At 64.1% G+C, this 228,708-nt stretch carries 212 protein-coding genes, 2 tRNA genes, 1 other RNA gene and 4 riboswitches (1 of these 219 cut by a window edge); of the genes, 100 read left to right on the top strand and 115 right to left on the bottom strand.

The genetic code is table 11. From position 1 onward, the window contains the following. Positions 1–149: 149 nt before the first annotated feature. The 7 genes from F3W81_RS11515 to F3W81_RS11545 all read right to left on the bottom strand — a co-directional run bounded on the left by F3W81_RS11515 (position 150) and on the right by F3W81_RS11545 (position 7,729). Complete coding sequence (locus tag F3W81_RS11515) at positions 150–2,054, bottom strand: TRAP transporter permease (protein WP_193079304.1); 1,905 nt, start codon at positions 2,052–2,054, stop codon at positions 150–152. 72 nt (positions 2,055–2,126) lie between these two features. Further along, on the bottom strand, positions 2,127–3,086 hold the full coding sequence (locus F3W81_RS11520) for a TAXI family TRAP transporter solute-binding subunit (protein ID WP_193079305.1): 960 nt from the start codon (positions 3,084–3,086) through the stop codon (positions 2,127–2,129). An 84-nt stretch (positions 3,087–3,170) separates the two neighbouring features. Then, positions 3,171–4,346, bottom strand: coding sequence for an ABC transporter substrate-binding protein (locus F3W81_RS11525; RefSeq protein WP_193079306.1), 1,176 nt, complete (start codon positions 4,344–4,346; stop codon positions 3,171–3,173). A 54-nt stretch (positions 4,347–4,400) separates the two neighbouring features. Then, positions 4,401–5,108, bottom strand: a complete 708-nt coding sequence (locus F3W81_RS11530) for an ABC transporter ATP-binding protein (protein ID WP_193079307.1) — start codon at positions 5,106–5,108, stop codon at positions 4,401–4,403. Beyond that, a complete protein-coding gene (locus F3W81_RS11535; protein ID WP_193079308.1) occupies positions 5,098–5,889 on the bottom strand; it encodes an ABC transporter ATP-binding protein in 792 nt (263 codons plus the stop codon). The genes F3W81_RS11530 and F3W81_RS11535 overlap by 11 nt, the downstream gene beginning before the upstream one ends. Further along, positions 5,886–6,812: a branched-chain amino acid ABC transporter permease gene (locus tag F3W81_RS11540; protein ID WP_193079309.1), complete on the bottom strand. Its 927-nt coding sequence runs from the start codon at positions 6,810–6,812 to the stop codon at positions 5,886–5,888. Before F3W81_RS11540 ends, F3W81_RS11535 begins: the two co-directional genes overlap by 4 nt. Then, positions 6,812–7,729 (bottom strand): branched-chain amino acid ABC transporter permease, encoded by a 918-nt coding sequence (locus F3W81_RS11545; protein WP_193079310.1) that lies wholly within the window; start codon positions 7,727–7,729, stop codon positions 6,812–6,814. Before F3W81_RS11545 ends, F3W81_RS11540 begins: the two co-directional genes overlap by 1 nt. Positions 7,730–8,099: 370 nt before the next feature. Here F3W81_RS11545 and F3W81_RS11550 point away from each other — a divergent pair, with 370 nt between their 5' ends. The 6 genes from F3W81_RS11550 (at position 8,100) to F3W81_RS11575 (ending at position 13,555) form a co-directional block, all read left to right on the top strand. Next, positions 8,100–9,317, top strand: a complete 1,218-nt coding sequence (locus F3W81_RS11550; RefSeq protein ID WP_193079311.1) for an FAD-dependent oxidoreductase — start codon at positions 8,100–8,102, stop codon at positions 9,315–9,317. A gap of 25 nt (positions 9,318–9,342) precedes the next feature. After that, positions 9,343–10,089: a maleate cis-trans isomerase family protein gene (locus F3W81_RS11555; RefSeq protein WP_193079312.1), complete on the top strand. Its 747-nt coding sequence runs from the start codon at positions 9,343–9,345 to the stop codon at positions 10,087–10,089. Positions 10,090–10,150: 61 nt separating this feature from the next. Continuing rightward, on the top strand, positions 10,151–11,062 hold the full coding sequence (locus tag F3W81_RS11560; RefSeq protein ID WP_193079313.1) for a polysaccharide deacetylase family protein: 912 nt from the start codon (positions 10,151–10,153) through the stop codon (positions 11,060–11,062). Positions 11,063–11,103: 41 nt separating this feature from the next. Continuing rightward, complete coding sequence (locus F3W81_RS11565) at positions 11,104–11,838, top strand: GntR family transcriptional regulator (protein WP_226941658.1); 735 nt, start codon at positions 11,104–11,106, stop codon at positions 11,836–11,838. After that, positions 11,835–12,659, top strand: a complete 825-nt coding sequence (locus F3W81_RS11570; protein ID WP_193079315.1) for an SDR family NAD(P)-dependent oxidoreductase — start codon at positions 11,835–11,837, stop codon at positions 12,657–12,659. The genes F3W81_RS11565 and F3W81_RS11570 overlap by 4 nt, the downstream gene beginning before the upstream one ends. Beyond that, positions 12,659–13,555, top strand: a complete 897-nt coding sequence (locus F3W81_RS11575) for an MBL fold metallo-hydrolase (RefSeq protein ID WP_193079316.1) — start codon at positions 12,659–12,661, stop codon at positions 13,553–13,555. The genes F3W81_RS11570 and F3W81_RS11575 overlap by 1 nt, the downstream gene beginning before the upstream one ends. Here F3W81_RS11575 and F3W81_RS11580 read toward each other — a convergent pair. Next, complete coding sequence (locus tag F3W81_RS11580; RefSeq protein ID WP_193079317.1) at positions 13,546–14,316, bottom strand: GntR family transcriptional regulator; 771 nt, start codon at positions 14,314–14,316, stop codon at positions 13,546–13,548. The genes F3W81_RS11575 and F3W81_RS11580 overlap by 10 nt on opposite strands. Positions 14,317–14,521: 205 nt before the next feature. On the opposite strand from F3W81_RS11580, the gene F3W81_RS11585 reads away from it, so the two are divergent. From F3W81_RS11585 to rsgA, 10 genes are all read left to right on the top strand, one after another. Next, positions 14,522–15,301 carry a maleate cis-trans isomerase family protein gene (locus tag F3W81_RS11585; protein WP_193079318.1) on the top strand — a complete coding sequence of 260 codons (780 nt, stop codon included), beginning with the start codon at positions 14,522–14,524 and terminating at the stop codon, positions 15,299–15,301. A 15-nt stretch (positions 15,302–15,316) separates the two neighbouring features. Continuing rightward, positions 15,317–16,180, top strand: coding sequence for an isocitrate lyase/PEP mutase family protein (locus F3W81_RS11590; protein ID WP_193079319.1), 864 nt, complete (start codon positions 15,317–15,319; stop codon positions 16,178–16,180). A 37-nt stretch (positions 16,181–16,217) separates the two neighbouring features. Further along, entirely contained in the window at positions 16,218–16,865 is a 648-nt protein-coding gene (locus tag F3W81_RS11595) for an isochorismatase family protein (protein ID WP_193079320.1), read from the top strand. Positions 16,866–16,883: 18 nt separating this feature from the next. Then, on the top strand, positions 16,884–17,627 hold the full coding sequence (locus F3W81_RS11600) for an SDR family NAD(P)-dependent oxidoreductase (RefSeq protein WP_193079321.1): 744 nt from the start codon (positions 16,884–16,886) through the stop codon (positions 17,625–17,627). A gap of 111 nt (positions 17,628–17,738) precedes the next feature. Further along, entirely contained in the window at positions 17,739–18,818 is a 1,080-nt protein-coding gene (locus F3W81_RS11605) for an AbrB family transcriptional regulator (RefSeq protein WP_193079322.1), read from the top strand. A 68-nt stretch (positions 18,819–18,886) separates the two neighbouring features. Beyond that, positions 18,887–19,091, top strand: a riboswitch (cobalamin riboswitch). Positions 19,092–19,221: 130 nt separating this feature from the next. Continuing rightward, the gene (locus tag F3W81_RS11610) at positions 19,222–21,078 is read left to right on the top strand and encodes a TonB-dependent receptor plug domain-containing protein (protein WP_193079323.1); all 1,857 of its coding nucleotides are present in this window, start codon (positions 19,222–19,224) and stop codon (positions 21,076–21,078) included. Then, the gene (locus F3W81_RS11615; RefSeq protein ID WP_193079324.1) at positions 21,078–21,887 is read left to right on the top strand and encodes an ABC transporter substrate-binding protein; all 810 of its coding nucleotides are present in this window, start codon (positions 21,078–21,080) and stop codon (positions 21,885–21,887) included. The genes F3W81_RS11610 and F3W81_RS11615 overlap by 1 nt, the downstream gene beginning before the upstream one ends. Further along, positions 21,884–22,867 carry a FecCD family ABC transporter permease gene (locus F3W81_RS11620; RefSeq protein ID WP_193079325.1) on the top strand — a complete coding sequence of 328 codons (984 nt, stop codon included), beginning with the start codon at positions 21,884–21,886 and terminating at the stop codon, positions 22,865–22,867. Before F3W81_RS11615 ends, F3W81_RS11620 begins: the two co-directional genes overlap by 4 nt. Then, complete coding sequence (locus F3W81_RS11625) at positions 22,864–23,601, top strand: ABC transporter ATP-binding protein (RefSeq protein ID WP_193079326.1); 738 nt, start codon at positions 22,864–22,866, stop codon at positions 23,599–23,601. Before F3W81_RS11620 ends, F3W81_RS11625 begins: the two co-directional genes overlap by 4 nt. Positions 23,602–23,751: 150 nt before the next feature. Then, the gene (gene rsgA / locus F3W81_RS11630) at positions 23,752–24,759 is read left to right on the top strand and encodes a ribosome small subunit-dependent GTPase A (protein WP_193079327.1); all 1,008 of its coding nucleotides are present in this window, start codon (positions 23,752–23,754) and stop codon (positions 24,757–24,759) included. A 7-nt stretch (positions 24,760–24,766) separates the two neighbouring features. Here rsgA and F3W81_RS11635 read toward each other — a convergent pair whose 3' ends face one another. From F3W81_RS11635 to F3W81_RS11690, 12 genes are all read right to left on the bottom strand, one after another. Then, a complete protein-coding gene (locus tag F3W81_RS11635; RefSeq protein ID WP_193079328.1) occupies positions 24,767–25,477 on the bottom strand; it encodes an FkbM family methyltransferase in 711 nt (236 codons plus the stop codon). 187 nt (positions 25,478–25,664) lie between these two features. Continuing rightward, entirely contained in the window at positions 25,665–27,605 is a 1,941-nt protein-coding gene (locus F3W81_RS11640; RefSeq protein WP_193079329.1) for a putative bifunctional diguanylate cyclase/phosphodiesterase, read from the bottom strand. A gap of 8 nt (positions 27,606–27,613) precedes the next feature. After that, the gene (locus tag F3W81_RS11645; RefSeq protein WP_193079330.1) at positions 27,614–28,120 is read right to left on the bottom strand and encodes a molybdopterin-dependent oxidoreductase; all 507 of its coding nucleotides are present in this window, start codon (positions 28,118–28,120) and stop codon (positions 27,614–27,616) included. 365 nt (positions 28,121–28,485) lie between these two features. Continuing rightward, positions 28,486–28,926 (bottom strand): cyclic nucleotide-binding domain-containing protein, encoded by a 441-nt coding sequence (locus F3W81_RS11650; protein ID WP_193079331.1) that lies wholly within the window; start codon positions 28,924–28,926, stop codon positions 28,486–28,488. An 86-nt stretch (positions 28,927–29,012) separates the two neighbouring features. Then, positions 29,013–31,694 carry an ABC transporter transmembrane domain-containing protein gene (locus F3W81_RS11655; protein WP_193079332.1) on the bottom strand — a complete coding sequence of 894 codons (2,682 nt, stop codon included), beginning with the start codon at positions 31,692–31,694 and terminating at the stop codon, positions 29,013–29,015. A 54-nt stretch (positions 31,695–31,748) separates the two neighbouring features. After that, positions 31,749–32,918: a glycosyltransferase family protein gene (locus F3W81_RS11660; protein ID WP_193079333.1), complete on the bottom strand. Its 1,170-nt coding sequence runs from the start codon at positions 32,916–32,918 to the stop codon at positions 31,749–31,751. Continuing rightward, a complete protein-coding gene (locus F3W81_RS11665) occupies positions 32,915–34,171 on the bottom strand; it encodes a glycosyltransferase family 4 protein (protein ID WP_193079334.1) in 1,257 nt (418 codons plus the stop codon). Before F3W81_RS11665 ends, F3W81_RS11660 begins: the two co-directional genes overlap by 4 nt. Further along, positions 34,168–35,379 carry a glycosyltransferase family protein gene (locus F3W81_RS11670; RefSeq protein WP_193079335.1) on the bottom strand — a complete coding sequence of 404 codons (1,212 nt, stop codon included), beginning with the start codon at positions 35,377–35,379 and terminating at the stop codon, positions 34,168–34,170. Before F3W81_RS11670 ends, F3W81_RS11665 begins: the two co-directional genes overlap by 4 nt. 72 nt (positions 35,380–35,451) lie before the next feature. Beyond that, positions 35,452–36,633, bottom strand: a complete 1,182-nt coding sequence (locus F3W81_RS11675) for an ABC transporter permease (RefSeq protein ID WP_193079336.1) — start codon at positions 36,631–36,633, stop codon at positions 35,452–35,454. Beyond that, complete coding sequence (locus F3W81_RS11680; protein WP_193079337.1) at positions 36,630–37,628, bottom strand: ABC transporter permease; 999 nt, start codon at positions 37,626–37,628, stop codon at positions 36,630–36,632. The genes F3W81_RS11675 and F3W81_RS11680 overlap by 4 nt, the downstream gene beginning before the upstream one ends. 2 nt (positions 37,629–37,630) lie before the next feature. Next, on the bottom strand, positions 37,631–39,544 hold the full coding sequence (locus F3W81_RS11685; protein ID WP_193079338.1) for an ABC transporter substrate-binding protein: 1,914 nt from the start codon (positions 39,542–39,544) through the stop codon (positions 37,631–37,633). After that, a complete protein-coding gene (locus F3W81_RS11690) occupies positions 39,541–41,439 on the bottom strand; it encodes an ABC transporter ATP-binding protein (RefSeq protein ID WP_193079339.1) in 1,899 nt (632 codons plus the stop codon). Before F3W81_RS11690 ends, F3W81_RS11685 begins: the two co-directional genes overlap by 4 nt. A 209-nt stretch (positions 41,440–41,648) precedes the next feature. On the opposite strand from F3W81_RS11690, the gene F3W81_RS11695 reads away from it, so the two are divergent. Next, the gene (locus F3W81_RS11695; RefSeq protein ID WP_193079340.1) at positions 41,649–42,599 is read left to right on the top strand and encodes a glycosyltransferase family 32 protein; all 951 of its coding nucleotides are present in this window, start codon (positions 41,649–41,651) and stop codon (positions 42,597–42,599) included. A 1-nt stretch (position 42,600) separates the two neighbouring features. Here the strand turns inward: F3W81_RS11695 and F3W81_RS11700 are convergent, their stop codons facing one another. Next, positions 42,601–43,329: a polysaccharide deacetylase family protein gene (locus F3W81_RS11700; protein WP_193079341.1), complete on the bottom strand. Its 729-nt coding sequence runs from the start codon at positions 43,327–43,329 to the stop codon at positions 42,601–42,603. Beyond that, entirely contained in the window at positions 43,326–44,417 is a 1,092-nt protein-coding gene (locus F3W81_RS11705; RefSeq protein WP_193079342.1) for a glycosyltransferase family 4 protein, read from the bottom strand. Before F3W81_RS11705 ends, F3W81_RS11700 begins: the two co-directional genes overlap by 4 nt. 254 nt (positions 44,418–44,671) lie before the next feature. On the opposite strand from F3W81_RS11705, the gene F3W81_RS11710 reads away from it, so the two are divergent. Next, complete coding sequence (locus tag F3W81_RS11710) at positions 44,672–46,015, top strand: nucleotide sugar dehydrogenase (RefSeq protein WP_193079343.1); 1,344 nt, start codon at positions 44,672–44,674, stop codon at positions 46,013–46,015. A gap of 10 nt (positions 46,016–46,025) precedes the next feature. Next, entirely contained in the window at positions 46,026–47,720 is a 1,695-nt protein-coding gene (locus tag F3W81_RS11715; protein ID WP_193079344.1) for a metallophosphoesterase, read from the top strand. 197 nt (positions 47,721–47,917) lie between these two features. Here F3W81_RS11715 and F3W81_RS11720 read toward each other — a convergent pair. Further along, positions 47,918–48,007, bottom strand: a tRNA-Ser gene (locus tag F3W81_RS11720). A 473-nt stretch (positions 48,008–48,480) separates the two neighbouring features. Here F3W81_RS11720 and F3W81_RS11725 point away from each other — a divergent pair. Further along, positions 48,481–49,131: a DUF1236 domain-containing protein gene (locus F3W81_RS11725; protein ID WP_193079345.1), complete on the top strand. Its 651-nt coding sequence runs from the start codon at positions 48,481–48,483 to the stop codon at positions 49,129–49,131. An 84-nt stretch (positions 49,132–49,215) separates the two neighbouring features. Here the strand turns inward: F3W81_RS11725 and ychF are convergent, their stop codons facing one another. Then, on the bottom strand, positions 49,216–50,313 hold the full coding sequence (gene ychF, locus F3W81_RS11730) for a redox-regulated ATPase YchF (protein ID WP_193079346.1): 1,098 nt from the start codon (positions 50,311–50,313) through the stop codon (positions 49,216–49,218). A gap of 361 nt (positions 50,314–50,674) precedes the next feature. On the opposite strand from ychF, the gene trpA reads away from it, so the two are divergent. The 8 genes from trpA (at position 50,675) to F3W81_RS11770 (ending at position 59,598) form a co-directional block, all read left to right on the top strand. Beyond that, positions 50,675–51,466 (top strand): tryptophan synthase subunit alpha, encoded by a 792-nt coding sequence (gene trpA, locus F3W81_RS11735; RefSeq protein ID WP_193079347.1) that lies wholly within the window; start codon positions 50,675–50,677, stop codon positions 51,464–51,466. Between the two features lie 146 nt (positions 51,467–51,612). After that, the gene (locus F3W81_RS11740) at positions 51,613–52,758 is read left to right on the top strand and encodes a lytic murein transglycosylase (RefSeq protein ID WP_193079348.1); all 1,146 of its coding nucleotides are present in this window, start codon (positions 51,613–51,615) and stop codon (positions 52,756–52,758) included. Positions 52,759–52,832: 74 nt separating this feature from the next. Then, positions 52,833–53,999 carry an alpha-hydroxy acid oxidase gene (locus F3W81_RS11745; RefSeq protein ID WP_193079349.1) on the top strand — a complete coding sequence of 389 codons (1,167 nt, stop codon included), beginning with the start codon at positions 52,833–52,835 and terminating at the stop codon, positions 53,997–53,999. 144 nt (positions 54,000–54,143) lie between these two features. Then, positions 54,144–56,225, top strand: a complete 2,082-nt coding sequence (locus F3W81_RS11750; RefSeq protein WP_193079350.1) for a methyl-accepting chemotaxis protein — start codon at positions 54,144–54,146, stop codon at positions 56,223–56,225. Between the two features lie 365 nt (positions 56,226–56,590). Beyond that, positions 56,591–57,214: a 50S ribosomal protein L25/general stress protein Ctc gene (locus F3W81_RS11755; RefSeq protein WP_193079351.1), complete on the top strand. Its 624-nt coding sequence runs from the start codon at positions 56,591–56,593 to the stop codon at positions 57,212–57,214. A gap of 144 nt (positions 57,215–57,358) precedes the next feature. Then, entirely contained in the window at positions 57,359–58,066 is a 708-nt protein-coding gene (pth, locus tag F3W81_RS11760; protein WP_193079352.1) for an aminoacyl-tRNA hydrolase, read from the top strand. Beyond that, positions 58,063–59,085 (top strand): DUF2332 domain-containing protein, encoded by a 1,023-nt coding sequence (locus F3W81_RS11765; RefSeq protein ID WP_193079353.1) that lies wholly within the window; start codon positions 58,063–58,065, stop codon positions 59,083–59,085. The genes pth and F3W81_RS11765 overlap by 4 nt, the downstream gene beginning before the upstream one ends. Positions 59,086–59,211: 126 nt before the next feature. After that, a complete protein-coding gene (locus tag F3W81_RS11770; protein WP_193079354.1) occupies positions 59,212–59,598 on the top strand; it encodes a DUF2237 family protein in 387 nt (128 codons plus the stop codon). Between the two features lie 59 nt (positions 59,599–59,657). Here F3W81_RS11770 and trpB read toward each other — a convergent pair whose 3' ends face one another. The 10 genes from trpB to F3W81_RS11820 form a co-directional block, all read right to left on the bottom strand. Continuing rightward, on the bottom strand, positions 59,658–60,896 hold the full coding sequence (gene trpB / locus F3W81_RS11775; RefSeq protein ID WP_193079355.1) for a tryptophan synthase subunit beta: 1,239 nt from the start codon (positions 60,894–60,896) through the stop codon (positions 59,658–59,660). A gap of 97 nt (positions 60,897–60,993) precedes the next feature. Continuing rightward, positions 60,994–61,335: a hypothetical protein gene (locus tag F3W81_RS11780; protein ID WP_193079356.1), complete on the bottom strand. Its 342-nt coding sequence runs from the start codon at positions 61,333–61,335 to the stop codon at positions 60,994–60,996. A gap of 73 nt (positions 61,336–61,408) precedes the next feature. Then, entirely contained in the window at positions 61,409–62,083 is a 675-nt protein-coding gene (locus tag F3W81_RS11785; RefSeq protein WP_193079357.1) for a phosphoribosylanthranilate isomerase, read from the bottom strand. 21 nt (positions 62,084–62,104) lie between these two features. Further along, positions 62,105–62,446: a lipopolysaccharide assembly protein LapA domain-containing protein gene (locus tag F3W81_RS11790; RefSeq protein ID WP_193079358.1), complete on the bottom strand. Its 342-nt coding sequence runs from the start codon at positions 62,444–62,446 to the stop codon at positions 62,105–62,107. 1 nt (position 62,447) lies between these two features. Further along, positions 62,448–62,729: an integration host factor subunit beta gene (gene ihfB / locus F3W81_RS11795; RefSeq protein ID WP_193079359.1), complete on the bottom strand. Its 282-nt coding sequence runs from the start codon at positions 62,727–62,729 to the stop codon at positions 62,448–62,450. Between the two features lie 337 nt (positions 62,730–63,066). After that, positions 63,067–64,749 (bottom strand): 30S ribosomal protein S1, encoded by a 1,683-nt coding sequence (rpsA, locus tag F3W81_RS11800; RefSeq protein WP_193079360.1) that lies wholly within the window; start codon positions 64,747–64,749, stop codon positions 63,067–63,069. Between the two features lie 350 nt (positions 64,750–65,099). Continuing rightward, entirely contained in the window at positions 65,100–65,729 is a 630-nt protein-coding gene (locus F3W81_RS11805; RefSeq protein ID WP_193079361.1) for an NAD(P)H-dependent oxidoreductase, read from the bottom strand. 191 nt (positions 65,730–65,920) lie between these two features. Then, on the bottom strand, positions 65,921–66,529 hold the full coding sequence (locus tag F3W81_RS11810; protein ID WP_193079362.1) for a (d)CMP kinase: 609 nt from the start codon (positions 66,527–66,529) through the stop codon (positions 65,921–65,923). A 79-nt stretch (positions 66,530–66,608) separates the two neighbouring features. After that, positions 66,609–67,952: a 3-phosphoshikimate 1-carboxyvinyltransferase gene (aroA, locus tag F3W81_RS11815; protein ID WP_193079363.1), complete on the bottom strand. Its 1,344-nt coding sequence runs from the start codon at positions 67,950–67,952 to the stop codon at positions 66,609–66,611. 85 nt (positions 67,953–68,037) lie between these two features. Continuing rightward, on the bottom strand, positions 68,038–68,703 hold the full coding sequence (locus tag F3W81_RS11820; protein WP_193079364.1) for an SDR family NAD(P)-dependent oxidoreductase: 666 nt from the start codon (positions 68,701–68,703) through the stop codon (positions 68,038–68,040). Between the two features lie 339 nt (positions 68,704–69,042). Here F3W81_RS11820 and F3W81_RS11825 point away from each other — a divergent pair, with 339 nt between their 5' ends. Continuing rightward, complete coding sequence (locus tag F3W81_RS11825) at positions 69,043–70,629, top strand: 2-isopropylmalate synthase (protein ID WP_193079365.1); 1,587 nt, start codon at positions 69,043–69,045, stop codon at positions 70,627–70,629. Positions 70,630–70,714: 85 nt separating this feature from the next. On the opposite strand, the gene F3W81_RS11830 is transcribed toward F3W81_RS11825, so the two are convergent. Beyond that, on the bottom strand, positions 70,715–71,683 hold the full coding sequence (locus F3W81_RS11830) for a DUF808 domain-containing protein (RefSeq protein ID WP_193079366.1): 969 nt from the start codon (positions 71,681–71,683) through the stop codon (positions 70,715–70,717). 136 nt (positions 71,684–71,819) lie between these two features. Then, positions 71,820–72,599, bottom strand: coding sequence for a 23S rRNA (adenine(2030)-N(6))-methyltransferase RlmJ (gene rlmJ / locus F3W81_RS11835; protein WP_193079367.1), 780 nt, complete (start codon positions 72,597–72,599; stop codon positions 71,820–71,822). 174 nt (positions 72,600–72,773) lie between these two features. Here rlmJ and F3W81_RS11840 point away from each other — a divergent pair, with 174 nt between their 5' ends. The 6 genes from F3W81_RS11840 to F3W81_RS11865 all read left to right on the top strand — a co-directional run bounded on the left by F3W81_RS11840 (position 72,774) and on the right by F3W81_RS11865 (position 79,526). Next, positions 72,774–73,820 (top strand): rod shape-determining protein, encoded by a 1,047-nt coding sequence (locus F3W81_RS11840; protein ID WP_193079368.1) that lies wholly within the window; start codon positions 72,774–72,776, stop codon positions 73,818–73,820. A gap of 100 nt (positions 73,821–73,920) precedes the next feature. Then, entirely contained in the window at positions 73,921–74,889 is a 969-nt protein-coding gene (mreC, locus tag F3W81_RS11845; protein WP_193079369.1) for a rod shape-determining protein MreC, read from the top strand. Continuing rightward, entirely contained in the window at positions 74,882–75,430 is a 549-nt protein-coding gene (locus F3W81_RS11850; RefSeq protein WP_193079370.1) for a rod shape-determining protein MreD, read from the top strand. The genes mreC and F3W81_RS11850 overlap by 8 nt, the downstream gene beginning before the upstream one ends. Beyond that, on the top strand, positions 75,427–77,370 hold the full coding sequence (mrdA, locus tag F3W81_RS11855) for a penicillin-binding protein 2 (RefSeq protein WP_193079371.1): 1,944 nt from the start codon (positions 75,427–75,429) through the stop codon (positions 77,368–77,370). The genes F3W81_RS11850 and mrdA overlap by 4 nt, the downstream gene beginning before the upstream one ends. Then, positions 77,367–78,506, top strand: coding sequence for a rod shape-determining protein RodA (rodA, locus tag F3W81_RS11860; RefSeq protein WP_193079372.1), 1,140 nt, complete (start codon positions 77,367–77,369; stop codon positions 78,504–78,506). Before mrdA ends, rodA begins: the two co-directional genes overlap by 4 nt. Positions 78,507–78,596: 90 nt before the next feature. After that, positions 78,597–79,526, top strand: a complete 930-nt coding sequence (locus F3W81_RS11865) for a 2-hydroxyacid dehydrogenase (RefSeq protein ID WP_193079373.1) — start codon at positions 78,597–78,599, stop codon at positions 79,524–79,526. 16 nt (positions 79,527–79,542) lie between these two features. Here F3W81_RS11865 and F3W81_RS11870 read toward each other — a convergent pair whose 3' ends face one another. Both F3W81_RS11870 and proS read right to left on the bottom strand, forming a co-directional pair. Then, complete coding sequence (locus F3W81_RS11870) at positions 79,543–80,232, bottom strand: DUF2937 family protein (RefSeq protein ID WP_193079374.1); 690 nt, start codon at positions 80,230–80,232, stop codon at positions 79,543–79,545. A gap of 231 nt (positions 80,233–80,463) precedes the next feature. Then, the gene (gene proS / locus F3W81_RS11875) at positions 80,464–81,801 is read right to left on the bottom strand and encodes a proline--tRNA ligase (protein WP_193079375.1); all 1,338 of its coding nucleotides are present in this window, start codon (positions 81,799–81,801) and stop codon (positions 80,464–80,466) included. A 173-nt stretch (positions 81,802–81,974) separates the two neighbouring features. On the opposite strand from proS, the gene F3W81_RS11880 reads away from it, so the two are divergent. From F3W81_RS11880 to F3W81_RS11895, 4 genes are all read left to right on the top strand, one after another. Next, the gene (locus F3W81_RS11880; protein ID WP_193079376.1) at positions 81,975–83,060 is read left to right on the top strand and encodes an AI-2E family transporter; all 1,086 of its coding nucleotides are present in this window, start codon (positions 81,975–81,977) and stop codon (positions 83,058–83,060) included. 4 nt (positions 83,061–83,064) lie between these two features. Continuing rightward, positions 83,065–83,763, top strand: coding sequence for a P-loop NTPase family protein (locus F3W81_RS11885; protein ID WP_193079377.1), 699 nt, complete (start codon positions 83,065–83,067; stop codon positions 83,761–83,763). Between the two features lie 81 nt (positions 83,764–83,844). Next, on the top strand, positions 83,845–86,025 hold the full coding sequence (locus tag F3W81_RS11890; protein ID WP_193079378.1) for an RNA degradosome polyphosphate kinase: 2,181 nt from the start codon (positions 83,845–83,847) through the stop codon (positions 86,023–86,025). Positions 86,026–86,079: 54 nt separating this feature from the next. Further along, positions 86,080–87,633, top strand: coding sequence for a Ppx/GppA family phosphatase (locus F3W81_RS11895; protein ID WP_193079379.1), 1,554 nt, complete (start codon positions 86,080–86,082; stop codon positions 87,631–87,633). A 3-nt stretch (positions 87,634–87,636) separates the two neighbouring features. Here F3W81_RS11895 and F3W81_RS11900 read toward each other — a convergent pair whose 3' ends face one another. The 12 genes from F3W81_RS11900 to F3W81_RS11955 all read right to left on the bottom strand — a co-directional run bounded on the left by F3W81_RS11900 (position 87,637) and on the right by F3W81_RS11955 (position 99,107). Then, complete coding sequence (locus F3W81_RS11900; protein WP_193079380.1) at positions 87,637–87,996, bottom strand: DUF2059 domain-containing protein; 360 nt, start codon at positions 87,994–87,996, stop codon at positions 87,637–87,639. 41 nt (positions 87,997–88,037) lie between these two features. Further along, positions 88,038–89,045 carry an endonuclease/exonuclease/phosphatase family protein gene (locus tag F3W81_RS11905; protein WP_193079381.1) on the bottom strand — a complete coding sequence of 336 codons (1,008 nt, stop codon included), beginning with the start codon at positions 89,043–89,045 and terminating at the stop codon, positions 88,038–88,040. A gap of 14 nt (positions 89,046–89,059) precedes the next feature. Further along, entirely contained in the window at positions 89,060–89,740 is a 681-nt protein-coding gene (locus F3W81_RS11910) for a molecular chaperone DjiA (protein ID WP_193079382.1), read from the bottom strand. 47 nt (positions 89,741–89,787) lie between these two features. Beyond that, positions 89,788–90,582 (bottom strand): glycosyltransferase family 25 protein, encoded by a 795-nt coding sequence (locus F3W81_RS11915; RefSeq protein ID WP_193079383.1) that lies wholly within the window; start codon positions 90,580–90,582, stop codon positions 89,788–89,790. 14 nt (positions 90,583–90,596) lie between these two features. Next, positions 90,597–91,091 (bottom strand): GNAT family N-acetyltransferase, encoded by a 495-nt coding sequence (locus F3W81_RS11920; RefSeq protein WP_407692480.1) that lies wholly within the window; start codon positions 91,089–91,091, stop codon positions 90,597–90,599. Between the two features lie 103 nt (positions 91,092–91,194). Further along, positions 91,195–93,324: a methylmalonyl-CoA mutase gene (gene scpA / locus F3W81_RS11925; RefSeq protein ID WP_193079385.1), complete on the bottom strand. Its 2,130-nt coding sequence runs from the start codon at positions 93,322–93,324 to the stop codon at positions 91,195–91,197. Positions 93,325–93,406: 82 nt separating this feature from the next. Further along, complete coding sequence (locus F3W81_RS11930; RefSeq protein ID WP_193079386.1) at positions 93,407–95,407, bottom strand: acetyl-CoA carboxylase biotin carboxylase subunit; 2,001 nt, start codon at positions 95,405–95,407, stop codon at positions 93,407–93,409. Between the two features lie 155 nt (positions 95,408–95,562). Then, positions 95,563–95,769 carry a hypothetical protein gene (locus F3W81_RS11935; RefSeq protein WP_193079387.1) on the bottom strand — a complete coding sequence of 69 codons (207 nt, stop codon included), beginning with the start codon at positions 95,767–95,769 and terminating at the stop codon, positions 95,563–95,565. 436 nt (positions 95,770–96,205) lie between these two features. Continuing rightward, entirely contained in the window at positions 96,206–96,565 is a 360-nt protein-coding gene (locus tag F3W81_RS11940; protein ID WP_193079388.1) for a hypothetical protein, read from the bottom strand. Between the two features lie 108 nt (positions 96,566–96,673). Beyond that, positions 96,674–96,814, bottom strand: coding sequence for a hypothetical protein (locus tag F3W81_RS11945; RefSeq protein WP_193079389.1), 141 nt, complete (start codon positions 96,812–96,814; stop codon positions 96,674–96,676). Positions 96,815–97,157: 343 nt separating this feature from the next. Then, positions 97,158–97,532, bottom strand: a complete 375-nt coding sequence (locus tag F3W81_RS11950) for a hypothetical protein (protein WP_193079390.1) — start codon at positions 97,530–97,532, stop codon at positions 97,158–97,160. 42 nt (positions 97,533–97,574) lie between these two features. Beyond that, positions 97,575–99,107 carry an acyl-CoA carboxylase subunit beta gene (locus F3W81_RS11955; RefSeq protein ID WP_193079391.1) on the bottom strand — a complete coding sequence of 511 codons (1,533 nt, stop codon included), beginning with the start codon at positions 99,105–99,107 and terminating at the stop codon, positions 97,575–97,577. 287 nt (positions 99,108–99,394) lie between these two features. Between F3W81_RS11955 and F3W81_RS11960 the strand changes: the two genes are divergently transcribed. Further along, a complete protein-coding gene (locus tag F3W81_RS11960; protein ID WP_264298870.1) occupies positions 99,395–100,522 on the top strand; it encodes a multidrug effflux MFS transporter in 1,128 nt (375 codons plus the stop codon). 91 nt (positions 100,523–100,613) lie between these two features. Further along, positions 100,614–102,014, top strand: a complete 1,401-nt coding sequence (locus tag F3W81_RS11965) for a helix-turn-helix domain-containing protein (protein ID WP_193079393.1) — start codon at positions 100,614–100,616, stop codon at positions 102,012–102,014. A 3-nt stretch (positions 102,015–102,017) separates the two neighbouring features. On the opposite strand, the gene F3W81_RS11970 is transcribed toward F3W81_RS11965, so the two are convergent. The 6 genes from F3W81_RS11970 to F3W81_RS11995 form a co-directional block, all read right to left on the bottom strand. Further along, complete coding sequence (locus tag F3W81_RS11970; protein WP_193079394.1) at positions 102,018–103,136, bottom strand: HlyD family secretion protein; 1,119 nt, start codon at positions 103,134–103,136, stop codon at positions 102,018–102,020. A 13-nt stretch (positions 103,137–103,149) separates the two neighbouring features. Then, positions 103,150–104,838, bottom strand: a complete 1,689-nt coding sequence (locus tag F3W81_RS11975; protein ID WP_193079395.1) for an MFS transporter — start codon at positions 104,836–104,838, stop codon at positions 103,150–103,152. Next, on the bottom strand, positions 104,835–105,278 hold the full coding sequence (locus tag F3W81_RS11980) for a MarR family winged helix-turn-helix transcriptional regulator (RefSeq protein ID WP_193079396.1): 444 nt from the start codon (positions 105,276–105,278) through the stop codon (positions 104,835–104,837). The genes F3W81_RS11975 and F3W81_RS11980 overlap by 4 nt, the downstream gene beginning before the upstream one ends. A 154-nt stretch (positions 105,279–105,432) precedes the next feature. Then, positions 105,433–106,338, bottom strand: a complete 906-nt coding sequence (locus F3W81_RS11985) for a DMT family transporter (RefSeq protein WP_193079397.1) — start codon at positions 106,336–106,338, stop codon at positions 105,433–105,435. Between the two features lie 46 nt (positions 106,339–106,384). Further along, complete coding sequence (locus F3W81_RS11990; protein ID WP_193079398.1) at positions 106,385–106,987, bottom strand: LysE/ArgO family amino acid transporter; 603 nt, start codon at positions 106,985–106,987, stop codon at positions 106,385–106,387. A gap of 31 nt (positions 106,988–107,018) precedes the next feature. Then, entirely contained in the window at positions 107,019–107,885 is an 867-nt protein-coding gene (locus tag F3W81_RS11995) for a glycosyltransferase family 2 protein (protein WP_193079399.1), read from the bottom strand. 132 nt (positions 107,886–108,017) lie between these two features. Between F3W81_RS11995 and miaB the strand changes: the two genes are divergently transcribed. The 7 genes from miaB (at position 108,018) to metK (ending at position 115,750) form a co-directional block, all read left to right on the top strand. Then, the gene (gene miaB / locus F3W81_RS12000; protein WP_193079400.1) at positions 108,018–109,340 is read left to right on the top strand and encodes a tRNA (N6-isopentenyl adenosine(37)-C2)-methylthiotransferase MiaB; all 1,323 of its coding nucleotides are present in this window, start codon (positions 108,018–108,020) and stop codon (positions 109,338–109,340) included. Between the two features lie 214 nt (positions 109,341–109,554). After that, the gene (locus F3W81_RS12005) at positions 109,555–109,887 is read left to right on the top strand and encodes a hypothetical protein (RefSeq protein ID WP_193079401.1); all 333 of its coding nucleotides are present in this window, start codon (positions 109,555–109,557) and stop codon (positions 109,885–109,887) included. Positions 109,888–110,174: 287 nt separating this feature from the next. Then, complete coding sequence (locus F3W81_RS12010; protein WP_193079402.1) at positions 110,175–111,200, top strand: PhoH family protein; 1,026 nt, start codon at positions 110,175–110,177, stop codon at positions 111,198–111,200. 110 nt (positions 111,201–111,310) lie between these two features. Next, entirely contained in the window at positions 111,311–111,829 is a 519-nt protein-coding gene (ybeY, locus tag F3W81_RS12015; RefSeq protein ID WP_193079403.1) for an rRNA maturation RNase YbeY, read from the top strand. A gap of 225 nt (positions 111,830–112,054) precedes the next feature. Next, complete coding sequence (locus tag F3W81_RS12020) at positions 112,055–112,942, top strand: transporter associated domain-containing protein (protein WP_193083832.1); 888 nt, start codon at positions 112,055–112,057, stop codon at positions 112,940–112,942. Positions 112,943–112,965: 23 nt separating this feature from the next. Beyond that, positions 112,966–114,501, top strand: a complete 1,536-nt coding sequence (lnt, locus tag F3W81_RS12025) for an apolipoprotein N-acyltransferase (RefSeq protein WP_193079404.1) — start codon at positions 112,966–112,968, stop codon at positions 114,499–114,501. 11 nt (positions 114,502–114,512) lie between these two features. Then, a riboswitch (SAM-SAH riboswitch) is annotated at positions 114,513–114,561 on the top strand. A 7-nt stretch (positions 114,562–114,568) separates the two neighbouring features. Beyond that, positions 114,569–115,750 (top strand): methionine adenosyltransferase, encoded by a 1,182-nt coding sequence (gene metK, locus F3W81_RS12030; RefSeq protein ID WP_193079405.1) that lies wholly within the window; start codon positions 114,569–114,571, stop codon positions 115,748–115,750. A gap of 65 nt (positions 115,751–115,815) precedes the next feature. Here metK and F3W81_RS12035 read toward each other — a convergent pair whose 3' ends face one another. Then, positions 115,816–116,241, bottom strand: coding sequence for a DoxX family protein (locus tag F3W81_RS12035; protein WP_193079406.1), 426 nt, complete (start codon positions 116,239–116,241; stop codon positions 115,816–115,818). 189 nt (positions 116,242–116,430) lie between these two features. On the opposite strand from F3W81_RS12035, the gene trmB reads away from it, so the two are divergent. Continuing rightward, positions 116,431–117,144, top strand: coding sequence for a tRNA (guanine(46)-N(7))-methyltransferase TrmB (gene trmB / locus F3W81_RS12040; RefSeq protein WP_193079407.1), 714 nt, complete (start codon positions 116,431–116,433; stop codon positions 117,142–117,144). Between the two features lie 262 nt (positions 117,145–117,406). Here trmB and F3W81_RS12045 read toward each other — a convergent pair whose 3' ends face one another. Genes F3W81_RS12045 through fabA form a run of 3 tightly spaced genes read right to left on the bottom strand, consistent with a single transcriptional unit; the run spans position 117,407 to position 119,964 of the window. Beyond that, positions 117,407–118,195, bottom strand: coding sequence for an enoyl-ACP reductase FabI (locus tag F3W81_RS12045; protein ID WP_193079408.1), 789 nt, complete (start codon positions 118,193–118,195; stop codon positions 117,407–117,409). A 6-nt stretch (positions 118,196–118,201) separates the two neighbouring features. Further along, positions 118,202–119,431, bottom strand: coding sequence for a beta-ketoacyl-ACP synthase I (gene fabB / locus F3W81_RS12050; protein WP_193079409.1), 1,230 nt, complete (start codon positions 119,429–119,431; stop codon positions 118,202–118,204). A 23-nt stretch (positions 119,432–119,454) separates the two neighbouring features. Further along, the gene (gene fabA, locus F3W81_RS12055; protein WP_119399894.1) at positions 119,455–119,964 is read right to left on the bottom strand and encodes a bifunctional 3-hydroxydecanoyl-ACP dehydratase/trans-2-decenoyl-ACP isomerase; all 510 of its coding nucleotides are present in this window, start codon (positions 119,962–119,964) and stop codon (positions 119,455–119,457) included. Positions 119,965–120,139: 175 nt separating this feature from the next. Between fabA and irr the strand changes: the two genes are divergently transcribed. Further along, a complete protein-coding gene (irr, locus tag F3W81_RS12060) occupies positions 120,140–120,559 on the top strand; it encodes a Fur family transcriptional regulator Irr (protein WP_193079410.1) in 420 nt (139 codons plus the stop codon). An 87-nt stretch (positions 120,560–120,646) separates the two neighbouring features. On the opposite strand, the gene F3W81_RS12065 is transcribed toward irr, so the two are convergent. Next, positions 120,647–121,081: an FKBP-type peptidyl-prolyl cis-trans isomerase gene (locus tag F3W81_RS12065; RefSeq protein WP_193079411.1), complete on the bottom strand. Its 435-nt coding sequence runs from the start codon at positions 121,079–121,081 to the stop codon at positions 120,647–120,649. Between the two features lie 164 nt (positions 121,082–121,245). On the opposite strand from F3W81_RS12065, the gene F3W81_RS12070 reads away from it, so the two are divergent. From F3W81_RS12070 to F3W81_RS12135, 14 genes are all read left to right on the top strand, one after another. Next, on the top strand, positions 121,246–121,929 hold the full coding sequence (locus F3W81_RS12070) for a haloacid dehalogenase type II (protein ID WP_193079412.1): 684 nt from the start codon (positions 121,246–121,248) through the stop codon (positions 121,927–121,929). Next, positions 121,929–122,747 (top strand): alpha/beta fold hydrolase, encoded by an 819-nt coding sequence (locus tag F3W81_RS12075; RefSeq protein WP_193079413.1) that lies wholly within the window; start codon positions 121,929–121,931, stop codon positions 122,745–122,747. The genes F3W81_RS12070 and F3W81_RS12075 overlap by 1 nt, the downstream gene beginning before the upstream one ends. Next, the gene (locus F3W81_RS12080) at positions 122,744–123,712 is read left to right on the top strand and encodes a threonine ammonia-lyase (protein ID WP_193079414.1); all 969 of its coding nucleotides are present in this window, start codon (positions 122,744–122,746) and stop codon (positions 123,710–123,712) included. Before F3W81_RS12075 ends, F3W81_RS12080 begins: the two co-directional genes overlap by 4 nt. A 214-nt stretch (positions 123,713–123,926) precedes the next feature. Further along, positions 123,927–125,093, top strand: coding sequence for a 4-hydroxybenzoate 3-monooxygenase (gene pobA / locus F3W81_RS12085; RefSeq protein WP_193079415.1), 1,167 nt, complete (start codon positions 123,927–123,929; stop codon positions 125,091–125,093). Further along, positions 125,093–125,881: a 3-oxoadipate enol-lactonase gene (gene pcaD / locus F3W81_RS12090; RefSeq protein WP_193079416.1), complete on the top strand. Its 789-nt coding sequence runs from the start codon at positions 125,093–125,095 to the stop codon at positions 125,879–125,881. Before pobA ends, pcaD begins: the two co-directional genes overlap by 1 nt. Beyond that, positions 125,874–126,269 carry a 4-carboxymuconolactone decarboxylase gene (gene pcaC, locus F3W81_RS12095; protein WP_193079417.1) on the top strand — a complete coding sequence of 132 codons (396 nt, stop codon included), beginning with the start codon at positions 125,874–125,876 and terminating at the stop codon, positions 126,267–126,269. The genes pcaD and pcaC overlap by 8 nt, the downstream gene beginning before the upstream one ends. After that, entirely contained in the window at positions 126,266–126,994 is a 729-nt protein-coding gene (pcaH, locus tag F3W81_RS12100; RefSeq protein WP_193079418.1) for a protocatechuate 3,4-dioxygenase subunit beta, read from the top strand. Before pcaC ends, pcaH begins: the two co-directional genes overlap by 4 nt. Before the next feature lie 3 nt (positions 126,995–126,997). Next, entirely contained in the window at positions 126,998–127,597 is a 600-nt protein-coding gene (gene pcaG / locus F3W81_RS12105) for a protocatechuate 3,4-dioxygenase subunit alpha (RefSeq protein WP_193079419.1), read from the top strand. After that, complete coding sequence (locus F3W81_RS12110; RefSeq protein WP_193079420.1) at positions 127,597–128,313, top strand: alpha/beta fold hydrolase; 717 nt, start codon at positions 127,597–127,599, stop codon at positions 128,311–128,313. The genes pcaG and F3W81_RS12110 overlap by 1 nt, the downstream gene beginning before the upstream one ends. Then, positions 128,313–129,641, top strand: coding sequence for a class-II fumarase/aspartase family protein (locus tag F3W81_RS12115; RefSeq protein WP_193079421.1), 1,329 nt, complete (start codon positions 128,313–128,315; stop codon positions 129,639–129,641). Before F3W81_RS12110 ends, F3W81_RS12115 begins: the two co-directional genes overlap by 1 nt. Before the next feature lie 77 nt (positions 129,642–129,718). After that, a complete protein-coding gene (locus F3W81_RS12120) occupies positions 129,719–130,930 on the top strand; it encodes an MFS transporter (protein ID WP_193079422.1) in 1,212 nt (403 codons plus the stop codon). Between the two features lie 90 nt (positions 130,931–131,020). Then, a complete protein-coding gene (locus tag F3W81_RS12125; protein ID WP_193079423.1) occupies positions 131,021–132,106 on the top strand; it encodes a zinc-binding dehydrogenase in 1,086 nt (361 codons plus the stop codon). Further along, positions 132,103–133,326 (top strand): mandelate racemase/muconate lactonizing enzyme family protein, encoded by a 1,224-nt coding sequence (locus tag F3W81_RS12130; RefSeq protein WP_193079424.1) that lies wholly within the window; start codon positions 132,103–132,105, stop codon positions 133,324–133,326. The genes F3W81_RS12125 and F3W81_RS12130 overlap by 4 nt, the downstream gene beginning before the upstream one ends. Before the next feature lie 87 nt (positions 133,327–133,413). Then, positions 133,414–133,743 carry an ArsR/SmtB family transcription factor gene (locus F3W81_RS12135; protein ID WP_226941661.1) on the top strand — a complete coding sequence of 110 codons (330 nt, stop codon included), beginning with the start codon at positions 133,414–133,416 and terminating at the stop codon, positions 133,741–133,743. On the opposite strand, the gene F3W81_RS12140 is transcribed toward F3W81_RS12135, so the two are convergent. Next, on the bottom strand, positions 133,740–134,744 hold the full coding sequence (locus F3W81_RS12140) for an FUSC family protein (RefSeq protein WP_193079425.1): 1,005 nt from the start codon (positions 134,742–134,744) through the stop codon (positions 133,740–133,742). The two genes, F3W81_RS12135 and F3W81_RS12140, sit on opposite strands and share 4 nt — an antisense overlap. Before the next feature lie 304 nt (positions 134,745–135,048). On the opposite strand from F3W81_RS12140, the gene F3W81_RS12145 reads away from it, so the two are divergent. Then, complete coding sequence (locus tag F3W81_RS12145; protein WP_193079426.1) at positions 135,049–135,408, top strand: BrnA antitoxin family protein; 360 nt, start codon at positions 135,049–135,051, stop codon at positions 135,406–135,408. Positions 135,409–135,485: 77 nt separating this feature from the next. Here the strand turns inward: F3W81_RS12145 and F3W81_RS12150 are convergent, their stop codons facing one another. Then, positions 135,486–135,692, bottom strand: coding sequence for a cold-shock protein (locus tag F3W81_RS12150; RefSeq protein ID WP_119399911.1), 207 nt, complete (start codon positions 135,690–135,692; stop codon positions 135,486–135,488). 471 nt (positions 135,693–136,163) lie between these two features. Between F3W81_RS12150 and F3W81_RS12155 the strand changes: the two genes are divergently transcribed. Further along, on the top strand, positions 136,164–136,586 hold the full coding sequence (locus tag F3W81_RS12155; protein WP_193079427.1) for a DUF4168 domain-containing protein: 423 nt from the start codon (positions 136,164–136,166) through the stop codon (positions 136,584–136,586). 142 nt (positions 136,587–136,728) lie between these two features. Here the strand turns inward: F3W81_RS12155 and ettA are convergent, their stop codons facing one another. Further along, the gene (gene ettA, locus F3W81_RS12160) at positions 136,729–138,384 is read right to left on the bottom strand and encodes an energy-dependent translational throttle protein EttA (protein WP_193079428.1); all 1,656 of its coding nucleotides are present in this window, start codon (positions 138,382–138,384) and stop codon (positions 136,729–136,731) included. A 269-nt stretch (positions 138,385–138,653) separates the two neighbouring features. Here ettA and F3W81_RS12165 point away from each other — a divergent pair, with 269 nt between their 5' ends. The 3 genes from F3W81_RS12165 to dacB all read left to right on the top strand — a co-directional run bounded on the left by F3W81_RS12165 (position 138,654) and on the right by dacB (position 142,494). After that, the gene (locus F3W81_RS12165) at positions 138,654–140,132 is read left to right on the top strand and encodes an AI-2E family transporter (RefSeq protein WP_226941662.1); all 1,479 of its coding nucleotides are present in this window, start codon (positions 138,654–138,656) and stop codon (positions 140,130–140,132) included. A 155-nt stretch (positions 140,133–140,287) separates the two neighbouring features. After that, positions 140,288–140,896 carry a nicotinate-nucleotide adenylyltransferase gene (locus F3W81_RS12170; protein WP_226941663.1) on the top strand — a complete coding sequence of 203 codons (609 nt, stop codon included), beginning with the start codon at positions 140,288–140,290 and terminating at the stop codon, positions 140,894–140,896. A 74-nt stretch (positions 140,897–140,970) separates the two neighbouring features. Beyond that, complete coding sequence (gene dacB / locus F3W81_RS12175; protein ID WP_193079430.1) at positions 140,971–142,494, top strand: D-alanyl-D-alanine carboxypeptidase/D-alanyl-D-alanine endopeptidase; 1,524 nt, start codon at positions 140,971–140,973, stop codon at positions 142,492–142,494. Positions 142,495–142,517: 23 nt separating this feature from the next. On the opposite strand, the gene F3W81_RS12180 is transcribed toward dacB, so the two are convergent. Further along, complete coding sequence (locus F3W81_RS12180) at positions 142,518–142,943, bottom strand: tellurite resistance TerB family protein (RefSeq protein WP_193079431.1); 426 nt, start codon at positions 142,941–142,943, stop codon at positions 142,518–142,520. Between the two features lie 158 nt (positions 142,944–143,101). Between F3W81_RS12180 and F3W81_RS12185 the strand changes: the two genes are divergently transcribed. Both F3W81_RS12185 and F3W81_RS12190 read left to right on the top strand, forming a co-directional pair. Beyond that, positions 143,102–144,697, top strand: coding sequence for a lysine--tRNA ligase (locus tag F3W81_RS12185; protein WP_193079432.1), 1,596 nt, complete (start codon positions 143,102–143,104; stop codon positions 144,695–144,697). A gap of 119 nt (positions 144,698–144,816) precedes the next feature. Next, positions 144,817–145,245: a DUF4864 domain-containing protein gene (locus tag F3W81_RS12190; protein WP_193079433.1), complete on the top strand. Its 429-nt coding sequence runs from the start codon at positions 144,817–144,819 to the stop codon at positions 145,243–145,245. A gap of 9 nt (positions 145,246–145,254) precedes the next feature. On the opposite strand, the gene F3W81_RS12195 is transcribed toward F3W81_RS12190, so the two are convergent. Then, positions 145,255–145,959: a hypothetical protein gene (locus F3W81_RS12195; RefSeq protein WP_193079434.1), complete on the bottom strand. Its 705-nt coding sequence runs from the start codon at positions 145,957–145,959 to the stop codon at positions 145,255–145,257. 157 nt (positions 145,960–146,116) lie between these two features. Beyond that, entirely contained in the window at positions 146,117–146,818 is a 702-nt protein-coding gene (locus F3W81_RS12200; RefSeq protein ID WP_193079435.1) for a response regulator transcription factor, read from the bottom strand. A 319-nt stretch (positions 146,819–147,137) separates the two neighbouring features. Here F3W81_RS12200 and F3W81_RS12205 point away from each other — a divergent pair, with 319 nt between their 5' ends. After that, positions 147,138–147,431, top strand: coding sequence for a TFIIB-type zinc ribbon-containing protein (locus F3W81_RS12205; protein ID WP_193079436.1), 294 nt, complete (start codon positions 147,138–147,140; stop codon positions 147,429–147,431). A 48-nt stretch (positions 147,432–147,479) separates the two neighbouring features. Here F3W81_RS12205 and F3W81_RS12210 read toward each other — a convergent pair whose 3' ends face one another. The 7 genes from F3W81_RS12210 to F3W81_RS12240 all read right to left on the bottom strand — a co-directional run bounded on the left by F3W81_RS12210 (position 147,480) and on the right by F3W81_RS12240 (position 160,322). Beyond that, positions 147,480–150,587 carry an efflux RND transporter permease subunit gene (locus F3W81_RS12210; RefSeq protein ID WP_193079437.1) on the bottom strand — a complete coding sequence of 1,036 codons (3,108 nt, stop codon included), beginning with the start codon at positions 150,585–150,587 and terminating at the stop codon, positions 147,480–147,482. Positions 150,588–150,593: 6 nt separating this feature from the next. Further along, entirely contained in the window at positions 150,594–151,823 is a 1,230-nt protein-coding gene (locus F3W81_RS12215; protein WP_226941664.1) for an efflux RND transporter periplasmic adaptor subunit, read from the bottom strand. 186 nt (positions 151,824–152,009) lie between these two features. After that, positions 152,010–155,927, bottom strand: a complete 3,918-nt coding sequence (locus tag F3W81_RS12220; RefSeq protein WP_226941665.1) for a non-ribosomal peptide synthetase — start codon at positions 155,925–155,927, stop codon at positions 152,010–152,012. After that, entirely contained in the window at positions 155,924–156,172 is a 249-nt protein-coding gene (locus F3W81_RS12225; RefSeq protein WP_193079439.1) for a phosphopantetheine-binding protein, read from the bottom strand. The genes F3W81_RS12220 and F3W81_RS12225 overlap by 4 nt, the downstream gene beginning before the upstream one ends. Continuing rightward, positions 156,169–157,818, bottom strand: a complete 1,650-nt coding sequence (locus tag F3W81_RS12230) for a (2,3-dihydroxybenzoyl)adenylate synthase (protein ID WP_193079440.1) — start codon at positions 157,816–157,818, stop codon at positions 156,169–156,171. The genes F3W81_RS12225 and F3W81_RS12230 overlap by 4 nt, the downstream gene beginning before the upstream one ends. A 58-nt stretch (positions 157,819–157,876) precedes the next feature. Further along, on the bottom strand, positions 157,877–159,277 hold the full coding sequence (locus F3W81_RS12235) for a YncE family protein (RefSeq protein ID WP_193079441.1): 1,401 nt from the start codon (positions 159,275–159,277) through the stop codon (positions 157,877–157,879). 244 nt (positions 159,278–159,521) lie between these two features. Further along, positions 159,522–160,322 carry an alpha/beta hydrolase gene (locus tag F3W81_RS12240; RefSeq protein ID WP_193079442.1) on the bottom strand — a complete coding sequence of 267 codons (801 nt, stop codon included), beginning with the start codon at positions 160,320–160,322 and terminating at the stop codon, positions 159,522–159,524. Positions 160,323–160,503: 181 nt separating this feature from the next. Between F3W81_RS12240 and htpX the strand changes: the two genes are divergently transcribed. Then, complete coding sequence (gene htpX / locus F3W81_RS12245; protein WP_193079443.1) at positions 160,504–161,451, top strand: zinc metalloprotease HtpX; 948 nt, start codon at positions 160,504–160,506, stop codon at positions 161,449–161,451. A gap of 66 nt (positions 161,452–161,517) precedes the next feature. On the opposite strand, the gene F3W81_RS12250 is transcribed toward htpX, so the two are convergent. The 8 genes from F3W81_RS12250 to F3W81_RS12285 all read right to left on the bottom strand — a co-directional run bounded on the left by F3W81_RS12250 (position 161,518) and on the right by F3W81_RS12285 (position 169,918). After that, positions 161,518–163,140: a dihydroxyacetone kinase subunit DhaK gene (locus tag F3W81_RS12250; protein WP_193079444.1), complete on the bottom strand. Its 1,623-nt coding sequence runs from the start codon at positions 163,138–163,140 to the stop codon at positions 161,518–161,520. 13 nt (positions 163,141–163,153) lie between these two features. Continuing rightward, positions 163,154–164,146, bottom strand: a complete 993-nt coding sequence (locus F3W81_RS12255) for an ABC transporter ATP-binding protein (RefSeq protein WP_193079445.1) — start codon at positions 164,144–164,146, stop codon at positions 163,154–163,156. After that, the gene (locus F3W81_RS12260; protein WP_193079446.1) at positions 164,139–165,236 is read right to left on the bottom strand and encodes an ABC transporter ATP-binding protein; all 1,098 of its coding nucleotides are present in this window, start codon (positions 165,234–165,236) and stop codon (positions 164,139–164,141) included. Before F3W81_RS12260 ends, F3W81_RS12255 begins: the two co-directional genes overlap by 8 nt. 3 nt (positions 165,237–165,239) lie before the next feature. Further along, complete coding sequence (locus F3W81_RS12265) at positions 165,240–165,416, bottom strand: hypothetical protein (protein WP_193079447.1); 177 nt, start codon at positions 165,414–165,416, stop codon at positions 165,240–165,242. Continuing rightward, on the bottom strand, positions 165,413–166,348 hold the full coding sequence (locus tag F3W81_RS12270; RefSeq protein WP_193079448.1) for a carbohydrate ABC transporter permease: 936 nt from the start codon (positions 166,346–166,348) through the stop codon (positions 165,413–165,415). Before F3W81_RS12270 ends, F3W81_RS12265 begins: the two co-directional genes overlap by 4 nt. Further along, positions 166,345–167,292: a carbohydrate ABC transporter permease gene (locus F3W81_RS12275; protein ID WP_193079449.1), complete on the bottom strand. Its 948-nt coding sequence runs from the start codon at positions 167,290–167,292 to the stop codon at positions 166,345–166,347. Before F3W81_RS12275 ends, F3W81_RS12270 begins: the two co-directional genes overlap by 4 nt. Positions 167,293–167,365: 73 nt before the next feature. After that, positions 167,366–168,691, bottom strand: a complete 1,326-nt coding sequence (locus F3W81_RS12280; protein ID WP_193079450.1) for an ABC transporter substrate-binding protein — start codon at positions 168,689–168,691, stop codon at positions 167,366–167,368. A 168-nt stretch (positions 168,692–168,859) separates the two neighbouring features. Continuing rightward, positions 168,860–169,918, bottom strand: a complete 1,059-nt coding sequence (locus tag F3W81_RS12285; protein ID WP_193079451.1) for a LacI family DNA-binding transcriptional regulator — start codon at positions 169,916–169,918, stop codon at positions 168,860–168,862. A 185-nt stretch (positions 169,919–170,103) separates the two neighbouring features. On the opposite strand from F3W81_RS12285, the gene F3W81_RS12290 reads away from it, so the two are divergent. The 3 genes from F3W81_RS12290 (at position 170,104) to F3W81_RS12300 (ending at position 173,300) form a co-directional block, all read left to right on the top strand. Further along, complete coding sequence (locus F3W81_RS12290; protein ID WP_226941666.1) at positions 170,104–171,180, top strand: alpha-hydroxy acid oxidase; 1,077 nt, start codon at positions 170,104–170,106, stop codon at positions 171,178–171,180. Between the two features lie 144 nt (positions 171,181–171,324). Beyond that, positions 171,325–171,909, top strand: coding sequence for a TRAP transporter small permease subunit (locus F3W81_RS12295; RefSeq protein WP_193083838.1), 585 nt, complete (start codon positions 171,325–171,327; stop codon positions 171,907–171,909). After that, a complete protein-coding gene (locus F3W81_RS12300; protein WP_193079452.1) occupies positions 171,909–173,300 on the top strand; it encodes a TRAP transporter large permease in 1,392 nt (463 codons plus the stop codon). The genes F3W81_RS12295 and F3W81_RS12300 overlap by 1 nt, the downstream gene beginning before the upstream one ends. 76 nt (positions 173,301–173,376) lie before the next feature. On the opposite strand, the gene F3W81_RS12305 is transcribed toward F3W81_RS12300, so the two are convergent. Next, entirely contained in the window at positions 173,377–174,462 is a 1,086-nt protein-coding gene (locus F3W81_RS12305) for a TRAP transporter substrate-binding protein (protein WP_193079453.1), read from the bottom strand. Between the two features lie 518 nt (positions 174,463–174,980). Between F3W81_RS12305 and F3W81_RS12310 the strand changes: the two genes are divergently transcribed. Continuing rightward, complete coding sequence (locus tag F3W81_RS12310; RefSeq protein WP_119399191.1) at positions 174,981–175,187, top strand: cold-shock protein; 207 nt, start codon at positions 174,981–174,983, stop codon at positions 175,185–175,187. Between the two features lie 154 nt (positions 175,188–175,341). Here F3W81_RS12310 and F3W81_RS12315 read toward each other — a convergent pair whose 3' ends face one another. Next, positions 175,342–176,799, bottom strand: a complete 1,458-nt coding sequence (locus F3W81_RS12315) for an NAD-dependent succinate-semialdehyde dehydrogenase (protein WP_193079454.1) — start codon at positions 176,797–176,799, stop codon at positions 175,342–175,344. A 205-nt stretch (positions 176,800–177,004) separates the two neighbouring features. Between F3W81_RS12315 and F3W81_RS12320 the strand changes: the two genes are divergently transcribed. Further along, on the top strand, positions 177,005–177,943 hold the full coding sequence (locus F3W81_RS12320) for an MYG1 family protein (protein ID WP_193079455.1): 939 nt from the start codon (positions 177,005–177,007) through the stop codon (positions 177,941–177,943). Between the two features lie 50 nt (positions 177,944–177,993). On the opposite strand, the gene F3W81_RS12325 is transcribed toward F3W81_RS12320, so the two are convergent. From F3W81_RS12325 to F3W81_RS12345, 5 genes are read right to left on the bottom strand one after another with little or no spacing between them, the layout of a single operon-like run. Next, positions 177,994–179,454: an aldo/keto reductase gene (locus tag F3W81_RS12325; protein ID WP_193079456.1), complete on the bottom strand. Its 1,461-nt coding sequence runs from the start codon at positions 179,452–179,454 to the stop codon at positions 177,994–177,996. After that, positions 179,447–180,439 carry a branched-chain amino acid ABC transporter permease gene (locus F3W81_RS12330; RefSeq protein ID WP_226941667.1) on the bottom strand — a complete coding sequence of 331 codons (993 nt, stop codon included), beginning with the start codon at positions 180,437–180,439 and terminating at the stop codon, positions 179,447–179,449. The genes F3W81_RS12325 and F3W81_RS12330 overlap by 8 nt, the downstream gene beginning before the upstream one ends. After that, positions 180,439–181,350: a branched-chain amino acid ABC transporter permease gene (locus tag F3W81_RS12335; RefSeq protein ID WP_193079457.1), complete on the bottom strand. Its 912-nt coding sequence runs from the start codon at positions 181,348–181,350 to the stop codon at positions 180,439–180,441. The genes F3W81_RS12330 and F3W81_RS12335 overlap by 1 nt, the downstream gene beginning before the upstream one ends. Then, the gene (locus F3W81_RS12340) at positions 181,347–182,081 is read right to left on the bottom strand and encodes an ABC transporter ATP-binding protein (protein ID WP_193079458.1); all 735 of its coding nucleotides are present in this window, start codon (positions 182,079–182,081) and stop codon (positions 181,347–181,349) included. The genes F3W81_RS12335 and F3W81_RS12340 overlap by 4 nt, the downstream gene beginning before the upstream one ends. Then, the gene (locus F3W81_RS12345; RefSeq protein ID WP_226941668.1) at positions 182,078–182,869 is read right to left on the bottom strand and encodes an ABC transporter ATP-binding protein; all 792 of its coding nucleotides are present in this window, start codon (positions 182,867–182,869) and stop codon (positions 182,078–182,080) included. Before F3W81_RS12345 ends, F3W81_RS12340 begins: the two co-directional genes overlap by 4 nt. Positions 182,870–183,029: 160 nt before the next feature. On the opposite strand from F3W81_RS12345, the gene F3W81_RS12350 reads away from it, so the two are divergent. From F3W81_RS12350 to F3W81_RS12370, 5 genes are all read left to right on the top strand, one after another. After that, positions 183,030–183,791, top strand: a complete 762-nt coding sequence (locus tag F3W81_RS12350) for a GntR family transcriptional regulator (RefSeq protein WP_193079459.1) — start codon at positions 183,030–183,032, stop codon at positions 183,789–183,791. Beyond that, positions 183,784–184,125 (top strand): TIGR04076 family protein, encoded by a 342-nt coding sequence (locus F3W81_RS12355; RefSeq protein ID WP_193079460.1) that lies wholly within the window; start codon positions 183,784–183,786, stop codon positions 184,123–184,125. Before F3W81_RS12350 ends, F3W81_RS12355 begins: the two co-directional genes overlap by 8 nt. Continuing rightward, positions 184,122–185,189: an aldo/keto reductase gene (locus tag F3W81_RS12360; protein ID WP_193079461.1), complete on the top strand. Its 1,068-nt coding sequence runs from the start codon at positions 184,122–184,124 to the stop codon at positions 185,187–185,189. The genes F3W81_RS12355 and F3W81_RS12360 overlap by 4 nt, the downstream gene beginning before the upstream one ends. A gap of 87 nt (positions 185,190–185,276) precedes the next feature. Further along, positions 185,277–186,530, top strand: a complete 1,254-nt coding sequence (locus F3W81_RS12365; RefSeq protein ID WP_193079462.1) for an ABC transporter substrate-binding protein — start codon at positions 185,277–185,279, stop codon at positions 186,528–186,530. A 769-nt stretch (positions 186,531–187,299) separates the two neighbouring features. Next, positions 187,300–187,376 (top strand) — tRNA-Arg (locus tag F3W81_RS12370). Positions 187,377–188,505: 1,129 nt separating this feature from the next. Here the strand turns inward: F3W81_RS12370 and F3W81_RS12375 are convergent. Beyond that, positions 188,506–189,168 carry an ABC transporter ATP-binding protein gene (locus tag F3W81_RS12375; RefSeq protein WP_193079463.1) on the bottom strand — a complete coding sequence of 221 codons (663 nt, stop codon included), beginning with the start codon at positions 189,166–189,168 and terminating at the stop codon, positions 188,506–188,508. A 9-nt stretch (positions 189,169–189,177) separates the two neighbouring features. After that, positions 189,178–190,452 (bottom strand): capsule biosynthesis protein, encoded by a 1,275-nt coding sequence (locus F3W81_RS12380; protein ID WP_226941669.1) that lies wholly within the window; start codon positions 190,450–190,452, stop codon positions 189,178–189,180. A gap of 109 nt (positions 190,453–190,561) precedes the next feature. Between F3W81_RS12380 and F3W81_RS12385 the strand changes: the two genes are divergently transcribed. Then, entirely contained in the window at positions 190,562–191,368 is an 807-nt protein-coding gene (locus F3W81_RS12385; RefSeq protein WP_193079464.1) for an ABC transporter permease, read from the top strand. 23 nt (positions 191,369–191,391) lie between these two features. On the opposite strand, the gene F3W81_RS20870 is transcribed toward F3W81_RS12385, so the two are convergent. The 5 genes from F3W81_RS20870 to rfbC form a co-directional block, all read right to left on the bottom strand. Continuing rightward, positions 191,392–192,555, bottom strand: a complete 1,164-nt coding sequence (locus F3W81_RS20870; RefSeq protein ID WP_226941670.1) for a DUF2793 domain-containing protein — start codon at positions 192,553–192,555, stop codon at positions 191,392–191,394. A gap of 94 nt (positions 192,556–192,649) precedes the next feature. Next, a complete protein-coding gene (gene rfbA / locus F3W81_RS12395; RefSeq protein WP_193079465.1) occupies positions 192,650–193,525 on the bottom strand; it encodes a glucose-1-phosphate thymidylyltransferase RfbA in 876 nt (291 codons plus the stop codon). Next, positions 193,522–194,370: a dTDP-4-dehydrorhamnose reductase gene (rfbD, locus tag F3W81_RS12400; protein WP_193079466.1), complete on the bottom strand. Its 849-nt coding sequence runs from the start codon at positions 194,368–194,370 to the stop codon at positions 193,522–193,524. Before rfbD ends, rfbA begins: the two co-directional genes overlap by 4 nt. Continuing rightward, complete coding sequence (rfbB, locus tag F3W81_RS12405) at positions 194,367–195,404, bottom strand: dTDP-glucose 4,6-dehydratase (RefSeq protein WP_193079467.1); 1,038 nt, start codon at positions 195,402–195,404, stop codon at positions 194,367–194,369. Before rfbB ends, rfbD begins: the two co-directional genes overlap by 4 nt. Beyond that, positions 195,401–195,964, bottom strand: coding sequence for a dTDP-4-dehydrorhamnose 3,5-epimerase (gene rfbC, locus F3W81_RS12410; RefSeq protein WP_193079468.1), 564 nt, complete (start codon positions 195,962–195,964; stop codon positions 195,401–195,403). Before rfbC ends, rfbB begins: the two co-directional genes overlap by 4 nt. A gap of 415 nt (positions 195,965–196,379) precedes the next feature. Between rfbC and F3W81_RS12415 the strand changes: the two genes are divergently transcribed. Beyond that, a complete protein-coding gene (locus tag F3W81_RS12415; protein ID WP_193079469.1) occupies positions 196,380–196,952 on the top strand; it encodes a L,D-transpeptidase in 573 nt (190 codons plus the stop codon). A 32-nt stretch (positions 196,953–196,984) separates the two neighbouring features. On the opposite strand, the gene trxC is transcribed toward F3W81_RS12415, so the two are convergent. Beyond that, on the bottom strand, positions 196,985–197,416 hold the full coding sequence (trxC, locus tag F3W81_RS12420; RefSeq protein ID WP_193079470.1) for a thioredoxin TrxC: 432 nt from the start codon (positions 197,414–197,416) through the stop codon (positions 196,985–196,987). 132 nt (positions 197,417–197,548) lie between these two features. Between trxC and F3W81_RS12425 the strand changes: the two genes are divergently transcribed. The 3 genes from F3W81_RS12425 (at position 197,549) to F3W81_RS12435 (ending at position 200,081) form a co-directional block, all read left to right on the top strand. Continuing rightward, positions 197,549–198,454 (top strand): alpha/beta fold hydrolase, encoded by a 906-nt coding sequence (locus F3W81_RS12425; protein ID WP_193079471.1) that lies wholly within the window; start codon positions 197,549–197,551, stop codon positions 198,452–198,454. Between the two features lie 29 nt (positions 198,455–198,483). Continuing rightward, positions 198,484–199,662 (top strand): geranylgeranyl reductase family protein, encoded by a 1,179-nt coding sequence (locus F3W81_RS12430; protein WP_193079472.1) that lies wholly within the window; start codon positions 198,484–198,486, stop codon positions 199,660–199,662. 212 nt (positions 199,663–199,874) lie between these two features. Next, positions 199,875–200,081, top strand: a complete 207-nt coding sequence (locus F3W81_RS12435; RefSeq protein WP_193079473.1) for a cold-shock protein — start codon at positions 199,875–199,877, stop codon at positions 200,079–200,081. Positions 200,082–200,130: 49 nt separating this feature from the next. Here the strand turns inward: F3W81_RS12435 and F3W81_RS12440 are convergent, their stop codons facing one another. Beyond that, entirely contained in the window at positions 200,131–200,763 is a 633-nt protein-coding gene (locus F3W81_RS12440; RefSeq protein ID WP_193079474.1) for an arylesterase, read from the bottom strand. Between the two features lie 73 nt (positions 200,764–200,836). Between F3W81_RS12440 and F3W81_RS12445 the strand changes: the two genes are divergently transcribed. Beyond that, positions 200,837–201,523, top strand: a complete 687-nt coding sequence (locus F3W81_RS12445; protein WP_193079475.1) for an ABC transporter ATP-binding protein — start codon at positions 200,837–200,839, stop codon at positions 201,521–201,523. After that, positions 201,520–204,054, top strand: coding sequence for an ABC transporter permease (locus F3W81_RS12450; protein ID WP_226941671.1), 2,535 nt, complete (start codon positions 201,520–201,522; stop codon positions 204,052–204,054). Before F3W81_RS12445 ends, F3W81_RS12450 begins: the two co-directional genes overlap by 4 nt. A 237-nt stretch (positions 204,055–204,291) precedes the next feature. Here the strand turns inward: F3W81_RS12450 and gcvP are convergent, their stop codons facing one another. The 4 genes from gcvP to F3W81_RS12470 all read right to left on the bottom strand — a co-directional run bounded on the left by gcvP (position 204,292) and on the right by F3W81_RS12470 (position 209,507). Further along, positions 204,292–207,144, bottom strand: a complete 2,853-nt coding sequence (gene gcvP, locus F3W81_RS12455; RefSeq protein ID WP_193079477.1) for an aminomethyl-transferring glycine dehydrogenase — start codon at positions 207,142–207,144, stop codon at positions 204,292–204,294. Positions 207,145–207,267: 123 nt separating this feature from the next. After that, positions 207,268–207,627, bottom strand: a complete 360-nt coding sequence (gcvH, locus tag F3W81_RS12460; RefSeq protein ID WP_193079478.1) for a glycine cleavage system protein GcvH — start codon at positions 207,625–207,627, stop codon at positions 207,268–207,270. 19 nt (positions 207,628–207,646) lie between these two features. Continuing rightward, positions 207,647–208,771, bottom strand: coding sequence for a glycine cleavage system aminomethyltransferase GcvT (gcvT, locus tag F3W81_RS12465; protein ID WP_193079479.1), 1,125 nt, complete (start codon positions 208,769–208,771; stop codon positions 207,647–207,649). Between the two features lie 76 nt (positions 208,772–208,847). Next, a riboswitch (glycine riboswitch) is annotated at positions 208,848–208,911 on the bottom strand. Between the two features lie 3 nt (positions 208,912–208,914). Further along, a riboswitch (glycine riboswitch) is annotated at positions 208,915–209,002 on the bottom strand. A gap of 37 nt (positions 209,003–209,039) precedes the next feature. Then, the gene (locus F3W81_RS12470) at positions 209,040–209,507 is read right to left on the bottom strand and encodes an RrF2 family transcriptional regulator (protein WP_193079480.1); all 468 of its coding nucleotides are present in this window, start codon (positions 209,505–209,507) and stop codon (positions 209,040–209,042) included. 213 nt (positions 209,508–209,720) lie between these two features. On the opposite strand from F3W81_RS12470, the gene F3W81_RS12475 reads away from it, so the two are divergent. Further along, the gene (locus F3W81_RS12475; protein ID WP_193079481.1) at positions 209,721–210,302 is read left to right on the top strand and encodes a gamma-glutamylcyclotransferase family protein; all 582 of its coding nucleotides are present in this window, start codon (positions 209,721–209,723) and stop codon (positions 210,300–210,302) included. 90 nt (positions 210,303–210,392) lie between these two features. On the opposite strand, the gene gltX is transcribed toward F3W81_RS12475, so the two are convergent. The 4 genes from gltX to mgtE form a co-directional block, all read right to left on the bottom strand. Then, positions 210,393–211,715, bottom strand: coding sequence for a glutamate--tRNA ligase (gltX, locus tag F3W81_RS12480; RefSeq protein WP_193079482.1), 1,323 nt, complete (start codon positions 211,713–211,715; stop codon positions 210,393–210,395). A gap of 27 nt (positions 211,716–211,742) precedes the next feature. Next, the gene (locus F3W81_RS12485) at positions 211,743–212,822 is read right to left on the bottom strand and encodes a zinc-binding metallopeptidase family protein (protein WP_193079483.1); all 1,080 of its coding nucleotides are present in this window, start codon (positions 212,820–212,822) and stop codon (positions 211,743–211,745) included. 100 nt (positions 212,823–212,922) lie between these two features. After that, positions 212,923–213,486, bottom strand: a complete 564-nt coding sequence (locus tag F3W81_RS12490) for a 5-formyltetrahydrofolate cyclo-ligase (RefSeq protein ID WP_193079484.1) — start codon at positions 213,484–213,486, stop codon at positions 212,923–212,925. Beyond that, positions 213,483–214,955 (bottom strand): magnesium transporter, encoded by a 1,473-nt coding sequence (gene mgtE, locus F3W81_RS12495; RefSeq protein WP_193079485.1) that lies wholly within the window; start codon positions 214,953–214,955, stop codon positions 213,483–213,485. The genes F3W81_RS12490 and mgtE overlap by 4 nt, the downstream gene beginning before the upstream one ends. Before the next feature lie 142 nt (positions 214,956–215,097). On the opposite strand from mgtE, the gene guaD reads away from it, so the two are divergent. Continuing rightward, positions 215,098–216,393, top strand: coding sequence for a guanine deaminase (guaD, locus tag F3W81_RS12500; RefSeq protein WP_193079486.1), 1,296 nt, complete (start codon positions 215,098–215,100; stop codon positions 216,391–216,393). A gap of 3 nt (positions 216,394–216,396) precedes the next feature. On the opposite strand, the gene F3W81_RS12505 is transcribed toward guaD, so the two are convergent. The 4 genes from F3W81_RS12505 to F3W81_RS12520 are packed head-to-tail and all read right to left on the bottom strand — an operon-like array spanning position 216,397 to position 219,472. Then, entirely contained in the window at positions 216,397–216,903 is a 507-nt protein-coding gene (locus tag F3W81_RS12505; protein ID WP_193079487.1) for a CAP domain-containing protein, read from the bottom strand. Then, positions 216,900–218,240, bottom strand: coding sequence for an 8-oxoguanine deaminase (locus F3W81_RS12510; protein WP_193079488.1), 1,341 nt, complete (start codon positions 218,238–218,240; stop codon positions 216,900–216,902). The genes F3W81_RS12505 and F3W81_RS12510 overlap by 4 nt, the downstream gene beginning before the upstream one ends. Before the next feature lie 3 nt (positions 218,241–218,243). Beyond that, positions 218,244–219,047, bottom strand: a complete 804-nt coding sequence (hisN, locus tag F3W81_RS12515; protein ID WP_193079489.1) for a histidinol-phosphatase — start codon at positions 219,045–219,047, stop codon at positions 218,244–218,246. Between the two features lie 56 nt (positions 219,048–219,103). Beyond that, complete coding sequence (locus F3W81_RS12520) at positions 219,104–219,472, bottom strand: helix-turn-helix domain-containing protein (RefSeq protein WP_193079490.1); 369 nt, start codon at positions 219,470–219,472, stop codon at positions 219,104–219,106. Between the two features lie 332 nt (positions 219,473–219,804). Between F3W81_RS12520 and F3W81_RS12525 the strand changes: the two genes are divergently transcribed. Further along, complete coding sequence (locus tag F3W81_RS12525; RefSeq protein WP_193079491.1) at positions 219,805–220,776, top strand: NADPH:quinone oxidoreductase family protein; 972 nt, start codon at positions 219,805–219,807, stop codon at positions 220,774–220,776. Between the two features lie 15 nt (positions 220,777–220,791). Here the strand turns inward: F3W81_RS12525 and F3W81_RS12530 are convergent, their stop codons facing one another. Then, complete coding sequence (locus F3W81_RS12530; protein ID WP_193079492.1) at positions 220,792–221,688, bottom strand: LysR family transcriptional regulator; 897 nt, start codon at positions 221,686–221,688, stop codon at positions 220,792–220,794. Positions 221,689–221,814: 126 nt separating this feature from the next. On the opposite strand from F3W81_RS12530, the gene F3W81_RS12535 reads away from it, so the two are divergent. Together F3W81_RS12535 and F3W81_RS12540 are read left to right on the top strand one after the other, a co-directional pair. Next, positions 221,815–222,033: a DUF1127 domain-containing protein gene (locus tag F3W81_RS12535; RefSeq protein ID WP_193079493.1), complete on the top strand. Its 219-nt coding sequence runs from the start codon at positions 221,815–221,817 to the stop codon at positions 222,031–222,033. Between the two features lie 313 nt (positions 222,034–222,346). After that, positions 222,347–223,084, top strand: a complete 738-nt coding sequence (locus F3W81_RS12540) for a Bax inhibitor-1/YccA family protein (RefSeq protein WP_193079494.1) — start codon at positions 222,347–222,349, stop codon at positions 223,082–223,084. Positions 223,085–223,165: 81 nt separating this feature from the next. Here F3W81_RS12540 and F3W81_RS12545 read toward each other — a convergent pair whose 3' ends face one another. The 4 genes from F3W81_RS12545 to rnpB all read right to left on the bottom strand — a co-directional run bounded on the left by F3W81_RS12545 (position 223,166) and on the right by rnpB (position 225,599). After that, positions 223,166–223,792, bottom strand: coding sequence for a GNAT family N-acetyltransferase (locus F3W81_RS12545; protein WP_193079495.1), 627 nt, complete (start codon positions 223,790–223,792; stop codon positions 223,166–223,168). A 136-nt stretch (positions 223,793–223,928) separates the two neighbouring features. Next, complete coding sequence (rpmG, locus tag F3W81_RS12550) at positions 223,929–224,096, bottom strand: 50S ribosomal protein L33 (RefSeq protein ID WP_076648137.1); 168 nt, start codon at positions 224,094–224,096, stop codon at positions 223,929–223,931. Between the two features lie 185 nt (positions 224,097–224,281). Beyond that, a complete protein-coding gene (locus F3W81_RS12555) occupies positions 224,282–224,899 on the bottom strand; it encodes a PRC-barrel domain-containing protein (RefSeq protein WP_193079496.1) in 618 nt (205 codons plus the stop codon). Between the two features lie 273 nt (positions 224,900–225,172). Beyond that, an RNA gene (rnpB, locus tag F3W81_RS12560) (RNase P RNA component class A) lies at positions 225,173–225,599 on the bottom strand. Positions 225,600–225,743: 144 nt separating this feature from the next. Here rnpB and F3W81_RS12565 point away from each other — a divergent pair. From F3W81_RS12565 to rimI, 5 genes are all read left to right on the top strand, one after another. Beyond that, a complete protein-coding gene (locus F3W81_RS12565; protein WP_193079497.1) occupies positions 225,744–226,199 on the top strand; it encodes a universal stress protein in 456 nt (151 codons plus the stop codon). 296 nt (positions 226,200–226,495) lie between these two features. Then, complete coding sequence (locus F3W81_RS12570) at positions 226,496–227,062, top strand: hypothetical protein (RefSeq protein WP_193079498.1); 567 nt, start codon at positions 226,496–226,498, stop codon at positions 227,060–227,062. Positions 227,063–227,247: 185 nt separating this feature from the next. Continuing rightward, entirely contained in the window at positions 227,248–227,814 is a 567-nt protein-coding gene (locus F3W81_RS12575; protein WP_193079499.1) for a NifU family protein, read from the top strand. Next, entirely contained in the window at positions 227,804–228,439 is a 636-nt protein-coding gene (gene tsaB, locus F3W81_RS12580; RefSeq protein ID WP_193079500.1) for a tRNA (adenosine(37)-N6)-threonylcarbamoyltransferase complex dimerization subunit type 1 TsaB, read from the top strand. Before F3W81_RS12575 ends, tsaB begins: the two co-directional genes overlap by 11 nt. Beyond that, positions 228,436–228,708 carry the 5' portion of a ribosomal protein S18-alanine N-acetyltransferase gene (gene rimI / locus F3W81_RS12585; protein WP_193079501.1) on the top strand. The gene runs 156 nt beyond the window's last position, so 273 of the gene's 429 nt are visible here — the first part of the coding sequence; it begins with the start codon at positions 228,436–228,438; its stop codon lies off the right edge, out of view. The genes tsaB and rimI overlap by 4 nt, the downstream gene beginning before the upstream one ends.

The raw sequence follows: 228,708 nt of genomic DNA on the forward strand, positions 1-228,708 counted from the left end.
TGCCCTGTCCCGCCCGTGAGAGGCGCGGCAGGATGGGTTAGGACGTTATGCAGAGTTTAGCGATATATTGTCCGTACCAGTCAAATCAAAACGAGATATTTTGTCCGGATATATTGGGGACCCATGCTTTCGCACAAATCCTCGGCAGACTAGGCAGACGCCTTCGCCGCACCAGTGCGCAGCATCGGTGCCGCCAGAACCAGCAGACCGAGCGCCGAGACGACATACTCGCCAGACCAGCCCGCGAACTCATGCAAGGGCGCCATCATTGCCAGCCCGAGGCAGCCCCAGAGGACGCGCATGGCCCAGCTCAGCGGCACCCGCGCGTGGCCGACAATCGACCCGGTGATCAGCACCAGCGCGGCGACCGCGCTGACAAAGACATAGGACACGTCCCAGATCGAGCCCTGCATCAGGATCGCCGGTTTGTAGATGAACAGGAACGGCAGCAGATAGGCGATCCAGCCAAAGCGGAACGACTGCAGCCCGGTCTGGATCTGCGACGCGCCCGAAATCGACGCCGCCGCGAAAGCCGCCATCGCAATCGGTGGCGTGATCATCGACAGCATCCCGTAGTAGAACACGAACATATGCGCCGGCAGATCCGGCACACCCAGCTGCACCAGAGCAGGCGCGGCGAGTGAAGCCAGCAACAGATAGACCCCCGACGTCGGGAGACCGAGGCCAAGGATGATCGCCACCAGTCCCGTCAGCACCAGCAGCCCGAACAGGTTGCCCTGACCGAAATCCATCAGGAAATAACTCAGCGCGAATCCGAGGCCCGTGACGCTCAGCAAGCCGATGATCATGCCTGCCGCAGCCGTGATCAGCAGCACATCGCAGGTCGTGCGCCCGGTGCTGATCACCGAGGTCAGCAGACCTCGCGCCGACAGGCCGCCAAGCCCCGCAGCATTTGCCCCAATACCAAGTGCCGAGATCGCGAAAACGGTCCAGACTGCCGCCGCCTCGGCCCGCATGCGGAACTGAAAGATCAGCACCAGCAGCACCGCAAAGGCAATCACCGCGATCCAGCCGCGCCGCAGGATGGTGGCGACAGGCGCGCGCTCCTCGTCCTCGATCGAGGCGATGTTGTCGCGCCGCGCAATGAAATCGATCTGCGTGAAAATCGAGATGTAGTAGAGCGCCGCAGGCAGCAGCGCCGCAATCAGGATCTCTCGGTAGGGCACCTGCAGGATCTCGGCCATCAGGAAGGCCGCGGCCCCCATGATCGGCGGCATCAGCTGCCCCCCGGTCGAGGCGACGGCCTCGATCGCGCCGGCCTGCTCGGGGCGAAAGCCCGCGCGTTTCATCAGCGGGATGGTCATGACACCCGTCGACATGACGTTCGACACCGCCGAGCCCGACACCGATCCCATCAGCGCCGAGGCCCCGACGGCCACTTTCGCCGCATTGCCGGGGCCATTGCCCGCTGCCTTCAGCGCCAGTTGGGTGAAGAAATCTCCGCCACCCACGGCGATCAGCACACCGCCGAACAGCACGAAGACCACGACGATGAAGGCCGCGATCTGCAGCGCCTGCCCCCAGGTTGCGGTACTGTCAGCGCCCAGAAACTGCATCACCTCCAGAAACGGTATCGGCCGCCCGACGATGGCCTGCGGCGCGTGATCGGCGAACAGCGCGTATGCCAGAACGGCGGCAAAGATCACCACCAGCGTCCAGCCAACAGCGCGGCGCAGCCCCTCCAGCACCAGCGCCGTGACCAGCAGGCCCAGCAGGGCCGTCTCGACGGGGTGCGTATACTGCCCCTCGGCCAGAACCGGGAACCGCAGGAAGACCCAGAGCGCAAGGCCGCTTCCCAATACCGCAAGTGCAGCATCCAAACCTGCCGCCAGCCGCGATTTCTCCTCGATGCCTTTCAGGAAAATGACCGACATCGCCGCCCCCAGCATCACCCCCGCGATCTGTTCGGGATAGACCAGCAGGCCGACGCGCTGCGGCAGTGACAGCACCCAAACGATCGCCAGCCCCGGTGTCACAAGACACAAGAGGCTGGCATAAAGCGCGGCACTACGGCGGAGGGGAGAGACAGTCATGGCAAATTTCGCACTTCAATTCAGTCAGTTATCACGGCTGCCGGGCCCAGACCTCTGGACCCGGCATCGCGGTTACTCAGCCGGCCAGATGCCGACGCTCTTGTAATAGGCGGCGGCGGCTGGGTGGTAGTCCAGCTTCTGCGCGCTGGCCAAACCGGCCGGATCGAAGGGCGCCCAGAGCGGGCCATTCGCCTTCAGCGCCTCTTCACCCTCATAGAGCGATTTGGCGACCTGAGTGATGATCTCGTCCGGGACATCGGCATTGGCGAACAGCATGTAGGGGTAGCTGTAGGTGATGGTGCCCGCCGCAATGCCGGGCATCTCTTTGCTGCCGTCCCAGGTCTTCAGCTCAGTGCCGGGCAGAACCTTGTCCAGCGCTTCGCCATCGCCCTCTTTCATCGTCAGGAAGGTGACGCCGCCAACCGCAGCCTCGATATCATAGGTGGATTCCGAACCGACCGTGGCGATGGTCACATCCGTGATGCCATCCTTGATCGCCTGGAACATGGCGGGAAAGTTCGCCGTCGGCACCGGTGTCACGTCATCATAGCTCAGATCCGCCGTGCTCAGCGCCGCCTTGATGATGTAATCGCCCAGCGATCCGTCCGCGAACTTCGGCACCTTCTTGCCCGCAAGCCCCTTGATGTCCGAAATCCCGAGCTTGCTTGCCACCATCAGCCCGACATCGAAGGGCACCAGCGTCGCCACCATCCGAAGGTTCGGCATCGGCTGACCCTCGGACATCCCCTCGCCCAGAACGGCAAAGGTCGCCTGCGGCAAGTTGCCGATGCCCAGCTCCATCCGGCCACCATCGACCAGCGGCAGGTATTGCGAGGTATTGCCCATGGCCTGCGGGCGCACCAGCAGATCAGAGCTGTCGGAAATGACCGCCGCCAGCGCGTTCGACAGCTGCGCCGTCGCGCCGCCCTTGGTCGTGCCGATGGCGACGGTCTGCGCCATGGCAGCGCCGGTGGTGAAAATCGCCAGAGCCGTGGCCAGAGCGAACTTGCGAAGAATGGGGGTGTGGAACATCAGAGTTCTCCCGTTATGGGGTGGCCGCGAAAGCCGGAAATTCGTGGCAAAAGGCCCGCCGCGATCTTGGCGGCGGGCGATGCTTCATTCACATTTGTCGGCGGGGGCTTCGGCGAACTTGGTCCATTTGCCGCCCGTGACCTCGATCACATAGCCGGGCAGTTCGGCGTCATGACCGACGAAACAGATGTCGTCGCCCACGATGCCGTTGAAGGAAATCCCCTCCATCGCGGCGGCCATTTCCGCGCGCTCTTCGTCAACCTTGTCCTCGTCACCGGTGACTCCGGTCTTCTCCATCAGCTGCTTCAGCAGGTAGACGCCGTCATAGGCCTGTGCGTCGGTGTGGTGCGCGCCCAGCTTGTGAATACCCTTGGCCTCAAGTTCGCTCAGGAATTCGGTGTTGAAGGTCGTGGCAGCCTCGGTGCGACCCGGCCAGAAGCCCGCCACCACCAGCGTGCCATCGCCCTCGGGGCCGAACAGCTCGACGATATTGGGGTCGGCGAAGATCTGACTGCCGATGACGCGGCCCTCATAGCCCTGACGGCGCAACTCCTTGATGACCTTGGACGCACTCTGCGGCAGGCCAGCCACGGCCACGATATCAGGGTTGGTCTTCATGATCGTCGCCACCTGCGCGGACATGTCAAAGCTCTTGAACTGCACCGGGATCGGCTCGCCCACTTCAATCCCCGCCGCTTTCATCAGCGTCGGATAGAGCTCGGTACCCGCCGCATTGGCGACAACCTCGTCCGAGACATAGACGATCTCGGCCGTCTTGTGCGGGATGTCCGAGGCGGTCAGCGCCGCCAGCAAACGCCCGAACTGCTTGCTCTCGTCCTCGGTCAGACGCCAGCCATATTTGCTCTCATCCGTCAGACCGGGGGCCGAGGCAGCGGTCGGGATCATCAGCACCTTGAAGCGGTCGGCATCATTCAGCGCCACGCGCGCCTCACCGGATGAGAACGGCCCCAGGATCGCCAGCACGTCATCATCCTGGATCAGCTTACGCGCACCGACCGACGCCTGACGCGGATCGGACCCGGAGTCATAGCGGATCAGCTCGATCGGCTTGCCGTTGACGCCACCGGCGTCGTTGATTTCCCTCACCGCGATGTCAAAGGCGGTCTCGGCGCTTTCCCCGACGCTTTTCAGAAAGCCCGAGCTGGCGACGATATTGCCGATCTTGATCGTGTCACCGGCAAAGGCCGGCAGTGCCGCCAGGATGGCCACCGCAGAAAGCAGAGTGGTACGCAGTTTCATGTGTCGTCTCCGTGTTGGATCGTTTTGTTTTTGATTGATTGAGCCGGGGGCGGATCAGGCCGCCCCCAGATAGGCTTCGGCAAGGCTGGGGTTTGCCGCCAGTTCTGCAGCAGGCCCCGACAACATCTCGCGCCCCAGTTCCAGCACGATCCCGCGTGCCGCAACTTCCAGCGCCATATGAGTATTCTGCTCGACCAGCAGGATCGAAATGCCGTCGCTGTTCAGCTCCCGGATCAGATCGAACAGCTTTTCCACGAACAGCGGCGACAGGCCCAGCGAGGGTTCGTCCAGCATGATCAGCCGGGGTTTAGAGATCAGCGCGCGGCCCAAAGCCAGCATCTGCTGCTCGCCCCCCGACAGCACAGTCGCCTTCATGTGGCGACGCTCGCCCAGGTTCGGGAACCGCTCGTAAATCGCGGCAAGGTCGCCATGCACGCCGTCGTCGCGCCGCATGTACCCGCCCATCAGCAGGTTTTCCTCAACCGTCATCGACACGAAGATCTGACGGCCTTCGGGCACCAGCGCCATGCCCTTGGCGACCCGCGCGGCGGGCGACAGCGCCGTCATGTCTTCGCCGTCGAAAATGATCTGCCCGCCCTGCGGCTTTCGTGCGCCCTGAAGCGCGCGCAAAAGCGATGTCTTGCCCGCCCCGTTGGCGCCCAGAACGGTGACGACCTCGCCCCGCTCAACCCCGAAGGACACCCCCTGAACCGCCTTGGTGCGCCCGTAGGTGACCTCAAGATCCTTGACTTCAAGCAACATCGCTCGCCTCCGATTTGTCTGAATGGCGCGGGCCAAGGTAGGCCTCCAGCACCAGCGGATCGCGCTGCACGTCCGCCGTCGGCCCGTCATAGATCTTGCGGCCAAAGTTCAGCACAACGGCCCGCGTGCAGAGCGAGCGGACCAGCCCCATGTCATGCTCCACCACCAGCAGCGTCACGCCACTGGCCGAAATCCGGTCGAGGAAGGCCATCAGCTCCTCTGTCTCGGCGCCGTTCAGCCCGGCTGCAGGTTCATCCAGCAGCAGCAAGTTGGGCCGGGCGGCCAGCGCACGCACCAGCTCGATCTTCTTGCGGATCCCGTAGGGAAGGGTCGAGACGTCCTGCCCCGGCACCACCTCGATCCCCATGTCTTCCAGCAGCGCCTCGGCCTCGGCCCGCGCTTGCGAGCGGCCAAAGAACGACAGCGGCGTCAGCAGACCGCCGGGGCGATCGGCGCGCGAATGCTGCCCCAGCATGACGTTCTCCACCACGCCGAGGTGCGGCATCAGGCGGATGTTCTGGAAACTGCGCGCCATGCCAAAGCCGATGCGCTTGCGGCTGGGCGCTGTATCAATCAGCTGCCCACCAAGGCGCACATGCCCCGTATCCTGCCGGTACACGCCCGACAGCAGGTTGAAGATGGTCGTCTTGCCCGCGCCGTTGGGTCCGATCAGCGCCAGCCGTCCGCCCTCTTCAAGCGAGAAGCTGACATCGTCGATCACCTTCAGACCCCCAAAGGAAATCGACAGATTTTCGACGGAAAGAAGAGGTGCGCCACTCATGCCTCGGCCTCCTTCACGGCTGCACTGCGCCGGAACGGATGGCTCAGCCGCTCAACCAGTCGCCGCGTCACCAGCCCTTCGGAGCGGAAGACCATCATCAGCACCGTCACCACGCCCAGCAGCACAAACCGCCAGCTTTCATCGGGGGGATTGACCGTGCCCTCGACCCCAAGCGCCGACATCACGGCCATCTTCAGCTCTGGCAGCAGGCTGCGCAACGCCTCGGGCACCAGCGTGAAGAACGCCGCGCCGACCATCGGCCCCCAGGGCGTCTGCGCCCCGCCCAGCAGGACATACAGCAGCACGTAGATCGAGAGAGAGGCGTTGAAGGTCTGCACCTCGACATAGGTATAGGCGTGGGCATAAAGCCCACCCGACAACCCCGCCAATCCAGCGCCAAGCGCGAACATCGCCACCCGCACCAAGCGGACATCGACGCCCATCAGGTCCGACACGACATCGTCGTCATGCACCGCACGGACGACAAGCCCCAGACGGGTCGACATGATGTAAAAGCAGATCAGCGCCGCAATCACCGCGCCCGCCACCGGCACCGGCCAGTCGATATAATCGGGCACCGGCAGCCCCATCGCACCGCCAAGCGCATCCGAGTTGATGATGATCCCCACCACCACCTCGGCAAAGGCAAAGGTGCCGAGCACCAGATACACCCCCTTCAGCCGCAAAATGGGAAAGGCAAAGGCGAACCCGATCAGCGCCGTCACAAGGATCGACGCCGGGATCGTCACATACAGCGGCATCCCCATCTCGGCCGACAGCCAGGCCGCCGCATAGGCGCCAATCGCCTGAAACCCTGCCCCGCCGAGGTTCAGCTGCCCCGTCGCGACCGCCAGATAGATGCCATAGGCAAAGACCATGTTGATCGACAGGATCGTGATGATCCCAATCCAATAACCGCTCATCACAGCTTCCCCTTGCCAATGGCGTTATGGCCGAACAGCCCCTGCGGCCGCATCAGCAGTGTCACCAGCAGCGCACCCCAGACCGCGACCTGCACCGCATCGGCGCCAAAAAAGTGGATCGTCAGCATCTCGACCAGCCCGACGATGATGCCGCCCGCAACCGCCCCCCAGAGAGAGCCGAGGCCGCCGACAACCATCCCGGCAATCGCCTTGGAGCCGATATCCTCGCCCATCATCGGGCTGACCTCGCCGTAGTTGACCGCGAACAGCGCCCCCGCCAGACCACAGAGCAGCCCCGTCAGCATGAAGACGACCGGCACGATCTTGTTCGGTTCGACCCCGAGGATCGTCGCCGCATCGGGATTTTCCGCAATCGCGCGCAAGCCCCGCCCGATGCGGGTGTGCTTCATCATCCAGACCAGCCCGAGGATCAGCACCATCACGATGACAAAGCTGACCAGCTGCGGAATGCGCACGAAAATGCCGCCGATCTGCGTCGTCAGATCCGACGACGGCCCCGGAAAGCGCTGTGAATCCGACCCGTAGAAGATCCGGATCAGGTTTTCGAGGATCAGCAGAAAGCCCAGCGACGACACCAGCGGAATGGCGTGTTCCGTCGAATCACCGTGGCGGGTGCGCATGTAGCGAAAGGTGAACCGCTCTACCAACAGCGAACACAGGATCGACGCGACCGCTCCGCAGGCCAGCGCAGCCGGCCAGGCGAGCGGACCGCTCAGCCCGAACGGCAGGCCGAAGTAAGCCAGACCCCAGCTCACCATGCCCGCGACCATGAACAGGGTCGGGATCGTGAAGTTCAGGAAATTCAGGATGCTGATCGTCAGCGTGAAGGCCACCGCAACTGTCACATAGACGGACCCCAGCATCAGGCCATTCACGATCTGCTGGACTAGCAACATGGGATGTCCTCCACGTTACTGAAAGTTTCGGTATACATATCACGCTCTCGTTTTCATTTGGACTGGACAAATGTGAACAACAAAAAGGCAGATCGGTCCAGACATTCTGTCACATCTGCCCGTAAGATTTCGGACTCAGCGCGGTATGTTTGCCGTAAAAACAGGCAAAACGCGCCAAAATCAGCAATTTGCGCAGATTTTCCGTCGATTTACACCACAACCGACACGGTCGCGCCCTGTGCATTTCGCAGCACTCCGCCCGCAGCGGCCGCCATTCGTGCATTTTCAGAATTGATTTGTACTGACAATATGTGCACATTTGCTCGCAGAACGACGGCAAGAACATCATCTCGGAAGGAAGCGAATCGCGATGACACACAGCAAAGACGCAAGGTCGCGACGGGTAATCGTTGTCGGTGCAGGCCCGGTCGGCCTCGTTGCCGCCTGTTCCCTGATCGAAGAGGGCATTCCCGTCACGATCATCGAAAAGACCCCGGACCTGCCGGAGGACCTGCGCGCCTCCACCTTCCACCCGCCGACCCTCGACATGCTCGACCGTTTCGGCGTCACCGAAGGGCTGATCGCGCGTGGACTCGTCTGCCCGCACTGGCAGTTCCGCGACCGCGAGGAAGGCGTCGTTGCCACCTATGACCTCGGGATGCTGAAGGACGACACCAACCACCCCTACCGGCTGCAATGCGAACAGTGGAAACTGACCGAGGCCCTGCGCGACCTGCTGGAAGCCAGCGACCTGGCCGAGCTGCTCTACAACCGCCGCGCCACCGCGATCACCCAGGACGACACCAGCGTCACCCTGACGGTCGAACATGACAACGGCAGCATCGAGATGATGACCGCCGATTATGTCATCGCCGCCGATGGCGCCCATTCGGCGCTGCGCAAGGCGCTGGAGATCCCCTTCGAGGGCATGACCATCCCCGAGATCTTCCTGTCGATGTCGACCACTTTCGACTTTGTCGAAGCCATGCCAGACCTCGCCCCCATCGCCTATCTGACCGACCCCAAGGAATGGGCCGTGATGCTGCGCACCCCCAGCCTCTGGCGCGTGCTGCTGCCCACCGACCCCGAGATGACCGAGGCCCAGATCAAGGACCCCGCCCTGATGGAGGCCCGCCTGCAGGCCCTCTGCCCCAAGGACACCCCCTACGAGGTGGTCCACGCGACCGCCTACCGCGTGCACCAGCGCGTCGCGCAAACCTATGTAAAGGGGCGCGCTTTCCTGGCCGGGGACTCGGCGCACCTGAACAACCCGCTGGGTGGGATGGGCATGAACGGCGGCGTGCATGATGCGGTCAACCTGGTCGACAAGCTGGCGCGCGTCTGGCGCGGCGAGGCTTCGCTCGACCTGCTCGACCTCTATGACCAGCAGCGTCGCAAGGCCTGCATCGACACCGTGCAATCGCAGTCGATCCGCAACCGTCGCATGATGGCCGAAACCGACCCCGAGGCCCGCGCCGCCTATCACGACGACATGCGCGCCGTGGTCGCCGACCCCGTGCGGCACCGTCAGTTCATGCTGCAATCGTCGATGATCCAGTCCCTGCGCGACTCCGAAGCGCTCGTCTAATCCACCCGCCTTGAGGACCCACACAATGACCGACAGTCTTGGCTACCGAATGAAGTTTGGCGTGATCGCGCCCTCCACCAACACCTCTGTCCAGCCCGAGTTCGACGACATGCGCCCGGTTGGCGTTACCAACCACTTCTCGCGCATCATCATCCCCGACGATCCGGTCCACTCGGACGAGGATTTCAACGAACTGGTCATGCGGATCCGGGGCGAGACGATGAACGCCATCGACGCCGTCAAGACCTGCTCGCCCGACGCCATGATCATGGGGATGTCGGCCGAAACCTTCTGGGATGGCAAGGACCGCGCCGACAGCCTCAAGGCCGAGGTCGAGGCCCGCGCCGGCATGAACGTCGCCATGGGCTCGGACGCCTGCCAGAACGCGCTGCAGTGCTTCGGTGATATCAAGCGGATCGCCGTCGTCACCCCCTACATGCCGATCGGCGATGAACAGGTGCGCAAGTTCTTTGAGGACTGCGGCTATGAGGTGGTTCAGGTGCTGGGGCTGAAATCCAAAAGCCCGATGCTGATCGCCCATGAGACGGAACAAACCCTGCGCGACGCCATCATCGAGGTGAACGATCCTTCGGTCGAGGCCATCGTGCAGGCGGGCACCAACCTCGCCATGGCCCGCGTCGGCGGCATCGCGGAGTTCTGGCTCGACAAGCCGGTGATCGCGATCAACACCGCGACCTACTGGCACGCGCTGCGCATGAACGGCATTCAGGACAAGGTGCAGGGCTTCGGCTCGCTGCTCAGCCACTACTGACGCCTTCGGTCGGGCGGCCCGCTGCCCGACCCCCTTCCCCTTTTCAGCTAAAGAGACCGCCATGCATTACGACTTCGTGCCCCTCCCCGACCGCAAGCCCCTGATCTGGCCGAATGGCAAGAAGCTGGCGGTGATCCTGACCACCAACCTCGAATACTGGGACCAGGAACGCGACGACCCCGCGCCCTATTACCCCGGCGGCCCCGGCATCGTCGGCGGCACACTGGGCGGCGATGTCTATGACAACCCGAACTGGACATGGCGCGAATACGGCCAGCGCGTCGGCGTCTGGCGCATGTTCGATGTCTTCGCAGCTGAGGGCGTGCCGACCTCCTGCACCATGAACGCCAAGATGGGGTTGGAGCGCCGCGCCGTCGTCGATGCCGCCGTCGCCCGCGGGTACGAGGTGATCCCCCACAACTACGTCCAGTCCGACCTGCTGACCGACTTCGCCAAGGACAAGGAAAAGGAACGCGCCGTCATCCGCGAGACGCTGAAGGTCTACCGCGATGTCGTCGGCAAACCCGCCAAAGGCTGGCTGTCGTCCTCGCTGCGCTCTACCCTCAACACCGCCGATATCCTCGCGGAAGAGGGGCTGACCTTCTTCACCGACCTGCTGAACGACGACCAGCCCTACATGATCCAGACCGAAAGCGGCCGCCCGCTGGTCTCGATTTCCTATACCTCCGAGGTCAACGACTTCACCGTCTTCATGCGTCAGGGCATGGATGTCGACGGCGCCGCGCGGGTGTTTCAGGAACAGTTCGACTGGCTGCGGCAAGAGGCGACAGAGACCGGCTCGGGTCGCTTCATGAACATCGGCCTGCACCCCCATGTGATCGGCCAGCCGTTCCGTATCCGTGCGATCCGTGATTTCATCCGCTATGCCAAGCAATTCGACGACATCTGGTTCGCCACCCGCGAGGAACTGGCCGACTGGTACGCCGAGAACCACGCCTCGCACATCGGATAAGACCGCGCGAAAGGGATCGCATGACGGACAGAGACGCAGATATGGACCACGATGCAGACGCATTGGCCCGGATGAAACCGGCCGATCGTGCCTATCACGTCATCCGCGCCGCGATCCTGACGGGCGAGCTGCGCCCCGGGGCCCACCTCGCCGAAAACCAGCTCGCCGAGATGTGCAACTCCTCGCGCACCCCCGTGCGCGAGGCCCTGCAGCGCCTGACCGCCGAAGGTCTGGCGCTGTCGGAACGGCGCAGCCGCTTCGTTGCAAACTTCTCGTATGAGGAAGTCTCGGTCGTGTTCGAACTGCGCGCCCGGATCGAGGCCTATCTCGCCCGCCTCGCCGCGCTGCACGTCACGCCCGACGAAATCCGCCAGATGGAGGCGCTGATCCTGCGCATGGATGACGTCGCCAATCAGGACCCCGCCGCCTTTCACGACCTCAACACCCAGTTTCACGATGCGATCCTGCGGGCCACCCGCTCGGCGCAGCTGCGCTCGGTCACGCGGCAGGTCTTTGCCCTGCCCCTCGTCACGATCAAGCGCGCCTACTGCGATCAACCCATTGATCCCGCACGCTCAAACGCCCAGCACCGCGATATCCTCGCCGCCTTCCGCAACCGCGACGAAGCCTGGGCCGAATCCGCGATGATGAGCCATATCCTGTCCGCCAAGCCGACCCGCCCGGCAGGCACCTCCCCCGAAGAGGCGCGCGTGCGCGCCCTCGCCAATGGCCTCGCACCCAATCCGCACGGCGGATTTTTCGGAGACCCGTCATGACCAGAGCCCTCACCGGCAAGACCATCCTCATCACCGGCGCCTCGCGCGGGTTGGGCCGCGAAATGGCGCTGGAACTGGCGCAGGCCGGGGCGCAGCTGGTCCTGATCGGGCGCAGCGACAGCCCCGCCCTGCGCGCGGTTCAGGCCGAGGCGCAGGCCCTCGGCGCCGAGGCCATCGCGCTGGCCTGCGACGTCGCCGACAAAGACCAGTGCCAGGCCACGATCAAAGCCGCGCTGGACCGTTTTGGCCGCCTCGATGCCCTGATCAACAATGCCGGGATCGGGATGCGCGCCATTTCCGAGACGTTCAACACCACCCCCACCAAATTCTGGGAGGCCGACCCCGCCGCATGGGCCGCGATCGTCAGTGCCAACGTCAACGGCCCGTTCTACATGGCCCGCTTTGCCGCCCCGCACATGGTCGCGCAGGGCGCGGGCAAGATCATCAACATCTCGACCTCGGATCAGACCATGGTGCGGCGCGGCTACGCGCCCTACGGCCCCTCGAAAGCCGCGCTTGAGGCCGCCTCCCGCGTCTGGGCGCAGGATCTCGACGGCACCGGCGTCACCGTCAACGTCTACCTGCCCGGCGGCGCCGCCGACACCGATCTGCTGCCGCCCTCGCCCGACAAGAAGGGGGCCGACGGCAACCTGCTGGAGGCCGCGATCATGCGCCGCGCCATCGTCTGGCTCTGCTCTGATGCCTCCGACGGTGTCACCGGCGCCCGCTTCATCGCCCGCCTCTGGAACCCCGACCTGCCGGACGCCGAGGCCGCCGCCGCCGCCCGCAGCCCCTCCGTCGACAAACCGGGCATCATGTGATGGTCGCCCTCGGCCCCCATGCCACGCTGGAGCGCGTGATTGACCTCGACCCCTTCCGCCTGCCGCTGGACTTCCTCTTTCCCGACGCCCGCCTCGACGCGCTGGAGGGCGCGCGCGACTGGCTCGCCCCGCATCACATCGACTTTGACCGGGCCGAGGTGCTGCTCGGCGTGCAAAGCCACCTGCTGCGGATCAATGGCCGCATTATCCTGATCGACAGCTGCGTCGGCGAACACAAATCCCGCCCCAGCCGGGCCGACTGGCACATGCGCGCAGGCACAGGCTATCTTGCCCGCCTCGCCGCGCATGGCGTGACGCCCGCCGATGTCGATGTCGTCTTCTGCACCCACCTGCACGCCGATCACATCGGCTGGAACACCCGGCTGGAGGATGGCCGCTGGGTGCCGACCTTCCCCAACGCCCGCTACCTGATCGGCAAGGCCGAGCTGGCGCACTGGCTGACACACGCCGCCGCCAATCACGGCGCCTTCAACGACAGCGTCGCGCCCCTGCTGGACGCCGGTTGCGTCGATACAGTCGAGGATGGCGCGGATCTCGGCGGGCACATGCACCTTGAGGCCCGCCTCAGCGTCACCGACCTGCCCGGCCACTCGCCCGGCCAGACCGGCCTGATCCTGCAGAGCCCCGGCACCCGCGCGATCTTCTGCGGCGATGCAATCCACAGCCCGGCGCAGCTGGTGCGCCCCGACTGGTCGTCGCAGTTCTGCCACGATCCCCTGCAGGCCGCCCGCACCCGCCAGCACCTGCTGGCCGAGGCGCATGACACCGACAGCCTCCTGATCCCCGCGCATCTGCGCGACGCCATCGCCTTTCGCGCCCGCCCGAAACAGTCAGGCGGCAGGGAGATCTGGGAGCCGCAATGGCTTCAGGACTGACCTCGGTTGCGCTTGATCCGCATCTTGTAGCTCAGCTGCTCTGCCGGGTGCCAGTTGCACGAGGTGATCAGAACGCCCTCGGACGTGCGATACCTGCGCAACAATTGCAGCGCGATCGCCCCCGGTGTCAGCCCAAGCTGACGCTGCGCGGCCTCCGGCATCGGCGCGGCGCTGATCTCCTGCTCGCACTCATCGATCGGCACGACCGAGTTGCTCTCCAACAGGTTGAAAAACGGCCCCTTATAGTCCTGAAACTGCGGCACCAGATGGGCAAAGGCCTGCGGAACATAGCTTTGGATATAGGCCATCGGGCGGCCCCCCGGCCGGGTCCAGCGCACACCGTCCACCCGGGTCCAGACCTCACCGACCTTGCCGCCAACGACCCCGGCCAGCTCCTTGTCCAGAGCAATCACCTCACTGCCCAGCACGACATAATAGGTCTCCACCGCGACCTGAAACAGCTCCTGCAGGCTATCGAACGTCTGGCTGTAATGCACCTGCGGCTGAGTCGAGATGACACGCGTGCCAAGCCCCTGACGACGCTCGACAAATCCACTGTCCGTCAGGTTGCGCAAGGCCTCGCGGACGGTGAATCGGGAGGTGTCGAATTCCGCCGAAAGCTCCACCTCGGTCGGCATCAGCGACCCGATCGGATAGGTCCCGTCCCGCAAGCGCGCCTCCAGAATCCGCTGGATTCGCGCATAGCGCGGCCCCACGCCGTCATCCTTCTGTGTTGGCTTATCGGACAAATCTTCGGACATCAGCGCCTCGTCAATGCAAAGTGTTACACGACCCGTACAACCTACAGGCGTCTTGTTCAAATGGGATCATATAGGGCAGACTGCAAACATTTCCCGGCCTATCCCGCAACAGGCAGCTTAAAAGATATGGACATTTAAGTCATCGCATGAAATCTTTGATCGTACAAAGGGTGTTCTGCATCCCAATTTCACCGGAAATAACATCATGTCTGCGCCTCTGGCCACGTCCCCTCGCCCCACACGCCGCGCCTCTTCCTATAGCACCCGTGCCCGCCTTGGCCTGATCACGCCGCCCACCAATACGGTGAACGAAGCGGAATGGGCGCGCATGATGCCCGCGGGTGTCACCTATCACAGTCACAGGATGCGCCTGCACGCCGATACCACGAGCGAGGCCGGGCTGAAAACACTCCACGACGATCTCGACGCCGCCATCGCCATGCTGAGCGCCGCCGATGTCGATGTCGTCGCCTATGCCTGCACCGCAGGCTCCATGGTGACGCCCGCCGCTTCGATCCCCGAGGCCCTCACTGCGCGCAACCACCTGCCCGTCGTCACCACCGCCGCCGCCATCATCGACGCGCTCACGGCCCTCGGCGTGACCCGGATCAGCGTCGCGACGCCCTACCACGACGCCCTGAATGATCACGAGGTCCACTTCCTCGCCGATCACGGGGTTGAGGCGCTGTCGATCTCCGGCCTCGGCCTTGGTGCCAACGGCCCCTCCGAATACCCCCTGATCGCGCAGACCTCCTTGGCCGATGTCGCCGCCCATGCCCGCGCCAGTGTGGTGCCCGGCGCGCAGGCGCTGCTGATCTCCTGCACCGATTTCCCCACCCTGCCGATCATCCCGGCGCTGGAGGCGGAGCTGGGCATCCCCGTCCTCTCCTCCAACACCGCGACGCTGTTTGCCGCCCTCCGCGCGGCGGGCCTCGCCCACGAACCCATTCCCGGCGCCGGCCGCCTGCTGTCCGGCACGCTGTAATCAGGAGAGTACCCCATGGCCAATCCCATCCTCCGTCAGAAACTGACTGCGGGCGACTTCATCCTCGCCCCCGGTGTCTTTGACCTGATCTCGACCCTGATCGCGGACCGCGCCGGGTTTCCCGCGCTTTATGTCACCGGCTACGGCACCGTCGCCTCGCACCTCGGGCTGCCGGACGCGGGCCTTGCCACCTATACCGAGATGCTGGGCCGCATTGCCCAGATGGTGAAGCGCGCCGACACCCCGATCATTGCCGATGCCGACACCGGCTATGGCGGCTTGCTGAACGTGCGCCACACCGTGCAGGGGTATGAAGACGCCGGCGTCACCGCCATCCAGATCGAGGATCAGGAGTTCCCCAAGAAATGCGGCCACACCCCCGGCCGCCGCGTCATCGCGATGCAGGACATGGTCCGCAAGGTCGAGGTTGCCGTCGACAGCCGCCGGTCCGATGATTTTCTCATCATCGCCCGCACCGACGCCCGCACCACGCTTGGGCTGGACGAGGCGATCCGTCGTGGCAAGGCCTATGCCGCCGCCGGGGCCGACATCGTCTTCATCGAAAGCCCCGAGAGCCCCGACGAGATGCGCCGCATCGCCGAGGAGATCGACCGCCCCCTCATGGCCAACATGGTCGAAGGGGGCCGCACCCCGATCCTGACCGCCGACGCGCTGAAGGATCTCGGCTATGCCATCGCGATCCACCCCGCCACCGGCTTCCTCGCCATGGGCGCCGCGCTGACCGCCGCCTATGCCGACCTGCGCGACAATGGCGAGACGACCGAGGCGATCCCGATGCATTCCTTCGCCGATTTCAACAGCCTTGTCGGCTTCGAGGATGTCTGGGCGTTCGAGCGCCGTTTCCCCGAAACAGACTGACCGGATACCGCCCCGATACCGACTGGATACCGACGTGATGAATGACGACCTCAGTGACAACTACGCCCGTGCCTATGGTGGCACCGCAGGCTTCGGCGCGCGACCCGCTCTGGTGCTGGTGGACTTCGCCGAAGGCTATTTCGACCCCGATTGCCCGCTCTATGGCGACGAGGGGTGCCGCACCGCCCTTGCCTCGGCCCTGCGCATCCGCGAGGCGGCCCATGCCGCAGGCCTCCCAGTGATCCTAACCGAGGTCAGCTACCCTGACGACAGCGGTGTCACGGGGGGGCGCTTCTGGCAAAAAGCCAAGCCTTTGCAAGCCTTTGTGAAGGGCCGCAGCACCGCAGCCTTTGCCGCCGGACTGGTGCCGCGCGACGATGAAGTCATCGTCACCAAGCACTACCCTTCGGCATTTTTCGGCACATCCCTCGCGCCGATGCTGACCGCCATGGGCGTCGACAACGTCATCCTGACGGGCCTGACGACCTCCGGCTGCATCCGCGCCAGCTGCGTCGACGCGATGAGCCATGGCTTCATCACCACCGTCGTCTCGGACGCCTGCGGCGATCGCCACCCCGGCCCTCACGAGGCTAACCTGTTCGATATGAACGCAAAATACGCCGACGTGGTGTCCGAGGAAACCATCCTCGCGCATATCTCGACGCTTCCGAAACGCGGTAACTGAGCCCGGAAAGGCCAAGACATGGCAACTGAAGACACCCCCAAGACCATCGCGGTCCTCGGCGGCGCCGGTGGCATCGGCCGCACTCTGGTCGCCAGCTTGCAGGACCGGGGCCATACGGTGACCGTCCTCGACCTACCCGTGTCGCTAAAGACCCATGACATCAACGGCATAGCCATCGATGCCGCTGACGAAGCCGCCGTCACCCGCGCCATGGCCGAGCTGTCCGAGCGGCACCCGGATGGCATCGACGGCTTCGTCAACCTCGCCGGCTGGAACTCCGACATCCAGCCGCTGAGCGAAACGCCCGCCTCCTATTTCGATGATGTCATCCAGGGCAACCTGCGCTCCACCTTCCTCGCCACCAAGGCCGTGGCGCCGCTGATCACTGACGGAGGCGCAATTGTTCTGTGTTCCTCGGGGCTTGGCCAGTTCATCCGCCCCGGCTTCGGCCCCTATGCGGCCTCAAAGGCCGGTGTCATTGCCCTGACCAAGACCTTCGCGCTGGAGCTTGCGCCGCGTCTGCGCGTCAACGCCGTCGGTCCCGCCGTGGTCGATACCGCCTTCCTGCGCGGCGGCACCGGGCGCTCGGATGAAAGTGCCGACAACGTGCTGGATATCGAACGTCACAAGGCGATGACGCCCCTTGGCCGCGTCGCCCAACCCGAAGATGTCGCTGGCCCGATCCGCTTTCTGCTTGGCCCCGACGCCAGTTTCATGACAGGTCAGGTGCTCTGGATCAACGGCGGCGCCTACATGCCCTGAGGGCGCATAGCCGCTTGCCCTGCCCCTTGACCCGTTCCGCCGCGAGATCCTGTGACCCTACAAATTGATATGACGCCCGCGACATCGCGGCACAGCCCCTCACGCCGGGCCATGGCAAAGCGCCTGTCGATCTGGCTGGCGCTTGTGCTGATGTCGGCGCTGCTGGCCATCGCGCTTGAGCTGGTGCATCTGCCCGCCGCCCTGCTGCTGGGGCCGATGATCGCCGCGATCATCCTCGCCTCGTCCGGGCTGACGTCGCCCGTGCCGCCCATGCCCGCCATGGTCATCCCGCGCCCGGTGTTCGGGGTTGCGCAGGCGGCCATCGGCGCGATGATCGCCACGACGATCCCCCCCGAAACCCTGCGCGATATAGGGGAGAACTGGCCGGTTTTTCTGTTCGGCGTTATCTCGGTGATCGTGGTGTCCACCACACTTGGCTACCTGCTGGCGATCCGACAGGTGCTGCCCGGGGCCACTGCCATCTGGGGGTCCACGCCCGGCGCGGCACAAGCCATGGTGTTCATGGCCGAGGCGCACGGCTCTGACATGCGCCTTGTCGCCGTCATGCAGTACCTTCGGGTCGGTCTTGTCGCGGCAGGTGCCTCGCTTGTTGCGCGCTTCTGGGTCGGCGTGCCCGACGTCGCACCAGAGCCGATCCTGTGGTTTCCTCCGCTGGAGATCGGCTTTCTGCACACCCTCGGCCTGATGGCCCTCGGCGTCGCCGTCAGCCGCATCATCCGCATACCGGCCGGCGAGTTTCTGGTGCCCCTTCTGGTTGGCGCCGTCGCTCAGGGCATGGGGCTGATCCACCCCATGGTGCCGCCGTGGTTTCTGGTCATCGCCTTTGCGCTCTGCGGCTGGATGATCGGCCTGCGTTTCACCCGTGAAATCCTTGTCCACGCCTGGAAGGCGCTGCCGCGTCTGGTCATGTCGATCCTGCTGCTGATGGCCCTCTGTGGCGCGCTGGCAGCGCTGATCTCATGGACCCTCGGGGTCGATCCGCTGACCGCCTACCTCGCCACCAGTCCGGGGGGCGCGGATTCCGTAGCGGTGATCGCGGCCTCCAGCGACGTCGACATGGCATTCGTGATGTCGATGCAGACGCTGCGCTTTGTCCTCGTCCTCATCTCGGGGCCCATCGTGTCACGCTGGTTCGCGCGGCGTCTGGCCGCCCGGACCGCCGCCGCCTAGAAGCTGGCGGGCCGGCACCACAGGCCGGCTCATCCGATTTTCCCCCTTGCCCGGCAACGGTCGCCACCATAAGACGGGCACGCTTCGGTCCGACCAGCCTGCTGTTCGGATAATAGGGAATGTGGTGCGGGTTTGCCCCCAAGGCCACGACTGCCCCCGCAACTGTAAGTGGTGAGCGAAGCCGGAACATGTCACTGTCGCCCTGCGCGATGGGAAGACCCGGCCCAGCATTGACCCGCAAGTCAGGAGACCTGCCGAAGCCGATCACCCAGTTGCCGTGCGGGGCGCGCGTGTGACGGCGGACTGTCCGCAGAGGTGGCACTTGCACCGTCTGCGGCAGGGCTTCCCCCTCCAACGACATGATCGGACGTGCCGGACCCCCGGCAATTTTAGGAGACGGGACATGAACACCCCCCGCCTTGCGGTACTTCGTGCCGCGACAGCCATGACCACCCTTGCCCTCTGCGGCATCGCCCAGGTCGCCAGCGCACAGGACGCCCTCGACCTCGATGCGATCACCGTCACCGCCAACCGGGGCGAGGCGACGGACCTCACGCGCACAGGCTCCTCGGTCGCGGTGATCACGCAGGAGGATCTGAAAAACAGCGGCACCACGCGGCTGGCGGATTACCTGACCACCCTTCCCGGCCTCAGCCTCAGCGGCAATGGCGGCCTCGGCACCTCGACCAACCTGCGCATTCGTGGCGCAGATGGGCGCTATATCGGCGTCTATATCGATGGTATCGACGTCAATGACCCGGCCTCGACGCAGGTCAGCTTCGACTTCGGCTCGCTGACCACCCAAGGCATCAGCCGCATCGAGATCCTGAAGGGCGCGCAATCCGCGCTCTATGGCGCCGATGCGATTGCCGGTGTCGTCAACATCACCACCAATCAGGCCACCAAGCCCGGCCTGAGCCAAGGCTATGCCGCCGAATACGGCAGCTACAACACCGCGAAACTGGCCTATAACCTCAGCTATCTCGGCGCCCGCGGCAGCTTTGCGGCTACCCTGTCGCATGTCCGCACCGACGGGTTTTCCGTCGCCGATGAGAACGACGGCAACACCGAAGCCGACGGGCACGAGGCCACCCGCCTCAGCTTTTCCGGCGATTATGAGCTGACAGAGACAGTGACCATCGGTGGTGCGGCCTTCTGGGCGACGGCGGAAACCGAGGTCGACGAATACTCCGGCGGGCCGACCGATGGGCTGATCCCCGATGACATGTCCGACCGGGATCAGGTGGGCCTGCGTGCCTTTGCCCGGATCGATGCCGGTGCCATCCGCCATGAATTTTCGGCGCAATACTACCAGATCGACCGGCGCTTCTCGGGCACCAAGAAAGGCGTCCCCTATTCAGATCCGTCCAAAGGCCAGCGCTGGAGCCTTGCCTATCAGGGCCAGACGGAGCTTTCGGTGGCGACGCTGACCTTTGGTGCAGATGCCACCCGCGAAGCCTTCAGGAACACCGGAGACGACGGCCGCAACGACATCTTCGGTCTCTGGGCACAATCCGACTGGCACCTTGGCGACCAGCTTGAGATGGTCACGGTCCTGCGCCACGACGACCATTCGACCTTCGGCGGCAAGACCACGGGCCGCGTCTCGCTCGGCTGGCTGCCACAGCCCGATCTGACCCTGCGCGCTGCCATCGGCACCGGCTTTCGCGCCCCCTCGCCCTATGAGCTCTATTCCAGCACCTACGGCAACCCGGACCTGAGCCCCGAGACCTCGACCAGTTACGAACTGGGCGTCGAGAAACGCTTGGGCGAAAGCCGGCTCAATGCCACCCTGTTCCGGACCGAGATCACCGACCTGATCGCCTATGACAGGACCACCTCGGCCTATGACCAGACCACCGGGACCAGCTGGATGCAAGGCGTCGAACTCTCTGCCGAGACGCCCCTGACCGAGCGTATCGGCCTGACCGCTGCCTACACCTGGACCGACAGTCAGGAGGCCGGGACCGGCAAACGTCTGGCGCGCGTGCCCCTGCATGACATCGCCCTTGGCCTGACCGCCGAAGTGACCCCCGATCTGACCAGCGCGCTGACCCTGCGCCATGTCGCGGGCGTCACCGAAAAGACCGGCGATATGCCAGACTACACGACCGTCGACCTCAGCCTGCGCTACGCCCTGTCCACCCAAACCGAGGTCTACCTGCGCGTCGAGAACCTGTTCGACGAAGAGTACCAGACCTCGCTCGGCTACGGCACCTCGGACCGCGCGGCCTACTTCGGCGTGCGGAGCAACTTCTGATGTGGCGGCGCGCGCTTGGCCTCTTCCTGATGATCGCGGCCCCAGCTGCGGCGCAGGAGTCGCCGGCGCGCGTCGTCTCGATGAACTTGTGTACCGACCAGATGGCGATGCTGCTGGCCGCCCCCGGTCAGTTGCTCTCGGTGTCGTCTCTGGCGCGGGATGCCCAAAGCTCGGCCATGGCGGAGCAGGCCAAAGCCTATCCGATCAACCATGGTCTGGCCGAGGAAATCTGGCTGCTGAAGCCCGATCTGGTGATCGCAGGCACCTTCACCTCGCGCGCCTCGGTCGACATGCTAAAGCGGCTCGGGGTGCAGGTGCTGACGGTGCCCCCGGCCTATTCCCTCGCCGATGTCACAGACCGCCTGCGTCTGATCGGGGAGGCCTTGGGGCGCAGCGCGACCGCCAATGCGGTGATTGCCGATTTCGAGGCCCGGCTGAGCACCTTGCGCGCCCGCACCGGCCGCCGCCCCTCTGCCGCGCTCTACTATGCCAACGGCTATACCACCGGCAATCAGACGCTGGCGGGCGAGATCCTGTTGACTGCGGGCTTTTCCAACATTGCGGGCGACGGCGGCGGCGGGCGCATGTCGCTTGAGGAACTGGCCATGGCCCAGCCCGAGGCGCTGATCACTGGCCAGCCCTATCCCGGGGCCTCGCGCTCCGAGGAGATCCTCGATCATCCGGTCGTGCGCCAGATCCGTGCCGCGCAGGCCTCGCGCTCGGTCACCGACAGTGACTGGCTCTGCGGCACACCTTTCGTGCTACAGGCCATCGAACAGCTCTCACGTCTGCGACAGGATATCGAATGACCAAGGCCCTCGCCCTTCTGTTTGCACTGGTCCTCGTTCTGGCCATCGGCTCGCTTTCCATCGGCCCCGCGAACCTGCCCTTTGCCGACAGCATTCGGGCGTTGCTGGCGGGCGGCGACGGCCCCCTGACGCTGGTGATGCGAGAGATCCGCCTGCCCCGGATGCTGCTGGCCGTGATGATCGGCGGCACGCTGGGGCTGGCCGGGGCGGCGATGCAGGGATACCTGCGCAACCCGCTGGCCGAGCCGGGCCTGCTGGGCGTCTCGGGCTGTGCGGCCCTCGGCGCGGTGCTCGCGATCCAGACCGGCCTCTCGGCGGCTTTCTCACTGGCGTTGCCGTTGTCGGCGCTCGCAGGCGCGGTGATCGCCGTGCTGATCCTGCTGGTGCTGACAGGCCCGAGGGGCGAGACGCTGACCCTGATCCTCGGTGGGATTGCCATCTCGGCCATTGCCGGGGCGCTGACCTCTCTCGTGCTGAACCTGTCGCCGAACCCCTTCGCGGCGAACGAGATCATCTTCTGGATGATGGGCTCCCTCGCGGATCGTTCGATGCTGCACGTCTGGCTGGCGATGCCCTTCATGATTGTCGGACTGGCGCTGCTGGCAGGTGTCGGACGCGGGCTGGACGCGCTGACCTTGGGCGAGGATGCCGCCGCCGCCATGGGCTTTGATCTGCGGATGCTGCGCCTGCGCATCGTGCTGGGCACTGCCTGCGTCGTTGGCGCTGGCACCGCCGTGGCAGGCTCCATCGGGTTCATCGGGCTGGTGGTGCCGCATCTGCTGCGCGGCACGGTCGGTGGCCGCCCCGGCCCCTTGCTCTGGGTATCGGCTTTGGGCGGCGCGGCGATGCTGCTGAGCGCCGATATCGCTGTGCGCCTGATCGCGCCGGGGCGGGATCTTAAGCTCGGCGTCCTGACGGCCCTTGTTGGCGCGCCCTTCTTTCTGCACCTCGTCTGGCGCAGCCGGAGGCAACGCGCATGACTTTGCTGCAGCTTGAAAACCTGTCTGTCACCCTGCGTAATCGCAGGGTGCTCTCCGATGTCAGCGTCAGCGTTGCGGCGGGCGAGGTCGTCGGCCTGATCGGGCGCAACGGTGTCGGCAAGACCACCCTGATGCGCGCCGCCCTCGGGCTGATCCCGGCGTCCGGGCACAGCTCCCTCGCCGCGATGACACCTAACGCCCGCGCCAAGGCCGTCGCCTGGATGCCGCAAACGCGCGAGATCGCCTGGCCCGTCTCAGTCGAAGACCTCGTGGCGCTTGGCCGCCTGCCCCATGACGACCGCGCCCGAGGCCCGGTTGAGGCCGCGCTGCGCCATATGGCCCTGGAACCCCTGCGCAACCGCCGCGCCACCAACCTGTCGGGCGGCGAACAGGCCCGCGCCCTGATCGCCCGCGCTCTGGCACAGGAAACCCCGCTGCTGATGGCGGATGAGCCGATAGCGGGTCTGGATCCAGAACATCAGATCGCGACGATGGAGGTCTTTGCCGATATCGCCGCCGCAGGCCGCGGTGTGATGCTGACCCTGCACGACATCGCTCTGGCGGCACGTCACTGCACGCGCCTGATCGTCCTGTCGGAAAATAGCGTGCTGGCAGACGGAGCGCCCTCCGACGTTCTGACCGAAGGCACCCTCGCCCGCGCCTTCAGCATCACCGCCTATCACGCCCAGAGCGACGACGGCCCGGTTTTCCAGCCACTGCGCCGCGTCACATGAGCCTCGCCAGTTGCTGCAAGCGACGGCATCCGTCTTGGTGCTGAGCGCAGCCCTGCCCATCACCTCCGCACGACAGCAAGGAAACGCTTGCAAGCGGCGCGTCTCAGCGCCATTCAGGGCGTCGTGAAGCATTCATCAGATCAGGCCACCATGTCATTGACCACCCTCGGCTGGTCGGCGTTTTTCGACACCCAGCTCGCCCCGGAAGAGGCTGCTCTGGTGCCCATGCGCATCGCAACCGTTCATCGCAGCAGGCTGACGGCGGAATCCGTCGACGGCCCGTCGCGGCTGACCCTGGCCCCCAACGTCAACACCACGGATTTCGCCGTCGGTGACTGGGTGCTGGTCGAGGCCGAGACCCAGCTGCTGGTGCGCCGCCTCGACAGGCAGGCCCTGCTGCAACGTCATACCGAGGGCGGCCGGTCTCCCCAGTTGATCGCCGCCAATATCGACACGCTGTTCATCGTCACCTCCTGCAATGACGACTTCAATCCGGCCCGGCTGGAACGCTATCTGGCACTGGCGAACGAGGCTGGGACCAACCCCGTGATCGTTCTGACCAAGATCGACAAGATCGACGATGTCACGCCCTTCGTCGAACAGGCCGCTGCGCTGCAGGCCGGTCTGGTCGTCGTCACACTGAACGCAAAAGCCCCCGAAGCGACGCTGACGCTGAAGCCCTGGTGCGGGCCGGGTCAGACGGTTGCGCTTGTCGGCTCCTCCGGCGTGGGCAAATCGACGCTTCTGAACACGCTGAGCGGCAAGACGGACGAGGACGCTCAGGCGACCGGCAGCATTCGCGCGACCGACGACAAGGGGCGCCACACCACGACCTCACGCTCGCTGCATGCGATCGAGGGCGGCGGCTGGGTGATCGACACACCGGGGATGCGCACGCTGCACGTCAGTGACCTGTCGACCGGTCTGGATGTGCTGTTTGCCGAGATTGTCGCGCTGGCCCCCGACTGCCGCTTCCGCGACTGCACCCATGCACATGAGCCGGGATGCGCGGTTCAGGCCGCAATTGCCGCTGGTACGCTGGACGCTGCCCGCCTCGATCGCTGGCGCAAACTGCACGAGGAAAACACCGCCAATACAGTGGTGCAGACCGGGCCGCGCGGCAACAAGATCCAGAAGCCACGCGGCAAACGACGCTGAGTTCAGGTTACTCTTCCTCGCAGTAGCTGCGCGGCGTTCCGTCGTCGCGCATGAACATCACGCAAGGCCCGGACGAGTTGCGCGGATCGTAGGAAAAGCCACGCTCGTTCATCGCAGCAAAGATGTCGCGCACCCCCGCCAGCCCGTAGAGGTGGTCGTGCAGCTCAAGAAAAACCCGCTCGATCCCGTCGAGCGAGGCGGCGCCCAGCAGCTCACGCTCAGCGCCTTCGATATCCATCACCAGCACGTTGATGCCCTGCGCGCCGATAAAGCTGTCGACGTTTTGAGAGCCGATCTCGATCACATCCTCAAACGGCCCCTGACTTTCGATCATCGAGGACATCCAGAAATCGCGCCGAACGTAGAAGGAATACTGCTCCGGCGCGCCCGCCGTCAGAAGCCCCTGACGAAAGGTGACATTCTCAATTCCGTTCGCCGCCGCGACCCGCTCGGCCAAAGCCACGGTGTGCGGATTGGCATCAAAGGACCAGATCGTGACCTGAGGAGTCTGCGCCATCACCGCCGTGATCACACCAATGCCCGAGCCAAGCTCCAGCACCCGGTCGCCGGACCGCAGCAGCCGCTGGACCTGACGGGCCTCCTTGGCTTCGTACTTGCCGCTCTCAAGCGCGTGCCAGATGATCGGCGATACGTCCTGAGCGGTGATCGGCAGGCGAATACCGTGAATAATCATGCCAATGTCTGCTGCAGTGTCCATTAAACCCTCAAAATTGGTCAGTTCTTTTGCCGTCTTTAAATTGGAAACCCCCGGACAACATTCCAATTCGGGGACCTGCGGCGCTGCCTGCCCCATGGATATTGAGCCGCTGCAAATGGGTCAACCCCGCCCCTGCGAATGACCCGCAATCCTGTGGAACTGAGGTTTCATGGGCGCAGGCAAGCCCCTAGGAGGCACGCAGGAAACCAAGTTGCGACGCCGCGACGGGCCGCGCAAAAAGAAACCCTTGGGTGACAATACCACCCATGCGGCGGATGCTCTGATGCTGCGCCTCGGTTTCGATACCTTCAACAATCACCGTCTTGCCCAGATGCATGCCGACATCGATGACAAGCTTGACCAGCGCTTCGGCCTCAGGGCTGACGGCGATGTCACGCACGAAGGCCTTGTCGAGCTTGATCGTGTCAAAGGGGATGTCGCGCAGCACCGCCAGTGACGAATAGCCGGTGCCGAAGTCATCAATCGCGATCGTCACACCAAGCGCACGCAGGTCGTCGAGGATATGCACCACCCCGTTGCGATCGTTCAGAACCACGGTCTCGGTGATCTCAAGCTCAAGCCGCGCCGGGTCCAGGCCCGTCTCTTTCAGCACGTCCATGACTGTTTCCACGATCCGCGGCGCCTGCAGCTGGATCGGCGACAGATTGACGGCGATCTTGACAGGCTTGACCCATGTCGTCGCCTCGCGACAGGCGCGCCTCAGGATCAGCTCCCCCAGCTCGACAATCACGCCAAGCTCTTCGGCAATCGGAATAAACGCAGCCGGTGAAATCTGTCCACGGGTGGGATGGTTCCAGCGCACCAGCGCTTCGACGCCGTGCACGGCAAGCGTCGTCACCTCTATCTGTGTCTGATAGACCAGCTCGAACTGATCGCGCTCTACGGCCAGCCGCAGGTCGTGTTCCAGCTCCTGGCGGTCATCAAACTCGGCCTGCATATAGTCTTCAAACAGGCAGATCCGCTCCTGCGCGGACGCCTTGGCACGGTAGAGGCCGATGTCCGCCCGCTTGAACAGCATCTGCGCGTCGTCACATTTGGGCTGATCCGCATTGGCCAGACCGACCGAGCAGCCGATAGTCACTTCACGGTTGAAAATCTTGTAAGGCAGCGCAATCCAGGATGCGAGGCCCCGGGCGAATGTCAGTGTCTCGTCAATCGTCTTGCCGATCAGCAGACAGGCAAATTCATCTCCGCCCAGACGGCAGAACATATGTGCCTCGGTTCCAAACTTCAGCATCCGCGCACTGACCTGATCCAGCAGCATGTCGCCCAGATCATGCCCCATCGTATCATTGACGCTTTTGAAATCGTCGAGGTCGAGAAGCAGCAAGGTCACGCTGGAGCCGACGGGCTGCGAGGTTTTCAGGGCAGTTTCCAGCTCCTCCCAGAACAGCACCCGGTTCGGCAGCTTGGTCAGCGAGTCGTAATGTGCCAGATATTCAAGCCGCCGGTTCTTATCGCGCAACTCCTGCCCTGCCGCGCTCAGACTGTTGTTGAGCGTTTCGGTCTTTTTCTGCGCCTGCTTGAGCAGCCGGTTATGGCGGAACACCAGAATGACCAGCAGCACAAAACAGAGGATCAGAAAGGCCACGACCAGACTGTAGACCAGATGCAGATTTTCCAGCGCCTCGAGGTTATCCTCGATCTCTTCCCAGCTCTTTTGTACGCTTTGAGCCGACAGATGAGTCAGCGGACCATTGAGTTCGCTCATCCGCTTCACGATGTCGATGACCTGATCGCGGTCCATCGTTTCGAGGTTCTGGTCGAGTTCATTTACCAGACTGACAAGCTCTGAGATGGTCTGCTGGCGAAACGCGATCGCCTCAAGGAAGACCTTCAGCGTCCCTTCCCTGAACGAAACCAGGCGGCTGATGAAGATATCAAGGCGCAGTCGCACATCCTCGACCGGCGTGTCGTCCGACTCGATGGCATAGATCGCAAGCTTCGCTTCAAGGCGCATGAATTCGGAAACGGTCTGGCTGATCGCCCAGGTGTCGTTGTGATGGGTCACATCACGCAGTACAGATTGTCTCTGCGACACAGTGCTCGACATATAGACCGTCGCGCCGATGAACATGCAGATCAGAACACCCAGAAGACGGGTCACTTGGACACCTATCTGACGATCAGTCGCGTCACTTGCCAAGCCGAACGGGCATAGTAGGCCTGGTTCTGAAAGGTCGGACTGCTGTCGAAGGGGTAAATCAGGAAGATCGGGCCTTTGTCACGAACTTCCAGGTCCTGACCATCAATTTTCGTAGCAAGAATCATGCCCGTTTCCTGGGCATCAGACATTGGAACCTCAGTTTCATAGTCGTTGAGAGCGACAGCATCTATGGTGGTGCCCTCTGCACCGACCAGGTCCATGATCACCTTCATCGGCACGCCTTCAAAGGTCTTAAGCTCATCGTACCAGGGTGTGTTGGTCGCGATTTTGACCATACCAATATCTTCGAGCATCTTCCGGTCGAACTTGGCGGTATCACCATCATTTGTATTGGAAATATTGCCAGAAACCGTAAGAATCACGTCTCCTGTCGGCGTTGCAAGAGGCTCAGCAACACTGGCGTTTGCGATGAAAACGCCTGCAAGCAAGACAGCGAGTGAGGGCAGTATTTTCATGGCAGCCTTCTGTATTCTGAGTTTTCGCCGACGGTCAATATGCATGTAACCCTATATATACGGCGCTCATTCGCATTAAGTCCATTAACAAATAAGCTGGACAAAAATACGCAGCTTGTCCAGACCACGTCGTTCGCACCATATTAATCGCTAAAGAGTCCGGTAAAATCGCACATGGTGTCTGACGTTGACACCCCTGCCTGCACACATCGCAGGCCTCACCACAAGGCAACAGAACACTGCGCCAGACTTTGACCAGCCAGGGTACACAACCAGGGCACAGTCATATCGGGACAGGGAAAGCTACCGCCACAGGCAACGATTTACAAATTACAACTGCGACGCCGTAGCGTCAGGTGTTGGCGTCAGTGCGTGGCAGACGCCATATCAGCGATCTTCGCATCCCGATCGCTCAGCACGCGCATGATCTGCGCCATGGTATGGGGGCAGCACGAAAGAAGCTGCTGAAAGAAGGAGCGCTTGATCCGCAGGGTCTCGATCGGAGTCTTGGCCCGCACGGAATACTGGCGTGGACGCTCCGACAGGATTGCGCCCTCACCCACAACGTCCTGCGTGCTCTTTTCCTCAAAGGTCACCAGGCCGTCATCCGTCTCCGTCATCATCTCGACGACGCCGGACAAGATAACGTAAGCGTAATCGGAATTGTCGCCCTGACGGTACATGAACTGGCCCGGCCCAAAGCTCACCCGATCCGACGCGAAAGCAAGAAGCTTCAGTTTCGAGCCTTTCACGCCAGAGAATAGTTGCACCCGGCTCAGCAGATTCACTTCGTCAGTCAAGAGCATTGCAGCCTATCGCCCCCACGAAACTTCATCTTCAACAGACACGTCTTACGCGTCAATTGTAAACAGAAGCTAACAATTACCCCTAATCAAGTCACGTTCTTTTCATCCGAGACGATCATACGCTCGTCAAATACGATAGTGCGCTGGAAATACTTGGCAAATGCCTGCGAGATAAGCACCCAGACAACGGCCGGTTCGTCGCCCTGTTCATGCAAAAACGCCAATGAGTCGCGCACGACCTCGTGCTGCTGCTGGGAATCGAGGGCCGACAAAGCCCTGTTGAAGACGTAGAAGTCGGATTTTCGGATCAGCGCGCGGGCGAAGTTCAGCTTTTGCCGCTGCACCACGGACAGCCGCCGCCCTGCAGCACCGAGGTTATAGTCCAGCCCGACTTTGAACACCCGTTTGAAGAGGTCAGGCTGCTGCTGCATCATCTCGTTGATGACCTCGCGCACCTGACGTTCGGCGTCGTTCACGCGGCTGTTGATCTTGCCCAAGACGATATTGTCGATCATCGAGCCCGACGCGAGATAGCTTTCAGGATCGTAGCGTTCAAAATAGGCGCGAAGATGGGGCGGAATCCCCTTATGGAAAAGCTCGCGCACTTCAATAATCCGGCGCATCAGCGGCTCTTGCAGAATACCGAAACGGTGATGCGGCTCGACGTACTGAAAGCTCAGGCGAATGAAGGCAATGCGATCAGGAAGCGCAATTTTATCATAGGCCTGCCCCCTGAGGCGCGACAGCAGCGTCTTGAATTTCGGGATCTCGTCGGCCTCCATGAAGCTGAGGCGTTCAAAGAACGGATGATCCGGCGGCAGATCCTCAAACAGATCCAGCGTGGTTTCCGCGATCGAGAACCCCATCTCGAACAGCAGCTTCCCGATGCCGGTGTCGCGGATCGTATTGTAGAGATAGGCCCGCCCCTCGTCCGCTTTCGCCTGATCCTTGACGTCGAGCAACACGCCGAACAGCAGGTTGTCGACGACGCTGGCTTCCATGTTGTAGCTGCCCGCCTCGAACGGCAGGATCAGATGGCTCAGGCCGCGTTGTTCCAGCTCGGCCCGCAGCGCCATGCGCATCGCCATAAGCCGATCCGCCAGACCAGGTTGCTGCGTGACGTCAAAGCTCGAATTCAAAGCAAATTCAAAGACCTGTTCGGACAGACGCACAACGTCAAGGACCTTCATCATGGCCCCGTCAAGACCATCGGGGCCCGTCGCCGCATTGGTCAGAGTCAGATCGATCCAGTCACTGTTGACGTTCAGCGCGCTGTTGCCCGACTTTTCCGCCTCGATCAGCCAGCGGCTCTTGCTGCCGGACATCTCCAGAGGTTTGGCAGCGGTTTCCATCGGATGATGCTTGAGACCGTAGAGCAGGTTTTCCCGCAGGCTGCCAAAGAAGAAGAAGGCATCCGACGCCGCATAGGAGATGCGCCGCCCGGTCACCGACTCCGGCAGGCTCTGCAGATCGTGATCGCCCACGGTGACCTTGCCGCTGGCCGGGCGCACGATCCCGCCCAGCACTTCGGCCACGCTTTCGGCGCCACTGTTGGCATTGCCGATGATCGCCACGGTTTCCCCCGGCACCAGACGGAACGAGACATGGTCCAATGCCTTTCCGCCCGCGTCATCTTCGACCACGAGGTTCTGGATGGTCATGGGCAGGTTGAGGCGCTCGATCGTAGGTGCTTCGTCGCCCTGCTGTTCGGGGCTCATCAGGTCGCCCTTGTCGAATTGATCGACGACCTGCTCGTACTTCACCTGCACGTCCTGACGGCTCAGATCCCAGTCGATCAGCTCTTTCAGCGGGCCCGGCAGCTCCTTGTAGGCATTGATCACCGCGATCAGCTGGCCAACATCGAGCCGGCCCTCGATCGTCAGATAGCCACCGATCATGTAGAACAGGAAGGGCGTCAGCTGCGCCAGAAAGTTGTTGAGAAACTTGACGATGAACTTGCGCTGATAAATCTCGTAGCGGATTCCGAAGATCGCCCCCAGCCGGTTGGAGATATCCGCCCGCTCAAAGTTCGAGGTATCATTGGTGTGGATGGTGCTGATGCCGTCCGCGATTTCCGCAACCCGCCCGGACAGCTGGCGCGCCGTCAGCTGACGCTCGCGCCCCAGAACGATAAGACGCCGCCGCAGCTTTGGGATGATCGCCAGCTGGATGGCGGCCATGAACAGCGCGATCACCCCAAGCCAGAAATGCTGCACGAAGATGAAGATCATCGCGGTCAGCGCCTGCCCGCCCAGCATGGCCGGCTGAACAAAGGCATCGCCTGTGAACCCGCCAAGCGGCTCCACCTCGTCCTTGACCATGCTGGAGATTTCGCCAGCCTTGATGTGCTTGAAATGCTGCGGCTGAAACCGCAGGATCCTGTCCACCAGCTCGAAGCGGATGCGCCGCAACAGACGCTCGCCCAGTAAGCCCTTGAACGTGTTGATATAATACTTGAACAGCCCGTTGATGACGACCAGACAGAGAAATGTCAGGCTCAGCCCGATCAGCATCGAAATCCGGTCCAGCTCCATGCCGCCCACAAGATCGATCCGCCCGAAGAACGGCAGGCTGAAACTGGCAGGCATAAACGGCTGTGTCGCGCCCGGCGTCTCGAAGCCGACGCCCTGGATCGGGCCGTTGACGATGTTCTTCGGCAGATCCAGCGCCAGATAATAGGGCAGCATCGACAGGATGACGACGCAGACGATCCAGATCTGCTGACGCTTGGTATGCAACCAGATGTAGCGGGAGAAATTCGGTTCCATGGCGCTCTGCTTTCCCTACCGGGCAATTCTGACGTTTGGCTGCGGCGAGCAGCCTCAGGTGGCCGCGGAGGTTGCTCTGCTCTCTGCCAGCAGAGCGCGCAGAATTTCGGCCGTTCGCGCGGCACCCCCTGTGGAAAGCTGCGGCGCCTCTGTGACAGGGGGCAACGCCAGACTTTGGCGGATCGCCTGCGCCATCCCGGGGCCAGTCAGATCGGCATCCGACAGCACATTCGCACGCCCGAGTTTCTGCAAGCGTTCCGCGCGGTCCGACTGCTCGGTCTCGCCGCCGATGGAAAACGGGATCAGCAGCGCACGGCACCCGGCCTGCAAAATGTCACCCACGGTATTATAGCCCGCCTGCGACACCGAAAGCGTCGCATTGACCAGCAGGTTGGGAAAGTCGGTGCGGAACCGCACAAGACTGACATGCGCCGGAGCCTGCGCTGAAAAGCGGTCAAAATCGGCTTGTGGCAGGTTCGGCCCTGTGATCACACACCAGCTGGCAACGTCAGGCAACAGAAGCGCGGCCTCCAGCGCGGCCCCCACAAGTTCAGCGCCCACGGCACCGCCCCCCGCCGAGACGACCACCTCGAACCGATCACTGGCCGGTTCCGGTGGCGTGCCACAAACCAGACCGGTGTAGTGGATGCGGTCCTCGATTTCGGAGGCGAGAGGGAATGTCTCCTCCAGCGCGGCAAAATCCCGATCGCCATGCACCAGAACACCATCGAAATGCTGCCGGATCAGCGCCACGGTTTCCTCGTCCCGCTTGGGTTTGCTGCGCCGCTGCAGGATATCGCGCAGCGAGGTCAGCAGCAGCGGGCGCGGTGTCGTCGTCCCGATCGCGTCGATCAGAGCCAGAAGCTCGACCCGGACCTGACGGCGACCGAAGGGAAAGGCCTCGATCAGCACGACATCAGGGCGCGCGACCTGATAGGCGGCCAGCAGTTGCGCCTGACGGCCTGCGCGAAAGGCGTCGTCCACCGGCTGCCCCTCCGCATCGACCAGACCCGAGAAATCGCCATCCGCGACCGCAACGGCGGGCAGCGCAACGTGCTCAATCCCCGGCCCCGGAAACCCCGCCACCGGCAGCCCGCCGGTGACAAGCGTCACGACAAAACCATCCGCCACCAGCGCATTGGCGATCCGGCTGGCACGGGCCAGATGACCGATGCCCAGCAAATGCTGGACATAAAAAAACACGCGGGGCTTGGGCGCAGTCATGCAATCACGGTCCACTCTTGCTCGAACAGATCGACGAGTTGCGCTACGCTAGCATGATAATCAAGCGTTTTACGCACCTTTTGCTGTGCGACTTTGCCGAGCTCGTTGCGCATTGCAGGATCGCAAATTGCATGAGCAAGCGCCTGCGACAGCGCGACAGAATCTTCAGGCGGCACCAGCAGGCCATTTTCGCCATCCCGGAACAGCTCCGGAATGCCGGAAATCGCGGTGGAGACGCAGGTCAGACCCTGGCTCGCGGCCTCGACCAGCACGTTGGGCAGCCCGTCGCGATCCCCGTCCGCCGTGATGCGGCAGGCCAGCGCGAACAGATCCGACTGATCATAGAGCGCCAGAACCTCGCTCTGATCCAGCGCGCCGCGCCACTCGATCCGCTCGCTCAGCCCAAGCCGGTCCGCCTGCGCGCGCAGCTCGGTCGTGTCGCCGCCGCCGACATGGACAAACCGCCAGTGCAGGTCTTTTGGCAGCTGCGCCAGTGCGTCGAGCAGGACGTCATAGCCCTTTTTCGGCACCACACGCCCGACGCTCAGCAGCTGCACGGGGTCCTCCGGCTGGCTGCCATCGCGCAGCGGGCGGGCCCGCTCATGCGGCGGAAAGCGTTCAAGGTTCAGGCCGTGATAGCTGAGGTGGACCCGCGACGCCGCCGCCGAGCCGGCCAGCTGCTGCAGGTGCGTGTGGCCGCTCTCCGTACAGGTCACCGTCCAGCGTGCCGAGCGCAGCTTTTGCGCAAGCTCCCAGTCCGGCGAGGTCCAGATATCCTTGGCATGGGCCGAAACCGTCCAGGGCAGCCCGACGATCCGCGCGGCATATTCCGCAACGGATGCAGGCGTATGGATGAAATGGGCATGCAGCCAGCCCGCGCCCTCAGGCCACTCATGCGCCAGCACCAGCGCCTGCCCCAGACGCCGCACCCGGTTGCGGGTCCGATCGCGGCGCAGGTCGGCCAGAAAATCACGCCACAGCCCGCGCAGCCCAGGACGCCGCAGCCCGGACCAGAGCGCGCGCAGAACGCGGCCCGGCTCCTGATGCAGGTATTCGGGCAGATAGTGGACGGGAGCGGTGATCTCGGCATGCACCGCGTGCCGCTTGCGATCTGTCGGATGACGCAGGGCGACGATCTCAAGATCGAGGCCCGCCAACTCCAGCCCGCGGATCTCCTGCGCGATGAAGGTCTCGGACAGCCGAGGGTAGCCTTTGACGACGATCACCACCTTGCGCCGGGCGGCAAGGGTCATGGAAGAACCTTGCGCAGATCGGCACCGGGGCTTTTCACGCTCAGGCAATCGCCCACCACTTCGGCGATATTGGTCAGCCCGTCCAGCATCAGCCCCGATCCCGCCTGCGAGGGCAGGCTCCGATGTGGCAGTGCTTTCAGCGCCGCAGCCATCTGCACGGGGTCGCGCGATTGCTCGGGCATCAGCATGTCGATCATGCCAAGCTCGGCGGCGCGGCGGGCGCGCAGCAACTGCTCCTCACGCGGGGTGGTGCGCGGGATGATCAGCGCCGGTTTATCGAACGACAGGATCTCGCAATAGGTGTTGTAGCCCCCCATCGCCACCACGGCCCGGGAGCTGGCGATCAGCTCCTCCATCCGGGTGTCGAACTCGATCACCTCCATCGACGGAATGCTCTGGCCCTTGCGCAGGAATTCGGCCCGCTGGTCGCCCGGCATATAGGGCCCCAGAACCACCAGCGCCTTATGGGTCAGCTCCGGGTCGGCGAGGTAGGCGTTCATCACGTCATTGACCAGATCCGCGCCATCGCCGCCGCCACCCGTGGTGACGAGGATGTAGTCGCCCTTGGGCCGGTGGGTCGACAGCGCCTCATGCAGGGCGCGCCGTTTCAGGAACCCCATGAAATGCATCCGCACCCGCACACTGTCGGGCACCTCCATGCCGGTCAGCGGATCATAGAAGTCCGGCGGGCCATAAACCCAGATGTCGTCATAGATCCGGTCGATCTTGGCCATGACATCGTTGCGCTTCCATTCGGCCTCCAGCAGATGCGGCGCATCCATGACCTCGCGCAGGCCCAGCACCAGACGGGTGCCGCGCCCCTTGAGGTAGGCCAGCGTCTCCTCGATCTCGCCGCGCAGGCCCATCGGCTCCTTGTCGACGATGAAGATGTCGGGCTGAAACGTCTCGGCCGTGTGGCGGATGATGGATTTGCGCATCTCGATGGTGTCGCGCAGATCGATGTGCTGTTCGAGCGAGCTGTATTCGCCATTGCGCAGCTTGATCACGCTGGGGATTTTCACGAAATCCACCCGTGAGCGATAATCGAAGGCCCCGGCGATCTGGGCGCCTGAAATGATCAGAACGCTCAGCCCGCGATAGGTTTCGACCAGCGCGTGGGCAATGGTACGGCAGCGGCGCAGATGCCCCAGGCCGAAGGTGTCATGGCTATACATCAGAATGCGTTTGCCGTCGAAGCGTGTCGTCATTCGATGTCTTTCACTCTGCGGCACAGGCCGCAGGCCTCGCGGAAGGTCGGGATCACAGGTGTCCCCTCCGGTTTATTTATAAGGATCGGCGGCATCGCGTAGACCGTCGCCAAGGAAATTAAAAGCTAAAATGACCATAATCACTGGTACGACCGGCACCATCAGCCATGGGTATAGTGCGATAATGTTGACGCTGCGCGCCTCGGTCAGCAAAATTCCCCAACTTGTGATCGGCGGTCGCAACCCGATGCCCAGAAAGCTGAGCGCGGTTTCGCCAAGGATCATGCCGGGGATGGTCAGGGTCGCGCTGGCAATCAGATGCGACATGAAGCCCGGGATCAGGTGCCGCCGGATGATCCGACCACTGCCCGCCCCCATCAGCTGCGCCGCCAGCACGTAATCCTCCTCGCGCAGCCCCAGGAGTTTTGAGCGCACCGCCCGCGCCAGCCCGGTCCAGTCCAGCATGCCGAGGATCACGGTGATGCCGATGAACACCAGGATCGGGCTCCACGTCACCGGAATGATCGCCGCCAGCGCCATCCACAGCGGGATGCTCGGGATCGATTGCAGCACTTCGATCACCCGCTGCACCAGCAGGTCGAAGACGCCGCCGTGATAGCCCGCCAACCCACCGATGATGATGCCGAGCGCAAAGCTCATCGTGACGCCAAGGATCCCGATGGTCAGGGAAATCCGCGCACCGTAGATCATCCGCGACAACACATCGCGGCCCAGCCTGTCGGTGCCCAGCAGGAACAGCTCTCCGCCCTCGGCAGGGCATACGAGGTGCAGATCAGCGGGGACGAGGTTCCAGAACTCATAGGGATCGCCGCGGCAGAAGAACCGCAACGTCTGCACATCGCTGGTGTCGTCGCTGTAGATGCGCCGCAGGTTGTCCATGTCGAGCGTCATTTCACGCCCATAGGTATAGGGCCAGACCAGCTTGCCGTCGTGGATCACATGCACCGCTTGCGGCGGCGCATAGATAAAGTCCGTGTTGCGCCGGCTCAGGCTGTAGGGCGCCAGAAACTCGCAGATCAGGATTGAGGTATAGATCAGGCACAGGAAGACCCCGGACCAGAGCGCCAGACGATGCCGCTTGAACCGCCACCACATGATCTGGCCCGGCGTCGCCTGCGCGGCAGTGTCGGTCGCAGCCACCTGATCGGCCGCATAGGGGTCGAAGGGCGCGGTCGAGACGTAGTGCTCAAGCTCCGGGCCGTCGCTGTCGCGGGGATCATTCGGAGAGGTCATTTGCTGCTCCCTGCGCCCAGTCGGATCCTTGGATCCAGCAATGCCAGCGCGATATCCGACACCAGAACCCCGATCACCGTCAGAACCGCGAGGAACATCAGGAACGACCCGGCCAGATACATATCCTGACTTTGCAACGCCTTGATCAGCATCGGCCCGGTGGTTTCAAGGGACAGCACGATCGCCGTCACCTCCGCCCCCGAAATGATCGCCGGCAGGATAGAGCCAATGTCGGAGATGAAAAAGTTCAGTGCCATGCGCAGCGGATATTTCAGCAGGATGCGCAGCGGATGCAGCCCCTTGGCACGGGCGGTGACGACATATTGCTTTTGCAGCTCGTCCAGCAGGTTGGCACGCAGACGCCGCACCATGCCAGCCGTGCCCGCCGTGCCGATGATCAGCACCGGAATCCACATGTGCTCCGCGATGGAGGCCGCCTTGGCCCAGCTCATCGGCTGGTCCAGAAACTCGCGCGCCATCATGCCGCCGATCGAGGTGCCGAACCAGATGTTGGCAAAGTACATCATGATCAGCGCCAGCATGAAGTTCGGAATCGCGATGCCGATCAGCCCCAGAAACGTCAGCCCGTAGTCGCCCCAGCTGTATTGATGCGTGGCGGAATAGATGCCGATGGGAAAGGCCAGCAGCCAGGTGAAGATGATCGTCACCGTCGACAGCAGGATCGTCAGCCACAGCCTGTCCCCCACCACTTCGCTCACCGGCAGGCGATACTCGAAGGAATAACCGAAATCCCCGACGAAGAAGCCCCCGACCCAATGCACATAGCGAATGATCATCGGCTGATCGAAGCCATAGCGGGCCTTGAGGATCTCGATCTCGGCCAGATCCGCCTGTTCGCCCATGGCGCGCAACTCCGAGACATAGCTCTCGAAGTAATCCCCCGGCGGCAGTTCGATGATGGTGAACACCAGCGCCGAGATCAGGAACAGCGTCGGGATCATCGCGAGGATTCGCCACAGGATATAGCGCAGCATGCTCAGCCCTCCCCCTCGTACCAGAATGTGTCGGGCATATAGGCCCCGAGGTAGCTGGTCGGCTCAAACCCGAACAGGGCGTCTTCGGGGATATTGCGCAGCCGGCTGGCCTTCACCAAAGGCTGCTTCGTGCCATTGATCGTGCCGATGCTAAACACCTGATCGGCATGGATTTCCAGCATCTTGGTCCAGATCGCAAGCCGCTGGTCACTATGGGTGGTCTGGCGCCACTTTTTCAGCAGCCCCAGCAGCTCCTGTGCCGCTGGCAGATCCGGTGCGGTGCCGCCGTTTTCGGCGGACATGTGGTGCAGACCCCAAAGCGGCCATTGCAACTGCGCGTCCGAGGTCGGGGCCAGCTCGTTCGGCGACATCTCGGATGTGGCGACACCATTGTCGAGGCCTTGGGCCACCGACATCATGATCTCGCCGCCGAGGGCACGGCTGCGGAAGATGTCGCGCTGCGAGGTCCGGATATAGAGCGGCAGACCCACCTCACGGAAGTGGTCGGTGATCAGCTCCAGCACATCCGTCTCCAGCGTGCTTTCCCCGGCGGTTTCCACCATGATGCCCGCCGTGCGCCCATCCGGCAGCAGCCGCGTGCCGTAGCGGTCGCGCTTGGCCAGCCCGACCTCGTCCAGCAGGGCATTGGCCTGATCGGGGTCGTGATAGGACCAGGCCGTCGCATATTCCGGTTTGAACAGCGGGCTTTCCGGCAGGATCGTATTGGCACTTTCACGCGCCAGACCGTAAAAGATCACCTTGTTGATCTCGGCCCGGTCGATCGCCAGTGACAGCGCCCGGCGCATCCGCACATCCTGAAACAGCCCCCGCCAGACCGGATCCGAGCAGTTCAGGTTCGGCATCAGAGCGACGCTGGACCCCTGCGTCCGGGTCCAGAGCGACACCTTCTGCGGATAGATCTTCTGGGCATGCCGCAGCAGCGTGTAGTCGGGAAAGCTGATCCCGAGGCTTTGAAGATCGCTCTCGCCCGTGGCGGTTTTCGCCGTGATGATCTCGGTCGAGGCGACGTTCAGCACCCAGTGGTTGATATAGGGCAGCTGCACCCCCGCCGTATCGACCCGGTGGAAATAGGCATTGCGTTCAAAGACGAATTGCTCGGCAGGCGGAGCGGTGCGCGGACGCCAGGCCTCAAGCGTTGGCAGATCGGGGTTTTCCGGTCGGTTCTGCCGCGACACCTTGGTGTGCAGCGATTGCCAGTCATCGACGCGGTATTTGACGATCAGATCGCCGAGCTTTTCCGGCGTCTGATAGCGCGCATGGAAACGGCGCAGATAGGCCCCGGGCAGCGCCAGAACCAGCGGCACCGGCGACGCCAGTTGCGGCAGGAAGGCGGGCGCCGGGCTCGACCACGAATAGCGCACCGTCAGCGCGTCCAGCACCTCAAACTTCGCCACCTCGCCATCCACCTTCAGATCGGCGGGCGGGCCACCGCGCAGCAGATCGCGGTTCTGGATCACGTCCTCCCAGCAATAGCGGAAATCCTCGGACGTGAACGGGCTGCCATCAGACCAGCGATGCCCCTCGCGCAGATGGAAGGTAAAGATCCGGTCATCCTCGACATCATAGCTTGCCAGAATATCGGGTTGCAGCTGTAACTTGGTGTCATAGCCGACCAGCCGGGAATAGCTGTTGATCGGCATCATGCGCACATCGCGCTGTCCCCCGATCAGCGTGCGCAGCCTGCCGCCCTTCTTGCCCAGCTGCCGCCCCATCGCCTCCAGATCAACGACGCGCGGGTTCTTGGGCAGCCGCCGCTCGGCAGACCAGCGTTCATACTCCAGCTCGGCCGGGTCGGTGATCCGCGTCTCGTATTCAAAGGCCCCGGAGGCGCGCGGCACCGCAGTCAGCGTCGCCGCCCCGCCCAGAAGCGACAGCATATGGCGGCGGTTGATCATGGCCGTACCTCGCTGAGGGTCGCAGATGTCCGGGCCAGCACGAAATGCCCGCCGCCCAGATCGAAAGGCGCCATCCCCGGCCCCCCCGCCTCTTCGCGGAACGCCGGTGCCCAGCCCGCGCTGGAGGCCACGCTGCTCTCGCCCGCACTCTCAAAGTTCAGCGGCCGGTCGAGGTCGGGATAGGGCACCGCCTCAAGCAGCGACCGGGTATAGGGATGCGCGGGGGCGCGCATGATCACTTCGCGCGGGGCAAGCTCGACAATCCGGCCCGCCCACATCACCGCAACACGGTCCGCCATATAATCCACCACCGCGAGGTTGTGCGAAATGAACAGGTAGGTCAGACCGAGGTCCTTCTGCAAATCCTTGAGAAGGTTAAGGATTTGCGCCTGCACTGAAACATCCAGCGCCGAGACAGGCTCATCACAGACGATCAGGCTGGGGGCCAGCGCCAGCGCCCGCGCAATGCCGATCCGCTGGCGTTGCCCACCGGAAAAGCTGTGCGGATAGCGCCGCGCGGCGGATGGATCGAGGCCGATGACCTTGAGCAGCGCCGCCACCGCCTCCTTGCGGGCCGCGCGGTTGCCGCGTTTGTGGATATCGAAAGGCTCGCTGAGGATGCTGCCGACGGACATGCGCGGCGACAGCGACGACACCGGGTCCTGAAACACCATCTGGATGCGGGTGCGCAGGGCCTGCAGATCGTCTCCGCTGGCCTCAAGCACGTCGATCGGGCCATGCCCGTCGTTGAAGGTGATCGAGCCGGTGTCGGGCGTGACCGCGCGCATCAGGATCTTGCTGACCGTGGTCTTGCCGCAGCCGCTTTCCCCCACCAGCCCGAGGCATTCACCGCGCCGGATGTCAAAACTGACGCCATCGACAGCGGGGGCCTGCGGCGCGGCGCGGCCCACCTTCCAGTCCTGATTGCGTGTCTTGAAGGTCTTGCTGAGGTTGCGCACCGACAGCAGCACCTCCGGTTGATCGGCGGCGGGGGCCACCGGCGCCGCCATGTTACCCAGCAGCGTCTGGTGATCGACGACGATCTCGCGCAGCGGCTTCAGACGCTCGCCCGGAGGCATGTCGAAATGTGGCACAGCGGCCATCAGGCCCTTGAGGTAGGGATGCTGCGGGTCGCGGAAAATCGGGCCAACCGGGCCCGCCTCCATGATCTCACCCTGATAGATCACCACCACCTCATCCGCGATATTGGCCACGACCCCCAGATCATGGGTGATCAGCAGAATGGCCATATCCATCTTTTCCTGCAGATCGCGCAGCAGCTTCAGGATCTGCGCCTGAATGGTCACATCCAGTGCCGTCGTCGGCTCATCCGCGATCAGCAGCGCCGGGCGGCAGATCAGCGCCATCGCGATCATCGCCCGTTGACGCATGCCACCAGACAGCTCGAACGGATACATGTCAAAGACGCGGGCCGGGTTGTTGAACCCGACAAGGCTCAGCATATCCTCGCATTGCTCGCGCCGCTCGGCCTTGCTGAGGGTCGTATGCACCCGCAAAGCCTCGCTGATCTGGTTGCCCACCGTATGCAGCAGCGAGAAAGACGTCATCGGCTCCTGAAAGATCATCCCGATACGGCTGCCACGGATCGCGCGCAACCGTCGCCCGTCGCGGGGCAGTTTCAGCAGATCTACCGGAGCGGCGGCCGTGGGATCGTTGAACAGCACCTGCCCCGAGACTTCAGTGATCGCCGGTTGCAGCCCCATGATCGTCTGACTGATCACCGACTTGCCTGACCCGGACTCGCCCACAAGGGCCGTCACCTTGCCCGGCAACACCCGGAGGCTGGCGTTTTTGACGGCATGCAGCTTTCCCTGCATCAGCGGAAAAGCGATGCTCAGGTCATTGATACGCAGCAGATCTGCCCCGTTGGTCATGTGCCTCAGGCCCCTTTCATCAGATGCGGACCCTACGTCAGTCATTCGGGCTCATGTCAACCTATCGCGCGACGCTAAAGCAGGGGTAAAATGCTGTCCATATTGAACGGCCTAATTCCAGTGACCGCCATACCAACTAAGGTTGACTTGCGCTTTCTGAGCCATTGCCTCAGGTTGGCGCCAGAAAAAAGTGACCTCCGTGGAAAATGATGTCTGACAAACAGCGGCTGAACCAGATCCTGGAAACAGCGGCCGCGCGGCGCATCGCGGGGGACCATGCCGGGGCGGCGCAGATTCTGGCGGGCGTGGCAGATGACCCCGGCGTCAGCGCCCTTGGGCCGCTGACCTCGCTGGGACTGCCCCGGCGTCTGCAGGCGGCCCTGCTCAAGCTCGCCAAGGCTGAGGGCGACGCGCTGCGGCGCAGTGGCTACCAGTTCCACCTCGTGCCGCCGCCCGACCAGCTGGCGCACTTTGCGCAGGTCACGCTGGAGGAGCGCCGCGCCCTCAACGCCGCCAACCGCCAGCCGGTGCCACATCTGCTGCACCAGATCTGGATCGGCGACCTGCCCCTGCCCCCCTCCTGCGCCGCTTGGGCCGATCACGCCCGCGCGCAGGGCTACGAATACAGACTGTGGCGCGAGGCGGATCTGGCGCAACTCGACCTGCCCGACAGCTTTGCCCGGATGCTGGAGCGCGGCGACTATCCCGGCGCGGTGGATGTCGCCCGCTATGCGATCCTGGCGCGACAGGGCGGGCTCTACCTTGATTGCGACTGGTATCCGGCGCGCGATGACATCGGCTTTCACGACCTGCTGCCCATGATGGGCCTGACGGCATTGGGCGAGGATATCCCCCGTAACACCGGCATCGGCGGCCTGCTGCTGGCCAATTCGCTGATCGCGGTGCCCGCCGCACATCCCGCCCTGCTCCGCCTGAACAGCGTGCTGGGCGAGGTGATGTCCGCCATCCCCGGCGCCCCTGCGTGGTGGTCGACAGGCCCGCTGATCTTCACGCTGATCGCGCGCGCCGGTGCCGTGTCTCTGGCCGGGTCCGGCATGGTGGTCGGCAGCCTGCCGCAGGGCGCGCCTTTCTCGGACGTGCAGGCGCTGCGCGATGCGCCCGGCGGCACCGGCCTGCTGATCGCCTGGAAATCGTGGTAGGCTAAAGCAGCACCGGCAGGCCCACCCAGGTCGCCCCAGGATGCGGCGCTGTCGCCGTGAACAACCGCTCCAGAAACCGCCAGACCGCCGCGTCATGCACCAGATGATGCGTCAGCACCCCGATATCGAGACCCTGTTCCACCCGCGCAATGATCTCGGCCAGCAGCGCGGCTTCGGGCCGCCCGCCGCGTGTGCCGCGCCAGTCGATCACATCGACATGAGTGTTGATCTGGGGCAGAGCCGAGTCCGGCTGTTCGGCGCCAAAGACCGACAGCCCGCGAAATCCAAGCGCCCCCAGCCCCGCCACCACGCCCGGCGCAATCCGGTTCCAGGGCGGCACCAGCACATCGACCAGCTGATCGCCATGGCGCGCCCGCAGATCCGCGCGCCCCTGCGCCAGCTGGTCCAAGACCACCTCGGCAGGGCGGTGCGCGCCCAGCTCCTGCTTCTTTTCCGTCGCGGGGGCGTGGTTGTGGTGCGACCAGCCATGCACCGCGATGCTCACCCCGGTCACGCCACGCACCCGCGCCGCCAGCAGCGTATCACTGAAGGCCGGGATCACGGCCAACGTCAGGGCAACGCCATGCGCGCCGCTCAGCTGCAACAGATGCTCCAGCGCCGGGGTCGTCGTCACGGCATCATCATCGCGCAGCCAGAACCGGATCGGCTGGCCCGCATGCGCCCGCCTGTCCAGCGCGCGCTGCAGGTCCGGCAGGGTGGCGTCACTCATGTCATCTCCTCAAGATGGCGGGACAGGATGGCATCCAAAGCCGCCGCCGCCGCGCTCAGCGTGTGGTGGTGTTCGACCTGCCCGCGCGCGCCCCGCGCCAGAGCCGCGCGCCGGGGCGCATCCTGCAACAACGCGGACAACGCGCGGGCATAGGCCGCGTCGTCGCCCTCGGGGGTCAGCACGCCGCTTGCGCCATCGACGACCACCTCTGGCACCCCGGCCGTGCGCCAGGCCAGCACCGGCAGCCCAGCGGCCTGCGCCTCAAGATAAGCCAGCCCGAACGCCTCGCCACAGCCGGGCCAGACGTAGACCGCCGCCCGCGACATCAGCGCCGCGATCCCCTCGCGGTCCTGCTGACCTGCCCAAAAGATGCGCTCTGGCGCGAAGCCGGCGAAAAGCGCCTCGACCTGTGGCCGCGCCGGACCATCCCCGACGAGGGTCAGCCGCCAGGGCTCGGGCACCTGCGCCAGCGCGGCGGCAAGATGGGCATAGCTGTCCAGTTTGTCGCCCGCGCGCATCATCGCCACGCAGATCAGATGCATCGGCTCGGACCGGGGCGTCTGCTGCAGAAAGGCCCCCGCATCCAGAAACGGCGCCAGCCGCGCCAGCCGCGCTTCAGGCTCGACCTCGCAGAGCCCGTGATGATCGCGCGCGGTCAGGCAGATGTTGACCAGCGCGGCCCGCACCCCGGCGCGCACATGCCCCTGCATCCCGGCCCAGATCCCCAGATTGCGGCGCTCGGAGTAGGACGATTCCACCGTCACATAGGGCCGCGCGAATTCCGCGCAGAGCGCGGGCCCGATCAAATCCGGCGCTTTATAATAGGGATGATAGCACAGCCACAGGTCCGCCGCGCCCTGCTGCCACTCATCCCGCAGGCGCGCATGCTCAGCCGCCGCGTCCTTTTGCAACGACGACAGCCCCGCCCAGTCCTGCGCATCACCGCGAAAGCTGCGCAGCTCGGAGGCAAGGTTGACCTCATGCCCGGCAAGGCGCAGCGCCGCCATCAGCAGCTGCGCCATCAGCCGATCGCCCGACGGCACCGGATGGCTCGGCGATTTCAGCGGCGCATAAAACGCAATCTTCATTGCGACGCTCTGCCCCCTGCGCCTTGCCCTGAGCCCTGCACGGCCAGCCGTTCTAGCCTGCTCTGCATCCCGTCCTGCCCCAGTTTTCCAAAGCCGTCGGCGGGACGGCGGGTTGCGGTTTTGCGCACACTAGCATCGCCGACCGTCTGGCAAAAGCGGGACTGTCCCGATCCCAGCCCCCCGGGGCGGACTTGACACACCCGGCAAATCCACCCATCTGGACCAAGCTACCAGCCCAGTATGCGGAGCAAAGAATGCAGCCCATCACCACCTCCTCCGACACCCTTCTGGACCTGATCCGCACGCGAAAAGCGCGCGTCGGCGTGATCGGTCTGGGATATGTCGGCCTGCCGCTGGCCATCACCGTGGCCCGCGCCGGCTTCACCGTGCAGGGCTTTGACACCGACCCCGCCAAGATCGTCGCCATCAACGCCCACCAGAGCTATATTGAGGCGGTGCAGGATGCCGACCTTGCCAGCGAAGTCGACGCCGGGCGCTTTGGTGCCAGCTGCGACGTCTCGGGCCTCGGGCAGTGCGATGTCATCGTGATCTGTGTGCCGACGCCGCTGACCAAACACCGCGAGCCCGACCTCTCCTTCGTGTCGCGCACCTGCGCCGATATTGCCGCGACGCTGCGCCCCGGCCAGCTGATCGTGCTGGAATCCACCACCTATCCCGGCACCACCGATGGCATCGTGAAAACCATCCTGCAGGAAACCGGGCTGATCTCGGGGCAGGACTTCTTCCTCGGCTTCTCGCCGGAACGCGAAGACCCCGGCAACCGCGATTTTTCCACCTCCAGCATCCCCAAGGTCATCGCCGGAGACGGCGCCCCCGCCGGTGCCCTGATGGAGGCGTTCTACGGGGCCGTCGTCAAGACCGTGGTGCCCGTCTCCTCGACCGCCACGGCCGAGGCCGTGAAGCTGACCGAGAACGTCTTTCGCGCCGTCAACATCGCCTTGGTGAACGAACTGAAGGTGATCTACGAGGCAATGGGCGTCGACGTCTGGGAGGTCATCAAGGCTGCCAGCACCAAGCCCTTCGGCTATATGCCCTTCTACCCCGGCCCCGGCCTTGGCGGGCACTGCATCCCGATCGACCCCTTCTATCTGACGTGGAAATCGCGCGAATACGACATGACCACGCGCTTCATCGAACTGGCAGGCGAGATCAACTCCGCCATGCCGGGCCATGTGGTGCAGCGTCTGGCGCTGGCGCTGGATCAGAAACGCGGCCTCGCCCTCAGCCGGTCAAAGGTGCTGCTGATCGGCCTCGCCTACAAGAAGAACGTCCCCGATATCCGCGAAAGCCCGTCGCTGAAACTGATCGAGCTGATTGAGGAACGCGGCGGCTCGGCCAGCTATCACGACCCCTTCGTCGCCGAGATCCCCCAGACCCGAGCCTATGGCGCGCTCAAGGGCCGGGCCTCGCAACCCTTTGATGAGGCAACGATCCGCGGCTATGACGCCGTGCTGATTGCCACCGATCACGATGGTCTGGACTATGCCGCCCTGCGCGACTGGGCACCGCTGATCATCGACACCCGCAATGTCTTCGCGCGCCTCGGGCTCAGCGGCGATCACATCGTCAAAGCCTGAGGCGGCTTCGGTGCGGCAGGCCACCAGCCCCCCCGCGGTGGCCGTGATCGCGGATGCCCATGTCCATGACATCCACGCCAGCTATGGCGGCACCCCCTTTGCGCTGAACGGCGTGCCGCTGACGCTGCGCAGCTGGGCAGACACCCGTGCCAGCGCCCGGGCCTTCAACGAAAGTGCCGCCGCCCTGACCGCCGCCCTGACCGAGGTCTGCGCGCGCGGCATCCGCCATGTGGTGCTGCTGGGGGATTACAGCGACGACGGGCAGATCCTGTCGACGCAAAGCCTCGCCGCCCGCCTGCACCACTGGCGCCAGCGCGAAGGGCTCAGCTTTTACGCCCTGCCCGGCAACCACGATGTCTTCGGCCCCCTTGGCAGGCACAACACCAACCGCTTTGTCACCGCACCGGGCCAGTCGCAGCTGGTCACCAGCGACCCCAATGTCGCCGCGACCGAGCCGGGCTCGCGCCTCAGCCCGCAGATGTATCGCAAGGGCCAGCCGGCCGGTCTGAGGCCCATGGCCGCCTTCGGGCTGTTCCGCCAGCCCCAGTATCTGCATTGGGAAAGCCCCTTCGGCCTCGACGACCGCGCAGAGGCCCGCCTGTTCACCGCATCCTCCCCCGATGGCCTGATCCGCCACCAGCTGATGGAGGCCTCCTACCTTGTTGAGCCGGTGCCCGGCCTGTGGCTGCTGATGATCGACGCCAATGTGTTCGAGCCCCGCGATGGCCGCCACGACCCCTCCCGCAAGAAAGCCTTTCTCGACCCCTCCGTCGCGGGCTGGAGCGCGCTTCTGCGGGTCAAACCCTTCCTGATCGACTGGATCGCGGATGTCTGTGCGCGTGCTGAACGTCTGGGCAAGCACCTGATGGCCTTTTCCCACTATCCCGCCGTCGATCCCTTCGACGACCATATCGGGGCAGAGGCCGCGCTGTTCGGCCAGACCGCCGTGGCGCGCCGCACCCCAACGCCCGCCGTCGCGCAGGCGCTGATCCGCGCCGGGCTGCAGCAGCATTTCAGCGGCCATATGCATGTGCATTCCGTGACGCGCCGTCAGGACGCAGGCCGGCAGTTGACCAATATCTCGGTGCCCTCGCTGGTCTCCTTCCCGCCCGCTTTCGTCATCGCCACCCCGCAGGGGGCCAATGCAGCGGTCGAAACCGTCAGCCTCGCGCATCTGCCGCTCGATCCGCAGCTGATGGGGTTCTACCGCTCCGAAGTGCCGCCAGAGGCACCCGAGGCCGGTCTGCACTCGGATCGCTACGGGGACTTCCTGCACGCGCAGCTCACCGCCCGCAGCTATCAGCGTATCTCGCGCCACTGGCCTGCCGAGCTTGCCCGCGCCGTCTTCACCGCCAGCGCCGCAGATCTCGCCTGCCTGTTGCTGTCGCCCGAGGGAGGCACCGCCGGTCTAGGCGATCCCCCGCCCGAAACCCGCGCGCTCTGCGACAGTCAGGCCGCCCTGCACGGGCTGACCGCGACCGACCTCACCGCAACGCCTCTCTCCCTCGTCGTGGCCGACTGGTACGCCCTGCGCCAGGCCGGAGCCCTGCTGACGCCGCATATCCCCCAGCTCAGGCTACAGATCCTGCGATTTCTGGCCACGCTCGCGCCCGCACCGCACCCCACGCAAACCGACACGCAGCGCGGCTTTTTCAGCCTGTTCCTGCAGATTCTCGCCACATCCCTGTCCCGGCTCGCGCCCTAGCGCACCCGCCCCTTCGGAACGGTCCTGCCGAAACGCCAGCGCCATCTTCCAGCCCAGAGATTCGGTCATCCCAGAAGCTGCGCGACAGGTCTGTTGCAGAAACAGCCCCACAATCCGCCGTCGCGTGGTCCAACATGGACAACAACGTCTCGCAGATCAGGCGCATGGCCCTGTCGTATCAAAATATAAAGGTAAGGTGGCGGAGACGAAGGGATTCGAACCCTCGAGACCCTTCCGGGCCTGCACCCTTAGCAGGGGTGTGCCTTCGACCACTCGGCCACATCTCCGCTGGCGTGTCTATGCGGCAGCCGGACGAGAAACAAGTGAAAAAATGCCCCGGCCGCCGCTAAAAGAAATTTCCTGCCGCCGCGCCCTGCCGCACTCACGCCGCCACAGCAAACAGCCGCCCCGTTCCATCGGATCCAGCCCTCTGCGCACCCAAAACGCCCCCCTGCCGCCGTCAATACCCGCGCAACACAGCCCGCCCCTCCCGTTTTCACGCACAATCGTAACACTTCGACACACCGCGTGATCGCCAAAAGCGCCCTTGTTTTTCAGACATCCCATGGCCCGCGCCACCTGCATACAGGCGATGCGCCGCTGATCCGGCGTCAGCCTCAGGAACGATTCACAGCGGCGCCCCGTTATCTCACCACAGCGAGGACAGGTCATACCGGCCGCCCCTCGAACACTCCGGCCCGCAACAGGGAAAGAAACGTTTCCCTCCGTGGTCTCCCGGAATTGATTAGGAGTTACAACGATGTACGCCAAGATTTTTAGCCTCAGCACCGCCGCCCTCCTGACCGCAACCAGCGCCATGGCCGCCACAGACGCCACGGCCACCACGGACCTCAACCTTCGCGCCGGCCCCGGCCCGATGGCCGAGATCCTGACAGTCATTCCGGGCGACGAAATGGTATCGGTCGAAGAATGCGCCACCGGTCTGGAATGGTGCAAAGTCACCTATGACGGGACCGAGGGCTGGGCCTACAGCCCCTACCTGACCGCCTCGATCGACAGCCAGCCCGTCGTTGTCTACGACAACGTCCAGCGGCTTGAGATCCAGTCCGTCGACGTCAACGAGGATGAGCGCGCGGCCTCCGCGACTGTTGGGGGCCTGTCGGCTGGTGCCCTCGCCATGTCGCTGATCGGTGGACCCGCCGCCGTGGCCGCAGGCGTGCTGGCCGGGACCGCGCTCGGCGCCGCAGCTGTACCTGAGAAAACCGTGACCTATGTCACCGAGCACCCGGTTGAGCCCGTCTATCTGAACGGTGAAGTCGCGGTCGGCGCCGGCATCCCGCAAGAGGTCACCCTCGCCGCGATCCCCGACACCACCGAAAGCTATGCCTATATCAACGGCCAGCCGGTGATCGTCGACCAGGACCGTACCATCGTCCACGTCGTGCGCTAAGCTAAGCTGAGAGCCAAAAAAACTGGCCCGCCCCTGTTCCCGGGGGCGGGCCTTTTGCCTGTCACGAAGATCGCGCGCAAGCGATCAGGTGTTGAAGAGGAAGTGCAGAACATCCCCGTCCTTGACGGTATAGGCCTTGCCTTCCGAGCGCATCTTGCCCGCTTCCTTTGCCCCGCTCTCGCCCTTGCAGGTGACGAAGTCGTCATAGGCAATGGTCTCGGCGCGGATGAAGCCCTTCTCGAAATCGCCGTGAATGACCCCGGCGGCCTGCGGTGCACTGGTGCCCTGACGGATTGTCCAGGCGCGGGCTTCCTTGGGGCCGACGGTGAAATAGGTCTCAAGGTGCAGCAGTTCATAGCCGGCGCGGATCAGACGATCCAAGCCCGGCTCCTCCAGCCCCATCTCGCCGAGGAACATCTCGGCCTCGTCGTCTTCCAGCTGGCTGATCTCTTCCTCGATCTGGGCCGAGATGATGACATGCGAATTGCCCTGCGCCGCCGCCATCTCGGCCACAGCTGCGGAATGGGCATTGCCACTGGCCGCATCGGCCTCGGAGACGTTGCAGACATACAGAACTGGCTTGCCGGTCAGCAGCTGCAAAAGCTTCCAGGCGCGAATATCCTCGGGATCGACCTTGACGGTGCGCGCGGGCTGCCCCTCTTCCAGAGCGGCCTGCGCTGCGGCCAGCAAACGGTCCTGCTGAGCGGCGTCCTTGTCATTGCCCTTGAGCTTGCGCACCAATCCGGCGCGCCGCTTCTCGACGCTCTCCAGATCCGCCAGCATCAGCTCGGTCTCGATGGTCTCGGCATCGGCGACGGGCGAGACGCGGCCCTCGACGTGAGTGACATCATCATCCTCGAAACAGCGCAGCACATGGGCGATGGCATCCGTCTCACGGATGTTGGCCAGAAACTGATTGCCCAGCCCCTCGCCCTTGCTGGCGCCCTTCACCAGACCGGCGATATCGACGAAAGTCATCCGCGTCGGAATGATCGACTTGGACCCGGCGATCTTGGCCAGCATATCCAGCCGCGCATCCGGCACGTTCACTTCACCGACATTCGGCTCGATGGTGCAGAAGGGAAAGTTCGCCGCCTGCGCCGCCGCGGTTCTGGTCAGCGCATTGAACAGGGTCGACTTGCCGACATTCGGCAGCCCCACGATGCCCATCTTGAATCCCATAACGACGCTCCTTTGAATGATCCCGCGCGTCATAGTTTGCCAAAGGCCACACCGCAAGCCGAACCATGCCCGGATGCCCCATATCTGCAAGGCATTTTCACGGTGCAGGCCTCAGCAGACGACCAGATCGGTTCGCCAAAATCCAGACCGCAGCGTTCCCCGAACCATCAGGAGCCTCCGGCGGAAGTATTTAAGGCAAGATGACAGGGGTGCGACAGCTCCCTCATCTTGCCGGAAATACTTTGGGGGAGCGCCGCAAGGCGCGGGGGCAAAGCCCCCTCTGCTTCCGCCTGTCCACTCCACCATTGCCTTCGCGACCCATTTCAGCCAAACCCTAGGGAAAATCGCACAGGGACAGGACATGAGCCGTATCGACGCTACTTTCGCCGCGCTGAAGGATCAGAACCGCAAGGGCTTTGTGGCCTATATCATGGCGGGCGACCCGGACGAGGCACGCTCGCTTGCCGTGATGAAGGGCCTGCCCGCCGCGGGCGTCGATGTGATCGAACTGGGCGTGCCCTTTACCGATCCGATGGCTGACGGGCCGACCATCCAGCTGGCGGGTCAGCGCGCGCTTGAGGCGGGCATGACGCTCGAGAAGACCCTCGCCATGGCCCGGGCCTTTCGCGCCGAGGACACCACCACCCCGATCGTGCTGATGGGCTATTACAATCCTATCTATTCGCGCGGCGTCGATAAATTCCTCGTCGACGCGCAGGAGGCTGGGATCGACGGGCTGATCGTTGTCGACCTGCCTCCCGAAGAGGATGACGAGCTCTGTCTGCCCGCGCAGGCGGCCGGTCTCAACTTCATCCGCCTTGCCACACCGACCACCGATGCCAAGCGCCTGCCCAAGGTGCTGACCAATACCTCGGGCTTTGTCTATTACGTCTCGATCACCGGCATCACCGGCGCAGCCGAAGCCAATGCCGCCGCTGTCGCCCCTGAGGTGGCCCGCATCAAGGCCTCGACCGATCTGCCGATCATCGTCGGCTTCGGCGTCCGCACCCCCGAGACCGCGAAGGCCATTGCCGGGATTGCCGATGGCTGCGTTGTCGGGTCGGCCATTGTCGAGCAGATTGCCTCTGGCAAGCCCGTCGACGAGATCCTGAGTTTTGTCAAAAGCCTCTCGGATGGCGCCCATTCCGCCTGACGGCGGAGCCACGCCGAGGCCACTGCCCTGCCCGACCGCGCGCCAACATCTCCTTGGCGCGCGGTGCTTTTTCTGGCACCCTTGATCCAAATGCGCCGTGGCACAAGCTGCGTGCGGGGTCGAAAAGAACCATGAGGCAGGCACATATGATCATCACCAGACGCACTTTCGGGGCGGGGCTGACCGCCCTTGGCCTCTCCGCCTGTGGCGGCGTCAGCACGAGCGCCATGCGCGGCTCCAACGCCACGACAGAGCTGGCGGAGGATCTGCGCCCGGTGCCGAACTCCGGCTACACTACCTGGGTCGCCGCCTTTCGCGACCGCGCCGGGGGTCAGGGGATCTCCGACGCCACGCTGTCGCGCGCGTTCCGGCACGCGGGCTATCTGCCCGGCGTCGTCAAGCGCGACCGCAACCAGACCGAATTCACCCGCACGCTGGAGGATTACCTCTCCATCGCCGCCTCGGACGAGCGTGTCTCCAAGGGCCGCGCCGCCTTTGCCCGCCATCGCAGCACGCTGAGCACGCTGCAGGCCAAATACGGTGTCGACGCCGAGGTGATCACCGCGATCTGGGGGCTGGAGAGCTTTTATGGCGAGCGGCGCGGCAATGTGCCGGTGATCTCCTCGACCTCGACGCTGGCCTATGACGGGCGGCGCGGCGCCTTCTTCGAGAAGCAGCTCGTCGCCGCTCTGCGCATCGTTCAGAACGGTGATGTCGATGCTGATCGCATGACGGGCAGCTGGGCCGGGGCGATGGGGCATACCCAGTTCATCCCGACCTCCTATCAGGCCTTCGCGGTGGATTTCACCGGCGACGGGCGGCGCGATATCTGGTCGGACGATCCGACCGATGCGCTAGCCTCGACCGCCGCCTACCTCGCCCGCAACGGCTGGAGCCGGGGCACCCGCTGGGGTGGCGAGGTCGGCAACGGAGCGCCTGCGGGCGACATCATCCAGCCGCAGGCCGGTGGTCCGCGCTTTGCCGTCACCGGCAATTTCCGGGCGATCAAGCGCTATAACAACTCCGATTCCTATGCCATCGGCGTCGGTCATCTGGCCGACCGTATCGGCGGCGCCGGCCCACTGCGCGCCAGTTTCCCGCCCGATGCCAATGGGTTGACCAAGGACGACCGCATTGCCCTGCAGAAAGGCCTGACAGCGCGCGGTTTCGACACCGGCGGCACCGACGGCGTCATCGGTCCGAAAAGCCGCGAGGCGATCAGCGCGTATCAGGCCCGGCAGGGCTTGCCCGCCACCGGTGATCCCTCCCGCGCTATTCTGACCAGCCTCTAGCCCTCGCGAAGCGTCTTGCCCCTCGCCCCCCGGATTGGTAAAAAATCCTAACCACAGTCCGGGGGACACCTGCGATGCCTGTCATCACCGATATCAACGACCTCAAGCGCCTGCACAAGCGCCGCACGCCGAAGATGTTCTACGATTACTGCGAGAGCGGATCGTGGAGCGAACAGACCTTCCGCGAGAACACCTCGGATTTCGACAAGATCCGTCTGCGTCAGCGGGTGGCCGTCGACATGGCTGACCGGACGCTGGCGACCGAGATGATCGGCCAGAAGGTGAAGATGCCCGTCGCCCTCGCCCCCGTCGGGCTGACCGGCATGCAGCGCGCCGATGGCGAGATCAAGGCCGCCCGCGCTGCGGAGCAGTTTGGCGTGCCCTTCACCCTCTCGACCATGTCGATCTGTTCGATCGAGGATGTGGCCGAGAATTCCTCTGCCCCCTTCTGGTTCCAGCTCTATACGATGAAGGATCAGGACTATCTGCGCCGACTGATCCAGCGCGCCAAGGATGCGAAATGCTCCGCCCTTGTGATCACGTTGGATCTGCAGGTGCTCGGGCAGCGGCACAAGGATCTGAAGAACGGCCTCTCTGCCCCGCCCAAGTTCACCCCCGCCGTGCTGGCCGACCTTGCGACCAAGTGGTCCTGGGGGCTTGAGATGCTGCAGACCAAACGGCGCGGCTTCGGCAATATCGTCGGCCATGTGAAGGATATCTCCGACCCCTCCTCGCTGATGTCCTGGACGGCCGAGCAGTTCGACACCCAGCTCGACTGGAAAAAGATCGAGCAGATCAAGGACATGTGGGGCGGCAAGGTGATCCTCAAGGGGATCAACGACCCCGAGGATGCGGTGATGGCGGCCAAGGTCGGCTGCGACGCGATCCTTGTGTCGAACCATGGCGGGCGGCAGCTCGATGGGGCGCTGTCCACCATCCGGATGCTCGATCCGATCCTGCAGGCGGTCGGCGATGACGTTGAGGTGCATCTCGACAGTGGCATCCGCTCGGGTCAGGACATCCTCAAGGCCGTCGCCATGGGCGCCAAGGGCACCTTCATCGGGCGCGCCTTCATCCATGGCCTCGGCGCCATGGGGCAGGACGGCGTCACCAAGGCGCTTGAGGTGCTCTATAAGGAAATGGACACCTCGATGGCGCTCTGTGGCAAGCGTGACATCACGGAGGTCGGCCGCGATATCCTGCTGATCCCCAAGGATTTTTCCGGCGACTGGCAGGACTGACAGCCCCCCTTGCGGGCCCCGCGACAGGGGCCCGTCCATTTAAGGCGAGCGAAAACGCTGGGAATATAGGGCAAATTTTATCGCTTAACCGACCGTAAAGTGACCGGCCGTAGTGTCACCTCATCGCGGATCGGAGGCGACCATATGCTCAAACTATTTTCCCGGCGACCGGCTGCGGCCACCATCGACAGCGCGGCTGAGGTGCAGGCCATTTCGCGCTCGCATATCATCGTGCGCTACGAGATGGACGGCACCATCCGGGAGGTGAACGATCAGTTCACCCGCGTCACCGGATATGCCGCCGAAGAGGTGGTCGGCAAACCCTACCTGATGATGGTGCGCGAAAAGGATCATGACCTCACCGAGGTGCGCACCCTCTGGCGCGACATGGCCGCCGGCAAGATGATCAACCGTATCGTCCCCCGCCTCGACAGCGACGGCGAAGAAATATGGTTCGACGTCACCTATGCCCCTGTGACCAACGACGCGGGCGTCCCCGATCACGTCCTCTCCATCGCGCGCGAAATCTCCAGTACCCATTTCCGCCGCCGCGACAACCGCAGCCAGGTCGATGCCATCCGCCGCACCCTGGCCGTTGTCGAATTCGACCTTGAGGGCAATATTCTGGACGCGAATGAGCTTTTCCTCACCTCGATGGGCTATCGTCTGGACGATCTGACGGGCAAGCATCACCGCATGCTGCTCTCCCCTGAGGATGCTGCCAAGCCCGAATACAGGACCTTCTGGGAACGCCTCGCCAAGGGCTCTTCGGAGAAGGGCGAGGTCCGCCGCCTCGACAAACGGGGCAAATTCCGCTGGCTCGACGCCACCTATGAAACCCTTCTCGACCCCGAGGGGCGGCCCTTCAAGGTCGTCAAATACGCCTTCGACATCACCGACTCCAAGAACCTTGCCGCCGATGCCGCCAGTCAGATCGAGGCGATCAACCGGGTTCAGGCGGTGATCGAATTTGACACGCAGGGCAATGTGCTCAGCGTCAATAAAACCTTCTGCGAGGCCTTGGGCTACAGCGCCGACGAAATTCGCGGCAAGCATCATCGCATGTTTGTCACCAGCGATTTTGCCAATTCCCCCGCCTATGAGGAATTCTGGAAAACCCTGCGCAGCGGCAAGGAGCATGCGGGCAATTTCACCCGCGTCGGCAAGGGCGGCAAAACGGTCTATATCCGCGCCAGCTACAACCCGATCCGCAATGCCGCGGGCGAAGTCGTCAAGGTCGTCAAATACGCCATCGACACCACCGAACTGCAACTGACCGTCGACACCATGCAGACCGGGCTTGATCGCATGGCCGATGGCGATCTGTCGGTGCGTCTGGATCAGAACCTGGGCGAAATGGATGCCATCCGGCAGAAATTCAACATCGCCGTCACCAAGGTAGACGAGGCGATGCAGGCCGTTCTGGAACGCGCCACGCAGGTGCACACCGAAACCGGCGCCATCATCAGCGCTTCGAACGAACTCTCCAAGCGCACCGAAACCCAGGCCGCCACGCTGGAGGAAACCGCCGTGGCGCTGAACGAACTTGCCGGATCGGTCAAACAGGCCGCCGAAACCGCCACCGTGGCACAGAAGAAAGCCGATCAGGCAAAGTCTCAGACCGAGGATTCGGGCCGCATCGTGCGCAATGCCGTCAGCGCCATGGAAGAAATCGAGGAATCCTCCAGCAAGATTTCCTCTATCACCAAGGTGATCGACGACATCGCCTTCCAGACCAACCTGCTGGCCCTCAACGCCGGGGTCGAGGCCGCTCGCGCGGGCGAGGCAGGCCGTGGCTTTGCGGTTGTCGCGCAGGAGGTCCGCGCGCTGGCGCAACGCTCCTCCGAGGCCGCCAAGGAGATCGCCTCGCTGATCTCTGAATCCACGACACAAGTGGGCAAGGGTGTCACCCTCGTCGGGCAGGCCGGCCAGTCGATCACGACAATCGACGGCATGGTGCGCGACATCCACGACAGCGTCTCGCAGATCGCGATCTCCGCCCATGAACAGGCCAATGGCATCACCGAGATGAACATGGCGATGAACCAGCTTGATCAGGTGACGCAGGAAAACGCGGCCATGGCAGAAGAGACCAACGCCGCGACGCACAACCTCGCCACCGGCATCGCCGAGGTCCAGGAAGCCGTCTCCTTCTTCAACGCCAGCGGTCCGCATCCGCGCAGCCGCTCCCGCCGGGCCGCAGGTCGCATCCGCGCCACCGGATGATCCACCGCAGCAAGTCGCATCGACCGCCCGGTTAACCCGCGCCACGGCCCGAATTGGGCACCGTTCAGATACCGTTCAGATACCGACGCAATACCGACATCCCGTTTCGGTCCCTTTTGCCTTATTAACCTGAGGCAGGGGGCCGATTCGTCTCTGCGCGGCACCGGGGCATCTCCCTCTTTGCACAGAGGACCCTAACCCCAGCCGAGCACGGCAAAAAGGGCTCTGGCGCTGGGGTTGACCCCTGCAAAATAACCGGTTTTCACGGTTTTTCCTTTCCAACCCACCAGAATCCCTCTAAACGCGCGAGACTTAATGCGGGCATACAGCCTTGGAGGATGCCCGCCCCATTTAGGAGAGATCAAATGGCTGGAGAAATTCCAGACTTCGTAGCCCAGGAACGTGCGGGGACAGGCAAGGGCGCCGCTCGCGCAGCACGTCGTGCTGGCATGGTTCCGGGTGTTGTTTACGGTGGTGACGTCGCCCCCCTGGCGATTCAAGTTCCCTTCAACGCGCTTCTCAAGCAGTTGAAACAAGGGCGTTTTCTTGCGACCCTCTTCAACCTCAAGGTTGAAGGTCACGACGATGTGCGCGTCATCTGCCGCAGCGTTCAGCGTGATGTCGTGAAAGACCTTCCGACCCACCTCGACCTGATGCGCCTCAAGCGGACCACCCGCGTCAACCTGCACATCCCCGTTGAGTTCATCAACCACGCCGAGGCCCCTGGCCTGAAGCGTGGCGGTGTTCTGACCGTTGTGCGCGCAGACGTTGAACTGTCTGTTATTGCTGGCGATATTCCGGATCACATCACTGTCGATCTGGCTGGCAAAGTGATCGGCGACACGCTGACCATCAGCCAGGTTGACCTGCCGAAAGATGCCGTGCCGACCATCGACCGTGACTTCGTGATTGCAAACATCACTGCACCGTCCGGCCTGCGCTCGTCCGACGATGCAGAAGCAGCAGAAGAAGACGCAAGCGAAGAATAATTCGCTCCGTTTTCAGTATGTTACGAAACGGCCTCCGCCTCGCGGGGGCCGTTTTGCTTTGCGCCCGCAGCTTCAAGACGCGGCACTGGCTGGACCCGCGCCGGTCCCTCGGTTAAGTCCTGAGAGACCAAGCAGGAGGGTCTCATGCAGCTTTTCGTCGGCCTCGGGAATCCCGGCGCGAAATACGCCGCCAACCGTCACAACATCGGCTTTATGGCTCTGGACCGGATCGCGTCCGATCACGGCTTTGCCCCGTGGAAATCCAAGTTCCAGGCAGAGCTGTCTGAGGGGACATTGGGCCGTGAAAAAGTGTTGCTCCTCAAGCCGATGACCTTCATGAACCTGTCTGGCCAGTCAGTGGGCGAGGCCATGCGGTTCTATAAATTGACCCCCGCCAACATCACCGTCTTTCATGACGAGCTGGACCTCGCCCCCGCCAAATGCCGCCTCAAACAGGGCGGCGGACATGCTGGGCACAATGGCTTACGCTCGATTCACCAGCATATCGGCGAGCGCTACGACCGCGTCCGTCTCGGCATCGGCCACCCCGGTCACAAGGATCGCGTCGCGGATTACGTCCTGTCGGATTTCGCCAAGGCCGAGCAGGACTGGCTCGACGACATGATGCGCGGTATTTCCGATGGGGCGGCGTCGCTTGCCGCAGGCGACGGGCCAAAGTTCCTCAACGCCGTGGCGCTGCGCGTGAACCCGCCCCGTAGCTCTGGTGGCACAAAGGGGCCCAGCCCGAAACCGGACGAGCCTGCGCAAGTCGTTGTCAAGAAAGACAAACCCGCCCCAGAACCTGATGACACCCGCAGCCCGCTGGAGCGCCTGAAGGACAAATTCAAATGACATTGCGCGATCATTTCCGCGCTCAGGCCAACAGCTGCCGTGAGCTTGGCAGCCCGTTCACCGCGCAGTTGCTGACGCTTCTGGCCGACCGACTGCAGCCCGGACTGCCGGTCGCTGATCACCTCTTCGCCTGGTCCGCGGATCTGCTCGGCCCCGATGCCGTCGCCCTGCGCCTTGCCGGGGCATTGCATGCGCTGGTCCTGCAGCGGCGTGACGCAGCCTTGGTGGCCGTCTATCCGCCGCAGGCTTCCAGCGACGAAGCGCTCTGGCAGGCCGTTGAACCCGCGCTCCGTCAACACGCGACGCATATCCTGCACTGGCTGGAAAATGCGCCTCAAACCAACGAGGTACGCCGCGCGACCGCTCTGATCCTCGGGGCCTCGCGCGCCGCGCAGAGCTTTCCCGGTCTGCCCCTCAGGGTCAGCGAACTTGGCGCCTCTGCCGGTCTCAACCTGCATTTCGACCGCTTCGCGCTGGACGCCCCCAACGCCGCCTATACCCCCGAGACCGCCATCATCACCCTCGCGCCAGAGGTGACCGGCGCGCTTTCCGCCCCCGCCCCCTTCACTGTGGCAGACCGGCGCGGCATCGACCTGAACCCGCTCGATCCGCGCGCGCCCGAGGATGTCTTGCGGCTGCGCAGCTATATCTGGGCGGATCAGTCGGACCGGATGGCACGTACCGATGCCGTGCTCGCCGTCGCCGAGGCGCTGGTGGATCGCGGCGATGCCGCCGACTGGCTGACCGAGCGCCTGTCCGCCCCCGTCCCGGGTCAGATTGATTTCCTCTACCACACAATTGCCTGGCAATATTTCCCGCCCGCCACCAATGCCATCTGTCTGACCGCGATCGAAACCGCCGCCCTCCGCGCCACGCCCGAGGCCCCCTTTGCCTGGCTGTCGTTCGAGGCGGATGGCGAAAGTCCGGGGGCTCCGGTGGTGCTGCGTCTCTGGCCGGGCGATCTGACCCTGCCTCTGGGGCGGATGGACTTCCACGGGCGCTGGTTTCACGCGCAGTAACCGCGTTCTTTGCGCCGCGATCCCGGCCCGATGCACCAGAGCACCTCGCGCCGCGTGGCAAAGTTTGCTAACCTGTTCGCAGCACTCGCCCTTTTTCGCCCCGCGACCAGCCAGAGGAGCTTTGCCATGGTCCAGAAAGATCCGTCCACCAACGTCCTAGGCACACCGCTGGAGCTCGCCTCGCTCGACCCGCTGACCGGGTTTTTCCGCGACGGCCACTGCAACACCTGTGTCGAGGACAGCGGCAGCCACACGGTCTGTGCCGTGATGACCGACGAATTCCTCGCCTTCTCGAAATACGTCGGCAATGACCTGTCGACACCGCACCCCGAGTTCCGCTTTCCCGGCCTCAAGGCTGGCGACCGCTGGTGCCTCTGCGCCGCGCGGTTCCTGCAGGCTCATGACGAGGGCTGCGCGCCGCTGGTCAGCCTGCAGGCGACGCATCTCCGCGCCCTTGAAATCGTGCCGCTCGAGGTGCTGGAACTCTACGCCCAGGATCCGGCTGAGGGCTGAAGCCCAACAAAAAAGGCAGGGCGTGGCGGCCCTGCCTTTTTCAATCTGCAAACAGCGTCTTAGCCGCCGGTGTTGATTTCCACGCCGAGGTGCTTGGCGACGGTAAAGATATCCTTGTCGCCGCGCCCACACATGTTCATCACGATGATATGGTCCTTCGGCAGATCGGGCGCGATCTTCATGACATGGGCCAGCGCGTGGCAGGGTTCCAGCGCGGGGATGATGCCTTCGGTCGCGCAGGAGAACTTGAACGCCTCCAGCGCCTCGCGGTCGGTGATAGAGACATATTCGGCGCGGCCGATGTCGTGCAGCCAGGAATGCTCCGGCCCGATGCCGGGATAGTCGAGACCCGCCGAGATCGAGTGCCCTTCCAGGATCTGCCCGTCGTCGTCCTGCAGCAGATAGGTGCGGTTGCCGTGCAGCACGCCGGGGCGGCCACCGGTCAGACTGGCGCAATGCTCCATCTTTTCGTCGACACCGTGGCCCCCGGCCTCAACCCCGATGACACGCACGCTGGGGTCATTGAGGAACGGATAGAACAGACCCATGGCATTGGAGCCGCCGCCGATCGCCGCGATCACGGTGTCGGGCAGACGGCCTTCGCCTTCCTGCTCGGGCAGCTGCCAACGGACTTCCTTGCCGATGATCGACTGGAAATCGCGCACCATCGCCGGATAGGGATGCGGGCCCGCCACGGTGCCGATGCAGTAGAAGGTATCCTGCACGTTGGTCACCCAGTCGCGCAGCGCGTCGTTCATCGCGTCCTTCAGGGTGCCGCGGCCACTGGTGACCGGCACGACCTCAGCGCCCAGCAGGCGCATCCGGAACACGTTCGGTGCCTGACGCTCGACATCCGTCGCGCCCATGTAGACGACGCATTTCAGCCCGAACTTGGCACAGACCGTGGCCGTCGCGACGCCGTGCTGGCCCGCGCCGGTTTCGGCGATGATGCGTTCCTTGCCCATGCGGCGCGCCAGAATGATCTGCCCCAGCACGTTGTTGATCTTGTGGGCGCCGGTGTGGTTCAGCTCGTCCCGCTTGAGGTAGATCTTGGCGCCACCCAACTGTTCGGTCATGCGGGGCGCGAAATACAACGGGCTGGGACGGCCGACATAGTGTTTCCACAGGTCTTCCATCTCGGCCCAGAAGGTATCGTCGGTCTTGGCCTTCTCATACTCGGCCTCAAGGTCGAGGATCAGCGGCATCAGGGTCTCACTGACGAACCGCCCGCCGAACTGGCCAAAGCGGCCTTTCTCGTCGGGGCCGCTCATGAAGCTGTTCAAAAGGTCTTCAGGCATGGCGTCGCTCCCTCTCTGGTCAGCCCGGGTTTACGGGGTTTGCGGGGGCCGGACAAGCCACCGCGTGCCGCCCGGACGTGCACTCCGGCCCATTTGATCAGCTTTCACGCTCTCGCTGGCGCGCCTGCCACAGCTGCAAGGCCTCCTGCGGGGTGGGAACTGTCGCGCAGTCAAAGATGTGGAAGGGAAAGACCACCGCCACCCGCGCCGATGCGGCCATCGCCCGCCGGTGCGCCCCCGACATTGCAAAGCGCTTCATCGACGCCGCGCTGTCCCAGACCGAGAGCGAGAAGAACATGTTCTCAGCCGGGAACACCTTGGCCGCGATCACACCTTCGGCCCGGCGGGCCTGCAACAGCGATCTCAGGCTGTGAAAGAAGAACTCAGGTCGACGGAGGCCGGCTTTCACACGCAAGCCGCCGATCGCTGCTATAGGCATCGCCATTCTTCCTTTTGGAGGTATCAAAAGAAGTTACGGGCAGAGCGCCGCCTTGGATCACACGAACAGACTGCTAGCGACGCGCGAGGGCAGCGCGCACGAACGCCGCGATCAACTCTGCATCCTTGACGCCCGGCGCGGCTTCCACGCCGGAGGACACATCGACCTGCTGCGCCCCTGTCAGGCGGATCGCCTCGGCGACATTGTCGGGGGTCAGGCCACCCGCAAGCATCCAGGGCGCTTTCCACTGACGCCCGGCAATCAGCCGCCAGTCAAACGACAGCCCATTGCCGCCGGGCAGATCAGCGTCTTTCGGCGGCTTGGCATCGACCAGGATCTGATCGGCCACCTCGGAGTAGGTGTCGAGCGCCGCGAGATCGTCGGCGCTGGCAACCCCGACCGCCTTCATCACCGGCAGGCCGGTCAGCGCCTTGACCTCGGCCACACGCTCAGGGCTTTCAGAACCGTGCAACTGGATCATGTCGAGCGGCACAGCGCTGTTCACCGCCATCAGCAACGCATCATCCGGGTTGACCAGCAACGCCACCTTGGCCAGCCCGAGAGGGGCCTCAACTGCCAAAGCACGCGCCTGCTCGATCGAGATATTGCGCGGCGATTTCGCGAAAAACACGAATCCTGCGTAAACCGCACCGGCGCTGGCCGTGGCAAAGACGTCCTCAGGACGGCTCAGACCGCAGATCTTGACGCGCACAGAGGGCGCGCGGTTGGGCTGTATCAGAACAGGCATGGGTCAGGGCGGGTCCGGCGCTCAGTCGAGCAGCGCCAGAACCTCGTCCTTGCCCTTGTGCTTCTCGCCCTTGAGCCGCTTCACTTCACGTTCCAGCTGATGCGCCTCGCGGGTTTTGCGCCGCGCATCGGCCCGGTGTTTGTGTTCGCGCATCCATTCCCAGAAGAAACCGATCAGCAGGCCAACGACGATGCCGGCAAAAATCACCACGAACAGTGGCAGGCTGATCGCCTGGTTCACGCCGGCGATTTCCGCCAGCCCTTCGGGCAGCAGGTTCAGCGTGACAAGGTCCCTGTTGGCCAGCGCGACCGAAACGAGCGCGACGGCGATCAGACCCATGAAGGCGTAGCGGATGTATTTCATGTTACTTCCCGTTCAGGCGGTCACGCAGCAGCTTGCCGGTCTTGAAGAACGGCACGTGCTTCTCATCAACGTCAACGGCCTCCCCCGTCCGAGGGTTCCGGCCCGTGCGCGACTCGCGCTGTTTCACCGAGAATGCGCCAAAGCCGCGCAGTTCGACCCGATGACCACGGGCCATGGCTTCCGTGATTTCTTCGAAAATCGTGTTCACGATACGCTCTACATCACGCTGATATAGGTGCGGGTTTTCGTCCGCGATTTTCTGGATCAATTCCGAGCGGATCATTGTTTTCTGTCTCCCCAGGCACTGGTCTTCTAAGGTCACCAATTCACAGGACTATATGGGCTTTGAGTGCTTTCGGGAACAACCTCTCTGTTGCGTGAACGGCGGAATATTCATGATTTTGTCCTTCTGACACATTTCCGCCGACCCGAAGAGCGCCTTTTCACCGCGTGAGACGCCGGAAGTCGGTCCAGTGAGCCATCCGCCAAGGAATTGATTCGCAACGCTTTCGCAGGCGCGGCATTCCAGAGCGCCGCCAGATGGCCCCCTCCAGCATGCAAAACGGCCCCGGATTGCTCCGGGGCCGTCTGCAAGGTCTCAGCCGTTTGAGGGGCTGTTCTTACTCGTCGTCGCCTTTCAGCGCCGCACCAAGGATATCGCCAAGCGATGCGCCCGAGGCAGAGGAGCCATACTGTTCGACGGCCTCTTTCTCTTCTGCAATCTCACGTGCCTTGATCGACAGACCCAGACGACGCGACTTGCTGTCAACGTTGGTCACGCGGACGTCGATCTTGTCACCGACCGAGAAACGCTCAGGGCGCTGCTCTGCACGGTCACGCGACAGGTCGGAGCGACGGATGAAGGACTTCATGCCTTCAAACTCGACTTCGACGCCGCCATCTTCGATGGCCGTCACGGCCACGGTGATGATGGCACCACGTTTCACGCCGCCAACGGCCTCAGCGAACTTGTCGCCGCCGACGTTCTTGATGGAGAGCGAGATACGCTCTTTCTCGATGTCGACTTCCGAAACCATCGCCTGGACCATGTCGCCCTTGCGGTAGTTCTGGATGGCATCTTCGCCGCGCTCGTCCCAGGACAGGTCGGAGAGGTGAACCATGCCGTCGATGTCGCCGGGCAGACCCACGAACAGACCGAATTCGGTGATGTTCTTGACTTCGCCTTCGACAACAGCGCCCTCGGGGTGGGTCTCGGAGAAGACTTCCCACGGGTTGCGCATGGTCTGCTTGAGACCGAGCGAAACGCGGCGTTTCGCGCTGTCGATTTCCAGAACCATGACTTCGACTTCTTGCGAGGTCGACACGATTTTGCCGGGGTGCACGTTCTTCTTGGTCCAGGACATCTCGGAGACGTGGACCAGACCTTCAACACCGGGCTCAAGCTCAACAAATGCGCCGTAGTCGGTGATGTTGGTGACACGACCGGTATGTGTCGATTCCATCGGGTACTTGGCGGCAACCAGATCCCACGGATCTTCCTGCAGCTGTTTCATGCCGAGAGAGATACGGTGGGTTTCTTTGTTGATCTTGATGACCTGAACCTTGACCGTCTCGCCGATCGCAAGGATCTCGGAGGGGTGGTTCACACGACGCCAAGCCATGTCGGTGACGTGCAGCAGGCCGTCCACACCGCCCAGGTCGACGAATGCGCCGTACTCGGTGATGTTTTTGACGACGCCGTCAACAGCCTGACCTTCGGTCAGGTTGGCGATGACTTCAGCACGCTGTTCGGCACGCGATTCTTCCAGAATGGCACGACGGGACACAACGATGTTGCCACGACGACGATCCATTTTCAGGATCTGGAAGGGCTGCTTCAGACCCATCAGCGGGCCAGCGTCGCGCACGGGGCGGACGTCGACCTGGCTGCCGGGCAGGAACGCAACGGCACCGCCGAGGTCGACAGTGAAGCCACCCTTGACGCGGCCGAAGATAGCGCCGTCGACACGTGCGTCGTCGGCATAGGCTTTTTCCAGGCGATCCCAGGCTTCTTCGCGGCGGGCCATCTCACGCGAGATGACAGCTTCGCCACGGGCGTTTTCAGCCGAGCGCAGGAAGACTTCGACTTCGTCGCCGACAGCGATTTCAGCCGTTTCACCAGGATTTGCGAATTCTTTAAGGTCGACGCGGCCTTCCATCTTGTAGCCGACGTCGATAATGGCCTGGCCCGCTTCGATCGCGATAACCTTGCCTTTGACAACCGAACCCTCGTCCGGTGTGTCCATTTCGAAGCTTTCGTTCAGAAGGGCTTCGAACTCCTCCATCGATGTGTTTTGAGCCATGTGGTCTCTGATTTCCTAACGTTTGGTTTTGCTGGCCGAGCGGTTGTCTCCGCCGGTCTTGAAATTTGGTCTCTCGAGCCGCCGCGCGTTAAAGAGCACACAAACAAACGGGTGGAATAGAAACAGGGCCGGTAGAATCCCCGACCCGTGCCCGTCTCTTTCATGCGTGGCGTTTGTGCCTTGTCGACGCGGGCGTGATTAGACCTCATACGCCCACAAATCAAGGCCTAAAGGCATCCGGCACGTTGCATCGCCGCTTTAGGTCCTGACGCGGGGCCGCAAAATCGGCCCCCAAAAGCAGCGGGGCGGGCAGGCATGACACCCACCCGCCCCGAAAGTCTTTGGCCAGATCAGTTGATCTCGGTCAGGAAGTCTTCGTCCGACTTGCGGACTTTCTTCATGTTGACCAGCCAGTCATTGTCGGCGTCGCGATGGCCCAGAGCCAGCATCACGACCGATTTCAGGCCGTGCCCTTCGAGGCCCAGAATTTCGTCGAACTTGGCAGGCTCGAAGCCCTCCATCGGGGTGCTGTCGACACCCAGTTCGGCAGCGGCGGCCAGCGCGAAACCAAGCGCGATATAGGCCTGACGCGAGGCGTGCTCGAAGTTCACTTCCTGCGTGCGCGGCAGGTACATGTTCTTCAGGTTCTGGTAATAAGCGACCATGCCTTCGTTCGCGCCGCGCTCTTCCTGGACCTGATCCAGCACTGCATCGATGCGCGCGTCGGAGTAGTTGTCCCACGCTGCGAACACCAGAACATGCGAGCCGTCGGTCAGCTGGCTCTGGCCATAGGAGGCCGCCTTGAGCTGCTCACGCACTTCGGGGTTTCTCACCACGATCAGTTTGAACGGTTGCACACCGCTGGAGGTCGGCGCCATGCGCACGGCATGAATGATCTTTGCGACGTCCTCTTCCGAAACCGGCTTGGAGGGGTCCATTTTTTTGGTGGCATAACGCCAGTCGAGCTTTTCGAGGAACATGAGTGTGGTCCTTGGCTGAGGAATTCTATGCCCCCGCATATGGCCATGCGCCCCCGGCTTACAACTGACACCCGCAAACCGGCTCCTCTGGGCCGCTTTTCGCAAGCCCTTGAAATCAATTACATCTTATGGGCAAGGACATTCGGTTGCGCATAGATGCGCAGCCCCTGCGCGCCAGTACACGTAGGATTTCAGCGCCGTGCCGCAGAAATGATCTCGATCGCCTTCGCAACCGCGTCCTCGATGCTCATCTGCGAGGTGTCCAGCATCACCGCATCCTCTGCCGGCTTCAGCGGCGCCGCCAGCCGTCCCGAATCGCGCACGTCGCGTTCGCGCAGATCGGCCAGCACGCCCTCGGGGGTCACATCCATGCCGCTGCCCTTCATCTCGCGATAGCGCCGGTCAGCGCGCACATTGTCCGAAGCGGTGACGAACAGCTTCACCTGCGCCTCCGGGCAGATCACCGTGCCGATGTCGCGCCCGTCCAGCACCGCGCCGCCCTGACGCTGTGCAAAGGCGCGCTGAAAGGTGACCAGTGCCGCACGCACCTCGGGGATCGCCGCCACCTGGCTGGCAGCCCGCGCCACGTCACCGGTGCGCAGATCGTCGCGCTTGAGATCCTCGGCGCGCAGGGCCTCGGCGGCGGCCAGCGGTTTCATCCCGTCCAGCACCTTGGCCCCGGTCGCACGATAGAGCAGCCCGGTGTCCAGATGCGCCAGCCCGAAACGCTCCGCCACCGCGCGGCTGATCGTGCCCTTGCCAGCGGCTGCCGGCCCATCAATGGCGACTGTAAAGCTCATGTTCTGCCCTTCCCTGCGCCCCGCCCCAACAGCGGAGGCATTCAGCCTGTCACTAAACAAAGCCGACTTCCAGTCGAGACTAGCGCTCCAGCACCGCCCCGAGTTCCGTCATGAGGCTCTCAAAAATCGGGAAGGAGGTCAGGATCGGGCCACTGTCATCCACCTGCACGGCATCCTTCGACGCCATCCCGAGGCACAGGAACGACATGGCGATTCGGTGATCCAGATGAGTCTCGACCGTCGCGCCGCCCTCGACGCCACCTGCGCCACAGCCCTCGACGCTCCACCAGTCCTCGCCGGTCACGACGTTGACACCATTGGCCAGAAGGCCGGTCGCCATCGCCTCGATCCGGTCGCTTTCCTTGACGCGCAGCTCGCGCACGCCGCGCATCTCAGTAACGCCCGTGGCATTGGCCGCGACAACCGACAGGATCGGGTATTCGTCGATCATGCTCGCCGCGCGATCCGGCGGCACGACGACGCCCTTCATGTTCGGCGAATACCGCGCCCGCAGATCCGCGACAGGCTCGCCGCCCTCTTCGCGCGGGTTCTCATAGGTCAGATCCGCCCCCATTTCGCGCAGCGTGGTGAACAGCCCGGCCCGCGTCGGGTTCAGCCCGATATTGGGCACCAGCACATCCGATCCGGGCACGATCAGCGCCGCACAGACCGGAAAGGCCGCACTCGAGGGATCGCGCGGCACCGCAATCACCTGCGGCTTCAGCTCCGGCTGGCCCGTCAGCGTGATCACCCGACCTTCGTTGGTCTGCTCCACCGTGATCTCGGCGCCAAAGCCCGCCAGCATCCGCTCGGTATGATCGCGGGTCGCTTCCTTCTCGATCACCACGGTCTTGCCCGGTGCATTCAGCCCCGCCAGCAACACCGCCGATTTCACCTGCGCCGAGGGCACCGGCACCACGTAATGCACCGGCACAGGCTCACGCGCGCCGACGATCGTCATCGGCAGCCGCCCGCCCGAGCGTCCCACCGTCTGCGCGCCAAACAGCGCCAGCGGGTCGGTCACCCGCGCCATGGGCCGCGCATTCAGGCTGGCATCGCCGGTGAAGGTGACCGTGATCGGACAGGTCGCCATCGCGCCCATGATCAGCCGCACCCCGGTGCCGGAGTTGCCACAGTCGATCACACCATCGGGCTCGGCAAAACCACCGGTGCCAACGCCCTGCACGCGCCACTCGCCGCCGCCCAGATCCTCGACGACAGCGCCAAACGCGCGCATCGCGCGGGCGGTATCCAACACGTCCTGCCCCTCCAGCAACCCCGAGATGCGGGTCTCGCCAATCGCCAGAGCGCCAAGGATCAGCGACCTGTGGCTGATCGACTTGTCGCCGGGCACATGCGCCTCGCCCGTCAGAGGGCCTGAGGCACGGGCGGTCAGGGGAACGGGGTCTCCATGGGTCGACATCGGGCAGGGCTCCTCGGGACTGGTCAAAGTTCAGCGCCCGCGTGATAGCGCAGCCCCGCCCCTGCGTCACGCCCAAATCCGCCGCTCACCAGGGCACCACATCGCCGCGCCAGTCAAAGAAACCGCCCGTATCCTCGCCACGCAGGCCCTCGATCACCCCCAGCAAATGCCCCGCCGCGTCCTCCGGGCTGACCCGCGGATGCCGCCCCGCATATTTCGCGGTAAACTCCGTCGCCACAGTCCCGGGATGCAGCGCCACGCAGATCGCACCCGCATGGCTGCGCCCCAGCTCGATCGCCGCGCCATGCACGATCTGGTTCACCGCCGCCTTCGCCGCGCGATACGAATACCACCCGCCAAGCCGGTTGTCCCCGATGGATCCGACCCGCGCCGACAGCACCGCCATCACCGACCGCCCGTCCCGCGGCAGCAACCGCACCCCATGCTTGATCACCAGCGCCGGCCCGATGCAGTTCAGCGCAAACTGATCCGCCATCGCCCTCGCACTCAGCGCATTCAGGCTCTTTTCCGGCACGGCCCCGTCAATCTCCAACGCCCCCGTCGCGCAAAGGATCAGATCGAACCCCGGCTCCAACGCGCCAAGATGGGCGGCCACGCTCGCCTCATCCGTCACATCCAGGCCATTGTCCGACCGCGACACCCCGACAACACCGACTCCCCGCGCTTCAAGCGCACGCACGACAGCGGCGCCGATCCCGCCACTCGCTCCAATGATCAATGCTTTTTTCATAAATCCACTACGCCCCCGCAGCGCACCCGGATCAAAATCCGCGCGCGCCCACCCCGTTTCCCTGTTATAAATATCCAATTCCGCCCCCTCCACATCCCCCGACGCCCGCCCTCTTCGCACCTGCAGCGTGTTTTCCGGGTTCCCATCCCGCACCGCTTTGGGTAAAGACTGCTCCCATGATGACCCAGGCCCATATCCTCACTGCACAGCGCCCCACCGGGGTTCTTCGTGCTGGCCTGCTGCTCCTAATCCGCCTCTGAGCGGTGCCGCATCGGCGCGACTCGCTCAGGGGGACAGCCTTTCGCGCCACGGCTTCAGGAGATTAGAAAGAGACATCCAATGACCAAGACACATCCCATCCCCCCCGCAAAACAAGACCGCGTCGTCATCTTCGACACCACGCTGCGCGACGGCGAGCAGAGCCCCGGCGCGACCATGTCGCACGAGGAAAAGCTCGAAATCGCCGCCATGCTCGATGAGATGGGCGTCGACATCATCGAAGCGGGCTTCCCGATCGCGTCCGAAGGCGACTTCAACGCCGTCGCCGAAATCTCGAAACGCTCGAAGAACTCGGTGATCTGCGGCCTCAGCCGCGCCAACTTCAAAGACATTGATCGTTGCTGGGAGGCCGTGAAACACGCCGCCAAACCCCGCATCCACACCTTCATCGGCACCTCGCCGCTGCACCGCGCGATTCCCAACCTCGACATGGACCAGATGGCCGAGCGGATCCACGACACCGTGACCCACGCCCGCAACCTCTGCGCCGATGTGCAATGGTCGCCGATGGACGCCACCCGGACCGAACATGACTACCTCTGCCGCACGGTCGAGATCGCCATCAAGGCCGGGGCCACCACGATCAACATCCCCGATACCGTCGGCTACACCGCGCCCCGCGAATCCGCAGCGCTGATCCGCATGCTGCTCGAACGCGTCCCCGGCGCGGACGAGATCATCTTCGCCACCCACTGCCACAACGACCTCGGCATGGCGACGGCGAACTCCCTCGCCGCGGTCGAAGCCGGTGCGCGTCAGATCGAATGCACCATCAACGGCCTCGGCGAACGTGCCGGCAACACCGCGCTGGAAGAGGTCGTCATGGCCCTCAAGGTGCGCAACGACATCATGCCCTACACCACCGGCGTCGACACCACCAAGATCATGAACATCTCGCGCCGCGTTGCCGCCGTCTCGGGCTTCCCGGTGCAGTTCAACAAGGCCATCGTCGGCAAGAACGCCTTCGCGCATGAAAGCGGCATCCACCAGGACGGCATGCTCAAGAACGCCGAAACGTTCGAGATCATGCGCCCCGAGGATGTCGGCCTCGCCGCCACCTCTCTCGTCATGGGCAAGCACTCGGGCCGCGCCGCGCTGCGTTCCAAGCTGCGTGACCTCGGGGTCGAGATGGCCGACAACCAGCTGGCCGACGTCTTCGTGCGCTTCAAGGAACTCGCCGATCGCAAGAAAGAGGTCTATGACGACGACCTCCTCGCGCTTGTGCGCGTCACCGAAGATGCCACCCCGGACTTCCTGATCCTCAAGGATCTGCGCGTCGTCTGCGGCACCGGTGGTCAGTCCGCCGATATGGTGATGACCGTGGAGGGCGTCGAGAAGACCGCCTCCACCACCGGCGACGGCCCCGTCGATGCGGCCTTCAACGCCGTAAAGCAGATCTTCCCGCACGAGGCCCGGCTTGAGCTGTATCAGGTCTCTGCCGTGACCGAGGGCACCGATGCACAGGCCACCGTTTCGGTGCGCCTGAACGAGGCGGGGCGTATCGTCACCGGCTCCAACGCCGACACCGATACGGTCGTCGCCAGCGTGAAGGCCTATATCCACGCCCTCAACCGCCTGCTCGTGCGGCGCGGCAAGGTCGGCGCCGGTGCCGACGCGCGTGAGATCAACTACAAAGACGCCGGCTGATCCCAGGCCCGTCCCGCTGAAATGACGAAAGGCCCGGAACATTTTCCGGGCCTTTTTCATGTCTCCAGACGATCAGGGTCTCCGGTCAGTGCTCGGCCTCTTCCTTGCCGCCACCGAACAGCCCCATCACCGGCGTCACCACCATCAGCAGCACCGCACCCAAGGCCAGACCGACAACACCGTCCAGCGCCGCCGTCACGATCCATTCGACCGCAGCGACCAGCGCCTCAGGCACCATCGCCCCCGCCGAAACGGCGGCATGATGAATGACCTCCTGCGGCAGGTGCCAGCCCAGCTCATGCAGCCCGTGCACGATGATATTGCCGCCAACCCAGATCATCGCCGCCGTCCCGACCACGACCAAAATCTCCAGAAACACCGGCATGGCCCGCACGATGAAGTGCCCCAGCCAGCGTGTCAGGCCAAGCCGGCCTTTCTGCGCCATCGCCAGCCCGACGTCATCGGCCTTCACGATCACGCCGACCGCGCCGTAAACCACGAAGGTGATCAGCACACCGGCCACCGCCATGGCGGCGGCCTCCATCCAGATGTTCATGTCCTGCGGCATGGCCGACAGGGTGATGGTCATGATCTCGGCGGACAGGATGAAGTCGGTCTTGATCGCGCCCTTCACCTTCTTTTGCTCAAGGTGCGGGTCGGCCTTCTTCTTCTCGACCAGCTCGGCGCCCTCGTGATGGGCGGGCGACACCGCGTGCCAGACCTTCTCGGCCCCCTCGTAGGTCAGATAGGCGCCCCCGACCATCAGCAGCGGCGACACCGCCCAAGGCGCAAAGTTCGCCAGCAACAGCGCGATCGGCAGCAACAGCACCAGCTTGTTGAACAGCGACCCCCGCGCGATTTTCCAGACGATGGGCAGCTCACGCTCGGCCGAAAAGCCCTGCACGTATTTCGGCGACACGGCGGCGTCATCAATCAGCGCCCCCGCAGCCTTGGAGGAGGCCTTGACCGCCTGCCCGATCACATCATCGACCGAGGCCGCCGCCACCTTGGCAATCGCCGCCACGTCATCGAGAAGTGCGAGTAATCCGCTCATAACCGTCCTCTGTCCATCTTTTCAGGTCCCGATATTTTCAGGGTCCCATATTTTCAGGGCCAGAGCATCGCTCCGGCCCAGTCCTGATCAAGGATAGCGCGCGCCGCCCCGGTTGCCAGTTCGCCGCGCCGCTTGTTCAGCTACGGGCGAAAAGCGCGCGCAGCCGTTCAGCCTCGATATCCGTCCCATAGGGCGCATTGACGATGAACATACCGCTACCGACCATGCCATGACCCCGGCGCACCGGATCAAAGCGGACCTCGCTTTTCAGCACCTTCGGCAGCTCGGCCTCTTCCAGCTCAGCCAGCATGTCGTAGTGGCGGGCATCGCGCAGGATCGGATACCACAGCGCAATCACACCGACATTCCACTTGCGGTGCAGCTTGCGGATGAAGGTCGGGATGGTGTCGTAATCCTCCTTCATCTCATAGCTCGGGTCGATCACGATCATGCCCCGGCGCGGCTCGGGCGGGCTGAGCGACATCGCCATCTCGAAACCGTCCTGCTTGTAGATGCGCGCGGCGTGGCGGATCATCGCATCCTCCAGCGCGTCATGCTCCTGCGGATGCAGCTCGGCCAGGTGCATCAGATCGTCTTGCCGCATCATCTCGGCGGCGACGCGGGGTGATCCGGGGTAGGCCTGCGGCCCCTCGGCGGCGCGCACGGCGGCCAGGGCGCGGGCATAGGGATGCTCGGGCGGGAACCAGTCCTCATGTGCACCGATCCCGGCAGCGGCTTCGCCGGTCTTCAGCGCCTCCGCACTGCCAAGATCATACAGCCCCCGCCCCGCATGGGTTTCGAGGTAACTGATGGGTTTCGCCTTTTCGGCCATCCGCGCCAGCATCACCGCCAGAAGGGCGTGCTTGTGAAGGTCTGCGGGATTTCCGGCGTGATAGATGTGTTGATATGACAGCATCCCCCCCGATACGCGCTGCCTGCATCCCGCGCAATCTCCTCCTTCAAGGCGGAATGGTGCTCAATTCCTCAGGGCTTGCCCTTTCCACAAGGAAACGCCTTGCCTATAAGGACGAACGATTTAGGCCCGCCAGAGTCGCGGGCCGTTGGGGTATGGATTCGGGACGCACACCACATGGCATTATTCGACAGATTTCCGGGGCTCTTCTCCTCGGACATGGCGATTGACCTCGGCACAGCGAATACGCTGGTTTACGTGAAAGGCCGGGGCATTGTCCTGTCAGAACCTTCAGTGGTTGCCTATCACGTGAAAGACGGTGTGAAGAAAGTGCTCGCGGTCGGCGAAGACGCAAAGCTTATGCTGGGCCGCACGCCCGGCAGCATCGAGGCGATCCGCCCGATGCGCGAAGGCGTCATCGCGGATTTCGACGTGGCTGAAGAGATGATCAAGTATTTCATCCGCAAGGTGCATCGCCGCTCCACCTTCTCGAAGCCGAAGATCATCGTCTGCGTGCCCCACGGCGCGACGCCGGTTGAAAAACGCGCGATTCGCCAGTCGGTCCTGTCTGCAGGCGCACGCCGCGCCGGCCTGATCGCCGAACCCATCGCGGCCGCCATCGGCGCTGGCATGCCGATCACCGATCCGACCGGCAACATGGTCGTCGACATCGGCGGCGGCACCACCGAAGTCGCCGTGCTGTCGCTCGGTGATATCGTCTACGCCCGCTCCGTGCGCGTCGGCGGCGACCGCATGGACGAGGCGATCATCTCCTACCTGCGGCGCCAGCAGAACCTGCTGGTCGGTGAAGCCACCGCTGAACGCATCAAGACCTCCATCGGCACGGCGCGTATGCCCGACGATGGCCGGGGCACTTCGATGCACATCCGTGGCCGCGACCTGCTGAACGGCATCCCCAAGGAGATCGAGATCACGCAGGCCCAGATCGCCGAAGCACTGGCCGAGCCCGTGCAACAGATCTGCGAAGCCGTGATGACCGCGCTTGAGGCGACACCGCCGGATCTGGCCGCCGATATCGTCGACCGTGGCGTCATGCTGACGGGCGGCGGTGCTCTGCTGGGTGATCTGGACCTCGCCCTGCGCGAACAGACCGGCCTCGGCGTTTCCATCGCTAACGAAAGCTTGAATTGCGTGGCCCTTGGCACCGGCAAGGCGCTGGAATACGAAAAGCAACTCCGTCACGCGATTGACTACGACAGCTAAGACTCACAGGCTGGCGTCATACCGCACTGCGGGGTCCCGACGCGGGGCCTCGCGGGAAGTTTTCTGACCGTTTGACTGACGGAGTCACCGACGGGGACGCATGGCCAAAGACCGGACACAGGACGACGATTATGTCACCCCGCTGCGGCGTATGCTGGTCAGCGTGCTGGTGCTGGTGCTGATTGCCATCTTCCTCGTCTGGCGCATCGATTCGCCACGCGTCGAACGCTTTCGCGCTCAGGTGATCGACCGGGTGATCCCGCAGATGGACTGGGCCATGGCCCCCGTCACCGGCACCATCAACCTGCTGCGCGATTTCCAGAGCTACAACCGCATCTACGACCAAAACCAGGAGCTGCGCCGCGAGCTGCAGCAGATGAAAGCCTGGCGCGAGGCTGCTCTGCAGCTGGAACAGGAAAACGCCCGCCTGCTCGACCTCAACAACGTCCGCCTCGATCCGCGCCTGACCTATATCACAGGCGTGGTGATGGCCGATTCCGGCTCTCCCTACCGCCAGTCCGTGCTGCTCAACATCGGGTCGCGTGACGGTATCGTCGATGGCTGGGCGGCGATGGACGGCATCGGGCTGGTGGGGCGTATTTCGGGCGTCGGGCACCAGATTTCCCGCGTCATCCTGCTGACCGACACGTCCTCGCGGCTGCCCGTGACGATCCAGCCCTCGGGGCAGACGGCGATGATCATGGGCAACAACACCTCAGCACCGCCCATTGACTTCCTTGAGAACCCCGACCTCGTGCGCCCCGGCGACCGGGTTATCAGCTCGGGCGACGGCGATGTCTTTCCCGCCGGTCTGCTGGTGGGACAGGTGGCGCAGGATGCCAATGGCCGCCTGCGCGTCCGCCTCGCCGCCGATTACGAACGCCTCGAATATCTGCGCGTGCTGCGCCATCTCGGCACCGAAGACCTCACCGACCCCGGCTCTCTGATCGCCCCGCCCGCCGGCACGCTGGCCCCCCTGCCCGCAGAGCCCGCGTCCGAGGGCCAGTCCGAAGGCCGCCCCGCACAACCCGCCGCCGGAGCACAGGCGACCGGGGGCACCGATGGCTGAGGCCATCCGCGCCTCCCTGCCGCGCATCTGGGGCCTGCGCGCCGCCTACGCCGCCCTGTTCATCGTGCTGATGATGTTCAGCCTGCTGCCGCTGGAAACCATGCCGCGCCTCTGGGCAGGGCCCGACCTGATGCTGTCGCTGACCGTGGTCTGGGCGATCCGACGCCCCGAGCTGGTGCCGACGCTGCTGATCGCGGCGCTGTTTCTGCTGTCGGACCTGCTGCAGATGCGGCCACCGGGGCTGATGGCCGCCATCGCCGTCTTCGCGCTGCACCGCCTCAAACGCCGCGCCCGCGCCATGCGGGATCGCAACTTTCTGGCCGAATGGATGGCCGCCGCCTTCACCACGGCCATCGTCCTGCTCGGCTACCGGCTGGCGCTCGGGATGTTCCTGCTGGACCGCCCTCAGCTCTCCGTCACGCTCAGCCAGCTGGTGATGACCGTGGCCTTCTATCCAATCACCGCCGCCTTCTCGATCCTGTTCTTCGGCCTGCGCCGCGCCGCCGTGGGCGAGGTTGACTCGCTGGGACACCGCCTATGAAACGCACCCCCAAAGACGCCGCCACCGGCTCCCGTCGTCTGACCCGCCGCACGCTGTTCATCGGCGGGCTGCAGGCCAGCTTCATCGGCGTCCTCGCCTGGCGGATGCGGTTTCTGCAGGTCGATCAGGCCGATGAATTCCGCATGCTGGCGGAAGAGAACCGCATCAACATCCGCCTGATTCCCCCCGCGCGCGGCGAGATCTTCGACCGCAACGGCGTCGCCATCGCGCGCAACGAACCCGCCTATCGCATCACCATCGTGCGCGAGGATGCCGGGGACGTCGAAACCGTGCTGGGCCGCCTGTCGCAACTGATGAAGCTCGACCCAGAAGAGATCGAGCGCGCGATGACCGAGATGAAGCGCTCCGCCCCCTTCCTGCCGATCACCCTCGCGGACCGGGTCAGCTGGGAGGACGTCTCGCGCATTGCCGTCAACACCCCTGCCCTGCCCGGCATCACCCCTGAGGTCGGCCTGTCGCGCGGCTATCCACTGGCGCAGGATTTCGCCCATGTCGTCGGCTATGTCGGGCCGGTCTCCGATTATGACCTCGCCAAGCTGGAAGACCCCGATCAGCTGCTGCGCATCCCGCGCTTTCAGATCGGCAAGGTCGGGCTTGAGGCCAAGATGGAGGAAAAGCTGCGCGGCTCCGCCGGGGCCCGCCGGGTCGAGGTCAACGCCGTGGGCCGCGTCATGCGCGAACTCGACCGCCGCGAAGGCGTGCCGGGTGCCAATTTGCAACTGACCACCGACTACCGCCTGCAGAACTACGTGCAGGCGCGGCTCGCCGGTGAAAGCGCCGCCGCCGTGGTGATCGACTGCGAGCACGGCGATCTGCTGGCCGTCGGCTCGGCCCCCACCTTTGACCCCAACCTGTTTGTCGAGGGCATCTCGGGCACCGACTACCGCGCCCTGACCGAGAACAAGTACCGCCCCCTCGCCGCCAAGGCAGTGCAGGGGATCTACCCCCCCGGCTCGACCTTCAAGATGGTCGTCGCGCTCGCCGGGCTGGAGGCGGGCGTGATCGGCCCCGAGGATACCTTCTACTGCCCCGGCTATCTTGAGGTCTCCAACCGCCGCTTTCACTGCTGGAAGCGCGGCGGCCACGGCAGCGTCAACCTTGAAGGCTCGCTGCAACACTCCTGCGACGTCTATTATTACGAATTGGCCATGCAGGTCGGGATCGAGAAGATCTCCGAGATGGCGATGAAGCTTGGCATCGGCGTGCATCACGATCTGCCGATGTCGGCCGTCGCCACCGGCCTTGCCCCCACCAAGGAATGGAAGCGCACCGTGCGCGGACAGGACTGGGTGATCGGCGATACCGTCAACTCGGCCATCGGTCAGGGCTTCGTGCTGGCCTCGCCTCTGCAACTGGCGATCATGGCGGCGCGCGTGGCCACCGGGCGCAACGTGACGCCCCGCATCATCAAGAGCATCGACGGTGTCGAACAGCCCTCCGGTTCGGGCGAAAGCCTCGGGCTGAATCCCAACAACCTGCGCCACGTCCAGCAGGGCATGTTCGAGGTCTCCAACAACCGTCGCGGCACCGGCTACGGCGCCCGCATCATCGCCGAGGGCTTCCGCATGGCGGGCAAGTCCGGCACCTCTCAGGTCCGCAACATCTCGGCGGCCGAGCGCGCGGCGGGCGTGACCAGCAACGCCGATCTGCCGTGGGAGCGCCGGGACCATGCCCTCTGGGTCGACTTCGCGCCCTTCGACAACCCCAAGGTCGCGGTCTGCGTCGTCGTCGAACACGGCAGCGGCGGCTCCTCCACCGCCGCCCCGATCGCCCGCGACATCACCCTTCAGGCCCTGTTTGAGGGCGACCCGCCCCTGGATGCCTACCCCGCGAAAGACCGCGAGGCCGTGCGCGAACGTCAGGAACGCCTGCGCGCCCTGCGCCCCGATGTCGAACGTGAAAAGAAGAGCCGCGCATGAGCTATCTTGAGTACGCCGTCAAAACCACGCCCTCGGGCTTTCGCAAGGTGCTCTATCTGAACTGGCCACTGGCCCTGCTGCTGTCGGCTGTCGCCTGCGTCGGCTTCCTGATGCTCTACTCGGTCGCGGGCGGCAGCTTCACGCCTTGGGCGGAGCCGCAGATGAAGCGGTTCGCGCTCGGCCTTGCCGTCATGTTCACCGTCGGCATGGTGCCGATCTGGTTCTGGCGCAATATCTCGGGGCTGGCCTATTTCATCTCGCTGGTGCTGCTGGTCGCGGTCGAACTGTTCGGCACCATCGGCATGGGCGCACAGCGCTGGATCGACATCGGCCCGCTGCGCCTGCAACCCTCCGAGCTGATGAAGATCGCCCTCGTGATGTTCCTCGCCGCCTATTACGACTGGCTGCCTGCGCGCAAGGTTTCCAACCCGATCTGGGTGACCATCCCTGTGCTGATCATCCTCGTGCCGACGTTTCTGGTGCTGAAACAGCCCGACCTCGGCACTGCCATCCTGCTGCTGACGGGGGGCGGCGCGGTGATGTTCATCGCCGGGGTCCACTGGGCCTATTTCGTTGCGGTGATCGCGGGGGCCGTCGGCCTCGTCTCGGCGGTGTTTGAAAGCCGGGGCACCGACTGGCAGCTGATCAAGGACTACCAGTTCCGCCGCATCGACACCTTCCTCGATCCCTCCTCCGACCCGCTCGGCGCGGGCTACCACATCACCCAGTCCAAGATCGCCCTCGGCTCGGGCGGCTGGGCGGGGCGCGGCTACATGCAGGGCACGCAATCGCGCCTGAACTTCCTGCCCGAAAAGCACACCGACTTCATCTTCACCACCTTGGCAGAGGAGTTCGGCTTTCTCGGCGGCATCTCCCTGCTGGTGCTCTATGCGCTGATCATCATGTTCTGCGTCTCCTCCGCGATGACCAACCAGAACCGCTATGCCGCCCTGCTGACCCTTGGCATCACGACGACATTCTTCCTGTTCTTCGCGGTGAACATGTCGATGGTGATGGGCCTCGCCCCCGTGGTCGGCGTGCCGCTGCCGCTGGTCAGCTACGGCGGCTCGGCCATGGTCGTGCTGATGCTGGCCTTCGGACTGGTGCAAAGCGCGCATATCCACAAACCACGCTGAACGGACAAGCGGCGGGGTGAACCCCGCCCTACACCTCCGGCCAGCAGCCTGTTACGCTGCCCGAAACTCACGCAGATTTTCGGGGATATCATGATCAACGTGCTCTACGCCACGACCGCACCCGCCTGGGCAGACTACGAAACACCGCTGCGCCGCGCCTTTGACGCCGCCGGTCTGCAGGTCCACCTCAGTCAGGACATCGCGCCCGAAAAGGTCGACTACATCGTCTATTCCCCGAAATCCGCGTTGACCGATTTCACCCCCTATACCAACACCAAAGCCGTGCTGAACCTCTGGGCCGGGGTCGAGGCGATCGTTGGCAACACCACCCTGACCCAGCCGCTCTGCCGCATGGTCGATCACGGGTTGGAGCGGGGCATGGTCGAATGGGTCGCCGGCCACACCCTGCGTCACCACCTCGACATCGACTACTTCCTCGCCCGCCAGTCGGGCTCGTGGGAGCCGATGGTCCCCCCCCTCGCCCAGGACCGCCCCATCACCATCCTCGGCCTCGGCGAACTGGGGCGCGCCTGCGCCAAAGCCCTGCATCAGCTCGGCTTTCCCGTCACCGGCTGGAGCAGGACCGAGAAACAGATCGACGGCATCACCTGTCTGCACGGCACCGAGGGTCTGGAACAGGCGCTCTCCAGCGCGCAGATCCTCGTCCTGCTGCTGCCCCTGACAGAGGAAACGACAGACCTGCTCGACGCCTCCCGCCTCGCGCAGCTGCCAAAGGGTGCCACGATCCTCAATCCCGGTCGCGGTCCGCTGATCGTTGACGAGGCTCTGATTGCAGCGCTCGACAGCGGCCAGATCTCGCGTGCCACGCTGGATGTCTTCCGCGCGGAACCGCTGCCGGCCGCGCATCCCTTCTGGGCACACCCCCGCGTCACCGTCTGCCCGCATATCGCCTCCGAGACGCGCGCCAGCACCGCCTCCGAGGTCATTGCCGAAAACATCCGTCGCGGCGAAGCAGGCGAGGATTTCCTGTTCCGCGTCGATCGCGCGCGCGGTTACTGAGCGGTTACTGCGAAATTCACTGGGGCCGCCGCAACGGCGGCTCCACACCGCCCCGGCGCACCTTCGGGGCCGAGCGGCGCAGCGGCGGCTCGGCCCGCCCCGCCACTTTAGGAAAGGTCTCAACCGGGGCTGCACTGCGCGTCAGGCTCGGCCCCGCGGCTTTGGCCCCCGACCGCCCGCCAGCTTTGCGCCGTTTTCTGGTCTTTGCGCGCGCCTTGCCGCGAAACGGCCAGACCACAGCCCGCAGCAGCCCCGCCACCAGCGCCAGCAACAGCCCACCCAGAACAAACCCGGCCCCGGCAAACGTCACACCCTCGAAGGTCACGGGCATCGCCGGCTCGAAGTCCTCAAACGCCCGCCGCGCGATCTCCCGGTCGGTCATGTGGCTGGCGTAATAGACCCGCTCGAACGCCCCGGCAGTGCTCAGCAACGCCAGATCCGCCCGCAGATCTTCGAGCCGGGTAAAGGCCCGCGCCATGTCCTGATGCCGACGGCCGATAAAGCCCTCCGCCCCCATGCTCGCCAGCGCCGCCTCACGGCTCAGACCTTCTGCCGCCGCCGAAGCGTCGAAATCCGCCGTCACGACGCTCAGCTCATCCACAGCCCCGGCAAGGCGCTGCCGGTACTGCTGGGTGAATTCTGGAAATTGCGACAAGCCCGCCGCGCCAAGGACACCGCCCGCCAGCACAATCATGCGCAAAAACATGCCCTGCCTCCTGTTTCTTCCCAGCCTAGCGCGCGGCGCGGCCAGCCGCAAATGCCGCGCCCAAACCGCGAAAATCGCACCGTTCAGTTACCGACGGAATACCGACCGGATACCGACATCCCAAATCCCGGTTTTCAGCCGACATAAAAAGGGGCCCCGATGACCGACGCCCCTCTTCTTCTTGCTTCATATTCCCGCCGGAGGCATCCTCAGATGCCACCAAGCGCAGTCTCAAAGGTTGGCGTAGATCGCCGCAACCTTTGCCACAGCCTCTTCGGGGGGCAGCTCTTCGCTCTCGCCCGTGCGCCGGCTGGTCAGCTCGACAATCCCGTTTTTCAATCCGCGCGGCCCGACAGTGATCCGCCAGGGCAGACCGATCAGATCCATCGTGGCAAATTTGCCGCCCGCCCGCTCATTGCGGTCATCATAAAGCGGCTCCAGACCCAGCTTGGTAAAGCTGTCGTAAAGCGCCTCGCAGGCCGCATCCGCCTCGGCGTCGCCGCTCTTGAGGTTGACGATCCCGACGTGGAACGGCGTGACACCCTCCGGCCAGATGATGCCCTTGTCGTCGTGGCTGGCCTCGATGATCGCGCCCAGCAGACGGCTGACACCGATGCCGTGGCTGCCCATATGCACCGCAACAGGCTTGCCATCTGGCCCCTGCACAGTGGCGTTCATCGCATCGGAATACTTTGTTCCGAAATAGAAAATCTGGCCAACCTCGATCCCGCGCGCCACCCGGCGACGCTCTTCCGGCACCTCGTTGAAGAGCGCTTCGTCGTGGGTCTCGTCGGTGCGGGCATAGCGGCTGGTGAACTCTTCCAGCACGGCCTGGCAGGCCTCGACCGAATCATAATCGATCTCGCGCTTGCCGAATTTCAGATCGGTGATCTCGGCGTCATAGAACACCTCAGACTCGCCCGTGTCCGCCAGAACCAGGAATTCATGCGTGTCGTCGCCCCCGATCGGGCCGGAATCCGCGCGCATCGGGATCGCCTGCAGACCCATCCGCTCATAGGTGCGCAGATAGCTCACCAGGTGGCGGTTGTAGGCGTGCAGCGCATCTTCTTTCGTCAGATCAAAGTTATAGCCGTCCTTCATCAGGAACTCACGCCCCCGCATCACGCCAAAGCGCGGCCGGATCTCGTCACGGAATTTCCACTGGATGTGGTACAGCGTCAGCGGCAGATCCTTGTAGGAACTGACGCGCGAGCGGAAGATGTCGGTGATCATTTCCTCGTTCGTCGGACCATAGAGCATGTCCCGGTCCTGACGGTCGCGAATGCGCAGCATCTCGGGACCGTAAGCATCGTAACGTCCTGATTCCTTCCACAAATCTGCCGATTGCAGAGTCGGCATCAGCATCGGGATATGGCCCGCGCGCACCTGCTCCTCGTGCACGATCTTCTCAATGTTCTTGAGAACCTTGAAGCCCAGTGGCAGCCAGGAATAAATCCCGGCGCTGGATTGCTTGATCATACCGGCACGCAGCATCAGCCGGTGGCTGACAATCTGCGCCTCGGAGGGGGTTTCCTTCAGAACGGGCAGGAAATAGCGGGACAGACGCATGTAAACGGGCCTTTCAGGGTCTCATCAGGCTTTGGTCTATTAAATGGCGGGCGCACCGGCAATGGCAATTCCACGCGCACCCCCTGCCAATACGATACAAAGCTCCCCCTCTTGGCGCTTGAATTCCCAACGCCACAAGGTGAGATAGGGTGACAGACGAAGGAGACAGACCCGTGGCCCTGCCAGTTCGCCAGCAGCTGAAATACTGGATCATCGCAGCCGTGGTGTTCTTCGTGGCCCTTTGGTGGTTGGGCGGCGTGATCATGCCCTTCCTTCTGGGCGGTGCCGTGGCCTATTTCCTCGACCCTGTCGCGGACCGGATTGAGCGGCTCGGCGCCTCGCGAGGGTTGGCCACTGCGATCATAACCCTTTGCGCGGTATGCATTTTTGCACTTCTCGCACTGCTGGTCCTTCCGACGCTGATCAACCAGGCCATTCAGCTTTTCGACACAGCGCCGAAACTGTTCCAGGACCTGCAGTCCTTCCTGACCCAGCATTTCCCGCAGATGCAGGATCAGGATTCGACCATGCGCAAATCCCTGATCGCCGTCGGCGAAACCATCCAGTCCAAGGGCGGAGAGTTCCTCAATACCGCGCTTGCCTCGGTCGGGACGCTGCTGAACATGGTCGTTCTGTTCGTCATCGTGCCCGTCGTTGCCTTTTATCTGCTCTATGACTGGGACAATATGGTGGCTGAGATCGACAGCCTGCTGCCGCGCGATCACGCCCCCACCATCCGTCACCTTGCCCGCGACATCGACAAGACGCTCGCCGGGTTCATCCGAGGCATGGGCTCGGTCTGTCTGATCCTCGGCACCTACTATGCCCTTGCGCTGATGCTGGTCGGGTTGCAGTTCGGTCTGGTGGTCGGCGCGGTCGCCGGGCTGATAACCTTCATTCCCTACGTCGGGGCCGTGGTGGGCGGATCGCTGGCCATCGGGCTGGCACTGTTCCAGTTCTGGGGTGACTGGCTGTCCATCGGCCTCGTCGCCGGGATTTTCGTGATCGGTCAGATGGTTGAGGGCAACTTCCTCACGCCCAAGCTGGTCGGCAGCTCTGTCGGTCTGCACCCCGTCTGGCTGATTTTCGCGCTCTCCGCCTTCGGCTCGCTCTTTGGGTTCGTGGGCATGCTGGCCGCCGTGCCGCTCGCGGCCGCCATTGGCGTCGTCGCCCGCTTCATGGTCGCGCGCTACCGACAAAGCAGCCTCTACAAGGGCACCAGCCTGACGCCGCCGACCTCGGTCAGCGATCCGGAATAACGGGATGAAGGATCGCCAGAGAAGCCTGCCCTTGCAGCCAGCGGAGGCCGCCATGGGCCGCGACGATTTCATCGTCGGCCCGGGCAATGAGGTCGCCTTCGCCATGTTGGAGAGTTGGCCTCAGGGGTGGAATGCGCGCAAACTGGCGCTGGTCGGCCCCGGTGGTGCCGGCAAGACACATCTGACCCGCATCTGGGCTGCCGCGAGTGGGGCCAGCATCCTCGCCTCGGTCGATCTGGCTTCGGCGGATATCCCGGCACTGTCGCATGGCCCCGTCGCGGTTGAGGACATTGCCCTGATCGCCGGGGATCGCGAAGCGGAAGAGGCTCTGTTTCACCTGCACAACCTCACACTGGCCGAGGGCAACACCCTGCTGGTCACCTCGCGCACCGCGCCGTCGCGCTGGCCGCTGGTGATTGCCGATCTGGCCAGCCGGATGCAGGCCTGCCCCACCGTGATGATCGACGCGCCGGATGATGCGCTGCTCGGCGGGCTTCTGATCAAGTTCTTCACCGACCACCAGATCATGCCGAACCCCGACGTCATCCCCTTCCTGCTGCCCCGGATTGAGCGTTCCTTCAGTGCCGCCCGACGCATCGCTGCGGCACTCGATGCGCAATCGCTTGCGGAAAAGCGCCCCGTCACACGGTCCATGGCGGCCCGCGTCCTTGAATGGCTGGAACAAGAAAGCTCCCGGCGGTAAGGTGGTGTCGTAGAACAACTTACCGCGCCGATTTCGGCATAACTCCGTAAAACTGTTACGAACTTCCGGCAAGCAGGCGACATGATTGACGCAGATTTCCTGAACTCCCCCGTCCCGTCGCCCGTCGACCTGCCGGATATCGATCCCGCCGGTCCGTCGCGTTTCTACAACCGAGAGCTTAGCTGGCTCGGCTTCAACTGGCGCGTGCTGGAAGAGGCTGAAAACACCGCTGTTCCCTTGCTGGAGCGGCTGCGCTTTCTCTCCATCAGCGCCACAAACCTGGATGAGTTTTACACCGTCCGCGTTGCCGGCCTGCGCGAGCTGGCGAAGGCGGGCAAGACCAAGCCCGCCGCCGATGGCCTCAGCCCCGCCGAGCAGTTGGTCCGCATCAACGAAGACGCCCGCCAGCTGATGGCCCACCAGCAGACCGTGCTGGGGGATCTGCGCCGCCTGATGCAGGACGCCGGGATCGCCATCCTGTCGCGGGACGATCTGACCGATGACGACCGCGACTATCTGGGCGACGTCTTCCTGCACAAGGTCTTTCCGGTGCTTTCGCCGCTGGCCATTGACCCGGCGCACCCTTTTCCCTTCATCCCCAACCTTGGCTTTTCGCTGGCTCTGCAGCTGGAGCGTCGCCGCGACCGCCGCCCTCTGCAGGCGCTGCTTCCCATCCCGCATCAGATCGATCGCTTCGTGCCGCTGCCCTCAGCCGATGGCCAGAGCCGTTTTCTGCCGCTGGAAGAGCTGGTGATGGTGCACTTGGAGCGCCTGTTCCCCGGTTATCGCGACACCGGCTCCTGTACCTTCCGGGTTTTGCGCGACAGCGATCTGGAGGTCGAGGAAGAGGCCGAAGATCTGGTCCGCGAATTCGAGACTGCCCTGAAACGCCGCCGCCGTGGAGAGGTCGTGCGCCTCAAGATCTCTTCCGGCGCTCCGGCGCACCTGAAATCGGTGATCATGCGCGAGTTGCGCGTCGAGGGCGACGAGGTGATCGAGGTCGACGGGCTGATCGGCATCTCGGCTCTGTCGGAACTGGTGCTCGACAACCGCCCGGATCTGCTCTGGCCGCGCTTCGTGCCGCGCATCCCCGAACGGGTGCAGGACCATGAGGGTGATTTGTTCGCCGCGATCCGCCAGAAGGACATGCTGCTGCATCACCCCTACGAGACCTTCGATATGGTCGTGCGGTTCCTGCAACAGGCCGCGCGCGATCCCGATGTGGTGGCGATCAAGCAGACGCTCTACCGGACCTCCAAGAACTCCCCCATCGTCGAGGCGCTGTGTGAAGCGGCGGAAGAGGGCAAGTCCGTCACCGCTCTGGTCGAGCTCAAGGCGCGTTTCGACGAGGCCGCGAATATCCAGCAATCCCGGCGGCTTGAACGGGCTGGCGCGCATGTCGTCTATGGCTTTGTCGACTGGAAGACCCACGCCAAGATCAGTTCGGTCGTGCGGCGCGAGGGCGATAACCTCGTCACTTACAGCCACTTCGGCACCGGCAACTATCACCCGATCACCGCGCGCATCTATACCGACCTCAGCTTTTTCACCTGCGATGCCGAGCTGGGGCGCGATGCCACGCGGGTCTTCAACTATCTCTCCGGCTACGCCCAGCCCGAGCGGCTTGAGAACCTGTCGATCTCACCTCTGTCGATGAAAAAGGACCTGATCCGCATGATCGGCGCCGAGGCGGATTTCGCCCGTGCCGGTCGCCCCGCCCAGATCTGGGCCAAGATGAATTCGATCATCGAGCCGGATATCATCGACGCGCTCTACGCAGCAGGTCAGGCCGGGGTGAAGATCGATCTGGTCGTGCGCGGCATCTGCGGCCTGCGCCCCGGCATCAAAGGATTGTCGCCCAACATCCGCATCAAAAGCATCGTCGGGCGGTTCCTGGAGCATTCGCGCATCGTCTGTTTCGGCAATGGTTACGGGTTGCCCTCAAACGGCGCGCGGGTGTTCTTTTCCTCGGCGGACTGGATGGGGCGCAACCTCAGCCGCCGGGTTGAAACCCTGGTGGAGTGCAAGACCCAGACCGTCAAAGATCAGATCGTGCGCCAGATCATGGCCGCCAATCTGCACGATCAGGCGCAAAGCTGGGTCATGCAGCCGGATGGTCATTTCCTGCGCGCCGAGGTGCCCGAGGGCACCGTTGCGTTCAACTGCCACAGGTTCTTCATGGAAAATCCGTCACTTTCGGGGCGTGGCAGTGCGGGCGCATCAGACGTGCCGAGATTGACCCATGATCCGCAAGCCGGTTGACCCGAGGCCTTCGGGATGCACATAAACCGAATACTTAGCCAAGGGTCGCCGATCATGGATGGAGATACCCCGCAGAATTCCGCGGATTGGGGGCCTTTTGGCCGCCCTCTCTTCGATGATCCACAGGCACGGGCGCTGTCGCGCGTCGGTGTCGTGGATGTCGGGTCGAACTCCGTGCGGATGGTGGTGTTCGACGGCGCGGCGCGTAGCCCTGCCTATTTCTACAACGAAAAGATCATGTGTGGTCTTGGCGCGGGTCTGTCCGAAACCGGCCGCCTGAACCCTGAGGGGCGCAAGCGCGCTCTCGCCGCGATCCACCGTTTTCAGCTGTTGGCGCATGGCATGGGGGCAACGCCTCTGTCTGCCGTTGCCACCGCCGCCGTGCGTGAGGCCGAGGATGGCCGCGATTTTGCAGAACAGGTGCAGCGCCAGACTGGCCTGAAGCTCTTCGTCATCGACGGCAAGGAAGAGGCCCGCCTGTCTGCGCAGGGCGTCTTGCTGGGTTGGCCCGGCTCCTACGGTCTGATCTGCGATATCGGTGGCTCCTCCATGGAGCTGGCGCGGATCGCAGACGGCAAGGTGGGCGAGCGTGAGACATCGCCGCTGGGTCCGCTGAAGCTGGCGGACCTGCAGGGCGGTAAGAAGGGCCGCAAGGCCTACATCCGCGCCGAGGTCGAGAAACTGCACGCTCAGATCGGCATGGACCGAAACCGTCTGTTCCTGGTCGGCGGGTCCTGGCGGGCCATAGCGCGGATCGACATGGAACGGCGCGGATATCCCCTGCATGTGCTGCACGAATACCGCATGAGCGCTAAGGCCGTCCGCGCCACGGTCGAGTTCATCGCCAAGGAAGACAACGACGCCCTGCGCAGCCGCTGCAATCTGTCGTCGTCGCGGATGTCACTCGTGCCGCTCGCCTCGGAAGTGCTGCTGGAGGTGGTGCGTCAGTTCAAACCGCATGACATCGCCATTTCCTCCTATGGCATCCGCGAAGGCCTGCTCTACGAGCAAATGCCACAGACCCTGCGCGACCGCGATCCGCTGATCGAATCCTGCCGCTTTGCAGAACAGAAGGATGCGCGCCTGCCCGGGTTTGGCCGCACGCTGTACGATTTCATCCTGCCCCTGTTCCGCTCCGCCCGGCCTGAGCGCAAACGTCTGGTCAAGGCGGCCTGCCTGTTGCACGACGTCACCTGGCGGGCGCACCCCGACTACCGGGCGGAGGTCTGTTTCGACAATTCCACCCGCGCCAACCTCGGCGGGCTGAACCATTCTGAACGGGTGTTTCTGGGCCTTGCCCTGCTGCACCGCTATCGCAACAAACGCGAAGGCACGCCGTTCGAAAACCTCTACAGCCTGCTGCCCCCCGAAGACCTGCTGCAAGCCGAAATCCTCGGCAAGGCAATGCGTTTTGGGGCCATGCTCTGGCCGGAACGCGACGCCGAGATTGGCAAGCTGAACTGGTATCCCAAGAAAAAGGTGCTGGAGCTGCAACTGGCCGAGCAAGCCTGGCCACTGTTTGGCGAAGTGGCGGAGGCGCGGTTCAAATCGCTCGCCAATTCCCTGAATGCAGAAACCGCGCTCAAGATCGGCACGACGCGGATCTGAGGCTTAGAGATCGACGGAGCCGTCGGGGTTTTCACCGGGCACGGGCGGCATATACTCAGGCGCTTCGTCCTTGCGGCGGATCAGTATATCGCCGTTCGGCAACACCTGAGGCGCTTCGTACTTCGAGAAGTCCTTGATCTCGCCCAGGATATCCTCAAACGCTGGGCCCATCTGCTGCAGGAAGTTCTGCAGGGCGGGGCCGGTCTTGTCGGTCAGATCGCCCACGCCATCCGACAGCCCTTCAAAGAACTGCCGCAGGCCGTCCTGCATCTTTGAGGTCGGCGGCGTCGTCTCCTCGGCCATGGCGCTCAGCGGCAGGGCAAGGGGGACGGACAGGGCGAGGGCAATCAGGATGCGTTTCATCCCCTTGATATAGGCCTGCGCTGTCCGATCTCAAACCCCGCTCACAGCACGATGTCCATCGTCACCGGGAAGTGATCCGACGCCTCTAGCAGGGCGGCCTGCAAAGCCGGGGTGCGCCAGCATTCAGGATCATCAAACGGGTGCCAGATTCGCCAGCTGGGCGAAAGCGCCGCAAGATCGGGTGACACCATGACGTAGTCGAGCAGCGCCTGCAGATACCTCTGCTCATGCGCGATATGGAACCTTGCCGAGGTGGGCGGGGCACTGAAGCGGCGGCTCAGAGCCTGTTCGACATGGGGATCAAACAGGCACGGCCCGGAGGTTTCGCCCAACAGGATCTCAACCGAAGACCGGCCGAACAGGTTCTCGTATTCGTCCAGCCCCGGTCCGTCGTTCAGATCGCCCAGCAGGATCAGACTGTCACCTGCCGCCAGATGGCCCTCGATCCGTTGGCGCAGCCAGATCGCCTGCGCCAATTGCTTGCGACGGTTCGCGATCGACAGGCGCATCACCTCATCCGGGGTTGTCGCGCCATAGGGGGCCTTGGATTTGAGATGCGCGCCGATCAGACGCAGGGCGCGGCCATTGGCGAGGCGCACGGCCAGCTCAAGCGGCGGCTTGGAAAAGGTGATGTGATCCTGACGCGCATCGACATCCAGATCGATGTGAAAGATGCCGTCAAAGCGCGGCACGCCTTCGATAGCCCCCATCGGATCGTGCTGCGCTTCCAGCACATCCGGATCGTACATCAGAGCGATTTCCTGCTGGGTGTCGTTGGCAAACCCGATCACCGCCCGACGCGCGCGCAAACCAAAGGTCTGCGCAAACCCCTCCAACGCCCGCACGGTGCTGCGCCGCGTGCCGGTGTCCGGCGCCTCGATCACCATCACCGCATCCGCATCGAGAGTCTGAAAAACGCGCCCAAGCGCCGCGATCTGCGCTGCCCGCGTCACATCGCGCCGGCGCGACCAGGTGTCGTCGCGCAACAGCTGCCCCTCATCATCGAACAGGGCATCGAACCACTCGACGTTATAGCTGGCGAAACGCATGATGCAGAGGCCTCTCAGGCGTGAATGCGGCGGATCTCTTCCCAGGCGCGGTTGATGTCGACCATGCGCTTTTCAGCCATCAGAACAGCTTCTTGCGGCAAGCCGCGGGCCATCATGTGGTCGGGGTGACTGTCCCGCACGGCCTGCCGCCAAGCCACGCGCGCATCCTCATAGCTCGTCCCCGGCTCAAGACCCAGCACCGCGAAGGGGTCCCGATCGGCCTCAGGGACAAAGCGCGCGCGCAGGCGCAGGAACTGAGACGTGCTGAGCCCGAAAATCTCGCCCACCCGCAACAGGAAGGCATCCTCGGCGTCGTGATAGGTCCCGTCCGCCACCGCGATGTGGAACAACCCCTCCATCAGATCGCAGAAGACATTGCTGTCGGGACCGAACATATGCACGATCCGAGAGGCATATTCCTCGTAGCCAGCCACGTCCTGCCGGGCGAGGTTGAAGACGCGCGCGGCACCGGCCTCCTCACTCGGCGGGATATGGAACACCTCGCGAAAAGCCGTCACCTCGTTTCGGGTCACCTCGCCATCCGCCTTGGCCATCTTGGCACCAAGCGCGATGACGGCAATCGTGAAGGCAACGCTGCGCTCCGGGGGCGTGCGCAGACGGTCGAAGACGGCGGACAGCGCCTCTCCCTTGGCCAGCGCCTGAAGCGCTTCTGATATGCGGGACCAGATCGACATGCTGTGACCTTAGCGCGACCGCACGCGACTGTCGTGACGCGGTTCTGTCATTCGGCAAATTCCGGATCGATCAGCTTTGCCCGCCCTGTGGCAAGCAGCGCAAGCTGACGCGGCAGGCAGTTCACCTCGGTCACCGCGCGGCGCAGCTCGGCCTTGAGGGTGCGATGCTTGCCACGATCCCGGCTCATGTCCGAATCGAGCGCGAGGTTCTGCACGGCCAGCCCCGGTGTCATCATGCCCACGCCAATCTTGGCGAACACGGGCGAGACATTGGGCGAAAACAGCAGGTGATCGGTGGGAAAGCGGATCTCGAACCCGCCCTCGACGATTTTCTGCATCGCCGAGCGGCGGATGTAGAACGCAGCCGAGCCGCCGGTGCGCAGGTACAGGCGGCGCAACTGACGCGGTGTCGCCGCCCCGGGCAGGGTCGCAACTGGCGCGCCGAGCAGTTTCTTCGGCTTGCCCTCGACCCGCTTTTCCAGCTGCACGAGGCCGAAATCATCGGGAATCCAGCTGTCATCGCGGCAAAATGCGGCAAAATCCTGCGCGAGGTAGGCGTCATCTTCCAGCATGACAACACCATCGGTTGGTTTGCCGGGTTGCGACAGGATCGTCTCGCAGAGGTTCAGCAGCGTTGTCGCACGCGCCTGACTGCCGCGCCCCATCGGGATGATATGATTGCTGTCGGCGATGCGCGGATGCACACGACCCGCAGGCGCGGCATGGCCATCGACAGCGGAGACGCGGTTCCAGGTCAGACCCATTTGATCGAGCTGCCCGCCAAGCGCCTCAAGCCGGTCCTGCCGGCGATCCAGATTGACAATATAGATGGGTATTTGCATTTTTCGGTCCCGGGTCAGGGTGTGAGAATACGCTGCATCAGCACCAGATCCAGCCAGCGGCCGAACTTGCGCCCGACCTGCGGCATACGACCGACCTCGACATAGCCGACTGCCGCGTGAAAGGCGACACCAACCGTGTTCTCGGCGGAAACCCCCGCGACCATGACATGCGCCCCGGCGGCGCGGGCGTGATCCTCGACAGCGTTCATCAGCGCGCGTCCGGCGCCACGCCCCCGCCCCTCGGGCGCCAGGATGATCGTGTGCTCCATCGCGTGAACATAGCCGTCGCCGCCGCGGAACTGATCGTAGGAGGCAAAGCCGAGCAGTTCGCCGTCCAGTTCTGCGACGAAGGTCTCGCGCCCTGCCGCGCGACGGCTCTCGATATAAATCGGCAGGGTGGTTTCGGTCTTTTCTTCCGAGGCGAAAGTGGCCGTCGTTTCACGGTAGATCGGGCGCCAGATTTCCAGCACACGGGGATAGTCGCGCGGGGTGATGGCGCGGATGGTCAGGCTCATGTCAGGCTCCGCCGGGGTGTTTCGCGCAATCTTCCCCGAGCGGGCGGAAATGGCAAGACCGGCCCGCTGCATGCTGGCCATGCAGCGGGCTGGATGCTCAGCTACGGGTCGCGCGGATCAGTTTCAGGATGTCCTGCGCCGCGGAGGGGATATTGGTGCCCGGCCCGAAGATCGCCTTCACGCCCGCTTTGCGCAGAAACTCGTAATCCTGCTGCGGGATCACGCCGCCGCAGATCACGATGATATCGCCGGCATCGCGCGCCTTCAGCGCCTCGATCAGCAGCGGCGCCAGCGTCTTGTGGCCAGCCGCCTGTGACGAGATGCCGACGACATGCACATCGTTGTCGATGGCATCCTGCGCGGCCTCGTCCGGGGTCTGGAACAGCGGCCCGACATCGACGTCAAAGCCGATATCAGCAAAGGCCGTCGCAATGACCTTGGCGCCACGATCATGGCCGTCCTGCCCCATCTTGACCACCAGCATACGTGGACGTCGGCCTTCCTCCTCGGCGAAATCCTCAACCGATTTCTGAATGGCAGCAAAGCCTTCGTCACCCGCATAGGCCGCGCCGTAAACCCCGGCGAGCGTCTTGACCTCAGCGCGGTGGCGGCCGAATTCCTTTTCCATCGCCATGCTGATCTCTCCGACCGTGGCACGCGCCCGCGCAGCCTCAACCGCCGCTTCCAGCAGGTTGCCGCCTTCGGTGGTGCGCCGGGTCACCTCGTCCAGCGCGGCCTGACAGGCAGCCTCGTCCCGTGTCTCGCGGATCGTCTTCAGCCGCGCGATCTGGCTGAGACGGACCGCCACGTTATCGACGTCGAGGATGTCGATCGGGTCTTCCTTGTCCTTGCGGTACTTGTTGACGCCGACGATCACGTCCTGCCCGCGGTCGATCAGCGCCTGCCGTTTGGCAGCGCTCTCCTCGATCCTGAGTTTCGGCATGCCGGAGGCGACGGCTTTGGTCATGCCCCCCATCTCCTCAACCTCGGTCATCAAAGCCCAAGCCTTTTCGATCAGCTCGTTGGTCAGGCTCTCGACGTAGTAAGACCCCGCCAGCGGGTCGACGACATTGGTGACGCCGGTTTCCTCCTGCAGCACCAGTTGGGTGTTGCGGGCGATGCGGGCGCTGAAATCGGTGGGCAGGGCAATCGCCTCGTCCAGCGCATTGGTGTGCAGGGACTGCGTGCCGCCCAGAACTGCGCTCATCGCCTCATAGGCGGTGCGGATGACATTGTTATAGGGGTCCTGTTCCTGCAAGCTGACGCCCGAGGTTTGGCAATGCGTGCGCAGCATCTTGGAGCGTTCATTCTGCGCCCCAAACTCGGTCATCACGCGGTGCCAGAGGGTGCGCGCGGCACGCAACTTGGCGATTTCCATGAAGAAGTTCATGCCGATGGCGAAGAAAAACGACAGCCGCCCGGCGAACTTGTCGACATCCATCCCAGCCTCGATAGCGGCCTTCACGTACTCCCGACCATCCGCCAGCGTATAGGCCAGCTCCTGCACCAGGTTCGCGCCGGCCTCCTGCATGTGGTAGCCAGAGATCGAGATCGAGTTGAACTTCGGCATCTCGTTCGAGGTGTATTCAATGATGTCCGAGATGATGCGCATGCTGGGTTCGGGCGGATAGATATAGGTGTTACGCACCATGAACTCTTTCAGAATGTCGTTCTGAATGGTGCCCGAGAGCAGGGATTTGTCGTGCCCCTGTTCCTCTCCCGTGACGATGAAGCTGGCCAGCACGGGGATCACCGCGCCGTTCATCGTCATCGAGACAGAGACCTGATCCAGCGGGATGCCGTCGAACAGGATCTTCATATCCTCAACGGAATCAATCGCCACACCGGCCTTGCCGACATCGCCTTCAACGCGCGGATGGTCACTGTCATAACCCCGATGCGTCGCCAGATCGAAGGCGACCGACACGCCCTGCTGACCGGCGGCGAGGTTGCGGCGATAGAAGGCGTTGCTGTCCTCGGCAGTGGAAAACCCGGCGTACTGGCGGATCGTCCAGGGGCGTCCTGCGTACATCGTCGCCTTTACCCCGCGCGTGAACGGCGCGAAGCCAGGCATCGAGCCCATGTGCGGCAGATTAGCGGTGTCCTCGGCACTGTAGACCGGCTTGACCGGGATCTCCTCCAGCGTCTGCCAGGTCAGATCTTCCAACGGGCGCCCGCGAAGTTCCTTTTCGGCGAGTTTTGCCCAAGCGTCCGTCTTCGAAGTCATGGCTGTCTCCTCCTGTCCCGGAGCTGTCCGGGCGATCTTTCCCTGTCGATTGACGCCCCATCGCAGGGGCGGCAGATCGGCTCTATTCGAATTCCATGATCACTTCGTCCACCGCCAGGCTGTCGCCCGCGGCGGCGTTGATCTTGCTGACGACACCCTTCTTCTCGGCGCGCAGGATGTTTTCCATCTTCATCGCCTCGATGGTGCAGAGCGCCTGCCCCTCATGAACCTCCTGCCCCTCTTCGACATTCAGTTTCACGACCAGACCCGGCATCGGGCAGAGCAGCAGCTTCGAGGTATCCGGCGCGACCTTCTCGGGCATCAGCTCGGCCAGTTCCGCCTGACGCGGGTTGCGGACGTGCACCTTCAGGTCGGCCCCGCGACTGCGAATGCGGAACCCGCCCGAGATCTTGCCGACCTTCAGCACCAGCAGGTCGCCATCGACGGTCATCTTGGCCAGCGTCTGCCCTGGGGTCCAGTCCCCCTCAACCCGGTGAGACGAGCCATCGGCGAACAGGATCGTCGCGCCGCCCGTATCGGCCTGCACCGTCACCTCAAAGTGTTCGCCCTGCAGGTTCACGACCCAGGCGTCACCCACCTTGCGTTCATGGTTGTCCATGCGGCCCGAAATCCGCGCCCGCCGGATTTCGGCCACTCGGTGCATCGCCGCGCAACTGGCCGCGATGCGCCGCAGAGTGGCACCGGGCAGCGTCACACCCTCGAACCCCTCCGGCCATTCTTCGGCGATGAAGGCGGTCGTCATGGTGCCGCTCGTGAACTTCGGGTGGTCCATCACAGCGGAGAGGAACGGCAGGTTGTGCCCGATCCCCTCGACCTCGAAACTGTCGAGCGCGATCCGCATCGCCTCAATCGCGGCGTCCCGCGTCGGCGCCCAGGTGCAGAGCTTGGCGATCATCGGGTCATAGTACATGCTGATCTCGCCGCCCTCAAAGACGCCGGTATCGTTGCGCACGACATGCTCGGCATCCGCGACCTCGGCAGGCGGGCGATAGCGGGTCAGACGACCGATCGAGGGCAGGAACCCGCGATAGGGATCTTCGGCGTAGAGACGGTTCTCAATAGCCCAGCCGGTCAGCTTCACATCGTCTTGGGTGATGGTCAGCGGTTCGCCATTGGCGACGCGGATCATCTGCTCGACAAGGTCGATGCCGGTAATCAGCTCGGTCACAGGGTGTTCGACCTGCAGACGGGTGTTCATCTCAAGAAAGAAGAAATTCTTCTCGCCGTCGACGATGAATTCCACCGTCCCCGCACTGGCATAGCCGACGGCCTTGGCCAGCGCGACCGCCTGTTCGCCCATGGCGCGACGGGTCGCCTCGTCCAGAAACGGGCTCGGAGCCTCTTCGACGACCTTCTGGTTGCGACGCTGGATCGAGCATTCCCGCTCGCCCAGATACACCCCGTTACCATGGGCATCGCAGAGCACCTGGATCTCGATATGACGCGGCTGCGTCACGAATTTCTCGATGAAGATGCGGTCATCGCCGAAGGAGTTCGCGGCTTCGTTCTTGGAGGACTGAAAGCCCTCGCGCGCCTCGTCGTCATTCCAGGCGATCCGCATGCCCTTGCCACCACCGCCTGCACTGGCCTTGATCATCACCGGATAGCCGACCTCACCGGAGATCTTCACGGCTTCCTCGGCATCCTCGATCAGGCCCATGTAGCCGGGTACTGTGCTGACCCCAGCCTCCTGCGCGATCTTCTTCGAGGTGATCTTGTCGCCCATCTTTTCGATCGCGCCAACGGGCGGGCCGACAAAGGCGACGCCCTCGGCCTCCAGAGCCTCGGCGAATCTGGGGTTCTCGGACAGGAAGCCATAGCCCGGATGCACGGCCTGCGCCCCCGAGGACCGGATTGCCGCCATCACCTTGTCTATCACGATGTAGGACTGGTTGGCGGGGGCCGGGCCGATATGCACCGCCTCATCCGCCATTTTCACATGCAGCGCATTGCGGTCCGCATCGGAATAGATGGCGACGGTCGCAATTCCCATCTTGCGGGCCGTCTTGATGACCCGGCAGGCGATCTCTCCCCGGTTCGCGATCAGGATCTTATTGAACATTCGTGCCCCTCTTCCCGGATGTCACAGGCGCCCTTGGCCTGCGCAATGCAGGTGTCAGGCACAAAAAAACCCCCGCTGCGGGTGAACCGCTGCGAGGGGTGGTATCATCAATGGCGCGTCCGAAAAGACCGGTCGCGCAAAAACGCGTCAGACGATTATTTGCAAGCGCGCTTGTTGGTCTGGCAGTATGCCACGTTCGCTGCCGCGCCGACCAGAGCGCCGGTACCAACGCTGCCGCCAGTGACCGCTGCGCCGCCGACGCCAACCGCGCCGCCAACCAGGGCTTGCTCACCCAACGACTGACCGCAGCCTGCGAGTGCTGCACAGACGAGGCCGACAGAGATCCATTTCTTGCTGAACATGACATACTTCCTTTTTGTTGATCGCTACTGACCAAGCTAACGCATGCCGCGTGCGACAGTTCCATCCGCTTGACGCAAAGAGATTGCGCGACCGGCAGGAAGTCGCCCAAAGGTGACTGTGCCGCAAGCCGGACCTCGCGGGGGTGCGCGGGTTCAGACAGTCGCGGAAAGGGTGATGCACTAACGGGTCTACGCGACACGCCCCGGATCCGACGACACGACAGAAACTGGGAAAAAGCGGGCGGCCTTGGAATGGGGATGCCGGGCCGCCCGATAGGGGAAGGGTAGGTGTGGTAACACACACCGCGCCTAGCAGAACTAAGGCCAAGCGCAGCAGGGTTTATGCTGCGCCTATCAGACAGCAAGGCAAAGCATTTCGCCGCACCAACGCCTGTCTGGGCCGAGTTTTGCGCAAGAACGGAGGGTGTCGGCAGGATCACGCCCAGTCTTCCTCCTGAAATGCCCCAGGAAAGGCCAAACGCGCGGCGGCTTCGTCGATCACCAGCAGCGCTTCATAGCTCTCGGGGTCGAAAGGCTCATCAGCGGGCAGAACTTCGCGCCCGAGCAGCCATGACAGCCGCCCTGCATCCAGATTGCCACGCTCGAAGGGCTGATCGCCGAAGTGGTTCCAGAGCGCCTCCATGAAACCCTCGTCCGCACGCTTGTCTGGCGCACGGCGGTCACGGTAGCGTTCGCGCTTGATCAGAGGGGTTGCCCCCTTGGGATTGGCGCGACGCACGACGAACTGGAAATCCGTCCCCGGCAGACGGCCGGGAAACCCGCGATGTTTCAGCATGTCTGCACTCCCATATGGCTGGTGACGGCCGGGAGGGAGCGGACCGGGCCCATCCCGAAGGTCAGGCCCGGCATTGCGACTGCGCGTCGCAGATCGAAAAGGGCCGTATTACTTGTATTTGCCGGTGAAGACGGGCTCGGACGAAATGGGTTCGGGAGCGACGACAACGTATTCCGGTTCAGGTTTCGCGCAGGCCGACATGGTCGTGACAAAGCCGATTGCGAGGAAGAAGGGGATACTCTTGGACATTGTGGTCTCCTGTTATGCCTGTGGTCCCGGCCAGGCTTCTGAAATCCCTTGGCACCGGTGTCACTTGGAAGGGCCGCGATTGCGGACCCAGAGGAGATGATAGCGCAGAGGCGCGACATTTTGTACTTACTCCGTGCTGAGCAGTGCGAAAGTGATGGAAAAACCTCTGGTTTTTCTGACACCGCATCACGCCGCGCAACATATTGTGGTTCCGAAAGAAACGCCTCCAGATGCGGACCGAAGTCCGACCCTCTGTCAGGCGTGCGAAAAAAATTCTGTAACATCCTCTTCGCGGGCACGGAAACGGGGATTTGCAGGCAGGCCCCGGAAAATGACGCAGAGCTCACGACGCCCGCTCCTCAGCCGAAGGCGTCAGCGCCGCATGGCGCAACCAGCGGGCATGATGTGCGGGGCTGTCCAGCAGCACGCCAAGTTGATGCGCCGCGGCCGCGCTGGCCTGCGCGCCCTCCATCCGGCCCCCGGCTGTGATGCGCAACGCCCCCTCGCCTGCCTCGACCCGCACCGCCGGAGAGAACCCGCGCAGACCTTGCAAGGCACGCCACATGTCCTGCCGCACCTGATGCGCTACACGGGTCAGCGACACCGGGCCCTGCACAGCAAGCTCGGCACTGACCGACAGATCAAATCGCACAGGCAGACGCCGGGTCACCGTGACCGCGTGTTCTTCTCTCAACCGATGCCAGACGTTGCGCGCCATAAGTCTCTCTTTCACACACCCCGCCACCGGCGGGCCCCACTATCAAAGCGGGATATTGTCGTGTTTCTTCCAAGGGTTCGTCAGCTTCTTGTTGCGTAGGCTGGCAAAAGCGCGGCTGACCCTGCGCCGGGTCGACCTCGGCAGGATCACCTCGTCGATGAAGCCCCGCTCAGCGGCGACGAAGGGGTTGGCAAAGCGCGCTTCGTATTCCGCCGCATGGGCCGCGATCTTAGCCGGATCGCCCAGATCGGCGCGGTGGATGATCTCGGTCGCGCCCTTGGCCCCCATCACGGCGATCTCGGCCGTCGGCCAGGCGTAGTTGAAATCGCCACGCAGATGCTTCGAGGACATCACGTCATAGGCGCCACCATAGGCCTTGCGGGTGATCACCGTCACCTTGGGCACTGTCGCCTCGCCATAGGCGAACAGCAGTTTCGCGCCGTGCTTGATGACGCCGCCGTATTCCTGGCTGGTGCCGGGCAGAAAGCCGGGCACATCGACCAGCGTCAGGATCGGGATCTCGAAGGCATCACAGAACCGCACGAACCGCGCCGCCTTGCGAGAGCTGTCGATATCCAGACACCCCGCGAGCACCATCGGCTGGTTTGCCACCACGCCAACGCTCTGCCCCTCAAGCCGGATGAAACCGGTGATGATGTTCTTGGCGAAGTCTTCCTGAATCTCGTAGAAATCCGCCTCATCCGCGATCTTCAGGATCAATTCCTTCATATCGTAGGGGGTATTGGCGTTTTCCGGGATCAGGGTGTCGAGGCTGTTCTCGATCCGGTTCACATCATCGAAGAACGGCCGCACGGGCGGCTTTTCGCGGTTGTTCAGCGGCAGGAAGTCGACCAACCGCCGCACCTCGGCCAATGCCTCCACGTCATTCTCGAAGGCACCATCGGCAACCGAACTTTTCTTCGTATGGGTCGAAGCGCCGCCCAACTCCTCAGCCGTCACTACTTCGTTCGTGACGGTCTTCACCACGTCGGGGCCGGTCACGAACATGTAAGAGCTGTCCTTCACCATGAAGATGAAGTCGGTCATCGCCGGGCTGTAGACCGCGCCGCCAGCACAGGGGCCCATGATCACGCTGATCTGCGGCACCACACCACTGGCCAAGACGTTGCGCTGAAACACATCGGCATAACCGGCAAGCGAAGCGACCCCTTCCTGAATACGCGCGCCACCGGAGTCGTTCAGCCCGATCACAGGCGCGCCATTCTGCACCGCCATATCCATGATCTTGCAGATCTTCTGCGCATGGGTTTCCGACAGAGAGCCGCCGAAAACCGTGAAATCCTGGCTGAACACGTAGACCATACGGCCGTTGATCGTGCCCCAGCCCGTCACCACGCCATCGCCGTAGGGACGCTGCTTCTCCATGCCGAAATCGGTGCAGCGGTGCGCGACGAACATATCGAACTCCTCGAAGCTGCCCTCGTCCAGCAGCAGATCAATGCGTTCGCGCGCCGTCAGCTTGCCTTTGGCGTGCTGCGCGGCGATGCGCGCCTCACCCCCGCCGAGCCGCGCCGTCTCGCGCCGCGCCGTCAGCTCCTGGAGAATATCCTTCATGTCCGTCTCCCGATCTTGGCCATCACCGTGGTCGCGGCGCATGCCCCGGACCTAGTTAGCGGACCATAGGCGCAGAAGCCGCCTCGAACAAAGGGAAATCGGGCAAATTTGCAAAGTTGAGACAGGGGGCGTTCTGCAAATTGCAAATCTGCAAACTACATGCGCTCCACATGGACATGAACGTATCATGCGCTTAGCAAACGTCTATGACACAACCTATTGGCAAGCGGTCCGGTCGGACACCCCCACACCTCATGACGCTTATCATGCTCGCGGGAGTGTCCGCGATGACGATGAACGTATTCTTACCGTCGCTGCCCCATATCGCGGAATATTTCGACACCGACTACAAGTTGGTGCAGCTGTCCGTTGCGGGCTATCTGGCGGCCAGCGGGTTCTTGCAGCTGTTCGTCGGACCCCTGGCCGATAAATTCGGGCGCCGTCCGATCCTTCTGGTCGGCCTCGCCATTTTCCTCGTCGCGACAATCGGCTGTCTGATGGCAGAGAGCTTTGCCACCTTCATCGCCTTCCGCATCCTGCAATCCTCCATCGCCTGCGGCATGGCGCTGTCTCGCGCGATTGTGCGCGACATGTACAAGGGCGACCGTTCAGCAGCCGTCATGGGGTACGTAACCATGGGCATGTCGATGGTGCCGATGTTCGCGCCCGTCGTCGGTGGCATCCTGGATCAGTATTTCGGCTGGCAGGCCTCGTTCTGGCTGCTGTTCGTCTGCGGCGCACTGATCTTTGTCATCAGCTGGGTCGACCTCGGCGAAACCGCAGCGCCAAGCGATTTGTCCGTGCTGCGCCAGTTCGCGGAGTACCCCGAGTTGTTCAAATCGCCCCGTTTCTGGGGGTACTGCATGGCCGCCGCCCTGTCCTCCGGCGCCTTCTTCGCCTACCTCGGAGGCGGCCCCTTTGTCGCAACCGAGGTCTTTGCCCTGAGCCCGGCGCAGTTCGGCATGTTCAATGCCGCGGCAGGTCTGGGCTACTTCGCGGGCAACTGGTTCACGGGCCTGAACGCGGCGCGGATTGGCATGAACCGCATGATCCTGCTCGGCTCGACCCTGATCGTCGGAGGCATGATTCTGTCGCTGATCCTGTCGGAGCTTGAGATCGGCGGCCACTACGCCTTTTTCGGCACGATGATCTTTGTCGGGCTCGGCAATGGTATGACCATTCCCTGCGCCAATGCCGGGATGCTGTCTGTTCGCCCTCACCTCGCAGGCACGGCCTCTGGCCTCGGGGGCGCGATGATGATCGGCGGCGGAGCGGCACTATCGGCGCTGGCGGGCGGCATGCTCAGCCCCGAGTCAGGGGCCACACCGCTGATCTGGATCATGATGCTGTGTGGCGTGGCAGGTGGCATTGCCATTCTGGGCGTCATGCGCCGGGAACGCCGCCTGATGGTCTGACCATTCTGCGCCCAGCGTTACCGCTTGTTAACCATGATTTGCAAAGTTAGCCTCAACGCAGGCAAAACTGCAAATCGCTGACAGGTGGGGAATGGCCGCACAGAAACTCTATGCCGGCGCCAAGCTGCGTGAAATGCGGCAAAGGCTGGCTCTTACCCAAAAGGATTTCGCCGCCAAACTTGGTATTTCACTGCCCTACCTGAACCAGATGGAAAACAACAACCGCCCGGTTTCGACCTCGGTGGTGCTGTCGCTGGCGCAGGAGTTCGGCTTTGACGTGACCGAGCTTTCGACCGGCGACAGCGAGCGCCTCGTCTCGGACATGCGCGAGGCGATGGCCGATCCGGTTCTGGCCGAGGTCGCTCCGCTACTGGCGGACCTGCGGTTGACGGCCTCGAATGCGCCCAGCCTCGCCCGTGCCTTTCTGCATCTGCACCGCGCCTACCGGCAAACCCACGAACGGCTGGCCTCGCTCGATGAAGCGTTAGGTCGTGAAGACTCTCGCAGCACCCCATCGCCCTGGGACGAGGTGCGCGATTTTTTCCATTACTGCGACAACTATATCGATTCCGTTGATCGCGCGGCAGAGCGTTTTGCCGCGCCCGTGCGCAGTGAAAACAACATCCGGGTGCGCGCCGTGTCGATACTCGGCAATTGCGGCGTTGACGTGGTCTTTGCCGACATCCAGCATCTGCGCATCTATGATCCGGCGAGCAAACGGCTGACATTGTCCCTTCGCGCCACGCCGGAAACCCAGACCTTTCAGCTGCTTTTGCAGGTCGCACTGCTGGAGCAGGACAAACTGCTTGAGGCGACACTGGACTTCGCACGGTTCCAGTCCGACGCTGCCCGCGCCATCGCCAAGATCGGTCTGGCCAATTACTTCGCCGGAGCCGCCCTGATGCCCTACACCCGGTTTCTCGCCAAGGCGCAGGAGGTGCGGCATGATCTAGAACGCTTGGCCATGCACTTCGGCGCCTCGATCGAGCAAGTCGCGCATCGCCTCTCGACCCTGCAGCGCCCCGGCGCCAAGGGCATCCCGTTCTTCTTTGTCCGGGTCGATCAGGCGGGCACCATCACCAAGCGACACTCGGCCACGCGTCTGCAATTTGCCCGCTTCGGCGGCGCCTGCCCGCTGTGGAATGTCCATCGCGCCTTCGAGACACCGGGGCAATTCCTGCGCCAGCTGGCTGAAACGCCGGACGGTGTACGCTATGTTTCGCTGGCGCGCGACGTCAGCAAAGCCGGAGGATCCTTCGGCGCGCCGGTGCGCCGATTTGCCATAGCGCTCGGGTGTGAGGTAAGGCATGCCGACGCACTGATCTTTGCCGATGGGCTTGACCTGACCAATCCGAAAGCCTTTGAACCGATTGGGATTTCCTGCAGGATCTGTGAGCGTGAGCATTGCCATCAACGCTCCGTTCCGCCGCTTGAGCGCAAGCTGAGCATAGACATAAACGCCCGTGGCACGCTGCCATACGAGGTCGGCTGAGGCTTACTTCAGCGCAGCCAGCTGATCATGCGCGCCCAGACCAAAGCCGACGTCGGAATGCGCCTCCGTGGCCTCACGTTCGGTCCGGCCGGTATCGACGCTTGCCACCACCGACATGCCCGGCACAAGCCGCGCGGCCAGCGCCTGATCCGGATCGATGTTGATGCGCACCGGCAGACGTTGCGAAATCTTGATGAAATTGCCCGTCGCGTTTGAGCTGCCAAGCACACTGAATTCCGACCCCGTCGCAGGGGAAAAGCTGGCGATCTTGCCGGTCAGTTCGACCTTGCCCAGAGCATCGACGGTGAAGGTCACCTTCTGACCGATGTTCATGCCTGCCAGCTGGGTTTCCTTGAAGTTCGCGACGATCCAGATCGTGTCCGGCACCAGAGAGGTCAGCTTGGTCCCCGCCGTCACATATTGCCCGACATGCGCCGACACTTCGCCAAGCCGACCATCAACAGGCGCCACGATACGGGTGTAGTCGAGCGAGATCTGCGCCAGATTCACCGTCGCTTCCGCCTGCCGGACGTTGGCCTCAAGCGAGGTGCGTCCGGTGATGACCGAGGCCAGAGACTGGCGGGCGGTTTCGGCATTGGCTGCGGCCTGCTGCACGGCGGCCTGCGCCTGCTCATAGCTCAGCTGCGTTTCATCTGCGTTCTGGTTCGACAGGACCCCGCGTTTTTTCAGCGCGTTGGAGCGGTCGAGGTTGGCATTCGCCAGCTTCAAACTGGCCTTTGCCGAAACAACACCAGCTTCTGCCGCTTTCACACTGGCCTCGGCGGATTTGCGATCCTGATCGGAATTGGCCAGCGACGCCTCGGCGGCGTCCAGCGCCGCCTGCGCCTGCGCGACCTTCTCGCGATAGCTGTCCTCGTCGATCCGGACCAACAGGTCCCCTGCCTTGACACGTTGATAATCCTGCACGGCGACCTCGGCCACCACCCCGGCCAGTTGCGGCGCGATGAAGGTCACCTGACCGCGCACATAGGCATCCTCCGTGGTGCGGATGGTCGTCTCGAACGGCGGAAGGCGCCAAGCATAGAGCACCCCAAGGACACCCAGAACACCAATGGTGCAGGCAAGGATCGTGGCAAGATGGCGGGAAAAACGGGAAATCATGGGGAACACTCGATCAGGCAGCTTGGGGGGAGGAGGAATTTGCGGGGCCAGCCTCAGCGCTGGCGGGTTCGTGTGCGGCGGCCCGACGGGCGCGCCAGGCATCCAGGGCAATATGCCCCAACAACAGGGCCAGCGCGGCAGTGGACAGGGCAGCGATCCCCAGAAAGGCGTCGTTATAGGCCATGACGGAGGCCTGCGTCGAAGCCTGACGCGCAAGGGTCGCCGCAGATTGCGCGGCCAGTTGCGCCGGGTCCGCGATGTAGCCGGAATAGGCCGCCCCATAGGTGGAAATCTGCCCCGTCACGAGGGGATCTGTGGCCGGAAGCGCTTCGTACAGACGCGACATGTGCAATTTCTGGCGCGATTTCACAAAGGTGCCGAAAAGCGCACTGCCCAGAACAGCACCGATCTTTTGCGTCGAGATGAACACGACGATGAAGTTCAGTATGTACTGCGGGCCGCGCGAAAGGGCAGACAGCATTCCGGTCATCATCGCCGGCAGTAGGAAGAACGCCGAGGCCAGCGAAATCATCGCCTGCGACAGGTACATCTGCGACGGTGCGATCTGCGCCGTGGATTGCGAATCCATATACGAGGCGACGATCAGCAGGCACAGGGCGATGACGTGAAACTGTTGCACTCGCTGCGGTCTCAGCGTCACGGCACAGACCACGCCAGCCACAACTGTCGTCACCGCGACCACGACCCAGACCATCTGCGTCTGGTCATTCAGATATCCCAACGCGCTGAACAGTCCCGCCGCACCCGAGGTCTGCTCGCTCAGCATCAGCCGGAAGAACAGCAGCGTCGCGGCAAAGTGCAGGATCGTCGGACTGAACAGCCAGCGGATATCCAGCAGCGGCGATTTGCGGTTCAGCTCGATCGCGGCCGCCAGTGGCAGTGTTCCGGCGGCAATGGCGAGCAGGACACCCAGCCAGGGTTGCTCGAACCACCAGTAGGTCGACCCGAGTGTAAAACTGACAGCAAGCGCACCGAACCCAACGGCAATCAGCAGAAAAGAGATGACATCGGCGGATTCGATCACCTTGACGCGTGGCGGAGATTTCAATGGAAACAGGTAGATCAGGCCAAATCCGATGGCCGCGATCGAGGCTTCAAAAGCCGTCAGCCCATGCCACTGCCCCATCTCCAGCAAATGCGGCGACACCAGCCGTGTCAGTGGCGAGGCGAGGAAGATGAATGTCAGCACCGCAGAGAGGCCGACTGTCAGCTTTTTCGCCGGCGGCAAGGGCTCCAGCATGTACAGAAACCCAAGCGAGGTCAGCGGAGCCGCCGCCATGCCGGAGACAAACCGCACGGCCAGGTTCGACCACAGCCCGTCGGCGAGATAGTTCAGCAGCGCCGCCAGAAGAAACGCCAGAATCGACAGCTCAGCGAAATTGCGCAGCCCGTACTGGGCGCGGATCTTGATCAGCGCGATGGTCAGGGAGACGTTGGGCGCCATATAGGCCGCCACCATCCAAGAGGTCTCGGCCTGCGTCGCACCGAAACTTCCCTGCAATTGCTGGATGTTGGAGGTGATGACCGCCTGACCAAAGCCCTGCGCCAGCACCAGCGTGGCGGCCGTCACGAAATAGCCGACGGCACGCGGCCAGGGCACGGGCACAAAGGCCGGCGGAGCGCTTGGCTGCGGGGTCTGAGCGGCTGCCTCGGGGGCAGCGACGTCGCTGCGCCCGCTCATGAGCAGGCCGCCTTGACCACGTTGTCCAGCATCTGCTCGATGACGCGATGTGCGCGCTCCAGCTCTTCGGCAGGGATACCCGCCACAAGCTCGGCGCGCAGGGTGTCTGTCAGGGCCGACACCGCTGCGGCCTCGGTCTTTGCCTGATCCGTCAGATGCACATGGCGCTGACGCCGGTCGCCAGACAGCACCTCACGGCGCACCATACCGGCCTCTTCAAGCCCGTCGATCAGCCGCGCCATCGTCGGGCGCTCGACCTCCATCGCCTCGGCCAGTTCGGCCTGTGTCTGAACCTCGCAGGTGCTCATATGCAGCAGCAGCCGGGCCCGCGCATAGGTCAGCCCCCGCGAACTGGCACGCGCATCAAACAATGTGCGCACCTTGCGGGTCAGCGTGATCACGTCACGATAGAAGGTTTCTGCGGTGTCGGACTGGGTCATTGGAATCAAGATAGCCTACTAATGAGTAGTGCCCTACCTAGTTTCAGGCCCCCGGTACGGCAAGGTTCCAAGCCATGCAAAAAATGCAAAGCCGACCCGCCAAGCCTAGGCGGGAGACATGAGTTGTTTCCGAATATCCAGCAGAAAAGCGCGCTCAGACCTTGGTGGCAACGGAGGGCGGGGTGATCTCACGACGCTTCAGCACGGCCTCGCGCCAGGTGATGAAGGTCACCGATGACAGGATCACGACGCCGCCAAAGACGACAAAGGGATCAATGGGTTCGTCGAACACCAGCGCCCCAAGTGAGACCGCCCAGACCAATTGCAGAAAGGTCACCGGCTGGGTCACCGTCATCGGCGCCGCCTTGAAGGCCAGCGTCATGAAGTAGTGCCCGAGGGTCGCCAGAACCGCGACCAGAAACAGCTGACCCAGTTGCGCCAGAGACGGCGCGACCCAGACGGGCAGCGCCATGGGCGCCAGACCGATCGACACGGTGATCGACAGCATGGCAACGATGATCAGCGGCTCGACATCATCCGACAGCCGCTTGCTGATCATGTAGGAAGCCGCAAAACAGGTCGCCGTGCCCAACATCGCCAGATGCCCCGGCCCGACTTCGCGCAGGCCCGGACGCAGGATGATGAACGCTCCGATCAGACCACAGACGACGGCCATGATGCGGCGCGCAGCCAGTTTCTCGCCCAGAAACAACGCCGCTCCGATGGTGATCAGGATCGGCGAGAGATAGTTCATCGCCGTCACATCCGCGATGGGAATGCGCGCCATGGCATAGAACCAAAGCGCCACGCCGACCGAGTGCACCGCCCCGCGGATCAGAAACAACCGCCATTGCCGCGCCGACAGTCGCATTGTCAGCAACCTCGGCACCAGCGGGATCAGGATCAACAGTCCGAGGCTGAAGCGCAGAAAGGCCGCCTGCGTGGACGGCAGCGCTGTCCCGAGGCTCTTGACCAGCGCATTGACGCCCACAAACATCGCGCCCGCTGCCAGCATCCACAGCACCCCGTTCAGGGGCTTTGATTTACGTGCTTCCATCATGCTTTTACGGGTAAGGGGATTGATGCGACGGCACAAGCCCCCGCGCTCAGCCCAGCAACAGCGACGCCGCGATACTCCACATCACCAGAGCGACACTGGCGTTCAGCACACGCCAGGCCATGGCCTTGCGAAACACCGGTGCGAGCAGCCGCGCACCAAACCCAAGCGTGGTGAAAAACACGACCGAGGCAGTCATCGCACCAATGGCAAAGGACGTCCGGTCATCGTAATCCGCCGCGACCGCCCCCAGCAAAACCACCGTGTCGAGATAGACATGCGGATTGGCCCAGGTCAGCGTCAGGCAAATCGCGAGGGTCTGCAGCAGAGAGGGCGCAGGCCCCGACGCCGCCTCAAGTGCATCGCCACCGCGCAGCGCATTGCGCAGCGCCAATGCTCCGTAGACCAGCAGAAAGGCCGCGCCCCCTAGCCGCATGACTTCGCTCAGCCAGGGCAGCGCCGTGACCAGCCTGCCGAACCCAGCAACACCGGCCGCAATCAGCAGCGCATCCGACAGCGCACAGGCCAGCACCACCGCGAGAACATGCTGACGCAGGATGCCCTGCCGCAACACAAAGGCGTTCTGCGCCCCGATCGCCAGGATCAGAGACAGCCCCAGCCCAAAGCCCGCCCAATATGCTTGTGCCGTCATGCGCCCTCTTCCCGCCGCGTTTGCTTGGCCTTTAGAACCACTGCCCGGGTTCCATCAACCCGAGATCAAGCAGCTGGCGCGAATTCCATTCAAACCTGGCCGAGTTGTACCAGAAGAACGACGTGATCTCGCGCCGAGAGCCGGGATTGCGCTTGAGCGCCTTGGCCGTGCGGAACGAACAGATACAGACCGTCAGGTTGTGGTGCCAGGGGCAGGAGTAGGTGTTGTATTCTTCGTCGTCGAAGGTGTGGTCCTCGCGCAGGCGCAGACCGCGCCGCGAGCGGAACAGCGAGACCCTGTCGATCTTGCGGCGTCCGGCGGGGATATGCTCTTCGTACCGCCAGCGCAGACCACCGTAGAAATCCAGCTGGCGATCTCTGGCGTGATCCTCTCCGTCCATCCGCGCCAGCGCGTAATACCCGGATTTGTCCAGATAGGCGTTGTCCAGCGACACGGCGTTGGGAAACTGCTCAAGATCATCGGCATAGATATCAATCACATAGGACAGCATCGCATCGCGCCGTTCTTCGGTGTGAAAGGCCAGCAGCTCGCCCACCGTGCGGCTTTCGCAGAACGGGTGAAACAGGAACTCGGCGTTGTAGCAATAATAGAGCCATGTGCCCGTTGGCACCGCGTCATTGACAGCATTCACCGCCTCGCTCAGCGCATTGTCGCGCGCCATCGAATAGCGGATCCGTGTCACCGTCTGCGCCAGATCATCGGCCAGTGTAAAATCGTCCGGTGCGAACAGCAGCACCTGCCGGAACCCCGCGTCGCGGTGATGGCGCAGGGTGGCATCCAGCTCCACCGCATCCTCGGCAAAGACCATCGCAATCGGCCCCTTGGCCAGCAACAGCTGATCGGCGCGCAAAAACCTGGCTAAACTGTCGAAATACAACCTGACGTTCCTGCTTTTTCGATACTGTAACGTCAGAGAACCCGGCTTTCCCCTGCATTGCAAGCACCCCCGCATCTGGTGTAGGACACCGCCTTGTTCCCACACGTCCCTTTCCCGATAAGGCAAGCGATCATGGCCGAGACCAAGAAGCTGTTCATCAAGACCTATGGCTGCCAGATGAACGTCTATGACAGCGAGCGCATGGCCGAGGCCCTGGGCGGCAACGGCTATGAACAGGTCGGCACCGCCGCTGAGGCCGACATGATCCTGCTCAACACCTGCCACATCCGCGAAAAGGCCGCCGAAAAGATCTATTCCGAACTTGGCCGCATGCGCGAACTCAAGGACGCCAAGCCTGACCTCAAGATCGGTGTCGCCGGCTGCGTCGCTCAGGCCGAGGGCGCCGAGATCATGCGCCGTCAGCCGATGGTCGATCTGGTCGTCGGCCCGCAAAGCTATCACCGCCTGCCCCAGATGGAGGCGAAGGCCGGTCACGGTGAAAAGGTCCTCGACACCGATTTCCCCGAGGAAGACAAGTTCGAGCTGCTGAAAGCCCGCCCGAAATCCAAACGTGGCCCCACCGCCTTCCTGACCGTGCAAGAGGGCTGCGACAAGTTCTGCGCCTTCTGCGTCGTCCCCTATACCCGTGGCGCCGAAGTCTCGCGTCCCGTTGACCGCATCATTTCCGAAGCCCGCGATCTTGTGGAGCGTGGCGTGCGCGAACTGACGTTGCTGGGCCAGAACGTCAACGCCTACCACGGACTGGGCCTTGATGGCCACGACTGGCCCCTCGCCCGCCTGATCTGGGAACTGGCCGAGATCGACGACCTGAAACGCATCCGCTTCACCACTTCGCATCCCAACGACATGAGCGATGATCTGATCGACGCCCATGGCCGCTGCGAAAAACTGATGCCCTACCTTCACTTGCCGGTGCAATCGGGCAGCGACCGCATCCTGAAACGGATGAACCGCAGCCACACCCGCGACAGCTACCTGCGCGTCATCGACCGGATCCGCACCGCCCGCCCCGACATCCTGCTGTCAGGCGACTTCATCGTCGGTTTCCCCGAAGAGACCGACGCCGATTTCCGCGACACCCTGCGCCTGATCGAAGAGGTCGGCTATGGTCAGGCCTACAGCTTCAAGTACTCCACCCGCCCCGGCACCCCGGCAGCCGAGCGTGGCCAGATCGACGACACGATCGCGACCGAGCGTCTGGTCGAAATCCAGGCCCTGATCACCCGCCAGCAGCGCGCCATTCAGGACGCGATGATCGGCAAGGAGGTCGGCGTGCTGTTTGAAAAGGCCGGTCGCATGCCGGGTCAGATGGTCGGCAAATCCGATCACCTGCACGCAGTCCATGTCGACTCCGACACGCTGAAACCCGGTGATCTGCGCCGCGTCCGCATCATCGGGTCGAACACCAACTCGCTGTCCGGCGTGGTTCTCTAGGACCCGCCGCGGCGTGGCCCTCCCCCCTCGGGGTGAGGCCACGCCGCGTTTACCGTATTCTCCTAAAATACCTTGAAAATTTGACGGACCTGCGTATTGCTGCGACGCAACATGGGGCAGCGTATCAAGCCTGCCTGCCATGGCGTCTCAGGTGATTGAGGCACGGCGTCCAGAAGGACGCCACAGCCCTCGCCGCTTCTTTCAGGACCCGAAAATGAAAACCTTATTCAAAACAGCGGCATTCGTGCTGTGCCTCCTGCCATCCGTCCCGGCCTTTGCATCGACCTCAGCCTCAGAGGCCGCACCAGACCGTCCCGTCATCGTCAGCTGCTTCCGGGGACCCTGGACCGCCGTGATCTGGGATCATGCCAATCCCAAGTTCCTCCGCAGCCTGCGCGCCATCGGCTACGACGCGGAAACCGCCGAAGTCATCGGCAATGACATTTGCCGTAATCAGTCCCTAGTCGACAATCCCGACGGAATGCGCGCTGAAATGACCCGCATCTACGAGCAATCGCAGGCCTACCTCAAACGCCGCAACGGCTGAGCCGCCTCCGGTCTGTCAAATCGGCAGGCCGATCCAACCCTACCGCGCCACATTGCCGCCGCATCCCGGATGCGACGGCGTTTTCGTATATCACACACCCCGCCACGCCCGCCGGACGACGCCTTCCCGTTGCGGCATTTTCAGTCTTTGCGGGCAGTCTACCGCCCAAGCGATCATTCGGGGCTTGCCGGAAGCCGCGCGCACTGCCACCTTACTCTGCAGGGGCCCTCTGACGCCCCATCCCCGCGACCGCACCCCGCTGCCCCAGCCCATTGAAGGAGCGCTACTTGGCCACAAGCCTGCTGACCCCGCAATCGGATGATGTCACCCTAGCCGAAGTGGCTGTCGAATTTCCCGACAACTTTCTTCTCATCGAACTCTGCGGCGAATTTGATCGCAATCTGGCCCAGATTGAAAAACACCTTGGCACCCAGATCCTGCGTCGCGGCAACCACCTTGTCGCCATTGGCAGCGCCGCCAGTGCAAAGGAAACTGTAGATGTCCTGCGCGCACTCTATTCCCGCCTCGAAGCTGGCCGAGAGGTCGAAACCGGCGATATCGACCGCGAGCTGCGCATGAACAGTTCTGCGGCAGTGCCCGCCACCACCACTCCCGGTGACGGCGGCGCTCAGCTGGAAATGTTCAAGGGCGGCCGGGTCGAGATCAAGACCCGCAAGAAGATGGTAGAACCCCGGACCGAGGCGCAAAAGGCCTATGTCCAGAATCTCTTCGCCCACGAACTCGCCTTCGGCATCGGCCCCGCCGGCACCGGCAAGACCTACCTCGCCGTTGCCGTCGCCGTGTCGATGTTCATCGAGGGCCATGTGGACAAGATCATCCTGTCCCGTCCCGCGGTTGAGGCGGGCGAAAAGCTCGGCTATCTGCCCGGCGACATGAAGGACAAGATCGACCCCTACATGCAGCCGCTTTACGACGCGCTGAACGACTTCCTGCCCGGCAAGCAACTGGCCAAGCTGATGGAAGAAAAGCGCATCGAGATCGCGCCCCTCGCCTTCATGCGCGGCCGCACCCTCGCCAATGCCTTCGTGGTGCTGGACGAGGCACAGAACGCCACCACCATGCAGATGAAGATGTTCCTGACCCGTCTGGGCCAGGGCTCGCGCATGGCGATCACCGGCGACCGCTCTCAGGTCGACCTGCCGCGCGGTGTCAACTCCGGCCTGCGCGACGCCGAACGCCTGCTCAGTCATATTCCCGACATCAGCTTCAACTACTTCACTTCGAAGGATGTCGTGCGCCACCCCCTTGTGGCCAAGATCATCGAAGCCTATGAGGCCGACGAAACCACATAACTTCTCCCGGCAAGGGGCGGCGCCCCGCTTCTTCTTGCCGATATACTCTCGGGGGTGCGGGGGCAGACAGCCCCCGCGAACACCGCGAGCAACCTGACTGACCGAGCAACGTGAGCGAACTGACAGACACCGTGATCGAGGATGACCGCTGGCAGGATGCCGGCCTCGCCTCTCTGGCCGAACGCGCCGCGATCGCCACGCTGACTCACTTGGGTCTCGACGCGGATGCCCATGAAATCTGCGTCATGGGCTGCGACGATGCCCGCATCGCCGAGCTCAACACCGAATTCCGCGACAAGGCGACGCCTACAAACGTGCTGTCATGGCCGTCCGAGGATCTGGCCGCAGAAGAGGACGGCGCAGCCCCCTTCGCCCCCGACAGCGAAGACCCCATGGGCGGAGAGCTCGGCGATATCGCGATCTCCTACGACACCTGCGCCGCTGAGGCCGCCGAGTCGGATCTGGCCTTTTCGGACCATGTGACGCACCTCGTTGTGCACGGAATCCTTCATCTTCTGGGCTATGACCACGTCCGCGACGGCGATGCTGAGCTGATGGAGCGAAAAGAAATCGAAATCCTTGGCAATTTGGGCATACGTGACCCATATAATCGAGATGGCGGGCAATAGGCTCGCGACAACTGGAAAGGTACAATGGGCGACAGCACAGACGGGTCTTCTAACGCAGCGCGACGCGCGCTTCCTCAGGACCCAGACCCCGCGCCCCCTCAGGGGGCTTCCGTGGTCACACTCGATGGCGACACCTTCCCGCTTCGGGACGGTTCAGACCGTGTCGTTTCGGCGACAGACGCGCCTGCCACCGACACCCGGGCGCAAAGCGATTTCGTGATAACCATGCCCTCCGATGCAGATGATGAGGAAGAAGACTCCTCGCTGTTCGGCAAGGGCGGTTTCCTGCGCCGTCTGTTTTCCTCTCGTACCAACGAGGACGAGGAGAGCGACGAGCCCGATCCCCTGCCCTCCCGCAGCTTTGACGGAGAGCGCCGCGTGCATCACTCCCTGCTGAATCTGCGGCGCATGCGGGTCGAGGATGTCTCGATCCCCAAGGCCGAGATTGTCTCCGTTCCCTCGACGATCACGCAGGCAGAGCTGGTGCATGTGTTTCGCGAAAGCGGCATGACCCGTCTGCCGGTCTATCAGGGCACGCTGGACACGCCTGTCGGCATGGTCCACCTCAAGGATTTTGCGCTGCGTCACGGCTGGGATGCCAATTCACGCTTCTCGCTCAAGGCCCTGCTGCGGCCGCTGCTGTTCGTCCCACCCTCGATGCCGATCGGCGTGCTGCTGCAAAAAATGCAGTCCGACCGCCGCCACATGGCCCTCGTCATCGATGAATACGGCGGGGTCGACGGCCTCGTCACGATAGAGGACCTGATCGAACAGGTCATCGGCGAGATCGAGGATGAGCACGATATCGAGGAAGATGCGCTCTGGACGCGTGAACCCTCGGGCAGCTACCTCGCCTTGGCCCGCGCGCCGCTGGATGAATTCGAACAGGCGATCGGCACCTCGCTGACCGACGATGACAGCGTCGACGAGGAAGAGATCGACACCCTTGGTGGTCTTGTCGTCATGCTGTCGGGCCGTGTGCCTGCGCGTGGCGAAGTGGTGGAACATCCCGCCGGCCATGAGTTTGAGGTGGTCGAAGCCGACCCTCGTCGCATCAAGCGTCTGCGGGTGCGTCTGAACACCGACCTCGCGGCCAGCGCCGCGCATATCTGAACGAAAGACCGGAATTGACTGACATGTCCCGACGTCTGCGTGCCTGGTGGCCTTTGCTTGCCGGGGTTCTGGCAGCGGGCGGTCAGGCTCCGGTGTCTCTCTGGCTGCTGGCGCTTGCGGGGTTTTCCCTGCTGGCGCTGGCGCATTACACCGCCTCCACACCCCGCGCCGCCGCCCTCGCGGGCTGGCGCTTTGGATGTGGGTATTTCGGCGCCGCGCTGTCCTGGATCGTCCAGCCCTTCATGGTCGACGCCGCGCGCGAAGGCTGGATGGCTCCCTTTGCGCTGATCCTGATGACGGGCGGCCTCGCGCTGTTCTGGGGCCTCGCGCTCTATGTCGCCAAACGCGCCGCCCCGACGGGCGCACTGGCGCAAGGGCTCACCTTCGCCGCGACGCTGACGCTGGCCGAGGCCCTGCGTGGCTGGATCTTCACCGGCTTCCCGTGGTCCCTCATCGGGCAGAACCTGATCCCCAGCCCGATCCTGCCGCTGGCGGCCCTGGCGGGTCCGCATGCCCTCAGCCTCGCGCTGTTGCTGCCCGCCGCCGCCTTTGGCGCGGCCCTTTGGCGCAGGCGCGCCGGCCTGCTGCCCGCCCTCAGCGGCGCAGTTCTGCTTGCAGCGTTGATCTTCCTCTCGCCCCTCGCGCGGCCTGTGGCGCAGCCTGCGGGCCCCGACGCCCCCATCGTGCGGCTGGTGCAACCCAACGCCCCACAGCGCGAGAAATGGGACCCCGAGAAATCCGCGATGTTCTTCCGTCGCCAGCTTGGCTACAGCGGCGAAGGCCCGAAACCCGCGCTGATCGTCTGGCCCGAAACCGCCGTGCCCTACCTGCTGGATCAAAACCCCGGCCTGCCCATGATGATTTCCGAAGCCGCGAACGGCGCGCCCGTCGCCTTCGGCATCAACCGCAGCGAGGACGGACGTTATTACAACTCCCTCGCGGTCATTGGTCCGGACGGAACCGTGGCCGACCTCTACGACAAGCACCACCTCGTGCCGTTCGGCGAGTATATCCCCTTCGGTAACCTGCTGGCAAAGTTTGGTATTTCCGCCTTTGCCTCACAATCCGGCCATGGCTTTTCCGCCGGCCCCGGCCCGCATCTGGTCAGCATTCCCGGCATCGGGACGGCCCTTCCCCTGATCTGTTACGAGGCGGTCTTTCCCCGCGACATCCGCGACGCCCCCGCCCGGCCCGACGTGCTGCTGCAGGTCACCAACGACGCCTGGTTCGGCACCTTCTCCGGTCCCTATCAGCACCTCGCGCAGGCGCGCCTGCGCAGCATCGAACAGGGCCTGCCGATGATCCGCGTCGCCAATACAGGCATCTCGGCCCTGATTGCGGCCGATGGCACCGTGCTGGATCGGTTGCCGCTGGGCGAAGCGGGCTATCTCGACGTCGCCCTGCCGCCGCCCTCAGCCGCCACACCCTACGCGCGCCACGGCGACCTGCCTGTGATTTTGTTGGCATTTCTCGCATTGGGCGCGGCCGGGCTTCTGGGATTCATCACTCGTTCAGCAGCGAGTCATAAACCGATTGACCATCAGCACCCGCAGTCGTAACCAAGTTGGACACGCCGCCCCAACGGCTTCCTGACGGGGCAGGTAAGACACATCGGAGCACGTCCCAATGACACGACAAAGCTATATTTTCACTTCCGAGAGCGTCTCGGAAGGGCATCCCGACAAGCTCTGCGACCGGATCTCAGACGCTGTTCTGGATGCGCTGATCGCGGAAGAGCCTGAGGCCCGCGTCGCCTGCGAAACCTTTGCCACCACCAACCGTGTGGTCATCGGCGGCGAAATCGGCCTCGCCGATCAGGACAAGCTGACGCAGTATATGGAGAGCATCGAGTCCATCGCCCGCGCCTGCATCAAGGACATCGGCTACGAACAGGAGAAGTTCCACCACGAGACCGTGGAGGTGACAAACCTGCTGCACGAACAATCCGCCCATATCGCGCAAGGCGTCAATGCCGCCGCTGACAAGGAAGAAGGTGCCGGCGATCAGGGCATCATGTTCGGCTACGCGACGGATGAAACCGCGCAGCTGATGCCGGCGCCGATCCACTATGCCCATGCCATCCTCAAGCGTCTGGCCGAGGTACGCAAGAATGGCACCGAGCCCACCCTGCGCCCGGATGCCAAAAGCCAGCTGTCGCTGCGCTATGAAAACGGTGTGCCTGTCGGCGTGACGCAACTTGTCCTGTCGACCCAGCACTCGGACGAGAACCAGTCCAGCGCCGACATCCGCGCCATCGTTGAGCCTTATATTCGTGAGGTCCTTCCCGACGGCTGGCTGACCGATGAAACTGAATGGTGGGTCAACCCGACCGGCAAATTCGTCATCGGCGGCCCCGACGGCGATGCTGGTTTGACCGGGCGCAAGATCATCGTCGACACCTACGGCGGCGCGGCTCCGCATGGTGGCGGCGCCTTCTCCGGCAAGGATCCGACCAAGGTCGACCGTTCGGCCGCCTATGCCGCGCGCTACCTCGCCAAGAACGTCGTGGCGGCCGGCATGGCGAAAAAGTGCACGATCCAGCTGTCCTATGCCATCGGCATTTCCAAACCCCTGTCGATCTACGCCGACACCTACGGCACAGGCCTGGTGGACGAGGCCGAGATCGAGGCCGCTGTCGCCAAGGTCATGGACCTCACGCCCGGCGGCATCCGCCGCCACCTGGCGCTGAACAAACCGATCTATCAGCGCACGGCCGCCTATGGCCACTTCGGCCGCGAACCCGACGCGGACGGTGGCTTTTCCTGGGAAAAGACCGATCTGGTCGAGGCCCTTAAAAAGGCCATCTGAGAGTTCTGAACACAAAAAGGCCCCGCTCTGGCGGGGCCTTTTGCATGTCATGGACTTGGCCTGGCTTATTCGGCAGGCGCAACCGAAGTGCGGTCAATCGAAACAGACCCGGCCCCAAAAGCCGTGACCATCAGCATACCGCCAGCGATCGAGACGTTTTTCCAGAAGTTGATCAGCTGCATCTGCGCATCCATGCCCTCCATCCCGAACGACGGCACGAGGTGAAACAGCAGGCCCGACAGAATGGCAAACCCCGCCAGAAGGAAAGCGACCAGACGTGCCTTATAGCCCAGCAGCAGCGCCAGACCACCGCCCAGTTCGGTCAGAATGACCAGCGGCAACAGCGCGCCGGGAATACCCATGTATTCCATGTACTGTTGGGTAGCGCCGTAGCCGAACAGCTTTTGGGCACCCGAGATGACAAAGATCAGCGACAGCAGAACGCGGCCAGCGGGCGCAGCATAGACTTGGAGTTGATTGAGAGGGCTCATGATTGGATTTCCTTGCGAAAGAAGAATGATGCCCGACGCCGGGCGATTGACTGCAAGATGGTGGATATTATCGATTTGCACCATTCCGTTATTTTCAGCACAAATAGTGCGATTTTGCACAGACACGCCAAACGCGCTCCCCCTTCGGTTTCGGTTGAACGATCGCGCGTGCAAGGCTAACAGGCTGCCATGAAATCAGATCATCACCCCTCCGGTGCGCCCTGGCGCAATTTTTATGGCCGCTTCAAAGGCAAGGGACTGCGCAAGTCGCAAGAGGTCTTTCTGGATGAGGACCTTGATCAGCTCTCGCCGGGCCCCGTCGGCTGGGACGTCAACCCGGATCGCACCCCCCTCGATCTTGAGAGCCTCTTCGGCGGCAAACCCGTCTGGCTGGAAATCGGTTTCGGGGGCGGCGAACATCTCGTGCACCAGGCCGCGTCCAATCCCGATGTGGGCCTGATCGGGGCCGAACCCTATATCAACGGCGTCGCGATGCTGCTGGGCAAGATCCGTGATGCCGGGGTGGGCAATCTTGCGGTGCACCCGGGCGACGTCCGCAACCTCTTTGACGTCCTGCCCGAAGCCTCGATTTCGCGCGCATTTCTGCTCTACCCTGATCCCTGGCCGAAAAAGCGCCACCATCGCCGCCGCTTTGTCACCGAAGAACATATCGCGCCGCTTGCCCGCGTCCTCAAACCCGGTGCCATCTTCCGGGTTGCGACAGATATCCCCGACTATGTGCGCCAGACGTTGCAGGAAGTGCCGCGCCAGGGCTTTGAATGGCTCGCCGAAACGCCAACCGATTGGAACACCCCCTGGCCTGACTGGATTTCAACACGATACGAAGAAAAAGCGCTGCGCGAAGACCGTACGCCCCACTATCTCACGTTTCGCAAACTCTGAGGTGTTTCGTCCAGCAATGCTGTCCAAAGCCTCCGGCGGGGATATTTTAGACAGGGAAACGAAAAAACACCCTTCTGGCGGCCAAGCCGAACAGAAGGGCGTTTCCCTGTGCGGTCATCGGGATCCCTCCCTGTACCGCAGATACATGGTGATATTTTGAAGCTAACAAATGGTAAACATGGGCGCGCCCCGAATGTTTCCCTGTCTCAAATATCCCCGCCGGAGGCCAGTGCGACTCCGGCAAGGCCGTCCGAAATCTGCCTTAGATGTTTTCGGCCTGCGGCATTCCCAAAACATGATAGCCGCCGTCGACACGAATGATCTCTCCTGTCGTGCAGGCACCGGCATCCGACGCAAGATAGACTGCAGTACCGCCGACGGCTTCAAGTGTTGCATTCGCGCGCAAAGGAGCGTTGGCTTCGGTCTGACGGAACGTCTTTCGTGCCCCACCGATGGCCGCGCCAGCAAGGGTTTTCATCGGCCCCGGCGAGATAGCGTTTACACGAATACCATCCGGGCCAAGGTCATTGGCCAGATAGAGCACAGCGGACTCCAGAGCGGCCTTCGCGACACCCATCACGTTGTAGAACGGTGTCACGCGGGTCGAGCCCTGATAGGTCAGCGTGAGGATTGTGCCGCCTTCGGTCATCAGCGGCGCCGCCCGGCGTGCCACGTCGATCAGCGAGTAGCAGGAAATATCGAGGGAGTTCTTAAAGTTGTCGCGCGTAGTATTGATGAACCGCCCTGCCAGCTCGTCCTTGTTGGAATAGGCGATGGCGTGGACGACAAAATCCAGTCTGCCCCATTCGGCCTTCAGCGCCTCGAATGCCGTGTCCATCGAGGCGTCGTTGGTGACATCCGCGTCGACCAGAAGGTCCACCCCGAGGGAGGCAGCAAGCGGCTTGACCCGCTTGCCAAAGTTTTCGCCCTGATAGGTAAAGGCCAGCTCGGCCCCGGCGGCGTGCATCGCCTTGGCGATACCCCAAGCGATTGAGCGCTCGTTCGCGACCCCCATCACAAGACCGCGTTTTCCCTGCATCAATCCGCTCATCTGCTTTTACCCGTTATACCGCGACAGCAGCATCGAACCATTCGTGCCGCCGAACCCAAAGGAGTTTGTCATGACCGTGTCGAGGCCCGCATTTTCGACCAGCGTCGTGGCGATTTCCGCCGGGTCGAGCGCTTCGTCCAGGGTCTCTACGTTGATCGAGGGAGCGATGAAATCATCGCGCAGCATCAGCAGGCAGAAGATCGCCTCCAATGCCCCAGCCGCGCCCTGTGCGTGACCCGTCATCGACTTGGTCGAGCTGATCGGCGGGGTAGACCCCTGCCCGAACACCCGGCGCACCGATTGCACTTCACCAACATCGCCGACTGGCGTCGAGGTGCCGTGTGCGTTGATATAGCCGACCTTGCGGCCCTCTGGCAGCGTCGACAGCGCCAGACGCATCGCCCGCTCACCGCCCTCGCCCGAGGGGGCGACCATGTCGTGCCCGTCCGAGGTGGCCGCATAGCCCGTCACTTCGGCGTAGATCGTCGCACCGCGCGCCTTGGCGTGCTCGAGTTCCTCAAGCACCACCATGCCGCCACCGCCCGAGATCACGAAGCCATCCCGGCTAGCGTCAAAGGCGCGGCTGGCGGTCTGCGGTGTTGCGTTATGCTTGCTGCTCATCGCGCCCATGGCGTCGAACAGGCAGGACAGGGTCCAATCGAGTTCCTCGCCGCCACCGGCAAACATCACGTCCTGCTTGCCCATCATGATCTGTTCCGCCGCATTGCCGATGCAGTGCAGCGAGGTCGAGCAGGCCGAGGTGATCGAATAGTTGATGCCCTTGACCTTGAAGGCCGTCGCGAGGTTGGCCGAAATCGTCGAGGACATCGCCTTGGGCACCGCGAAGGGGCCGATGCGTTTGGTGGCGCCTGTCTTCAGCACCGTCTGATGCGCGGCAAAGATCGCGCTGGTCGACGGCCCGCCGGACCCGGCGACAAGGCCGGTGCGCGGATTGCTGATCTGGCTCTCGTCCAGTCCGGCGTCGGCAATCGCCTGGGTCAGCGCGATAAAGGCATAGGCCGCGCCCGGTCCCATGAACCGCAGCGCGCGCTTGTCGACGTGTTCCGCCACGTCGATCTTCAGCGTGCCCGCGATCTGGCTGCGGAAACCGTTCTCAGCCATTTCGGGCGAGGCTTCGATACCCGAGCGTCCCGCTTTCAGCGAGGCGACGACCTCATCGGCATTGTTCCCGATAGAAGAGACGATTCCCAATCCGGTAACTACAACTCGGCGCATGAAGCTCTCCTTCCCTTGTCGCGTCAGCCTTCTGACAGCGCGACTTTCATATCTTTGACCTGATAGATCACTTCGCCGTCGGCCTCTACCCGGCCATCCGCCACGCCCATGGTCAGGCGACGCGTCTGGATCGCCTTGGTGAAATCAACGTAATACGTCAGTTTCTTACGATCCGGGCGCACCATGCCGGTCAGCTTCACTTCGCCAACGCCGAGCGCATAGCCCCGCCCCTGCCAGCCGCGCCAGCCGAGGTTGAAGCCGGTCAGTTGCCACAGACCATCCAGGCCAAGGCAGCCGGGCATGATCGGGTTGCCGGGAAAGTGGCAGTCAAAGAACCACAGGTCCGGCGTAATATCGAATTCCGCGACGATATGGCCCTTGCCGTGCGCCCCGCCATCACCCGAAACATCGGTGATGCGGTCCATCATCAGCATGGGCGGCGCAGGAAGCTGTGCATTGCCGGGGCCAAAAAGCTCTCCGCGCGCGCATTTCAGAAGGTCGTCCCGGTCAAAGCTGGTGGGATAGTCGGCCATCAGAGGCACGCCCCTTTCATCTCATATCTCAAAGTTCAGCTTCCTCTATCATCGCGCCAGCTTGCCATGCAAGTCCGGGTGCTGCATCGGTGATCGCAAGCATTCGCCAGACCTGTTGCGTCTTGGTGGTGTTTTTCCCTATATTGTCGGGTGAACAGCAGGATACAAGAACGGCATGTGTGCAATGGCAACCGAACGCGGCGCCACCTGGCTTTCCAAGGCAGGTTTGCGACCGACACGGCAGCGACTGGGGCTGGCGGCTCTGCTCGTCGGGGATGGCAGAAATCGTCATGTCACCGCCGAGAGCCTTTTTGCCGCCGCCAAGGAGACCGGACAGCCGGTGTCCCTCGCGACGGTCTACAACACCCTGCGCGCGTTTTGTGACGTCGGGCTGATGCGCGAGATCACCGTGGACGGGTCACGCAGCTATTTCGACACCAACATGCACGACCATCCCCACTTCTATTGGGAAGACGACGGCGAGCTGACGGACGCCCCCAGTGACGAGCTGGAGATTTCCCGCCTGCCCTGCGCGCCCAAAGGGGCCTCGATCTCCAAGGTCGATGTTGTGATCCGTCTGCGCCGCGACACCTGAGGCCAATACGCCCTCCGACATAGAAAAAGCCCCGCCCGGATCTCTCCGCAGCGGGGCCTTCTTTTTCGTAAAATCAGCGCAAACGCCTTAGGCGGCGACGATTTCAACCATCTTGACGTCAAAGATCAGGTCTTTGCCAGCCAGCATGTGGTTGGCGTCCAGCAGAACCTGCTCGTCGCTGATTTCGGCAACCGTCACCGGAATCGCCTGCCCCTGAGGAGAGCTCATCTGCAGCTGCAGACCGACTTCCAGCGGGATGGTGTCGGGGATGGCTTCGCGCGGCACGGATTGCATCGCGTTCGGATCGCGCTGGCCATAGGCCTCATCTGCGACGATCTCGACTTTCTTCTCGTCCCCCACGGCCATGCCGGGGATTGCCTTGTCGAGGCCGGGAATGATCTGGCCAGACCCAACAGTGAACTCCAGCGGGTCGCGCCCTTCGGAGCTGTCAAAGGTCGTGCCATCGGCCAGAGTGCCGGTGTAATGAATGCGGACTGTGTCGCCCGATTTGGCTTCGCTCATGCTATATCCAATCGTCTTCGGGGGTGAATTTCAGGGCCACGCCTCTTTGGGCGCGGGTGCCTGTCTCGACTGACCCCGAGTCTAACCCAGCCACCGCGCGGGCGCAAACCGCTCTTCCCTGTGCCGATTCTCCGTGGCAAGGTCGGGCGTGGAAGGATCCAGCCATGCCAGTGACCACTTGTGTCTTCGACGCCTACGGAACGCTGTTCGACGTCAGCGCCGCCGCCCGCGAAGCCGCCGCCGAACCGGGACGCGAGACCTTCGCCGCCCATTGGCCCGCCCTTGCAGAGCACTGGCGGCGCAAGCAGTTGGAATATTCCTGGCTGCGCGCCGTGCGCGGCACGCATTGTGATTTCTGGCAGGTCACCAGGGATGCGCTCGACTGGGCGATGGAGGCAGAAGGGCTCGAGGACGCAGCACTCCGCGAACGCCTGCTGCAGCTCTACTGGCAGCTCTCGAGCTATACGGAGGTGCCGGAGGTCCTTGGCACGCTGCAGGCACAGGGGCTGAACACGGCGATTCTCTCCAACGGCTCGCCGGCCATGCTGGAGGGGGCCGTGCACTCCGCAGGCCTCGACGATTTGCTCGATGCGGTGCTCTCGGTCGAAAGCGTTGGCATCTTCAAACCCGCCCGCGCCGTCTATGACCTCGTCGGACAGCGTTTTGGCTGCACACCCGATCAGGTGCTCTTCGTCAGTTCCAACGGCTGGGATGTCTCCGCCGCTGCGGCCTATGGCTTTGTCACGGCCTGGGTCAATCGCGCAGGCGCACCTATGGACCGCCTCCCCGGAACCCCCGCCCATATCCTGCCCACCCTCGCCCCCATTCCGGCGCTGGAGATTTTCTGATGCCCCATTTCAAAAGCCACGACGGCGCCTCGATCTACTATGAGGACGCAGGCACCGGCACGCCCGTGCTCTGCCTGTCCGGTCTGACCCGCAACGCCCGCGACTTCGACTTCGTGGCCCCGCACCTGAGCGATGTCCGCCTGATCCGCATGGATTATCGCGGCCGCGGCCTCTCGCAATGGACCGGCCCCGAAACCTACAATGTCGGGACCGAGGCGAAGGACGCCATTGCCCTGCTCGACCACCTCGGCGTGGCGCGGGCTGGCATCCTCGGCACTTCGCGCGGCGGGCTGGTCGCGCTGATCCTCGCCGTCACGGCCCGCGACCGTCTGCTCGGCGTCGCCTTCAATGACGTCGGCCCGGAACTCTCGACCAAAGGCATCGACGCCATCGCGGGCTACCTCGGCCTGAACCCGCCCTTCGCCACGCTGGACGAAGCGGCCATGGCCCGCATGTCCGACCCCGCCTTCCCCGGCGTTCCGTTCGCGCGCTGGCGCCAGATGACCGCCCACACCAATACCGAAACCCCCGACGGTCTGGTCATCACCTACGATCCGGCCCTGCGCGAGGCCGTCTTTGGCGGCAGGCCGCAAGCCACCCCCGACCTCTGGCCGCTGTTCGATGCGCTGGCTGATCTGCCCTGCGCGGTGTTGCACGGCGCAAACTCCGACCTGCTGTCGCCTGAGGTCGTCGCCCGCATGGCCGATCACCACCCCGGTCTGATCACCGCCGATGTGCCTGATCGCGGCCATATCCCGTTTCTTGACGAGGCCCCTTCCCTCGCCGCCCTTTCTCTCTGGCTGGAAAAACTGCAATGAACTTCGACATGATCTTGGCCGCTGCGGCGCGCCTTGACGGGCACGCGCGCCACACGCCCCTGCTTTCCTCTCCCTTCCTCGATCAGATCGCCGGACGGCGCGTGCTGATCAAACCCGAATGCCTGCAGCACACCGGCAGCTTCAAGTTTCGCGGCGCATGGTCGGCGATTTCCGCCCTTGCCCCCGAGGTGCGCGATTGCGGCGTCATCGCCTTTTCCTCCGGCAACCACGCACAGGGCGTGGCTCTGGCCGCCAAGGCGCACGGCATCCCCTCGGTCATCGTCATGCCCGCCGACGCCCCGGCGCTGAAAATCGAAAACACCCGCGCCCTTGGTGCCGAGGTGGTGCTCTATGACCGCGCCACCCAGGACCGCGACGAGATCGGCGAATCGCTCGCGGTTGAGCGGGGGCTGACCCTGATCAAACCCTTCGACAATCCCTTCGTCATCGCCGGTCAGGGCACCATCGGGCTTGAGATCGCGGCCGACGCCGCCGATCTCGGCGTAACACAGGCCGAGCTGCTGGTCTGTTGCGGCGGCGGCGGTCTGACCTCCGGCATCGCGCTGGCCTGCGCCACGCGCGCGCCCGGTCTGCGTGTCCGCCCGGTGGAGCCTGAGGGCTTTGACGACGTCGCGCGCTCGCTGATCTCGGGCAAGATCGAAACCAACGCCGCCCTGTCGGGCAATATCTGCGACGCCATCATCACGCCGCACCCGGGCGAGATCACCTTTCCGATCATGAAATCCCGCTGCGGCCCCGGCCTGACGGTGAGCGAGGATCAGGCCCTGCAGGCCATGGCGCAGGCGTTTCTGCGGCTCAAGATCGTCGCGGAACCCGGTGGTGCCGTCGCCCTCGCCGCCGCGCTCTATCGCGGTGACGCGCTGGAGGGGGACACCGTCATCGCCGTGGTCTCTGGCGGCAACGTCGATCCGGCCATGTTCACCCGCGCGCTCGCCACGCTCTGAACGCTTGCAACGGGCGACCCTGTCAACCGCCGCTCGGGGTCCCCTCCCCGCAGCGGCGGTTTTGTATGCATGCCGGATGTCGAAAATCGCACCGACGCAATACCGACGCGTTACCGCAGGGAATACCGACGTTACGATTCAGGGCTCTCGGCGATTTTAATTGACAGGAACAACTACTTTTGCCACTGATCGCACAGCGAACAGGGAGGATGCTATGCGTACACAAGTGGCCATCATCGGCGGCGGCCCTTCGGGTCTCTTGCTGTCTCAACTGCTGCACAAGGCCGGGATCGACACCGTCGTGCTAGAGCGTCGCTCGCGCGACTATGTCCTCTCCCGCGTCCGTGCCGGCGTTCTGGAATGGGGCACGGTCGAGATGCTCCGCGAGGCCGGCGTCGGGGCCCGCATGGACGCCGAAGGCTTCCCCCACGACGGCACCTATCTTGCCACCCGCAACCAGGGCTTCCGCATCGATTTTCAGGAGCGCACCGGCAAGAAGGTCATGGTCTACGGCCAGACCGAAGTGACCCGCGATCTCTACGACGCACGCGAAGCGGCCGACGGCAAGGTCATCCACGAGGCCGAAGGCGTCACCCTGCACGACGCGAAAAGTGATGCGCCTTTCGTGACTTACATGAAAGACGGCACCGAACATCGCATCGACTGCGACTATATTGCGGGCTGCGATGGCTACCACGGGCCTTCCCGTCAGAGCATCCCCTCCACCGTGTTGCGTGAGTTTGAGCGGGTCTATCCCTTCGGCTGGCTCGGCGTGCTGTCGGAAACCCCACCAGTGTCCGAGGAGCTGATCTATGCCCAGCACACCCGCGGTTTCGCCCTCTGCTCAATGCGCAACGCCAACCTGTCGCGCTACTATCTGCAGGTCCCGCTCAGCGACAAGATCGACGCCTGGAGCGATGCCGCCTTCTGGGACGAGCTGAAGCGTCGCATCCCCGAGGACGCCGCCGATAGCATCATCACCGACAAGCTGATCGAAAAAAGCATAGCCCCGCTAAGGTCTTACGTCGCCGAGCCGATGACCTGGGGTCGCCTGTTCCTGGTCGGCGACGCCGCCCATATCGTGCCTCCCACCGGTGCCAAGGGCCTCAACCTCGCCGTGTCGGATGTGCACTATCTTTATCACGCGCTGGTGCAACACTACGCTGGCGACGACGAGGGGATCGCGACATACTCGGACAAGGCCCTCGCAAGGGTCTGGAAATCCGAGCGTTTTTCCTGGTCGATGACAACGATGCTGCATAACTTCCCCGAGCGGTCCGCGTTCGAGCAAAAGATGCAGGAGGCAGAGCTGGACTATCTGCGCATGTCCGACGCCGCGCAGACTGCTCTGGCTGAAAACTATGTGGGGCTGCCATACTGATGCGTATTGCGAAACTGGACGGGCTGAACGTCCACTATACGGACGAGGGCGATCCGAACGGCGCGCCCATCGTCTTTGCCAACTCCCTCGGTACCGATCTGCGGCTGTGGGACAAGCTGGTGCCGCTGCTGCCCGCCGGTCTGCGCATCATCCGTTATGACAAGCGCGGCCACGGCCTGACCGACGCCACCCCCGGCCCCTACTCCATGGGTACACTGGTGCGCGACGCCGAGATGCTACTGGATCACCTCTCCGTCAAGGACGCGCTTTTCGTCGGCCTGTCCATCGGCGGGATGATCGCGCAGGGCCTCGCCGTGAAACGGCTGGACCTGGTGCGCGCACTGGTGATCTCGAACTCCGCCGCCAAGATCGGCATGCCCGAGATGTGGGCCGAACGTATCCGCGCCACCCGCGAAGACGGGATCGAGAGCATGGCCGACGCCGTTCTGGAGCGCTGGTTCGGCAAGGCTTTCCGCGCCACGGAGGAGCTGGCGGCATGGCGCAATATGCTGATCCGTCAATCGGTTGAGGGCTACGCGGGCTGCTGCGCGGCCATTTCTGGCACCGATTTTTATACCCCCACCAGCGGGCTGCGCCTGCCGGTGCTGGGCATTGCGGGCAGCGAAGACGGCTCTACCCCGCCGGACCTTGTGCGCGAAACCATCGACCTCGTGCCGGGCTCCCGGTTTGAACTGATCCGTGGTGCGGGCCACCTGCCCTGCGCCGAAAAGCCCGAGGACTACGCGCGCCTCCTCACCACCTTCATCAAGGAGACCGGCCATGTCTGACGCCAAAACCGCCCGTTTTGAAAAGGGCATGGAGGTCCGCCGCTCGGTTCTGGGCGACGCCCATGTCGACCGCGCCGAAGCCGCCAAGACCGAGTTTGACGAGCCCTTCCAGACCCTGATCACCGAAGGGGCCTGGGGCACCGTCTGGGCCAGCGATGGCATCAGCCGCCGCGAACGCTCCATGCTGACGCTGGCGCTGCTGGCCGCCACCGGGAATTTTGAGGAAATCCCGATGCATATCCGCGCCACGGCACGCACGGGCGCGACCAAACAAGACGTGCAGGAGGCCTTCCAGCACGTCGCGATCTACGCCGGTGTGCCGAAAGCGAACCATGCGCTCAAGCTTGCCAAGGCGACCTATGCTGAAATGGAGGAGGACACGAAATGAAAGACTTAGGCCCGCTGATCCCGCGCAATCGGGATGCCCACCCGCCAGCCTACACGCCCGACTACAAGACATCTGTCACCCGCTCGCCCAAGTGGACGCTGCTGTCGATGGAGAGCACGCCGTCCGAGGAAACGGGTCCGCGCTTTGGCCATTCGATTTTGGGCGAATGGGACAACAACATGATCATGAACTTCACCAAGGGCAAGGCGCCTGCGGTGGGAGAGCGCATTCTGGTGCATGGTCGCGTGCTGGACGAAAACAATCGCCCCGTGCCGCATACGCTGATCGAGGCCTGGCAAGCCAATGCCGGTGGCCGCTATCGCCACAAGAAAGACACCTATTTCGCGCCGCTCGACCCCAACTTCGGCGGTTGCGGGCGCACCATCACGGATGAAAACGGCTACTACGAGTTCCTGACCATCCGCCCCGGCGCCTATCCCTGGCCGAACCGCGCCAATGACTGGCGTCCGATGCACATCCACTTTTCCATCTTCGGCACGGGCTTCGGCCAGCGCCTGATCACCCAGATGTATTTTGAGGGCGATCCCCTGATCAACCTCTGCCCGATCGTCAAGACGGTGCAGAGCCGTGGTCAGATCGAGGGCCTCGTCGCGCCGCTGGACATGTCCAAGGCGCGCGGCATGGATTTCCTCGCCTACAAGTTCGACATCGTTCTGCGCGGCCGCCGCCAGACCATGTTCGAGAACAAGCTGGAAGGGATGTAAATCATGGTTCAGAAACTGGATACTCTGGTCGAAACCGCCTCGCAAACCGCTGGCCCCTACGTCCATATCGGCTGCATGCCCACCTACGCCGGTATTGGCGGCATCTATGAGACAGAGATCGGCGAAAGCCCAATCTCGGACGGCGCCAAGGGTGAAATCATTGAAATCACAGGTGAAGTCATCGACGGCACCGGCTGGGCGCTGCGTGACGCGATGCTGGAGAGCTGGCAACCCGATGCCGCCGGGATCTTCCCCGGCGCAGAGGGCGCGGACCCTGCCGTCAATGGTTTCTGCCGGTTCGCGGCGGATTTCGAGAGCGGCAAGTTCACCCTGCGGACCGTCAAACCGGGCACCTACAAGGGCCGCGGCGGTGTGGTTCAGGCGCCGCACATCTCGCTCTGGGTGGTGTCGCGGGGCATCAACACCGGCCTGCAGACCCGGATCTATTTCGAGGATGAGGACAACAGCAACGACCCACTGCTGAACCGGATCGAACAGCGCCCGCGCGCCGACACGCTGATCGCCAAGAAGACCGCCGAGGGGAAATATACCTTCAACGTTGTGCTTCAGGGCGACAAGGAAACGGTCTTTCTGGACCTCTGATGGCGGATTTCCTGCTCATCCATGGATCATGCCACGGCGCATGGTGCTGGCGTGACACGATCCGCGAGATCACTGCCTTGGGCCACACGGCCCGGGCCATCGACCTTCCGGGGCGCGCAGACGATGCGCGCCCCGTTTGCGACATGACGCTGGCCCTGTCGGCCGAGGCGATCGTCGCAGCACTTGGCCGCGAACCTGTCCATCTGGTCGGCCATTCCGCAGGCGGATTCCCGATCTCTGCCGCGGCGGAACTTGCGCCCGAGCGCATCGCCCGCCTCTATTACCTCTGCGCCTACGCGCCCCGTGACGGTGTCTCGATGATCGACATGCGCCGCGAACAGGCCAGCCAGCCGCTACTGAGCGCGGTGCGCAAATCCCCCGACGGGCTGCGCTATGCCGCCGACCCCGCGCAGTCGATCCCCTTGTTTTACCACGACGTCGCGCCAGAGACTGCCCGATGGGCCACAGACCTGCTCTGCGCCGAGCCGATCAAACCGCAAGCGACGCCGATTGCCCTTGGCCCCGCCTATGCTTCGGTGCCGCGCTGCTATATCCAGTGCACCGACGATCGCACCATCCCGCCCGAATACCAGACGAGGATGGCCGCTACCTTCGCGCCAAAGGACAGATACCACATGCCGACCAGCCACTCTCCCTTCCTCTCCGACCCGCGCGGCCTCGCCGCCCTGCTGACCCAGATCGCGGAGGCAAACTGATGGCCGGTTCCGTGCACGACAGCCAGATGTACAACAAGCTGTTCCCGACCGGCGACGCAGGCCGCCTGTTCACCGACAGCGCCGAGGTCCGCTCGATGCTGATCGTCGAGGGGGCACTGGCCAAGGCGCAGGGCGCGCTCGGTCTGATCCCCGAGGTCAGCGCCGCCTTCATCCACCGCGCCACGCTGGAAATTCCGATCGATCCCGGTGGGCTGGCGGTGAGCGCAGGCAAGAACGGTGTGCCAGTGCCGGGCCTCGTCGCCGCCTTTCGCAAGGCTTTGGAGGCGCCCGAGCACGCGCAATATGTCCACTGGGGCGCGACCTCGCAGGACATCATGGACACCGCCCAGATGCTGCGACTGCGCCAGCTGCTGAACCATTGCGAAACCGGGCTGACGACGCTTCTCTCGGCGCTGGCCGATCTGGCCGAAACCCACGCCGCCCTGCCGATGGCCGGGCGGACCTATGGCCAGTTCGCCACCCCCGTCAGCTTTGGCAGCCATGTCGCGGGCTGGGGCTGGCCGCTGCTGGATCTGCTGGGTGAGTTGCCTGCGCTTCGTGACGCCTCGCTCTGGGTGTCGCTGTCCGGTGCCGCTGGTACGGGGGCCGAGTTCGCAGGCCAAGGCGCCACCCTGCGCGCCGCCCTTGCCGAAGGGCTGGGCCTGCGCGATCCCGGGCGCAGCTGGCACGCCGACCGCGGCCCGGTGCTGCGCATCGCGGGCTGGCTGACGCGCATGGCGCAACTGCTCGGCAAGATGGGGGACGATCTGATCCTGATGGCGCAATCCAGCGCGGGAGAGGTGCGTGTCGGGGCCTCTGGCGGCTCCTCGACCATGCCGCAGAAACAGAACCCGGTGCAGCCCTCGGTCCTGCTGGCGCTGGCACGTCAGGTGGTCGGGCTGAACGCCACAATGCAAAACTCCGGGATGCCGCGTCAGGAACGTGACGGCGCCGCTTGGTTCACCGAATGGCTGACCCTGCCGCAGTTGTGCCTGTCGGCCGCCGCAGCACTGGAAACCGCGCAGGACATGGTGCCGGGCCTGACCCCAGACGGCGACGCGATGCTTGAAGTCTTCACCAGCTCTCATGGCTTGCTTCATGCCGAAGCGCTATCCTTCCGCCTCGCCGCCACCATGCCCCGACCCGAGGCGCAGGAGGCCGTCAAGGCGCTGGCCAAACAGGTCATCGCCACAGGCACACCTCTGGGGGATCTGGCCCGCGCCGCCTATCCCGATCTGGACCTCAGCGGACTGTTTGAGCCGGATCAGCAGATGGGCGACGCACCCGCCAACGCCCGCGCCTTTGCCGGGGCCGTGCGCAGCCTCTGATGCGGCAATTGACTTCGATGCGCGGCCCTGCCTAGCTGGCCGCGCGTCCATGGGCGCCTGGTAAAACGAGCCACCCCATGCTGACGACGCCAAAAAGCGCCCTGCCGAAGTACGTCCTGCTGCTGACTGTGGTGATCGACGCCATGGGCATCGGGCTGATCTTTCCCGTCATGCCAGACCTGATCCGCGATGTGCTGCACACCGATCTGTCCCATGCCGCGCTGTGGGGAGGCGCCCTGATCACCGTTTTCGCGCTGATGCAGTTCATCTTTGGCCCGATCATCGGCAACCTCTCGGACGCTTACGGACGCCGCCCGGTGCTGCTGGTGTCTCTCGCCGTCATGGTGGGGGATTACGTGGTGATGGCGCTGGCGGGGTCGATCTGGCTGCTGATGCTGGGGCGGCTGGTCGGCGGCATCACCTCCGCCACCCATGCGACCGCAACCGCCTTCATGGCCGACATTTCCGCCGCCGAGACCAAGGCCGCGAACTTCGGTCTGCTTGGCGCAGGCTTTGGTCTGGGGTTCGTTCTGGGCCCGATCATGGGCGGCTTTCTGGCTGAGTTTGGCACCCGAGCGCCCTTTCTGGCCGCTGGCGCCCTCGCCGCTTGCAACCTGCTGCTGGCGCTGCTGATCCTGCCCGAGACCGTCCCCCCCGAGCGCCGCCGCCCATTCAGCTGGCGGCGCGCCAATCCCCTCGGGGCGCTGCAGGCCATCGCGCGGCTGCCTGGGCTGCGCAGCCTGCTGACCGTGATTTTCCTCTACGATATCTCGATGCAGGTCTATGGCGTGATCTGGGCCTATTTCGGTCAGGCGCGCTTTGGCTGGGATTCCCGGCTGATCGGCATTTCCCTGACGCTCTATGGCGTTGCGATGATCCTGGTGCAGGCGCTTCTGTTCCGCCCGACCATGGCCCGACTTGGAGAACGCAGGACCGTCCTTTTCGGTCTCGGGGCGAACGTGGTCTTTCTCAGCATCCTCAGCGTGATCCGCAGCGGGACCGCGACGCTGATCATCACGCCGCTCAGCGCCTTGGGAGAGCTGGCGCAACCCGCCCTGATCGCCATCGCCAGCCGCGCCGCGCCAGATGACGCTCAGGGCGAAATGCAGGGCGTGCTTTCATCGTTGATGGCGCTGGCGATGATCGTCACCCCGCTGATCATGACCACGATCTTCGGGTTTTTCACCGCACCGGAGGCGCCGATCTTCCTGCCGGGCGCGCCCTTTGCGGCCGCGGCGCTGCTGCTCATCCCCGCCATCGCGATTTTTGCCTTGTTCGCCCGGCGCTAAGATGGCTAATTTCGACCAGAGGAATTAAATTTCACCAATTGGATCTCATGAGGCCGCATCCCTGCGCCTCACATCTGGGAGAGAGATGACATGCAAAAGATCAAAGCCGCCCTGTGCCGCGAATATGGCGCGCCGCTGACCATTGAAGAGGTGATGCTGCGCGCGCCTCAAATGGGCGAAGTCGAAGTGACTCTGGAGGCCGTCGCGATCTGTCACTCCGATATTTCCTTTTGGCAGGGCGGGTTTGGCGGGCATCTGCCAGCGGTCTACGGGCATGAAGCGGCAGGCCGCGTCAGTGCGCTCGGCGAGGGCGTGCATGGTCTCAGCATCGGCGATCCGGTCTGTGTCACGCTGATCCGCGCCTGCGGACATTGCGACACCTGCGGCGGCGGTCACCCGACGATCTGCGAAACGCCCTACGACTCGGTCGGTCAAAGCGCCCTGTCGCTGGAAGACGGCACCCCGGTGATGCAGGCGATGGCCTCGGGCGCCTTTGCCGAAAAGATGGTGGTGGATCAAAGTCAGGTCGTGGCGATCCCTGAGTCGGTGCCAATGGGTGCCGCCTCTCTGATCTCTTGCGGGGTGATCACGGGCGTCGGCGCGGCGGTCTATGCCAGCGGCATCACGGCCGGTCAGGATGTGGTGGTGATCGGCGCCGGCGGCGTCGGGCTGAACGCCATTCAGGGCGCGCGGATCGCCGGGGCCCGCCGCATCGTCGCCGTCGACATGCTGCCGGAAAAACTGGACGCCGCCAAGGAGTTCGGGGCCACGGATGTCGTCAGCGCCGAAGGCAAGCCCTGGAGTGAAGTGAAGAAAATCCTCGGGCGCGGCGCGGATGCCGTGCTGGTCACCGTCGGAGTCGCTCAGGTCTATGACATGGCCCCGCGCTACCTTGCACGCGGCGGGCGGATCGTGATGGTCGGCATGCCCCACGGCGACAAGACCGCCAGCTATTCGCCGCTGATCATGGCGGACTCGGGGCAGGCGATTGTCGGCTCGAAGATGGGTAACGTTGTGATCAAGCGCGACATTCCCTGGATGGTCGACCTCTACGGTCAGGGACGGCTGAAACTCGATGAGCTGATCTCGGGCACCTGGCGGCTGGATCAGATCAACGAGGCGATTGCCGATACGCTGACCGGGAGCGCACGCCGGAACGTGATCCTGTTCAAATGAAGCTCGCGGACCTCGATATCATCGTGACCTCCCCACCCGCTCCGGGCTGGGGGGGCCGCTACTGGATCCTGGTCAAGGTCACGACCGCCTGCGGCATCGTCGGCTGGGGCGAATGTTACGCCGCCAGCGTCGGCCCCGCAGCGATGAAGGCCGTGATCACCGATGTCTTCGCGCGTCACATGGCCGGCGAGAACCCCGAGAATATCGAGCTGATGTTCCGCCGCGCCTATTCCTCCGGCTTCACGCAGCGCCCGGACCTGACCGTCATGGGCGCGTTTTCGGGGCTGGAGATCGCCTGCTGGGACATCCTCGGCAAGGCACGCGAGCGGCCTGTCTGGGCGCTGCTCGGCGGCAAGATGAATGACCGGATCCGCGCCTATTCCTACCTCTACCCGCTGCCGCATCACGATATGGGCAGCTATTGGCGCAGTGCCGAGATGGCTGCGGAAAGCGCGGCGGACCTCGTGGAACGGGGCTATACGGCGGTCAAGTTCGACCCCGCCGGCCCCTATACGATCCGCGGTGGACATATGCCATCGATGTCGGATTTGTCATTCTCAGCAGAGGTTTGCGCGGCGGTGCGAGATGCCGTCGGTACCCGCGCCGACCTGCTCTTCGGGACCCACGGCCAGTTCACTGCCGCCGGAGCCCTACGTCTGGCGCGGGCCATTGCCCCCTATGACCCGCTGTGGTTCGAGGAACCCGTCGCCCCGGATGATCTGCCCGGCATGGCGCGGGTCTGTGCGCAATCCGGGCTGCAGGTTGCGACGGGCGAACGGCTGACCACACTCGCCGAATTCCGCGCCGCACTTGAGGCCGGGGTCGCCATCGTGCAGCCTGCTCTGGGGCGCGCTGGTGGGATCTGGGAGGCCCGCAAGATCGCCGTTCTGGCACAGGCTTACGGCGCGCAGGTCGCCCCGCATCTGTATGCCGGGCCGGTGGAGTGGGCGGCGAATATCCACCTTTGCACCGCGATTCCAAATATTCTCATGGCCGAGACCATCGAAACGCCTTACCATTCCGCCTTGATTGGCGGCGCTTTTGCCGTCGAGGGCGGCTTTATTTCGCCAACCGACGCGCCGGGTCTCGGGTTTGAACTGGACGAAACGCTTGCGCGGCGGCATGAATACGATGGCAGCCAATTGCACCTAGAGATGCAACAAGCCCCCTGTCGCTACGATATGGACAATGCCTTTCAAGGCGGCGCCCCTCGCGATTGACCGGACAGCACGCGATTTGACGCGGCAAGCAACTGGTTGTGGCGCGCGGCGCCCTCAGACCAGACGGATCTAATTTTGACTGATATCATGGACTTGCCGACTCCTCCGCGTGAAATGACCGAGAATGCTCAGATGGCGGCGGCCTTTCTAAAGGCGCTGGCCCATGAAGGCCGACTGATGATTCTGTGTCACCTCGGCGCTGGCGAAAAATCGGTGAGCGAGCTTGAGGCCTTGCTGGGCACACGTCAGGCCGCCGTCAGTCAGATGCTGGCGCGGCTGCGCGAAGAAGGTTTCGTCAAGACGCGGCGCGATGGCAAGGCGGTGTATTACAGCATCGCCGATTCCAATACCGTCGCCATCATCGGCCTGCTGTATTCGCTGTTTTGCGAACCTGAAACTGGGGCTGAGGCAGACTAAGCCGGTCTGCGCCGCGCCTTTTCGGCCAGATGCGCCGGCAGCAATCTGCGATGCAAAGCCGAGACGATCAGCGCCGCCACCAGCATCGCTGCACCGCCCGACATCTCGTTGAAGGCCCCGTGACCGACGGTGCCGACCTCGGCCGTGAGCAGAAATATCATATTGGAATCAAGGCCAAAGTTCGTTGTGCGCGGGTTGGCCCGCAGGATCGCACCGGCCGCCAGAAACACCGCCACCAGCAGGTAGAGGCCGAGGGAATTCAGCTCAAGCGTGGCGCCGATCAGGCGGTAGACGATGGCGGCGGCGATGCCGATGGCACTGCCCGGCAGGATGTAACGCAGCGCCGGGCTGGCGTCGGGCATCCCTCCCATCAGGGCGGAAAAGATACTGAGCGCGAGGGCAAATCCCACTGCCCAGAAGTCTCCGACCAGCAGGGCGATGCTCATGCCGAGGATCGTGCAAGCCATTGCCACGCAACCATTTTTAAGACCACGGACGCCCCCGTGATTGGCGCGGATCGGGAGCCTGTCGCCGCCGCGCAGCGGGGTGAAGGGGAAGGTCGCCGCCGTCACCGCGATGACACCGATCAGCGTGCACCAGACCCGGTCAACGGCGAGATTCAGCGGCGCGGCATGGTTCGCCATGGCGGGCAGGACCACCACGGCAACCGTGATCGCCGCCATCATCGCACCGTAGCTATAGACCGTCCCGATCCAGAAAGCGGCCAGCGTGCCAAGCCCGACAGAGAGGCCGACGGCCAGCGTCAGCAGCACCGGGTTCGGCAAATAATACAACGCTGCCAAACCGATAGCAGCGCCGATCAACGTCCCAATGATACGCAGGATGGCGCGGATCACGAGGTCTTCGCGGAACGCCTGACTGACCACCCAGATCGGCATCACGGCCCAATAGGGATTGTGCAACTCGAACACCCAAGCCACGGCGAGCGCGCCTGCGGCTGCGATGAAAAGCTGAACTGCGCGCCAGATCCAGTGCTGCATGAACCGTGAAACTCCTGATGAGATTTATGTGACGCATCCTGTAAATGCAGTTGCCGCAGTTGGCTAGGCTGGGACCGGGCAGAGCCGCGCAAGGCTGCCTGCCGCTGGGTGCAATACGGCGAAACCGGGCGTGCCGCAGGGCGTGAAAACCGCGAAATCGGGATGTCGGTATCCCGTCGGTATCTGAACGGTAATTGAACGGTGCGCTTTTGGCCGTGCGGCGGGGTGGTGCGGCGTTAACCCTGCGGGACAATGATGAGGCGATCAGAGGCCCTCGTGCCCGCCCCTTTTGGAAAGCCCTGCCATGTCCCGCCGCAAACCCCTGACCAAGACACAGCGCATCGCTCAGGAGCGTCTGTACCGCTATGCCTGGGAGGAGAGCCGCGACATGCTGGACCTCGATCAGCTGCGCGACACCGTGCCCGACGCCTGGCACACGCTGGAGCAGGATCTCGACGTGCGCGAGAAGAAGGAGAAGGTGACGCTCTACCTCGATGTGTCGGTGGCGAAGTTCTATCGCGGCATGGGCACCGGCTATCAGACGCGGATCAACCGGCTGCTGGCGACCTGGGCGCAGATGAAAATCGCCGAGGCAATGCGCGGCGATGCCCTGCTGAACCGGGTCGAGGGGGAGGGCGTGTCTGCGCCGGAGGCCCTGAAATGAGAAACGCCCATCGAGGGGATCCCCGGCGGGCGCTTCCTTAAGTCTTGGCAAGTGCGGCCCCCGCAGGAGCCAACCCCTTAGACCAGAGCGAGGTTGACCGCGCTCTCGCGGCCATCGCGGCCGGCTTCGATGTCGAAGGTCACTTTCGCGCCGTCACGCAGGCCGGTGAGGCCCGAACGCTCGACTGCGGAAATGTGAACGAATACGTCCTTGCGGCCGCCTTCGGGCTCAATAAAGCCGAAACCTTTGGTTGTGTTGAACCATTTCACGGTGCCGTTGGCCATCCGGAAATCTCCTGTCTTGTTTGCTGCCCGCGGGATGCGGCAGCCCGGCTACGTGGTCGATCGATAACTGTAGCCATACAGAAACAGAAAGGTCGAAAGAGGTCGCTTAGCCACCTGAATATGCCAGCGATTCTGATTCGTGTGAAGAGAAATCAGCAGGGGATTTTTCCGCATCCACCTGTTTTCTATGACGCAAAGGCAGGGGGGACGGAAAAATGCGCTCGAAAGGCCCGCTCAGCCCCTGCGGAGGCTATGCCCGAGAGGGCTCAGCCAGAGGTTGCGGACGTGGCGGCGCGGGGTGCGCGCAGGCCCGGTGCGGATAGCGGCGATCCGCTGGCGCAACCGGGGTCAAACGGCGGGCTTGCGCCGCAGTTTGGCGGGGGCATTGCAAGGCGGCGGGGCGCACGCCACCTTCTACAGCACACCCCGCGGCACCCCGCCGCGATGGTAAGTTCGATGAAGGAGACAGAGATGACCTTTCATACCAAACTTCTTGGCACCGCTGCGGCGGCTGGCCTGATCCTCGCCCCCCTTGCCCCCGCTTTCGCGCAAGAGGCCCCTGCCCCGACCGCGCCCCCTGCGGCCCAGACGGAACAGGCGCAGGTGCCCTTTAGCGACGACCAGATCGACAGCTTTGTCGATGCGGCGGTCGAAGTGTCGGAGGTGCGCGACACCTATCTGCCGCAGATCCAGGCCGCCAAGGATGATTCCGAGGCTGCGGAACTGACGCAGAAGGCGCAGGCCGATATGGCTGCCGCCGTGTCCAAGACCGAGGGCATGGACGTCGATACCTACAACAAGATCAGCCAGACCGCGCAGACCGACCCGGCGCTGAACGACCGGCTGGTGGCGATGATCACCGAACGCACGAAGCAACCGACCAACGACGGCTGAGGACCGGTATCCCCTCCCGGACCGATCCTGAGCAGCGCCGTCCCCGAAAGGGGGCGGCGTTTTGGGTTGGGGGGCCTGCGGCGGCGGTGGACCCCACCCTATGCATAAAAAAAGGCGGCCCCGGAGGCCGCCTTTTCTTCGTTTAACGCGCGAACTTCTTGTACTTGATCCGCTTAGGCTCCAGCGAATCCGCTCCAAGGCGGCGTTTCTTGTCTTCCTCGTAGTCGGCGAAGTTGCCCTCGAACCATTCCACATGCGCTTCGCCCTCGAAGGCGAGGATGTGGGTACAGATCCGGTCGAGGAAGAAGCGGTCGTGCGAGATCACCACGGCGCAGCCGGCGAAATCGACGAGGGCGTCTTCCAGCGCGCGCAGGGTTTCGACGTCGAGGTCGTTGGTCGGTTCATCGAGCAGCAGCACGTTGCCACCGGCGCGCAGCAGGCGGGCCATGTGGACGCGGTTCCGCTCACCACCCGACAGCAGCGACACCTTCTTCTGCTGGTCACTGCCCTTGAAGTTGAAGGCCGAGCAATAGGCGCGGGCGTTCACTTCGGCGTCGCCGAGCTTGATGATGTCGAGGCCGTCGGCGATCGCTTCCCAGACGTTCTCTTTCGGGTCGAGGTCGTCGCGGTTCTGATCGACGTAGGACAGCTTGACCGTGTCGCCGTATTCGACCGTGCCCTCGTCCGGGGTTTCCTGACCGGTCAGCATGCGGAACAGGGTTGTCTTACCCGCACCGTTGGGGCCGATGACGCCGACGATGCCACCGGGCGGCAGCGAGAAGGACAGCCCCTCGACCAGAAGCTTGTCGCCCATGGCCTTCTTCAGACCCTCGACCTCGATCACCTTGGTGCCAAGGCGCGGGCCGTTCGGGATGATGATCTGGGCGTTGGAGAGTTTCTCACGCTCGGACTGGTTCGCCATCTCGTTGTAGGACTTGATGCGGGCCTTGGACTTGGCCTGACGGGCTTTGGGGGACTGACGCATCCACTCCAGCTCGCGCTCCAGCGTCTTGACCTTGGACTTGTCGTCGCGCGATTCCTGCATCAGGCGCTTGGCCTTCTGTTCCAGCCAGGCGGAATAGTTGCCCTCGTAAGGGATGCCCTTGCCGCGGTCGAGTTCGAGGATCCAGCTGGTGATGTCATCCAGGAAGTAGCGGTCGTGGGTGACGATCAGGATGGTGCCCTTGTACTCCATCAGGTGGTTTTGCAGCCAGGCGATGGTTTCGGCGTCAAGGTGGTTGGTCGGCTCATCCAGCAGCAGCATGTCGGGCGCTTCGAGCAGCAGCTTGCACAGCGCGACACGGCGTTTCTCACCGCCCGAAAGGGTCGTGACGTCAGCATCATCGGGCGGGCAGCGCAGGGCTTCGAGCGAGATGTCGATCTGGGCGTCGAGATCCCAGAGGTTCTGGGCGTCGATTTCATCCTGCAGGGCGGCCATTTCATCGGCCGTCTCGTCGGAATAGTTCATCGCCAGTTCGTTATAGCGGTCGAGGATCGCCTGTTTCGGCGCGACGCCGAGCATGACGTTGCCGCGCACGTCGAGCTTGGGGTCGAGTTCGGGCTCCTGCGGCAGGTAGCCGACCTTGGCGCCTTCGGCGTGCCAGGCTTCGCCCTGAAAATCCTTGTCCCAGCCGGCCATGATCTTGAGCAGGGTGGATTTACCCGACCCGTTGACGCCGACGACGCCGATCTTGACGCCGGGCAGGAAGTTCAGGTGAATGTTCTCGAAACATTTCTTGCCGCCCGGGTAGGCCTTCGAGACCCCGGACATGTGATAGACGTATTGGTAGGCGGCCATGGAGATGCTCCCTCTGGGTATTGCGCTGAAGCGCGATGACAGGGTGTTGCGCTTTGGCGCTAGATACAGAAGCCGGGCGGCAGGGGCAATCCGGGTGCGGCGCCGAGGGGCGGAAATCCGGCGGGTTTTGCCGCGCTTTCGGTATAAAATAAACCTCACGGGGCTTGCGTTATAGGCTGTGCGCGCAGGAACCCTTTCGCACACGCGGGCGTTGAACATGTTAAGCACGGGATTGGTCCGGCGCTTTGCAAAGGTCAGGCAGGCAATACATGGACGACGGCAAGGGGCAGGACGCAACGGACCACCCCGAGGATCAGAACGATCCAGAGCAGAGCAAGGACGCCGAGCCGCCGCGCCCGGTGCCCTCGAATGTCACCTATCCCACCCCCCCGACCGAGCCGCCGCGCCCCGACGCGATGATGCGGCGCATGGAATACATGCTGGCGGCTTTGCTGGTGCTGTTCCTGTTCTGGTCGATTTCGCTGGCCAAGGTGGTGATGCTGCCGCTGGTGCTGGGGCTGCTGATCGCGCTGACGCTGGCGCCACTGGTGCGCTGGCTCGGCAAGCTGGGCATTCCGGCTGGCGTCGCGGCGGTGTTGATCATTTTCTCCATCGGCTCCGCCATGGCCTATGGCATCTACATGATGCGCTATCCGGCGCAGATGCTGATCCAGCAGGCCCCGGAAATCCAGCAGGAGCTGCGCATCAAGCTCTGGGATATCGCCCAGAACGTCGAGCGGATGCAGAAGGCCAGCGAACAGATGCAGGAGCTGGCGGGCGGCAGTGCGGATCAAGCCACGCAGGTCGTGGTCAATGACGGCTCGATGCTGCAGACGGCGCTGGCGTCGCTGGCCGGCACCGGCTCGGCGTTGATCATCGCGATGTTGCTGGCGATGTTCCTGCTGGCCTCGGGCAATATGTTCCAGCACAAGTTGGTCGAGAGCTTTCCAGACTTCGGCAACAAGCGCCGGGCGCGCCGGATCAGCCGCGATGTCGAGCGTCAGATCTCGCGCTATCTGGGCGCGATCACGGTGATCAACGCCGGGCTCGGCATTGCCATTGGCGCGACCCTGCACCTGTTGGGGATGCCCTATGGCCTGCTCTGGGGCGTGGCGGCTTTTGCGCTGAATTACCTGCCATATCTGGGCGGGATGCTGGGCACGGCGGTGGCGGGCGCTGTGGCGCTGGTGACGTTTGACAGCGTTGGCCATGCGCTGCTGGTGCCGATCAGCTACATGACGCTGACCTCGATCGAGGGGCAGATGATCACGCCCTATCTGGTGGGGCGGCATCTGCGGCTGAACGCGGCGGCGGTGTTTGTTGCCGTGATCTTCTGGGCCTGGCTCTGGGGTGTGGCAGGGGCGCTGATGGCGGTGCCGTTCCTCGTGTTCCTCAAGGTGCTCTGCGACAATATCCCCGGGCTCTATGTGATCGCGCTGTTTCTGGATGGCGAGACCCGCAGCGCCGCGCGCGAGCGCAAGATCGCGCTGCGCCGCAAGCACTCGCCGCGCAGGCGTGGTGTGCAGGCGGCCCTGTCCGCCGGGCTGAACGCAGCCGCCAGCATTCCGCCGCGTCTGCCGGGGCGTCGCCGTCGCAAAGCGGCAGAGCAGGCCGCGCCGAAGGATGACAGCAGCTCGCAGGCCGGGCATGGCGCCTATGCCGGAGCACCCACCGTGGCGCGCCCGCTGTCGGGGCCGATGTCGGGCCCGGCCTCCGGCACGCTGCCCCGGCCTGACCCGATGAAGTAACCCCGGATCCCCCCAATGGCCGCGCAGGCCGCTGGGGGGATGTGCTGTAAATGTTTGACTTTCCCAGCGCTTGCGTCACAACCTCCGCCGAATGTCGAAATTGGCGTGCGCCCTGCCTTGCAGAGCGCACTGCCGCCAGAAGGGGACGTGACGACGTGGTTCAACGCCGTCCATATGCCAGAGCCGGTCAGCGCATCGGCCTGCTGGGAGGGTCGTTTGATCCGCCGCATGAAGGGCATGCCCATATCACCCGCGAGGCGCTGAAGCGCTTCGGGCTGGATTCCGTCTGGTGGCTGGTCAGCCCCGGCAATCCGCTGAAAACCCACGGGCCTGCGCCGCTGGAAACCCGGCTGGCGGCCAGTCGCGCGCTGGTGCAGCATCCGCGCGTCTGCATCACCGGCATCGAGGCTCGCACCAACACCCGCTACACCGCGCAGACCCTGCGCGCGCTGCAAAAGATGTACCCCGGCGTGACCTTCGTCTGGCTGATGGGGGCCGACAATCTGGTGCAGTTCGACAAGTGGCAGGAATGGCGCTGGATCATGGAGAATTTCCCCATCGGCGTGCTGGCACGACCGGGCGAACGCCTCGGCGCGCGCAACTCACGCGCGGCACGGATCTATCGCGGCTACCGTCTGCGCGGCCGCGAGAGCCGTCTGCTCGGCTCCAGCAAGGCCCCGACGTGGTGTTTCGTCAACGTGCCGATGACCGGAATCTCATCCTCGCTGATCCGTCAGCGCGGGGGCTGGCGACAAAGTGATTGAACTTGCCGCGCCTCTGCCCCTTTCCGCCGCCGCCCCACCTTGGCAGCGCTGGCGCACAGAATTAAGCTAGGCTCATGACAATTCAGATTTCCCGACGGATGATGCTGGCTGGCCTGTTCAGCAGTGCCGCCCTGCCCGCCGCCCGCCCTGCGCTTGCCGATGGTCCGACCACCAAGATCCGCCCCCGTCACCGCCCCGAGGGGCTGATGGAGCGGATGGAGAATGGCGGCTATCCCACCATCAACATGCTGCTGGAGCGCAACAAGATCAGCGGCCACAGCGCCTTTGCGCTGGCCGCGCTGAGCGATGGCCAGATCCTTGAGGGGCATGAGGCACACCAGCCCCTGCCCCCCGCCAGTGTCGCCAAGACGCTGACGACGCTCTACGCGCTGGACACGCTGGGGCCGGAGTATCGCTTTACCACCCGTCTGCTGGGCACCGGCCCGATGGAGGGCGGCAAGCTGGTGGGCGATCTGATCCTTGCAGGCGGCGGCGATCCGGATTTCGACACCGACAATCTGGGCGAGCTGGCCGCCGGGCTGAAGGCGGCAGGTGTGACAGAGGTGACGGGCAAGTTCTTTTACTACGGTCATTCGCTGCCCGAAGCGCGGCTGATCGACATCGAACAGCCTGCGCATGTGGCCTATAACCCCGGCGTCTCGGGGTTGAACCTGAACTACAACCGGGTGCATTTCGAGTGGAAGAAGGTGGCCGGGAAATGGGCCATCACGATGGATGCCCGCGCTGGCAAATACCGCCCCGATGTGACCATCGCCAGCATGGCGCTGGCCGATCGCACCGGCCCGATCTTCACCTACAACGACCGCAACGGCCATGATGAATGGACCGTCGCCGAGTCCGCCCTTGGCACCGCCGACGGCGCGCGCTGGCTGCCGGTGCGCCGCCCTGCCGCCTATACCGCCGAAGTGTTCCAGACCCTTGCGCGCGCCTATGGCATCGTCCTCGACACGCCCGAAGAGATGCGCGACCTGCCCGTCGATGCCTTCCAGCTGGCCAGCTATCAGAGCCGCCCGCTGAGCAAGGTGATCAAGGAGATGCTGTATTATTCGACCAACCTGACAGCCGAAATCATCGGCCTGACGGCTTCGGTGGCGCGCGGTGTCGCGCCGACCTCGCTGCGGGACTCGGCGCAGGCGATGAGCGTCTGGGCCAAGCAGGCCTTCGGTCTGACAGAGGTCTCGATGGTCGATCACTCAGGGCTGGAGGACGACTCGCGCATTTCCACCGCGGATCTGGTGACGATGCTGGCCTCGCGGCAGGCGCAGGATCAGCTGCGCCCGCTGCTGAAGGATATCAACCTGAGGAAAGCCGGCAAGGTCATCGACAAAAATCGCCCGATGACGGTGCAGGCCAAGACCGGCACGCTGAACTTCGTCTCGGGCCTTGCGGGGTACGTCGTGGGGCCGGACGGCACGGCGATGGCCTTTGCGGTGCTCTCGGGCGACATCGAGATCCGCAAGACCCTGCCGATGGAACAGCGCGAACGCCCCCCCGGCGGCAGGCCCTGGCTGGCGCGCGCACGCAACCTGCAACAGGACCTGATCGAACGCTGGGGCGGCGTCTACGGCACCGGCTGAGACGTTACAGCGTGAGGTAACTGTTACAGCGTGAGGTGACGGGCGCGCGCGCCCCGCTCGATCGCGGCGGCGTGCAGGCGGTCCAGCGACAGCTCGTAGCGGATTTCCTCCAGCAGGCGCAGCTCGGGTTCGCGCAGGGTGCCATCGGCGGCGGCCACGTCACAGGCCAGCGCATAGGCGGTCTCGAACAGCCGCTCGGGCAGATGTTCGCGCATCAGGCCGAACAGGGCGTCCAGACCGTCCTCCTCGGCGAACAGATCGAACACGACCTGCGACAGGTTACTGATGCGGGAATCGTCGTAATCGGCGAAGATCGGCAGCGTGTTGACCTGATTTTCGATCTTGATCAACTCGGACGTGCGGACGGTTTCGTCGGAGACGGAAACCGCGATCATCAGCAGGACAAGGCAATCCTGCGGCGAAAGCGAATGGGGGTCATCTAGGGTCATGGGGTGCGAGCCTTGTGTAAAATAAAGAGATGCGCGCAAAAACCGATTGCGCTGGCTTGGGGCCAGAATATTGACCTATCCGGGTGCGGGCAATAGGAAGCGCCAGTCCCACAAGGGGAATAGCCCGCCCAAGGGCATCAGAACCGATGGAGTGAACCATGTCAGACCTGCGCGACGCTGCACTTGAATCGAAGGCCTGGCCTTTCGAAGAGGCCCGCCGTCTGGCCAAGCGGTACGAAAAGGTGCCACCCGAAAAGGGCTTTGTGCTGTTCGAGACGGGCTATGGCCCCTCCGGCCTGCCCCATATCGGCACTTTTGGCGAAGTGCTGCGCACCACGATGATCCGCCGCGCGTTCGAGGTGATCTCGGACATCCCGACCCGTCTGATCTGTTTTTCCGACGATATGGACGGGATGCGCAAGATCCCCGGCAACGTCCCCAATCAGGAGATGCTGCAGAAAAACCTGCACCGTCCGCTGACGAAGGTGCCCGATCCCTTTGGCGAGTTCGAGAGCTTTGGCCACCACAACAACGCCATGCTGCGCCGCTTCCTCGATACCTTCGGGTTCGGGTTCGAGTACGAGTTCTATTCGGCCACCGAATTCTACAGCACCGGCCAGTTCGACGAGGTTCTGAAACGCGCCGTCGACAAATATGATGACGTGATGAAGGTCATGCTGAAGTCCCTGCGCGAGGAGCGCGCGGCGACCTATTCGATCTTCCTGCCGATCCACCCCGAGACCGGGCGCGTGCTCTATGTGCCGATGAAAAGCGTCGACCGGGCCAACTACACCATCACCTTCGACGACGAAGAGGGCCGCGAATGGACCCTGCCCGTCACCGGCGGCAATGTGAAACTGCAGTGGAAGCCCGACTTCGGCGCCCGCTGGGCCGCGCTGGACGTCGACTTCGAGATGTACGGCAAGGACCACTCGACCAACACGCCGATCTATGACCGGATCTGCGAAATCCTCGGCGGCAAGAAGCCCGAGCATTTCAGCTATGAGCTGTTCCTCGACGACAAAGGCCAGAAGATCTCCAAAACCTCGGGCAACGGCATCTCGATCGACCAGTGGCTGAGCTATGCCAGCACCGAGAGCTTGAGCTATTTCATGTATCAGAAGCCGAAGACGGCCAAGCGGATGTATTTCGACGTCATACCGCGCGCGATGGACGAATATCACCAGCAGCTGCGCGCCTATGCCGATCAGGACGCCAAACAGCGGCTGGCCAACCCGGTGTTCCACATCCATGGCCACAACGTGCCGGCCAGCGACATGGTTGTGCCCTTCACGATGCTGCTCAACCTCGCCTCGGTTTCGGGTGCTGAGGACAAGGAGACGCTCTGGGGCTTCATCCGCCGCTATGCGCCCGACGCCAATGCCGAGACCAATCCGCAGATGGATCAGGCGGCGGGCTTTGCCGTGCGCTACTACAATGACTTCGTGAAGCCCGAAAAGACCTTCCGCGCCGCCACCGATCTGGAGCGCGAAGCCCTGATCGAGCTGCGCGACAAGCTGCGTGTCTGGGATGGCCCGATCGAGGATGAAGCCCTGCAAACAGAGGTTTACGCCGTCGGCAAGGAGCGTTTCGAGCCGCTGCGCGACTGGTTCACCGCCCTCTACGAGGTGCTGCTCGGGGCCAGTCAGGGGCCGCGCTTTGGCGGGTTCATCGCGCTTTACGGTGTGTCCGAGACCGCCGATCTGATCGACGAGGCACTGACGGGCAAGTTCGTCACGACCACGGCCGAGTGAAACGAAAAGGGCGCCCCGAGGGGCGCCTTTTTGCCTATCCGCAGCTGATTTCAAAAGAAATGAAACCAAACCGCCTCCGCCTGCGTAACTTCAGGTAACATCTTAGGGAGCGGTTTGTCATGAAGGCACTATCACTTGTCGCGGTCGCTCTGGCTCTGCTGGTCTTTGCCGTGTCCCTGCTGATGCCGCCGATGGCGCGCGCGCAGGATGCGGGTGGACCCGAGGCGGTGATTTCCCAGCAATTGCAGGCCTTTGATGCGGAGGATTTCGACCGCGCCTGGACCTATGCCAGCCCGACCATTCAGGGCATCTTCGGCACCGTCGACGCCTTCGGGGCCATGGTGCGCAGCGGATATCCCATGGTGCATCACGCCCGCGACCACCGCTTTGTCGGGCAGCAGGAACGTGACGGCCTGCTCTATCAGACGGTTCAGATCGAGGACGCCGAGGGCACCCTGCACTTTCTGGAATACGCCATGATCCAGACGCCCGAAGGCTGGAAGATCGACGCTGTGCGCATGGTCAAACAGCCCGGATTGGCCGTCTGACGCCCTGCTTCAGAACTCGCGCCAGACCCCGAACTTGAGGCGATAACGCTCGCTGTTCATCAGGCTGGTCGAGGCCCCCAGATCCAGTGTCAGCCGTGGTTTCAGCTGCCACGCAAACGACCCAGCGATCCGCGCAAAAGGCAAATCGCCGTGCTGGTGGCCGGTCTGCAGCTGCACATAGGTCTTGGCGCGGTCACTCAGGGTCAGCCCGAAGGTGCTGTCCAGCTTCCAGTCGACGGCATCGCTCTGGCTGAAATACTCGGCAGCGCCCTCCAGCGTGACCCAGCCCGAGGGTTTGCTGAGGCCGCGCCCGAGGGAAAAGCCCGGCCGCACCACGGCCTCGCCCGCGACGACACCAACCCCCAGCTCGGACGAGATATTGACCCCGAACATCGCCGGCAGGGGCACGCTGGCAAAGAAGATCAGCTTGTCGAAGCCCGAGATCGCGCCGCCGAAATCGACGCCGATGTTGATCTGATCGCTGAGGCCATATTCGTGGTAATAGGTCAGGGACTTGGTCCAGTCGGCCCCGGTGCCGCTGTGAAAGCGCAGTGCGGCCGAGGCGAAGTGCTTGCCCTTGCCCCGGGGCCAGGCCCCGGCCTGCGCTGGCCCGGCGGCAAGCGCAACAAGCGTCAGAAAGGCCGTAAAGCGCATCGCCCCGGCACGCCAGAGCCGGGACGCCCTGCGAACCTTGAAGCGCACCGGAAGGACCATCCCCGTTCCCCTTCACCCGGTTGGCTGCTGATCTGCTGGCGTCCCGGCCCCCTGACTGCCGACGTACACCCCACCCTTGGGAGAAATTGGTTAACGATTCGCTAATGTCCGGGGGCACGAGGTGCGGAAACTCTGTCCCCCGGACCTCCCCGCCCGCTCAGGCGGCGGCGGGCACCTCGCGCGGCCGGCTGAGGACCGGCATACGGACGCCTTGGCCAAAGCTGGTGACGATCACCTCGGTGCCCGCGCCGATGGCGGCCAGCTTGGCGCGGATGCGGCAGATGTAGACGTCGACGATCTTCGCGTCGGGTTCATCCTGCCAGGCATAGAGCTGCATCATCACCTGTTCGCGGCTGACCATGGCCCCGCCACGCAGGACCAGCATTTCGATCAGCTCGTACTCCAGCCGGGTCAGGTGGATCGGCATATCCCCGAAACGCACCTTGCGCTGGTCGATATCGACGCTGAGGTCGCCCGCTTCCAGCACAGGCTGGGCAAATCCGGCGGTCCGGCGGACGTAGGCGCGCAGACGGGCGGCGATTTCGGCGCGCTTGCAGGGCCACTCGATCACGTCATCGGCGCCACGGATCATGAACCGGGTGCGATCCGCCTCGGTGACGCTGCGCGACACGACGCAGATCACCAGCCGGGGGTATTCGGTGCGCAGCCGGGTGATCAGGCTGACCGCCTCCATATCCGGCAGATCGGGGTCGATAATGACGGCATTCTGTTCGGCCGAGGCGACGTATTCCAGCACTTCGGCGCCAGTGGCGGCCTCGGTGATATAGAATCCCTCTTCGCCCATGGCATGCGCCAGGCCGGCAATGTTCCAGGTGGTGTCTGTGACGAGAAGGCGCATAGCAAGTCTCCTATCCTGCGGGGATGAGCCGAGGATGAGAGGATGCAAGGCGGTCAAGGCATGGGACGCACCTGCGGCCCACACCGTCGTACTCAAGTGAAAAGAAGGGACGGTGTTCTACCGCATCGCCGCTCTGGTCCGGTGCTGATCCGTCCGAGGGCGTAAGACGATATATACCCTGCTTCGCCCCGCCGGTCATTCCAATTTTCGTAATTAACCATGCTTTTTCAGCGGCTTGGTTAACCGATCACGCAGACGTTTATTGATGCAGCGCCCTGGCGTTCCCATTTCAGATCGAGTGAAATGAGGAGTTTGCGCGATGAAATGCCCTGTGGATGGGACCGACCTGACGATGACCGAACGGCAGGGGGTCGAGATCGACTACTGCCCGAAATGCCGTGGCATCTGGCTGGACCGGGGAGAGCTGGACAAGATCATCGACCGCTCTGCCGAGGATCTCGTGCCCGAGCAACCAGTGCGCGTTGCGCCCAACCGCGACCCACGGGATGGCTACGGGCGCGAGGGGTATCGCGACGACAGCCGCCCCTATGATCCGCGCTATGACAAGCGCAAGAAGAAGTCGTCCCTGCTGAAAGAGCTGTTCGATTTCTGAGGCGCAGCCAGACAGGCGGCCGCCTGACCGATCGCCGCCTGCTCTGCATCAGGCCTTCTGACGACGCACGCGGCGATCGGTCAGGCGGCGCACGACGACATAAAAGCTCGGCACCATGAAGACGCCGATGAAGGTCGCGGCCATCATGCCCCCCAGCACCCCGACGCCGATGGCATTCTGCGCGGCGGCCCCGGCGCCGTTGGCAATGGCCAGCGGCACGACGCCCAGCATGAAGGCGAAGGAGGTCATCAGGATCGGGCGCAGCCGCATCCGCGCGGCCTCGACCGTGGCCTCGACCAGATCCTTGCCCTGCGCCTCAAGCCCCTTGGCGAACTCGACGATCAGAATGGCGTTCTTGGCCGCCAGCCCGATGGTCGTCAGCAACCCGACCTTGAAGTAGACGTCGTTCGAGCCGCCCGTAACCCAGGCCGCGACCAGCGCGCCGAGGATGCCGACCGGCACCGCCAGCATCACCGAGAAGGGGATCGACCAGCTCTCGTACAGCGCCGCCAGCGACAAAAAGACCACCATCACCGACAGCGCATAGAGGTAGGGCGCCTGATTGCCCGACTGCCGCTCCTGATACGACAGCCCGGTCCAGGCGACGCCGTAGCCGCCGGGCAGCTGGGCGGTCAGCTCCTCCATCGCGTCCATCGACTCGCCCGAGGACACGCCGGGCGCGGGAGAGCCAGAGACGCTCATCGCCGAGGTGCCGTTGTAGCGCGACAGCGACGGCGAGGCCGAGACCCACTCGGTCGTCATGAAGGCGGAAAACGGCACCATCTCGCCGCTGGAATTGCGGGCATACCAGCTCTCGATGTCTTCGGGCTGCATCCGGTATGGCGCATCGGCCTGCACCATCACCGGGCGCAGGTTGCCGTTCATGTTGAAATCGTTGACGGAAGAGCCGGAGAAAATCACCGACATCATCGAGTTCAGCGACGACAGCGTCAGCCCGAGGCTCTCGGCCTTCTGCTGGTCGATGTTGATGCGCAGGACGGCTTCGTCCTCGTCGCCGGAAATCCGCAGGCCGGTGGCGCGTCCGTCCTCGGTGGCCATCGCCTCCAGCTGGGCGGAGGCGGCGATCATCGCCTCGGTGCCATTGCCGCCCTGATCGACAAGGTACATCGAAAAGCCCGAGGTATTGCCGAGGCCCGGAATGGCGGGCGGCTGGATGAAGGTCACGCGCCCGGCGCGCAGGCGGCCAAAGCGGGCATTGCCCCGCGCCACGACATCCCCCGCCGCCGCCCCGTCGCCGGTGCGTGCGTCGAAATCCTTCAGCTTGATGAACAGCATCGCAGCGTTCTGACCCGACCCGCCGAACCCGAAGCCGAGCGAGGCAAAGGTGCTTTCCACCGTTTCGCGTTCCTCGGTGCGCAGATAGTCGTCGATCTGGTTGACCACGGCCTGCGTCTGCGCGGTGGTCGAGCCTTCGGTCAGGCTGATGATCACCATCATGACGCCCTGATCCTCGGCCGGCAGAAAGGACGAGGGCAGCTTGGTATAGAGCGTCGCCGCGCCAAAGGTGATGCCGCCCAGCAGCAGGATCATCAGCACCGGCACACGCAGCAGCCGCTTGACCGCCCCCGCATAGCCATTGGTGATGCGGTCGAAGTTGCGGTTGAACCAGCGCGCCGGGGCGATGCCGCCGCCATGTTCGGTCTGGGTCAGCATCGTCGCGCAGAGCGCCGGCGACAGGATCAGCGCCACCAGCGCCGACAGCACCATGGCGGTGATGATGGTGATCGAGAACTGTCGGTAGATCACCCCGGTCGAGCCGCCAAAGAACGCCATAGGCAGGAACACCGCCGAGAGCACCAGCGCGATGCCGATCAGCGCGCCAGTGATCTGCCCCATGGATTTCTCGGTCGCGGCGAGGGGGCCGATGCCGTCCTCCTCCATCACCCGCTCGACGTTCTCGACCACGACGATGGCGTCATCGACCAGCAGGCCGATGGCCAGCACCATGGCGAACATGGTCAGCGTGTTGATCGAATAACCCGCCGCCCCCAGCACCGCGAAGGTGCCCATCAGCACCACCGGCACGGCAATGATCGGGATCAGCGTCGCGCGCCATTTCTGCAGGAAGATCAGGATCACCAACAGCACGAGGAACACGGCCTCGGCCAGCGTGTGATAGACCTTCTCGATCGACAGCTGCACGAAGGGCGAGGTGTCATAGGCGTAATGCACCTCGACCCCGGCGGGCAGCGCGCCCATCAGCCCGCTCAGCGTCGCGCGCACTGCCGCCGCCGTATCGACAGCATTCGCCCCGGTGGCGAGGTTGATGCCGAAACCCGCGGCATTTTCGCCGTCAAAGAACGAACTGGTGCCATAGCTTTCCTGCCCGATCTCGACGCGGGCGACATCGCCGAGGTAGACGGCGCTGCCATCCGGCTCGGTCTTGAGCAGAATGCTCTCGAAGGCTTCGGCCGAGGTCAGCTGGCTTTGTGCGGTGATCGTCGCGGTGAACTGCTGGCCCTCGGTCGTCGGCAGCTCGCCCAGCGAGCCGACCGAGACAGTGGTGTTCTGCGCGGCCACGGCGGCCGTCACATCCGTCGGCGTCAGCTGGTATTGCGCCAGCGACAGCGGGTCGAGCCAGATGCGCATCGCGTAGCCCGAGCCGAAGATGTTGATGCCGCCGACGCCTTCGGTCCGCTGCACCGGCCCCTTGACCATATTGTCGAGGATATCACCCAGCTGCACGGTGGAATACTGCGCATCCGTCGACACCAGCGCCCCCACCATCAGGATCGAATCCGACGAGCGTGAGATATTGACACCCGAGGTCCGCACCCGCTCGGGCAGCTGGCTCTCGATCTGGCTGACCTTGGACTGGACCTCGTTCTGGGCATCGATGGGATCGACGCTTTCGTCGAAGGTCAGCGTGATCGACGACCGCCCCTGCCGCGAGGTGGAGTTGGAATAGAGCAGCCCGTCGATGGCGGTCAGCGAATCCTCGATCACCGTGGTGACCGAGTTCTGCACCGCATCCGCCGTCGCCCCGGTATAGGAGGCCGAGATGCGGATCGTGGTCGGCGCGATGTCGGGGTATTGCGACACCGGCAGGCGGGTAAAGGCAAAGGCCCCGGCCAGCATGGTGACAATCGCCAGCACCCAGGCGAACACCGGGCGGTGAATGAAGAAGTGGACCATCTGCGGTTATTCTCCGGCTTTCGGGGCGGCCGGAGCCTGACCTTCGGGCGTCGCGCCTCCCGGTGCCTGTGTGCCGGGCGTTTCCTCGACCAGACCATCCTTGTCGATGGTGACGGGGATGGTGGTGATCTCGGCCCCCGCCTTGAGGTTGCGCAGCCCGTCGACGATCAGCTGGTCGCCCGGCGCAACGCCATCGGTGACGATCCAGGCGTTCTGATAGGCGCCCTGCGCGGTCAGCGTGACCTCATGTGCGATGCCATCGCGCGCGAGATAGGCGGTCAGCGATCCGTCCGAGCTGCGCGAGGTGGCGCGTTGCGGCACAAGGATCGCCTGCGTTGTCCCCAGCGTCAGGGCGACGCGCAGGAACTGCCCCGGCAGGATCAGCCGGTCAGGGTTGTCGAACTGAATGCGGAAATCGAGACTGCCCGTGGTGGTCGAGACCTGGATGCGCGGGCTGACCAGCGTGCCCGCCCCCTCATAGGTCGCGCCGGTTTCCAGTGTCAGCACGATGCCCAGCGGATCGACGGGCTGCAGGGTGCCCATCTCGATCCGGTTGCGCACCCGCAGCATCCGGGCCGAGCTTTCCTGCACATCGACATAGATCGGGTTGATCGAGGTGACGGTGGTCAGGGGATCGCTCTGATTGGCGGTGACCAGCGCCCCGACCGAAAACTGCGGCAGATCGACGATGCCATTGATCGGGCTGCGGATGTCGGTGCGGTCCAGGTTCAGCTGCGCGGTCTTCAGCGCCGCCGCCGCGGAGGCGACATTGGCCTGCGCCTGCGCCAGTCCGGCCTCGGCGCTGTCCAGATCGGACTGGGTGATGCCGACACCGTTGAGCTTGCGATAGCGCGTGACGGTCGAGGTCGCCGCCGCCAACGCGGATTCGGCACTGACCTTGGCGGCCTTCGCGGCCTCCAGCGCCGCCTCATAGGTGTCGCTGTCCAGCCGGAACAGCAGATCCCCCGCCGAAACCGTCGCCCCGGAGGTATAGGCGATCTCCTCGATCACGCCCTCGACGCGCGGGCGCACTTCGGTCTGGTCATGGGCCACGGCGCGCCCCGGCAGGGTCACCGTATAGGGCACGCTCTGCTGCGCCAGCGCAACCACGCCCACTTCGCTCGGCCCCGTCGGCGGACGCCCCTGCGCCAGCGCGCCCTGCGATATCCCAAGGCTCAGCGCGACAACCAGACAGGGAATCGTCACCGATATGCGCGAAAGGAAATCTCTGGCCAAACTGCTTACTCCGAATACCTGCATCCCGTGAACTGCACCGCAGCCCCGAGCTTTGTCCTTACACGGCGCTATCAGGATTTTCCGCCGCCGGGGCGCACAACTTTCCGCGAGCAGGGCGAAAAAACGGCCCTGTCGCTTATTGAAAGTGCGCCTGTCTGGCCCAGTCAGCCCCCCGGGTCCGCGCGTTCAGGAATGTTCCAGCCTGCGCTGTGCAGGGGCCGCGCGCACCGCCTGCGCGATCCGCAGTGCATTGGCGTCCGAGACGACATCGGCGTGGCGGCACTCCAGCTCCAGCACCCGCACGTCGCCGGCATAGGGGCGCCACAGATCGGGACTGCGCCCGGTGCCCGCATGATCAAGCCGCGCATGGACATGCAGCAGCGGAGCCACGACGCGGCGTTCGCGGTGGCTGCGCACCAGCCGGTTGGTCTGCTGAACAGACCGCACGACGCCATGCTGCACCGCCTCGGGCAACTGCCCCAGCGGATGCCCGGTTTCGCGCAGGAACCCGAGGATATCGGTGCGCGTCACCAGATGCGGATAGGCATCCGGGTCATGTCCCGCGATGGCCAGCAGCGCGCGGATCGCCGCGCCCTCGTCCGGCTCAGGCTCATTGCGCCAGCATTCCGACGGATAGGCATCGAGCAGGACCAGCTGGCCAACCTCGCGCCCGCGCGCCTCCGCCTCAGCGGCGATGGCATGGGCGATGATGCCCCCCAGCGACCAGCCGAGCAGGTGGATCGGGCCGCTCGGGCACAGCGCCTCGATCCGGTCGCAGTAGTCATGGGCGAGGGACGACAGGCTGTCGGGCAAAGGCGCGTCGGGGTCGAGCAGCGGCGACTGGATGCCGATGACCTCCGCCCCCTTCAGCGCGCGTGCGAGGCCGCGATAGCACCAGGCGATACCGCCTGCGGGGTGGATCGCAAAGAGGCGGCGTGGCGCGTCGCCCTTGCGCGGCGACAGATGCACCACGGGGCCAAGGCCATCGTCGTGCTGCGCTTCGGCGTCGAGCTTGCGGGCCAGATCGGCCAGCACCGGCACCTCGAACAGGGTGCCGAGACCGGGATCGCGGCCCAGCTCTTCCTCCAGCAGCAGCGTCAGACGCACCGCCTTCAGACTGTCCCCCCCGGCGGCGAAAAAGTCCGTCTCCGGCGCGACCGGGGCGGGCAGGCCCAGCACCTCGGCATAGGCCCGGCCCAGCAGCGCCTCGGTCCCGTCGCGCAGCGCGCGCGCAGGGGCTGAGGCAAACAGCTGTGGCGCGGGCAGCGCCTTGCGGTCCAGCTTGCCACTGGGGTTCAGCGGAAACGCCTGCAACGGCACGATGGCGGCGGGCATCATCATCGACGGCAGACGCGCCGCAAGCGCCTCTCGGATCGCTGCCACCTCGACGCCCGCGCGCGGCACCACATAGGCAACCAGCTGCGCCTGGCCCAAGTGATCGGCGGGGGCCAGAACGGCGGCCTGCGCAACAAGGCCCGTGCCCTCAAGCACCGCCTCGATCTCGCCCAGCTCGATCCGCACGCCGCGGATCTTCACCTGATGGTCGGCGCGCCCGATATAGGTCAGCGTGCCGTCGGCCGCCGCAAAGGCCAGATCGCCGGTGTCATACATCCGCTCGCCCGGCACGAAAGGATCGGCCGGGAACCGCTCTGCCGTCAGATCGGGCTGGCCGAGGTAGCCACGCGCCAACTGCCGCCCCGCAAGGTACAGCCGCCCCGCCACACCGTCCGGCACAGGCCGCCCACGCGGGTCTAGCAGGTATGTGCGCGTGTTCCAGACCGGCGTGCCGATCGGCACCGAGGCACCGGGTTCCTCCGCCCGCGCCTCGCGGTAGGTGACGTCAACGGCGGCCTCGGTCGGGCCATAGAGGTTGTGCAGACGCCCCTCGATACGGGCGTGGAACTGCGCAGCAAGGTGAGCTGGCAGAGCTTCGCCACTGGCGAAAACCTTCGCGATCTGAAGGCCTTGCGAAGCGGGGGCGGCCAGAAACAGCGCCAGCATCGACGGCACGAAGTGCAGCGTCGTGATCGCATGATCGCGGATCAACTGCGCCAGCGCAGACGGATCGCGATGCGCGCCCGGCGGGGCAACGACCAGCGTGGCCCCACTCAGGAACGGCAGAAAGAACTCCCAGACGGAGACATCGAAGGTCGCGGGGGTCTTCTGCAGGATGCGGTCGCCGGGGCCAAAGTTGTATTCGGCTTGCATCCAGAGCAGCCGGTTGACGATGGCGTCATGTTCGATCACCACCCCCTTCGGCGTGCCGGTAGAGCCGGACGTGAACAGCACATAGGCCGGATCATGGGGGCCGGGCGGTGTCGGCTCGGCCTGCGCCCCGGTGCCCCAAAGCGCGGGCGGCAGGAGGGGCGCCACGTGACCCGCGGCATCGAAACCAGCCTCCGCCAAGATCACCTTGGGCATGGCGCGCGCCAGCATATCGGCGCGCCGGGCCGAGGCATCCTCGGGGTCGAGCGGCACATAGGCCGCCCCGGCGCGGATCACGCCCTGCAACGCCACGATCAGCGCGACAGAGCGCGGCAGCGCCACCGCCACCACATCGCCCGGCCCGATCCCCTGCCCCGCCAGATGCCGCGCGAGGGTGTCGCTGCGCCGGTCCAGCTCGGCATAAGTCAGACGCTCGGCGCCGAAGACCAGCGCCTCGGCCTCAGGCGTCGCGGCGATCTGCGCGCGGGTCAGCGCGACCAGCGTCGTCTCGGGCACCGAATGCCCGGTGGCGTTGCGGGTGACGAGGTGCTGCACCGTCTCGGCCTGCGTCAGCGTCGGCACCCCGGCGAGGTCGGGCGCGAACAGCGCCGCCTCCAGATAGGTCGCCAGCCGCGTGGCATGGGCCTGCGTGCTCGCAAGGTCATAGAGCCTGGGGTTGCAATCGGCCTGCACCAGCAGCCCCGACTGTCCATCCCCCCGGAAACAAAAGGTAATGTCGTCGACCGAGCCCGCGCCGAGGATCTGCAACTGCGTCTCCAGCCCCGCCATCTTCGGCGTCGCATCGAACGGCAGCACGTTGACCAGCGGCCCATGCAGGCGCTTGCCCGCGCCGATGCGCTGCATCTCGCGCCGCAGCGCCTCGCCACGATATTTGCCGTGGCGGCGCATCGCGGCCATGCCCTGCGCCGCCTCGGAGAGCCAATCGACCAGCGGCAGATCCTCCCGCACCGTCAGGCGCAGCGGCAACACGTTGACCATAGTACAAGGCACCCGCGCGGCCTTTGAGCCCATGCGGTTCATCAGCGGCACACCAAGGACGACCTCGCGCGGCACGTCCTCCTCTCCCGGAGCGACGGGCAGGCAGCGGGCCACGTAAGCCCCCGCCAGAGCGCTCAGCACATCGGCCCAGTTCAGCCCGACCTCTGCCGCCAGTGCGTGCAGCCGGTCGCGCGCGGCGGCGCTGAGGGGGACTTCTGCGCGGTGGAACCAGTGGTCGCTGACCGGCTCACCCGCCGCCATGCCTTCAACCACGCCGAGGGTCGCCAGCGTCTCGTGCCAATAGGCCCGGTCCTTGTCGCGTTTCGGGGCGGCGAGGTATTTTGCCTCGGCCTCCAGCGACTGCGCGTAGGGCGGAAAGCCCGGCCCCGGCGCACGGCCCGTGCAGGCTGCCGAATACAGCTCGCCAATGCGGTTGGTGATCAGCACCATGGCGTAACCGTCGGCGGCGAGGTGGTGAATGCGCTCGCTCAGGATATGGTGGTCGGGGGCCAGCACCCAGAGGGTGAAGCCCGCAACTGGCCCGTTGTGCAGATCAACCGGGCCTTTCGCCTCGGCCTTGATCGCGACAGAGGCCGCCGCTTCGGGGTCCGCCTCGCCCGAGAGATCACGCACCACCAGCGCCGGGGCACCGTCCGCCGCCAGCCACTGTACGGGACCGTCCGGAGTTTCCGCAAAGCGCAGCGACAGGCACTCGGCCTCCGCCCCCACTTGCGCCACGGCGGCGCTGAGCGCGGCAAGGTCCAGCGGGCCACGCAGGCTCAGCGCCTGACCGGTCATGAAGACGGGGCTGCCCATGTCGCGGCGCTGCGCGTACCAGATGCCCTTCTGGGCCTCGCTCAGCGGCTGCGCGTCAGCCGGTACAGGGGGCAGAGAGCTCACGCGGATTGCGCCTCGTGCGCGATCTGCCACCAGTCGTCCAGCGTCTCGGCCTCCATGAAGCGCGCGAAATCGAGGCCCTTGATCGTCTCGCCCCAGTGCATCAGCAGGGTCATCACCTGCATGGAATCAAGGCCCTGATCGACAAGGCTTTCCTCCGCTTCGACCTCCTCGGGGGCGACGCCGATCTGGGCGGCAATATCAGCGCGCATCTGATCTTTGGTCAGGACTTCAGTGTCTTGGGTCATGTGTTTTCCGTTTCGCTTGCGGTCTTGGCCTCATCCGCCAGCACCTCTGCGCGCAGCTGCTGACGCAGGTGACGACGCGAGATCTTGCCGACGGCGGTGGTCCCGAAGGTGTCGATCAGCCGGATCTCATCCGGGATCTTGAACGCTGCGATCTGGCGGGTCCGCATGAACTTGCGGATATCCAGCGCCCTCGGCGTCTCGCCCTCACGCGGCTTGATGAAGGCGCAGATACGCTCGCCCAGATGGGCATCGGGGATCGAGACGACCACGGCATCGAAGACCGCCGGATGCGCCAGCAGGTGATCCTCCACCTCCTCGGCCGAGATCTTTTCGCCGGCGCGGTTGATGTGATCGCCCGCGCGCCCCTGCACGATCAGATGCCCCGAGGGCTGGCGCGCGACGATATCGCCGGTGCGGTAATAGCCGTCTTCAAAGCTGCGCGCATTGGCGGCGGGTTCGTCGTGATAGGCGGAAATCGTGTAAGGCCCGCGCGTCAGCAGGTGCCCCGGCATACCCTCGGGCACCGGCTTGCCATCGTCGTCGAGCACGAGGATCTCGTCATCCGGGCTGATCGGGCGGCCTTGCGTGGTGACGATGATTTCCTCGATGTCATCAAGGCGGGTGTAGTTCACCAGCCCCTCGGCCATGCCGAAGACCTGTTGCAGCGTGCAGCCCAGCACCGGGCGGACCCGGCGGGCGGATTCGGGCAGGAACTTCGCCCCGCCGACCTGCAGCACCTCGAGCGAGGACAGGTCTGGCTGCATCTTCTGCGCCGCGTCGATCCACAGCAGGGCCAGCGGCGGCACAAGCGAGGTGATCGTCACGCCCTCTTTCGCGATCAGCGGAAAGGCGGCGTCGGGCACCGGCGACGGGCACAGCACCACGGTCGACCCGGCGTAGAACGCGCCAAAGGTGCCGGGGCTCGACATGGTAAAGTTATGCGCCACCGGCAGCACGGCCATATAGACCGAACGCGGCCCCAGCCCACAGATCCGGGCACTTTCGCGCAAGCTATAGATATAGTCGTCATGGGTGCGCGGGATCAGCTTGGACAGCCCGGTCGAGCCGCCGCTGATCTGCGAAAACGCCACTGACTGCGGGTCGGGATCGGCGGTCAGGCTGGCGGGGTCGGCGGCGATGCCGATCATCGCGTGATGATCCGGCCCGGCCTCGCCTGCGACGATGATATGGGCCAGCGCAGGCACGGCCTCGGCCAGCTCATCGGCCATTTGGCGATAATCAAAGCCATCGGCCTTGTCGGGGATGATCATCGCGACAGCTTCCGAGCGGGTCAGCAGATGCTCGATCTCTAGACGGCGATGCGCGGGCAGCGCGTAGACCGGGATCAGCCCGGCCGCAAACAGACCGAAGGCGGCGCGAAAGAAATCGGGGGTATTGCCCAGCTGCACCAGCACCCGGTCGCCCGGTGTCAGCCCCAGCTCCAGCAGCCCAGCGCCAAAGCGGCGGGCCTGATCGTTCAGCTCAAGATAGCTGATCCGCTGATCGCGCCAGACCAGCGCGGTGCGGTCGGGGTGGGCGGCGGCGCGGGCGCGCAGCAACGCCGGAAAGGTCTCTCCCTGCCAGTAGCCCAGCGCGCGGTAGCGCTCGGCCCGGTCCTGCGGCCATATCTGCGAGAGAGGTTTCATGCGACTGCTCCGGTCATTGGACCGGCCGCAACGAAAAGACGCTGCGGCCGGAAGTGTCTTACATTTTCGGCGTGATACGGGTGATCATGTCGCCTTTGGGGTCATCTTTGCCCTTGGCCTTGTTCACGACCAGCACGCCGCCTTCGCCGTCCAACGTCAGGTGGTTGGGGAAGGACCCGACGTTGAGGTTGGCCAGCAGATCGCCCTCGGGGCTCATCACCACGACGCTGTCAGAGGCGCGCACGGTCACATAGACATTGCCCGTCTCGGGATCGACCGCGAGGTTCAGCGGGTTGGCCCCCACCGCGACCGACTTGATCACCGCGCCGGTTTCACCGTTCAGGATCGTCACGTTGTCGCTGCCCTGACCGGCGGTGTAGATCTGTTTGCGCGTCGCGTCATAGGCCACACCGATGGTGTTGTCCGACCCGGGCACGGCAAAGACCGCCGTCTGTTCATCCGTGGCCAGATCGACAACCGCGACCTCACTGCTCGACAGGCTGGAGACGTAAAGCGTGTTATCCGCAGCATCCACAGCGATACCGCCGGTGCCGAATTCACCACGACGTTCGCCGGATTTGAGCTCGATCACGCCTGCAGGTTCCAGCGTTTTCGCATCGAACACATGCACTTCGGGCACAAAGGTGGCCGAGACATAGGCCTTGCCGTTCAGCAGAACCACATCGCGCGGATGCGGCACGAGGTCCGCGTCGAACTGCTTGATCAGCGACAGATCGTCAGCGGAATAGACCGCAACGGTGTTCTGGCGGGTGTTGGTGACCCAGACCTGCCCGAGGTCTTCCTCGACGCCGACACCGTAGACGGCAAAGACGCCGCCGCCCTGTGCGTCGGCAGCAGGCGTGACGGAGGCCAGTTGCTCAAGCGTCTTGGCGTCCAGCTTGATCAGCTGGCTTGCCTCGACCGGCGGACGGCCCACGGCAGAGGCGACAAACACCGCGCCCAGCTTGTTGGATTCGGCGACCTGATACAGACCCGGCGCCAGCTTCTGGCTGACCACGTCATACTTGTCGGCACCCATTTCCCCAAGGTTGGGCGAAACCTTGACGTCGAACGTCGTCGCATAGGGCGGGTTCTGGATCTCGGCGACCACCGGATAGCTGCCGGTCTGCGCATTATCGGGGATCGTCACCGTGGCGGTGAAGTTGCCCTTGTCGTCGGCGGTCAGCGGCGCGCCATCGTTCAGCGCAACACCGCTCTGCCGCAGCACGACCAGCTGGCCCGGCGTCAGGCCGGAGCCGGTGATCGTCGCTTCGCCACCCGGCACGATCGGTCCACGGTCGGGGCCACTGGCGCCCAGACGGCCCGCAAAGCTGCCGGTTTCGCTGAAGGCGGTCTGTGCCTGCGCAGCACCTGCGACAGCCATGAAGCCGGCAAGAGCCGCGGCAATCAGCCAGCCGCCCTGCGGACGAGCGTGCGCCATCCCCTTGGAAATCATCATAAAGTCAACCTTTCGCTGCTGAGGGGGCGCGCACGTCGGCGGCCTCCGGTCAAATGGTCCAGACCTTGTTTGCTGCAGCGATGCTGTGGCTCATCCGGGCGACATGCGCGCCCGCGCGGGGCCAAGGCGATCCCCGCCCTCCCTGCCGACCCGGTTGGTGAACCGTGCCTGGCAGGACGAACAGGCGCAGGCTTAATAATCCCGAGCAGTACAGTCAACTATTAGCGTGCACCGTGTGATCACGTCATGCGGAGGGCGCAGTCCCCATCCCGCGCAACGTCGCCCGCAGCGATTCCCCGAAGGCCTCGCCATGGCTGAGACCGTCAAACAGCGTCAGCCCCCCGGTATTGCCGACCCGCGCCAGCGCCTCGGCCAGCTCGGCGTGGGCCTCAGGCGGCAGGGCGGCGCGCATCCTTATGAAGGGCTGCACCTCGTCGCCCGGCGGCAGACTGGCGCGCGCCTGCTCGGCAGTGCCCAGATGCAGATCGACCCGCGCCACAGGCGCCTGCCCCGCCGCCAGCGCCGCATGCAGGGCAAAGCGATAGCGCATGTCATCCCACCAGAGCGACGGGCTCGCCGCATAGAACCGCCGGAACAGCGCCGCGCCCGGCAGCATCGCCGCGCGCAAAACAAACAGCCCGCCAAAGCTGTGCCCCCAGAGGCTGCGCTGCGCCGCGTCCACCGGCACCAGCGCTTCGGCCCTTGGCATCACCTCGCGCACAATCAGATCGTAGAACGCCGCCGCGCCGCCCGCAGGCCGCCCCCTCGGGTCGGTGATCACGCGTCCCTCGGGATCGGGCGGCGTGTAATCGCGCGCCCGCTCGGCCGAGGCAAAGCGCCGCTCGGCGTCATAGCCGATCGCCACGATCACCGGCGCACCGGGCTGCGCCATCGCATCCTCGGGCAGCTCCTCCAGCACCGCCGTGCCGTCCAGCGCATAAAGCACCGTATAGCCCGCAGCGGGGGCGGCTGCGTCGGGGCGCAGCACGGTGATCAGGTAATCGGCACCGGGCTTGGGGCCGCTCAGGGTGAATTGCTCTCGCATGCGCGGCTCCGCATCAGGGGTCACTCAGGGGTCATGCCGCCCTGCTAGCATGACGCGCGCCCGCGCCACCAGAGCGCCCCGAGCATCGGCAAGCCGGCGCCGCTCCATTGCACCGCGTTTCTGGCGACATATATCAATCGGGTACCGCGCATCGGCGCGGACTGACGCGGAGACTGGAACAATGGGCTATTTCAAGACAGCTGCCCTGATGGCGGCAATGACGGCGCTCTTCATGGGGCTGGGCTATCTGCTCGGCGGCAGCGGAGGCATGCTGATTGCCCTCGTCGTTGCGGCGGGCATGAACGTCTTCACCTGGTGGAACTCCGACAAGATGGTGCTGCGGATGCACAACGCCCATGCGGTCGAACCGAACGACCGTCAGGGCCTGACAGCCCTTGTCGCGGGCCTCGCGCAGAACGCCGGTATCCCGACGCCGGCCGTCTATGTCATCGACTCGGCCCAGCCCAACGCCTTCGCCACCGGGCGCAACCCGGCCAATGCCGCCGTCGCCGTCTCGACCGGCCTGCTGCAAGCCCTGTCGCGCGAAGAACTGGCCGGCGTCGTCGCGCACGAGCTGGCCCATATCAAGCACCACGACACCGCCATCATGACCGTCACCGCCACCTTTGCCGGTGCGATTTCGATGCTGGCGAACTTTGCTCTGTTCTTTGGTGGCAGCCGCGAACGCCTCGGCATGGTCGGCACCATCGCGATGATGATCTTTGCCCCCATGGCCGCCGCCGTGGTGCAGATGGCTGTCAGCCGCACCCGCGAATATGCCGCCGACAAGGAAGGCGCTGCGATCTGTGGGCACCCCCTCTGGCTCGCCACCGCGCTGGAACGGATCGCCATGGGCGCTGCCCGCGTCGACAACCCCGCGGCCGAGGCACACCCCGCCACCGCGCATATGTTCATCATCAACCCGCTGCACGGCAATGGCCGCGACAAGCTGTTCTCGACCCACCCGGCCACGGAAAACCGCGTCGCCGCCCTGCGCCAGATGGCGCTTGAGATGGGCGACACCGCGCCCGTCCGGTCCTCTGGCTCTGGCTCAGGCTCTGCGTCTTGGGGCAATCGTGGCAACACCACGCCGCAAAAGCCCTCCTCCAAGCGCGGTCCCTGGGGCTGATCGAGCGTCAGACCGGCGAAATTCGCACCGTTCACTTACCGTCGGAATACCGACCGGAGACCGACATCACGATTCCGCCAGTTTTTCGAACAGCAGGGCCACCGCTTCGGCCCCAGGATCATTGTGACCCACCAGCCGGTCGGCCGAGATATAGCTCGCCCGCCCGGCCCCCGCCTTGCCCATCGCAGCCGTCGCATCCGCCCCCTTGCGGGCCGCCTTTGCCGCCGCAGGAATGCCCTCCGGCAGCGCCGCGAGGGCCGGTGCCAGAGCGTCAATCATCGTGCGATCCCCGAGGCTTGCGCCCCCGACCTCCTGCACCCGCGCCAGCCCGGCCGCAAAGGCGCGGGCCCGGCCATGGCCACTGGCCGCCGCATCCCCCACAGCCGAGAAATAGATCGCCAGCAACACCCCGGAGGAGCCGCCCATGGTCTGGCTCAGCTCATTGCCGATGGCACGATAGAGCTGCGTCAGATCCGCCAGAGGCAGCTGAGGAATAGCCCCCTTCAACGCCCGCGCCGCCCCCGCCAAAGTCGATCCCGTGTCGCCATCACCGGAATGTGAATCCAGTGCATTCAGTTGATTTTCCTCAGCAATCAGGATGTCACAGCAGCGCGCAAGAAAGGCCTCTGTCGTGGCATCGGCTGAGGCTTTCGGGCGCAGCGGGGTCAGCCCATCGGGCATCGGCTGTATCCCGACCGGCCCCACATCCACCATCGGAGGCCAGGCATGCGGCGCAACCGGCTGCCGCAAAAGCGCCTCAACCTCGCCACTGAGCGGCAGAAGCGAAACGGAAAACCCATGCATATCCAGCGAGGTCATCAACGGCCCCGGCCCGATCAGACAGCGAATATCCGCGCCAATGTCCGAGGCCAGCAGCTCTGCTGTCAGCACCGACATCTCCAGCGGGGTCGTTGCCCCCAAGTTATTGACAAGCGCGACTTTTGGCCCTGCCGGGGTGGCGTCCCTCAGCCGCGCGACGACCGTCGCAATGGCGTCTTTGGCGGTGCTGAACTGCATCCGTTCCGCCCCGCTTTCGCCGTGAATGCCAAGGCCCAGCTCCACTTCTCCGGCGGCAAAGCGTTCGCTCTTGGGCGATCCAGGGACGGTGCAGGTGCCGAGCGACATCCCGATCGAGACCGCCCCCCCGATCACCTCACGCGCGGCCTTGGCCACGGCAGCCAGATCGCCGCCTGCGTCAGCCACCGCCCCGGCAATCTTGTGCACTAACAACGTCCCCGCAATGCCGCGCGGCTGCGGCAGATCCGGCAGAGCGACATCATCGTCGACGACGACCATTTCCACGTTCAGCCCGAAGGCACGGGCGCGTTCTGCGGCAAGGCCAAAGTTCAGCCGGTCGCCGGTGTAGTTCTTGACGATCAGCAGGCAGCCCGCCGGGCCGGTGACGGCAAGGATGCCCGCCAGCACGGCCTCGACCGAAGGCGAGGCGAAGACATCGCCGCAGACGGCCGCCGTCAGCATGCCTTGTCCGACGAACCCGGCATGGGCCGGTTCATGGCCGGAGCCGCCGCCGGAGACGAGGGCCACGCGGCTGCGGTCCCAATCGGTGCGCAGGACGACGCGGATATGGGGGTAGCCGTCCAGCCGGGCCAGCGCGCCGCCGGAGGCGCGGATCAGCCCGTCGATGGCATCGGTGACGAGGGTTTCCTTGGTGTTGATGAACTGGGTCATCGGGCTCTCCTGCTCAGAGACGCGCGCCGCTGGCGTCGAAATAGAGCGCGTCGCGGGGCTGAATGGACACGGTGTCGCCACTGGTCAGTGGCGTATGGGGGTCGGCGAGGGTCAGGATATCATGGACCCCGAGCTTCAGGTGCAACCGGGTCTGATCGCCGAGGTGTTCGACCCGCTGGACGCTGGCGGGCAGGCCCTGCCCCAGCGCGATGTGTTCGGGGCGCAGGCCGATGGATTTGGCACCTGCGGGGCTGCCACCGAACAGATCGGCGGGCAGCACGTTGATCTTCGGCGTGCCGAGGCGGCTGGCGGCATAAAGGCTGACGGGGTGTTCGTAGATCTGACGCGGGGTGCCGAACTGGACAAGGCGCCCGTGATCCAGCACGCCGACATGGGTCGCCATGGTCATCGCCTCGACCTGATCATGGGTGACGTAGAGCAGGGTCGCGCCCATCGACGACTGGATGCGTTTGAGCTCGATCCGCAAGTCGCTGCGCAGTTTCGCATCGAGCGAAGACAGCGGTTCGTCCATCAGGTAGATCGCCGGGTCGCGGACAAGGGCGCGCCCGATGGACACACGCTGCATCTCGCCGCCCGACAGCGCCGTCGCCTTGTTGTCGAGCTTGTGGGCGATTTGCAGCACCTCGGCGACCTCGGCCACCTTGCGGGTGATGACGTCGCGCGGGGTGCGCAGGATCGGGGATTTCAGAGGGAATTCAAGGTTTTCACGCACGGTGAGGTGCGGGTAGAGCGAATATTGCTGGAACACCATCGCCACGTCACGCTGCGCGGGCGTGCGGCCCTGCATGGAGCGGCCATGGATCAGGATGTCGCCGCGGTCGGGCTTGTCGAGACCCGCGACCATGCGCAGCGTGGTGGTCTTGCCCGCGCCGGTGGGGCCGAGAAGGACGACGAAGGCGCCGTCGGGGATGGTGAGGGAGACATCCGCAAGGGCGGTGGTGTCGCCGTAGGTTTTGGTGATGTTGGCAAGCGTGACGTCAGCCATGGGCGAGCACTCCTTCGTTGCCGGCAGACAGCAGGGCGCGGGTGGTCTTGCCGTCGAACAGGGTCACCGCGCGGGGGTCGAAATCGAGGCCGACGGTGCTGCCGGTCTGGATCGGATCGGCGGAGGCGGCGCGGATCTTCAGCGTGCCATGGGCGGTGTCGACCGTGACGATCTGGGTCGTGCCGAGGTATTCGGTGGCGGTGACGCGGGCGCGGTAGCCGCCCTCCGTCCGCAGCCGGATGTGTTCGGGGCGGATGCCGAACACGAGATCGCCCTTGCCGCCCTGCCGCGCCATGGGGATTTCGGTGCGGTGATCGCCGAGCATGACATGGGTGTCGGCATGGCTGAGGCTGGCATGGAAGCGCAGGAAGTTCATTGGTGGCGAGCCGATGAAATCTGCGACGAACATCGTCGCGGGCCAGTCGTAGATCTGTTGCGGAACGCCGAATTGTTCGACGACGCCGTGGTTCATCACGACGATCTTGTCGCCCATCTGCATCGCCTCAAGCTGATCGTGCGTGACGTAGATCGTGGTGGCGCCCATCCGGTCGTGCAGGGCGCGCAGCTCCTGGCTCATATGTTCGCGGAACTCGGCGTCCAGCGCGCCGAGGGGTTCGTCCATCAGGAAGCATTTCGGGTCGCGCACGATGGCGCGGCCAAGCGCGATGCGCTGACGGTCGCCGCCGGACAGACCGCCGACGGGACGGTTGAGGATCTCGGTGATGCCGAGGATCTGCGCGACCTCTTCCACCTTGGCATTCGCCGCTGCGCGCTTCATGCCCTGGGAAATCAACGGGTAGCGGATGTTCTGGCGCACGTTCATATGCGGATACAGCGCGAACATCTGGAAGACGAAGGCGATGTCGCGCTGGCTGGCGGGCTTCTGGCTGACGTCTTCGCCGCCGATGCGGATATGGCCGGAGGTGGGCAGTTCCAGCCCCGCAATCATCCGCAGCGTCGTGGTCTTGCCGCAGCCGGAGGGGCCGAGCAGCATGAAGAATTCGCCGTCTTCCACCGTGAAGGAAGAGCTTTGCACGGCGGTGAAGCTGCCGAAGTCCTTGCGGACATTTTCGATGAGGATCTGGGCCATGGGTCAGTCCGGGAAATGGCTGACGGTGATGAACATCACCGTGCCGGTCAGCGTGACAAGAAAGGACCAAGTGTAGAGGATCAGCAGGAAAGGCTGCATCATCATCACCACGCCGAGGCCGATCAGAAGGGTGGCCAGCAGCTCCCACGGGCCACGGCGGAACAGGCGTTTGGGGGTCATTTCCGTACGGCTCCGAATGTGATGCCGCGCAGCAGGTGTTTGCGCAGCAGGATGGTGAAGACCATGACCGGGACGAGGAACAGAGTGGCCCCGGCGGCGACGGCGGGCCAGTCCTTGCCGACACCGATGATGGTGGGGATGAAGGGCGGCGCAGTCTGGGCGGTGCCCGAGGTCAGCAGCACCGCAAAGGCGTATTCGTTCCACGAGAAGATCAGGCAGAAGATCGCGGTCGAGGCGATGCCGGTGGCGGCCTGCGGCAGGACGACCTTGGTGAAGGCCTGAAAGCGGGTGTAGCCGTCGATCAGGGCGGCCTCTTCATATTCCACCGGAATTTCGTCGATGAAGCCTTTCAGCAGCCAGACCGAGAGCGAGAGGTTCACGCCGGTATAAAGCAGGATCATGCCGAGGTGGGTGTCTGACAGGCCCAGTTGGCGGAACATCAGGAAGATCGGGATGGCGACGGCGATGGGGGGCATCATCCGGGTCGACAGGATGAAGAACATCAGGTCGTCCTTCAGCGGCACCTTGAAGCGGGAAAATGCGTAAGCCGCCAGCGTGCCAAGGAAAACCGACAGGAAGGTCGACCCGAACCCGATGATGACCGAGTTCAGGAAACGCTCGCCATAGCGGCTGGGGCCGCTGATCACCATGTCGTACTGGCGCACGATGCGGTCGTACCAGGTGGCAGGCTCGCCCAAGGCGCTGAGCGCGTCCGGCGACATGCGGGTGCGGGTGGTGAAGAGGTTGACGTAGCCTTCCAGCGTCGGTTCAAAGATCACCTTCGGCGGATAGGCGATGGCGTCCGACGGCGATTTGAAGCCGGTGGCGATGATCCAGAGCAGCGGCAGAAGCGTGATCAGCGCATAGGCGACGACCAGCGTTCCGGCGGTCCATTTCTGACGGGGCGAGGGGTCGGTGACGGAATAGCTCATCTTTCCTTAACCTTGTTCAGCGCCTTCACGTAGATCGAGGCGAGCCCGAACACGGTGACGAAAAGGATCACGGCATAGGCGCTGGCATAGCCGGTGCGCCATTTCTCGAACGCCTCGCGCTTGAGGTTGATCGAGGTGAGTTCGGTGATGGAGCCGGGGCCGCCGCCGGTCAGCTGCACCACGAGGTCGAACATCTTGAAATTCTCGATCCCGCGAAACAGCACGGCGAGCATCAGGAAGGGCAGCGCCATGGGGATGGTGATGGTCCAGAACTGCCGCCATTTGGAGGCGCGGTCGCATTCCGCCGCCTCATAGATGCTGTCGGGGATGGAGCGCAGGCCGGCGAGGCAGATCAGCATCACGAAGGGGGTCCACATCCAGGTGTCGACGATGACGATGGACCACGGCGCAAGGGCAACATCGCCGATCATCGAGAAGGACGAGGGGTCCGCACCGGTCAGGAAGCCGACGACGTAATTGAACAGGCCGATCTGCGGCTGATAGAGGAAGGTCCAGAAATTGCCGACGACGGCGGGGGACAGCATCATCGGCAGGACGATGATCGTCGTCCACATGTCGTTGCCGCGGAATTTCTTGTTGATCAGGTAGGCCAGCGTGAAGCCGATCAGCACCTGCAACACCAGCGTCCAGAGCAGGAAATGCGCGGTGGCCTGCATCGAATTCCAGATGTCAGGGTCGTTGAGGATGCGCTGGTAGTTGCGCAGGCCGACCCATTCCAGATCGGCGCTGGTGCGGTTGGCGCGGTAGTTCGTCAGGCTGAGGCGGATGGTCCAGATCAGCGGGAAGATGTTGATCGCCAACAGCAGGAAAATCGTCGGGGCGATGAAGATCCAGGCCACGGCGCGGTCCGAGAGGCCGCGGATCTGTCGGGCAAGTCTGACCGGCGCCGTCGTATGAACTCGGCTGGTCGTTTCATCCGTCATGGTGCTGCTTTCCGATGCGGGGAAAAGGCCGGGCGGGGCGGAGGATGCCCCGTCCGGGATCGGGGATGGCGGGCTAGAGTTTGCCGTCATCCTCGAACGTCTCGGTCCAGTCGTTGACCAGCCCGTCGAGCGCCTGCTGCGCCGTGCCGTTGCCCGCGACGACATAGTCGTGGAAGCGGCGCTGCGTGTCCTGCAGCAGGGTGGCGTAGCTGGGTTCGGCCCAGAAATCCTTTACCACCGCCATCGAGTCGAGGAAGGTCTGGGCGTAAGGCTGGCTTTCAGGAAAGCTCGGGTCCAGCGTCACGGCCTTGAGGCAGGAATAGCCGCCCATGGACCACCATTTTGCCTGCACCTCGGGCTGGGCGAACCATTTGATGTAGTCGAGTGCCGCGTCCTGTTTCTTCGAGTAGGACACGACCGAGATCCCCTGCCCGCCCAGCTGCGCGAACTGCTTGCCGTCCGGACCCTTGGGGTTGACGAAATAGCCGGTCTTGCCGCCGCCGACATTGGCATCGCTTTCAAACCCCGGCCAGGTGAAGGCGAAGTTCATCTGCAGCGCGACCTGCCCGGATTTGAAGGCGTCGATCCCCTCGCTCATGTAGCCGTTCGACGATCCCGGCGGGGTGCAGCAATCATAAAGCGCCTTGTAGTATTCCAGCCCCGCGACGGCGCCGGGGGAGTTGACGAAACCTTCCATGTCATAGGGTTTGTCGGGGTTTTCATAGAGAAACCCGTAGCTGTAGAGCACATCCATCGCGCCCATGGTGATGCCTTCCGAGCCACGCTCGGTATAGATCGAGGCGCCGTAGACCGTGGTGCCGTCGATGTCGCGGCCCTGAAAGAATTCGGCGATGTTCTTCAGCTCGTCAAAGGTGTCCGGCACGCCGAGGTCATGGCCGTACTTGGTTTTGTATTCGGCCTGAATGTCCGGGCGGTCGAACCAGTCCTTGCGGTAGGTCCAGCCGACCACGTCGCCGAAGGCCGGCAGCGCCCAGTAGTTCGGGGTGTTCTTCGGCCATTCGGAATAGCCGGTGACAGTGGCGTCGATGAAGTCGGACATCTTGATGTCGTTGGCATCGAAGAAATCGTTCATCTTCAGGTAATGGCCGTTTTCAGCCGCGCCGCCGATCCACTGGCTGTCGCCGATCATCAGATCGCAGAGCTGCCCGCCCGAGTTCAGCTCGTTCAGCATCCGGTCGGCGAAGTTGGGCCAGGGCACGAATTCGAAGTTCATCGTGTTGCCCGACTGCTCCTCATACGCCTTGCTGAGCTGCACCAGCGCGTTGGCGGGGTCCCAGGCCGCCCAGCAGAGTGTCAGATCTTCGGCCATGGCGCTGGTTGCACCAAGTCCCGCCATGGCTGAGACAGCCGTGGCCAACAGATAGTGTGACGTTTTCATTGGATCCTCCCAGATCTCCCGGCCACTCACCGACCGCTCCCTGAGAAAAGGCTATTTGAGGTGCGTACCTCAAGTAAAGCAAATTTTCACGAAGGTGTGAGGGAGCGGGATCAAGGCGCTGATAAGGGGAGAGATTTAGTTCGGGGTATCTGAGCGCAGAAATGCGCTTTAGCCGGAAACCTCGGGGGTTTCCTCAAGTCTGGGCAGGTTTGCCTCCAGCAGGATCTCGATGCGGATGCGTTCCTGCGACTCAACTGTGGGCGCATTCTCTGCCTTGGCGCGCAGGACGCGCAGTGCGCTGCGCACCAGATGGCCGATATCCTGAGTGATCACCGCGCTCAGCCGCCCGCTGATCAGGCTTTGGCGTGTGAGGGACGTCAGCTCATGCGCTATGACGACGCAATCGGGCGCAACACCATGGGCATCCAGAGCGCTGAGAGCGGCGGCCGAGGCCGAGCTCATCAGATAGATCGCGCGCAGATCCGGGGTCGCGGCAAGGGCATTGGACAGGACCCGTTCGGTGCGGGCGGAGTCTGCGTAGGTCTCGATCGTGGGCGAGGCGTGCAGATGCGGAAAGTCCTGCTGAACGACGGCGTCGAACCCGTGCCGGCGATCAAGGCTGTCGCGCGACTGGATCGTCTCGGCAATCACCAGAACCGTGCCGGGTGCCGCCCCGCAAAACCGCCCGATCAATGTCGCGGCGGTGCGCCCGGCGTCGACATCATTGATCCCGATGAAGCGGTCGCGGGCAGCGTTCGGCTGATCCGCGACAAAGGTGACGACGGCGATCCCCTGATCCCTCACCCGCTGGATGGCATCGCGGGTCTGCGGCGTTTCCGGGGCCATCACGGCCACCCCGTCGACGCCGTCGCGGGCCAGCGCGCCCAAGGCTTGCACGACGCTATGCGGGTCATTGGTCGGCACGCGCAGGGTGCGCGCCGTCACACGTTCATGGCGCAGCGCCCGGCCCGCCTCGGCAACGGAGGAGACGATCAGCGACAGAAACTCGTCCTGCCGATCAGGCAGCACGAATACGAAATAGTAAAAGCGTTTGCGTGCCAGAGTCGCTGCTGTCTGGTCGCGCACGAAACCGATGTCGTGAATGGCGGCGTTGACCTTCTCGATGGTCTTTGCACGAACCCCGTCGCGCCCGTTCAGAACCCGGTCAACAGTGGCCAGACTGACGCCCGCCGCTGCGGCCAGATCCCGTGTCGTTGGCTTGGACATCGTCGTTTTATACCTTTGCAATCACTCTCGTAAGGCTTTTGAGGTACGTCAATCAAGGGCTCTGACGCAAGACCGCAGCGCGGCCTGCGCTGACGGGCGTACCAGAACAGCGCACGGCATACTTGAGTCCTCCTGTCAGGAATGAGAGAAAGGACGTGATTTCATGATGGGATGCAGGGCGAAGCGTGACACAGACCGATCCGATCCTGACCTGCCTTGCCGACTATGCGGCAGCCGCGCAGCATGCCATGTCGCCACAGGCGGCGGCGTATTTTCTGGGCGGCGCCGCGGATGAGGTCACGCTGCAACAGAACCGCGCCGTCTTTGATCGCTATGCGCTGGTGCCGCGCGTGCTGACGGGGATGCGCCACGGCTCAACCGCGCTGAGCCTTTTGGGCCGTCCGCTGGCGCATCCGATCCTGCTGGCACCTGTTGCTTATCAGCGCATGGCGCATCCGGACGGCGAAACAGGCACTGCCATGGCCGCGGCTGCGCTGGAGGCGCTGATGGTGCTCAGCTGTCAGGCCTCGGAACCGCTGGAGGATGTCGCGCGCGCAGGCGCCACATGCCGCTGGTTTCAGCTCTATATGCAGCCGACGCGCGAGGCGACCATGACGCTGGTGTGCCGGGCCGAGGCTGCGGGCTATGAGGCGCTGGTGGTCACGGTTGACGCCCCGATCAGCGGCGTGCGCAACCGGGAAATGCGCGCGGGCTTTCAACTGCCCGAAGGGATCGCACCGGTGAACCTGCAAGGTTTGCCCCCGGCCCCACCGCCGGAGGGCAGCAACGTCGTCTTCGACCACTTCATGGCGCAGGCCCCGGGCTGGAGCGATATCGCCTGGCTGCACAGCCAGACGCGCCTGAAGCTGGTGCTCAAGGGCATTATGCATCCCGAAGATGCGCGGCGGGCCATAGACCTTGGTGCGGATGCGGTGATCGTCTCGAACCACGGCGGGCGTGTGCTGGACACCGCCGTGCCGACCCTGCTGCAACTGCCCGCGGTGGTGCGCGCCGTGGCGGGCGAGGTGCCGGTGCTGTTGGATGGCGGCATCCGGCGCGGCACGGATATCCTCAAGGCCCACGCTCTGGGGGCCAGCGCCGTGCTGATCGGGCGTCCTGTTGTCGAGGCACTGTCGGTGCGCGGCGCGCAGGGCGTGGCCCATGTGCTGCGGCTGCTTCGGGATGAGCTGGAAATCGCGATGGCGCTTTGTGGTTGCAACGCACTTGAGCAGATCGGACCGGAGCTGCTGCGCCAGCTGTGACCTGCAGCGCGGGCCATCTGGGTCGAAAACACCCTGCGAAGCGACCAGAACAGCTTTAAATTGTCCCCGACGCCCCCGCACACCTATTGAAATGCGCCTGTGTTTCATCGTAGCTCGGGTGACCATGAGGGGGCAATACGCATGATGAGACTATTGAGCGGGACGGCGGCGACGATCAGCCGGATCAACTGGGTCATAGGCCAGACATTCTCATGGCTGTCTCTCGGCATCGTCCTGGTGTGTTTTTGTGTCGTGGTGCTGCGGTATATCTTCGCGACCAGCTTCGTGTGGTTGCAGGACCTCTACATCTGGCTGAATGGCGCGATGTTCACCGCCGTCGCCGGGTTTGCCCTGCTCAAGGACGATCACGTCCGGGTCGATATCTTTTACCGCCCCGCCAAGATGCGCACCCGCGCCTTGGTCGATCTGATCGGCGTGATCTTCTTTCTGCTGCCCTTCACCTGGATCGTCTACGCCTACTCTCTGCCCTTTGTGCTGCGGTCATGGTCCTACTTCGAGGGGTCCGCCAACGTCGGCGGGATGCCGGGTCTGTATATCCTGAAGTCCTTCATCATCGCCTTTGCCGTTCTGGTGGCGCTGCAGGGCGTCGCCATGCTGTGCCGCTCGATCCTGGTTCTGGGCGGGCGCAGAGACCTCGTGCCGCCCTCGATGGCCTATCCTCTGAAACCCGCGGATGCCGCGGCCGAAGCCATTGAAGGGATCCACTGATGGAGCCGGTACTGATTGGCGAACTGCTCGCCGGGCTGATGTTCTTCGGCATCATCGGATTTCTGCTGCTGGGCTTTCCCGTGGCCTTCACACTGGCCGGTGTCAGCCTTGGCTTCGGCGCGGTCGGCATGTTCTTCGGCGTCTTCGACCCGTCGAACTTCGGCTCCCTGCCCAACCGCTATATCGGCTTCATGACGAACGAGGTGCTGGTGGCGGTGCCGCTGTTCATCTTCATGGGCGTCATGCTGGAACGATCGCAAATCGCCGAGCAATTGCTGCTGACCATGGGCAAGCTGTTCGGCAACCTGCGCGGTGGCCTTGGCATTTCCGTGATCATCGTCGGCGCGATGCTGGCGGCCTCGACAGGGGTGGTCGGCGCGACGGTGGTGACGATGGGCCTGATCTCTTTGCCCGCGATGCTGCGCGCAGGCTATGACCCCAAGCTGGCAACGGGTGTGATCTGCGCGAGCGGCACGCTGGGCCAGATCATCCCGCCCTCGACCGTGCTGATCTTCATGGGCGACATGCTGTCGGGCATCAACTCTCAGGTGCAGATGGCTAAGGGCAACTTTGCCCCCGTCCCCGTTTCCGTCGGTGACCTGTTCGCCGGTGCGCTGTTGCCGGGTGTCTTGCTAGTCGGCCTCTATCTGGCCTACGTGATCTTCAAGGCGTTCACGGACCCCGAGTCCTGCCCCGCCACCCCCGTTCCCCCTGAGGAAAAGAAAGACCTGTTCCGCGAGACGATGGTGGCACTGGTCCCGCCGCTGCTGCTGATCCTCGCCGTGCTCGGCTCGATTCTCGGCGGCATCGCCACGCCAACCGAGGCCGCCTCGGTCGGGGCCGTTGGTGCCATGCTTCTGGCGGCGCTGCGCTGGCGGCTGTCGTTCAGCATCCTGCGCCAGACCGTTGTCAGCACGGCGACGATCACCTCGATGGTGTTCATCATCCTGCTCGGCGCGTCGGTCTTTTCGGTCGTGTTCCGCCTGATGGGCGGCGACAACCTGGTGCATGAGTTCCTGTCGAACCTGCCCGGTGGCCGGATCGGCGCTGTCGCCGTAGTCATGGCGATCATGTTCCTGCTGGGCTTCATTCTGGACACCTTCGAGATCATCTTCATCGTGATCCCGATCACCGCGCCCGTGCTGCTGGCGCTGGATGTCGATCCGGTCTGGCTAGGCGTTCTGGTGGGCGTGAACCTGCAGACCTCGTTCCTGACGCCGCCCTTCGGGTTCGCGCTGTTCTACCTGCGCGGTGTGGCACCGTCGGATCTGCCGACCTCGGCGATCTACAAGGGCATCCTGCCCTTCGTGCTGCTGCAGATCGTGGCCATCGCGATCCTGTTTGCCTTCCCCGGCATCGTCACATGGCTGCCGAGGCTGATCGCGGGCTAAGGATCGCGCATCGCTAAAAACGAAAAGCCCGGACGCGATGTCCGGGCTTTTGCATTTGTAGCACCTGAAACGGGGCTCAGATCTCGAAGTACGTCTCGCGCGCCGTGACATAGGCACCGTCGGTCGTCTTGGACCGGGTGCGCACGATGCGGAAAGCGTCGATGAAGCTCTCGGCGGTCTTCTTGACCAGAGGATCATCGGAGTCGCGCAGCGAGGTCATGATCTCGGCCGCAGCAGTTGCGCCGGTTTTCAGGATCTCTTCGGGGAACTGAAGCACTTTCACGCCGTGATCGTTGATCAGCGTTTGCAGTGCGCGCGGATCGTTGGCGTAGAAGTCGGAGGCAACCTGATCGTATTCCGCCTGACAGACGTCGCGGATGATCGCCTGCAGATCCTCGGGCAGCGCCTGATACTTCTTCTTGTCGACGACGAGTTCGGTCGCCAGACCGGGCTCAACGAAGCTGGGGAAGTAGTAGTTCTTGCAGACCTGGTAGAAGCCCAGTGCGAGGTCGTTGTACGGGCCGACAAATTCAGCCGCGTCCAGCGTGCCCGACTGCAGCGCCTGGAAGATCTCGCCCGCTGCCATGTTGGTCACGGTTGCGCCGAGCTTTTCCCAGACCCGACCGCCCAGACCGGGCGTGCGGAAGCGCAGACCCTTGACGGAATCAACGCCGGTCAGTTCGTTCTTGAACCAGCCGCCCGCTTGGGTGCCGGTGTCGCCGGACAGGAAGCCCTGAACGCCGAATTGGTCATAGATCTCGTCCCAGATTTCCTGACCGCCCATATAGCGGACCCAGGCCGTCAGCTCGCGCGAGGTCATGCCGTAGGGTACGCCCGTGAAGAACGACAGCGCAGGGGATTTGTTCTGCCAGTAGTACGCAGCGCCATGGCTCATCTCGGCAGTGCCGTCGATGACGGCGTCGAGGCTTTGCAGCGGCGGCACCAGTTCGCCGGCGGAGTAGACCTGAACAGTCAGGCGCCCGCCGCTGGCTGCAGTGATCCGGTCGGCAAGGCGCTGCGCGCCGACACCCAGACCGGGGAAATTCTTCGGCCAGGTTGTGACCATGCGCCAGGTGATATTGCCCTGCGCCACAGCCGGCGCCGCGAGCATGGCAGCGCCAGCCCCCACGGCACCTGTACGTATGAAGGAACGACGATCCATTGAGTAACCTCCTCATTCAATGCTTTTAGTGTATCGCTGTTAACACCTCTCCTGCGTGCAAAAAAGACTTATCGCTAGGCCCGCGGCTGTCGGTTTCGCTTCGCCTCCTGCACGATCAGGTTTTGCAGCCAGACGCCGCGACTCGGCCCGCGCATGGCCTGTTCCGTGCTGAGTGACTCGTCGTTTTAAGGTTCAACGCTGCGATCCCGGGCATTTATGGGCCAGTGTCAGCGCCCGGCACGGCCAATCGTAGGTTTGCGCAGAACCCGAAATCTGCAAAACTTATCCGCCACTTACAGTCTCTCTCAGCACCGGTCGCAGCGCAGCACTGCACACTTTGTGCGTGTCCTGAGAAACTTTCCTTGTATTTCAGCGGACGGCCCTGTAGTCAGCGGTTGCTGCCTTTTTCTATTTCGAACCTCTGCTCCGCTAATACGGCTCTCAGTTGATCGATCCAGACTGATAACGCCGAACTGCCGCACACCGCGGGCAGAACTTGATTATAGGAGACCACGGGTATGGCTACTGGCACCGTGAAATGGTTCAACACTACTAAAGGCTTCGGCTTTATCGCACCCGAAACCGGCGGCAAGGACGTTTTCGTCCACATCTCCGCCGTTGAGCGTTCGGGCCTGAGCGGCCTCGCAGACGACCAGAAAGTGACGTTCGACGTCGAAGCTGGCCGTGACGGTCGTGAGTCCGCGATCAACCTCGCACTCGCATAAGAATTTGGAGGCAAGGCGGATCTGATCTGCCTTGCCTCTTCCCTTTCAGCTACGGCTGAAAGGGAATTCCAACCCAAGCGGTTGATGTCAACTACCCCCTCCCCCGAAAATTCCGAGAGATGTGTGGCCGCCCGAAGGCGACCAACGTGACGGCCTAGTGCCAGTCGCGACAGAGGTATTTCATCTCCATGAATTCCTCCATCCCCCGACGAGCGCCTTCGCGTCCCAGACCGGATTGCTTCATCCCGCCAAAGGGGATCGGCGCGCCCGTGACCTTGGTGCGGTTGACCGCAACCATCCCGAAGGTCAGCGCCCGCGACACCCGGTAGATCCGGCGTGGATCGAGGCTGTGCACATAGGCGACCAGCCCGTATTCGGTGGCATTGGCACGGGCAACAACCTCATCCTCGGTATCAAACGGCGTCAGCGCAGCGACCGGACCAAAGGTTTCCTCGCTCATGATCAGCGCGTTGTCCGGCACGTCCTTCAGAACTGTCGGCGCATAGAACAGCGGCCCTTCGGGCAGACGCTTGCCACCACAGACCAGCTTGGCGCCCTTGTCGACCGCGTCGCTGACGTGCTCTTCCTGCTTGGCGACGGCCCGTTCGTTCATCAGCGGACCAATGTCGGGATCGTCGAGGCCGCGCCCGACGGTCAGCGCCTTCGCCGCTTTCGTAAAGCGCTCGCAAAAGGCATCGTAGATCTCGCGCTCGACGTAAATCCGGTTGGCTCCGAGGCAATCCTGCCCGGAAGTCGCGAACTTGGCCTTCATCGTCTCCTGCACGGCGTGATCCAGATCGGCGTCCTTGAAGACGATCACCGGGGCATGGCCACCCAGCTCCAGCACCAGCCGTTTCACCGTGTCAGCGGACTGACGGTAGAGCAGCCGCCCGATCTCGGTCGAGCCGGTGAAGGACAAGGCGCGCACGCGAGGGTCTTTCGTCCAGGGCTCGACAATCGTCGGAGCGATGCCGGTCACCACGTTGAACACACCTGCAGGCAGACCCGCGCGCTCGCCCAGTTCAGCCAGCGCCAGCGCGGAAAAGGGGGTCTCGGCAGAGGGGTGCGCGACCACGGTACAACCTGCGGCAAGCGCGGCGGCGGCCTTGCGCGTCAGCATGCCGGAGGGGAAGTTCCACGGTGTGATCAGGGCAACGACGCCGACGGGCTCCAGCCACAGCTCGACCTCGGCGTCGGAGAGGTGCGAGGTCACGCCTTCGACGTTGGGGCGCTTGGCCTCCTCGGCGTAGAACTCGACGAAGGACGCGGCATAGTCGATCTCGCCCCGCGCCTCAGAAAGGGGTTTGCCCTGCTCCAGCACCATGATGTGCGCCAGATCTTCTTTCGCCGCCATAATCAGGTCGAACCAGCGGCGCAGAATCGCGCTGCGCTCTTGCGGCAGGGTGCGCGACCAGCTGGCAAAAGCGGTGTCGGCGTGATCCACGGCCTCGGCGGACTGGGCGGCGGACAGACAGGCAATCTGACCGATCGCCTCGCCCGTGGCAGGGTCCGTGACGGGCAGGCTCTCGCCCGTGTCGCTGCCGATCCACGCCCCGTTCACATAAGAAGAGTCGCGCATGAGCAGCTTGTCGGAAATCTCGAAGTCGAACATTTGATGGTCTCCTTTCGGTTGCAGTGTCGCATGTCTGGCCCGGAATTGGAAATTTGCGGGGCTGAGGCGGTGGAGAGACCTTTAAAACAAGGCTTTTCACCCGCACCGGATGGAAAGGCAGCCGCTGTGGTTGATCTTTGGGCACGAAGCCCTCTATCTGCGACCAAACCGGCGATGCATCCGCCCGAAACCGAAAGATATGCGCATGACCACAGACTATCTTGTCACCCACAACGGTGGCTTTCACGCGGATGAGCTGCTCTCCAGCGTCATCCTGACCCGACTGTTCCCCGAGGCCAAGATCGTGCGCAGCCGCGCGCCCGAATGGATCACTGCCGGCCCGGATCGCGTGGTGTACGATGTGGGCGGCAATTACGACGCCGAGGCGCGGATCTTCGACCACCATCAGCGCGAGGCCCCGAAACGCGAAGATGACCAGCCTTTCAGCTCGTTCGGGCTGGTGTGGAAGCACTTCGGCCACGAGTATCTGGCGGCAAGCGGCGTGCCCGAGGCACATGTCGAGACCGTCCACGCCTCGTTCGACCGTGGCTTCGTGCTGCCGGTCGATCTGGTGGACAATGGTGCGCTCAGCCCCTCCGTTGCCGGTCCGCTGGCCGGGTTAACCTTGATGGCGCTGCTTGAGACGCTGAAACCCGTGTTCGACGACACCGATCCGGAGTCCGAGGACCGCGCTTTTCACGCCGCCCTTGGCATCGCGCGCAGCTTTGTCGAGGCCCGCGTCGCCCGAAGCGCCGCGAAACTGCGCGCCGAAGGTCTGGCGCAACAGGCGGTCGAGGCGGCAGGCGCCAGCCATATCCTTGAGCTGCCGATGGGCATGCCCTTCCGACCCGCCGTGATCAAGGCGGGCGCCGATCACCTGCTGTTCGTCGTCACCCCGCGCGGCAAGGATTGGACACTGGGCGGCATCCGCCTGAACGACGAAGGATTTGAGCTGCGCGCCGATCTGCCGCGCGCCTGGGCCGGGCTGACCGGCGAAGAGCTTGAGCGTGTGTCGGGCGTCGCGGGGGCCACCTTCTGCCACAACGGCTGTTTCATCGCCGCCGCCAAAAGCCGTGAGGCCGCCATGGCCATGGCTGAGCTCGCCGTCGCGGAACACCTGCGCAATCTGCCCGACGCGGTCTGAACCGCGCCCTGCCCGCCGTACCCGATCGGGGACACGGCGGGCAGATATTGTCAGTCGAGCTCGGCTTCGGCCTCGATCTCGACAAGGTAATCCCCCGCCAGACGCGAGATTTCGAGCAGCGTGTTGGCGGGACGGATCTCTCCGAAATAGCGCCCGTGGATGGCGGAAACGGCCATCGTGTCGTTGATGTCGGCAAGGTAGATCCGCGTGCGGATCACATCCTCAGCCCGCCCGCCAAGCGCTGTGATCGCGGCCAGGATCTTGTCGAGCACATAGGTCGTCTGCCCTGCGGCATCGCCCGGTGCGACGATGTGGTCCTGGCCGTGGGTCGCCGTGGTGCCACTGACAAGGATGCGTTTGCCCTTGCGCACGGCGCGGCTGTAGCCGGCAAGCGGCTCCCACTTGCTACCGGACGAGACGCGCATGCGCTCAGGACGCGCTGGCATCGGCTGCGGCTCATGCACCGGCGGGATCTTGTCGAGGTGGTCCGAAAGGTCACCCGTCGCGGTCAGGAACGGCGGTTTGCGGTATTCGTCGCCGCAATCACCGGGGATCGGCGCGGCGGCGGCAAAGGCCGCGTTCAGCTCGGCATGGTCCTGCGGCGACAGGCCAAAGTTGAAGACATTGAGGTTATCGCCGCGATGTTCGCTTTCGGTGATGCGCGCGCCGATGATCGTCGCGGCCACAGCGTCATGCTCCAGCACCCAGCGGCTGGCGACGTTTGAGAGCGAGACGCCGTGGCGTTTGGCGATCCCGTCAGCCGCGCTCAGAATGCCTTGAAACACCTGCCAGCCACCGATGGTGTCGATGAAGCGCTTGTACTTGGAGCGGCTCCAGTCGGCGATCTCCTGCGGCTCGGGCTGACCCAGCCAGCGCGACGACAGAAAGCCCCCGCAGAGCGTGCCATAGGCCAGCAACTTGACACCACGGCGCGCGCAAACCTCGCTCAGCGGGCCAGCGGCGCGACGGTCCACCAGCGAAAAGCTGACCTGGTTCGAGACGATGCGGATGCCTTCCGACAGGGCCAGATCAAGGTGGGCGGCATCAAAATTGGTGACACCGATCGCGCCGATCAGGCCTTCCTGACGCAGTTTCTCGATCTCGATCAGGGCATCGAGCCAACGCGGGTCCTCAAAGCTCCACCAGTGAAACTGCAGCAGGTCGATACGATCGGTGCGCAGGCGGGTCAGGCGATCCTGAATGCCGGCGCGCACGATCTCCGGCGTCATCGGACCGGGCTCGGGGCACCACTTGGTGAAAGCGCGGATCGGGGTGCCGGGGGCAGCACGGCTGGTCAGCTCGCCCGTGATCACCTCGGCACTGCCGTAATGGTCAGCCATGTCGAAGGTGTCAAACCCGGCGTCGACATAGGCCTGCAGGCGCGTCGCGGCCTCCACGGGGTCGAGCGTCTTGCCGCCCCGTTCAAGGTCAGCGACCTGCCAGAGGCCGCAGACGAGGCGGCTGATATTCAGACCTTCGGTCAGGTCGATACGATCGGGAACGTCAGGCATGATCAGGTCTTTCTTTCGCAGAAGCTTTGGGGCGGGCATCGCGCAGCAAGTGGCGCGAGACGATGCGCACCTCGCCCAGGATGCCACGCGGGCGGATCAGCAGGACCGCGCAGAGCGCGACGCCGATCAGAACGATTTGCAGGGCGGCCGCGCGGGCCTGCTGGTCTGCGGGGAAGACGGAGGACACGACGCTGCCCGACACCGCCCAGATGCCCCAGACCAGCACCGCGCCCAGAATGGCGCCGCGCATGTTGCCTGAGCCGCCGACGATCAGCATGGCCCAGACCTGAAACGTCAGGATTGGCAGATAGTTGTCGGGCGCGATGAAGCCGATGAAATGCGCCTGTGCCGCACCACCCAAGCCCATGACGAAGCCGCCGATTGCGAAGGCCTCCAGACGGTAGCGGACGGGGTTCTTGCCGAGGCCACGGGCGGCCGTCTCATCCTCGCGGATGGCGCGCAGCACGCGGCCCCAAGGCGAGCGGACGAGGCGTTCAAGGACGAGGTAGACCACCAGCACAAGCACCGCGATGACGGCGAAGTTGGCGAGGCCAAAGGCCAGAGCGTTGCCGGCAAGCGCGCCAAAGGGGCGCGGAATGAAGCCGATACCGAAGGGTCCGCCGGTCAGCGGCACGAGGTTCAGCATGCAGAGCTGGATCACCACCGCCGCGCCGAAGGTCGCAATGGCGAGGTAGTCCGAGCGCAGCCGCAGCGTCAGCGCGCCGAGCAGGAAGGTCACGAAGGCGGTGGCCAGCCCTCCGCCGATCCAGCCGACGATAATGGGCAGATCGAAGCCGCCGAACCGGTCCGCCGTCGCAGGTGTCGTCAGGATGGCCGAGGTATAGGCCCCGACCGCGACGAACCCGGCGATGCCGACGTTGAACAGCCCGGTCTGGCCCCACTGTACGTTTAGGCCGAGGCAAATGACCGCGTAAGTCAATGCGATGGTGAGGAAAAAGGCTCCGTAAGCGACGAGGTCAAGCATCAGCGGACCCTCCCGAACAGCCCTTGCGGGCGCAGCAACAAGACGGCGACGAGGATGACGAAGGACACTGCCGCGCGCCATTCGGCGCCGATTACCTGCACTGTCATCGCCTCGGCCAGCCCGACGATCAGACCGGCGAGCATGGCGCCCGGGACCGATCCGATGCCACCGAGGATGGCAGCGGCGAACAGCGGCAACAGAAGGTCGTGCCCCATTTGCGGGCGAATTTGCACCAGCAGACCCGACATGATCCCCGCAAGACAGGCCAGCACGGCGCCCAAAATCCAGACGGTGCGGATCACGGCACGCACGTCGACGCCGGTGATAGAGGAGAGTTGCGGGTTCTCGGCCACCGCCCGCATGGACCGCCCAGCGGCGCTGCGCGTCAGCATCAGGTGGACCACGACAACCGCGACGGCGGCCAACACCAGCACCAGTAATTGATCCGGCGTAGCGCGCACGCCCTCGACGATCGGCTTGGAGATCTGCAGCGCCCGCGTGTAGTAGCCGGGCTGCGAAGTATAGAGAAACTCAAGGAAATTTCTCAGGGCGAGGGCGGCACCAAAGCTCGCCATCACAAGGATGATCACCGCTGAGCCGCGCGCCCTCAACCGCCCGAACAGCGCCCAGTCGACCACCAGAGCCAGCAGGGCAGTCATGGCCATGGCGATGACGGCGGCCAGCGGCAGCGACCAGCCGAAGGAGAACGGACCGATTGGGGTGCTGAGCTGTGGCAGCGCAAACCCGATCAGACCAGAGGCGGTCATGGCGAGGTAGGCGCCCCAGCTCAGCAGCTCTCCGTGGGCGAAATTTGCAAAGCGCAGAATGGCATAGGTCAGGGTGATGCCGATCGCGCCGAGGCCGATCATCGAGCCTGCGATGAGACCGTCCATGAGGGCTTGCGGGGTCATGCCATCTCCTTCGGGGTGCCGCCGAGATACAGCTGGCTGACAACAGGATCGCCGAGCAGCTGATCCGCGGGGGCGTCGTGGGCGATGCGACCCTCGACCAGAATGACGCCGCGGGTGGCAATCTGCAGCCCGGCTTTGACGTTTTGTTCAACAAGAACAGTGGTTACGCCTGCCGCATTGATACGGCGTAGCTGGGCGAAGACCTCCGCCACGACCTTGGGCGACAGACCGGCGGAGGGCTCGTCCAGGATCAGGACCGAGGGTTCGATGACCAGCGCGCGGGCGACGGCGAGCATCTGACGCTGCCCTCCCGACAAGGCCCCTGCCCGCGTGCCTGGGCGGGTGCCGAGATCGGGGAACATATCGAGCAGCGCGTCGATGCGGCTGGCCCTGCGGGGACGCTCCAGCACCTGCGCGGCAAGCTGCAGGTTTTCGCGTATCGTCATGGTTGCAAAGATATTTTCGGTCTGCGGCACGAAGGCCAGACCATGCGCCAGCTTGCGATGCGGCGGCACTTCGGTGATGTCCTGCCCCTTGAGCTTGACGCGGCCAGAGTGCACGGGGACCAGACCGGCGATGGTCTTGACCAGAGTCGACTTGCCGGCGCCGTTGGGGCCGAGAAGGACGAGGAACTCGCCGTCTGCAACCTTCAGATCTACGCCGTTTATGATAGGCATATCAGGCTCATAGCCCGAAATCAGGGCATGTGTGCTGAGGACGGTCGTGCTCATGCGGCGTCTCCCAGATAGGCCTGGATCACGCGGGGGTCGCGGATGACGTCGGAGGGCGCGCCTTGTGCCAATTCGCGTCCGGCGGCCATGACGAAGACACGGGAACACATGCGCGAGACCATGTCCATGTTGTGCTCGATCAGCAGGATCGCTTTGCCTTGCGCGTTAAGTGCCTGAATTCGCTCCATGATCACCTCAAGCAGAGAGGGGTTCACACCGGCGGCGGGTTCGTCCAGCAGCAGGACCGAGGGGTCGGCCATCAGCAGGCGCGCGAGCTCCAGCAGCTTGCGCTGACCGCCGGAGAGGACGCGGGCCGGTTCACCCTCAAGCCGCGACAGCAGCAGGAAATCCAGCAAATGCCGAGCCTTTTCAACGTTTTGATGCTCCTCCCGGGCAACGCGGCGGGGCGAAAACCATGTGTGAAAGACCGACTCGCCAGCCTGATCGCGCGCCCCGGTGAGGACGTTTTCCAGCACCGTCATTTCCGCAAAGGGGCGCGGGATCTGGAAGGTACGGCCCAGACCGGAACCAAGGCGCTGCTCGGGCCGGTCTTTTGTAACGTCTTGACCGTTCAGCATAATCTGACCCGACGTCGGCACCAGAGAGCCCGCGAGCATGTTGAACATGGTGGTCTTGCCCGCACCATTCGGACCAATCAGGCCCAGCATCTCGCCCGGGGCCAGCGCCAGAGAAATACCGTCGACGGCCTTCAACCCCTGAAACTGCATCTGCAGGGCGCGGGCCTCTAGCACCGGGTCGGAATGGGGGTCGGGCTCGGGTTCGATCACGTCAGTTTTCCCTGTTTTGCGATGTCGGTATCGCGTCGGTATCCCGTCGGTAACCGGGCGGTGTGATTTTGCCCGTTCGACTTATATCTTTGATCAAAGATTATTGACAGAAAAAATAATTTCAAGCACAATTTGACCAACAGCATCAACGGAGGGCTGCATGGCCGACCGGCAGATCCCGACTGACCCGAATTTGAGCAAAGCCGCATCGGTGGCCGGGCTGACAAAAGTTGGCCGCGACTCCCTGCAGGAACGCGTCTATCAGGAGCTGCGACGATCGCTGTTCCATGGCGTCTTCGAGGCCGGTCAGGTGATGCGGATGCAAGCGCTGGCCGATACGCTGGACGTGTCGATGATGCCGGTGCGCGAGGCGCTGGCCCGGCTGGTGTCGGAACAGGCGCTTGAGGTCCTGCCCTCGCGGTCGGTCCGGGTGCCGCTGATCACGCAGGAGCGGCTGAACGATCTGGCCCATGCGCGTTGCCTGATCGAGGGCGAGCTGGTGCGCATGGCAGTGGCGAACCTGACCCGGGCGGACATCAGGGGCCTGCGCGACCTGACCGAGCAATGCGAGGCGGCTTTCGCCAACCTCTCGCCCGATCAGGCGGTGCAGACCTCGATGCTGAACCACGATTTTCACTATGCGATCTATGGGGCGGCACGCTCGTCTGTTTTGCTGCCCGTGGCGCAGAGCCTGTGGCTGCAATCGGGCCCCTATGTGCGCGCGGCGGCGACGATCTATGGCCGCACACCCGGGCTGACGGCAGTGCATCATCACTGGGCGCTGGTCGAAGCGCTGGACCAGCGGGACGCGGCGGCGGCGGTGACGGCGCTGCATCAGGACATCACGCAGTCGTTCAATCTGATCCGTGCCGATCTGTTGCGCGACGCGACAAAGCAAGAAGGGAAGGCTGGCAATGGCTGAAAGAGACGAGGCTTTCGAGCTGTTTGACCTGCGCGTCGAAGTGGTCGCGCCAGACGGTGGGGCGATCCATTGCGGCGCTGCGGTCGGCGATTACTTCGAGATGCGCGGCGAGATGCTGCATCTGCCGCCGGGTCAGGGGTTTTCGATCTATTCGCTGGCGGCGCTGCTGCCCCTGCTGCCCGCCAAGCAACGCCCGACCCACCCGAACGACTGGATGAGCACCGACGCCGAAGTCGCCTGCCCCGATCCGCATTGCACCACCCGCTTTCGCATCACGCGCACCGCCAAGCGCACTTTCCTGCACTCTCAGACAACGGCAGTCCCCCTCCCATGACCGAATATCCCAGACCTGACCGATTTTCCCTGGCCCCGGGCTACGAGATTTCGCGCGTGCTGCGTGGCAACTGGCAACTGGCAGGCGGCCATGGCGCGGTGGACCGTGCCGAGGCTGTCGAGGACATGATCGCCTTTGCCGACGCCGGGATCACCACGTTCGACTGCGCCGACATCTATACCGGCGTGGAGGAGCTGATTGGCCAGTTTCGCGCCCAGTATCTGAACCGGCGCGGCGCCGAGGCGCTGGCCGAGGTGCGCGTGCATACCAAATGCGTCCCCGATCTGAGCAAGCTCGGCACGCTGACCCGCGACCAGCTACAGGACACCATCGACCGCTCGCGCAGGCGGCTGGGGGTCGAGCGGCTGGATCTGGTGCAGTTTCACTGGTGGGATTATGCCGCTGGCGACTGGCTGCAGGCCGCGCAGTGGCTGGAGGAGTTCCGCATCGAGGGGCGCCTCCAGTTTGTCAGTGGCACCAATTTCGACACCGATCACGTCAGCGCCATGCTGGCGGCGGGGGTGCCGCTGCGTACCATGCAGGTGCAGTATTCGCTGCTGGACCGGCGCCCGGAAAAGCGCATGGCCGAACTGGCGGGCGAGGCGGGGATCAACTTCCTCTGCTATGGCACGGTCGCGGGTGGCTTTCTGTCGGACCGCTGGCTGGGCCAGCCCGACCCCGGTGCCGAGATCGAGAACCGCTCTCTGATCAAGTACAAGCTGATCATCGAAGATATCGGCGGCTGGGATCTGTTTCAGGCGCTGCTGGTGACGCTGCGCCGCATCGCCGATGCCCATGGCACCGATATCGCCACGGTCGCCAGCGCGGCGCTGCTGACCCGGCCTCTGGTTGCGGGGGTCATCGTGGGCGCGCGCAACCGGGCGCATTTGGCCTCGAATCTGGCCATCAGTGCGCTGAAACTGCGCGCAATCGAGCTGGCGGAGATCGACGCCGTTCTGGCACAGGGCCGCGATCTGGAGGGCGACGTTTATACGCTGGAACGCGACCGCACCGGGCGGCATGGTGCCATCATGAAGTACAACCTGAACAAGGAAGAGGCCTGAGGCCCTTCCCTGGACGGTGCCCCTCGGGGGCGAAAAGACGACCCAAATCAATGCCGGAATAGGCAGATCAACAGGAGAGATACGACAATGAAGACACTGCTCATGAGCACGGCGCTGCTGGCGGCCTCGGCCAGCTTTGCCGCGGCGCAGGATTGTGACGTGACCATCGGTCTGGTGCTGGAACTGACGGGGCCTGCGGGCGCTTATGGTCAGGCCGGGGCCAAGGCGATCGAGATGGCTTTCAACGACATCAACACCGCCGGTGGCGTCAATGGCTGCGACATCAAGGCCGACATCCGCGACAGTCAGAGCCAGGGCACCGTTGCCGTGGATCAGGCGACGCAACTGGTGAATATCGCCAAGGTGCCGGTCGTGATCGGGGGCATCATCTCCTCCGTCACCATCCCGATGCTGACCTCGGTGACGGCACCGGCGAAGGTGGTGCAGGTATCGCCCGCCTCCTCCTCTCCGACGCTGACGGCCTTGGGTGAAGACGGCAAGACCAGCGGCTATTTCTTCCGCACCATCACCTCGGACGCGCTGCAGGGCACGGCGGCGGCGAAATATGCGATGGATCAGGGGCTGACCAAGCTGGCGATCATCAACGTCAACAATGACTTCGGCCTCAACATGATGCGCGAATTTACCAAGGCTTATGAAGCCCTTGGCGGCGTCATCACCTCGACCACGCCGTATAACGAAAAGCAGTCGAGCTATGCCTCCGAGGCGACCGTGGCGCTGAAGGGCGACCCCGAGGCGCTGTATCTGATCAGCTATCCGGTGGACGGCGCGACCATCGCACGGGCCTGGATCTCCAGCGGCGGGCCGCAAAAATTCCTGCTCAACGACGGGATGAACGCACAGGAATTCATCCAGGCGGTCGGCCCGCAGTACCTTGAGGACGCCTATGGCACCTCGTCGGGCACCACGGAAACGGCCTCGACCGAATACTTCTACAAGGGTTTCGAGGCGTTTTCGGGCGGGATCGCACCAGACGCCCCGGCGGCGGACCGGTCTTATGACGCGGGCGCCATCGTGGCGCTGGCGGTGGCCGAAGCCGGGTCCGAAGATCCGACCGCAATCCGCGATGCCATCCATGCTGTCGTGGCCGAGGGCGGAGAGCCGATCTATGCCGGCCCCGAAGAGTTCAAGAAAGCGCTGGACCTGATCGCCGCAGGCAAGGCCATCAAGTACGAGGGCGTCATCGGCCCGGTCACCTTCGACAAGAATGGCGACATCACCGGACCGTTCCGCCTGTGGGAAATCAACAACGGCGAAGTCGAAACCGTTGGACAGATGAGCGCGGAAGAGGTCTCGGCCATCAAGGCTGACGTCGAATAACACCTCCGCCTGAGCGGATCACGAAAGATGGCGCCCTGTGTCCCCACAGCGGCGCCATCTGCGTTTCAGAGACGGCCGGGCGGATCTTCAGGGGCGAGCAACCTGCGCCGGACGTGCCGCCGTACAGGCACCCGCCGGGCGGCAGGTTTCGCGCCAGCGCGCCGAGTGAGTCGCGCGATCCGGCGCGGGAGATCTGTTGGCCTGTGGCCGAACGCCCGTACAAAAATGGAATCGGATGTCCCTAGAAACAGGCACCTGGCGTCAGAGCGCGCTAACTTTTGAGCTTTGCCGGTGAGCTGCACTAAAAAGTACAGTTTTGTGTCATTTTCTTTGGATTTCATTTTGCAGGTGCAGCAAAATTAACCATTCAGTTTTTCATCAGTGACATATGCGAGGCAAAGACAACCCACTTTCTCGCGCGTCTAAGTCTTTGATTGCAAGACCCTAGCCTTACCCGCTAGGGAGCAGCGGTGGATCTCGCCACAGAAGCGAGGGCACAAATATACTAAAAAGTCAGCTCATCTAGGGGACTTTAGCTGGGTATGAAACTAAGAATCTTCACCTGCCATGAGTGCGGGCATAAAATGCGTGTTTCCGGGGAATTTTGTGGCAAATGCTACGCTCGGAAAGACAAGTATCAAAATTCATCCCTTTGGGTTGCTGTCATTTCACTGGTATTTATTTTTCTCATTATCGCAGTGATCAAGGCCATCTGACGGAAAGGACACACTTGCCAAACCGGGGCATATCGCTGAAAAGCGGCACAGATGGCCCCGTAGCTCAACTGGATAGAGCAGCCGACTTCTAATCGGCAGGTTGAGGGTTCGATTCCTTCCGGGGTCACCATGCAGACAGAGCGACATTTTGGCGAAGGCCATATGCGCCGCCCCCGGATTATTTGTTACCAAGTTTTGTAAAAACACTCTGGCGTCGGCCCTTTTGTCATGGGCCGGCGCCGACCGGTCGTTGCGCTGAGAGGCCGCCACTTGCCGCGCCGGGCGCATGGCGTCCTGCCAGATGGCCTGCCTTAGCAGGCGCATCCGAAACCGCTATGCAGAGCCTTGCGGCGCCAGCGCAGGTCCTACCTCCGACCTAAGCGCGGGGATTGAGGCCCCGCCAACGACATCGGCCTGCTGATCCTGAACGCCAGCGACAAGGCCCGGCTGTGCGATCTGGATTGTTATAGCCAGCATTTCCCACTCCCGATGTTCAGGGTTTCCCCGTGCGAGGGCAGCATGTTGATGCAGGCCACAGATTCGCGCCTGACCCCGCACGATTTGCATGGCGTTCACATCCCGCCACTGGCGTACCGCGCCTCGCGTGCCTTGGCTCTGATGAAGACGGGGCGGTGTTTCTTTTGCCCCAAAGCTGCAGAAACTCGACCGCCGGCGGCAGGTTGGCGACGCGGGTCATCACACTGGCGCAAGGCAAAGACGATCAGCCAGTTATCGGAGCCGAAAGGCCTGAACGAGGTGTCACGGACCATCAGCCGCTGACAAAGGGATTTCCCCCACCTCCCTATCTTAGAGGCCATCGTCCTCATGGCCCCCGCCAAACCTCCGCCCGCTCCTGGGGGCAGATCCATGGCGACGTCTCAGGCATATATGTCGAGAGGGAGAACCACAGCATTGCTGAGCCCACCCGCGCCCGTCGCGCAAAAGTCGCGATGCTCCCTGAGGATTGCGTCACCCGCCCAGCCGGCGCCACCACCGTCGCGGTGGGGTCTCTTCACTCTCTTTTTAACTCGAACAAAGCCCCCCAAACGCCTTCTTCACCCGCCCAAGATGATCCCCACTGACGGGATGCATGACCTGCTCTACCCGCGACGCCCCATGACGATCCGCCTCAGCGCAGACGCCGCCTGATGTCGTCAGCCCGGCAAGCACTGTCCCCTTCATCCGTTTCCCTGTTCCAAATATCCCGGGGGTCCGGGGGCTGGCCCCCGGACCCTGCAAGCCACGCTCTGCCCGGTGCCTCAGGCTGCCACGGCCATATTCGCCTCATGCACGGCAATCGCCTCTTCCAGATCCTCAAAAAGCTGCAACTGTCCCGCCTCCAGCACCGCGCCCATATCACAGAACTGCCGGATCTGCGGCATCGAGTGGCTGACGACAATCGCCCCGGCAGACTGCATGCGGGCACGAAACACCGCCGCACTCTTGGCGCGAAAGGCCGCATCACCGACCGAGGTCACCTCGTCCACAAGGTAGGTGTCAAAGCCCATTCCCATCGACACGCCAAAGGCCAGCCGGGACCGCATGCCGGCGGAATAGATGCCACAGGGCAGGCGAAAATGCGCCCCCAGCGCGGCAAAGGCCTCGACAAAATCCACCAGAGCATCGCTGTCGACGCCATAAATGCGCGCCACAAACCGGGTATTCTGCAACCCGGTCAGTTTGGGATGAAATGATCCGGCAAAGCCGACAGGCCATGAAATGGTCCCACTGGAGCGCACCCGCCCGCGGGTCGGATCCTGAGTACCGGCGATGACCTTCAACAACGTCGACTTCCCCGCCCCGTTGCGCCCCAGCAGCGCCACGGAACGGCCGCTCGGGAAGGTCGCTGTGATCCTGTCAGCCACCACCTTGCAGCTGCCACCCGCGCGGAAAACCATCGTGAGGTCCTCAAGCTGTATCATCCGCCCCCCCTACCGCCGGTCCTTGATGGCGTAGCCCGACAACGTCAGGATCATCCACCCCAGACCGGCGAAAATGCCTAGGTATATCGTCCACTTGCCCCGTTCGGGAAAGCGTGAGGTTTCTGCGCGCGTCGGGCGGATATAGGGGGCGAGATAGCGGCTCTTGCGGCGGGCTTCGGCCTGGGCGGCGTCGAAGGCGGCCAGCGCAGCGGTATAGCTTTGCCGGGCGAATTCACGGTCGACCACAAGCGCTTCGTATTGACCGACCAGATTGGCCAGTACATCGCCTTCGCCATGCGGTGCGCCCATGCCGAGCTTGCCGCGCTCTGCCGCGATGCGCCGCTCCACCATCTCAATCCGGCGCTCGGCCTGTTTGAGGCGCGGATCACTGTCGCGCGCGGTTTCGCGCAGCATATCCACGTCAATCAGCGACTCGGCCAGCTGGGCCTGCAACTGCGCAAGCAGGCCCGCCTGCGTCGCGATATCCGTGCCCGGATCGACCAGTTGATGGCGGTTGCGAAAGCCGGTGACAGCCTGACGCGCGCCTTTCAGCCGCTCGAGCGACAGCGACAGCTCAGCCTTTGCCGTGCGGATCGCATCGGCCTGCGCAATATCGCTGAGCGTGTTGATCATCTCGGACGCCTTGGCCAGAAGCGCCTCGGCGATCAGGGTCGCGTCCTGGGGCGCAAAGGCCAGCACCCGCACCTCGATCAGCCCGGTGCCGGCATCGTAGCGAATGCGCACCATGCGCTGCCAGTAGGTCACAAGGTCCTCGATGGCGCCACCGGGATCGAAGGCAAACACCGGGTCGGACCCCGGCTGGCGCCAGTCACTGCCCGCCCCGGCCCAGAGCCTGCGCAGATCCAGCGCGGCGTCCATCTCGGCCACCAGCTCCTGACTGTGCATGTATTCATAGAGGATATCGGTGTCGCTGGAGCTTGAGCCCGACAGATCGGTGATCCCCCCGAGCAGCGCGATGGCCGGGCTCTGCTCCTCCGTGCGGACGGAAAACCCGACGGTCGAGGCATATTGATCCGCCGCCCGCGCCCAGAGATACCATGCCGAGAGCGCCAACGGAGCCACGACAAGCAGCACGAAACTGCCCAGCAAAAGCCAGTGACGTCTGCGCAGGCGACTGCGGGGCGCCGGTGCCGAGACCGGGGTGCCCTGCAGCGGAAACGTCGCCGACGGAAATGGCGACGGGGCGCTGTGCATCCCCCCCTCGGCCAGCGCTCTGGCTGTTGCAGCAGTGCGGATCGTCTGCATAGCGGATCCATTCGTCATTTGTTCAATCTTCAGCGGCAGACTAGGCGGAAGTTCATCACAAAAGGTGAATGCCGCCGCGCAAATCCTCTGCCACTTCCCCTGCGGCCCAGAGAAGAGAGACAGCGTCATGCAGGCCATCAGTCCGGCCCGTCCCAGCCATTTGCGCGCCCGGCGCTTTGGGTCGCTGCGCACCATCGCGGCGCTGATTCTGCGCGAGATGGCGACCAGCTACGGCCGCTCTCCCGGAGGCTATCTCTGGGCGGTGATCGAGCCTGTGGCCGGCATTGCCCTGCTCTCGATCGTGTTCTCTATGGGGTTCCGCGCGCCCTCTCTCGGGGTCAATTTTCCGCTGTTTTACGCCACCGGGATGCTGCCCTTCATGATGTTCAGCCACCTCGCGTCAAAAATCGCGCAGAGCATCGATTTCTCGCGTCCGCTGATGGCCTATCCGGCAGTGACGTGGCTGGACGCCATTCTGGCGCGCTTCGTGCTGAACATGGTGACGCAGCTGATGGTCGGCCAGCTGATCCTGGCGGGGATTTTGCTGCTGTTCCGCACCCGTGCGAGCCTTGATTTCGGGGATATATTTGCCGGTTACGCGCTGGCGGCGCTGCTCGGCCTCGGCGTCGGCACGATGAACTGCCTGCTGACGGGGCTGTTTCCCGTCTGGGTGCACGCCTGGTCGATCATTATGCGACCGATGTTCCTGATCTCGACGATCTTTTTCACCTTCGAGAGCGTCCCTCAGCCGTGGCGGGATGGCCTGTGGTACAATCCGCTGGTGCATGTGATCGGGCTGATGCGGCGCGGCGTTTACGGAGGGTATGACGCGGCTTTTGCCAGCCCAGCCTATGTGGCGGGGCTGGCGATGGGGTTGCTGGCTATCGGCATGTTATTCCTGCGCCGCTTTCACCGGGTCATCCTGAACAGATGAGGCGAAATGCAGAGCATATAGGATCAGAACCAGCGGCCGATGCGGAGCTTGTTGCCGTCGATGCTGGTCACCGTGCCGGTAAAGGCAGCCGGGTTGGTGGTGATGGCGGCATTGCCATTGGTGCAAATCTGCGTGCCATCGGCCCAGCGGGTGTATTGCCCATTGGCGTTGGAGCCGCTTTCGACCACCGCGCCGGTTGGCGTGCCCGCGGTCTGCGCCACTGTGCCCACGATAGAGGCCTGGGTGAACATCTCGACCCAGGCCTGCCAACTGCCGAGGTAACCGCGGCTCCAGACCCGCTGGCCAGAGGCGGCGACGTAAATCTGCCGCGCTGTCCCGGCACCGCCGCGCAGCACCATCAGACTGCCCCCCGAGGGATCACCCACGGGCGTATTGCTGCCCGAGGCGGTGAAGCTGTAGATCCCCGCCGCAACGCAGAGATCAGCATCGTCCGACGGAGCCGCCACACCGCTGCCGGTATCGCCGAGGCCGAAGGCCCCGACCGACATCAACCGCCCTGCGGTATCGTCAAGCGCGTCAGATTGCACTGCGGCGCCGCTGACAACTCCGGTGGCCCCGTCCAGCGACAGCGCCGTCGTCCAGGACGACCCATCCGCCGAGACCTTGAGCGCAAAATCATCATTGCCCGCCAGCCCCATTTCGGCGCGACCGCTCCAGTTGCTCTGATACAGCAGGCTGGCCGTTTCGCCGGCGCTGGCCTTGTTCAGCTTGAGCTGGTGACCAGCCCCCGCGTGATTGAGCAGGGTGGCCGGCGCCGACACGCTGAGCCGGTTGGTACTGTCGGCGGTGGCGTTGATGCCCAGCTCGGACACCTGAGAGGGCAGACCACCCGAATCCTGCCACGCCCCGCCGCGCCAGGTGATGACGACATCCTCGTCCAGAACATAGGCCTGCCAGCCCGGTTTCGGGGTATGAAAGGCCCAGACCCCGGCATCACTGACAGCAATGGCGCCATCACGCCCCGCCCAGTCGCCGGTGCCACCGATGGCCACGACATGGCGGTCGCCCTCGGCGGGCGAGGCGGGAGGGGCGGTGCGATTCCGATCCGTCACCGCAAGCTGCACGATGACGTCGAGGATCGTCAGCGCCTCGTTGTGGGTGACGTGCTTTTGCGCCTGCGCGGGCTGGATATAGGGCATCGACAGGATCGCGGAAGTGTCGGACATGAAAGCTTCTCCTGGGTCAGATCGTCTGACCGGAAAGCTATTCATCACCCGTTAACATGTCCTGATCCCACCGTGACGATGACCCGGGCGGCCCTTAGTCGAGCATCATCCGCAGATAGCTGCCATAGGCGTTCTTGCCGAACAGCGCCGCGCGTTCGCGCAGGCCCGCCTCGTCGATCCAGCCCTGAAGATAGGCGATTTCGTCCGGGCTGCCGATCTGCTGCCCCTGCCGTTCGGACAGGGTGCGCACAAAGTTGCCCGCGTCCAGCAGGCTGGAGTGGGTGCCGGTGTCGAGCCAGGCGTAGCCGCGCCCCATCTGTTGCACGGACAGCGCATTGTCCTGCAGGTAGCTCTCAAGCAGGGTCACGATCTCAAGCTCTCCACGTTCGGATTTCTGCACCGAACGGGCACGCTCGGACGCAGTACCGTCGAGGAAATAGAGGCCCGTCACGGCATAGGACGACGGCGGATTGCTGGGCTTTTCGATGATCTGGCGCACCGAACCATCGGGTGCAAAATCCACCACGCCATAGCGTTCGGGGTCGGCCACGCGGTACCCAAAGACGGTGCCGCCATCGGGGCGATCCCCTGCGGCTTTCAGCAGGTCCGGCAGACCGTGGCCAAAGAACAGGTTGTCGCCCAGTACCATCGCGCTCGGCGCACCGTCGAGGAAGTCTTCGGCCAGCAGATAGGCCTGCGCCAGCCCCTCAGGCTCGGGCTGCGCGATGAAGGTAAAGCTGAGGCCCCATTGCGCGCCGTCCTGCAACAGGCGGCGGAACTGGTCCTGATCCGCAGGCGTGGTGATGATCGCGATTTCGCGGATCCCGGCCAGCATCAGCACCGACAGAGGATAGTAGATCATCGGCTTGTCGTAGACCGGCAGCAGCTGCTTCGACACCCCCATGGTGATCGGATACAGCCGCGTGCCCGAGCCGCCAGCCAGAATGATCCCCTTACGTGCCGTCGTCATGCCATAACTCCCAGTTCGTCCAATACCCGAGTCAGCCCGGCGCGCCAGTCAGGCGGTGCGATGCCGAAATCCTCGGTCAGTTTGCGGCAATCCAGCCGTGAATTCAGCGGGCGGGCCGCCGGGGTCGGATAATCCGATGACGGAATGCCCGTCACCGCGACGTCCTGCCCCGATTGCGCGAAGATCTCGCGCGCGAAGTCGGCCCAGCTGGCCGCAGGTGCACCGGAGTAGTGATAGAGGCCGCCAGGATGCCCGCCTGCCATGGCGCGCCCCATGCTCAGCAGGGCGCTCGCGATATCGGCGGCAGGCGTCGGCCCACCGATCTGATCGTCGACGACCGTCAGCGCCGAGCGTGTTTCGGCCAGCCGCAGCATCGTCTTGACGAAGTTCGCCCCATGCGAGGAAAACACCCAGGAGGTGCGCAGCACAGCCGTCTTGCCACCCGCCTTGCGCACGGCCTTTTCGCCGGCCAGCTTGGTGCGGCCATAGACGTTGATCGGGTTGACCTTGCCCGACTCGGCGCGTGCGCGTTTGCCCGAGCCGTCAAAGACGTAATCGGTCGAGACATGCAGGAACGGAATCCCGAGGTCGGCACAGGCCCGCGCCATTTCACCCGGCGCATCGCCGTTGATCCGCTGCGCCAGCGCTTCGTCGGATTCCGCCCGGTCAACAGCGGTATAGGCGGCGGCGTTGATCACCAGCTCGCCATCGAACTGGGCAATCGCCTCGGCGCAGACGCCGGGGACCGACAGATCCGCCTGCGCGCGCGACAGGGCCGTGACCTTGGCCTGACGCTGCAGTTCATGCGCGACCTGACCTGTCTGCCCGAAAACCAGTATTCTCATGCGACACCAAGGCGTTTTCCAACGCCCTCCCGATTTTGCAAGGCCGTCCACCAGGCCTCGTTGTCGAGATACCACTGGATTGTGAACGCCAGACCCTCGGCGAGGGTCACGGTCGGGGTCCAGCCCAGCTCATCCCGGATGCGGGTCGCGTCGATGGCATAGCGCAGGTCGTGGCCGGGCCGGTCAGTGACATAGCGGATCTGCTCGGCATAGGGTTTGGCGGCAGGGCGCAGATCGTCCAGCAGAGTGCAGATCATGTGCACCAGGTCGATATTGCGCGCCTCGGCGTTGCCGCCGATGTTGTAGCTGCGCCCGACTTCGCCCTTGGTGACAACGGTCAGCAGAGCCGTGGCGTGATCTTCGACGAACAGCCAGTCACGCACGTTCAGACCAGCGCCATAGACCGGAATATCCTTGCCCGCCAAGGCGTTCAGGATGACCACGGGGATCAGCTTTTCGGGGAAGTGAAAGGGGCCGTAGTTGTTGGAGCAGTTCGACAGCACCACCGGCAGACCATAGGTCTCATGCCAGGCGCGCACCAGGTGATCCGAGGCTGCCTTGCTGGCCGAATAGGGGCTGTTGGGGGCATAGGGCGTCTCTTCGGTGAACATCCCCGTCTCGCCCAGCGTGCCGAACACCTCGTCGGTCGAGATGTGGTGAAAGCGGAACGCCTCGGGGCGGCCGCGACCGTCCCAATAGGCGCGCGCGGCCTCCAGCAGGGTGTAGGTGCCGGTGACATTGGTGTCGATGAAGCTGCCCGGCCCGTCGATCGAGCGGTCGACATGGCTCTCTGCGGCAAGGTGCATCACGGCATCGGGTTGATGGGTGTCGAAGACGCGCTTCAGCGCGGCGGCGTCGCGGATGTCGGCCTCCTCGAACGCATAGCCGGCGTTGTCCGCCACAGAGGCGACGTTATCCAGGCACGCCGCATAGGTCAGCGCATCGAGGTTGACGACCTCATGACCCTGCGCAATCGCCAGACGCACCACTGCAGACCCGATGAAGCCCGCGCCCCCTGTGACCAGCAGTTTCATTGCGCGTTCTCCATCGTGAAGGGGGTATGGACCGCAGACCATGTGGCGGCAGCGGCGTCCTTGGCGGACAGGATCGGGTCGCTGACGCCCCAGTCGATGGCAAGATCGGGGTCGTCCCAGCGCACCGCGCCGTCACAGTCGGCGGCGTAATAGTCGGTACATTTGTAGATGATTTCGGTGCCCGCCTCGCGCGTGACAAAGCCATGCAGGAACCCCGGTGGGATCCACAGCTGCTTGCCGTTGTCATAGCTCAGCTCAACCCCGACCCATTTGCCGAAGTTCGGCGAATCACGGCGGAAATCCACCGCAACATCGAACAGGCTGCCACGGCCACAGCGCACCAGCTTGCCCTGCGCATGCGGCGGCGACTGATAGTGCAACCCGCGCAGCGTGCCGGCTTTTTCCGAAAACGAATGGTTGTCCTGCACAAAGGCGATATCCAGCCCGGCCTCGGCCATGCGCTGAGCATTCCAGCTTTCGCTGAAGAAACCGCGGTCATCGCCGAACCGGCGGGGCGTCAGGATCAATACGTCTGGTAGCGATGTGGCCGAAACGTCCATGCCATCTCCGTTAATGTTGCGTGTCGGCTTGCGACCTTGAATGTCTTTTCTAGAACCTGAAGTGAGGCAAAACAACTAGCAGCAATCCGCCAATAAACCATGGGGAGAGTGAAAGTGACTTCATTTCACCTGCGCCAGTCCCCGACCTCAAGTCTGGGCTGGCAGTCCCGCCGCCAGTAGCCTAGCCCACATCCTACGGCAATTGCCTGTGTCATAGCACGAAGCACAAGCGGCGGAAAATCACGCAGTCCCCAGGCGCCACAGCGGATGTGCTTTTACAGTGACAGTCGCGCGGCAGAGTGACACGGCGGGGAACCCTGCCAGCAAAAACCGGGTTTATTTACCCAAACGTAGCCGGAAATCGGTCATCATGACCGCTCAGGGCCAACCGTTCCAGATCAACAGGAGTCTTCCCATGCCCACCCGTCGCGCCTTTCTTGCCAGCGGTATCGCAGCTGGCCTCGCCACCGGCCTTGCGACCGCGCTGCCCGTCATGGGTCAGGCCGCACAGGCTCCGTCGATCTTCGATCCGACCCCGGTGTCGTTTTCGCCCAACTATGCCACGGGCGAGATCGTGATCCTGCCGCGCTCCTATTTCCTGTATCATGTGACTGCCCCCGGCCGCGCCATGCGCTATGGCATCGCGGTGGCCCGCGTGGGTCTGGGCTTTACCGGCACGGCCGTGATTGGCCGCAAGGTCGAATGGCCCAGCTGGCGCCCCACCCCCGAGATGATCGAGCGGGACGCGCCCTATGCCAAGTTCAAGGGCAACAACGACCGTATGCCCGGCGGCCCCGGCAATCCGCTGGGCGCGCGGGCGCTGTATCTCTACCAGAACGGCAAGGACACCTACATCCGCATTCATGGCACGACCCAGCCCGGCTCGATCGGGCACAATGCCTCCAGCGGTTGCTTCCGCATGGTGAACGACAACGTCATCGCGCTGTATGACAAGGTGCCCACCGGCACCAAGGTCACGGTGCTCTGATCACTGGTCGTTGATAAACCGTGCTCCGGGGCTCAGACGCCCCGGACCCAGGACACGATCTCGGGGCTGCGCTGCGCCCCGGACTGGCGCTTGCTTTCGCGCCCACCGGCAAAGCCGATCATCGTTGGAATACCGCGGATGCCATAGCTCTGGCTGGCCTTGGGGTGATCCTCGGTGTTCAGCTTGGCCAGACGGACGCGCCCCTTGACCTCGCCCGCAGCACGGGCAAATTCCGGCGCCATCATCTTGCAGGGGCCACACCATGGCGCCCAGAAATCCACCACCAGCGGAATGTCATCATTCTTTGCTGCCTTCTGGAGGGTGGCAAAGTCCACTTCCGTGACCTTCCCGCTCAGCAAGGGGGCGCCACAGGTGCCGCACTTGGGCGCATTGTCGAGCCTGTCTTCGGGCACGCGATTGATCTGCGCACACTCCAGACATGTCAGTTTCTTGCCATCAGCCATTGCCACACTCCTAAAACCACGTTCACCCGTGGCGTTGATATAGGCATCCCCACGCCCGGCGCAAAGCCCACTGGTCAAGCCGCGCCACGCCGCTAGATTGCCCGCAAGAGCCCCCTAAGTCCCCGGAACCCGATGACCCTGCGCAAATTCCTCGCCGTCCTGCTGCTGGCCCTGCTGCCTGCCGCCTGCACCACCCTGCCCGGTCCCGAAAAGGCCAGCGTCTTCCCGTTGGTGGAGAGCCCGAATTTCAAGCCCGGCATCAAGCGCGTCATCGTGCTGATCCCCGGCGCCTTCGCCTCGATCGAGATTTTCCAGCAGGTGCTGAACTGGCAGGTGCCCGACAGCGCCATCGTCGCCTATCGCTTTCCCGGCCTCGACGGGCTGCCGGTGGATCACCGCGTCGACATCAAGGGGTCGGCCCAGGTCATCGCCGATTACATCAACACCGCCCACCCGGAGGAGGTCTATATGATCGGCTTTTCCACCGGCGGCCCGATCGCGCTGGAAACCGCGGACCGGCTGGAGGCAAAGGACGTCTCGCTGGCGCTGATTTCCTCGGCCGGGCCGATGCCCTCGGCGATGATGGCCTCGGCGCGCAGCTCCCTTGACGTGCTTCGCGCCATGACGCGCGCCCATTCCACCGTGCCACAAGACGCCTGGACCGAGAATTACCGCACCCTGCTCTATGGACGCGATCACTACTCGGACCCCGTCGAAGCGCAGGAAAGCGCGGTCGAGGCCGAGGCGCAGCGCCCCAACATGAAGACGCCGAAGTTCCGCATGACCATGGCCCACACCGCCAGCCTGCTGCTCTGGACGCCCGATCACGCGCTGGATCTGACCGACGACCATATCGCGTTTTTCCACGGTCAGGAGGACCCGGTCTTCCCGCTCAAGGCACAGCAACGCTTTGCCCGGCGGATGCATGCGGATGCATTCTTCACCTACCCCCAGCAGGGTCACCTGCTATACTTGACCTCAGACCGCCTTTTTGACGACATCCGACATTTTTTCGGGCTCGACGCCCTCGCTGAGTGATCGACCGCCTGACGGGAGTTTCTTTTGAAATGACTGCCTATGACGTGATCGTAATCGGCGCCGGGCCCGCCGGTGCCGCCGCCGCCTATACCGCAGTCAGCGCCGGCCTGACGGTGGCCCTGATCGACAAGAGCCGCTTTCCCCGCGAAAAGCTCTGTGGTGGTGGCGTGACGGGGCGCAGCTACAGCTATTTTTCCCAGATTTACGGCACTGCGATTCCGCCCGAGCTGATCGAGGCCAAGACTGCCGTTGTCCTGCATGCCCATGGTCAGGAACTGGCGCAACTGGCCGACATCCCGCCGATGTATATGGCGATGCGGCGCAGCTTTGACGACGACATGTGCCGCCGCGCGCTGGCGGCAGGCGCTGCGGATTTCACCGCCAGACGCATCGCCAGCATCGACGTCGACGCCCCCTCGGTCACGCTGGCGGACGGCACCAAACTGAGCGCTCGCGTGCTGATCGGCGCCGATGGCGTCAACAGTCAGGTCGCGCGTGCGCTGTTCGGTGCCAGCTATGACCGCAATCGCGTCGGCTTCGCGCTGGAGGTCGAGGCCCCGCCCGCCCCCGACAACCTGAGCGCGCCGATGCGGATCGATTTCGGTGCGGCGGATTGGGGCTATGGCTGGCACTTTCCCAAAAGCGGCAGCTCGACCATCGGCATTGGCGGGGTGATGTCGCGCAATCCTGAGATCAAGACGTCGATGGCCGCCTACCTTGCTGAACTGGGTCACGACCCTGAGATGCACTGCAAGGGCCACTTCCTGCCCTTCGGGGATTTTCGTCGCCAGGCCGGGCGCGGCGCAGTGCTGCTGGCCGGCGACGCGGCGGGCCTTGTCGATCCGATCACCGGCGAAGGCATTGCCTATGCGATGAAAAGCGGCCAGCTCGCCGCACAGGCTGCGTCCGAGGCGCTAACGGCATCCCAGCCGACACAGGCCCTGCGCCTCTATCAGCGCAAGCTGCGCCCCATCCACAAGGCCCTGCGTCAGGCGCGTCTGCTGCGCCAGATGATCTTTGCACAGATGTTTCAGGCCAGTTTCGTGCGGGCGTTTCGCCGCTCCGGCAGCCTGCGTCATCTCTTCATGCACCTGATCGCGGGCGAGATCGAATATGGCGAGTTCGCCACGGCCACCCTGCGCCGCCTGCCGCGTGTTCTGGGGCAGGCAGTGGCGCGCAGACTGTCGCTGAAATCGCACCGTTCCTGAGGAAATGACGCCAAAATCAGACCCGGGCGTCAAGAAAACTGTCTTTCGGGTCAATGGTTAATGCTTGCGTCGCGCGGCAATCGCACTCAAGGTTTTCAGGCAAAGTTACAACGGTAAACATCAGCCCCATTTCGGCTGTCCGTTTGCCGTTCTCAGGGGCTGAGCCGCACTGCCGCAATTTTGCGGGCAGTTATTCTGCGTGAGGACACCAAATGGCCAGCGGCATCGTCAGATGGTACAACATTGAAAAAGGCTACGGGTTCATCGCACCGGAAGGTGGGGCAAAGGATATCTTTGTCCATGTCACCGCGCTTGAAAAATCCGGCCTGACATCTCTCAGCGACAATCAACGCGTCAGCTTCGAGATCAAGGAAGGCCGCGACGGGCGTGAATCCGCGATGAACCTTCAGATCGAATAGGGCAGACGCCTCCCCCCGCGACAAGTCTGATCCTGTCGCGGGGGAGAGGTCATTTTGCGCCCACACGCGCCACCAGTTCCAGAACGGACGGGCCCAGATCCTCGACGATCTTTTGCACTCCCCCGGGATTGGGGTGGATGCCATCGGCCTGCAAATATCCCCGCATCGCCGCCGGGTCCTGATCCTCGCCTGTCAGAGCGCCGTAAAAGCTCGGCACGAAGACCGTGTCATAGCGCGCCGCGAGCTCGGGATAGAGCGCATCGAACTGCTGCTTGTAGTCGGCACCAAAGTTCGCCGCCGCCTGCATCCCCACCAGCATCATCGGCACCCCCTTGGCCTGCCCCTCGCTCAGGATGCCATCAAGGTTCGCGCCTGTCACCGCCGGGTCGGTGCCCCGCAACAGGTCGTTGCCGCCCAGAATAACCATCATCGCATCAATGTCCGGCGTCAGGGACCAGTCGATCCGCGCCAGCCCCCCCGCCGTCGTGTCGCCGGAAACGCCGCCGTTGATGATCGTCACATCCCCCGCACCATGCGCCGCCAGCCAGCTTTGCAATTGCGGCACCAGCCCGTCGCCCTGCTCCAGCCCGTAGCCCTGCGTCAGGCTGTCCCCGAACGCCAGCAACGTCACCGGCTCGGCCTGCGCGGCGCTGCCAAATCCTGCCACACCAATGGCTAACATTGTCGTCAACACCTTGCCCGCACGCCCCCCGCGCCCATATGAAACAGAGCGCAGCACCCCCGGAAAGGCCGACATGACCCAAGCCATACTCCAGCTCAGCGGGGCCCGGCTGGCCCTTGATGGCAACGCCGGCCGCATCGAAATCCTCCACGGCATCGATCTCAGCGTCGAAAAGGGCGAAACACTTGGCCTTGTCGGGCCGTCGGGATCTGGCAAATCGTCTCTCCTCATGCTGATGGGCGGGCTTGAGCGCGCCACGGGCGGGCGGATCGAATGCTTGGGTCAGGATCTGACCGCGATGTCCGAAGACGCCCTCGCCCGCTTCCGTTCTCATCATATGGGGGTGGTGTTTCAATCCTTCCACCTGCTGCCGACAATGACCGCACTGGAAAATGTTGCCACCCCGCTGGAAATCGCCGGTGTCCCCGACGCGTTTGAGCGCGCCCGCGCCGAGCTTGAGGCCGTCGGCCTCGGCCATCGCGCCGATCACTACCCCGCCCAGATGTCGGGCGGCGAGCAGCAGCGTGTCGCCCTCGCCCGCGCCTCGGCGCCGCGCCCGCAGATCCTGCTGGCGGATGAACCGACAGGCAACCTCGACGGCACCAACGGCCAGGCCATCATGGAGCTTCTGTTCTCCCTGCGCGACCGCCATGGCGCGACGCTGATCATGGTCACCCACTCACCCGAGCTTGCCGCCAGATGCTCCCGCGTGATCCGCCTGCGCGACGGTCACCTCGACACGACCGAGGCCGCAGAGTGACCCCCAGCTTCACCAGCGATCTGCGCCTCGCCCTGCGCTTTGCGGCACGCGAGCTGCGCGGCGGCCTCTCGGGGTTTCGCATCCTGATCGCCTGCCTCGCCCTTGGTGTCGCCGCCATCGCCGGGGTCAACTCCGTCCGCTCCGCCATCGACGCAGGGCTGGCGCGCGAAGGCGCCGCTATGCTGGGGGGCGACGCGGAAATCTCCCTCACCTACCGCTTTGCCACGCCAGCGGAGCGCGCCTGGATCGACGCCCGCGCCACCGCCAGCTCCGAGGTGGCCGAGTTCCGCTCCATGGCTGCCCTCGCCGACGACCGCACCCTGACGCAGGTCAAGGCGGTGGACGGCGCCTATCCGCTGAAAGGCACGCTGACCCTCACACCCGACATCCCCCTGACACAGGCGCTGAGCGGTGACGGCACCCACCCCGGCGCAGTGATGGACCCGATCCTGATCGAGCGTCTTGGCCTCTCTCCGGGTCAGACCTTCCAGCTCGGCGGTGTCGACTTCACCCTGATGGCCGCGATCGCGCATGAGCCCGACGCCAATGCCTCCGGCTTCTCCCTCGGCCCGCGCACCATCGTGGACCGCGCCGCGCTGGAGGGCACGGCCCTGCTCTCCCCCGGCACCCTCTTCGACAGCCGCTACCGTATGACCCTGCCCCCCGGCACCGACCTCGCCGCACTCGAGGGCGCCGCAAAAACCCAGTTCGCCGACAGCGGCATCCGCTGGCGCGATGCCCGCAACGGCGCGCCCGGCATCGCCACCTTCGTCGACCGCCTCGCCGCCTTCCTGACGCTGGTCGGCCTGTCGGGGCTGGCCGTCGGCGGTGTCGGCGTCTCCTCGGCGGTGCGCGCCTACCTTGCCAGCAAGACGCCGGTGATCGCCACCCTGCGCACGCTGGGCGCGACGCGCCGCGTGATTTTCCTCACCTACTTCAGCCAGATCGGCGCTTTGGCCGGGATCGGTGTCATCATCGGCCTGATCCTCGGCGCGGTAGTGCCGCTGCTGCTCGCCCCGATCATCCAGGCGCAACTGCCGATCCCGGCGGTCTTCACGATCTTCCCCGCCGCCCTCGCGCAAGCCGCCCTCTACGGCATCCTGACAGCGCTGATCTTCACCCTCTGGCCACTGGCACGCGCCGATCAGATCCGGGCCGCCGCGCTGTTTCGCGACGACTACTCGACCACCCGCGCCCTGCCCCCCCTGCCCACCCTGCTGATCATCGCCGCCCTGCTGGCCCTGCTGATCGGCTCCGCCGCATGGCTCTCGGGTGCGGCAAAGCTCACCCTCTGGACCGCCGCAGGCATCGGTTTCGCGCTGATCCTTCTGGCGCTCTCGGCCCTCGCCATCCGCTGGACGGCCGCGCGCCTGCGCACCACGGCGCGCGGCCGCCCCGCGCTCCGCTGGGCCATCGCCGCGATCTCGGGCCCGCGAAACGAGGCGCTGCCCGTCGTGCTCTCTCTCGGCCTCGGCCTCTCGGTCCTGGCCTCGATCGGACAGATCGACGGCAACATGCGCGCCGCCATCCAGCGCGACCTGCCAAGCCGCGCGCCCTCCTACTTCGTCGTCGACATCCAGAACGACCAGATGCCCGCTTTTCTGGAGCGGGTTGAGGGCGATCCGGGTGTCAGTCGCACCGACAGCGCCCCGATGCTGCGCGGCGTCATCACCCAGATCAACGGCCGCCCCGCCAAGGAGGTTGCAGGCGACCACTGGGTCCTGCGCGGTGACCGTGGCGTCAGCTACGCCGACGCCCTGCCCCCCGACACCACCCTGACAAGCGGCACCTGGTGGGGCGCGGGTTATACCGGCGATCCGCAAATCAGCTTCTCCGCTGAATCGGGGCAGGAAATGGGCCTGAAACTCGGCGACACGATGACGGTGAATATCCTCGGGCGCGACATCACTGCCACGATCACCTCCTTTCGTGACGTCGATTTCTCGACCGCCGGCATGGGGTTTGTGCTGCTGATGAACCAGAGCGCCCTGCAAGGCGCACCGCACAGCTGGATCGCCTCGATCTACGCCGCGCCCGAGGCCGAAGGCCCCCTGATGCGGGACTTGGGGCGCAGCTTTCCCAACATAACCTCCATCCGGGTGCGCGACGCCATCGACCGCGTCGCAGACCTGCTAAAGGGGATCGCCGCCGCCACCTCCTATGGCGCGCTGGCCACGTTGCTGACCGGCTTTCTCGTTCTGATCGGCGCGGCCCTCTCGGGCGAGCGCGCCCGGGTCTATGAGGCCGCAGTTCTGAAAACACTTGGCGCCTCAAGAGCCCGCATCCTGACAAGCCTCGCACTGCGCGCGGGCCTGCTGGGAGCCAGTGCAGGTGCCGTCGCCCTCTTCGCCGGGATCACCGGAGGCTGGGCGGTCTGCCACTATGTCTTCGAAACAAGCTTTGAGGTGATCTGGCCATCCGCCATCGCCATCGTGATCGGAGGCCTGCTCGCAAACCTGCTCGCCAGCCTCGCCTTCGCCTGGCGTCCGCTGTCAGCGCGCCCCGCCCAGGTGCTGCGCGCCATGGACTGAGACAGGCAGGGGGCGCTGCCCCCGCCGCTCCTGCGGAGCGACTCCCCCGGGATATTTCCAACAGGGAAACACTGGGAGGGACGCTCTGCATCATCTTGCCGAAAATACTTCCGCCGGAGGCAAACAAAGCCTGAAGGTCGCGCCCCATTGATCAGGGGGCGCGACCATCTCCGTTCCTGGCCGAGCTAAGATCAGCTCACCTTTTGCCCAAGCCGCGCGGCGGGATTGACGCAGACTTTATTCAGCTGCTTCGGCGTAGGCCGACATCGGCGGGCAAGTGCAGGTGAGGTTGCGATCGCCCCAGGCGTTGTCGACGCGATTGACCGGGGGCCAGTATTTGTCGACCCGGAAGGCGCCGGGGGGGAAGCAGCCCTGCTCGCGGCCGTAGGCGCGGTCCCAGTCGCCCACCAGATCCTCGACCGTGTGCGGCGCGAACTTCAGAGGGCTGGCGTCGGGGGCCATGTGGCCGTCCTCGATCTCGGCGATTTCGGCGCGGATCGCGAGCATGGCATCGCAGAAGCGGTCCAGCTCGGCGCGGGTTTCGCTTTCGGTCGGCTCGACCATGAGCGTGCCCGGGATCGGGAAGGACATCGTCGGCGCATGGAAGCCGCAGTCCACCAGCCGCTTGGCGATGTCGTCCACCGTCACGCCAGCGCTTTTCTCGAAGGGCCGCGTGTCGAGAATGCATTCGTGCGCGACCCGGCCCGTTGGCCCCTTGTAGAGCACTTCGAACGCCCCCTTGAGCCGTGCGGCGATGTAGTTGGCGTTCAGGATCGCGACCTTGGTGGCCTGCGTCAGCCCCGCACCGCCCATCAGCAGGCAGTAGGCCCAGCTGATCGGCAGGATTGAGGGCGAGCCATAGGGCGCCGCCGAAACCGCGCCACTGCTGCCGTTGGCGACATGGCCCGGCAGGTGTTCGACCAGATGCGCCTGCACGCCGATCGGGCCCATGCCGGGGCCGCCACCGCCGTGGGGGATGCAGAAGGTCTTGTGCAGGTTCAGGTGGCTGACATCGCCGCCGAGGTCACCGGGACGCGCCAGACCGACCATCGCGTTCATGTTGGCACCGTCGATATAGACCTGACCGCCGTGATCATGGGTGATCTTGCAGACCTCTTTCACCGTCTCCTCGAACACGCCGTGGGTCGAGGGGTAGGTGATCATGCAGGCCGCCAGCTGGTCGGCATACTTTTCGGCCTTCTCGGCGAAATCATCGAGGTCGATGTCGCCGTTTTCGCGGGCTTTCACCGCCACGACCTTCCAGCCGACCATCTGCGCCGAGGCCGGGTTGGTGCCATGGGCCGAGGTCGGGATCAGGCAGATGTTGCGCGCGCCCTGCCCCTTGGCCTTGAGGTAACGCCGGATCGTCAGCAGCCCGGCGTATTCGCCCTGCGCCCCGGAGTTCGGCTGCAGCGAGAACCCGGCATAGCCCGTGATATCACAGAGCTTGGCTGACAGATCGGCAATCAGCGCGCCATAGCCCGAAGCCTGATCGGCAGGCGCAAAGGGATGCAAGGCACTGAATTCCGGCCAGGAAATCGGCTCCATCTCCACGGCGGCGTTCAGCTTCATCGTGCAGGAGCCGAGCGGGATCATCGCCCGGTCGAGCGCGAGGTCACGATCCGCGAGGCGACGCATATAGCGCGTCATCTCGGTCTCGGCGCGGTTCATGTGGAAGATCTCGTGCTGCAGATAGAGCGACTCGCGCGCGAACTGATCCGGGATCTGGTACTGATAGGGGGTCTCGCTGGCCTGACCGGGCAGCGACACGCCGAAGGCACGCCAGATCGCCTCGATCGTGGCGGGGCGGGTGCATTCGTCCAGCGCGATGCCGATCTTGGTGGTGCCGACGCGGCGCAGGTTCAGCCCCTCGTCCAGCGCCGATTTCATCACCGCCGATTGCAGCGCGCCGACCTCGACGTGGATGGTGTCGAAATAGGCCTTGGGGCCGACCTCGAACCCGGCCTGTTGCAGCCCCCGTGCCAGACGCACGGTCTTGCGGTGGATGCGCTGCGCGATGCCCTTCAGCCCGTCGGGGCCGTGGAACACCGCGTACATGCTGGCCATCACCGCCAGCAGAGCCTGCGCCGTGCAGACGTTGCTGGTGGCCTTTTCGCGGCGGATGTGTTGCTCGCGCGTTTGCAGCGCCAGACGGTAGGCGCGGTTGCCGCGCGCGTCGATCGAGACGCCGACGATCCGCCCGGGCATCGCCCGTTTATAGGCGTCGCGCGTCGCCATATAGGCCGCGTGCGGGCCACCATAGCCCAGAGGCACGCCAAACCGCTGGGTCGAGCCGACGGCGATATCCGCCCCCATCGCGCCCGGCTCTTTCAGAATGCACAGCGCCATGATGTCGGCGATCATGACACCGATGGCTTTTGCGGCGTGCAGCGCCTCCATCTGGACGGTGAAATCGGTCAGCTCGCCGTGGGTGCCGGGGTACTGGAAAACCGCACCGAAGACGTCTTCGGCCACCAGATCCTCCGGGGCACCGACGATGATCTCGATCCCCAGAGGCTCGGCGCGGGTCTTGATGACGTCGATGTTCTGCGGATGGCAGTTCTCGTCCACGAAGAACGCCGTCGCCTTCGACTTGGCAACGCGCTGCGCCATGGTCATCGCCTCGGCCGCCGCCGTCGCCTCGTCCAGCAGGGACGCATTGGCGATGTCGAGGCCGGTCAGATCGCAAACCATGGTCTGATAGTTCAGCAGAGCCTCAAGCCGCCCCTGCGAAATCTCGGGCTGGTAGGGGGTATAGGCCGTGTACCAGGCGGGGTTTTCCAGGATATTGCGCTTGATCGCCGGGGGGGTAATCGTGTCGTGATAGCCCTGCCCGATCAGGCTGGTCAGCACCTTGTTGCGATCCGCCACGCCGCGCATGAACTTCAGCAGATCCGCCTCGGACAGCGCCGGCCCGAAATCGAGCGCGCCATCCTGCCGGATGCCCTGCGGCACCGTGTCCTCGATCAGCGCATTCAGGGTCTTTGCACCAACGGTCTTCAGCATCTCCTCCATCTCGGCAGGAGAGGGGCCGATGTGACGGCGGTTGGCGAAATCATAGGGGCGGTAGTCGGTGGGAATGAAGGGCATGAATGCTCCTTTGCTGAACAGCGACAGGCGGTGCGCCGGGCGCAGCACCGCAAAGGGGGAACAGGATGGACAGGCCGTGCGACGGGGCGGCGCGCGTATAGACTTGCGCGCGCCGCCAGAGACTTAGCCGATCAGCCGGTTATATTCGGCCTCGTCCAGATACTCATCCATCTGCTCGGGTTCGGAGGGCTTGATCTTGAAAAACCACGCATCCCCCATGGGATCGTCGTTAATCTTGCCGGGGTTGGCGACCAGCATCTCGTTGACCTCGACGATCTCGCCATCCAGCGGCGCGAGGATATCCGACGCCGCCTTGACGCTCTCGATCACGACGCATTCTTCGTCCTTGGTGACTTCGGTGCCCACTTCCGGCAGTTCGACAAAGACGATGTCGCCCAGTTGCTCAGCGGCATGTTCCGTGATTCCCACGACGATCAGATCGTCTTCGGGGCGGAGCCATTCGTGTTCTTCGGTATATTTCATCTTGGCTGTTCCCTGTCTGTCAGCGTTTGAAATTAGCGGGAAGGAAGGGCAGGCTGTCAACCGTGACCGGCGCGCGTTTGCCACGCAGCTCGGCCTCGATCACCGTGCCCGGAGTGGCCAGTGCGCGCGGCACATAGCCCATCGAGATCGGAATTTGCAGAGAGGGCGCGAAGGCCCCCGAGGTAATGCGCCCAAGGGCCTCGTCGCCCTGAAACAGCGCCACGCCCTCGCGCATCGGCGCGCGGCCACCGGGGCGCAACCCGACGCGCAGACGCGACGCGCCGCCCTCAAGCTCTGCAAGGACACGCTCGGCGCCGGGAAAGCCACCGGCGCGGGCGCCACCTGTTCGGCGCGCCTTCTGGATCGACCAGTGCAGCGCGGCCTCGACCGGGGTCGTGGTGGTGTCGATGTCATGGCCATACAGGCACAGCCCCGCCTCCAGCCGCAGACTGTCGCGCGCGCCAAGCCCGATGGGCAGCACAGCCTCATCGGCCAGCAGACGCCGCGCCAGCGCCTCCGCCGCGTCATTGGGCACCGAAATCTCATAGCCGTCTTCGCCGGTATACCCCGAGCGCGAAATCCAGCACTCCGCCCCCTCCAGCACGACAGTCGCCACATCCATGAAGCGCATCGCCGCAACTTCCGGCGCCAGACGCGCCAGCACGGCCTCGGCCCCCGGCCCCTGCAGCGCCAGCAGGCAGCGATCCGTTACCTCGACCACGTCGATGCCGGGCAGAGCGGCGCGCATATGGGCAATATCGGCGGCCTTGCAGGCGGCGTTGACCACGACGAACAGATGATCGCCGCGATTGGCAAACATCAGATCGTCCAGAATGCCACCCTCGTCATTGGTCAGCAGACCATAGCGCTGCCGCCCCTCGGCCAGCCCCAGCACGGCGGCGGGGATCAGGCCCTCCAACCCCAGGGCCAGCGTCTCGGCATCGGCACCGCGCAGGATCACCTGGCCCATGTGACTGACGTCGAACAGACCGGCGGCAGCGCGGGTATGCAGGTGTTCCTTCATCACGCCGGGGCTGTATTGCACGGGCATCTCGTAGCCGGCAAAGGGCACCATCTTGCCGCCAAGTTCGGCATGCAGATCATGCAGCGGCAGGCCACGCAATTCGTCGGGTAGATCGCTCATCCGTCTCTCCAGGTCAGGCCTGGGCGGATTTCACCCGGGCATCAAAGGCGCAGCCGAAACCACGCGGTGATGCCCCCTCTGTTCGTGTGCCTGAGATCGCTATCCCTTCGGCGGACCCAGCAAAGGGCCTCTCTCCAGAGTCTGTGTATCGGACGGTCCTGTTGCCTGAGAGTTTCCGGGGCGGTTGCTCCTTCGGCACTGGATTTCACCAGTTCTCCCGATCCAATGGCCTCTCGATAGCGACTGCCCCGGCATCGCGCAAGTCCGATCAGGCGACAGAAGCGACGCAAGAGCGAGAACATGCGACAGGGCTCATAAGTTCAGCAAGCGGGGCATTGTCGCAGATCAGATCGCTCAGCGTCACCTCGTCCAGCGCCGCGTAGAACGCCTCGACAGCCCGGCCAATGACGTCGCGCAACCGGCAGGCCGACACCAACGGGCAGGTGTTGCCCTCATCGGCAAAACACTCGGTGATCGGCACCTCGGATTCGGTGGCGCGAAACACATCGCCGACCCGGATGCTGCCCGCAGGCCTGCCCAGCGTCATGCCGCCATTGCGCCCCCGCTGGGTCTGCAGAAAGCCCAGATGCGCCAACCGGTTGATCACCTGCGCCAGGTGGTTCTCCGAGATATTGCAGGCCTCGGCAATCTCGCCCTTGACCACCATACGGTCGGTATTGACGGCGCAATACATCAGCACCCGCATCGAGATATTCGTCCGCTTGGTCAGGCGCATGGCCCCTCCTTCGTTGGCACTGACACAGGGGCGGCAACGAGGCCACCCCTTGCATCTGATGCCAATATCGACACAAAATAACAGGGATCCGCGCACAACCTGCGCACGCATCGCGTGTAACATCGCCCATGCTACGCCAGACCGGCACAAGATGTATTTGATCCACATCAATCCGGACCACATCCACCGCCGCCAGCCCGAAAAGAGACCCGCATGACCCCGACCCAGCCCGCACACCCCTATTTCTTCGGCTATGGCAGCCTGGTGAACCGCGACACCCATATCTACAGCCCGGCGCAGACAGCCACGGCGCAGGGCTGGCGACGGATCTGGCGCCACACGACGGCTCATGATTTTGCAATCCTGACGGCAGTGCCCAGCCCCGGCACGGCGATCGACGGCCTGATCGCCCCGGTCCCGAATGCCGACTGGGCGGCGCTCGACGCCCGCGAAATCGCCTACGACCGGCTGATCGCCACGCCCGACATCACCCACAGCCAGCCCCAGCCCTTCGACATCGCGATCTATTCGATCCCCGAGGCCAAACACCCGGTGGCCCCAACCCCGACACCGATCCTGCTCAGCTACCTCGACGTGGTGGTGCAAGGCTACCTGCGCGAATTCGGCCCCGCCGGCGCGCACCGCTTCTTCGACACCACAGATGGCTGGAGCGCCCCGATCCTGAACGACCGCCCCGCCCCGCTCTACCCCCGCGCGCAACGCCTCACCCCCGACGAAACCGCCTTCGTCGACACCCGGCTCGCTCAGCTCAACGCCCAGATCCTCGCCACCTGAGGCAAAGAAAAAGCGGGCGCAAACCGCACCCGCTCTTTCATCTTGCTTCAAATACTTCCGCCGGAGGCGGCACCCGCCCCCAACCCGCGCTTACTTCGCCCGGATGACCTGCAACAGCGGCAGCACCTGGCTCATATCCGGCCCGTGCTGCATACCGGTCAGCGCCTTGCGCAGCGGCATGAACAGCCCCCGGCCCTTGCGCCCGGTCGCGGCCTTCACTTCCGTCGTCCACTTGCCCCAGCTCTCGGCGTCATGCGGCCCTTCGGGCAGCAGCGCCAGCGCCTCTGCCACAAACGCCCGATCTTCCTCGTCGATCACCGGCTCGGCACCATCGCGGAACAGGGCCCACCAGGCGTCCATGTCCGACAGCACGGTGATGTTGTCACGCACCACCATCCAGAAGGCCTCGGCCTGATCCTCGGGCACACCCAACGCCAGCACACGGTCCTTCACGGCGTCCAGCGGACGCGATTGCAGAATGCGCGCGGTCAGCGGGAACAGATCCTGCTCGTCGAACTTGGTCGGGGCCGAGCCGAACTGCGACAGATCAAAGCCTTCCGCGATCTCGTCAATGGTCTCGCGCAGCTCAACCGGCTGGCTGGAACCCAACCGCGCCATCAGGCTCAGCAGCGCCATCGGCTCAACGCCCTGCGCGCGCAGATCACGGATCGACAGCGCGCCCAGACGTTTCGACAGCGCCTCGCCCTGCGGCCCGGTCAGCAGCGAATGGTGGGCGAAACCCGGCACCGTGCCACCAAGTGCGCGGATCATCTGGATCTGGGTCGCCGTGTTGGTGACGTGGTCAGAACCGCGCACAACATGCGTCACGCCCATATCCGTGTCATCCACCACGGAGGCGATGGTATAGAGCACCTGCCCATCGGCCCGGATCAGCACCGGGTCAGACACGCTCGCCGCGTCGATCGACAGATCGCCGAGGATGCCATCCGTCCACTCGATGCGCTGCTGATCCAGCTTGAACCGCCAGACACCATCGCCGCGCTCAGCCCGCAGCTTCGCCTTCTCGTCCTCCGACAGCGCCAGCGCGGCGCGGTCATAGACCGGCGGCTTGTGCATGTTCAGCTGCTTCTTGCGCTTGAGGTCCAGCTCGACCGGAGTCTCGAAAGCCTCATAGAACCGGCCCATCTCGCGGTACTTGTCCGCAGCGTCCGCGTAGCGATCCAGCCGCTTGGACTGGTACTCTTCGCGATCCCAGGTCAGACCCAGCCATTCCAGATCGACCTTCAGCGCGTCGATATATTCCTGCTTGGAGCGTTCCTGATCGGTATCGTCGATGCGCAGGATGAACGTGCCCCCTGCCTTGCGGGCGATCAGAAAGTTGAACAGCGCGGTGCGCAGGTTACCGACGTGGATATAGCCGGTGGGGGATGGTGCGAAACGGGTAACGGTCATGGCGGAACTCCTGTTGCGCGCGGCATGTCACATGGCGCGCGCTTTGTCCAGAATTCCGCCCTCTGAGGCCGCCATGACCGTGTCATGCACATAGCCGAGCTTCTCGGCCACCGTCTCCGAAATCACCTCCGGCACGAAGTCGAGCAGGCCCATTTCCCGGTTCAGCTCGTTCAGCACCAGCCCCAGCGCGCGATAGCGGCGCACCAGCGTGCGGATATCCGACAGCGGCTCCTGCATCAGCAGGCCCAGACTGGTGGCGGTATCGATGACACTGGTGATGTCGAGGTACAGCGCCCAGGTCTCGGCCCAGTCCTCCCAGGGGTGCATCGTCGCATAGGCGCTGACGTAATGCCCCAGCCAGTCCGGAGGCGGGCCGTTCTTGTAGTGACGTTCCAGCGCCTCGCCATAGCTGGGGTTGCGCGGATCGCCGAACAGCGCGGCAAAGCTCGCCTCGGCGTCGGGACGGTCCTTGATCAGCACGTCCCAGAAGTAATGGCCGACCTCATGGCGGAAGTGGCCGATCAGCGTGCGATGCGCCTCGCCCATGTCGACACGGATCTGTTCGCGCTCAGCCGGGTCGGCCTCGCGGATGTTGATGGTGATCTTGCCGCTGGCATGGCCGGTAAAGACGCGCTCCTTCTCGCCCGCCTTGCGCCACAGCCCGTCGTCCACCGTATCGCCCATGAAGGCGAAGGTCAGCGGCGGCTCAATGCCGTCGCCGGTGGTGCCATAAGGCAGCCCCAGCCGGTCGAGGCCATAGAACAGCCGCCGCTTGGCCGCCTCCAGCCGCGCCCAGCGCTCCCAGTTGCCATCGACCGTCAGGTCCGGAACGGTGTCGTTATAGCGGCAGCAGTCGCAGAATACCCCCTGCCCCAGCGGCAGGGTGCGGTTGCAGACCTTGGCGCGGGCGTAGTTGTCGCACAGCAGCACCTCCTGCCCGCAAGGCTCACCCACCGGGGTGCCAAGGCAGCGCCAATGATCACCCGAAGGCTCCAGCGCGGTCACGGCCTCGCAGGTCTGGCACCAGCCGGTGCGCCGCCCGCAGGAGGTGCACTGGGTATTGTCGAAAAACAGCGTGTTGCCGCAGGTACAGGTGAACAGACGCATGACATGCCTCCAGAGGGACAGGAGTGCAGGAGGTAGGCAGTTAAAGCCCCTCGTCAATGCATCGGCGCAAAACTTTAAGCTGTGGCGCGCGGAGCCCCGCTCAGCTTTCGGGCGTGATCACCCCGGCCTCGGTGACGATCAGGTCCAGCGGCTGATCGGTGTCCTCAACCGGAACCGCATCAACCTGTTGCGCGGCATAGGCAAATCCGACCGCCAGAACCGACCCCGAAGCGCGCAGACCCTCCAGCGTGCGATCATAGAAGCCGCCGCCATAGCCCATCCGATAGCCGCGCGCATCAAAGGCAACCAGCGGCACGATCAGGATCTGCGGCGTGATCCAATCCTCCGACACAGGAATCTCGGCGCCAAAGGCCCCCGCGCGCATCGCACAGCCCGGCTCCCACCGGGCGAACTTCAGCGGCTGGCCTTTGCCGATGATCACCGGCACACAGACCGAACCATGGGCGGCGGCTTCCTCCATCGCGGCCAAGGGCGGGATCTCGCTGCGCATCGGCATGTAGCCCGCCAGCGGCACGCCGCGGTAACCCGCCAGCAGTGACGACAGCACCCCCGCACGCCCCGGCCCATGGGCCTCATGAGCGGCCTGACGCACGGCCAGCGCCGCCGCGCGCGCCTTGGCCTTCAGCGCCCCGATATCGCTCATATCAGCACCAGCGTGGCCAGCCCGAGGAAGGCGAAAAAGCCCACCACATCCGTCACCGTGGTGACGAAGGTCCCGCTCGCCAGCGCCGGATCGACCTTCAGTTTCTCCAGCACCACCGGCACGATGGTGCCCGCCAGCCCGGCAATCAGCATGTTGATGATCATCGCCAAAGCAATCACCAGCCCCAGACGGCCGTCCCCGAACCAGAGCAGCCCGACAAGGCCCATCACCACGGCAAAGGCCGTGCCATTGGCCAGACCAACCAGCGCCTCGCGCCGGATCACCCGCCAGACGTTGCTGCCGGTCAAATCCTTGGTGGCGATGGCGCGCACCGCCACGGTCAGGCTCTGCGTGCCCGCATTGCCCCCCATCGAGGCAACAATCGGCATCAGCACCGCCAGCGCGACAAACTTCGAGATCGTGCCCTCGAACAGCGAAATCACCAGCGAGGCGATGATCGCCGTCCCGAGGTTCACCGCCAGCCAGGGCATCCGCTGCTTCAGTGTCTCGCGCACACGGTCGTTCAGGCTGCCTTCGCCAACACCGGCGAGGCGCAGGATGTCTTCCTCGTGTTCCTCGTCCAGCACGATCATCGCGTCATCGATGGTGATCACGCCGACCAGCCGTTCGTTCTCATCGACCACCGGCGCGCTGATCAGGTGGTACTGGTTGAAAGCATAGGCCACGTCGCCTTCGTCCTGCGACGCGGGGATCGTGCGAAAGCCCGGCTCGGTGATCTCGCGCAGCGGGGTTGCACGCGGGCTGGCCATCAGTTTGCCCAGTGTCGCATGGGCAATCGGCTTCATCCGCGAATCGACCAGAATGACGTGATAGAACTGCTCCGGCAGATCCTCGCGCTGGCGCATGAAGTCTATCGCCTGCCCGACCGTCCACATATCCGGCACCGCGACGACCTCGCGCTGCATCAGACGGCCTGCGGATTCCTCGGGATAGGTCAGCGCCTGCTGAACCGCGACCCGGTCACTGTCTTCCAGCGCGTCGAGGATCGCTTCCTGCTGCGGCTCCTCAAGGTATTCCACAAAGTCGACAACGTCATCGCTGTCCATCTCGCGCACAGCGTCGGACAGCACGTCCGGGCTCAGCAGCGTGATGACCTCTTCACGGATCGATTCGTCGAGCTCCGACAGGATCTCGCCGTCGAATTCCTTGTCATAGAGGCGCACCAGACGCCGCCGGTCAAAGGCGTTGATCTGTTCCAGAAGGTCGGCGATGTCGGCCGCGTGCAGCGGCTCCATCAGCTCGACCAGCTGCTCGCGGTTGTCGGTATCGACGGCAAACAGGATGGCCGCGACGGTCTTGCGGGTCAGCGCATAGGCGCCCTCCTCGTCATCGACCGTTTCAAGCACGTCCTTGTCCGACACCTCTTCTTCGGCCTCGGGCAGCACTGCGTCATGCTCCCTCTGCTCCGGGCGGGTGTCATCCTTTGTGTCGTGCTTGTTTTCGCTCATGGGCCGCCCTTTCGTGGTCATCCGGACCATAGTTTAGGCCGGGGTCGGGAAACAATGCTGCACACGCAATTTACCCGACGCTCAAGGGCAGATAACGTGGTCGGCGAACATTGCAAAACAATCCCGTGAAAGGATGGGCATTATGGGCACAGACGTGCTGTTGACTGGGCGACTTCTGGATTTTATCGCCGATCCTTTCACCACCCCCTGGGAGGACGCCTGCCTGATCGAAGACCATGGCGCCCTGCTGATCCGGGGCGGCAAGATCGCCGCCCGTGGCCCCGCCGACTCCCTGCGCGCCCAGCACCCCGACGTGGCCGAGGTCGCCTATGGCGAGGCGCTGATCCTGCCCGGCTTCATCGATGCCCATGTGCATTTTCCCCAGACCGCGATGATCGCCAGCTGGGGCAAGCGCCTGATCGACTGGCTCAACACCTATACCTTCCCCGAAGAGATGCGCTTTGGCGATCCCGCCTATGCGGCCGAGATCGCGGCGCGCTACCTCGACCTGACCACCGCGCATGGCACCACCTCGATGGTCAGCTTCTGCACCATCCACCCCGAAAGTGTCGAGGCGTTCTTCACCGAGGCGCAAAAGCGCGGCCAGCGCGTTGTCGCGGGCAAGACCTGCATGGACCGCAACGCCCCCGAGGGCCTGCAGGACACCGCGCAATCGGGCTATGACGACAGCAAGGCGCTGCTGGAAAAATGGCACGGCGTCGACCGGATCTCCTACGCCATCACGCCGCGATTCTCGCCCACCTCGACGCCGGATCAGCTCTCGGCCATGGGCGCGCTCTGGGCCGAGCACCCTGACTGCCTGATGCAAACCCACCTGTCCGAGCAGGTGGACGAGGTCGAATGGGTCAAGGGCCTGTTCCCCAACGCCCGCGACTACCTCGACACCTACGAGGCGCATGGCCTGCTCGGCGCGAATGGCCTCTACGGCCACTCGATCCACCTTGAGACGCGCGAAAAGCACCGCCTGCTGGAGGTTGGCGCGGCGCTGGTGCATTGCCCGACCTCCAACACCTTCATCGGCTCGGGGCTGTTCGACATGGCCGGGCTGAAGGCCGATGGCCACCGCGTCGGCCTTGCCACCGACACTGGTGGCGGCTCGAACTTCTCGATGCTGCGCACCATGGGCGCCGCCTATGAGCTGGCACAGCTGCGCGGCACTGCCCTGCACCCGGCCCAGCTGCTCTGGCTGGCGACCGCAGGCTCGGCCGGCGCGATCGGCATGACGGACCGCATCGGCACCCTCGCACCGGGCACCGAGGCAGATATCGTGGTGCTCGACCTCGCCTCGACCCCCGCCATCGCCCAGCGCGCCACCCGCGCCAGTGACCTCTGGGAGGCCGTCTTCCCCACCATCATGATGGGCGATGACCGGGCCGTCAAAGCGGTCTGGATCGGTGGGCAACCCGCGCTCGGCTAAGCCTCAGCAGGGCTGCGCAAAGACCGCCGACCAGTAGGGCCGCTCCTCAGGCCCTGCGGTCGCCGCGCCCACCAGCGTGGTGTCCGACAGCAGGTTGTGGCGATGGCCGGCGCTGCGCAGCCAGCCCTCCACCACCGCCTCGGCGGTCGGATGGCCATAGGCGACATTCTCGGCCACGATGCACCAGTCGAGCCCCGCCGCCGTCAGCCGGTCGCCCGGCGTGCTGCCATCGCTGCCGGTGTGATCCATGAAGCCTACCGTCGCCATATCGCCCGCCTGCTCGCGCGCGGCGCGGTTGGCGGCGGGCGACACAGCCAGCACGCCCAGCCCCTCGGCCTCACGTGCAGCATTGATCGCCACGATCAGATCCGGCGCGGGTCGTCCCTGCGCCTCGGCTCCGGCAGCGGGTTTGAAGGTGCCCGCCGGGGGCGTCACCTCCTGCATCTGAGGCGCGCCGCAGGCCGCGAGGGCCAGCAGCGACGCAAACGTCACAAATCGGATAATTTTCACTCCATCAGCCGGCGGGCGAGGCCATTTTGCTGCGCGATCAGCGCCGGCAGGTCCAGGTGGGGCATCTGCCCGTCGCGGACGACCTGACGCCCCTCGACCAGCAGGTGTTTCACTTTCATCGGCCCGGCCAGCAACAGCGCCGCCGGGTCCCAGCTTCCGGCACTTTCAATGCCGGAGACATCCCATATCGCGATATCCGCGCGCTTGCCGGTCGCCAGACGGCCGCAATCGGGCCGCCCCAGCACATCCGCGCCACCGCGCGTCGCGATCTCCAGCGCCTCGCGCGCGCTCATTGCATCGGCGCCGCGCGACACCCGTTGCAACAGCATCGACTGGCGCGCCTCGGCGACGATGTTCCCCGCGTCATTGCTGGCCGAGCCATCGACGCCCAGCCCCACATTCACCCCGGCATCCCGCATCTCGCGCACCGGCGCGATGCCCGAGCCGAGACGGCAGTTCGAGCAGGGGCAATGCGCCACACCGGTGCCGGTGCGGGCAAACAGGCTGATCTCCGACGCATCCAGTTTGACGCAATGGGCGTGCCAGACGTCATCGCCGGTCCAGCCAAGATCCTCGGCATATTGCCCGGGGCGGCAGCCGAACTGCGCCTGACTATAGGCAATATCCTCAGCGTTTTCAGCAAGGTGGGTGTGCAGCATCACCCGCTTGTCCCGCGCCAGCAGCGCCGCATCGCGCATCAGCTCGCGGCTGACCGAAAACGGCGAACAGGGCGCAACCCCGACCCGGCACATCGAGCCGTCCCTGCCGTCATGAAAGGCGTCGATGACGCGGATGCAATCCTCAAGGATCGCCGCCTCATCCTCGACAAGGCAATCGGGCGGCAACCCGCCCTTGCTCTCGCCAATGCTCATCGCGCCGCGGGTCGGGTGGAACCGCAGGCCAACGCGCTGCGCCGCCTCGATGGTATCCTCCAGCCGCGCGCCATTGGGATAGAGGTACAAATGATCCGAACTCAGCGAACAGCCCGACAGCGCCAGCTCGGCCAGCCCGATCACGGCGGAGACGTGGATCTCCTCCGGCCCGAACTTCGCCCAGATCGGATAGAGCGTCTTCAGCCAGCCGAACAGCAGCGCGTCCTGCCCGCCGGGCACCGCCCGCGTCAGCGTCTGGTAGAGGTGGTGGTGCGTGTTCACCAGCCCCGGCGTCACGATGCAGCCCGAGGCGTCGATCACCTCGGCCCCCGGCACGCTCAGCCTTGGGCCAATGGTGCGGATGGTCCCGCCAGAGATGAGGATGTCGGCACCGAAAAGCTCGGTCCTGAAATCATCCATTGTCAGGATATGATCCGCCCCGCGGATCAGTATCGGTTTATCCATGACTCAACTTTTTGCCATTGGCGCCAAAATGTCCAGTGCCTGCGCGTGCAGCACCGCATTTGACGCAGCAATCACCTGCCCGCCCATATGCGCCGGGCCGCCCTGCCAGTTGGTCACGATGCCGCCCGCACCCTGAATGACGCCGATCGGCCCCTGCACATCGTAGCTGTGCAGCCCGCTCTCGATCACCAGATCGATCTGCCCCGCCGCAATCAGCGCATAGGCATAGCAATCCATGCCATAGCGCACCAGCTTGACCTTGCCCGCGACCGCCTGAAAGGCCGCGCGCTCGTCCGGGGTGCCGACTTCGGGAAAGGTGGTGAACAGAATGGCGTCGGACAGGCGCGCCGTCTGCCGCGTGCCAAGCGCGCGCGCGCCGAAAGGCCCCCGCATCTGCGCCGCGCCAAAGCCGCCCCAGAAGCGTTCCTGCGTATAGGGCTGGTCGATCATGCCCATGCGCACGCCGTCTGCGTCCGACAGGCCGATCAGCACGCCCCAGGTCGGGGTGCCACTGACGAAACCGCGCGTGCCGTCGATCGGGTCCAACACCCAGGTCAGCCCGCTCGTCCCGTCCTTTGCACCGAATTCCTCGCCCAGGATCGCATCCTGCGGGCGTCGCCGGGCCAGCACCGCGCGCATCGCCTGTTCGGCGGCGCGGTCGGCCTCGGTCACCGGGTCATAGCCCCCGGCCAGTTTGTTGTCTTCCGCCAGCATGGGCGAGCGGAAGAACGGCAAGATGGCCGTGCCTGCGGCATCGGCCATCTCATGCGCTGTATCGAGTAGTTCTTTGCCCTGCGCGTCGTCCATGGCTGGTCCCTGTCAGAAATGTGTCAGGGACTGGCTATCGCGTGGGGCGCATCAACTCAAGCGACGTCGCTCAGAACCCGGGCGAGTTCAAACAGACGGCGGCGCTGATTTTCGGGAATAGCATAGTAAGACCGGATCAGATCCAGTGCTTCCTTGTCGCCCATGACGTCGGCGGGCACATTGGTGTGCTCTCCGTTGGCATTTTCGGCTTCAAGACCCTCGAAGAAGAAGCTGACTGCTACTTCAAGGGCGTCTGCGATATCCCACAGACGCGAGGCACTGACGCGGTTTGCGCCGGTTTCGTATTTCTGGATTTGCTGGAACTTGATACCAACGCGTTCCGCCAGCTGCTGTTGGGTCATTCCAACCAACCAGCGGCGGTGCCGAATGCGTTTACCAACGTGGACGTCAACCGGATGAGTCATTCGCGGCTCCTGATGAATACCCTTGTCGTATCCACGTTCGGGGGAGCCGTCGCGCGGGTATGTAGGGTTAGGGTTGCATTAAAACTACGCCGCACATCCCTACAGCGCACATGAGATCGTAACAGCTTTCAACTTTTACGCAAGTTAGCCGCTCTCGAAAGAGGTGACTGACTCGATGGTTAACTCAATTGTCGGCGGAGTATCAAGTTCGCAAAAGCACAACCACTGTTCACAATAGTTGCATCACGTTCTGCGGCGCAGCATGATCACGCGGTTGTGTCCCCGCCGGACAGACGCGTCACCTCAGGCTATCCATAGGAAATCACTCAACAATGGAAACGGATCGAATCGTCGCCCTGCGCTGCCACGGCACCGATGTGCCCCCCGTACTGGACCATATCGCCGCACCCCGTCCGGGCGCGGGCGAGGTGCTGATCCGCATCAAGGCCTGCGGGCTGAATTTCGCCGATCTCCTCATGGTGAAGGGCACATATCAGGCAACACCGCCCGCGCCGTTCACGCTCGGCATGGAGGTTGCGGGACAAATTCTGCAGTGCGGCGCAGGCGTGGACCTGATCCCCGGCACACGCGTCGCGGTCTTTGGCGGCTCTGGCGGGCTGGCTGAGCAGGGGGTTTTCCCCGCCGATCGCGTGGTCGCCCTGCCCGACGCCATGTCGTACGAGGACGCCGCCGCGTTGCAGATCGCTTATGGCACCAGCCACGTCGCCCTCGCCCATCGGGCACGACTCCAAAAAGGCGAGTGCCTACTTGTACTTGGTGCCACAGGTGGTGTGGGCCTTACGGCGGTTGAGTTGGGCAAGCTGATGGGCGCGCGCGTCATCGCCGTCGCACGTGGAGAGGAAAAGCGCGCCATCGCCCTGCGCGCCGGTGCGGATGTCTTCATCGACTCCGCGACGCAGGACATCCGCACCGAGGTCAAGGCGCTCGGTGGTGCCGATGTCGTCTATGATCCGGTGGGCGGAGAGATGTTCGAGGCCGCCTTTCGCGCCTGCAACCCCGAGGCGAGGATTCTGGTCATCGGCTTTGCCAGCGGCACGGTGCCCCAGCCAAAGCCAAATCACATGCTGGTGAAGAATATCGACCTGATGGGCTTTTACTGGGCGTCCTACCTGAATTTCCGCCCCGGCGTCGTCACCGACTCAATCGCGACGCTGATGGAGTGGCACAGCCGAGGCCTGATTCACCCCCATATCAGTCACACCCTGCCGCTTGAGCGCGCGACCGAGGGACTGGAACTGCTGCGCAGCCGCCGTGCCACCGGCAAGGTCGTCATCACGATCTAGCGCTCAGGCGCCCCTTCAGGCGCGCGCGGCCATCGGCACCGCAACCGGGATCGGCCGCCCGGCGGCATTGGTATAGCCCTGCCGCAGCATCTCGGCGACCCGCTTGGAGACTTCGCGCGCCCCGCGATCCTGCCGGTACATGCAGATCTTCTGCATCCCCAGCGCGGGCAGCTCTCCGCCATGGTCGACCTGCGCCAGTTGCCCCGGCTCGGTGCCCTGAATCATCGTGCTGATCGCCAGATCGGCCGAGACCGTCGCCTCCACCGTGCGATCCGAATAGGTGTCGACGGCATTTTCCCAGTCGATGCCGCCATCCTCCATCGCGCGGATGGTCAGCGGGCGGAACAGGCAATTGCGCCCCGAGGCATAGCGCAGCGGCCGATGCCGCCAGGCCGTGCCCCCCGGCGCGCCGATCCAGCACAGTGGACGTTCGTCCAGCACCTCGGCGCGGGCATCGGGCTCGGCCTCCGTGGTCAGGATGATATCGACCTCGCCGCGATCAAACTGCTCCTTCAGGCTGAAGGTATAGGCCGAGACCAGCTGCACCTTCATCCGTGGAAATTCCGAGGCGAACTGCTGCAACACCCGTGGCACCACCGGATAAACGATGTCATGCGGCACGCCGATGACGATCTCACCCTCGTAGCTCTTGCTGGTCAGCCGTGTCATCGCCTCGTCATTCATCTCGATGATACGTCGCGCATAGCCCAACAGCTGTTCGCCTGCCGCGGTCAGCGACACCCGGCGGCTGGTGCGGTCCAGCAAGGTCAGGCCCAGCATTTCTTCCAGCCGCTTCAACTGCATCGAAACGGCGGACTGGGTGAAGTTCAGCATCCCCGCCGCCTTGGTGACGCCGCCATGATCGGCCACAGCCACGAAACTGCGCAGAGAGGTCATGTCGAGATTTCTCATAGCATCACAATCCTTGATGGAAGCGGTCAGAAACATTCATTTTGAATATTGACCATAAGCCTTCATACACATCAACAGAAATCATCACTCTGCCGACTCACATCACGAACAGGAAAGGAAGACACGATGGCCTACCCAATACCCGGTACAACGACCGCCCGCGCCCCCCGGATCGCAAAGTCGCCGCTGTCGCGCCTGCTCATGCTGATGGGAATCGGCCGCGAACGCCGGGCGCTGCACCACCTTGACGACGCCCTGCTGCGCGACATCGGCCTGACCCGGCACGAAGCCCGCACCGAGGCCCGGCGCCCCGCATGGGATGCCCCCGAACGCTGGCGCAGCTGAGCCGACCCCGAACCTCTGCGCGCGGCCCTTCGCGTCGCGCGCCGTCCGCCCTTCACTCTCCCCCGTGACTTTTCCGCCGCTTGCGGGAAAGGAACACCCTGAGCGGCCCGCCGCTCTGCCCTGCTGAAACCGCTCCGACGCCACTCTGGCGCCCCTCGGACCGGCCTGAGCAGGGCTTTTTTTGTTTTTGATAACGTTTCCGTTGGATTCAGGCATTACAGGTCGCGAAAGAGTTGAAATGCACCCCCACGTCACCGATATTGAGCGGGAAAGCCCCGTCAGGGGAAAACAGGGATTTTACCGGAGGCTTCAAATGGCTGAATTCAGAACGATGCGCTCTGCGGCAGGCACCCGCACTGCTGCGATCGACGAAGGGCTGCGCGCCCACATGAACAAGGTGTACGGCACGATGTCCGTCGGCATGCTGCTGACGTTCCTCGTGGCCTGGGCGGTCGGGTCCAACCCGCAACTGCTCGGCGTGTTCCGTGATCCGATGACGCTGAAACCCAACCTTCTGGGTTACGCGGTCATGTTCGCCCCACTGCTGATGATCTTCGGCTTCGGCGCCGCGATCAACAAGCTGTCGGCGGCTGGCGCGCAATTGTTCTTCTACGCCTTTGCAGCCGTCATGGGCCTCTCGCTCAGCTGGATCTTCGTCGCCTTCACTGGCGTGTCGATCGCTCAGGTCTTCCTGATCACCGCGATTTCCTTCGCCGGTCTGTCGCTCTGGGGCTACACCACCAAGAAGGACATCTCCGGTTGGGGGTCGTTCCTGATCATGGGCGTCATCGGCCTGCTGGTGGCTTCGGTCGTCAACATCTTCCTGGCCAGCGCGGCGCTGCAGTTTGCCGTCTCCGCCATTGGCGTGCTGATCTTTGCCGGTCTGACCGCTTATGACACGCAGGACATCAAGAACACCTACATCCAGATGGCCCAGTCGGGCGATCGTGAATGGCTCGGCAAATCCGCCATCATGGGTGCGCTGCGTCTCTACATGGACTTCATCAACATGTTCATGTTCCTGCTGCAACTGTTCGGCAACCGCAACTGATCCACCCTCGGTCAGAGCGTTTAACGAACAAAGGCCGGTCCCTCGCGGGGCCGGCCTTTTCATTTGTCTGGGTGCATCCAATCAGGCCTCGGCCTGCCAGCGCATCTGCACCGCGGGGAACAGCAGCCCCGTTGGCAGCCGCACGTCAATGTGCGCGCGCATCTCAAAGCCCAGCGCCTCGTAGAAGGGTTCCGCCGTCAGCGTCGACTGGCAGTGCAGCACCTTCACCTCAGCCGCCCGGGCCGAGCGCAGGATGCGCCGCAGGATCCGCTGGCCGAGGCCTTGGCGCGCCGCATCCGGGTCAGTGGCAACGTGGCGGATGTGCCCCTCGCCTGCGCGCCCGGGCGCACCATGCGGGGAAAAGTCGGTCCACCCCCCCGCCGCCAGCACCCGCTCGCCATCCTCAGCGATGAAGTAGGTGCCGCAGGTCAGCAGGCTGGGCCGCGCCTGCCCGATCAGCGGCAGCGCGTCGCGCAGCAGCCCCGGTTCATAATCCGGCGCCAGCAGCGCCCGGTAGGAGCGTGCCAGCATCCGGCTGACTGCCTCGGTATCGGCAGGCAGCGCGGGCCGGATGATCACATCGGGCCAGGGCTCGGGCGTGGGTTTGGCCAGCGCACGGGCGCTCAGCGCGTTTTTGGCAGGCGCCAAGGGCCGGTCAAGCCGGGACGGTAAAAGGCAGTCGGGCGGGATATCGCTCTGTGCAGACATCGGGGGAGTCCTTGTCTCAGATCCGCTATGCGGATCCGCAGGAAGAGGGGGGGGTGAGACAGGGCGCGGCCCGGAAGTAGAAAAAGCCGCGCTCTGTGGCGCGGCTTTTGCATGGTCGTCTAAGAGGGGTCTGATCTTACTTGATCTTGCCTTCTTTGTACTCGACATGCTTGCGCACCACCGGATCGAACTTTCGTACGGTCATCTTTTCGGTCATGGTACGAGCGTTCTTTTTGGTCACGTAGAAATGGCCCGTGCCCGCGGTCGAGTTAAGACGGATTTTGATGGTCGTCGGCTTCGCCATTTTTCATCTCCTGCTGCGGGCGCACCTGTGCGCACCTGCGAAATCTCTTGAGGATCGCCTTGTACCCGTCCGCACCCCCGAGTCAACTCCCCTTTCAGGGAATCTTCGCGCAAAATGCGATTCTTTGGGTAAAACGCAAAAGGGGCAGCCGAAGCTGCCCCTCTGCGCACCTTTACAGGCGTCGATTATTGAACGGGAGCGGGGTCCATGGTGCCGCCGGTACCGGTCGATTCCATCGAAGCGTTGTCGGCTTCGCGCTGCTGATCTTCGGCCGTCACGAATTCGGGCGCGGCTTTCAGATCTTCCTCGGTGGCCGAGGTGATCAGACGCGGGTTGCCGGCGTCATCGTTGACGACAGTCAGGCTGGCCATTTCGATGGCGACTTCTTTCTCGCCCAGGCCAAGGAAACCGCCCACACCGATCACAACACCTCTGACGGTGCCGTCCATGCCGATGATCAGGTCATCGATATCGCCGACAGTGGCGTCGGTGTTGTTATAGACCGTGGCACCGATCAGATCGTCCGCCAAGATCGTGTCGGCATCCTGCATCGTGATCTGGCCTTCCACCGGCTGAGCGGGGGTCTCGGCTTCGGCGGTCATCGTGTCGTCGGTCGCGGCAGGGGCCGCAGGGTCCGTCGCCATGGGAGCCGTCGCATCAGCGTTCATGTCCGCCTTCGGCATTTCGGTCGTTGTTGTCGTCGTGGTGTCCGTGGTCGCAGTCTGTGCATAGCCCGCAATCGGGGCTGCAGCGATCATGGCAATAAGGGCGGCACGGCTGGTGGTTTTGAACAGATTGGTCATGTCTACTCCTCCTTAAGGGGCATCTCCCGCCTGTCGCTTGGTCAGTCCGTTTCGTCGGACCTAAGCGGCGGGGTCGAGTTGCGTATGAAGATGCAACACCCCGCCCTTCCGGTTCGTTCCAACGGGTCGAACCACAGCCCTCATCGTTCGGCGGACACCCGCGCGCCGCAGCGCAGCACATCGGCGGGTTCCCTCTGAGCGCAGAAAAGTCCACGCAGACAGAACACCTTACCGGCGATTCAACGAATATCTGTGCAGGGTAGGACAGGTCAGTTGCGCGGAGGGCCTGTAAGCCGGATTTTGTTCCCCGGCCCGTCTCCGGAACCGGTTCGATGACCATTCATCTCGGCCCGCGGTTACCCACGCGCCTCTAGCTGCCAACCCGGATCTCCAGGCCAAGGTGGCCTTGCGGCGACACCCCCTGAAGGATGACCCGCCCGAGATCCCTATTCGGCATTGCTCCCGGTGGGGCTTGCCGTGCCAGTCCGGTTACCCGTCCCGCGGTGCGCTCTTACCGCACCGTTTCACCCTTACCCTGACCGTTCTTGCGAACCTGTCCCCGAAGGGTCGATCAGGGCGGTCTCTTCTCTGTGGCGCTTTCCCTGGGGTTGCCCCCGCCGGGCGTTACCCGGCACCGTTACCTTGTGGAGTCCGGACTTTCCTCGAAGGCTTGCACCCCCGCGGCCATCCGGCCCTCCGCGCGAGGGCTGCCTTAGCCGCTTCTGCGCCCCCCGGTCAATCACGTTCGACGCCCAGTGCCGCAACGCCGCAGGCACAGGGCGTCAATTCCCGTTGCCGCGCCGACACGTTTGCGTCATGATCCTGCCTCGTAAAGGGAGACGTCATGCGCAAGTTCCTCGTCATTCTCGATGACAGCCGCGAATGCCTCAACGCCATGCGGTTTGCGGCGATGCGGGCGGCCAACAGCGGTGGCGGCGTTGCCATCCTGTCGATCATCAGCCCGGACGAATTCAATCACTGGATCGGCGTTGGCGACATCATGCGCGCCGAAGCCCGCGAACGCATCGAAGCCCACTTCGAGGTTTTCGCGAAATGGATGCGCGATCGCCAGAACATCGACCCCGACCTGATCGTGCGCGAAGGCGAACCCTACGAACAGATCCTCGCCCAGATCACCGAAGACCCCGAGATCGGCGTGCTGGTCCTCGGCGCCTCCACCGGCAAGGGCGGCCCCGGCCCGCTGGTCAATCAGATGTCGCGCAATGCGGGCTCGCTGCCCGTGCCCATCACCATCGTCCCCGAGGATCTCTCGAAGGAGCGGCTGGAGGCGATCACCTGACCCGCTCCCACGCCCCCCTGCATGTCTCGGCTCTGCTCGCGCTTCTGCTTGGCGCGCTCAGCCTGCACGCTCTGCCCACTCTGGCGCAGACAACACTGCCCCCTGCGACCGAGGCCCCCGCCAAGCCTGTCGACCTGTCGCGCCCCTTCCGCGCCGCGGCCTTCACCCCGGAGGAGCTTGAGTTCCTGCAGCGCGCCCTGATCTTCACCGGCGATTTCACCGGCACCGCCGATGGCCAGTGGCTCAATGACAGCGACGATGCGCTGGTCGGTTATGTCGCGCGCCAGTTCGGCAGCGTGAAGCCGACCCTGCGCGATGCCGGTGTGCTGGCCGAACGCTTCTCGACCGAGGTGGCGCGCAACGACTGGGTCAATCTCTATTCCGCCGATATCGACCTCAGCTTCACCTATCCCCGTGCGCTGGTGACGCAGGACGATGGCACCAGCTATGACGACCACCTCGCCAACGACCCGGTGTTCTTCCGCATCATCCAGACCGACCGGCAGGCGACGCTGGACATGCACGAGGCGTTGCAGGCCAAGATCGACCGCTCGGATCTGCATGGCCACCGCGAAACCGACACCAGCGCCAGCACCAACGGCTATCTGGCGGGCGGTCGCTGGGCCTATCTGCACAGCAGCTTCGGCACGCCGCTCGACACCTCCATCGTGATCCGCGCCGCCCCCGCTGACGTGACGCGCGGCCGTCTGATCGCGCGCGGCGCCCGCCCCGGCCAGCACAGCGCGCCGCAGATCCAGCCCGGCAGTCTGCTGGACCGCATCATCGCCGCCCATCCAGACCTCTCGGACGCCAGCTACCGCGCCCCCGCCACCCGGACAGTCCCCCTCGACCAGCCGCTCTAGCGCCCTGAGCCTGTGCTGAGGGGCGCGTATTTCGCACCGTTCAGATACCGTTCAGATACCGACGCGATACCGACGTTGCGTTTCAGGCCTGTTTTCGCCCTCCGAAGCGTTTTAGAATGGCTCTAAATCTTGACAGCGGGGCCGGGAAGGCTCATATCGGGGGCCAGACAGAGAAGGGTCCGCCGATGTTCATCCAGACCGAATCCACACCGAATCCCGCGACGCTGAAGTTCCTGCCCGGCCAGACCGTGCTCGACGCAGGCACCGCAGATTTCCCCTCGGCGGTAGCTGCCGAAAAGTCCCCGCTGGCCGCGCGCCTGTTCGGCGTCGATGGCGTCACGGGCATTTTCTTTGGCAATGATTTCGTCACCGTGACCAAATCCGAAGCCAGCGAATGGGATCACCTGAAGCCCGCCCTGCTCGGCGCGATCATGGAACATTACCAATCGGGTCAACCGGTTATGGCTGGCAACGAGGCGCCCGCCGCCTCCGGTCACGCCGATCATGATGGCCCCGACGGCGAAATCGTCGGCCAGATCAAGGAGCTGCTGGACACCCGCGTGCGTCCCGCCGTGGCTCAGGATGGTGGCGACATCACCTTCCACGGCTTTGATCGCGGCGTTGTTTACCTGCACATGCAGGGCGCCTGCGCCGGCTGCCCCTCCTCGACCCTGACGCTGAAAATGGGGATCGAGAACCTGCTGCGCCACTACATCCCGGAAGTGACCGAGGTTCGCCCTGTTGCCGTCTGAGACGCTGATACTGGCATTCGACACATCGGCCGCGCATTGCGCGGCCGCTTTGCTGTCTGGCGATACGGTGCTGTCAGAGGCCCGCGAGGAAATGTCCCGCGGTCAGGCAGAGCGCCTCGTTCCCCTTCTGGAACAGGTACTTAGCGACGGCGGGTACAGCTGGTCCGACCTCTCGGCCCTCGCTGTCGGCACCGGTCCGGGCAATTTCACCGGCATCCGCATCGCCGTTTCTCTGGCGCGCGGCCTCTCCCTCGCCCTCTCGATCCCCGCCATTGGCGTCACCGGGTTCGAGGCTCTGGCCGAGGGTCAGACCACCCCCCATCTCGCGACCCTGCCCGCGCCGCGCGACCACCTCTATGGCCAGCTGCGCGACGGCGCCGACATCTCGGCCCCCCAGATGTTCCCCGCCGACCAGATCCCGCAGGCGCTGCACCCCGCCGGCGCCCTGCTGATCGGTGCCGCCCCCGGCGCCACGCCCGGCCCCGCCAACCCCGCGCCCGCCATCGCCCGCGCCGCCCGCGCGCAGCTGAGCCTTGGCCAGCCGACCCCGCCCCCCGCACCGGTCTACCTGCGCCCAGCCGACGCCGCCCCGCCCCGCGACGCGCCGCCCCGGATCATCCCGTGACACCGCCCGACCTGCCGCTGGCCGAGCTGGCGCGGATCCATGCCGCGTGCTTCACCACCCCCCGCCCCTGGTCCGAGGCTGAACTGGCCCAGCTGATCGGCGATTCTGCCTGTTTTCTCGTCACTTCCGCTCAGGGTTTCCTGCTGGGGCGCACCGTGCTGGACGAGGCCGAGATCCTCACCATCGCCGTCGACCCCAGTGCGCGCCGACAGGGGCAGGCCCGCGCGCTTCTCCATGATTTTGAAGGGATTTGTCGCGCGAAATCTGTT

This window comes from Pseudooceanicola spongiae (assembly GCF_014899185.1).
GTDB lineage: Bacteria > Pseudomonadota > Alphaproteobacteria > Rhodobacterales > Rhodobacteraceae > Pseudooceanicola > Pseudooceanicola spongiae.

Coding starts and splice junctions, on each gene's coding strand:
- F3W81_RS11695 (WP_193079340.1), top strand. CDS start 41,649: ATGTCTGACAAACAGCGGCTGAACCAGATCCTGGAAACAGCGGCCGCG.
- rpsA (WP_193079360.1), bottom strand. CDS start 64,749: ATGGCTCAAAACACATCGATGGAGGAGTTCGAAGCCCTTCTGAACGAA.
- F3W81_RS11970 (WP_193079394.1), bottom strand. CDS start 103,136: ATGATTTCCCGTTTTTCCCGCCATCTTGCCACGATCCTTGCCTGCACC.
- pcaD (WP_193079416.1), top strand. CDS start 125,093: ATGCGTATTGCGAAACTGGACGGGCTGAACGTCCACTATACGGACGAG.
- F3W81_RS12300 (WP_193079452.1), top strand. CDS start 171,909: ATGGAGCCGGTACTGATTGGCGAACTGCTCGCCGGGCTGATGTTCTTC.
- gcvH (WP_193079478.1), bottom strand. CDS start 207,627: ATGAAATATACCGAAGAACACGAATGGCTCCGCCCCGAAGACGATCTG.
- gltX (WP_193079482.1), bottom strand. CDS start 211,715: ATGACCGTTACCCGTTTCGCACCATCCCCCACCGGCTATATCCACGTC.
- F3W81_RS11610 (WP_193079323.1), top strand. CDS start 19,222: ATGAACACCCCCCGCCTTGCGGTACTTCGTGCCGCGACAGCCATGACC.
- F3W81_RS12440 (WP_193079474.1), bottom strand. CDS start 200,763: ATGTTAGCCATTGGTGTGGCAGGATTTGGCAGCGCCGCGCAGGCCGAG.
- F3W81_RS12430 (WP_193079472.1), top strand. CDS start 198,484: ATGACTGCCTATGACGTGATCGTAATCGGCGCCGGGCCCGCCGGTGCC.
- dacB (WP_193079430.1), top strand. CDS start 140,971: ATGACAATTCAGATTTCCCGACGGATGATGCTGGCTGGCCTGTTCAGC.
- F3W81_RS11535 (WP_193079308.1), bottom strand. CDS start 5,889: ATGAGTGGCGCACCTCTTCTTTCCGTCGAAAATCTGTCGATTTCCTTT.
- F3W81_RS11660 (WP_193079333.1), bottom strand. CDS start 32,918: ATGACTGCGCCCAAGCCCCGCGTGTTTTTTTATGTCCAGCATTTGCTG.
- F3W81_RS12545 (WP_193079495.1), bottom strand. CDS start 223,792: ATGTCTGCACAGAGCGATATCCCGCCCGACTGCCTTTTACCGTCCCGG.
- F3W81_RS12230 (WP_193079440.1), bottom strand. CDS start 157,818: ATGAAACCTCTCTCGCAGATATGGCCGCAGGACCGGGCCGAGCGCTAC.
- F3W81_RS12190 (WP_193079433.1), top strand. CDS start 144,817: ATGAAGGCACTATCACTTGTCGCGGTCGCTCTGGCTCTGCTGGTCTTT.
- F3W81_RS11900 (WP_193079380.1), bottom strand. CDS start 87,996: ATGAAACGCATCCTGATTGCCCTCGCCCTGTCCGTCCCCCTTGCCCTG.
- F3W81_RS12360 (WP_193079461.1), top strand. CDS start 184,122: ATGACCGAATATCCCAGACCTGACCGATTTTCCCTGGCCCCGGGCTAC.
- F3W81_RS12285 (WP_193079451.1), bottom strand. CDS start 169,918: ATGTCCAAGCCAACGACACGGGATCTGGCCGCAGCGGCGGGCGTCAGT.
- F3W81_RS12530 (WP_193079492.1), bottom strand. CDS start 221,688: ATGAGAAATCTCGACATGACCTCTCTGCGCAGTTTCGTGGCTGTGGCC.
- F3W81_RS12140 (WP_193079425.1), bottom strand. CDS start 134,744: ATGCAGCACTGGATCTGGCGCGCAGTTCAGCTTTTCATCGCAGCCGCA.
- F3W81_RS12375 (WP_193079463.1), bottom strand. CDS start 189,168: ATGATACAGCTTGAGGACCTCACGATGGTTTTCCGCGCGGGTGGCAGC.
- htpX (WP_193079443.1), top strand. CDS start 160,504: ATGGGCTATTTCAAGACAGCTGCCCTGATGGCGGCAATGACGGCGCTC.
- F3W81_RS12195 (WP_193079434.1), bottom strand. CDS start 145,959: ATGGTCCTTCCGGTGCGCTTCAAGGTTCGCAGGGCGTCCCGGCTCTGG.
- F3W81_RS12260 (WP_193079446.1), bottom strand. CDS start 165,236: ATGGCCCAGATCCTCATCGAAAATGTCCGCAAGGACTTCGGCAGCTTC.
- rsgA (WP_193079327.1), top strand. CDS start 23,752: ATGTCATTGACCACCCTCGGCTGGTCGGCGTTTTTCGACACCCAGCTC.
- F3W81_RS11690 (WP_193079339.1), bottom strand. CDS start 41,439: ATGACCAACGGGGCAGATCTGCTGCGTATCAATGACCTGAGCATCGCT.
- trpA (WP_193079347.1), top strand. CDS start 50,675: ATGAGCCGTATCGACGCTACTTTCGCCGCGCTGAAGGATCAGAACCGC.
- F3W81_RS12355 (WP_193079460.1), top strand. CDS start 183,784: ATGGCTGAAAGAGACGAGGCTTTCGAGCTGTTTGACCTGCGCGTCGAA.
- F3W81_RS11940 (WP_193079388.1), bottom strand. CDS start 96,565: ATGCTGAAACATCGCGGGTTTCCCGGCCGTCTGCCGGGGACGGATTTC.
- F3W81_RS12145 (WP_193079426.1), top strand. CDS start 135,049: ATGTCCCGCCGCAAACCCCTGACCAAGACACAGCGCATCGCTCAGGAG.
- rfbC (WP_193079468.1), bottom strand. CDS start 195,964: ATGGACGTTTCGGCCACATCGCTACCAGACGTATTGATCCTGACGCCC.
- F3W81_RS11600 (WP_193079321.1), top strand. CDS start 16,884: ATGGCAACTGAAGACACCCCCAAGACCATCGCGGTCCTCGGCGGCGCC.
- F3W81_RS12080 (WP_193079414.1), top strand. CDS start 122,744: ATGAACTTCGACATGATCTTGGCCGCTGCGGCGCGCCTTGACGGGCAC.
- fabB (WP_193079409.1), bottom strand. CDS start 119,431: ATGCGCCGAGTTGTAGTTACCGGATTGGGAATCGTCTCTTCTATCGGG.
- rpmG (WP_076648137.1), bottom strand. CDS start 224,096: ATGGCGAAGCCGACGACCATCAAAATCCGTCTTAACTCGACCGCGGGC.
- F3W81_RS11635 (WP_193079328.1), bottom strand. CDS start 25,477: ATGGACACTGCAGCAGACATTGGCATGATTATTCACGGTATTCGCCTG.
- F3W81_RS12045 (WP_193079408.1), bottom strand. CDS start 118,195: ATGAGCGGATTGATGCAGGGAAAACGCGGTCTTGTGATGGGGGTCGCG.
- F3W81_RS11725 (WP_193079345.1), top strand. CDS start 48,481: ATGTACGCCAAGATTTTTAGCCTCAGCACCGCCGCCCTCCTGACCGCA.
- F3W81_RS11515 (WP_193079304.1), bottom strand. CDS start 2,054: ATGACTGTCTCTCCCCTCCGCCGTAGTGCCGCGCTTTATGCCAGCCTC.
- F3W81_RS11910 (WP_193079382.1), bottom strand. CDS start 89,740: ATGTCGATCTGGTCCCGCATATCAGAAGCGCTTCAGGCGCTGGCCAAG.
- F3W81_RS11700 (WP_193079341.1), bottom strand. CDS start 43,329: ATGAGTGACGCCACCCTGCCGGACCTGCAGCGCGCGCTGGACAGGCGG.
- F3W81_RS12075 (WP_193079413.1), top strand. CDS start 121,929: ATGCCCCATTTCAAAAGCCACGACGGCGCCTCGATCTACTATGAGGAC.
- F3W81_RS11605 (WP_193079322.1), top strand. CDS start 17,739: ATGGCAAAGCGCCTGTCGATCTGGCTGGCGCTTGTGCTGATGTCGGCG.
- F3W81_RS12380 (WP_226941669.1), bottom strand. CDS start 190,452: ATGACGAATGGATCCGCTATGCAGACGATCCGCACTGCTGCAACAGCC.
- F3W81_RS11670 (WP_193079335.1), bottom strand. CDS start 35,379: ATGACGACACGCTTCGACGGCAAACGCATTCTGATGTATAGCCATGAC.
- gcvT (WP_193079479.1), bottom strand. CDS start 208,771: ATGAGCGATCTACCCGACGAATTGCGTGGCCTGCCGCTGCATGATCTG.
- aroA (WP_193079363.1), bottom strand. CDS start 67,952: ATGTCGACCCATGGAGACCCCGTTCCCCTGACCGCCCGTGCCTCAGGC.
- F3W81_RS12165 (WP_226941662.1), top strand. CDS start 138,654: ATGGACGACGGCAAGGGGCAGGACGCAACGGACCACCCCGAGGATCAG.
- F3W81_RS12470 (WP_193079480.1), bottom strand. CDS start 209,507: ATGCGCCTGACCAAGCGGACGAATATCTCGATGCGGGTGCTGATGTAT.
- trpB (WP_193079355.1), bottom strand. CDS start 60,896: ATGCCTGAAGACCTTTTGAACAGCTTCATGAGCGGCCCCGACGAGAAA.
- F3W81_RS12310 (WP_119399191.1), top strand. CDS start 174,981: ATGGCTACTGGCACCGTGAAATGGTTCAACACTACTAAAGGCTTCGGC.
- F3W81_RS12200 (WP_193079435.1), bottom strand. CDS start 146,818: ATGCGCCTTCTCGTCACAGACACCACCTGGAACATTGCCGGCCTGGCG.
- F3W81_RS12110 (WP_193079420.1), top strand. CDS start 127,597: ATGGCGGATTTCCTGCTCATCCATGGATCATGCCACGGCGCATGGTGC.
- F3W81_RS11840 (WP_193079368.1), top strand. CDS start 72,774: ATGGCATTATTCGACAGATTTCCGGGGCTCTTCTCCTCGGACATGGCG.
- F3W81_RS11755 (WP_193079351.1), top strand. CDS start 56,591: ATGGCTGGAGAAATTCCAGACTTCGTAGCCCAGGAACGTGCGGGGACA.
- F3W81_RS12070 (WP_193079412.1), top strand. CDS start 121,246: ATGCCAGTGACCACTTGTGTCTTCGACGCCTACGGAACGCTGTTCGAC.
- F3W81_RS12475 (WP_193079481.1), top strand. CDS start 209,721: ATGACCCCGACCCAGCCCGCACACCCCTATTTCTTCGGCTATGGCAGC.
- rfbD (WP_193079466.1), bottom strand. CDS start 194,370: ATGAGAATACTGGTTTTCGGGCAGACAGGTCAGGTCGCGCATGAACTG.
- F3W81_RS12020 (WP_193083832.1), top strand. CDS start 112,055: ATGCCCTCCGATGCAGATGATGAGGAAGAAGACTCCTCGCTGTTCGGC.
- F3W81_RS11745 (WP_193079349.1), top strand. CDS start 52,833: ATGCCTGTCATCACCGATATCAACGACCTCAAGCGCCTGCACAAGCGC.
- F3W81_RS12240 (WP_193079442.1), bottom strand. CDS start 160,322: ATGCGAGAGCAATTCACCCTGAGCGGCCCCAAGCCCGGTGCCGATTAC.
- F3W81_RS12510 (WP_193079488.1), bottom strand. CDS start 218,240: ATGGATAAACCGATACTGATCCGCGGGGCGGATCATATCCTGACAATG.
- F3W81_RS11810 (WP_193079362.1), bottom strand. CDS start 66,529: ATGAGCTTTACAGTCGCCATTGATGGGCCGGCAGCCGCTGGCAAGGGC.
- F3W81_RS11620 (WP_193079325.1), top strand. CDS start 21,884: ATGACCAAGGCCCTCGCCCTTCTGTTTGCACTGGTCCTCGTTCTGGCC.
- F3W81_RS12520 (WP_193079490.1), bottom strand. CDS start 219,472: ATGACTCATCCGGTTGACGTCCACGTTGGTAAACGCATTCGGCACCGC.
- F3W81_RS12210 (WP_193079437.1), bottom strand. CDS start 150,587: ATGGTCCACTTCTTCATTCACCGCCCGGTGTTCGCCTGGGTGCTGGCG.
- miaB (WP_193079400.1), top strand. CDS start 108,018: ATGGCCGAGACCAAGAAGCTGTTCATCAAGACCTATGGCTGCCAGATG.
- F3W81_RS11870 (WP_193079374.1), bottom strand. CDS start 80,232: ATGTTTTTGCGCATGATTGTGCTGGCGGGCGGTGTCCTTGGCGCGGCG.
- F3W81_RS12185 (WP_193079432.1), top strand. CDS start 143,102: ATGTCAGACCTGCGCGACGCTGCACTTGAATCGAAGGCCTGGCCTTTC.
- F3W81_RS12035 (WP_193079406.1), bottom strand. CDS start 116,241: ATGAGCCCTCTCAATCAACTCCAAGTCTATGCTGCGCCCGCTGGCCGC.
- F3W81_RS12485 (WP_193079483.1), bottom strand. CDS start 212,822: ATGCGTCTGTTCACCTGTACCTGCGGCAACACGCTGTTTTTCGACAAT.
- F3W81_RS12305 (WP_193079453.1), bottom strand. CDS start 174,462: ATGGATCGTCGTTCCTTCATACGTACAGGTGCCGTGGGGGCTGGCGCT.
- F3W81_RS11685 (WP_193079338.1), bottom strand. CDS start 39,544: ATGATCAACCGCCGCCATATGCTGTCGCTTCTGGGCGGGGCGGCGACG.
- F3W81_RS11915 (WP_193079383.1), bottom strand. CDS start 90,582: ATGCAAATACCCATCTATATTGTCAATCTGGATCGCCGGCAGGACCGG.
- F3W81_RS12180 (WP_193079431.1), bottom strand. CDS start 142,943: ATGACCCTAGATGACCCCCATTCGCTTTCGCCGCAGGATTGCCTTGTC.
- F3W81_RS12120 (WP_193079422.1), top strand. CDS start 129,719: ATGCTGACGACGCCAAAAAGCGCCCTGCCGAAGTACGTCCTGCTGCTG.
- F3W81_RS12535 (WP_193079493.1), top strand. CDS start 221,815: ATGGCCTACCCAATACCCGGTACAACGACCGCCCGCGCCCCCCGGATC.
- F3W81_RS12115 (WP_193079421.1), top strand. CDS start 128,313: ATGGCCGGTTCCGTGCACGACAGCCAGATGTACAACAAGCTGTTCCCG.
- F3W81_RS11825 (WP_193079365.1), top strand. CDS start 69,043: ATGACCAAGACACATCCCATCCCCCCCGCAAAACAAGACCGCGTCGTC.
- F3W81_RS12540 (WP_193079494.1), top strand. CDS start 222,347: ATGGCTGAATTCAGAACGATGCGCTCTGCGGCAGGCACCCGCACTGCT.
- F3W81_RS11950 (WP_193079390.1), bottom strand. CDS start 97,532: ATGGCGCGCAACGTCTGGCATCGGTTGAGAGAAGAACACGCGGTCACG.
- F3W81_RS11740 (WP_193079348.1), top strand. CDS start 51,613: ATGATCATCACCAGACGCACTTTCGGGGCGGGGCTGACCGCCCTTGGC.
- F3W81_RS12555 (WP_193079496.1), bottom strand. CDS start 224,899: ATGACCAATCTGTTCAAAACCACCAGCCGTGCCGCCCTTATTGCCATG.
- F3W81_RS12295 (WP_193083838.1), top strand. CDS start 171,325: ATGAGACTATTGAGCGGGACGGCGGCGACGATCAGCCGGATCAACTGG.
- F3W81_RS11865 (WP_193079373.1), top strand. CDS start 78,597: ATGATCAACGTGCTCTACGCCACGACCGCACCCGCCTGGGCAGACTAC.
- mreC (WP_193079369.1), top strand. CDS start 73,921: ATGGCCAAAGACCGGACACAGGACGACGATTATGTCACCCCGCTGCGG.
- trxC (WP_193079470.1), bottom strand. CDS start 197,416: ATGGCTGATGGCAAGAAACTGACATGTCTGGAGTGTGCGCAGATCAAT.
- F3W81_RS12130 (WP_193079424.1), top strand. CDS start 132,103: ATGAAGCTCGCGGACCTCGATATCATCGTGACCTCCCCACCCGCTCCG.
- proS (WP_193079375.1), bottom strand. CDS start 81,801: ATGCGTCTGTCCCGCTATTTCCTGCCCGTTCTGAAGGAAACCCCCTCC.
- F3W81_RS11625 (WP_193079326.1), top strand. CDS start 22,864: ATGACTTTGCTGCAGCTTGAAAACCTGTCTGTCACCCTGCGTAATCGC.
- F3W81_RS12335 (WP_193079457.1), bottom strand. CDS start 181,350: ATGACCCCGCAAGCCCTCATGGACGGTCTCATCGCAGGCTCGATGATC.
- rlmJ (WP_193079367.1), bottom strand. CDS start 72,599: ATGCTGTCATATCAACACATCTATCACGCCGGAAATCCCGCAGACCTT.
- F3W81_RS11540 (WP_193079309.1), bottom strand. CDS start 6,812: ATGAGCGGTTATTGGATTGGGATCATCACGATCCTGTCGATCAACATG.
- scpA (WP_193079385.1), bottom strand. CDS start 93,324: ATGACTTCGAAGACGGACGCTTGGGCAAAACTCGCCGAAAAGGAACTT.
- F3W81_RS11965 (WP_193079393.1), top strand. CDS start 100,614: ATGGCCGCACAGAAACTCTATGCCGGCGCCAAGCTGCGTGAAATGCGG.
- F3W81_RS11530 (WP_193079307.1), bottom strand. CDS start 5,108: ATGTTGCTTGAAGTCAAGGATCTTGAGGTCACCTACGGGCGCACCAAG.
- F3W81_RS12490 (WP_193079484.1), bottom strand. CDS start 213,486: ATGAGCGATATCGGGGCGCTGAAGGCCAAGGCGCGCGCGGCGGCGCTG.
- F3W81_RS11990 (WP_193079398.1), bottom strand. CDS start 106,987: ATGACGGCACAAGCATATTGGGCGGGCTTTGGGCTGGGGCTGTCTCTG.
- ettA (WP_193079428.1), bottom strand. CDS start 138,384: ATGGCCGCCTACCAATACGTCTATCACATGTCCGGGGTCTCGAAGGCC.
- F3W81_RS11905 (WP_193079381.1), bottom strand. CDS start 89,045: ATGCGTTTCGCCAGCTATAACGTCGAGTGGTTCGATGCCCTGTTCGAT.
- F3W81_RS12270 (WP_193079448.1), bottom strand. CDS start 166,348: ATGAGCTATTCCGTCACCGACCCCTCGCCCCGTCAGAAATGGACCGCC.
- pcaH (WP_193079418.1), top strand. CDS start 126,266: ATGAAAGACTTAGGCCCGCTGATCCCGCGCAATCGGGATGCCCACCCG.
- guaD (WP_193079486.1), top strand. CDS start 215,098: ATGGGCACAGACGTGCTGTTGACTGGGCGACTTCTGGATTTTATCGCC.
- F3W81_RS11590 (WP_193079319.1), top strand. CDS start 15,317: ATGGCCAATCCCATCCTCCGTCAGAAACTGACTGCGGGCGACTTCATC.
- rfbB (WP_193079467.1), bottom strand. CDS start 195,404: ATGAAACTGCTGGTCACAGGGGGCGCGGGCTTCATCGGGTCTGCAGTG.
- F3W81_RS11785 (WP_193079357.1), bottom strand. CDS start 62,083: ATGCCTGTTCTGATACAGCCCAACCGCGCGCCCTCTGTGCGCGTCAAG.
- F3W81_RS11675 (WP_193079336.1), bottom strand. CDS start 36,633: ATGACCTCTCCGAATGATCCCCGCGACAGCGACGGCCCGGAGCTTGAG.
- F3W81_RS12150 (WP_119399911.1), bottom strand. CDS start 135,692: ATGGCCAACGGCACCGTGAAATGGTTCAACACAACCAAAGGTTTCGGC.
- F3W81_RS12365 (WP_193079462.1), top strand. CDS start 185,277: ATGAAGACACTGCTCATGAGCACGGCGCTGCTGGCGGCCTCGGCCAGC.
- hisN (WP_193079489.1), bottom strand. CDS start 219,047: ATGGACGACGCGCAGGGCAAAGAACTACTCGATACAGCGCATGAGATG.
- F3W81_RS12005 (WP_193079401.1), top strand. CDS start 109,555: ATGAAAACCTTATTCAAAACAGCGGCATTCGTGCTGTGCCTCCTGCCA.
- F3W81_RS12425 (WP_193079471.1), top strand. CDS start 197,549: ATGACCCTGCGCAAATTCCTCGCCGTCCTGCTGCTGGCCCTGCTGCCT.
- F3W81_RS11890 (WP_193079378.1), top strand. CDS start 83,845: ATGATTGACGCAGATTTCCTGAACTCCCCCGTCCCGTCGCCCGTCGAC.
- F3W81_RS11710 (WP_193079343.1), top strand. CDS start 44,672: ATGCAGCCCATCACCACCTCCTCCGACACCCTTCTGGACCTGATCCGC.
- F3W81_RS11595 (WP_193079320.1), top strand. CDS start 16,218: ATGAATGACGACCTCAGTGACAACTACGCCCGTGCCTATGGTGGCACC.
- F3W81_RS11645 (WP_193079330.1), bottom strand. CDS start 28,120: ATGAAAATACTGCCCTCACTCGCTGTCTTGCTTGCAGGCGTTTTCATC.
- pobA (WP_193079415.1), top strand. CDS start 123,927: ATGCGTACACAAGTGGCCATCATCGGCGGCGGCCCTTCGGGTCTCTTG.
- F3W81_RS11935 (WP_193079387.1), bottom strand. CDS start 95,769: ATGTTCAGCAAGAAATGGATCTCTGTCGGCCTCGTCTGTGCAGCACTC.
- F3W81_RS11885 (WP_193079377.1), top strand. CDS start 83,065: ATGAAGGATCGCCAGAGAAGCCTGCCCTTGCAGCCAGCGGAGGCCGCC.
- F3W81_RS11650 (WP_193079331.1), bottom strand. CDS start 28,926: ATGCTCTTGACTGACGAAGTGAATCTGCTGAGCCGGGTGCAACTATTC.
- F3W81_RS11680 (WP_193079337.1), bottom strand. CDS start 37,628: ATGCTGCGCTATATCCTGTGGCGAATCCTCGCGATGATCCCGACGCTG.
- F3W81_RS11805 (WP_193079361.1), bottom strand. CDS start 65,729: ATGTTCCTCGAAAAGCTCGACTGGCGTTATGCCACCAAAAAAATGGAC.
- trmB (WP_193079407.1), top strand. CDS start 116,431: ATGAAATCAGATCATCACCCCTCCGGTGCGCCCTGGCGCAATTTTTAT.
- F3W81_RS12320 (WP_193079455.1), top strand. CDS start 177,005: ATGACCACAGACTATCTTGTCACCCACAACGGTGGCTTTCACGCGGAT.
- lnt (WP_193079404.1), top strand. CDS start 112,966: ATGTCCCGACGTCTGCGTGCCTGGTGGCCTTTGCTTGCCGGGGTTCTG.
- F3W81_RS12525 (WP_193079491.1), top strand. CDS start 219,805: ATGGAAACGGATCGAATCGTCGCCCTGCGCTGCCACGGCACCGATGTG.
- F3W81_RS12385 (WP_193079464.1), top strand. CDS start 190,562: ATGCAGGCCATCAGTCCGGCCCGTCCCAGCCATTTGCGCGCCCGGCGC.
- F3W81_RS11575 (WP_193079316.1), top strand. CDS start 12,659: ATGGTCGCCCTCGGCCCCCATGCCACGCTGGAGCGCGTGATTGACCTC.
- F3W81_RS11960 (WP_264298870.1), top strand. CDS start 99,395: ATGACGATGAACGTATTCTTACCGTCGCTGCCCCATATCGCGGAATAT.
- F3W81_RS11585 (WP_193079318.1), top strand. CDS start 14,522: ATGTCTGCGCCTCTGGCCACGTCCCCTCGCCCCACACGCCGCGCCTCT.
- F3W81_RS11560 (WP_193079313.1), top strand. CDS start 10,151: ATGCATTACGACTTCGTGCCCCTCCCCGACCGCAAGCCCCTGATCTGG.
- F3W81_RS11770 (WP_193079354.1), top strand. CDS start 59,212: ATGGTCCAGAAAGATCCGTCCACCAACGTCCTAGGCACACCGCTGGAG.
- rodA (WP_193079372.1), top strand. CDS start 77,367: ATGAGCTATCTTGAGTACGCCGTCAAAACCACGCCCTCGGGCTTTCGC.
- F3W81_RS12325 (WP_193079456.1), bottom strand. CDS start 179,454: ATGCCTGACGTTCCCGATCGTATCGACCTGACCGAAGGTCTGAATATC.
- F3W81_RS11550 (WP_193079311.1), top strand. CDS start 8,100: ATGACACACAGCAAAGACGCAAGGTCGCGACGGGTAATCGTTGTCGGT.
- pth (WP_193079352.1), top strand. CDS start 57,359: ATGCAGCTTTTCGTCGGCCTCGGGAATCCCGGCGCGAAATACGCCGCC.
- F3W81_RS12330 (WP_226941667.1), bottom strand. CDS start 180,439: ATGCTTGACCTCGTCGCTTACGGAGCCTTTTTCCTCACCATCGCATTG.
- F3W81_RS11830 (WP_193079366.1), bottom strand. CDS start 71,683: ATGAGCGGATTACTCGCACTTCTCGATGACGTGGCGGCGATTGCCAAG.
- F3W81_RS12235 (WP_193079441.1), bottom strand. CDS start 159,277: ATGATGATTTCCAAGGGGATGGCGCACGCTCGTCCGCAGGGCGGCTGG.
- F3W81_RS11895 (WP_193079379.1), top strand. CDS start 86,080: ATGGATGGAGATACCCCGCAGAATTCCGCGGATTGGGGGCCTTTTGGC.
- F3W81_RS12275 (WP_193079449.1), bottom strand. CDS start 167,292: ATGACGGATGAAACGACCAGCCGAGTTCATACGACGGCGCCGGTCAGA.
- F3W81_RS11765 (WP_193079353.1), top strand. CDS start 58,063: ATGACATTGCGCGATCATTTCCGCGCTCAGGCCAACAGCTGCCGTGAG.
- F3W81_RS11580 (WP_193079317.1), bottom strand. CDS start 14,316: ATGTCCGAAGATTTGTCCGATAAGCCAACACAGAAGGATGACGGCGTG.
- F3W81_RS11820 (WP_193079364.1), bottom strand. CDS start 68,703: ATGAAAAAAGCATTGATCATTGGAGCGAGTGGCGGGATCGGCGCCGCT.
- F3W81_RS12565 (WP_193079497.1), top strand. CDS start 225,744: ATGCGCAAGTTCCTCGTCATTCTCGATGACAGCCGCGAATGCCTCAAC.
- F3W81_RS11655 (WP_193079332.1), bottom strand. CDS start 31,694: ATGGAACCGAATTTCTCCCGCTACATCTGGTTGCATACCAAGCGTCAG.
- F3W81_RS11570 (WP_193079315.1), top strand. CDS start 11,835: ATGACCAGAGCCCTCACCGGCAAGACCATCCTCATCACCGGCGCCTCG.
- F3W81_RS12135 (WP_226941661.1), top strand. CDS start 133,414: ATGGACTTGCCGACTCCTCCGCGTGAAATGACCGAGAATGCTCAGATG.
- F3W81_RS12065 (WP_193079411.1), bottom strand. CDS start 121,081: ATGAGCGAAGCCAAATCGGGCGACACAGTCCGCATTCATTACACCGGC.
- F3W81_RS12250 (WP_193079444.1), bottom strand. CDS start 163,140: ATGACCCAGTTCATCAACACCAAGGAAACCCTCGTCACCGATGCCATC.
- metK (WP_193079405.1), top strand. CDS start 114,569: ATGACACGACAAAGCTATATTTTCACTTCCGAGAGCGTCTCGGAAGGG.
- ihfB (WP_193079359.1), bottom strand. CDS start 62,729: ATGATCCGCTCGGAATTGATCCAGAAAATCGCGGACGAAAACCCGCAC.
- F3W81_RS12155 (WP_193079427.1), top strand. CDS start 136,164: ATGACCTTTCATACCAAACTTCTTGGCACCGCTGCGGCGGCTGGCCTG.
- F3W81_RS11975 (WP_193079395.1), bottom strand. CDS start 104,838: ATGAGCGGGCGCAGCGACGTCGCTGCCCCCGAGGCAGCCGCTCAGACC.
- F3W81_RS12340 (WP_193079458.1), bottom strand. CDS start 182,081: ATGAGCACGACCGTCCTCAGCACACATGCCCTGATTTCGGGCTATGAG.
- F3W81_RS11750 (WP_193079350.1), top strand. CDS start 54,144: ATGCTCAAACTATTTTCCCGGCGACCGGCTGCGGCCACCATCGACAGC.
- F3W81_RS11705 (WP_193079342.1), bottom strand. CDS start 44,417: ATGAAGATTGCGTTTTATGCGCCGCTGAAATCGCCGAGCCATCCGGTG.
- F3W81_RS12415 (WP_193079469.1), top strand. CDS start 196,380: ATGCCCACCCGTCGCGCCTTTCTTGCCAGCGGTATCGCAGCTGGCCTC.
- mrdA (WP_193079371.1), top strand. CDS start 75,427: ATGAAACGCACCCCCAAAGACGCCGCCACCGGCTCCCGTCGTCTGACC.
- irr (WP_193079410.1), top strand. CDS start 120,140: ATGTGTGCAATGGCAACCGAACGCGGCGCCACCTGGCTTTCCAAGGCA.
- pcaC (WP_193079417.1), top strand. CDS start 125,874: ATGTCTGACGCCAAAACCGCCCGTTTTGAAAAGGGCATGGAGGTCCGC.
- F3W81_RS11665 (WP_193079334.1), bottom strand. CDS start 34,171: ATGACCCTTGCCGCCCGGCGCAAGGTGGTGATCGTCGTCAAAGGCTAC.
- F3W81_RS12445 (WP_193079475.1), top strand. CDS start 200,837: ATGACCCAAGCCATACTCCAGCTCAGCGGGGCCCGGCTGGCCCTTGAT.
- F3W81_RS11980 (WP_193079396.1), bottom strand. CDS start 105,278: ATGACCCAGTCCGACACCGCAGAAACCTTCTATCGTGACGTGATCACG.
- F3W81_RS11945 (WP_193079389.1), bottom strand. CDS start 96,814: ATGTCCAAGAGTATCCCCTTCTTCCTCGCAATCGGCTTTGTCACGACC.
- F3W81_RS12280 (WP_193079450.1), bottom strand. CDS start 168,691: ATGAAAACGTCACACTATCTGTTGGCCACGGCTGTCTCAGCCATGGCG.
- F3W81_RS12125 (WP_193079423.1), top strand. CDS start 131,021: ATGCAAAAGATCAAAGCCGCCCTGTGCCGCGAATATGGCGCGCCGCTG.
- F3W81_RS12575 (WP_193079499.1), top strand. CDS start 227,248: ATGTTCATCCAGACCGAATCCACACCGAATCCCGCGACGCTGAAGTTC.
- F3W81_RS12350 (WP_193079459.1), top strand. CDS start 183,030: ATGGCCGACCGGCAGATCCCGACTGACCCGAATTTGAGCAAAGCCGCA.
- F3W81_RS11565 (WP_226941658.1), top strand. CDS start 11,104: ATGGACCACGATGCAGACGCATTGGCCCGGATGAAACCGGCCGATCGT.
- F3W81_RS11615 (WP_193079324.1), top strand. CDS start 21,078: ATGTGGCGGCGCGCGCTTGGCCTCTTCCTGATGATCGCGGCCCCAGCT.
- F3W81_RS11850 (WP_193079370.1), top strand. CDS start 74,882: ATGGCTGAGGCCATCCGCGCCTCCCTGCCGCGCATCTGGGGCCTGCGC.
- F3W81_RS12435 (WP_193079473.1), top strand. CDS start 199,875: ATGGCCAGCGGCATCGTCAGATGGTACAACATTGAAAAAGGCTACGGG.
- mgtE (WP_193079485.1), bottom strand. CDS start 214,955: ATGAGCGAAAACAAGCACGACACAAAGGATGACACCCGCCCGGAGCAG.
- F3W81_RS11985 (WP_193079397.1), bottom strand. CDS start 106,338: ATGATGGAAGCACGTAAATCAAAGCCCCTGAACGGGGTGCTGTGGATG.
- F3W81_RS11525 (WP_193079306.1), bottom strand. CDS start 4,346: ATGAAACTGCGTACCACTCTGCTTTCTGCGGTGGCCATCCTGGCGGCA.
- F3W81_RS12205 (WP_193079436.1), top strand. CDS start 147,138: ATGAAATGCCCTGTGGATGGGACCGACCTGACGATGACCGAACGGCAG.
- F3W81_RS12255 (WP_193079445.1), bottom strand. CDS start 164,146: ATGGCTGACGTCACGCTTGCCAACATCACCAAAACCTACGGCGACACC.
- pcaG (WP_193079419.1), top strand. CDS start 126,998: ATGGTTCAGAAACTGGATACTCTGGTCGAAACCGCCTCGCAAACCGCT.
- F3W81_RS12225 (WP_193079439.1), bottom strand. CDS start 156,172: ATGACCCAAGACACTGAAGTCCTGACCAAAGATCAGATGCGCGCTGAT.
- F3W81_RS11780 (WP_193079356.1), bottom strand. CDS start 61,335: ATGCCTATAGCAGCGATCGGCGGCTTGCGTGTGAAAGCCGGCCTCCGT.
- F3W81_RS11545 (WP_193079310.1), bottom strand. CDS start 7,729: ATGTTGCTAGTCCAGCAGATCGTGAATGGCCTGATGCTGGGGTCCGTC.
- ychF (WP_193079346.1), bottom strand. CDS start 50,313: ATGGGATTCAAGATGGGCATCGTGGGGCTGCCGAATGTCGGCAAGTCG.
- F3W81_RS20870 (WP_226941670.1), bottom strand. CDS start 192,555: ATGTCCGACACTTCCGCGATCCTGTCGATGCCCTATATCCAGCCCGCG.
- F3W81_RS11955 (WP_193079391.1), bottom strand. CDS start 99,107: ATGAAGGATATTCTCCAGGAGCTGACGGCGCGGCGCGAGACGGCGCGG.
- F3W81_RS12315 (WP_193079454.1), bottom strand. CDS start 176,799: ATGTTCGACTTCGAGATTTCCGACAAGCTGCTCATGCGCGACTCTTCT.
- F3W81_RS11555 (WP_193079312.1), top strand. CDS start 9,343: ATGACCGACAGTCTTGGCTACCGAATGAAGTTTGGCGTGATCGCGCCC.
- fabA (WP_119399894.1), bottom strand. CDS start 119,964: ATGGCCGACTATCCCACCAGCTTTGACCGGGACGACCTTCTGAAATGC.
- gcvP (WP_193079477.1), bottom strand. CDS start 207,144: ATGCCCTTCATTCCCACCGACTACCGCCCCTATGATTTCGCCAACCGC.
- F3W81_RS11930 (WP_193079386.1), bottom strand. CDS start 95,407: ATGTTCAATAAGATCCTGATCGCGAACCGGGGAGAGATCGCCTGCCGG.
- F3W81_RS12265 (WP_193079447.1), bottom strand. CDS start 165,416: ATGACCCCCAAACGCCTGTTCCGCCGTGGCCCGTGGGAGCTGCTGGCC.
- F3W81_RS11790 (WP_193079358.1), bottom strand. CDS start 62,446: ATGAAATACATCCGCTACGCCTTCATGGGTCTGATCGCCGTCGCGCTC.
- rfbA (WP_193079465.1), bottom strand. CDS start 193,525: ATGACGACGGCACGTAAGGGGATCATTCTGGCTGGCGGCTCGGGCACG.
- F3W81_RS11520 (WP_193079305.1), bottom strand. CDS start 3,086: ATGTTCCACACCCCCATTCTTCGCAAGTTCGCTCTGGCCACGGCTCTG.